This is a genomic window from Pseudomonas sediminis, assembly GCF_039555755.1.
Classification (GTDB): Bacteria; Pseudomonadota; Gammaproteobacteria; order Pseudomonadales; family Pseudomonadaceae; genus Aquipseudomonas; species Aquipseudomonas mendocina_D.
On the sequence record NZ_CP154631.1, the window covers coordinates 3,286,139 to 3,512,340 of the forward strand.

At 62.0% G+C, this 226,202-nt stretch carries 190 protein-coding genes, 5 tRNA genes and 11 pseudogenes (1 of these 206 cut by a window edge); 114 read left to right on the forward strand and 92 right to left on the reverse strand.

All coding sequences use genetic code 11. The features are described from left to right. From AAEQ75_RS15445 to AAEQ75_RS15465, 5 genes are all read left to right on the forward strand, one after another. On the forward strand, nt 1-1,476 hold the 3' portion of the coding sequence (locus AAEQ75_RS15445; RefSeq protein WP_343349611.1) for a nitrite/sulfite reductase. It extends 192 nt beyond the left edge of the window; only the last 1,476 of its 1,668 coding nucleotides appear in the window; the start codon falls outside the window, past its left edge; it ends in the stop codon at nt 1,474-1,476. Next, on the forward strand, nt 1,473-1,991 hold the full coding sequence (locus AAEQ75_RS15450; RefSeq protein ID WP_143507809.1) for a DUF934 domain-containing protein: 519 nt from the start codon (nt 1,473-1,475) through the stop codon (nt 1,989-1,991). The genes AAEQ75_RS15445 and AAEQ75_RS15450 overlap by 4 nt, the downstream gene beginning before the upstream one ends. After that, nucleotides 1,988-2,341 (forward strand): CidA/LrgA family protein, encoded by a 354-nt coding sequence (locus tag AAEQ75_RS15455; RefSeq protein ID WP_003462101.1) that lies wholly within the window; start codon nt 1,988-1,990, stop codon nt 2,339-2,341. The genes AAEQ75_RS15450 and AAEQ75_RS15455 overlap by 4 nt, the downstream gene beginning before the upstream one ends. Next, a complete protein-coding gene (locus AAEQ75_RS15460) occupies nt 2,338-3,021 on the forward strand; it encodes an LrgB family protein (protein ID WP_343349612.1) in 684 nt (227 codons plus the stop codon). Before AAEQ75_RS15455 ends, AAEQ75_RS15460 begins: the two co-directional genes overlap by 4 nt. 296 nt (nt 3,022-3,317) lie before the next feature. Continuing rightward, nucleotides 3,318-4,925 carry a malate:quinone oxidoreductase gene (locus AAEQ75_RS15465; RefSeq protein WP_343349613.1) on the forward strand — a complete coding sequence of 536 codons (1,608 nt, stop codon included), beginning with the start codon at nt 3,318-3,320 and terminating at the stop codon, nt 4,923-4,925. A 183-nt stretch (nt 4,926-5,108) separates the two neighbouring features. Here the strand turns inward: AAEQ75_RS15465 and AAEQ75_RS15470 are convergent, their stop codons facing one another. The 4 genes and pseudogenes from AAEQ75_RS15470 to AAEQ75_RS15485 form a co-directional block, all read right to left on the reverse strand. Further along, a complete protein-coding gene (locus AAEQ75_RS15470) occupies nt 5,109-5,822 on the reverse strand; it encodes a trypsin-like peptidase domain-containing protein (RefSeq protein ID WP_343349614.1) in 714 nt (237 codons plus the stop codon). A 196-nt stretch (nt 5,823-6,018) separates the two neighbouring features. Further along, entirely contained in the window at nt 6,019-8,502 is a 2,484-nt protein-coding gene (plsB, locus tag AAEQ75_RS15475) for a glycerol-3-phosphate 1-O-acyltransferase PlsB (RefSeq protein WP_343349615.1), read from the reverse strand. Between the two features lie 403 nt (nt 8,503-8,905). After that, nucleotides 8,906-9,748 (reverse strand): annotated as a pseudogene (locus AAEQ75_RS15480) (EamA family transporter). A 932-nt stretch (nt 9,749-10,680) separates the two neighbouring features. Next, on the reverse strand, nt 10,681-11,067 hold the full coding sequence (locus AAEQ75_RS15485) for a hypothetical protein (protein ID WP_343349616.1): 387 nt from the start codon (nt 11,065-11,067) through the stop codon (nt 10,681-10,683). Between the two features lie 187 nt (nt 11,068-11,254). Between AAEQ75_RS15485 and AAEQ75_RS15490 the strand changes: the two genes are divergently transcribed. Next, a complete protein-coding gene (locus AAEQ75_RS15490; protein ID WP_343349617.1) occupies nt 11,255-12,298 on the forward strand; it encodes an IS110 family transposase in 1,044 nt (347 codons plus the stop codon). A gap of 306 nt (nt 12,299-12,604) precedes the next feature. On the opposite strand, the gene AAEQ75_RS15495 is transcribed toward AAEQ75_RS15490, so the two are convergent. Beyond that, nucleotides 12,605-13,222, reverse strand: coding sequence for a hypothetical protein (locus tag AAEQ75_RS15495; protein ID WP_343349619.1), 618 nt, complete (start codon nt 13,220-13,222; stop codon nt 12,605-12,607). Between the two features lie 528 nt (nt 13,223-13,750). Here AAEQ75_RS15495 and AAEQ75_RS15500 point away from each other — a divergent pair. The 5 genes from AAEQ75_RS15500 to AAEQ75_RS15520 all read left to right on the forward strand — a co-directional run bounded on the left by AAEQ75_RS15500 (nt 13,751) and on the right by AAEQ75_RS15520 (nt 18,840). After that, nucleotides 13,751-14,674 (forward strand): ABC transporter ATP-binding protein, encoded by a 924-nt coding sequence (locus AAEQ75_RS15500; protein WP_343349620.1) that lies wholly within the window; start codon nt 13,751-13,753, stop codon nt 14,672-14,674. After that, the gene (locus tag AAEQ75_RS15505) at nt 14,671-15,402 is read left to right on the forward strand and encodes an ABC transporter permease subunit (protein ID WP_343349621.1); all 732 of its coding nucleotides are present in this window, start codon (nt 14,671-14,673) and stop codon (nt 15,400-15,402) included. The genes AAEQ75_RS15500 and AAEQ75_RS15505 overlap by 4 nt, the downstream gene beginning before the upstream one ends. A 9-nt stretch (nt 15,403-15,411) precedes the next feature. Beyond that, a complete protein-coding gene (locus tag AAEQ75_RS15510; RefSeq protein ID WP_343349622.1) occupies nt 15,412-17,244 on the forward strand; it encodes a GldG family protein in 1,833 nt (610 codons plus the stop codon). 163 nt (nt 17,245-17,407) lie between these two features. Continuing rightward, entirely contained in the window at nt 17,408-18,400 is a 993-nt protein-coding gene (locus tag AAEQ75_RS15515; RefSeq protein ID WP_343349623.1) for a DUF4340 domain-containing protein, read from the forward strand. 230 nt (nt 18,401-18,630) lie between these two features. Beyond that, on the forward strand, nt 18,631-18,840 hold the full coding sequence (locus AAEQ75_RS15520; RefSeq protein ID WP_004423973.1) for a cold-shock protein: 210 nt from the start codon (nt 18,631-18,633) through the stop codon (nt 18,838-18,840). Between the two features lie 438 nt (nt 18,841-19,278). Here AAEQ75_RS15520 and AAEQ75_RS15525 read toward each other — a convergent pair whose 3' ends face one another. Genes AAEQ75_RS15525 through dapE form a run of 3 tightly spaced genes read right to left on the reverse strand, consistent with a single transcriptional unit; the run spans nt 19,279 to nt 21,622 of the window. Next, nucleotides 19,279-19,650: a hypothetical protein gene (locus AAEQ75_RS15525; protein WP_143505229.1), complete on the reverse strand. Its 372-nt coding sequence runs from the start codon at nt 19,648-19,650 to the stop codon at nt 19,279-19,281. A gap of 5 nt (nt 19,651-19,655) precedes the next feature. After that, nucleotides 19,656-20,483, reverse strand: coding sequence for a putative RNA methyltransferase (locus AAEQ75_RS15530; protein ID WP_343349624.1), 828 nt, complete (start codon nt 20,481-20,483; stop codon nt 19,656-19,658). Then, on the reverse strand, nt 20,480-21,622 hold the full coding sequence (dapE, locus tag AAEQ75_RS15535; RefSeq protein WP_343349625.1) for a succinyl-diaminopimelate desuccinylase: 1,143 nt from the start codon (nt 21,620-21,622) through the stop codon (nt 20,480-20,482). Before dapE ends, AAEQ75_RS15530 begins: the two co-directional genes overlap by 4 nt. 244 nt (nt 21,623-21,866) lie before the next feature. Between dapE and tcdA the strand changes: the two genes are divergently transcribed. From tcdA to AAEQ75_RS15550, 3 genes are all read left to right on the forward strand, one after another. Continuing rightward, entirely contained in the window at nt 21,867-22,676 is an 810-nt protein-coding gene (gene tcdA, locus AAEQ75_RS15540) for a tRNA cyclic N6-threonylcarbamoyladenosine(37) synthase TcdA (protein ID WP_343349626.1), read from the forward strand. A 151-nt stretch (nt 22,677-22,827) separates the two neighbouring features. Beyond that, complete coding sequence (locus tag AAEQ75_RS15545; protein ID WP_343349627.1) at nt 22,828-23,622, forward strand: substrate-binding periplasmic protein; 795 nt, start codon at nt 22,828-22,830, stop codon at nt 23,620-23,622. 38 nt (nt 23,623-23,660) lie between these two features. Further along, complete coding sequence (locus AAEQ75_RS15550) at nt 23,661-24,131, forward strand: DUF1456 family protein (protein ID WP_343349628.1); 471 nt, start codon at nt 23,661-23,663, stop codon at nt 24,129-24,131. Between the two features lie 25 nt (nt 24,132-24,156). On the opposite strand, the gene AAEQ75_RS15555 is transcribed toward AAEQ75_RS15550, so the two are convergent. The 4 genes from AAEQ75_RS15555 to AAEQ75_RS15570 all read right to left on the reverse strand — a co-directional run bounded on the left by AAEQ75_RS15555 (nt 24,157) and on the right by AAEQ75_RS15570 (nt 27,387). Continuing rightward, on the reverse strand, nt 24,157-24,570 hold the full coding sequence (locus AAEQ75_RS15555) for a SufE family protein (protein WP_343349629.1): 414 nt from the start codon (nt 24,568-24,570) through the stop codon (nt 24,157-24,159). Between the two features lie 118 nt (nt 24,571-24,688). Further along, entirely contained in the window at nt 24,689-25,894 is a 1,206-nt protein-coding gene (locus tag AAEQ75_RS15560) for an aminotransferase class V-fold PLP-dependent enzyme (protein ID WP_343349630.1), read from the reverse strand. 72 nt (nt 25,895-25,966) lie between these two features. Then, nucleotides 25,967-27,001, reverse strand: a complete 1,035-nt coding sequence (gene dapD / locus AAEQ75_RS15565; RefSeq protein ID WP_343349631.1) for a 2,3,4,5-tetrahydropyridine-2,6-dicarboxylate N-succinyltransferase — start codon at nt 26,999-27,001, stop codon at nt 25,967-25,969. Between the two features lie 38 nt (nt 27,002-27,039). Beyond that, entirely contained in the window at nt 27,040-27,387 is a 348-nt protein-coding gene (locus AAEQ75_RS15570; protein ID WP_343349632.1) for an ArsC family reductase, read from the reverse strand. Nucleotides 27,388-27,539: 152 nt separating this feature from the next. Between AAEQ75_RS15570 and AAEQ75_RS15575 the strand changes: the two genes are divergently transcribed. Beyond that, nucleotides 27,540-29,174, forward strand: a complete 1,635-nt coding sequence (locus AAEQ75_RS15575; RefSeq protein WP_343349633.1) for a Na+/H+ antiporter — start codon at nt 27,540-27,542, stop codon at nt 29,172-29,174. Nucleotides 29,175-29,339: 165 nt separating this feature from the next. Here AAEQ75_RS15575 and dapC read toward each other — a convergent pair whose 3' ends face one another. After that, nucleotides 29,340-30,536, reverse strand: coding sequence for a succinyldiaminopimelate transaminase (gene dapC, locus AAEQ75_RS15580; RefSeq protein ID WP_143505239.1), 1,197 nt, complete (start codon nt 30,534-30,536; stop codon nt 29,340-29,342). A gap of 231 nt (nt 30,537-30,767) precedes the next feature. Between dapC and AAEQ75_RS22020 the strand changes: the two are divergent. Further along, nucleotides 30,768-31,775: pseudogene (locus AAEQ75_RS22020) on the forward strand (HAMP domain-containing protein); the annotation flags it as partial. 90 nt (nt 31,776-31,865) lie between these two features. Further along, on the forward strand, nt 31,866-32,630 hold the full coding sequence (locus tag AAEQ75_RS22025) for a methyl-accepting chemotaxis protein (RefSeq protein ID WP_372857471.1): 765 nt from the start codon (nt 31,866-31,868) through the stop codon (nt 32,628-32,630). A 38-nt stretch (nt 32,631-32,668) separates the two neighbouring features. On the opposite strand, the gene AAEQ75_RS15590 is transcribed toward AAEQ75_RS22025, so the two are convergent. Together AAEQ75_RS15590 and map are read right to left on the reverse strand one after the other, a co-directional pair. Further along, nucleotides 32,669-35,365, reverse strand: a complete 2,697-nt coding sequence (locus tag AAEQ75_RS15590; RefSeq protein ID WP_343349635.1) for a [protein-PII] uridylyltransferase — start codon at nt 35,363-35,365, stop codon at nt 32,669-32,671. Between the two features lie 84 nt (nt 35,366-35,449). After that, complete coding sequence (map, locus tag AAEQ75_RS15595; RefSeq protein WP_343349636.1) at nt 35,450-36,238, reverse strand: type I methionyl aminopeptidase; 789 nt, start codon at nt 36,236-36,238, stop codon at nt 35,450-35,452. Nucleotides 36,239-36,521: 283 nt separating this feature from the next. Between map and rpsB the strand changes: the two genes are divergently transcribed. The 23 genes from rpsB (at nt 36,522) to ispD (ending at nt 62,274) form a co-directional block, all read left to right on the forward strand. Continuing rightward, nucleotides 36,522-37,262: a 30S ribosomal protein S2 gene (gene rpsB, locus AAEQ75_RS15600; RefSeq protein ID WP_256833096.1), complete on the forward strand. Its 741-nt coding sequence runs from the start codon at nt 36,522-36,524 to the stop codon at nt 37,260-37,262. A gap of 111 nt (nt 37,263-37,373) precedes the next feature. Continuing rightward, nucleotides 37,374-38,237, forward strand: a complete 864-nt coding sequence (tsf, locus tag AAEQ75_RS15605; protein WP_013716423.1) for a translation elongation factor Ts — start codon at nt 37,374-37,376, stop codon at nt 38,235-38,237. Nucleotides 38,238-38,425: 188 nt separating this feature from the next. Continuing rightward, nucleotides 38,426-39,169 carry a UMP kinase gene (gene pyrH / locus AAEQ75_RS15610; protein ID WP_004424012.1) on the forward strand — a complete coding sequence of 248 codons (744 nt, stop codon included), beginning with the start codon at nt 38,426-38,428 and terminating at the stop codon, nt 39,167-39,169. After that, nucleotides 39,166-39,723: a ribosome recycling factor gene (gene frr, locus AAEQ75_RS15615; RefSeq protein WP_013716422.1), complete on the forward strand. Its 558-nt coding sequence runs from the start codon at nt 39,166-39,168 to the stop codon at nt 39,721-39,723. The genes pyrH and frr overlap by 4 nt, the downstream gene beginning before the upstream one ends. Before the next feature lie 17 nt (nt 39,724-39,740). After that, a complete protein-coding gene (gene uppS, locus AAEQ75_RS15620) occupies nt 39,741-40,487 on the forward strand; it encodes a polyprenyl diphosphate synthase (protein WP_343349638.1) in 747 nt (248 codons plus the stop codon). Beyond that, nucleotides 40,487-41,302 (forward strand): phosphatidate cytidylyltransferase, encoded by an 816-nt coding sequence (locus AAEQ75_RS15625; RefSeq protein ID WP_343349639.1) that lies wholly within the window; start codon nt 40,487-40,489, stop codon nt 41,300-41,302. Before uppS ends, AAEQ75_RS15625 begins: the two co-directional genes overlap by 1 nt. Next, a complete protein-coding gene (ispC, locus tag AAEQ75_RS15630; RefSeq protein WP_343349640.1) occupies nt 41,299-42,483 on the forward strand; it encodes a 1-deoxy-D-xylulose-5-phosphate reductoisomerase in 1,185 nt (394 codons plus the stop codon). Before AAEQ75_RS15625 ends, ispC begins: the two co-directional genes overlap by 4 nt. A gap of 53 nt (nt 42,484-42,536) precedes the next feature. Continuing rightward, the gene (rseP, locus tag AAEQ75_RS15635) at nt 42,537-43,889 is read left to right on the forward strand and encodes a sigma E protease regulator RseP (RefSeq protein ID WP_343349641.1); all 1,353 of its coding nucleotides are present in this window, start codon (nt 42,537-42,539) and stop codon (nt 43,887-43,889) included. Between the two features lie 85 nt (nt 43,890-43,974). Next, nucleotides 43,975-46,335: an outer membrane protein assembly factor BamA gene (gene bamA / locus AAEQ75_RS15640; RefSeq protein WP_343349642.1), complete on the forward strand. Its 2,361-nt coding sequence runs from the start codon at nt 43,975-43,977 to the stop codon at nt 46,333-46,335. 44 nt (nt 46,336-46,379) lie between these two features. After that, a complete protein-coding gene (locus tag AAEQ75_RS15645) occupies nt 46,380-46,883 on the forward strand; it encodes an OmpH family outer membrane protein (RefSeq protein WP_099523471.1) in 504 nt (167 codons plus the stop codon). Between the two features lie 2 nt (nt 46,884-46,885). Then, on the forward strand, nt 46,886-47,941 hold the full coding sequence (gene lpxD, locus AAEQ75_RS15650) for a UDP-3-O-(3-hydroxymyristoyl)glucosamine N-acyltransferase (RefSeq protein ID WP_343349644.1): 1,056 nt from the start codon (nt 46,886-46,888) through the stop codon (nt 47,939-47,941). A 47-nt stretch (nt 47,942-47,988) separates the two neighbouring features. Next, the gene (fabZ, locus tag AAEQ75_RS15655; protein ID WP_003244215.1) at nt 47,989-48,429 is read left to right on the forward strand and encodes a 3-hydroxyacyl-ACP dehydratase FabZ; all 441 of its coding nucleotides are present in this window, start codon (nt 47,989-47,991) and stop codon (nt 48,427-48,429) included. Beyond that, nucleotides 48,426-49,202, forward strand: coding sequence for an acyl-ACP--UDP-N-acetylglucosamine O-acyltransferase (gene lpxA, locus AAEQ75_RS15660; RefSeq protein ID WP_106734973.1), 777 nt, complete (start codon nt 48,426-48,428; stop codon nt 49,200-49,202). Before fabZ ends, lpxA begins: the two co-directional genes overlap by 4 nt. 5 nt (nt 49,203-49,207) lie before the next feature. Beyond that, entirely contained in the window at nt 49,208-50,341 is a 1,134-nt protein-coding gene (lpxB, locus tag AAEQ75_RS15665) for a lipid-A-disaccharide synthase (protein ID WP_343349645.1), read from the forward strand. After that, nucleotides 50,341-50,940, forward strand: coding sequence for a ribonuclease HII (rnhB, locus tag AAEQ75_RS15670; protein ID WP_343349646.1), 600 nt, complete (start codon nt 50,341-50,343; stop codon nt 50,938-50,940). The genes lpxB and rnhB overlap by 1 nt, the downstream gene beginning before the upstream one ends. A gap of 114 nt (nt 50,941-51,054) precedes the next feature. Further along, nucleotides 51,055-54,585, forward strand: a complete 3,531-nt coding sequence (gene dnaE, locus AAEQ75_RS15675) for a DNA polymerase III subunit alpha (protein WP_343349647.1) — start codon at nt 51,055-51,057, stop codon at nt 54,583-54,585. A 137-nt stretch (nt 54,586-54,722) separates the two neighbouring features. Continuing rightward, nucleotides 54,723-55,673: an acetyl-CoA carboxylase carboxyltransferase subunit alpha gene (locus AAEQ75_RS15680; RefSeq protein ID WP_343349648.1), complete on the forward strand. Its 951-nt coding sequence runs from the start codon at nt 54,723-54,725 to the stop codon at nt 55,671-55,673. A 58-nt stretch (nt 55,674-55,731) separates the two neighbouring features. Further along, on the forward strand, nt 55,732-57,054 hold the full coding sequence (tilS, locus tag AAEQ75_RS15685; RefSeq protein ID WP_343349649.1) for a tRNA lysidine(34) synthetase TilS: 1,323 nt from the start codon (nt 55,732-55,734) through the stop codon (nt 57,052-57,054). 151 nt (nt 57,055-57,205) lie between these two features. Beyond that, nucleotides 57,206-58,837, forward strand: a complete 1,632-nt coding sequence (locus AAEQ75_RS15690) for a CTP synthase (protein WP_143505255.1) — start codon at nt 57,206-57,208, stop codon at nt 58,835-58,837. Between the two features lie 3 nt (nt 58,838-58,840). Continuing rightward, nucleotides 58,841-59,686, forward strand: coding sequence for a 3-deoxy-8-phosphooctulonate synthase (gene kdsA / locus AAEQ75_RS15695; RefSeq protein WP_143505256.1), 846 nt, complete (start codon nt 58,841-58,843; stop codon nt 59,684-59,686). A gap of 147 nt (nt 59,687-59,833) precedes the next feature. Then, nucleotides 59,834-61,123, forward strand: a complete 1,290-nt coding sequence (gene eno / locus AAEQ75_RS15700; protein ID WP_343349651.1) for a phosphopyruvate hydratase — start codon at nt 59,834-59,836, stop codon at nt 61,121-61,123. Between the two features lie 177 nt (nt 61,124-61,300). Further along, complete coding sequence (locus tag AAEQ75_RS15705) at nt 61,301-61,579, forward strand: septum formation initiator family protein (RefSeq protein WP_179576994.1); 279 nt, start codon at nt 61,301-61,303, stop codon at nt 61,577-61,579. Further along, nucleotides 61,576-62,274: a 2-C-methyl-D-erythritol 4-phosphate cytidylyltransferase gene (gene ispD, locus AAEQ75_RS15710; protein ID WP_343349652.1), complete on the forward strand. Its 699-nt coding sequence runs from the start codon at nt 61,576-61,578 to the stop codon at nt 62,272-62,274. Before AAEQ75_RS15705 ends, ispD begins: the two co-directional genes overlap by 4 nt. A gap of 13 nt (nt 62,275-62,287) precedes the next feature. Here the strand turns inward: ispD and AAEQ75_RS15715 are convergent, their stop codons facing one another. Continuing rightward, nucleotides 62,288-62,611 carry an HPF/RaiA family ribosome-associated protein gene (locus AAEQ75_RS15715; RefSeq protein ID WP_099523440.1) on the reverse strand — a complete coding sequence of 108 codons (324 nt, stop codon included), beginning with the start codon at nt 62,609-62,611 and terminating at the stop codon, nt 62,288-62,290. Between the two features lie 143 nt (nt 62,612-62,754). Then, on the reverse strand, nt 62,755-63,651 hold the full coding sequence (locus tag AAEQ75_RS15720; protein WP_179576992.1) for a LysR substrate-binding domain-containing protein: 897 nt from the start codon (nt 63,649-63,651) through the stop codon (nt 62,755-62,757). A gap of 217 nt (nt 63,652-63,868) precedes the next feature. Here AAEQ75_RS15720 and AAEQ75_RS15725 point away from each other — a divergent pair, with 217 nt between their 5' ends. From AAEQ75_RS15725 to rpoS, 9 genes are all read left to right on the forward strand, one after another. Continuing rightward, nucleotides 63,869-64,981 (forward strand): S-(hydroxymethyl)glutathione dehydrogenase/class III alcohol dehydrogenase, encoded by a 1,113-nt coding sequence (locus AAEQ75_RS15725; RefSeq protein ID WP_143505262.1) that lies wholly within the window; start codon nt 63,869-63,871, stop codon nt 64,979-64,981. 114 nt (nt 64,982-65,095) lie between these two features. Next, nucleotides 65,096-65,938, forward strand: a complete 843-nt coding sequence (fghA, locus tag AAEQ75_RS15730; RefSeq protein WP_343349656.1) for an S-formylglutathione hydrolase — start codon at nt 65,096-65,098, stop codon at nt 65,936-65,938. A 105-nt stretch (nt 65,939-66,043) separates the two neighbouring features. Continuing rightward, the gene (gene ispF, locus AAEQ75_RS15735) at nt 66,044-66,517 is read left to right on the forward strand and encodes a 2-C-methyl-D-erythritol 2,4-cyclodiphosphate synthase (RefSeq protein WP_296232266.1); all 474 of its coding nucleotides are present in this window, start codon (nt 66,044-66,046) and stop codon (nt 66,515-66,517) included. Then, the gene (truD, locus tag AAEQ75_RS15740) at nt 66,514-67,572 is read left to right on the forward strand and encodes a tRNA pseudouridine(13) synthase TruD (RefSeq protein WP_343349658.1); all 1,059 of its coding nucleotides are present in this window, start codon (nt 66,514-66,516) and stop codon (nt 67,570-67,572) included. Before ispF ends, truD begins: the two co-directional genes overlap by 4 nt. After that, complete coding sequence (gene surE / locus AAEQ75_RS15745; RefSeq protein ID WP_125881145.1) at nt 67,560-68,309, forward strand: 5'/3'-nucleotidase SurE; 750 nt, start codon at nt 67,560-67,562, stop codon at nt 68,307-68,309. Before truD ends, surE begins: the two co-directional genes overlap by 13 nt. Before the next feature lie 38 nt (nt 68,310-68,347). Then, complete coding sequence (locus AAEQ75_RS15750) at nt 68,348-68,983, forward strand: protein-L-isoaspartate(D-aspartate) O-methyltransferase (protein WP_166432394.1); 636 nt, start codon at nt 68,348-68,350, stop codon at nt 68,981-68,983. Between the two features lie 25 nt (nt 68,984-69,008). After that, the gene (locus AAEQ75_RS15755) at nt 69,009-69,947 is read left to right on the forward strand and encodes a DUF368 domain-containing protein (protein ID WP_343349662.1); all 939 of its coding nucleotides are present in this window, start codon (nt 69,009-69,011) and stop codon (nt 69,945-69,947) included. 48 nt (nt 69,948-69,995) lie between these two features. Beyond that, on the forward strand, nt 69,996-70,874 hold the full coding sequence (locus tag AAEQ75_RS15760; protein ID WP_430523421.1) for a peptidoglycan DD-metalloendopeptidase family protein: 879 nt from the start codon (nt 69,996-69,998) through the stop codon (nt 70,872-70,874). A 101-nt stretch (nt 70,875-70,975) separates the two neighbouring features. Next, nucleotides 70,976-71,983, forward strand: coding sequence for an RNA polymerase sigma factor RpoS (gene rpoS / locus AAEQ75_RS15765; protein ID WP_343349664.1), 1,008 nt, complete (start codon nt 70,976-70,978; stop codon nt 71,981-71,983). A 436-nt stretch (nt 71,984-72,419) separates the two neighbouring features. Here rpoS and fdxA read toward each other — a convergent pair whose 3' ends face one another. The 3 genes from fdxA to AAEQ75_RS15780 form a co-directional block, all read right to left on the reverse strand. After that, on the reverse strand, nt 72,420-72,743 hold the full coding sequence (fdxA, locus tag AAEQ75_RS15770; RefSeq protein WP_017678218.1) for a ferredoxin FdxA: 324 nt from the start codon (nt 72,741-72,743) through the stop codon (nt 72,420-72,422). Between the two features lie 138 nt (nt 72,744-72,881). Beyond that, a complete protein-coding gene (mutS, locus tag AAEQ75_RS15775) occupies nt 72,882-75,449 on the reverse strand; it encodes a DNA mismatch repair protein MutS (protein WP_343349666.1) in 2,568 nt (855 codons plus the stop codon). 91 nt (nt 75,450-75,540) lie between these two features. Beyond that, nucleotides 75,541-76,845, reverse strand: coding sequence for a methyl-accepting chemotaxis protein (locus tag AAEQ75_RS15780; protein WP_343349667.1), 1,305 nt, complete (start codon nt 76,843-76,845; stop codon nt 75,541-75,543). Between the two features lie 110 nt (nt 76,846-76,955). On the opposite strand from AAEQ75_RS15780, the gene AAEQ75_RS15785 reads away from it, so the two are divergent. The 3 genes from AAEQ75_RS15785 to recX all read left to right on the forward strand — a co-directional run bounded on the left by AAEQ75_RS15785 (nt 76,956) and on the right by recX (nt 79,060). Further along, complete coding sequence (locus AAEQ75_RS15785) at nt 76,956-77,456, forward strand: CinA family protein (RefSeq protein WP_343349668.1); 501 nt, start codon at nt 76,956-76,958, stop codon at nt 77,454-77,456. Between the two features lie 87 nt (nt 77,457-77,543). Beyond that, a complete protein-coding gene (gene recA, locus AAEQ75_RS15790) occupies nt 77,544-78,587 on the forward strand; it encodes a recombinase RecA (protein ID WP_106734992.1) in 1,044 nt (347 codons plus the stop codon). A gap of 11 nt (nt 78,588-78,598) precedes the next feature. After that, nucleotides 78,599-79,060: a recombination regulator RecX gene (recX, locus tag AAEQ75_RS15795; protein ID WP_343349669.1), complete on the forward strand. Its 462-nt coding sequence runs from the start codon at nt 78,599-78,601 to the stop codon at nt 79,058-79,060. Between the two features lie 13 nt (nt 79,061-79,073). Here recX and AAEQ75_RS15800 read toward each other — a convergent pair whose 3' ends face one another. Further along, the gene (locus AAEQ75_RS15800; protein WP_343349670.1) at nt 79,074-79,955 is read right to left on the reverse strand and encodes a DUF6685 family protein; all 882 of its coding nucleotides are present in this window, start codon (nt 79,953-79,955) and stop codon (nt 79,074-79,076) included. 144 nt (nt 79,956-80,099) lie between these two features. On the opposite strand from AAEQ75_RS15800, the gene AAEQ75_RS15805 reads away from it, so the two are divergent. After that, nucleotides 80,100-80,321 carry a DUF2835 domain-containing protein gene (locus AAEQ75_RS15805; protein ID WP_125874293.1) on the forward strand — a complete coding sequence of 74 codons (222 nt, stop codon included), beginning with the start codon at nt 80,100-80,102 and terminating at the stop codon, nt 80,319-80,321. Between the two features lie 86 nt (nt 80,322-80,407). After that, nucleotides 80,408-81,430: a quinone-dependent dihydroorotate dehydrogenase gene (locus AAEQ75_RS15810; protein WP_143505274.1), complete on the forward strand. Its 1,023-nt coding sequence runs from the start codon at nt 80,408-80,410 to the stop codon at nt 81,428-81,430. Between the two features lie 93 nt (nt 81,431-81,523). On the opposite strand, the gene rmf is transcribed toward AAEQ75_RS15810, so the two are convergent. Further along, the gene (rmf, locus tag AAEQ75_RS15815; protein WP_003244273.1) at nt 81,524-81,739 is read right to left on the reverse strand and encodes a ribosome modulation factor; all 216 of its coding nucleotides are present in this window, start codon (nt 81,737-81,739) and stop codon (nt 81,524-81,526) included. 416 nt (nt 81,740-82,155) lie between these two features. On the opposite strand from rmf, the gene rlmKL reads away from it, so the two are divergent. Then, the gene (rlmKL, locus tag AAEQ75_RS15820; RefSeq protein WP_316915826.1) at nt 82,156-84,336 is read left to right on the forward strand and encodes a bifunctional 23S rRNA (guanine(2069)-N(7))-methyltransferase RlmK/23S rRNA (guanine(2445)-N(2))-methyltransferase RlmL; all 2,181 of its coding nucleotides are present in this window, start codon (nt 82,156-82,158) and stop codon (nt 84,334-84,336) included. 71 nt (nt 84,337-84,407) lie between these two features. Here rlmKL and dacB read toward each other — a convergent pair whose 3' ends face one another. Then, on the reverse strand, nt 84,408-85,844 hold the full coding sequence (dacB, locus tag AAEQ75_RS15825) for a D-alanyl-D-alanine carboxypeptidase/D-alanyl-D-alanine endopeptidase (protein WP_343349673.1): 1,437 nt from the start codon (nt 85,842-85,844) through the stop codon (nt 84,408-84,410). Between the two features lie 247 nt (nt 85,845-86,091). On the opposite strand from dacB, the gene AAEQ75_RS15830 reads away from it, so the two are divergent. Continuing rightward, complete coding sequence (locus AAEQ75_RS15830; protein ID WP_045735171.1) at nt 86,092-86,433, forward strand: YggL family protein; 342 nt, start codon at nt 86,092-86,094, stop codon at nt 86,431-86,433. A gap of 136 nt (nt 86,434-86,569) precedes the next feature. Here AAEQ75_RS15830 and AAEQ75_RS15835 read toward each other — a convergent pair. The 7 genes and pseudogenes from AAEQ75_RS15835 to AAEQ75_RS15865 all read right to left on the reverse strand — a co-directional run bounded on the left by AAEQ75_RS15835 (nt 86,570) and on the right by AAEQ75_RS15865 (nt 94,319). Further along, nucleotides 86,570-89,522 (reverse strand): annotated as a pseudogene (locus AAEQ75_RS15835) (HD domain-containing phosphohydrolase). Between the two features lie 70 nt (nt 89,523-89,592). Continuing rightward, complete coding sequence (locus AAEQ75_RS15840) at nt 89,593-90,657, reverse strand: FUSC family protein (RefSeq protein WP_343349674.1); 1,065 nt, start codon at nt 90,655-90,657, stop codon at nt 89,593-89,595. A 12-nt stretch (nt 90,658-90,669) separates the two neighbouring features. Then, nucleotides 90,670-92,001, reverse strand: coding sequence for a deoxyguanosinetriphosphate triphosphohydrolase (locus AAEQ75_RS15845; RefSeq protein WP_343349675.1), 1,332 nt, complete (start codon nt 91,999-92,001; stop codon nt 90,670-90,672). A 71-nt stretch (nt 92,002-92,072) separates the two neighbouring features. Continuing rightward, nucleotides 92,073-93,236 (reverse strand): EAL domain-containing protein, encoded by a 1,164-nt coding sequence (locus AAEQ75_RS15850; RefSeq protein WP_343349676.1) that lies wholly within the window; start codon nt 93,234-93,236, stop codon nt 92,073-92,075. A 101-nt stretch (nt 93,237-93,337) separates the two neighbouring features. Next, nucleotides 93,338-93,637 (reverse strand): hypothetical protein, encoded by a 300-nt coding sequence (locus AAEQ75_RS15855; RefSeq protein WP_143505289.1) that lies wholly within the window; start codon nt 93,635-93,637, stop codon nt 93,338-93,340. Further along, on the reverse strand, nt 93,634-93,993 hold the full coding sequence (locus tag AAEQ75_RS15860) for a phage holin family protein (protein WP_179576974.1): 360 nt from the start codon (nt 93,991-93,993) through the stop codon (nt 93,634-93,636). The genes AAEQ75_RS15855 and AAEQ75_RS15860 overlap by 4 nt, the downstream gene beginning before the upstream one ends. A gap of 8 nt (nt 93,994-94,001) precedes the next feature. Further along, on the reverse strand, nt 94,002-94,319 hold the full coding sequence (locus AAEQ75_RS15865) for a DUF883 family protein (RefSeq protein WP_106735004.1): 318 nt from the start codon (nt 94,317-94,319) through the stop codon (nt 94,002-94,004). Between the two features lie 370 nt (nt 94,320-94,689). On the opposite strand from AAEQ75_RS15865, the gene AAEQ75_RS15870 reads away from it, so the two are divergent. Then, the gene (locus AAEQ75_RS15870) at nt 94,690-95,898 is read left to right on the forward strand and encodes an ammonium transporter (RefSeq protein ID WP_343349677.1); all 1,209 of its coding nucleotides are present in this window, start codon (nt 94,690-94,692) and stop codon (nt 95,896-95,898) included. A gap of 258 nt (nt 95,899-96,156) precedes the next feature. On the opposite strand, the gene AAEQ75_RS15875 is transcribed toward AAEQ75_RS15870, so the two are convergent. From AAEQ75_RS15875 to purM, 3 genes are read right to left on the reverse strand one after another with little or no spacing between them, the layout of a single operon-like run. Then, on the reverse strand, nt 96,157-96,873 hold the full coding sequence (locus tag AAEQ75_RS15875) for a DUF3108 domain-containing protein (RefSeq protein WP_125881161.1): 717 nt from the start codon (nt 96,871-96,873) through the stop codon (nt 96,157-96,159). Nucleotides 96,874-96,881: 8 nt separating this feature from the next. Next, nucleotides 96,882-97,526, reverse strand: a complete 645-nt coding sequence (gene purN / locus AAEQ75_RS15880) for a phosphoribosylglycinamide formyltransferase (RefSeq protein ID WP_343349678.1) — start codon at nt 97,524-97,526, stop codon at nt 96,882-96,884. Next, entirely contained in the window at nt 97,526-98,584 is a 1,059-nt protein-coding gene (gene purM / locus AAEQ75_RS15885) for a phosphoribosylformylglycinamidine cyclo-ligase (protein ID WP_343349679.1), read from the reverse strand. Before purM ends, purN begins: the two co-directional genes overlap by 1 nt. A 247-nt stretch (nt 98,585-98,831) precedes the next feature. Between purM and AAEQ75_RS15890 the strand changes: the two genes are divergently transcribed. From AAEQ75_RS15890 to hda, 3 genes are all read left to right on the forward strand, one after another. After that, on the forward strand, nt 98,832-99,872 hold the full coding sequence (locus tag AAEQ75_RS15890; protein ID WP_343349680.1) for a DUF2066 domain-containing protein: 1,041 nt from the start codon (nt 98,832-98,834) through the stop codon (nt 99,870-99,872). 73 nt (nt 99,873-99,945) lie between these two features. Then, nucleotides 99,946-101,028, forward strand: a complete 1,083-nt coding sequence (locus AAEQ75_RS15895; RefSeq protein WP_143505298.1) for an AI-2E family transporter — start codon at nt 99,946-99,948, stop codon at nt 101,026-101,028. Further along, entirely contained in the window at nt 101,025-101,729 is a 705-nt protein-coding gene (gene hda / locus AAEQ75_RS15900; protein WP_099523360.1) for a DnaA regulatory inactivator Hda, read from the forward strand. The genes AAEQ75_RS15895 and hda overlap by 4 nt, the downstream gene beginning before the upstream one ends. A gap of 96 nt (nt 101,730-101,825) precedes the next feature. Here the strand turns inward: hda and AAEQ75_RS15905 are convergent, their stop codons facing one another. From AAEQ75_RS15905 to arsC, 3 genes are read right to left on the reverse strand one after another with little or no spacing between them, the layout of a single operon-like run. Next, nucleotides 101,826-102,233 carry a DUF2069 domain-containing protein gene (locus AAEQ75_RS15905; protein ID WP_179576967.1) on the reverse strand — a complete coding sequence of 136 codons (408 nt, stop codon included), beginning with the start codon at nt 102,231-102,233 and terminating at the stop codon, nt 101,826-101,828. A gap of 2 nt (nt 102,234-102,235) precedes the next feature. Then, nucleotides 102,236-102,832 (reverse strand): NAD(P)H:quinone oxidoreductase, encoded by a 597-nt coding sequence (gene wrbA, locus AAEQ75_RS15910; RefSeq protein ID WP_343349681.1) that lies wholly within the window; start codon nt 102,830-102,832, stop codon nt 102,236-102,238. Next, nucleotides 102,829-103,182, reverse strand: coding sequence for an arsenate reductase (glutaredoxin) (gene arsC / locus AAEQ75_RS15915; protein WP_179544478.1), 354 nt, complete (start codon nt 103,180-103,182; stop codon nt 102,829-102,831). Before arsC ends, wrbA begins: the two co-directional genes overlap by 4 nt. Nucleotides 103,183-103,324: 142 nt before the next feature. Between arsC and AAEQ75_RS15920 the strand changes: the two genes are divergently transcribed. After that, nucleotides 103,325-104,542, forward strand: a complete 1,218-nt coding sequence (locus AAEQ75_RS15920; protein ID WP_343349682.1) for a YihY family inner membrane protein — start codon at nt 103,325-103,327, stop codon at nt 104,540-104,542. A 212-nt stretch (nt 104,543-104,754) separates the two neighbouring features. Next, entirely contained in the window at nt 104,755-104,955 is a 201-nt protein-coding gene (locus AAEQ75_RS15925; protein ID WP_074860691.1) for a hypothetical protein, read from the forward strand. Nucleotides 104,956-105,003: 48 nt separating this feature from the next. On the opposite strand, the gene AAEQ75_RS15930 is transcribed toward AAEQ75_RS15925, so the two are convergent. Then, entirely contained in the window at nt 105,004-105,396 is a 393-nt protein-coding gene (locus tag AAEQ75_RS15930) for a hypothetical protein (protein WP_003461530.1), read from the reverse strand. 114 nt (nt 105,397-105,510) lie between these two features. Then, nucleotides 105,511-106,917: a PilZ domain-containing protein gene (locus AAEQ75_RS15935; RefSeq protein ID WP_343349683.1), complete on the reverse strand. Its 1,407-nt coding sequence runs from the start codon at nt 106,915-106,917 to the stop codon at nt 105,511-105,513. A gap of 30 nt (nt 106,918-106,947) precedes the next feature. Here AAEQ75_RS15935 and AAEQ75_RS15940 point away from each other — a divergent pair, with 30 nt between their 5' ends. Then, nucleotides 106,948-107,424: a TlpA disulfide reductase family protein gene (locus AAEQ75_RS15940; RefSeq protein ID WP_343349684.1), complete on the forward strand. Its 477-nt coding sequence runs from the start codon at nt 106,948-106,950 to the stop codon at nt 107,422-107,424. Between the two features lie 122 nt (nt 107,425-107,546). Here the strand turns inward: AAEQ75_RS15940 and AAEQ75_RS15945 are convergent, their stop codons facing one another. Genes AAEQ75_RS15945 through napE form a run of 5 tightly spaced genes read right to left on the reverse strand, consistent with a single transcriptional unit; the run spans nt 107,547 to nt 111,609 of the window. Next, nucleotides 107,547-108,143, reverse strand: a complete 597-nt coding sequence (locus tag AAEQ75_RS15945) for a cytochrome c3 family protein (protein ID WP_003461527.1) — start codon at nt 108,141-108,143, stop codon at nt 107,547-107,549. Between the two features lie 11 nt (nt 108,144-108,154). After that, nucleotides 108,155-108,640: a nitrate reductase cytochrome c-type subunit gene (locus tag AAEQ75_RS15950; protein WP_092376465.1), complete on the reverse strand. Its 486-nt coding sequence runs from the start codon at nt 108,638-108,640 to the stop codon at nt 108,155-108,157. Between the two features lie 11 nt (nt 108,641-108,651). After that, nucleotides 108,652-111,156 carry a nitrate reductase catalytic subunit NapA gene (gene napA, locus AAEQ75_RS15955; protein WP_125835703.1) on the reverse strand — a complete coding sequence of 835 codons (2,505 nt, stop codon included), beginning with the start codon at nt 111,154-111,156 and terminating at the stop codon, nt 108,652-108,654. Further along, nucleotides 111,153-111,413 (reverse strand): chaperone NapD, encoded by a 261-nt coding sequence (locus AAEQ75_RS15960; protein WP_125835702.1) that lies wholly within the window; start codon nt 111,411-111,413, stop codon nt 111,153-111,155. Before AAEQ75_RS15960 ends, napA begins: the two co-directional genes overlap by 4 nt. 28 nt (nt 111,414-111,441) lie before the next feature. After that, nucleotides 111,442-111,609, reverse strand: a complete 168-nt coding sequence (napE, locus tag AAEQ75_RS15965) for a periplasmic nitrate reductase, NapE protein (protein ID WP_039964770.1) — start codon at nt 111,607-111,609, stop codon at nt 111,442-111,444. 235 nt (nt 111,610-111,844) lie between these two features. Between napE and AAEQ75_RS15970 the strand changes: the two genes are divergently transcribed. The 4 genes from AAEQ75_RS15970 (at nt 111,845) to AAEQ75_RS15985 (ending at nt 115,858) form a co-directional block, all read left to right on the forward strand. Next, nucleotides 111,845-113,017, forward strand: a complete 1,173-nt coding sequence (locus AAEQ75_RS15970) for an MFS transporter (RefSeq protein WP_343349685.1) — start codon at nt 111,845-111,847, stop codon at nt 113,015-113,017. A gap of 112 nt (nt 113,018-113,129) precedes the next feature. Beyond that, nucleotides 113,130-113,735 (forward strand): outer membrane beta-barrel protein, encoded by a 606-nt coding sequence (locus AAEQ75_RS15975; protein ID WP_244157945.1) that lies wholly within the window; start codon nt 113,130-113,132, stop codon nt 113,733-113,735. 66 nt (nt 113,736-113,801) lie between these two features. After that, the gene (locus AAEQ75_RS15980) at nt 113,802-114,479 is read left to right on the forward strand and encodes a response regulator transcription factor (protein WP_343349686.1); all 678 of its coding nucleotides are present in this window, start codon (nt 113,802-113,804) and stop codon (nt 114,477-114,479) included. Then, nucleotides 114,476-115,858, forward strand: coding sequence for an ATP-binding protein (locus AAEQ75_RS15985; protein WP_343349688.1), 1,383 nt, complete (start codon nt 114,476-114,478; stop codon nt 115,856-115,858). Before AAEQ75_RS15980 ends, AAEQ75_RS15985 begins: the two co-directional genes overlap by 4 nt. Before the next feature lie 12 nt (nt 115,859-115,870). Here AAEQ75_RS15985 and AAEQ75_RS15990 read toward each other — a convergent pair whose 3' ends face one another. Continuing rightward, a complete protein-coding gene (locus AAEQ75_RS15990; protein ID WP_343349689.1) occupies nt 115,871-116,287 on the reverse strand; it encodes a VOC family protein in 417 nt (138 codons plus the stop codon). Nucleotides 116,288-116,328: 41 nt separating this feature from the next. Beyond that, nucleotides 116,329-117,327, reverse strand: a complete 999-nt coding sequence (locus AAEQ75_RS15995) for an AraC family transcriptional regulator (RefSeq protein ID WP_343349690.1) — start codon at nt 117,325-117,327, stop codon at nt 116,329-116,331. Between the two features lie 163 nt (nt 117,328-117,490). On the opposite strand from AAEQ75_RS15995, the gene AAEQ75_RS16000 reads away from it, so the two are divergent. Together AAEQ75_RS16000 and AAEQ75_RS16005 are read left to right on the forward strand one after the other, a co-directional pair. Further along, entirely contained in the window at nt 117,491-118,630 is a 1,140-nt protein-coding gene (locus tag AAEQ75_RS16000; protein WP_343349691.1) for an acyl-CoA dehydrogenase family protein, read from the forward strand. 76 nt (nt 118,631-118,706) lie between these two features. Next, nucleotides 118,707-119,888: a CaiB/BaiF CoA transferase family protein gene (locus AAEQ75_RS16005; protein WP_343349693.1), complete on the forward strand. Its 1,182-nt coding sequence runs from the start codon at nt 118,707-118,709 to the stop codon at nt 119,886-119,888. A 106-nt stretch (nt 119,889-119,994) separates the two neighbouring features. On the opposite strand, the gene AAEQ75_RS16010 is transcribed toward AAEQ75_RS16005, so the two are convergent. The 4 genes from AAEQ75_RS16010 to AAEQ75_RS16025 form a co-directional block, all read right to left on the reverse strand. Then, nucleotides 119,995-120,489, reverse strand: coding sequence for a SprT family zinc-dependent metalloprotease (locus AAEQ75_RS16010; RefSeq protein WP_106735555.1), 495 nt, complete (start codon nt 120,487-120,489; stop codon nt 119,995-119,997). Between the two features lie 61 nt (nt 120,490-120,550). After that, a complete protein-coding gene (locus AAEQ75_RS16015; protein WP_343349694.1) occupies nt 120,551-121,213 on the reverse strand; it encodes a Yip1 family protein in 663 nt (220 codons plus the stop codon). A 132-nt stretch (nt 121,214-121,345) separates the two neighbouring features. Further along, nucleotides 121,346-121,945, reverse strand: a complete 600-nt coding sequence (locus AAEQ75_RS16020) for a Yip1 family protein (RefSeq protein WP_343349695.1) — start codon at nt 121,943-121,945, stop codon at nt 121,346-121,348. A gap of 167 nt (nt 121,946-122,112) precedes the next feature. Then, nucleotides 122,113-122,706, reverse strand: coding sequence for a DNA-J related domain-containing protein (locus tag AAEQ75_RS16025; protein ID WP_343349696.1), 594 nt, complete (start codon nt 122,704-122,706; stop codon nt 122,113-122,115). Nucleotides 122,707-122,805: 99 nt separating this feature from the next. Between AAEQ75_RS16025 and ttcA the strand changes: the two genes are divergently transcribed. The 3 genes from ttcA to AAEQ75_RS16040 all read left to right on the forward strand — a co-directional run bounded on the left by ttcA (nt 122,806) and on the right by AAEQ75_RS16040 (nt 126,006). Next, the gene (gene ttcA / locus AAEQ75_RS16030; RefSeq protein WP_143505334.1) at nt 122,806-123,630 is read left to right on the forward strand and encodes a tRNA 2-thiocytidine(32) synthetase TtcA; all 825 of its coding nucleotides are present in this window, start codon (nt 122,806-122,808) and stop codon (nt 123,628-123,630) included. Nucleotides 123,631-124,145: 515 nt separating this feature from the next. Next, complete coding sequence (locus AAEQ75_RS16035) at nt 124,146-125,204, forward strand: 3-deoxy-7-phosphoheptulonate synthase (protein WP_343349697.1); 1,059 nt, start codon at nt 124,146-124,148, stop codon at nt 125,202-125,204. Between the two features lie 130 nt (nt 125,205-125,334). Further along, on the forward strand, nt 125,335-126,006 hold the full coding sequence (locus tag AAEQ75_RS16040) for a DNA-3-methyladenine glycosylase I (protein ID WP_343349698.1): 672 nt from the start codon (nt 125,335-125,337) through the stop codon (nt 126,004-126,006). Here AAEQ75_RS16040 and AAEQ75_RS16045 read toward each other — a convergent pair. The 5 genes from AAEQ75_RS16045 to AAEQ75_RS16065 form a co-directional block, all read right to left on the reverse strand. Further along, complete coding sequence (locus AAEQ75_RS16045; RefSeq protein ID WP_017679028.1) at nt 125,996-126,247, reverse strand: YheU family protein; 252 nt, start codon at nt 126,245-126,247, stop codon at nt 125,996-125,998. The two genes, AAEQ75_RS16040 and AAEQ75_RS16045, sit on opposite strands and share 11 nt — an antisense overlap. 63 nt (nt 126,248-126,310) lie before the next feature. Then, nucleotides 126,311-129,061: a hybrid sensor histidine kinase/response regulator gene (locus tag AAEQ75_RS16050; protein WP_343349699.1), complete on the reverse strand. Its 2,751-nt coding sequence runs from the start codon at nt 129,059-129,061 to the stop codon at nt 126,311-126,313. Between the two features lie 157 nt (nt 129,062-129,218). Next, nucleotides 129,219-130,418, reverse strand: a complete 1,200-nt coding sequence (locus AAEQ75_RS16055; protein ID WP_106735543.1) for an osmoprotectant NAGGN system M42 family peptidase — start codon at nt 130,416-130,418, stop codon at nt 129,219-129,221. Nucleotides 130,419-130,480: 62 nt separating this feature from the next. Beyond that, entirely contained in the window at nt 130,481-132,220 is a 1,740-nt protein-coding gene (gene ngg, locus AAEQ75_RS16060) for an N-acetylglutaminylglutamine synthetase (RefSeq protein ID WP_343349701.1), read from the reverse strand. Nucleotides 132,221-132,338: 118 nt separating this feature from the next. Further along, a complete protein-coding gene (locus AAEQ75_RS16065; RefSeq protein WP_343349702.1) occupies nt 132,339-134,108 on the reverse strand; it encodes an N-acetylglutaminylglutamine amidotransferase in 1,770 nt (589 codons plus the stop codon). 108 nt (nt 134,109-134,216) lie between these two features. On the opposite strand from AAEQ75_RS16065, the gene AAEQ75_RS16070 reads away from it, so the two are divergent. From AAEQ75_RS16070 to AAEQ75_RS16085, 4 genes are all read left to right on the forward strand, one after another. Continuing rightward, nucleotides 134,217-134,690 carry a MarR family winged helix-turn-helix transcriptional regulator gene (locus AAEQ75_RS16070; RefSeq protein WP_343349703.1) on the forward strand — a complete coding sequence of 158 codons (474 nt, stop codon included), beginning with the start codon at nt 134,217-134,219 and terminating at the stop codon, nt 134,688-134,690. 96 nt (nt 134,691-134,786) lie between these two features. Then, nucleotides 134,787-134,862 (forward strand) — tRNA-Val (locus tag AAEQ75_RS16075). Nucleotides 134,863-134,897: 35 nt separating this feature from the next. Then, nucleotides 134,898-134,974 (forward strand) — tRNA-Asp (locus AAEQ75_RS16080). A 108-nt stretch (nt 134,975-135,082) separates the two neighbouring features. Then, nucleotides 135,083-135,159: transfer RNA gene (locus AAEQ75_RS16085), tRNA-Asp, on the forward strand. A 193-nt stretch (nt 135,160-135,352) separates the two neighbouring features. On the opposite strand, the gene AAEQ75_RS16090 is transcribed toward AAEQ75_RS16085, so the two are convergent. Both AAEQ75_RS16090 and AAEQ75_RS16095 read right to left on the reverse strand, forming a co-directional pair. Beyond that, nucleotides 135,353-136,435: an AraC family transcriptional regulator gene (locus AAEQ75_RS16090; RefSeq protein ID WP_343349704.1), complete on the reverse strand. Its 1,083-nt coding sequence runs from the start codon at nt 136,433-136,435 to the stop codon at nt 135,353-135,355. Further along, entirely contained in the window at nt 136,432-137,457 is a 1,026-nt protein-coding gene (locus AAEQ75_RS16095) for a carbon-nitrogen hydrolase family protein (protein WP_343349705.1), read from the reverse strand. Before AAEQ75_RS16095 ends, AAEQ75_RS16090 begins: the two co-directional genes overlap by 4 nt. Nucleotides 137,458-137,659: 202 nt before the next feature. Here AAEQ75_RS16095 and AAEQ75_RS16100 point away from each other — a divergent pair, with 202 nt between their 5' ends. Together AAEQ75_RS16100 and AAEQ75_RS16105 are read left to right on the forward strand one after the other, a co-directional pair. Further along, the gene (locus tag AAEQ75_RS16100) at nt 137,660-139,693 is read left to right on the forward strand and encodes an NADPH-dependent 2,4-dienoyl-CoA reductase (RefSeq protein ID WP_343349707.1); all 2,034 of its coding nucleotides are present in this window, start codon (nt 137,660-137,662) and stop codon (nt 139,691-139,693) included. Between the two features lie 203 nt (nt 139,694-139,896). Next, entirely contained in the window at nt 139,897-140,328 is a 432-nt protein-coding gene (locus AAEQ75_RS16105; RefSeq protein WP_343349708.1) for a nuclear transport factor 2 family protein, read from the forward strand. 8 nt (nt 140,329-140,336) lie between these two features. Here AAEQ75_RS16105 and AAEQ75_RS16110 read toward each other — a convergent pair. Continuing rightward, nucleotides 140,337-140,624, reverse strand: a pseudogene (locus AAEQ75_RS16110) (TAXI family TRAP transporter solute-binding subunit); the annotation flags it as partial. Between the two features lie 677 nt (nt 140,625-141,301). On the opposite strand from AAEQ75_RS16110, the gene AAEQ75_RS16115 reads away from it, so the two are divergent. The 3 genes from AAEQ75_RS16115 to AAEQ75_RS16125 are packed head-to-tail and all read left to right on the forward strand — an operon-like array spanning nt 141,302 to nt 144,745. Further along, nucleotides 141,302-142,669 (forward strand): chromosome partitioning protein ParA, encoded by a 1,368-nt coding sequence (locus AAEQ75_RS16115; protein WP_125880265.1) that lies wholly within the window; start codon nt 141,302-141,304, stop codon nt 142,667-142,669. A gap of 2 nt (nt 142,670-142,671) precedes the next feature. Continuing rightward, nucleotides 142,672-143,613: a 1-aminocyclopropane-1-carboxylate deaminase/D-cysteine desulfhydrase gene (locus AAEQ75_RS16120; RefSeq protein WP_343349711.1), complete on the forward strand. Its 942-nt coding sequence runs from the start codon at nt 142,672-142,674 to the stop codon at nt 143,611-143,613. 22 nt (nt 143,614-143,635) lie between these two features. After that, on the forward strand, nt 143,636-144,745 hold the full coding sequence (locus AAEQ75_RS16125; RefSeq protein ID WP_343349712.1) for a cyclic nucleotide-binding domain-containing protein: 1,110 nt from the start codon (nt 143,636-143,638) through the stop codon (nt 144,743-144,745). Nucleotides 144,746-144,825: 80 nt separating this feature from the next. Here the strand turns inward: AAEQ75_RS16125 and AAEQ75_RS16130 are convergent, their stop codons facing one another. Then, nucleotides 144,826-145,758: a DUF1853 family protein gene (locus AAEQ75_RS16130; RefSeq protein ID WP_343349713.1), complete on the reverse strand. Its 933-nt coding sequence runs from the start codon at nt 145,756-145,758 to the stop codon at nt 144,826-144,828. 96 nt (nt 145,759-145,854) lie between these two features. On the opposite strand from AAEQ75_RS16130, the gene AAEQ75_RS16135 reads away from it, so the two are divergent. The 10 genes from AAEQ75_RS16135 (at nt 145,855) to AAEQ75_RS16180 (ending at nt 160,061) form a co-directional block, all read left to right on the forward strand. Further along, nucleotides 145,855-146,742 (forward strand): NAD(+) kinase, encoded by an 888-nt coding sequence (locus AAEQ75_RS16135; protein WP_343349714.1) that lies wholly within the window; start codon nt 145,855-145,857, stop codon nt 146,740-146,742. Continuing rightward, nucleotides 146,743-147,717 carry a metallophosphoesterase gene (locus AAEQ75_RS16140; RefSeq protein ID WP_343349715.1) on the forward strand — a complete coding sequence of 325 codons (975 nt, stop codon included), beginning with the start codon at nt 146,743-146,745 and terminating at the stop codon, nt 147,715-147,717. It begins immediately after the preceding gene. Then, complete coding sequence (locus tag AAEQ75_RS16145; RefSeq protein ID WP_343349716.1) at nt 147,714-148,574, forward strand: rhomboid family intramembrane serine protease; 861 nt, start codon at nt 147,714-147,716, stop codon at nt 148,572-148,574. The genes AAEQ75_RS16140 and AAEQ75_RS16145 overlap by 4 nt, the downstream gene beginning before the upstream one ends. 89 nt (nt 148,575-148,663) lie before the next feature. Beyond that, the gene (locus AAEQ75_RS16150) at nt 148,664-148,927 is read left to right on the forward strand and encodes a YeaC family protein (protein WP_343349717.1); all 264 of its coding nucleotides are present in this window, start codon (nt 148,664-148,666) and stop codon (nt 148,925-148,927) included. Further along, nucleotides 148,927-149,763 (forward strand): DUF2797 domain-containing protein, encoded by an 837-nt coding sequence (locus AAEQ75_RS16155; RefSeq protein ID WP_343349718.1) that lies wholly within the window; start codon nt 148,927-148,929, stop codon nt 149,761-149,763. The genes AAEQ75_RS16150 and AAEQ75_RS16155 overlap by 1 nt, the downstream gene beginning before the upstream one ends. Nucleotides 149,764-149,814: 51 nt before the next feature. Continuing rightward, complete coding sequence (gene pepN / locus AAEQ75_RS16160; RefSeq protein WP_343349719.1) at nt 149,815-152,472, forward strand: aminopeptidase N; 2,658 nt, start codon at nt 149,815-149,817, stop codon at nt 152,470-152,472. A gap of 474 nt (nt 152,473-152,946) precedes the next feature. Then, nucleotides 152,947-154,956 carry a DUF1302 domain-containing protein gene (locus AAEQ75_RS16165; protein ID WP_343349720.1) on the forward strand — a complete coding sequence of 670 codons (2,010 nt, stop codon included), beginning with the start codon at nt 152,947-152,949 and terminating at the stop codon, nt 154,954-154,956. Between the two features lie 68 nt (nt 154,957-155,024). After that, entirely contained in the window at nt 155,025-156,395 is a 1,371-nt protein-coding gene (locus AAEQ75_RS16170; protein WP_343349721.1) for a DUF1329 domain-containing protein, read from the forward strand. 198 nt (nt 156,396-156,593) lie between these two features. Next, complete coding sequence (locus AAEQ75_RS16175) at nt 156,594-157,688, forward strand: YCF48-related protein (RefSeq protein ID WP_430523422.1); 1,095 nt, start codon at nt 156,594-156,596, stop codon at nt 157,686-157,688. Nucleotides 157,689-157,706: 18 nt separating this feature from the next. After that, nucleotides 157,707-160,061, forward strand: coding sequence for an efflux RND transporter permease subunit (locus AAEQ75_RS16180; RefSeq protein WP_106735524.1), 2,355 nt, complete (start codon nt 157,707-157,709; stop codon nt 160,059-160,061). Between the two features lie 245 nt (nt 160,062-160,306). Here the strand turns inward: AAEQ75_RS16180 and AAEQ75_RS16185 are convergent, their stop codons facing one another. From AAEQ75_RS16185 to AAEQ75_RS16230, 10 genes are all read right to left on the reverse strand, one after another. Continuing rightward, the gene (locus AAEQ75_RS16185; protein ID WP_343349722.1) at nt 160,307-161,947 is read right to left on the reverse strand and encodes a BatD family protein; all 1,641 of its coding nucleotides are present in this window, start codon (nt 161,945-161,947) and stop codon (nt 160,307-160,309) included. Beyond that, nucleotides 161,944-163,707: a VWA domain-containing protein gene (locus AAEQ75_RS16190; RefSeq protein WP_343349723.1), complete on the reverse strand. Its 1,764-nt coding sequence runs from the start codon at nt 163,705-163,707 to the stop codon at nt 161,944-161,946. The genes AAEQ75_RS16185 and AAEQ75_RS16190 overlap by 4 nt, the downstream gene beginning before the upstream one ends. Continuing rightward, entirely contained in the window at nt 163,704-164,708 is a 1,005-nt protein-coding gene (locus AAEQ75_RS16195; RefSeq protein ID WP_343349724.1) for a vWA domain-containing protein, read from the reverse strand. The genes AAEQ75_RS16190 and AAEQ75_RS16195 overlap by 4 nt, the downstream gene beginning before the upstream one ends. Continuing rightward, entirely contained in the window at nt 164,701-165,195 is a 495-nt protein-coding gene (locus AAEQ75_RS16200; protein WP_143505380.1) for a DUF4381 domain-containing protein, read from the reverse strand. The genes AAEQ75_RS16195 and AAEQ75_RS16200 overlap by 8 nt, the downstream gene beginning before the upstream one ends. Beyond that, on the reverse strand, nt 165,192-166,139 hold the full coding sequence (locus AAEQ75_RS16205) for a DUF58 domain-containing protein (RefSeq protein WP_343349725.1): 948 nt from the start codon (nt 166,137-166,139) through the stop codon (nt 165,192-165,194). The genes AAEQ75_RS16200 and AAEQ75_RS16205 overlap by 4 nt, the downstream gene beginning before the upstream one ends. A gap of 139 nt (nt 166,140-166,278) precedes the next feature. Continuing rightward, nucleotides 166,279-167,238: an AAA family ATPase gene (locus AAEQ75_RS16210; RefSeq protein WP_003460622.1), complete on the reverse strand. Its 960-nt coding sequence runs from the start codon at nt 167,236-167,238 to the stop codon at nt 166,279-166,281. A gap of 193 nt (nt 167,239-167,431) precedes the next feature. Further along, nucleotides 167,432-168,358: a biotin-dependent carboxyltransferase family protein gene (locus AAEQ75_RS16215; RefSeq protein WP_343349726.1), complete on the reverse strand. Its 927-nt coding sequence runs from the start codon at nt 168,356-168,358 to the stop codon at nt 167,432-167,434. Further along, nucleotides 168,355-169,068 (reverse strand): 5-oxoprolinase subunit B family protein, encoded by a 714-nt coding sequence (locus AAEQ75_RS16220; RefSeq protein WP_343349727.1) that lies wholly within the window; start codon nt 169,066-169,068, stop codon nt 168,355-168,357. Before AAEQ75_RS16220 ends, AAEQ75_RS16215 begins: the two co-directional genes overlap by 4 nt. Continuing rightward, complete coding sequence (locus tag AAEQ75_RS16225) at nt 169,065-169,817, reverse strand: 5-oxoprolinase subunit PxpA (RefSeq protein WP_343349728.1); 753 nt, start codon at nt 169,815-169,817, stop codon at nt 169,065-169,067. Before AAEQ75_RS16225 ends, AAEQ75_RS16220 begins: the two co-directional genes overlap by 4 nt. Before the next feature lie 151 nt (nt 169,818-169,968). Continuing rightward, nucleotides 169,969-171,852 carry a methyl-accepting chemotaxis protein gene (locus tag AAEQ75_RS16230; RefSeq protein ID WP_343349729.1) on the reverse strand — a complete coding sequence of 628 codons (1,884 nt, stop codon included), beginning with the start codon at nt 171,850-171,852 and terminating at the stop codon, nt 169,969-169,971. Between the two features lie 413 nt (nt 171,853-172,265). On the opposite strand from AAEQ75_RS16230, the gene AAEQ75_RS16235 reads away from it, so the two are divergent. Continuing rightward, nucleotides 172,266-177,107, forward strand: coding sequence for an NAD-glutamate dehydrogenase (locus AAEQ75_RS16235; protein WP_343349730.1), 4,842 nt, complete (start codon nt 172,266-172,268; stop codon nt 177,105-177,107). Nucleotides 177,108-177,294: 187 nt separating this feature from the next. Here AAEQ75_RS16235 and AAEQ75_RS16240 read toward each other — a convergent pair whose 3' ends face one another. Then, nucleotides 177,295-178,728 (reverse strand): M48 family metalloprotease, encoded by a 1,434-nt coding sequence (locus AAEQ75_RS16240; RefSeq protein ID WP_343349731.1) that lies wholly within the window; start codon nt 178,726-178,728, stop codon nt 177,295-177,297. A gap of 108 nt (nt 178,729-178,836) precedes the next feature. Between AAEQ75_RS16240 and AAEQ75_RS16245 the strand changes: the two genes are divergently transcribed. Together AAEQ75_RS16245 and AAEQ75_RS16250 are read left to right on the forward strand one after the other, a co-directional pair. Then, a complete protein-coding gene (locus AAEQ75_RS16245) occupies nt 178,837-179,076 on the forward strand; it encodes a sulfurtransferase TusA family protein (RefSeq protein WP_013716292.1) in 240 nt (79 codons plus the stop codon). A 66-nt stretch (nt 179,077-179,142) separates the two neighbouring features. Next, nucleotides 179,143-180,207: an AI-2E family transporter gene (locus tag AAEQ75_RS16250; RefSeq protein WP_256833211.1), complete on the forward strand. Its 1,065-nt coding sequence runs from the start codon at nt 179,143-179,145 to the stop codon at nt 180,205-180,207. A 236-nt stretch (nt 180,208-180,443) separates the two neighbouring features. Here AAEQ75_RS16250 and AAEQ75_RS16255 read toward each other — a convergent pair whose 3' ends face one another. Next, on the reverse strand, nt 180,444-180,917 hold the full coding sequence (locus AAEQ75_RS16255; protein WP_143505398.1) for a peroxiredoxin: 474 nt from the start codon (nt 180,915-180,917) through the stop codon (nt 180,444-180,446). A 22-nt stretch (nt 180,918-180,939) separates the two neighbouring features. Next, the gene (locus AAEQ75_RS16260) at nt 180,940-181,497 is read right to left on the reverse strand and encodes a glycine cleavage system protein R (RefSeq protein WP_072425349.1); all 558 of its coding nucleotides are present in this window, start codon (nt 181,495-181,497) and stop codon (nt 180,940-180,942) included. 247 nt (nt 181,498-181,744) lie between these two features. On the opposite strand from AAEQ75_RS16260, the gene dapA reads away from it, so the two are divergent. The 3 genes from dapA (at nt 181,745) to AAEQ75_RS16275 (ending at nt 184,747) form a co-directional block, all read left to right on the forward strand. Next, on the forward strand, nt 181,745-182,623 hold the full coding sequence (gene dapA / locus AAEQ75_RS16265) for a 4-hydroxy-tetrahydrodipicolinate synthase (RefSeq protein ID WP_343349732.1): 879 nt from the start codon (nt 181,745-181,747) through the stop codon (nt 182,621-182,623). A gap of 16 nt (nt 182,624-182,639) precedes the next feature. Further along, nucleotides 182,640-183,764, forward strand: a complete 1,125-nt coding sequence (gene bamC / locus AAEQ75_RS16270) for an outer membrane protein assembly factor BamC (RefSeq protein ID WP_343349733.1) — start codon at nt 182,640-182,642, stop codon at nt 183,762-183,764. Between the two features lie 113 nt (nt 183,765-183,877). Continuing rightward, nucleotides 183,878-184,747, forward strand: a complete 870-nt coding sequence (locus tag AAEQ75_RS16275) for a phosphoribosylaminoimidazolesuccinocarboxamide synthase (protein WP_343349734.1) — start codon at nt 183,878-183,880, stop codon at nt 184,745-184,747. Nucleotides 184,748-184,898: 151 nt separating this feature from the next. On the opposite strand, the gene AAEQ75_RS16280 is transcribed toward AAEQ75_RS16275, so the two are convergent. The 3 genes and pseudogenes from AAEQ75_RS16280 to AAEQ75_RS16290 all read right to left on the reverse strand — a co-directional run bounded on the left by AAEQ75_RS16280 (nt 184,899) and on the right by AAEQ75_RS16290 (nt 186,613). After that, a complete protein-coding gene (locus AAEQ75_RS16280) occupies nt 184,899-185,099 on the reverse strand; it encodes an EAL domain-containing protein (protein ID WP_343349735.1) in 201 nt (66 codons plus the stop codon). Nucleotides 185,100-185,273: 174 nt separating this feature from the next. Beyond that, nucleotides 185,274-186,255 (reverse strand): annotated as a pseudogene (locus AAEQ75_RS16285) (IS5 family transposase). Between the two features lie 124 nt (nt 186,256-186,379). Further along, nucleotides 186,380-186,613, reverse strand: coding sequence for a hypothetical protein (locus tag AAEQ75_RS16290; protein ID WP_343349736.1), 234 nt, complete (start codon nt 186,611-186,613; stop codon nt 186,380-186,382). 312 nt (nt 186,614-186,925) lie between these two features. On the opposite strand from AAEQ75_RS16290, the pseudogene AAEQ75_RS16295 reads away from it, so the two are divergent. Beyond that, nucleotides 186,926-187,258: pseudogene (locus AAEQ75_RS16295) on the forward strand (IS630 family transposase); the annotation flags it as partial. Here the strand turns inward: AAEQ75_RS16295 and AAEQ75_RS16300 are convergent. The 6 genes from AAEQ75_RS16300 to AAEQ75_RS16325 all read right to left on the reverse strand — a co-directional run bounded on the left by AAEQ75_RS16300 (nt 187,258) and on the right by AAEQ75_RS16325 (nt 193,593). Beyond that, on the reverse strand, nt 187,258-188,658 hold the full coding sequence (locus AAEQ75_RS16300; RefSeq protein WP_343349737.1) for an amidase: 1,401 nt from the start codon (nt 188,656-188,658) through the stop codon (nt 187,258-187,260). The pseudogene AAEQ75_RS16295 and the gene AAEQ75_RS16300 overlap by 1 nt on opposite strands. A 12-nt stretch (nt 188,659-188,670) precedes the next feature. Continuing rightward, nucleotides 188,671-189,768, reverse strand: a complete 1,098-nt coding sequence (locus AAEQ75_RS16305) for a CobW family GTP-binding protein (RefSeq protein ID WP_343349738.1) — start codon at nt 189,766-189,768, stop codon at nt 188,671-188,673. A 51-nt stretch (nt 189,769-189,819) separates the two neighbouring features. Next, nucleotides 189,820-190,512: a cyclase family protein gene (locus AAEQ75_RS16310; protein WP_053527905.1), complete on the reverse strand. Its 693-nt coding sequence runs from the start codon at nt 190,510-190,512 to the stop codon at nt 189,820-189,822. 48 nt (nt 190,513-190,560) lie between these two features. After that, the gene (locus AAEQ75_RS16315) at nt 190,561-191,874 is read right to left on the reverse strand and encodes a TRAP transporter large permease (protein WP_343349739.1); all 1,314 of its coding nucleotides are present in this window, start codon (nt 191,872-191,874) and stop codon (nt 190,561-190,563) included. Continuing rightward, complete coding sequence (locus AAEQ75_RS16320) at nt 191,867-192,436, reverse strand: TRAP transporter small permease (RefSeq protein ID WP_343349740.1); 570 nt, start codon at nt 192,434-192,436, stop codon at nt 191,867-191,869. Before AAEQ75_RS16320 ends, AAEQ75_RS16315 begins: the two co-directional genes overlap by 8 nt. Nucleotides 192,437-192,522: 86 nt before the next feature. Then, nucleotides 192,523-193,593 carry a C4-dicarboxylate TRAP transporter substrate-binding protein gene (locus AAEQ75_RS16325; RefSeq protein ID WP_343349742.1) on the reverse strand — a complete coding sequence of 357 codons (1,071 nt, stop codon included), beginning with the start codon at nt 193,591-193,593 and terminating at the stop codon, nt 192,523-192,525. 454 nt (nt 193,594-194,047) lie between these two features. On the opposite strand from AAEQ75_RS16325, the gene AAEQ75_RS16330 reads away from it, so the two are divergent. Then, nucleotides 194,048-194,974 (forward strand): LysR family transcriptional regulator, encoded by a 927-nt coding sequence (locus AAEQ75_RS16330; protein ID WP_343349744.1) that lies wholly within the window; start codon nt 194,048-194,050, stop codon nt 194,972-194,974. Here AAEQ75_RS16330 and AAEQ75_RS16335 read toward each other — a convergent pair. The 6 genes and pseudogenes from AAEQ75_RS16335 to metR form a co-directional block, all read right to left on the reverse strand. Further along, a pseudogene (locus AAEQ75_RS16335) lies at nt 194,975-195,262 on the reverse strand (collagenase-like protease); the annotation flags it as partial. Between the two features lie 251 nt (nt 195,263-195,513). Beyond that, nucleotides 195,514-195,603, reverse strand: a tRNA-Ser gene (locus AAEQ75_RS16340). A 685-nt stretch (nt 195,604-196,288) separates the two neighbouring features. Beyond that, nucleotides 196,289-199,276: pseudogene (locus tag AAEQ75_RS16345) on the reverse strand (efflux RND transporter permease subunit); the annotation flags it as partial. A gap of 1 nt (nt 199,277) precedes the next feature. After that, a complete protein-coding gene (locus AAEQ75_RS16350; protein WP_343349748.1) occupies nt 199,278-200,360 on the reverse strand; it encodes an efflux RND transporter periplasmic adaptor subunit in 1,083 nt (360 codons plus the stop codon). Nucleotides 200,361-200,366: 6 nt separating this feature from the next. Beyond that, the gene (locus AAEQ75_RS16355) at nt 200,367-201,020 is read right to left on the reverse strand and encodes a TetR/AcrR family transcriptional regulator (protein WP_099523189.1); all 654 of its coding nucleotides are present in this window, start codon (nt 201,018-201,020) and stop codon (nt 200,367-200,369) included. A gap of 221 nt (nt 201,021-201,241) precedes the next feature. After that, the gene (metR, locus tag AAEQ75_RS16360) at nt 201,242-202,159 is read right to left on the reverse strand and encodes a transcriptional regulator MetR (RefSeq protein ID WP_045735252.1); all 918 of its coding nucleotides are present in this window, start codon (nt 202,157-202,159) and stop codon (nt 201,242-201,244) included. 167 nt (nt 202,160-202,326) lie between these two features. Between metR and metE the strand changes: the two genes are divergently transcribed. Next, entirely contained in the window at nt 202,327-204,630 is a 2,304-nt protein-coding gene (metE, locus tag AAEQ75_RS16365; RefSeq protein ID WP_343349750.1) for a 5-methyltetrahydropteroyltriglutamate--homocysteine S-methyltransferase, read from the forward strand. Between the two features lie 201 nt (nt 204,631-204,831). Then, nucleotides 204,832-205,821 carry an alpha/beta fold hydrolase gene (locus AAEQ75_RS16370; RefSeq protein WP_343349751.1) on the forward strand — a complete coding sequence of 330 codons (990 nt, stop codon included), beginning with the start codon at nt 204,832-204,834 and terminating at the stop codon, nt 205,819-205,821. Between the two features lie 100 nt (nt 205,822-205,921). Here the strand turns inward: AAEQ75_RS16370 and AAEQ75_RS16375 are convergent. Beyond that, nucleotides 205,922-206,092, reverse strand: a pseudogene (locus tag AAEQ75_RS16375) (DUF6316 family protein); the annotation flags it as partial. A gap of 266 nt (nt 206,093-206,358) precedes the next feature. Here AAEQ75_RS16375 and AAEQ75_RS16380 point away from each other — a divergent pair. Further along, nucleotides 206,359-207,309, forward strand: a complete 951-nt coding sequence (locus tag AAEQ75_RS16380; RefSeq protein ID WP_343349752.1) for a DMT family transporter — start codon at nt 206,359-206,361, stop codon at nt 207,307-207,309. Here AAEQ75_RS16380 and AAEQ75_RS16385 read toward each other — a convergent pair. Then, nucleotides 207,306-207,773 (reverse strand): Lrp/AsnC family transcriptional regulator, encoded by a 468-nt coding sequence (locus AAEQ75_RS16385; protein ID WP_013714912.1) that lies wholly within the window; start codon nt 207,771-207,773, stop codon nt 207,306-207,308. The genes AAEQ75_RS16380 and AAEQ75_RS16385 overlap by 4 nt on opposite strands. A gap of 198 nt (nt 207,774-207,971) precedes the next feature. Here AAEQ75_RS16385 and AAEQ75_RS16390 point away from each other — a divergent pair, with 198 nt between their 5' ends. The 12 genes and pseudogenes from AAEQ75_RS16390 to AAEQ75_RS16445 all read left to right on the forward strand — a co-directional run bounded on the left by AAEQ75_RS16390 (nt 207,972) and on the right by AAEQ75_RS16445 (nt 220,962). After that, nucleotides 207,972-211,439 (forward strand): indolepyruvate ferredoxin oxidoreductase family protein, encoded by a 3,468-nt coding sequence (locus AAEQ75_RS16390; RefSeq protein ID WP_343349753.1) that lies wholly within the window; start codon nt 207,972-207,974, stop codon nt 211,437-211,439. A gap of 70 nt (nt 211,440-211,509) precedes the next feature. Then, nucleotides 211,510-212,622, forward strand: coding sequence for a Leu/Phe/Val dehydrogenase (locus tag AAEQ75_RS16395; RefSeq protein WP_343349754.1), 1,113 nt, complete (start codon nt 211,510-211,512; stop codon nt 212,620-212,622). Nucleotides 212,623-212,697: 75 nt separating this feature from the next. Beyond that, nucleotides 212,698-212,772: transfer RNA gene (locus tag AAEQ75_RS16400), tRNA-Arg, on the forward strand. A gap of 339 nt (nt 212,773-213,111) precedes the next feature. Next, a pseudogene (locus tag AAEQ75_RS22030) lies at nt 213,112-213,609 on the forward strand (SidA/IucD/PvdA family monooxygenase); the annotation flags it as partial. Nucleotides 213,610-213,688: 79 nt separating this feature from the next. After that, entirely contained in the window at nt 213,689-214,888 is a 1,200-nt protein-coding gene (locus tag AAEQ75_RS16410; RefSeq protein WP_343349756.1) for a YbfB/YjiJ family MFS transporter, read from the forward strand. Next, nucleotides 214,878-215,462 (forward strand): GNAT family N-acetyltransferase, encoded by a 585-nt coding sequence (locus tag AAEQ75_RS16415; protein WP_343349757.1) that lies wholly within the window; start codon nt 214,878-214,880, stop codon nt 215,460-215,462. The genes AAEQ75_RS16410 and AAEQ75_RS16415 overlap by 11 nt, the downstream gene beginning before the upstream one ends. A 221-nt stretch (nt 215,463-215,683) precedes the next feature. Then, nucleotides 215,684-216,601, forward strand: a pseudogene (locus AAEQ75_RS16420) (IucA/IucC family protein); the annotation flags it as partial. Nucleotides 216,602-216,766: 165 nt separating this feature from the next. Further along, complete coding sequence (locus tag AAEQ75_RS16425) at nt 216,767-217,126, forward strand: ferric iron reductase (RefSeq protein WP_343352408.1); 360 nt, start codon at nt 216,767-216,769, stop codon at nt 217,124-217,126. Nucleotides 217,127-217,172: 46 nt separating this feature from the next. Next, nucleotides 217,173-217,319 (forward strand): hypothetical protein, encoded by a 147-nt coding sequence (locus tag AAEQ75_RS16430; protein WP_343349758.1) that lies wholly within the window; start codon nt 217,173-217,175, stop codon nt 217,317-217,319. 169 nt (nt 217,320-217,488) lie between these two features. Continuing rightward, the gene (locus tag AAEQ75_RS16435; protein WP_343349759.1) at nt 217,489-218,673 is read left to right on the forward strand and encodes an aromatic ring-hydroxylating oxygenase subunit alpha; all 1,185 of its coding nucleotides are present in this window, start codon (nt 217,489-217,491) and stop codon (nt 218,671-218,673) included. A gap of 102 nt (nt 218,674-218,775) precedes the next feature. Further along, nucleotides 218,776-219,072, forward strand: a complete 297-nt coding sequence (locus AAEQ75_RS16440) for a hypothetical protein (RefSeq protein WP_343349760.1) — start codon at nt 218,776-218,778, stop codon at nt 219,070-219,072. A gap of 60 nt (nt 219,073-219,132) precedes the next feature. Further along, a complete protein-coding gene (locus AAEQ75_RS16445) occupies nt 219,133-220,962 on the forward strand; it encodes a TonB-dependent siderophore receptor (RefSeq protein WP_343349761.1) in 1,830 nt (609 codons plus the stop codon). A gap of 39 nt (nt 220,963-221,001) precedes the next feature. On the opposite strand, the gene AAEQ75_RS16450 is transcribed toward AAEQ75_RS16445, so the two are convergent. The 4 genes from AAEQ75_RS16450 to sstT form a co-directional block, all read right to left on the reverse strand. After that, nucleotides 221,002-221,868, reverse strand: a complete 867-nt coding sequence (locus tag AAEQ75_RS16450; RefSeq protein WP_343349762.1) for an ABC transporter substrate-binding protein — start codon at nt 221,866-221,868, stop codon at nt 221,002-221,004. Next, entirely contained in the window at nt 221,865-223,859 is a 1,995-nt protein-coding gene (fhuB, locus tag AAEQ75_RS16455; RefSeq protein WP_343349763.1) for a Fe(3+)-hydroxamate ABC transporter permease FhuB, read from the reverse strand. The genes AAEQ75_RS16450 and fhuB overlap by 4 nt, the downstream gene beginning before the upstream one ends. Before the next feature lie 63 nt (nt 223,860-223,922). After that, nucleotides 223,923-224,672 (reverse strand): siderophore ferric iron reductase, encoded by a 750-nt coding sequence (locus AAEQ75_RS16460; RefSeq protein WP_343349764.1) that lies wholly within the window; start codon nt 224,670-224,672, stop codon nt 223,923-223,925. A gap of 164 nt (nt 224,673-224,836) precedes the next feature. Then, on the reverse strand, nt 224,837-226,060 hold the full coding sequence (gene sstT / locus AAEQ75_RS16465; protein WP_143507696.1) for a serine/threonine transporter SstT: 1,224 nt from the start codon (nt 226,058-226,060) through the stop codon (nt 224,837-224,839). Nucleotides 226,061-226,202 lie beyond the last annotated feature (142 nt).

Sequence of the window (226,202 nt, forward strand, 5' to 3'; positions counted from 1 at the left end):
GCCAAGCAGATGCGCGCATTGGCGCACATCGCCCGCGAGTACGACCGCGGCTACGGCCACTTCACCACTCGGCAGAACATCCAGTTCAACTGGATCGAGCTGGAACGTGTGCCGGACATCCTCGACTGGCTGGCCGATCACGACATGCATGCCATCCAGACTTCCGGCAACTGCGTGCGCAACGTCACTACCGAGGCTTTCGCCGGCGTCGCTGCCGACGAGTACCTCGACCCACGCCCACTGGCCGAGATCCTCCGTCAGTGGTCGACGGTCAATCCGGAATTCCTGTTCTTGCCGCGCAAGTTCAAGATCGCCCTGTGTGCAGCTGAGCAGGACCGCGCAGCCGTTCAGGTGCATGACATCGGCCTGCAGCTGTATCGCGACCAGGCCAACGAGCTGCGTCTGCGTGTGCTGGTCGGCGGCGGCCTTGGGCGTACGCCGATCATCGCCCAGACCCTGCGCGAGGGTCTGCACTGGCAGGACTGTCTGTCCTACGTCGAGGCCATCCTGCGCGTGTACAACCGCCATGGCCGGCGCGACAACAAGTACAAGGCGCGGATCAAGATTCTGGTCAAGGCGCTGGGCATCGAGGCCTTCGCTAATGAGGTGGAGCGCGAGTGGCAGCCGATCAAGGACGGCCCGGCGCAACTGACCGAGGAAGAGTACCAGCGCGTCGCGGCCTCCTTCCACAAACCGGCCTACGTGCCGCAGGACACCCTCGACCTCGACTTCGGTACCCACCTGGCGCGCGACGAGGCCTTCGCCCGTTGGGTTTCGCGCAATGTCATGGCACACCAGGTGCCCGGTTACCTCAGCGTGGTGCTGTCGACCAAGCCCGGCATCAGCGCTCCGCCCGGCGACGTCACGGCCGAGCAGATGGAGGCCGTGGCCGACTGGAGCGAGCGCTACGGTTTCGGCGAGATTCGCGTCGCCCACGAACAGAATCTGGTGCTGCCCGATGTACGCAAGGCCGACCTCTACGCGCTATGGCGGGAGGCCGAAGCGGCCGGGCTGGGCACGGCCAACGCCGGGTTGCTCACCGACATCATCGCCTGCCCCGGTGGTGATTTCTGCTCGCTGGCCAACGCCAAGTCGATCCCCATTGCCCAGGCCATCCAGCAGCGTTTCGACGATCTCGACTACCTGCATGATCTGGGCGAGCTGAGCCTGAACATCTCCGGCTGTATGAACGCCTGCGGCCATCACCATATCGGCAACATCGGCATCCTCGGCGTAGACAAGAACGGCAGCGAGTGGTACCAGCTCACCCTCGGTGGTAGCCAGGGCCAGCAGGCGGCGCTGGGCAAGGTGATAGGTCCGTCGTTCGCTGCCGAGCAGGTGCCCGAAGTGATCGAGCGCATCGTGCGCACCTACGTCGATCAGCGGCAGGTCAACGAAGGCTTTCTCGACACCTTCCAGCGCATCGGCCTGGAGCCATTCAAGGCGAACGTCTACAGCCGCGAGGAGGTGGCATGAACAACCTGATTCGCCTGGTCGAGGGCCAGGCCTGCATCGTCGACGACGATCCCTGGCAGCTCGATGTGGAGGCTGACGCGCCGTTGATCCTGCCGCTGGCGGCCTGGCGTGAGCGGCAGTCTGTGGAGGTGCTGGAGGGTAGGGCGATGAGCGCCGATGGCCTGCTGCTGCAGGTGGATGACGATCCAGAGGCGCTGCAGCCTTTTCTCACCAGTCTGCCGTTGATCGCCATCGACTTCCCCAGTTTTCGCGATGGCCGTGGCTACAGCCAGGCCTACCTGCTACGTACCCGACTGGGCTGGCGCGGCGAGTTGCGCGCGGTGGGCGATGTGCTGCGCGACCAACTGGCGCACATGCGCCAGTGCGGCTTCGATGCCTTCGCCGTGCGCGCCGACAAATCACTGGAAGATGCACTCAAGGGCCTGCAAGGGCTCAGTGTGTTGTATGGTCGCTCGGTTATCGAGCCGCGTCCGCTGTTTCGTCGGGGGCGCCATAAGGAGGAGTCGAGTTCATGATGGTGCGTGGCCTGTTCTGGCTGGTATTGCTGCAATTGTTCGGCGTGGCGCTCAATCACTGGCTGTTGCCGATGCTGCCAGCCTCGATCATCGGCCTGCTGCTGCTCTCGGTCTGGCTGATGTGGCGCGGCGCCGTGCCTGAGCCGCTGCAGCAGGCCGCCGGTGGTTTACTGCCGTATCTGCCGCTGCTGCTGGCCGTACCGGCCTCTGGGATCATGACCAGCAGCGATCTGCTGCTCGGTGAGCTGCCGGTGATTGTCACCGCGCTGGTGCTGTCGCTGCTGGTGACCGTGCCGTTCTGTGGCTGGTTGCTGCAGACGCTGATCCGCCGTCAGGAGCGCAAGGGATGACATTGCTGACTCATCACCCGCTGTTCGCCATCGCCCTGACGCTGGCCGCCTTTCTGATCGCCGCCTGGCTCTATCGCCGCAGTGGCTGGCTGCTGCTGCAGCCGGTTCTGGTGTCGGTCACACTGATTGTCACCACTTTGCTGCTGTGCGGGGTGGACTACGCCACCTACCGCGCTGGCGCCGAGCCCGTTGCCTGGCTGCTGGGGCCGGCCACCGTGGCCCTGGCGGTGCCGCTGCAACATAACATCAAGCGCATCCGCCAGTTGTTCTGGCCGGTGCTGATAACCCTTACGGCCGGCGGCGTGCTGTCGGTGGCGTTGACCCTGGCCATCGGCTGGGCGCTGGGCGCCGACTGGAGCGTGGTGATGAGCCTGGCGCCGAAATTCGCGACCATGCCGATTGCTATGCCGGTGGCCGAGCAGATTGGCGGCGTGGCGTCGCTGGCGGCGGTGATGGTCATGCTCACCGGTGTGATTGGTACGGCCATGGGGCCGCTGCTGCTGCGCTGGGCGGGCGTCGACCACCCGGCGGCGCGTGGTCTGAGCTATGGCATCAACGCCCATGCCATTGGTACCGCCCATGCCTTGCAGGAAGGGGAGGAGTGCGGCGCCTTCGCCGCCCTGGCGATGAGCCTGCTGGGCATCGGCACTGCCTTGCTGCTGCCGCTACTGCTGACCTGAATCGGGCGGGATTCCGCCATTTCCAGGGGGCTCCTCCCGTGGATCTGGCGAGTTCCCGCCAGCCCCGTGCCGGCTGTGTGGCAGAAAGCCGCACAGGGACTGCTGAATCCTTTCAGCGGCACGCATATTGCTCCAGCACGCGGCGCGATCGGAATACGCCCGCCAAGAGGCCTGGAACCCCCTTCCTTTCGCCCTGTCGCAGATCTGCGGCTATTGCTCATGTGCGGCTCAAACGGCCGCTGCCCGAAACCTTGCCTGCACGGCCCTTGCCGTCGTGCGACGAATAGGACTGTCCCATGAAAAAAATCCTGCTGACGCTGCTTTGTCTCAGCGTGATCGGTTGCTCCAAGCCCCGCGAGCCCGAGAAAACCGTCGACGTGCTGCTGATTGGCGCTGGCGTGATGAGCGCCACCCTCGGCACTTACCTGCACGAGCTGCAGCCGGACTGGAGCATCGAAATCTACGAGCGCCTCGACCAGGTGGCCGCCGAAAGCTCCAATGGCTGGAACAATGCCGGCACCGGCCACTCGGCCTTCTGCGAGCTGAACTACACGCCGGAAACCGCCGACGGTGGCATCGATATCAGCAAGGCCATCGCCATTAACGAATCGTTCGAGATCTCCAAGCAGTTCTGGGCCACCCAGGTCGAGCGCGAGGTGCTGAGCAAGCCCAGGAGCTTCATCAACATCACCCCGCACATGAGCTTCGTCTGGGGTGACGACAACGTCGAATACCTGCGCAAGCGCCACGCCGCCCTGCAGCACAGCAACCTGTTCCGTGGCATGGAGTTCACCGAGGACCACGCACAGATCGCCCAGTGGGTGCCGCTGATCATGCAAGGTCGCGATCCGCAGCAGAAGGTCGCCGCCACCCGTATGGCCATCGGCACCGACGTCAACTTCGGTGAGATCACCCGTCAGCTGATCGACTCGCTGATCGGCAAGGAGCAGGCCAGCCTGCACCTGGAGCACGAAGTCCGCGACCTCAAGCGCAACGATGACGGCACCTGGCGCGTGACCGTCGCCGACCTGGCCAAGGGCGGCGCCGAGCAGAGCATCAATGCACGCTTCGTGTTCATCGGTGCCGGTGGTGGCGCGCTCAAGCTGCTGCAGAAATCCGGCATCGAAGAAGCCGAGGGCTACGCTGGCTTCCCGGTTGGTGGCCAGTTCCTGATGACGCGTAACCAGGACGTGGTTGCCCAGCACCTGGCCAAGGTCTACGGCAAGGCTTCGGTCGGCTCGCCGCCCATGTCAGTGCCGCACCTGGATACCCGCGTGATCGACGGCGAGAACGTGCTGCTGTTCGGCCCGTTCGCCACCTTCTCCACCAAGTTCCTCAAGAACGGCTCGCTGCTCGACATGTTCAGCAGCATGACCACCGACAACTTCATGCCGATGGTCAATGCCGGCATGGACAACTGGTCGCTGAGCACCTACCTGATGGGCCAGCTGATGCTCAGCCAGGAAGACCGCATGGCGTCGCTGCGCGAGTACTTCCCGGAGGCGCAGGACGCCGACTGGGAGCTGCTCACCGCCGGCCAGCGCGTGCAGATCATCAAGAAGGATGCCGAGAAGGGCGGCGTACTGCAGTTCGGTACCGAAGTGGTGACCGCTGCCGACGGCAGCATCAGTGCACTGCTGGGCGCCTCGCCGGGTGCCTCCACTGCCGCACCGATCATGCTGCACCTGATCGAGAAGGCCTTCGCTGACAAGGTCGCCACTCCTGAGTGGCAAGCGCGCCTGAAGGAGATCATCCCGTCGTACGGGCAGAAGCTGAACGACGACCTGGCGCTGACCAACCGTATTCGTCAGTGGAGCAGTGAGCGTCTCGAGCTGCAACACATCGAAGTGGCGCCGGACGTGGAAATGGCTGTCGAGCCCGAGCCGACGCCCGTGACGCTGTAAGGCTTTAACCGCTGTAAAAGAACCCGCCCTGCGTGATGCGCAGGGCGGGTTTTTCTTGGGTCGCTGATATTCGTGAGCTGAATCTTTCGCGGCTGAAGCCCCTCCCACAGATCCCGCCGTGGCTTTGGGAGGGGTTTTAGCAGGGTGATTGCTCGGTTTACGTCCGGGCGATGGGCAGGCTGATCACTCCGTCAGCGTCATCAGAATATCGGCATACCAGGTGCAGTTCAGACCCAGCGCCTCGTCCTGATCCTCGTCGCGATTGCCGAGCAGGCGGGTCGAGTGGATGCCGAGTAGATGCCAGGGCAGGTCGCCATCGACGCTGGCGCGCTTGACTACGGGCGCGCCGCTGATACCGCGATGGGTGCGGCCGTCGGTGAGAAAGTAGCCCAACCCCTGGAATCGCAGGCCGAAAGAAGAGGCTAACCCGGCGTGACGCGCCACCGGCATGCGGTGCAGGGTGTCCTGAAATCCCAGCGGGAAGCCGACCACCAGCAGCGTCGAGCCAATTTCTACATGTTCGTCGGCTTGTAGCAGGTGCTGCGGGGTGAAGGCCTGGTAGGCGCCGCCGTTGGGAAGAGCGGCCTGATCCAGCTCGATCACCGCCACATCGATCTCGCCCGCGCCATCCATGCCTTGTCGCCACAGCTGCTGCTCGCCGTCATACAGTGGGATGGCGAAGCTGACGGTGCTGGTCAGGTTGTCGGCATCGGTGTGCAGTTCGATCTGCAGACTGTCCGGCTGATGGCCACTGGGCTCGTCGAGGACGACATGGCGGCTGGTGACGAGAAACAGCCGTTGCTCCCGGCGGAAGAAGAAACCACTGGCGTTGGTCAGTATCTGCCCAGCGGCCAGGGTGGTGATGCGTGCAGCGCTCAACATCAGGGAGTCGATCATGGCCAGGGCCTCCTGCCAGTATGTGGTCTATCACTGACTGCCAAACCCGTGACAGGTTCGTCTGGTGATCTCGAGCCGGCGCCATGGTGGATGTAACACGCGACATCCATCCGAGGCAGTAGCGGGGCGGTAGGGTGCGCTGTGCGCACCGGTGACTAAGGTGATTCGAAGGTGCGCACAGCGCACCCTGCACACATCACGGCGCGGCCGGTTCATCTTCGTTGCGGTCCAGTGCCACCTGGCGGATCGACAGGCGAATCTCGGCCGGCAGCACGCGTTTGGCAGCGCCTTCGGCCAGTTCGCTGAGCAGTGGGTGATGGCTGAGCTTGCCGGCTTCGTCCTGGCGCAGCACGCCCTGGTCCAGCAGGCTCTGGATGAAGTGGCGGAACAGGCTCTTGTCGAAGAACTCCGGTGCGTTCAGGCCATGCAGGATCGACAGGCGCTGGGCCATGACCGTGCACAGATCCTCCAGCTCCTCGGCGCTGATCGCGTTCTGCCCGGCGTTGAGCAGCAGGGCGATGGCCATATAGAAGCGCTGCAGGGTCTGCGCCACCGAGCGCGAAAGCAGCGTCAGCAGCACGAACTGGCGTGAGCTCGGCGCCGGGCGCACGTACACGTCGCCCTCGATCTTGAGCAGGCCCTGTTCGACGAACGCCGCCAGCCACTGGTCGATCACGCCTTCCAGTTCGCTCTGTTCCCAGCGGATGAACAGCTCGGATTGCAGATACGGATACAGCGCGCCGGCATAGCGCAGGATCTGCTCGCGGCTGATCCGCGCGCTGCTCTGGAAGAAGCTGGCCAGCAGCGCCGGCAAGGCGAAGATGTGCAGCACGTTGTTGCGGTAGTAGGTCATCAGGACGGCGTTCTGCTCGTCCAGATAGAGAATCTTGCCCAGCGCATCCTTCTGTTCGGCCAGCAGGTCCATGCCCTTGACGTGCTTGATCAGCGCCGCGCCGTCGCCTTCCGGCAGAGTGGTATGCGGCGAGTAGGGCACCGCGCGCAGCAGGGCCAGGTACAGGTCGAGCACACGGGCCAGGGCGCGGTCATCCAGGGCCAGCTTGCTGGTGGACAACAGTGCCAGAGCTACCAGGTTGACCGGGTTGATCGACGCCGCTTCGTTGAGGTGGCGCGCCACGCGCTCACCGAGGCGATTGGTGGTGTCGTTGAGCCAGGCCGGGCGGTACTGCGGGCCCAGCTCCTGTTCACGCCAACCGGGCTGCTGCTGGTCGAGGAATTCGGCCAGCTTGATCGGCTCGCCGAAGTTCACCGAGACCTGGCCGAAGCGCTGCTTGAGCGCGCCGAGCACCTTGAACAGGTCGAAGATCGACTCCTTCTTCTTGCTCGCGCCGCGCAGCTCGCCCAGGTAGGTGCGGCCTTCCAGCACGCGCTCGTAGCCGATGTACACCGGCACGAAAACGATGGGCAGGCGGTTGCTGCGCAGGAAGCTGCGCAAGGTGATGGCCAGCATGCCGGTCTTCGGCCGCAGCATGCGCCCGGTGCGCGAACGGCCGCCCTCGACGAAGTATTCGACCGGGAAGCCCTTGCTGAACAGGGTGTGCAGATATTCGTTGAACACCGCCGTGTACAGCGGGTTGCCCTTGAAGGTGCGACGCATGAAGAAGGCGCCGCCACGGCGCAGCAGGCCGCCGATCACCGGCATGTTGAGGTTGATGCCGGCAGCGATATGCGGCGGCGTCAGGCCATTGCGGAACAGCAGGTAGGACAGCAGCAGGTAGTCGATGTGGCTGCGGTGGCAGGGCACGTAGATCACCTCGTGGCCCTGGGCGATGTCGCGCACGCCTTCGACGTTGTGCACCTTGATACCGTCGTAGATCTTGTTCCAGAACCAGCTCAGCACCAGTTCGAGGAAGCGGATCACCGTGTAGGTGTAGTCCGAGGCGATCTCGTTGCCGTAGCGCAGCGCCTGGGCTTCGGCCTTCTCCAGGCTGATCTTCTCGCGCTCGGCTTCCTCGGCAATCGCCTGGCGCACCATCGGGTCGTGCACCAGCCCCTTGACCAGATTGCGTCGGTGCGACACGTCCGGGCCGATCACCGCTGCCTTCTGGTTGCGGAAGTGCACACGCAGGATGCGGTGCACCATGCGCAGGGTGCGCTCCTTGCCCTTGTCCTGCTCGACCAGTTCGCGCAGGTGAATCGGCGTGGAGAACTGCACGCGTGTCTTGCGCCCGAGAATCAGGATGCTGACCAGCCGGCGCAGGCGCCCGGTCACCGCCCAGCTGTCGGCGAACAGCAGTTTCCAAGGGCTGGTTTCGCGATCCGGCGACTGCCCCCAGAACACGCTGACCGGGACGATCTGCGCGTCATCCACGGCATGCTGGCTGAGGGCGGTGACCACGCGATCGAGGGTTGGCGAGATGCCGCGCTTGTCCTGGCGGCCGAACCAGTCCGGCTCCGGCGTCAGGTAGAAGAAGGCGGCGGGCTCGATATGTTCCCCGACCGCTACCGGCAACACCGGGCGCGGCAGGCCGGCCTTGGTGCACTCGCGGTCGACCACTGCCAGGTCGCTAACCGAGGGCTGCTGCAGCACGTAGAACACCGGCTTGCTGCGGTCGAGCTTGAGGGTGAAGGCGGACTGGTTGATGGTTTCCGAGCGTACCCAGAGGTACAGCAGGCGGCGCAACGATCCGAAGACGAGGCGGCGGAAGGGGGAACGGGTCATACGGACTCTGCTTGTATGGCAAAACGAGCGGTGGCTCGGGAAGGGCGCTAGTGTGCCGCAAGCCGCGTCTGGCGGGCAAAAAACTCGTGCGTCCAGACGGTCAGCCCGACCAGCATGCAGGCGGTGTATGACGAGAAAACGGTCAACGACTCAGCACCCGTTGATCAACAGAACTGCAAAGCGGGTCTCGGGTTCCCGATCAGAATGCTGAGTCAGGCCGCCCCGGCGGTGCGAAGCGCCTCCTGACCTGCTGGTTGCGTTGGGGGACCGGGTAGGAGCGAGCTCTGCTCGCGAAGCTTTTGTGCTTGAGGTTCGCGAGCAGAGCTCGCTCCTACAGATGTCCTTGCAGGGCGGGCCGGGCAGCGATCCGCTTCAGCCCAACATCATTTATAAGGCGAATCCCTCACGCCAACTTCATCACTACCACGCCAGCCGCGATCACCGCGCACGCCACCAGGCGAATCGGTCGCAACCTCTCCTTGAGCAACACCACCCCCAGCAGCACGGCGAATACCACGCTGGTCTCGCGCAAGGCCGAAACCAATGCCACCGGCGCCTGGGTCATGGCCCAGATCACGATGGTGTAGGCTGCCATCGACATCGCCCCGCCAGCCAGCCCGCCACGCCAGTGCGGGCCCAGCTGCAGGAAGGCGCGCGGCCCACGGCTGATGGCCAATACCGCAGCCATCACCACACCGTTGACGGTGAACAGCCACAGCGAATAACCCAGCGCATCGCCATTGTTGCGCGCGCCCATGGCATCGCTGAGGGTGTAGCCGGCGATGAACACTGCCGTCATCAACGCACAGCCCAGCATCGCCCCCTGTGGCGCCTTGTGATGGCCGCCGCGCAGCACCATCAGCCAGATGCCCAGCACCAGAACTAGCAAACCCAGCAACTGCAGGGCGCCCAGCCCGTCATGCAACAGCAGCAGTGAGAGCAGGGCGACCATCAGCGGCGAGCTGCCCCGCGCAATCGGGTAGACCTGGCCCAGGTCGCCGTACTAGTAGGCGCGGGCGAGAAAAAAGTTGTAGCCGATATGCAGCAACGCCGACAGCGCGATCCACGGCCAGGCCGAGGCTTGTGGCAGGGCCACCAGCGGCAGCGCGCAGAGCGCCACCAGGCCGGCACCGATCTGGATCAGCGTGGCGGTGAGAAAGCGATCCAGCCCAATCTTGAGCAGGGCGTTCCAGCCTGCGTGCAGGGCTGCGGCAGCGATGACGGCGAGAAAGACCGTGGTTTCCAAGGCGGGCCTCTGAGGTAGGCGGTGTTGAGGACATCTAACTGGAACAGTGGGGTAGTGGCCCGACGCGATATGGCCGGGGCGCCCTGGCAGCCTGCCGCAAGCCCGATTTCCGGGCAAAGCCCATTACAGCCGGCAGCGCGGTGATGCGATATTCAATGCAGTTGATGAAGGCCTCGCTCGGACAGCCGCATGGATGGGCATGAGGTTTTGCGGGGCTAGCGGTCAGCGACAGGCCGATGTGAGTTTCCATATGGGGCTGCCACTAGCAACTGCTTGCGCCATCTCCACTCCAGCAGGCCCATATACCGCTAACGCCCGAATTAGGTCGGCCCGCGAAGCGGGTTCGGAAGAGTGATTTGTCAGGGCGCACTCCCGCATAGAGAGTCATCAAGCTCGCTTCTTTGCATGCTAGAGACAACTCCAGAATCCACCTCCAACCGCAATACAGTGCGATGCACCTCCTGTCCATCTGGAGTAGTGCACATAGGCGAAAATCTCGCGAAGAAAACTCCGCTGAGCCAATCTGCATGAACGCGGTTGCCAAACTCGGGATACACCTGCTTCAAGGGCATATCACCACTGCATCGACTTAAGCCGACTAACCAGATTTTCTGGTCAACCAGTTCGAACCGGCCCACAGGCCCGCCTATAGCAGAGCAGGCTTCAGCCCGCTTTGCGGCAAACAGGCGTTCTGTTCTGGGTAAATCAAGCCAGCAGCATTTCTCTGGATGGATCGGTCCGAGTTCATTTCCAACAAGCAGCGTGTCAGCCAATGGCTGGGTTGCCGAAATCGGAGGAACGACGGCCATCAGCAGACCGAAGAGTACAAAGCGGAGATTGCAATTATTCATGTGTACTTAACGTTTGGTTAAGGGGCGGGCTTTAGCCCGTCCCAGCGAGCGGAGCGAGCGATTTGAACCAGTTGTTATATTTCAAACCTCTGGATCATCCCAGTTCAATTGGTCAATGTAGTTTGTTTTTATTATGCGATATTCATTTATGACTTGATTATTCAGCCAGCCATGGTCTTTGATGATTTTTGGATTTATCCACCCTTGGTGGCTTAAAGCATATATCTTGTTGAGCCAGCCGCGCTTGTAAGAATCTATTGCTATTTCTTTTGACCGACAAATTCCATTAAGTGCATCTTTTTGGCCAAGTTTGTACCACTCGTCGCCATAAGCCTTCTCAAAGTTAAAATCACAGCTTTTTCTCTTCCAATAGCTAATAGCGGCTTCATTTGTGAAGCGCTGCGAATCAAATTCACCTCCAAAGGCAACGGCCGACTCTATTTGTTTTCTTGCGAGTCTGGCAGCCATGTGGCGAACAATTCTCTGCATGATTGGCTGTGTCACAATTTGGCCTTTGAAATATAACGTTTGGTTAAGGGGCCGGCTTTAGCCGGTCCCGAGTGAGCGAAGCGAGCGGCTTGAATGCTGTAATGGACTCTCCCCACACCACAGTTCTATACCAAGGTGTCGAGGATTTTTGAGCGGGAGAGTCGTTATGAAACGTATCGCTGTTGATCTGGCCAAGTCCATTTACCAAGTTGCCGAGAGTGTCCGTTCCGGCCAGGTGGTGCAGCGCAAGCGGCTGAACCGAGAGGCGTTCCGGCGATATATACAGGAGCAGGCCGAGCCGGTCGAGTGGGTGATGGAGGCCTGTGGCACCGCGCACTATTGGGGGCGGCTGGCGCAATCGCTCGGTCATCAGGTGAAGCTGCTGCACCCGCGCTACGTGCGGCCCTATCGCCGTCGCAACAAAACCGACCGCAATGATTGCGATGCCATGCTGGAAGCGGCGCGCTGCACCGACATTCATCCGGTACCGGTGAAGAGCCACGATCAGCAACAGCTCCAGCAATTGCACGGGCTGCGTGAAACCTGGAAGAAGAGTCGCACCCAGCGCATCAACCTGCTGCGCGGCATGCTGCGTGAAGCGGGGATCGAAGCCCCGACCTCGACCGCCGCCTTTATCAGGGCTGCCAGTGAGCTGATTGAGCAACCTGAACTCGCCTCCTTGAGCCGTCTGCTGCATATCGTGCTGGCCGAGATCAACCTGTACGAACAGTGCATGGCCGAATGCGAACAGCAACTCAAGCGCTGGCACGCTGACGATGAAATCGTGCGCAAACTGGATGAGGTCAGTGGTATTGGGCTGCTGACTGCCAGCGCCCTGACGACCGCCGTCGGTAAGCCCGAGCGATTTGCCAATGGTCGCCAGCTCAGCGCTTGGCTGGGTATGACGCCGCGTGAGTTCAGCAGTGGCAATAGCCGCAAGCTCGGCCATATCAGCCGGCAGGGCAATGTCTATGTGCGCACGTTACTGATCCACGGCTCACGTGCAGCCTTGCTCGCCGCACAACGCTGCCAGGCCCGCACACCGGAAAAACTGACGCAGTTGCAGCGCTGGGCCGTGACAACGGCAGCACGGATCGGCCACAACAAGGCAGCGGTGGCCCTGGCCAACAAACTGGTGCGGATCTGCTGGGCGGTGTGGTGCCATGAACGGCGGTTCAGTGGCAATTGGCAGAGCGTCAAGCCCGCCTGACGGCGGGGGTAATCAATTAGGGAGTGATGGTTTTCTTGTGGTTGTGGTGAACAGCAGCACTGTCGGAACAGGCGAGTCCTGCAGCAGAAGAAGGCCGATAACAATGATGATCCCCGTGATCGATTGAACGCTTGGCCCCCGCTGCGCGAACTACAGAATGGCCAGGCCGTGAACGCCCACAACAGGCCGGATATACGAATGCAACCGCGCTGACGACAGGTGCAAAGGCAAAGCTTTACTCACTACTTGTGGGGAGAGTCCATATACCATTTGTTAGACGCTGCTTGCACGATAGTTTCGAGTTCATCACTGCGCTAGGACATTGAAGCTGGATATTTGGTTTTCTATTAGTTTGTAGTTTGGTTCGCCGCTGAGTACGGTGTGCTCTAAGCTAATTATCAGGGTTGCGGATGTGCGGTACACAATGTACTGCGCCCGCGAAACTTTAAAGCCCTTAGAGTTGTAAGATATGCTTTCAGTCCGAACTGCAGGAGTGCCTTTGAATGTGCCTGTGCCGGACTGCGATGAAATTAGCCTGATTCCAGAAGCTCTCATGATTTCATTTTGTCTTTTGGAGAGCTCATCTCCTAGAGTGTTAATGTCTGAAACTGTCAGGCCATCAAATTCTTCTTTTGTTAGCTCTGGAGGCCCGACCATAACTCTTGTTAGGAATGCTTCATTGCTCTTTTCTTTGTAGATCATGAAAGGGGTGGCGATATCCTTTAGATCTACATCGAGCTCTACTTTGGCCGTGTTAGCGATTTTGCTCGCTTGCCTCATTAGCTCGGTCGCATGAGAGCTAGATACAACGCGCCAATCTCCTGGGGCGGATATTTCATAAAGCCCGTCGAATCTATAATTTTCAGCGTGTGTGATGGCTGGGTATGAGATCAATATGGCTATTGCTATGAGTAATTTTCTCAATTTTTTATCTCTTGATGATCTTAAAGTTCGCTCAGTGCGATTTCTTTGCAGTGTCTAACAGTGATTAGACGGAAGGCGGTACTAACGCGATAGTAGAGCCTTCCATCTAACTCCGCACCACTATCATGGTTGCCCTGGGAAATTCTTTTTAAAATCATGGCATTACCAGTCAGCTCCTGATCCTTGGGCGTATTCGCTTGACTTCCTCTTTTGCCTCATTGCTTACAGTTGCTCAAAAACAGTCAGAACACCCTGTTTGTGTTCCGCGCGCTAAGCCTTGAACGCCCAGGCCATGTATCCATCGGCAAATGGCGCTTCGCCATGGGGTGTTGAGCTTTGGCATGAAGCTGTCCAATCGCCGAAGCTATATTCCTTTTACTGCTTGTTGCAACCTGCTGACTGAACTTTTCAGTTTTGCTACGGTCTTGCCCTCGTCCGGGCGTGTGCTTTTCCACGTCCGGCGTTCTTGCGGCCTGCGCTTTAGCGATGGTTTCGCTGAGCGCAGGCCATTCGCGACGGTGAGAGGCCATGATCGATATAAGAAACCTGACCAAGCGTTTTGCGCAGCACACGGCAGTCGATGACCTGTCGTTCCAGGTCCAGCCAGGGGAGGTGCTGGGCTTTCTCGGTCCCAACGGGGCCGGCAAATCCACCACCATGAAGATGCTCACCGGCTTTCTCGCGCCGACCTCCGGTACGGCGAGCATCCTCGGTTGCGATATCCAGACCCAGACTCTCAAGGCCCAGCGGCATATCGGTTATCTGCCGGAAGGCGCGCCGTGCTATGGCGACATGACGGTGCGTGGCTTTCTTGGGTTTATCGCCGAGGTGCGCGGTTTTCGCGGCGCCGAGAAGACGCTTCGCGTGCAGCGCGCTGTGGAGCAGGTGGAGCTGGAAAAGGTGCTGGAGCAGAGCATCGAGACGCTCTCCAAGGGCTTCAAGCGCCGCGTTGGCCTGGCCCAGGCGATTCTGCATGATCCGCGCGTGCTGATCCTCGACGAGCCCACCGACGGCCTCGACCCCAACCAGAAGCATCAGGTGCGCCAGCTTATTCAGGGGCTGGCCCGCGACAAGATCGTGATCATTTCCACTCATATTCTCGAAGAGGTAACGGCGCTGTGTACCCGCGCGGTGGTGATCGCCCAGGGCCGCTTGCTGGCCGATGGTACGCCGCTGGAGCTGGAAAGCCGCTCGCGCTATCACCAGGCGGTGACGCTGGTGGCCGATGAGGTGCTGGACCAGGCAGCCCTGGCGGCGCTGCCGGGCGTCGCCGGTGTCGAGGAGAACGCCCGCGAGCACAGCCTGAGCGTGCTGGCGCAGCCGGGCGAAGTGATCTTCCCGCAGGTCAATGCGCTGATTGCCGAGCGCGGCTGGAAGGTCAAGGAACTCAACGTGGAACGCGGCCGCCTGGATGAGGTGTTCCGCACACTGACCCGGGGAGAGCAGCCATGACCCAGTTGCCCGTGATCTTCAAACGCGAGCTGGCGAGCTATTTCGCCACGCCGCTGGCCTATGTGTTCATCGTCATCTTCCTGGTGCTGTCCGGGGTGTTCACCTTCTACCTGGGCGGCTTCTTCGAGGGCGGGCAGGCCAATCTGTCGGCCTTCTTCAATTTCCACCCCTGGCTCTATCTGTTCCTGGTGCCGGCGATTGCCATGCGCCTGTGGGCGGAGGAGCGCAAGTCCGGCTCCATCGAGCTGCTGATGACCCTGCCGATCACCCGCTTCGAGGCGGTCACCGGCAAGTTCCTGGCGGCCTGGGTGTTTGCCGGCATCGCGCTGCTGCTGACCTTTCCGATGATCATCACGGTCAACTATCTGGGCGAGCCGGACAGCGGCGCCATCGTCACCGGCTATATCGGCAGCTGGCTGCTGGCCGGGGCTTATCTGGCCATCGGCTCGTGCATGTCGGCGCTGAGCAAGAACCAGGTGATCGCCTTCATCCTCGCGGTCAGCGCCTGCTTCCTGTTTATCGTCAGCGGCTTTCCCATGGTGCTCGACGCCTTCGCCTGGGCGCCGCAGTGGCTGGTGGACGCCATCGCCTCGCTGAGCTTCCTGGTGCGCTTCGACGCCATCAGCAAGGGTGTGATCGATCTGCGTGACCTGCTGTATTTCCTCTCGCTGATCGCTGCCTGGCTGACCGCCACTGCCGTGGTCATCGACCTGAAGAAAGCCGACTGAGGAGCGCCCATGAAAAAGCTGATCTATTCCGGCGCCGGGCTGCTGCTGATCGCGGTGGCCTTTGTCGCCTTCAACCTGCTGGCTGGCCTGGGTCTGGGCGGTGCACGCCTGGACCTGACCGAGCAGAAGCTCTACACCATCTCCGATGGCACCCAGCAGATCCTTGGAGAGCTGGACGAGCCGATCAATCTGTACTTCTTCTATTCGGACAAGGTGGCCAAGAACCTGCCAGCGCTGCGCACCTACGCCCAGCGCGTGGAGGAGATGCTCAAGGCCTACCAGGCGCAGGCCGGCGGCAAGATTCGCCTGCACATCATCGACCCCGAGCCGTTCTCCGAGGACGAGGACAAGGCTGCCGAATTCGGCCTGCAAGGCATCCCGCTGCAGCAGGGCGGCGACTCGATCTACTTCGGCCTGGCCGGCACCAACGGCCTGGACGATACCCAGGTGATTCCGTTCTTCGCCCTGGATCAGGAGGAACATCTCGAATATGAGCTGAGCCGCCTGGTGCAGACCCTGGCCAAGCCGGAACTGCCGGTGGTTGGCGTGCTCTCCGGGCTGCCGATGACCGGCGGTTTCGACATGATGGCGCGGCAGCCGACGCCGCCGTGGATGGTGCTGGAGCAGGTGCGTCAGTTGTTCCAGATCGAGAACCTCAGGACCGATGTCGACCAGATTCCCGAGAAGGTCTCGGTGCTGTGGCTGGTGCATCCGAAGAATCTGCCCGAGCAGACCCTGTATGCCATCGATCAGTTCGTGCTGCGCGGCGGCAAGCTGATGGTGTTCGTTGATCCATACGCGGAAGCGGACAGTGGTGACATGCCGGGCGAGGTGGCGGTGGACAAGGCCTCTAACATCGAGGTGCTGTTCAAGGCCTGGGGTCTGCGCATGGTGCCGGACAAGGTGCTCGGCGATGGCTCCTACGCCATGTCGGTGAACATGGGGCAGGGGCAGCGCCCGGTGCGTCATGCTGCCTGGCTGAGCCTGCCGCGCAAGGCGCTGGATCAGGCCGATATCGCCACGGCTGGGCTGGAGAGCGTCACAGTGGCCACTGCCGGCATTCTCGAGCCGTTGGAAGGGGCGAAGACGCGTTTCACGCCGCTGATGCAAAGCTCCGAATACGCCATGCCGTTCGACGCCCAGCGCTTCGCCATGCTCAGGAACCCCGAGGAGCTCATCCGCGAACTGGAGCCGACCGGCGAGCGCTACACCATCGCCGCACGCATCGATGGTCCGGCGCAGAGCGCTTACCCGGAAGGCATCGAAGGGCGCAAGGACGGGCTCAAGCAGGCGGACACCATCAACGTGATCGCGGTGGCCGATACCGATATCCTCAGCGACCGCATGTGGGTGCAGGTGCAGGACTTCTTCGGCCAGCGCATGCCGCAGCCATGGGCGGATAACGGCAGCTTCACCATCAATGCGCTGGACAATCTGACCGGTTCCGAAGCACTCATCAGCGTGCGTTCGCGTGGTCGCTTCAGTCGTCCGTTCGTGGTGGTCGAAGAGCTGCAGCGCGCTGCCGAACAGCGCTTCCGCGACAAGGAGCAGGCCTTGCAGGCGCGTTTGGCCGAGACCGAGCAGCAACTGGCGGCGCTGCAACGCAATGATGATCCTGGCCAGGCGCTGGAGTTGACGCCGGAGCAGCAGGGCGCCTTGCAGCGCTTCATCCAGCAGAAGCTGGAGATTCGCAAGGAGCTGCGTGAGGTGCGCTACCAGCTCAATGCCGATATCGAGGCGCTGGGCCGCACGCTGAAAATCATCAACATCGCCCTGGTGCCGGCGCTGCTGACCCTGGGTGTGTTGGCGTTGTGGCTGTGGCGGCGCCGTCGTCGCGCGTGAGGGTTATCGCTTGTAGGAGGGGCTTCAGCGGCGACAGTCGCGGCTAAAGCCCTCCCACGAACCGAGCGTAGGGTGGAGGTCGCTTTTTACATCCACCGCAACGGTGGATCGGTGAAGCGTGATCCGCCCTTGTCGCTTTCGAGTCATCAACAGTGAGATGGGTATGGGACGCAAAGGTCTGATGGCATTGATCGTCATCGTGCTGCTTTGTGTGCTGGGTTACCTGGCCGTGCAGCACAGCCAGCAGCAGAACGTGGCGCAAATCGAGCAGGCGCCTTGGCTGGCGGCCGAACAGGGTTACCTGAACACCTTGCAGGCGCTGGAGGTCGAGCTGCCGGGGCAGCCGTCGGTGCGCATCGAACGCCGCGACGAGCAATGGGTGGTGCCGGCCAAGGCTGACTATCCGGCTGCACCGCAAGCGCTGGCGGAACTGCTGCGAGCGCTGCGTGAGGCACGCAGCATCGAGGCCAAGACCGCCAACCCGCAGTGGCATGGCCGTCTGGGATTGGCCGAGGAAGGCAAGGCTGAGGAGCAGGCCTTACGTCTGAAGCTGCAATTCGAGGGGCATCCCGATCTTGGCCTGCGCCTGGGCAACCCCTCGCGTCAGGGCAGCGGACAACTGGTACGACGTGCCGGCGAGGATCAGGTCTGGTTGATCGACCAGCAGTTGCAGGTGCCGACTCGCGAGCTGGACTGGCTGGACCGACGCATCAGCGACATTCCCTTTACCGCTATCGCGCGCGTGGAGTTGCGCTATGCCGACGGTGAAAAGCTCACGCTGAAGCGTGCCGATGCCCAGCAATACAACTTCGCCGTGGAGGAGCTGCGCAAGGAGCAGAAGCTCAGCTTCGAGGGTGCGGCCAATAGCGTCGCCCTGGTCTTCTCCAACCTGCAGTTCGCCGACGCCGCACCATTGGCGCAGATAGGTTTCAAGCAGGCGCCGATGCTGCAGTTCAGTCTCAGCGGTTTTGCCGAGGAAAAGCTCGAAGGCGCGTTGTACAAGCAGGGTGAACAGTATTGGTTGGTGCTTGGCGAGCGTGAAGGTTTCAACGCTGCGGAGGTGAGTGCGCACAGTGACTGGGCATATCGACTGGAGCCTGATCAGGTGCAGCGGCTGGCGAAGAAGTTGCGCGATCTGTTAGTCAAAAGCTCGTAAAACAAGCTGTAACCTGCATATCTTCTGGGTTCTTGGCGGTTTTTAACAAAGCGCTTTTCAGTCACAATTCATGCTTTATACTCGGCCCTCGGCTGCAGCAAGAACGCGAATCGCTTGACCTGCTCCATGCTCGATTGCCGGGGGTGGCGAACGCTGAGAAGACCGTTTTTACCGAGCCGTCAAAGCGCCTTCGGGATAATAAAAACATAGCGAGTTTGGAGAAGTTGGTAATGGCAGATCGTGAGACGGGAACCGTCAAATGGTTCAATGATTCCAAGGGTTACGGGTTCATTCAGCGCGAAAGCGGCCCGGACGTATTCGTTCACTACCGCGCTATTCGTGGCGACGGCCACCGCACCCTGGTCGAAGGCCAGAAGGTCGAGTTCGGTGTGACCCAGGGCCAGAAAGGCCTGCAGGCGGAAGACGTCTCCGCGGTCTGAGCTCCCGCTCGACATACAACAAGGCCCGTCGATGACGGGCCTTGTTGTTTCTGCACGCTGTACTTCGTTTCGCGGGTAGCTCCCCTCTCCCATTAATTGGGGGCACGCCTAGTGGAGAGGGGCCGGGGCAGAGGGCTAAAAATACCGCAAAACTGCCAGTTTTCCCCTCGCCGAACGCGGCCGCGAAGGTGAAGAACACTGTAGCCAGATGTAATCCGGGAAATGCGCTGATCCCCGGATTTCATCCGGGCTACGGGCGGAATTCATGATCCCAAACAGCCTTGCGTAGGAGTCCCGCCCCGGTGCGAAGCTTTGTCACCCTGATTCGCTGTCGATTCAAAAATCTCGTAGCGTGAGACCCCTGACCCTCTCCCGCCCTTCGGGCACCCTCTCCCGCAAGCGGGAGAGGGTCATCAGATGGCCGCCAAGCGGCCGCTTTTATTCAGTACGCCAGACAATCTCGGTTTCGCCATCGGCGTCGACCTTGATCCAGCGATCAGCTTCCTCATCGCTTTCATCTTCTACCCAGGTGCCCGGTGCGCAACGCACTTGCACGCCAAGCGCGGCATGGGCGGCGCGGGCGCAGGCCAGGTCGTCGGCCCAGGGCGTGGTGTCGCTTTCCAGATACAGGCTGTGCCATTTGCCCACGGCTTTCGGCAGCCAGGTCACCGGCACGTCCCCGGCCTTGCATTTGAAGGTCTGGCCCTTTTGCTGCCAGTCGCTGCACGGGCCCAGGGCTTCGCCCAGCCACTGAGCCACGGCGTCGCGTTCGGCGTCTTTCAGGTAGATCTCGATGTCGGGTTGGCGCATGGCTTTCAGTCCTGAGAGCGTGGGCTCTGGGTTTTGGTGATCCAATCGTAGCGGATTGAAACGGTGACATCGAAGGGCTCGGCGATCACCGCCTCTCGGCGTTCGGCACTGGCGCGCCAGCCGTGCGGGGTCATGGCCAGCAGGTCGGCGCGAGCCTGTGCGTCGGCCAGATGCAGCGGGAATTCGAGGGTTTCGCTGTGGGCCATTTGCATGCCGGGCGGGATCAGCGCCAGATGCTTCTCGTCGTCGTAGTCACGGACTTCGTCGTACAGCTTTTGCCGCAGCTCCATCAGGTGGCCACGGGTCGGGCCCATGCGCAGCAGGCCGCCGCCAGGGGCGAGCAGGCGTTTTGCCTCGTTCCAGTCGAGTGGGCTGAAGACGCTGGCAAGCAGGCTGCAACTGGCATTGGCCAAGGGCACGCGGGCCATGCTCGCCACCAGCCAGTTCAACTGCGGAGCACGTTTGCACGCGCGTTTGACCGCCTCACGAGAGATGTCCATGGCATAACCGTCGGCGGCGGGCAGGCCACGGGCGATCTGTTCCGTGTAGTAACCCTCGCCACAACCGATATCCAGCCAGCGCACCGGCTTGTAGTCGGCAGCCAGTGCGGCCAGACGAGCAGCCAGCGGCGCGTAGTGGCCTGCGTCGAGAAAACGTCGGCGGGCCTCGACCATGGCGGCGTTGTCGCCGGGGTCGCGACTGTTCTTGTGTTGCACCGGCAGCAGGTTGTAGTACCCCTGGCGAGCGCGGTCGAAGCTGTGCCGGTTGCTGCAGATCAGACCGCTGTCACTTGGCTCCAGCGATGTCTGGCAGATGGGGCAGATCAGGCTCATGCCAGCAACTTCACCATGGTCTGGTAGTAAACCTCGGTGAGCAGGTCGAGATCGCTGGCCAGTACACGCTCGTTGATCTGGTGGATGGTGGCGTTGACCGGGCCGAGTTCGACCACCTGGGTGCCCAGAGTGGCGATGAAGCGCCCGTCGGAGGTGCCGCCAGAGGTCGATGGGGTGGTGTCGCGGCCGGTGACGGCCTTGATGCTGGCGGCCACGGCGTCCAGCAGATCGCCCGGCTGGGTAAGGAAGGGCAGGCCGGACAGCGCCCACTCCAGGTGGTAGTCCAGGCCATGCTTGTCGAGGATGGCGGTGACGCGTTGCTGCAGACCTTCGACGGTAGATTCGGTGGAGAAGCGGAAGTTGAACACCGCTTTCAGCTCACCGGGGATGACGTTGGTCGCGCCAGTGCCGGAATTGAGGTTGGACACCTGGAAGCTGGTCGGCGGGAAGTAGTCGTTGCCGTGATCCCAGTGCTCGGCGGCCAGTTCGGCCAGAGCGGGGGCGGCGAGGTGAATCGGGTTCTTCGCCAGGTGCGGGTAGGCCACATGGCCTTGCTTGCCGTACACGGTCAGGGTGCAACCGAGCGAGCCGCGACGGCCGTTCTTGACCACGTCACCGAGCAGGGTGGTACTCGACGGTTCGCCGACGATGCACCAGTCCAGGCGCTCGCTGCGCTCGCGCAGGCGCTCGACCACGGCTTTGGTACCGTGTTGGGCCGGGCCTTCTTCATCACTGGTGATGAGAAAGCTGATGGCGCCCTTGTGCTTCGGGTAGTCGGCGACGAAACGCTCCACGGCGATGATCATGCTCGCCAGGCTGCCTTTCATGTCCGCTGCGCCACGGCCGCAGAGCATGCCGTCTTCATCCACGCGCACATCGAACGGCTGGTACTGCCAGGCGTCCAGCGGGCCGGTGGGCACCACATCGGTGTGGCCGGCGAAGCACAGTACCGGGCCGTCACCACCGCGCTTGGCCCAGAAATTCTCAACCTCTTCGATACGCATGTGCTCGACCTCGAAGCCGCAGGCGGCCAGGCGGCGCATCATCAGCTCCTGGCAACCTTCGTCGACCGGGGTCACGGACGGGCGGCGGATCAGGTCGAAGGCGAGGTCCAGGGTCGGGGTGAGGGGGGCGGTCATGATGGCTCCGGTACGACAGCTAGCGTGAAGGCTGGCCATATTACCGTGAAAGTCGCGCAGCGACGCCATCCTTGATGCCCTTCTCCCTCTGGGAGAAGGTGGCGCGAAGCGCCGGATGAGGGACGGCCGCACGGCGCATTCGCGGTAAATGCAGCTTGTACGACTGCCGACGGCTGACCTGTTCGACAGGCTTGGGTGGGCAGGGTGCTATCTCTATAATGCGCGCCTTCCTGTAGGGGGTGTGATGGGTACTGACGATCAGCGATTCGGCGGCATAGCCCGGCTTTACGGCCAGGAGGGCTATCAACGACTGGCAGCGGCGCACGTGGCGGTAGTCGGCATCGGCGGCGTCGGTTCCTGGGCGGCCGAGGCGCTGGCGCGCTCGGGTGTCGGCGAGATTTCCCTGTTCGACCTGGACGACGTCTGCATCACCAACACCAATCGCCAGGTGCACGCCATCGAAGGCGCGGTGGGCAAGGCCAAGGTCGACGAGATGGCCGCGCGCATCCGCGCCATCAACCCGGCCTGCGTGGTGCATGCGGTGGCGGATTTCGTCACCCGCGAAACCATGGCCGAGTACATCACCGAGCAGCTCGATGGGGTGATCGACTGCATCGACAGCGTGCCGGCCAAGGCGGCGCTGATCGCCTGGTGCAAGCGGCGCAAGATTCAGATCGTTACTACCGGTGGGGCAGGCGGGCAGGTCGACCCAACGCAGATTCAGGTCACCGATCTGAACAAGACCTTCAACGATCCGCTGGCGGCCAAGGTGCGCAGCCTGCTGCGTCGCGATTACGGTTTCTCTCGTACACCGGGACGCACCTACAGCGTGCCCTGCGTGTTTTCCACCGAGCAGCTGCGCTATCCCAAGCCGGACGGCACGGTCTGCCAGGCCAAGGGCTTCGTCGGAGAAGGCGTACGCCTTGACTGCGCCGGTGGCTTCGGTGCGGTGATGATGGTCACCGCCAGTTTCGGTATGGCTGCAGCGGCCAAGCTGGTAGACAAACTGGTGGCTGGCGCACGCCGCCCGGCGGAGCGTCTGCCCAAGGCTTGAAAAATCCCCGGCCATGCTTCGTTTGACTATGCTGGGGCGAGATGGGAGAGGTTGCCGTAACTGACAGGGAGACGTCGTAGATGATTCGTATCAGAGGTGATTTGTGTCGTACCTGTTTTGTAGCGTCTCTCTTAAAAGACGCTGGGCACGGATGTTCGCCTCCCTGGCGTTGCCTTTGTTGTGGGTGGCGATGGGACCGGTTCAGGCTGAACCTAAGAAGTTGTTTATCGGTACCGGCGACTGGGCGCCTTACGTCGATCAGGAGCGTAGTGACGGTGGTGCTCTGGCGCGTCTGATCAGCGCTGTCTTTGCTGAGGCGGGCTATCAGGTCGAGTACGTCTTTCGTCCCTGGGACCGCAATGTGCTGATGCTGCAGCAGGGGCAGTTGCACGCGATCATGCCCTACAGTTGTACGCCCAGCCGGCTCAACTATGGGATTTGTAGCGACACGCTGGTGCGCGGAGAGATCGTCCTGTTCCATCGTCGCAAGCAGGCGTTCGACTGGACCACGGTCGAGGATTTACTGAGCTACCGCATTGGCACGACTCTGGGTTACTCCTACGGCCCGGCGTTCGATGCAGCGTTGCAGGCCGGTCGGCTCAACGTCGAGCAAAATGGCAAGGAAGACACCAGCTTCCGTCTGCTTGAACTGGGGCGCATCGACTTGCACCCGCAGGATCGTGCGGTGGGTTACGCCATGTTGCGCCGGCTGTTTCCAAAAGACGGCGGTAACATCATTCACCATCCGCGTCAGCTCAATACAGAGCCTTTGCGCCTGTTGTTTCGCAAGGATGACCCGGAAAGTGTCATGCTGTTGCGCAAGTTCAATGCCGGGCTGCGTGAGTTCGCCAACCGTGGTGATCTGCAGCGACTGCAGCAGGCACTCAACTCCGGCGATGCCGATGACTGGAAACCCAGCCAGTCAACTCCGCTGGCGCGAGATTGAACGGCACTCGCCGAATTCCGTTCTCAAGAGTCTTTTGCATGCTCAATAACGATGTACTGCGCAGCCTGCGCTATCTGTTAGACGTCAGCGACGCCAAGCTGGAAGAACTCTGCCGGCTGGCGGATTATCCCGTCGAGCCGGGTTTGATCTCGGCCTGTCTGTTGCACGAGGACGAGCCAGGCTATCGCTCGTGCAACGATGTGCTGCTGGCGCACGTGCTCGAAGGGCTGGTGTTCCACAAGCGTGGCAAGGACGACAGCCGGCCGCGCTTGCCGGTGGAAAAGCGCCTGACCAACAACCTGATCCTGAAGAAGCTGCGCGTTGCCTTCGAGCTGCGTGACGATGATATTCAGTCCATTCTGCAAGCGGCTGACCTGCCGATGACCAAGACCGAGCTAGGCGCATTGTTCCGTGCGCCGGGGCACAAGCATTTTCGCGAGTGCGGCGACCAGATTCTGCGCAATTTCCTGCGGGGTTTGACCTTACGTGAGCGGGGCAAAGGCGCCTAACCGCTTCGCTCGCGAAGCGTGGGGCTTAGGCTGGTCGACCTGCCAGCTCACGCATACGCTGCAGCACGGCATTGAGACCATTGCTGCGTGATGGCGACAGTTGTCTTTGCAGCCCTAATTGGTTGAACCAGTCGACCAGATCGACACTGGCCAGCTCCGCGCGAGGCAGACCATCGACCCGCGCCAGCAATACGGCAAGCAGGCCGCGTAGCAGGCGGGCGTCGCTACTGGCGCGAAAGTGCAGATGTTCACCGCTGCGCTCGGCGATCAGCCAGACCAGGCTCTCGCAGCCATGCACACGGTGCTCGTCGACCCGCTCGGTGTCGCTCAATGGCGCCAGGCGTTCACCCCATTGCATCAGCAGGCGCGCGCGCTGCTCCCAGCCGGGGCAGGCGGCAAAGGCTGCCAGTGCTTCCTGAGCAGCGACTGGCAGGCTCATGGCGAGAGACTCCCGTAGCATTTAGGAGCGGCTGGGCGGCATTCCGTTTCAGCCGCGATGGTCCGGCTGCCGATATTCGCGGCTGAGGCCGCTCTTGCGACGAAGCATTGGCCGCGCTTCACCGCAGCAGCTCCAGGGCGTTATCCAGGGCGCTGAAGAAGCGCTGCAGGTCCTCGCCGTCGTTGTACAGGCCGAGCGAGACGCGAATCGCACCACTCAGGCCGAGGCCTTTCATCAGCGGCATGGCGCAGTGATGCCCGGCGCGCACGGCGATACCCTGTTCGCTGAGCAGGTGCGCCAGGTCGGCGTTATGTACGCCGTCGACACAAAAGCTGGCCAGGGCCAATTGGGGTTGGCCCAACAGGCGAACACCGTCACGTGCTTGCAGGCCAGTCAGCAGTTCGGCATGCAGGGCTGCTTCATGGCAGGCGACGGCTTCGTGATCCAGGCCGTTCAGCCAGTCCAGTGCAGCGCCCAGTGCGATGACCGCAGAAACCGCTGGTGTGCCAGCCTCGAAACCCAGTGGAGCTGGGCGAAAGCGCGCCACATGGTAGTCGGCGTCGAGCACCATCTCGCCGCCGAATTGCCAGTGCTGCAATTGGCCCAACGCTTCGCGGCGGCCATATAGCAGGCCGACGCCATCCGGGCCGTAGAGCTTATGTGACGAACAGACGTAGAAGTCGCAGCCCAGCGCTTGCAGGTCATGACGACCATGCACCGCGCCCTGAGCGCCGTCGACCACAGTGAGGGCGCCTTGCGTGCGCGCCAGTGCCAGCAGCTCGTCCAGCGGCTGCCAGCGACCCAGTACGTTGGACAGTTGCGAGACTGCCAGCAGGCGGGTGCGTGGGCTGATCAGTCGGGCCGCTTGATGCAGGTCGATGCTGCCGGCGTCATCGAGCGGAAGGACCACCAGTTCCAGGCTGCGACGCTTGGCCAGTTGCTGCCAGGGCAGCAGGTTGGCGTGGTGTTCCAGTACGCTGATGACGATCTGCTCGCCCGGCTGCAGCAAGTGCTCCAGGCCGTAGGCCAGCAGGTTCAATGATTCGGTGGTACCGCGGGTAAAGATGATCTCCTCGGCGCTGGCCGCATTCAGCCACTGCGCTGCCTGGCTGCGTGTCGCCTCGAAGGCACGGGTGGCGCGTTCGCCTGGCAGATGCTGGGCGCGATGCACGTTGGCCACGCCGCTGGCCAGGTAGCCGAGCAGGGCGTCCAGCACCGTCTGCGGTTTTTGCGCAGTAGCAGCGCTGTCCAGATAGGTTTGGCCTTCGGCTTCGAGGGCGAGAATGCCGGGGAAGTCGGCGCGCCAGGGGGAAATCAGTGACATGGTTTGTCAGATCCGCGTGGTTTTGCCCTCACCCCCGGCCCCTCTCCCGGAGGGAGAGGGGAGGTATGACGATCAGTTGTGGGCGTGCAGGGCTTCGTTCAGCTCGATAGCCGACTTGTGGGTCTTGCACTCCACGGCGCCGGTCAGCGAGTTGCGACGGAACAGCAGATCCGGCTGGCCAGCCAGGTCGCGTGCCTTGACCACCTTGACCAGGGCGTTGCCCTCGTCGAGCAGGTTCACCTTGGTGCCGGCAGTGATGTACAGGCCGGCTTCCACGGTGTTGCGGTCACCCAGCGGGATGCCGATACCGGCGTTGGCACCGATCAGGCAGCCTTCGCCGACGCTGATGATGATGTTGCCGCCACCGGACAGGGTGCCCATGGTCGAGCAGCCGCCGCCCAGGTCCGAACCCTTGCCGACGAATACGCCAGCGGAAACGCGGCCTTCGATCATGCCCGGGCCTTCGGTGCCGCCGTTGAAGTTGACGAAGCCTTCGTGCATCACGGTGGTGCCTTCGCCGATATAGGCGCCCAGACGCACACGGGCGCTGTCAGCGATACGCACGCCGGTCGGTACCACGTAGTCGGTCATTTTCGGGAACTTGTCCACCGAGAATACTTCCAGCAGCTCGCCCTTCAGGCGCGCTTCCAGTTGGCGTTCGGCTAGTTCGCCGAGGTCGACGGCGCCCTGGCTGGTCCAGGCGACGTTGGGCAGCAGCGGGAAGATGCCGGCCAGGCTCAGGCCGTGCGGCTTGACCAGGCGATGCGACAGCAGGTGCAGCTTGAGGTAGGCCTCCGGGGTGCTGGTCAGGGCGGCATCTTCAGCCAGGAAGGTGGCGACCAGCGGATTGTGGCTTTCGGCCAGGCGGGTCAGCAGCGCCGCTTGAGCAGCGTCCACGCCTTTCAGGGCTTCGGCCAGATCGGCGGCTTGCGCAGTGGTAAAGGTGATGGCCTGGTTGCCGCCTTGATAGCCGAGCTTTTCGGCGGCCTTGGCCACCAGATCGCTGGCCGGGTTGAGCAGCGGCAGGGCGTAGAAGACTTCCAGCCAGTTGCCCTGGCGGTTCTGGGTGCCAACACCAAAGGCGATGCTGTAAAGGGAGGTGCTCATTAAGATGGGTTCCTTGCAACGAAATCGGGTGAGAGTGATCAGGCCAGCGCGGCTTGGTAGTTATCCGGCTTGAAGCCGACCAGGGTCTTGGCGCCCAGGTCGAGTACCGGGCGCTTGATCATCGAGGGCTGGGCCAGCATCAGTTCGATGGCCTTGGCCTGGTCGAGATCGGCTTTCTGCGCGTCGTCCAGCTTGCGGAAGGTGGTGCCGGCACGGTTCAGGATGGTCTGCCAGCCATGCTCGTTGCACCACTTTTCCAGGTTTGCACGGTCGATTCCGACGCTCTTGTAGTCGTGAAAGGCATAGTCGACCTGGTGTTCATCGAGCCAGGTTCTGGCCTTTTTCATCGTGTCGCAGGCCTTGATGCCATACAGGACGTAACTCATTGATCTTCCTCTGATGAGTGGCGTGCCGGAAGGTCCGGTAAATACGGCGGGCCATTATGCCACGTCGTGTCCTTGCATGGCGGTGGCTGTCGCTGCGATGTGTTACGGCGCTAGAATCATGGCCTCCCGCTCGTTCCCGCCGGTTCCACGCCATGCAATTGCTCTACACCATTCTGACCATGTTGCTGGTGGTCAGTGGCACCCGCATTACCGCCCAGTTCATTCCCCTGCCATTGCCGCTGCTGCAGATTCTGATCGGCGCGCTGCTGGCGATTCCCGTGCTGGGGCTGCATGTGCGCCTCGAGCCTGAGCTGTTTTTGCTGCTGTTCATCCCGCCGCTGCTGTTCGTCGATGGTTGGCGCATGCCCAAGGGGCAGTTCCGCCAGTTGCGCACGCCGATCCTGTTGCTGGCCTTCGCCCTGGTGTTTTTCACCATCCTTGGCGCCGGACACTTCATGCACTGGCTGTTGCCTCAGGTGCCACTCGCTGCCTGCTTCGCGCTGGCCGCCGTGTTGTCGCCGACCGACGCCGTGGCGGTGTCGGCGATCACCCATGGGCGCCTGCCGAGCACTTTGAACAATTTGCTGCAGGGCGAGGCGCTGATGAACGACGCCTCGGGCCTGGTGGCGTTCAAGTTCGCCGTGGCAGCGACCCTGACCGGTGTGTTCTCGATTACCGACGCGAGCGTGCAATTCCTGCTGGTGGCCTTCGGTGGCCTGGCCGTTGGTGTGGCCCTGAGCTACCTGCTGGGGCGTTTGCGCGCCTGGATGATCGCCCGTGGCTGGGAAGACCCAGCGCCGCACGTACTGTTGCTGTTGTTGTTGCCATTCGCCGCCTATGTCGCCGCCGAGCATCTGGGGCTGTCCGGTATTCTTTCCGCAGTAGCAGCGGGGATGATGCAGAGCCGCCTCGATCTGCTGCCCAGGCAGACCTCCACGCGCCTGCTCAATCGCAGCGTCTGGACCTTGCTGGAGTTCACGTTCAACGGCCTGATCTTCCTGCTGCTCGGCTTGCAGTTGCCTGACATTCTCGATGCTGCGCTGGGCACGCATGAGGCGCCCTGGCTGTTCGGCCTCGAGGCGCTAGGCATGGTGGTGGCGATCTACGCGATTTTGATGCTGCTGCGTTTCGTCTGGGTCTACGGCTACTGGCGGGTTTCCGGGGCGGTGCGCCGCCTACGTGGCGAGCCGACGCGTTTCGCCGGGCAGTCCCGTATCGCGCTGAGTGCAGTGCTGACCTTGGGCGGCGTGCGTGGGGCGGTAACCCTGGCTGGGGTGATGTCGCTGCCGTTGCTGCTCAACAGTGGCCAGGCGTTTCCCCAGCGTGATCTGCTGATTCTGCTCGCCGCCGGGGTGATCCTGCTCTCGCTGCTGGTGGCCAGTGTGGCTTTACCGCGAATATTGCCGCGCCTGCCTCAGGACAATGCGGCTCTGCGTGAGCGTGAACTCAATCGTCATCGTGCAGTGATACTGGAGTCGGCAATTCGCTACCTGGAATCCGAGGACGAGCGCGCGGCCAATGCCGAGGGCGCGATTTCCTCGGCGGAGGTCAAGGCCCGGCTGATGAGCGAATACCGCGACCTGCTCGAGCGTGCCCGCGACGGCGAGGAGTCGCGGGAGCAGCAGCGTGAAGTGGATCGTCTGGAATACCGCCTGCGCCTGCAGGCACTGCGCACTCAGCGGCTGGAGCTGTACCGCATGCGTAAGGACAACGAACTGGATGACGACATGCTGACCGAGATTCTGCGCGATCTGGATATCGCCGAGGCGCGTCTACACAATAGCTGAGGCGCCTGCGTTCATTCGTAGGGCGGATTCAGGTACGAAGCGAACAATCCGCCGGGCCCTGCCTCGGCAGCGGGCAGGGGGCGGGTTGCACCCGCCCTGCGGGCTCAGGCCCCACCCGTAGTCAGGTTGCTGTGGGAGGGGCGTTAGCCGCGACTATAGAGCGCTTCAGGCGCCGCGAATGAAGCGAGCGATGCGCTCGGCGGCTTCGATGCATTCTGCCAGGGGCGCGACCAGCGCCATACGCACGCGTCCGGCGCCCGGATTGACGCCATCGACCTCACGCGACAGGTACGAGCCCGGCACCACGGTCACGTGTTCGCTGGCGAACAGGTCGCGGGTGAACAGGGTGTCGTCACCCGGCGTGCGCGCCCACAGGTAGAAACCGCCGTCCGGGCGCTGAACGTCCATCACCGGGGCCAGAATTTTCAGCACTGCATCGAACTTCTCACGATACAGATCACGGTTGGCGCGCACATGCGCCTCGTCGTTCCAGGCCGCTACGCTGGCTAGCTGGGTCTGCACCGGCATGGCGCAGCCATGGTAGGTGCGGTACAGCAGGAAATCCTTGAGGATCCCGGCGTCGCCAGCGACGAAGCCCGAGCGCAGGCCCGGCAGGTTGGAGCGCTTGGACAGGCTATGGAATACCACGCAGCGTTTGAAATCGCTGCGGCCCAGCTCGGCGCAGGCACTGAGCAGGCCCGGAGGCGGAGTATCTTCGTCGAAGTACAGTTCGCTGTAGCACTCGTCAGCGGCGATGACGAAGTCGTGCTCATCAGCCAGGGCGATCAGTTTCTTCAGTGTCTCGACCGGGATCAGCGCGCCGGTGGGGTTGCCGGGTGAGCAGAGGAACAGGATCTGGCAGCGTTGCCAGACCTCTGTCGGCACTGCCTCGAAATCCGGGTTGAAGCCGTGAGCTTCCAGGCACGGCAGATAGTGCGGCTCGGCACCGGCAAGGAACGCGGCACCTTCGTAGATCTGATAGAACGGATTGGGGCTGACTACCAGGCCCTTGGCATCGCGGTCGACCACCGTCTGGGTGAAGGCGAACAGCGCCTCGCGCGTACCGTTGACCGGCAGCACGTGGCGCGCGGCATCCAGCCAGCCTGCCGGCACGCCGAAACGGCGTTCGCACCAGTTGGCAATGCTCTGGCGCAGTTCGGGCAGGCCCAGGGTGGTCGGATACACAGCCAGCTTGTCGAGGTTGGCGGTCAGGGCCTGGCCGACGAATTCCGGTGAGCGGTGCTTGGGCTCGCCGATCGACAGGGCGATGGGCGAGCGGTCGGCGGCAGGTTGCACGCCGGCAAGCAGGGCGCGGAGCTTCTCGAACGGGTAGGGCTGCAACTGGGCGAGGGCGTGGTTCATGATGATCCGACGGGTCCTTTGTGAGGCGGCGACAAAGCTGGCGACACTAGCACGGCAGGCTCTTTGGGGAAATTCCCTTTGTCCGTCCGTTTTCCATCCGTTTAGGTCGCCAAACCGATGCCGGTGCAGCTCAAGACGGCACACGCTCAGCCGATAATCCTCATGTCACCCGTTCATCCCTTCTTCTGGTGAGTTCTCTCCATGCGCACCCTCAAATTCAGTCACAAGATCATGCTGGCTGCTTCCCTGGTGGTCATCACGGCTTTCGCGTCATTTGCCTTGTATAACGATTACCTGCAACGCAATGCGATCCGCGACAATCTGTCCCACTATCTGAACGACGTCGGAATCGTCTCCACTGGCAACATCCAGCACTGGCTCGATGGGCGCATGCAGTTGCTGGATAACCTCGCCGAATCCGTCCAGGACGACAGCTCGCCCGAACCACTGCGCCGCAACCTGCAGCATCGCAGCATCGCTTCGGCCTTCCTTTATGCCTACTTCGGCCAGGCTGACGGTACCTATACCCAGTTCCCGGCCAGCGAGTTGCCTGTTGGTTACGATCCGCGTCAGCGTCCCTGGTACAAGAGTGCGGTGGGCAGCAGCGGGCCAGGCCTTACCGAGCCTTACTTGGCGGCCGATCCGCGTGACGGTCTGCTGATCACCATCACCCGACCGGTCAGCGTTGGCGGTGCCCTGCAGGGTGTGGTCGGCGGCGATCTGAAATTGCAGACGGTCGATGACATACTCAATTCCTTCGATCTCGGCGGCATGGGCTACGCCTTCCTGGTCGACGAGAAGGGCACGGTGCTGGTGCATCCGGACAAGAGCCTGGTGCTCAAGACCCTGGCGGACCTATTCCCCAGCGGTGCACCACGTCTGCAACCTGGCCTGCAGGATGCTTCGTCCATCGAGGGTAGCGCCCGCCTGGTCACTTTCCTGCCGGTGAAGGGGCTGTCGGGCGTGCGCTGGTACGTCGGTTTGTCCGTCGATGAGGGCAAGGCGTTCGCCGCGCTCAGCGAGTTTCGCGTGTCTGCGCTGATGGTCACTATCATCGGCGTGGTTGCCATCCTGATCCTGCTCGGTGGGCTGATCCGTATCCTGCTGCGTCCGCTGCACGTGATGAGCCACGCCATGGGCGGCATCGCCGACGGTGAGGGGGATCTGACCCAGCGTCTGACGATCGCCTCCGGTGACGAGTTCGGTGAGTTGGCGGGGGCCTTCAATCGCTTCGTCGAGCGTATTCACGAATCCATCCGCGAAGTGGCCTCCGCGACCCGCGAGGTGCATGCACGGGTCAGCACCGTGGTGCAGGCGTCCAATGCCTCCATGGGTAACTCCAGCGAACAGGCTGCGCGCACCGACAGCGTCGCCGCCGCGATCAACGAGCTCGGTGCAGCCGCCCAGGAGATTGCGCGCAATGCTGCCGATGCTTCCGTGCAGGCCAGTGATGCGCGCCGTGACGCCGAGGAAGGCCAGGGCATGGTGGAACGTACCCTGAGTTCGATGGGGGAGCTGTCGGAGAAGATCCAGGCTTCCGGTCGGCATATCGAACTGCTCAGCGAGAAGAGCAACGATATCGGCCAGATTCTCGATGTGATCAAGGGTATTTCCGAGCAGACCAACCTGCTGGCGCTCAACGCCGCCATCGAGGCGGCGCGTGCCGGTGAGGCCGGGCGAGGTTTTGCCGTGGTCGCCGATGAGGTGCGCAACCTGGCGCAGCGCACGCAGAGCTCGGCGCTGGAGATCCAGCAGATGATCGAGCAACTGCAGGCTGGAGCCCGTGACGCCGTGGCGACCATGGCCGAGAGTCGTCGCTTCAGTGACGACAGTGTGCGCATCGGTGGGCAGGCCGGCGAGAACCTGCGCGGCGTGACCCGACGCATCGGTGAGATCGACGGCATGAACCAGTCAGTGGCGACCGCTACCGAGGAGCAGACCTCGGTGATCGAGAGCCTGAACATGGACATCACCGAAATCAACACGCTGAACCAGGATGGTGTAAGCAACCTGCAGTCCAGCCTCAGTGCCTGTACCGAACTGGATCAGCAGGTCCGTCGCCTCAAGCAACTGGTGGACAGTTTCAGGATCTGAACCTGGCCCTGGATGCGGCGCCCGCCGCATCCGGGTGCTCAGAAGGTGATCTGTGTCGTGCTCGGGGCACTTGGTTCGGCGAGCTTGGCGATGATCGCTTCCTGCAGGCGGGCGCAGAACTCGGGATCGGACAGCGGCTGGCCCTTGTCGTCGGTAATGAAGAATACGTCTTCGACGCGCTCGCCTAGGGTGGCGATCTTGGCGTTCTGCAGCGACAGGTCGTATTCGAGGAAGATGCGTCCGATCCGTGCCAGCAGTCCGGGGCGGTCCGGGGCGGTAAGCTCGAGGATGGTCACCGGCCGCTGCGCGTCATTATGAATGGTCACCTGCGGGGCGAAGGCGAAGTGCTTGAGCTGGCGCGGTACCCGACGCTGGATGATGGTCGGGTAGTCATCGGGGTTCTTCAGTGCTTCGATCAGGCCTTCGCGAATCTGCTGGATGCGTGCCGGATTGTTGCCGATCGAACTGCCGTCGGCCTCTAGCACCACATAGGTATCCAGGGTGAACTGGCTGGTGGAGGTGATGATCCGTGCATCGTGGATGTTCAGGTTGAGCTGGCTCATCGCGGCCACGGTCACTGCGAAGAAGTCGTGCTGATCCTGGGCGTAGATGAAAATCTGCGTGCCGCCTTCGAACTCCTGCTGAGAAGTTTCCTTGATCAGGACCAGCGTGCCGCCGTCGTCGGGGTGCTGGAGAATGGCGTCCGTGTGCCAGGCGACGTCGCCAGGTGTGTGGCGCAGGAAATAGTCGTCGCCGAGCTGGCTCCACAGCTGTTCGGCATCGTCCGGGTCGGTGCCGCCGCGTACCAGAATGTCCAGGGCCGTGCTCTGCGTTCTGCGAATCTGCTCTTCCCTGTCCAGCGGATTTTCCAGGCCCCGGCCCAGTGCGCGCTGGGTTCCGGTATAGAGCTGGCGCAGCAGGCTGGCACGCCAGGAGTTCCAGAGGTTGGGGTTGGTGGCGTTGATATCGGCCACGGTCAGCACGTAGAGGTAATCCAGGTGCGTCTGGTCGCCGACGAACTGGGCAAAATCGTGGATCACCTGCGGGTTGGAGAGGTCCTTGCGCTGCGCGGTGGTGGACATCACCAGGTGGTGCTGCACCAGCCAGACGATCAGCGCGCTGTCCCAGGCCGGCAGATGATGGCGACGGGCGAAGGCTTCGGCGTCCACCGCGCCAAGCTCGGAGTGATCGCCGCCACGGCCCTTGCCGATATCGTGGTAAAGCCCGGCGAGGTAGATCAGCTCGGGCTTGGGCAGTTTCTCGATCAGCTTGCTGGCCAGCGGGAATTTCTCTGCCAGCTCCGGCCAGCGGAACTTGCGCAGGTGCTTGATCAGGTTGAGGGTGTGCGCATCGACCGTATAAATGTGGAACAGGTCGTGCTGCATCTGCCCGACGATATGGCCGAACTCCGGCAGATAGCGGCCGAGAATGCCGTAGCGGTTCATCCGGCGCAGGTTGCGGTGGATGCCTTCCTTGCACTTGAACAGCTCGATGAACAGGCTGGTGTTGCGGATGTCCTTGCGGAAATCGTCATCGATCAGGTGGCGGCTGTCGCGTAGCAGGCGGATGCTGTCGGCACGCACGCCTTTGATCTCCGGGTGTTGCGCCATCAGCACGAAGATTTCGATGATGGCGAACGGCGTGCGCTTGAAGACGTTCGGGTGGGTCACCTCGATATAGCCGTCGCGCACCTGGAAGCGGCTGTTCAGTGGCGTGGCCGGGCCGCTTTCGCCGGCGCGCAGGATGACTTCCTCGAAATGCTGGTTGATCAGGTCCGACAGCTCGGAAATGCCCATGACCACGCGGTAGTACTTCTGCATAAAGTGCTCGATGCTGCGCTTGCCGTCGCCGTCCTGATAGCCGAACAGCGCGGCGATTCTGGCCTGGTAATCGAACAGCAGGCGGTCTTCGGCGCGCCCGGCGAGCATGTGCAGGGCATAACGCACCTTCCACAGGAACTCCTGGCTGGAGGAGAGCAGGGCGTATTCGCTCTCCAGCAGAAAGCCCTGGCCGACCAGAGCTTGCAGATTGAGGGTGTCGAACTGGCGGCGAGCGACCCAGAGCACGGTCTGGATGTCGCGCAGGCCGCCGGGCGAGCCTTTGACGTTGGGCTCGAGGTTGTATTCGGTGTCGTTGTACTTGGCGTGGCGCGCTCTGCGCTCGTCACGTTTGGCCTGATAGAAGTGCTTGCTCGGCCACATCTGGTCTGTGCTGGTGACCTGCTGCATGCGTTGGCGTAGGCGCTCCGGGCCGGCGATGGTGCGGCTTTCCATCAGGTTGGTGATCACTGTCAGGTCGGCACGTGCCTCCTCGGCGCATTCGTCGACCGAGCGCACGCTCTGGCCGACCTCCAGGCCGATGTCCCAGAGCAGGGTGAGAAAGCCCTCGATGGGCTCGCGGAAGATTTCGTGGTCGCTGCTGTCGAGCAGGATCAGCAGGTCGATATCCGAATAGGGGTGCAGTTCGCCACGGCCGTAGCCGCCGACTGCCAGCAGGGCGATGTCGGCGTCCTCGCTCCAGGCGAAGCGCTTCCAAGCTTCCTGCAGGATCTGGTCGACGAACCAGGCGCGATCCTCGACCAGGCGGCGAATGTCGCGGCCGTCGCGAAAGCGCGCATCGAGTACCTCATGCGCGCCGCGGATGGCCTTCTTGAATGCGGCGATGGGGCTGGATTTTAACGCCAGCTCGGCCTGGAACTGACCGCGGTCAAACAGTTCGGGGTCCATCTGCGGCATGCAGGTGCCTTCCTTATATAAGGGGTCGCAGGGTGCGCCGTGCGCACCGTTTCGGTTCATGGTGCGCATGGCGCACCCTACGAGTCAGTGGCCAGCTGAGGTGCGTGCGATGGTGTCATCGCTGCGCAGGGTGAAAATCTCGTAGCCATCGGCGGTGACCAGCACGGTGTGCTCCCATTGCGCCGAGAGCTTGCGGTCCTTGGTGATGGCGGTCCAGCCGTCGCCGAGCAGGCGGGTTTCCGGGCGACCCTGGTTGATCATCGGCTCGATGGTGAAGGTCATGCCTTCCTTGAGCTCCATGCCGGTGCCGGCCTTGCCGTAATGCAGCACCTGCGGCTCCTCGTGGAACACGGCGCCAATGCCATGGCCGCAGTATTCGCGGACCACGGAGAAACCGTTCTTTTCCGCGTGCTTCTGGATCACTTCGCCGATATCGCCCAGGCGGGTGCCCGGCTTGACCAGCTCGATGCCTTTATACATGCACTCCTGGGTGACCTTGGTCAGGCGCTCAGCCCATTCGGCGACCTTTCCGACCATGAACATCTTGCTGGTATCGCCGTGGTAGCCGTCCTTGATCACGGTCACGTCGATGTTCAGCACGTCACCGTCTTTCAGCGGCTTGTCGTTAGGGATGCCGTGGCACACCACGTGGTTGATCGAGGTGCAGATCGACTTGGGAAAGCCCTTGTAGTTGAGCGGGGCGGGAATCGCCTGCTGCACGTTGACGATATAGTCATGGCAGATGCGATCCAGTTCTTCGGTGGTGACGCCCGGCTTGACGTGCTCGCCGATCATCTCCAGCACTTCGGCGGCCAGGCGACCAGCGACGCGCATTTTCTCGATTTCTTCGGCGGATTTGATGGTGACGGTCATATGAAGCTCTCGGGCACGAACGGAAAGGGCGATATAGTAGCAGCTTCGCCGTGCCAGCCCCAAAGGGCGGCGCAACCGCTGCAGGGCGTTACTGCGTTATTTGCCGGCTTTTGTAGCCTGAGCCTGCTTTGTGTGGTATAAAACGCGCCGCTTTACGGGCACAAAGCCCGAAAGCTTAAACCCACACACGTATCGACACGGTTTCCTGGGTGCCTTTCGACAAGTTCGAGGGTTGGAGGCTGGGATACGTGGAGGCCTAACCCGACTTACTCAAGGAACTATCATGTCCCAAGTCAACATGCGCGATATGCTGAAGGCCGGTGTGCACTTCGGCCACCAGACCCGTTACTGGAACCCGAAAATGGGCAAGTACATTTTCGGCGCGCGCAACAAGATTCACATCATCAACCTCGAAAAAACCCTGCCGATGTTCAACGACGCCCTGTCGTTCGTTGAAAAGCTGGCTGCTGGCAAGAACAAGATCCTGTTCGTCGGCACCAAGCGTTCCGCTGGCAAGATCGTTCGCGAAGAAGCTGCTCGTTGCAACTCGCCGTTCGTCGATCACCGCTGGTTGGGCGGCATGTTGACCAACTACAAAACCATCCGCGCCTCGATCAAGCGTCTGCGTGAGCTGGAAGTTCAGTCCCAGGACGGTACTTTCGCCAAACTGACCAAGAAAGAAGCCCTGATGCGTTCGCGTGATCTGGAAAAACTGGATCGCAGCCTGGGCGGTATCAAGGACATGGGCGGCCTGCCGGACGCTCTGTTCGTGATCGACGTTGATCACGAGCGCATCGCTATCACCGAAGCCAACAAACTGGGTATCCCGGTCATCGGCATCGTCGATACCAACAGCAGCCCGGAAGGCGTTGACTACATCATCCCGGGTAACGACGACGCCATCCGCGCCATCCAGCTGTACATGGGTGCGATGGCTGACGCCGTGATCCGTGGTCGCAGCAACGCTGGCGGCGCGACTGAAGAGTTCGTCGAAGAAGCCGCGGCCGAGAGCGCCGAAGGCTGAGCGGTAACGCCAAGCATTTAGCGTTATGCGCTGTGCAAGAAGGGGGCTAGGCCCCCTTTTTGCCACTCAAAGATTTGATTTGGTTGAAGACCTACCGAGAGGATTTTCAAGATGGCAGAAATTACTGCAGCCCTGGTTAAAGAACTGCGCGAGCGTACCGGCCAAGGCATGATGGAATGCAAGAAGGCTCTGGTTGCCGCTGGTGGCGACATCGAGAAAGCCATTGATGACATGCGCGCTTCCGGTGCCATCAAGGCTGCAAAAAAGGCTGGCAACATCGCCGCTGAAGGCTCCATCGCAGTTCGCGTCGAGGGTGGCCGTGGCGTGATCATCGAAGTCAACTCGCAGACCGACTTCCTTGCTCTGCAGGACGACTTCAAGGCCTTCGTCAAGGAAAGCATCGACGAAGCCTTCGAAAAGAACCTGACCGACGCTGCTCCGCTGATCGCTTCCCGCGAGTCGGCTCGTGAGGCGCTGGTTGCCAAGTGCGGCGAGAATGTCAACATCCGTCGTCTGACCGCTGTTTCCGGTGAAACCGTTGGTGCCTACCTGCACGGCCACCGCATCGGTGTTCTGGTTGTCCTGAAAGGCGGCAACGACGAGCTGGCCAAGCACGTTGCCATGCACGTTGCCGCTTCCAACCCGGCTGTTGTTTCCCCGGACCAGGTTTCCGAGGAGCTGGTTGCCAAGGAAAAAGAAATCTTCCTGCAGCTGAACGCCGAGAAGATCGCCGGCAAGCCGGAAAACATCGTCGAGAACATGGTCAAAGGCCGTATCGCCAAGTTCCTGGCCGAAGCCAGCCTGGTTGAGCAAGCCTTCATCATGGATCCGGAAGTCAAGGTCGGTGATCTGGTCAAGAAAGCCGGTGCAGAAGTCGTTTCCTTCGTTCGTTACGAAGTGGGCGAGGGCATCGAGAAGGCCGAGACCGACTTCGCTGCCGAAGTTGCCGCTCAGGTTGCTGCCAGCAAGCAGTAATCGGCGGTTAGGCCAGTTGTCCCAGAGAGGCTGCCCGCTTGCGCGTGCAGCCTCTTTGCCGAATAAGGGGCGACAAATGTACAAACGGCCGTGCAACCTACGGTCGCCGGCAGGTTCGAAGTGCCGGATAATTGCAGCGCCTAGATGCGTTGCCCAAGAATTTCATATCGCCGCAGGAGAGACTTGCAATGGCTCAGCAGACAACTGGTCGCCAACCTCGCTACAAACGCATTCTGCTCAAACTTAGCGGCGAAGCCCTGATGGGCTCGGAAGATTTCGGTATCGACCCTAAGGTGCTCGACCGCATGGCGCTTGAAGTCGGCCAACTGGTCGGTATCGGCGTGCAGGTCGGCCTGGTGATCGGTGGCGGTAACCTGTTCCGCGGTGCGGCGCTTTCCGCTGCCGGCATGGATCGCGTTACCGGTGACCACATGGGCATGCTGGCGACCGTGATGAACGCGCTGGCCATGCGTGATGCGCTGGAGCGCTCGAACATCCCGGCCATCGTCATGTCGGCGATTTCCATGGTCGGCGTGACCGATCATTACGATCGCCGCAAGGCCATGCGTCACCTGAAGACGGGTGAAGTGGTGATCTTCGCCGCGGGCACCGGCAACCCCTTCTTTACCACCGATTCGGCTGCCTGCCTGCGCGCCATCGAGATCGATGCCGACGTGGTTCTGAAGGCGACCAAGGTCGATGGCGTGTACACTGCCGACCCGTTCAAGGACCCGCATGCCGAGAAGTTCGAGCGCCTGACCTATGACGAAGTGCTCGATCGCAAGCTGGGCGTGATGGATCTGACCGCCATCTGCCTGTGCCGCGATCACAACATGCCGCTGCGGGTCTTCAACATGAACAAGCCCGGCGCCCTGCTGAACGTTGTAGTGGGTGGCGCCGAAGGAACTCTGATCGAGGAGGATGCACAATGATCAACGACATCAAGAAAGACGCTCAGGAGCGCATGAGCAAGTCCCTGGAGGCTCTGGGCCGTAACCTGGCTTCCATTCGTACCGGTCGTGCCCATCCGAGCATTCTCGACAGCATCAAGGTCCCGGCATGGGGCAGCGACATGCCGCTCAATCAGGTAGCCGCGATCACCGTCGAAGATGCGCGCACCCTGAAGATCGTCGCTCACGACAAGAACCTTAGTGCCGCCATCGAGAAGGCCATCCTGACTTCCGACCTGGGCCTGAACCCGAGCAGCGCCGGCACTACCATTCGCGTGCCGATGCCAGCCCTGACCGAGGAAACCCGCAAGGGCTACACCAAGCAAGCGCGTGGGGTTGCTGAGGATGCCAAGGTCGCGGTGCGCAATGTGCGTCGTGATGCCCTGGCCGAGCTGAAGAAACTGTCCAAGGCCAAGGAAATCAGCGAAGACGAAGAGCGTCGTGCCGCTGACGAGCTGCAGAAAATCACCGACAAGTTCATCGGTGATGTAGATAAGGCGCTCGAGGTTAAAGAAGCGGACCTGATGGCCGTTTGACGGTTGGGCGCCCATACATGGACAAGAACAAGCAGGGGGCGGTGCCGCGGCATGTCGCCATCATTATGGATGGCAACAACCGCTGGGCGAAGAAGCGCCTGTTGCCTGGTGTGGCAGGGCACAAGGCCGGGGTCGATGCGGTTCGCGCGGTAATCGAAGTCTGTGCCGAGTCGGGTGTCGAGGTGCTAACCCTGTTCGCCTTTTCCAGTGAAAACTGGCAGCGCCCGGCCGAAGAGGTCGGCGCGCTGATGGAGTTGTTCCTCGGTGCGCTGCGTCGTGAGGCTAAGCGCCTATTGGATAACGAGATCAGTCTGCGCATTATCGGGGACCGCTCGCGGTTTCATCCCGAGTTGCAGGCGGCCATGCGCGACGCCGAGCTGCTGACAGCCGGAAACCGTCGTTTCACCTTGCAGATCGCTGCCAACTACGGCGGTCAGTGGGATATCGCTCAGGCCGCTCAGCGTTTGGCCCGTGAAGTGCAGGCAGGCCATCTGCAGCCTGAAGACATCACGCCGCAATTGCTTCAGGGCTGCCTGGCCACCGGTGACCTGCCGTTACCCGACCTGTGCATTCGCACTGGCGGCGAGCACCGCATCAGCAACTTCCTTCTCTGGCAGTTCGCTTACAGCGAACTGTACTTTTCCGACCTCTATTGGCCGGACTTCAAGCATGAGGCCATGCGCAAGGCGCTGGCCGATTTCGCTACCCGCCAGCGTCGCTTCGGCAAGACCAGCGAGCAGGTGGAAGCTGAGGCGCGCTCTTAATGCTCAAACAACGAATCATCACGGCTTTGGTGCTGTTGCCCATTGCCCTGGGCGGTTTTTTTCTGCTCGATGGCGGTGCCTTTGCCCTGTTCATCGGTGCAGTGGTCACGCTGGGTGCCTGGGAATGGGCGCGGCTGGCAGGGTTCGAGGCGCAGTCGTTGCGTGTGGCCTATGCGGCTGCAGTGGCTGTATTGCTCGGCCTGCTGTACTTGGTCCCGACCGTTGCTCCAGTAGTGTTGGCGGTGGCCGTGCTGTGGTGGTTACTCGCCACCTTTCTGGTAATGACTTACCCCGATAGCAGTCGTTTCTGGGGCGGGGTGCCGGGGCGTTTGCTGATTGGTTTGCTGATTCTGCTGCCGGCTTGGCAGGGGCTGGTTCTGCTCAAGCAGTGGCCGCAAGCCAATGCGCTGATCATCGCCGTGATGGTGTTGGTCTGGGGCGCGGACATTGGTGCTTACTTTTCCGGAAAAACCTTTGGCAAGCGCAAACTGGCGCCCAAAGTCAGCCCAGGCAAGAGTTGGGAAGGGCTCTATGGTGGTCTCGTAGCCAGTCTGTTGATCACTCTGTTGGTCGGGCTGCAACAGGGCTGGTCCGCTGTTGGGTTGCTGCTGGCTCTTGCCGGTGCTGCCGTGGTGGTGCTGATTTCCGTGGTTGGCGACTTGACTGAAAGCATGTTCAAGCGTCAGTCCGGGATCAAGGACAGCAGCAATCTGCTGCCGGGTCACGGCGGTGTACTGGATCGCATCGACAGCCTGACGGCAGCCATTCCGTTGTTCGCCACACTGCTCTGGTTGGCGGGTTGGGGTTCGCTGTGAGCGCAGTGCAGCAGGTCACCGTGCTGGGGGCAACTGGCTCCATCGGCCTCAGCACCCTGGATGTGATCGCGCGCCATCCTGAGCGCTACAGCGTCTTCGCGCTGACGGGCTTCTCGCGTCTGGCAGAGCTGCAGGTGCTGTGCGTGCAGTATCGCCCGCGCTACGCGGTGGTGCCTGATGCCGATTCAGCGCTCGAGCTGCAGAACAATCTGCGCGCTGCCGGGCTGACGACCGAAGTGCTGGTTGGTGAAGCAGGGCTGTGCGCCGTCTCTGCCGACGCCGCTGTCGATTGCGTAATGGCGGCCATTGTCGGTGCGGCAGGCCTCCGGCCGACGCTGGCGGCGGTGCAGGCTGGCAAGAAGGTGCTGCTGGCCAACAAGGAAGCGTTGGTGATGTCCGGCGCCTTGTTCATGCAGGCGGTCAAGCAGAGCGGGGCGGTGCTGCTGCCCATCGATAGCGAGCACAACGCGATTTTCCAATGCTTGCCGGGCGACTATTCGCGCGGTCTGCAGGCGGTCGGTGTGCGTCGCGTACTGCTGACGGCTTCCGGTGGACCTTTTCGCGAAACGCCGCTGGCCGACCTGGAACGTGTCACGCCGGAGCAGGCGTGCGCGCATCCGAACTGGTCGATGGGGCGCAAGATCTCGGTCGATTCGGCCAGCATGATGAACAAGGGGCTCGAGTCGATCGAAGCTTGCTGGCTATTCGATGCCCGTCCCGAGCAGATCGAGGTGGTCATCCACCGGCAGAGCGTGATTCATTCGCTGGTCGATTACATCGACGGTTCGGTACTGGCCCAGCTGGGTAATCCGGACATGCGCACGCCCATCGCGCATGCTTTGGCCTGGCCGGAGCGTATTGACTCGGGCGTATCGCCTCTGGATCTGTTTACCGTCGGTCGACTGGATTTCGAACGTCCCGACGAGCAGCGGTTCCCCTGTTTGCGCCTGGCGCGTGAGGCGGCGCAGGTCGGCGGCAGTGCGCCGGCGATGCTCAACGCGGTCAATGAGGTGGCAGTCGAGGCTTTCCTGCAGCGGCGCATCCGTTTCACTGATATCGCGCGTATGATTGAGTCCGTGTTGAACGCCCAGCCTGTGCAGGCTGTCGAAGCGCTCGACGCAGTATTCGAGGCCGATGCCCGTGCGCGTGAACTGGCTGGGCAGTGGCTCGTTGGTCGTTGATCACGCCGGCGTTGGTCTTGTACTAGAGCGGCTCGTAGGGCTGGAGAAGTGAAATGAGTGGGTTGTACATGCTGGTTGGCACCCTGATCGCACTGGGTGTCCTGGTCACCTTTCACGAGTACGGACACTTCTGGGTGGCTCGCCGCTGCGGCGTCAAGGTGCTGCGCTTTTCCGTCGGCTTCGGTACGCCATTGTTGCGCTGGCACGACCGCCAGGGCACTGAGTTTGTCGTAGCAGCCATTCCTCTGGGCGGCTACGTCAAGATGCTCGATGAGCGCGAGGGCGATGTACCGCCCGAACTGGTCGAGCAGTCCTTCAATCGCAAGAGTGTACGCCAGCGCATCGCCATTGTTGCCGCTGGCCCGCTGGCCAATTTCCTGCTGGCGCTGCTGTTCTTCTGGTTCGTCGCCATGCTCGGCAGTCAGCAGGTTAGGCCGGTGATCGGTGGCGTGCAGCCGGACAGCCTGGCGGAAGTGGCCGGGCTGCGTGCTGGGCAGGAGATCGTTGCAGTCAACGGCGAGGCCACCAGTGGTTGGGCGGCGGTCAATCTGCAGCTGGTAAGGCGTCTGGGCGAGAGCGGTACGCTCGATCTGCGCGTGCTCGAGCCGGGCTCCACGGTTGAAACGCCCAAGCAGGTGCAATTGGATAACTGGTTGCGCGGCGTCGACGAGCCGGACCCGATTGGCTCGCTGGGGATTCGCCCCTGGCGCCCAGTGCTGGAGCCGGTGTTGGCTGAGCTCGATCCGAAAGGGCCGGCGCAGGCTGCGGGTTTGCAGGCTGGGGATCGTTTGTTGGCGCTCGATGGGGAACCACTGCCTGACTGGCAGGCTCTGGTCGATCGTGTACGCGCCTTGCCGGGCGAGGCGATCACCTTGCGTATCGAGCGTGACGGACAGGCACGTGATGTCGAGCTGACCCTGGCTGCGCGTGGCGAGGGTGAAGCCCGCAGTGGTTATCTGGGGGCGGGCGTACAGGGCGTCGAATGGCCGCCCGAGATGTTGCGCGAGGTGCGCTACGGTCCGCTCGATGGCGTCGTCGAGGGCATGCGTCAAACCTGGTCCATGAGCCTGCTGACCCTCGATTCCCTCAAGAAAATGCTGTTCGGTGAGCTCTCGGTAAAAAACTTGAGTGGGCCGATAACCATTGCTAAAGTGGCGGGCGCTTCAGCTGAGTCAGGGCTGGGGGATTTCCTGAAATTCCTTGCATATCTGAGTATTAGCCTGGGGGTTCTCAATCTGCTGCCCATTCCTGTACTGGATGGTGGGCATCTGCTGTTTTATCTGGTCGAGTGGGTGCGTGGTCGCCCCTTGTCTGAGCGGGTTCAGGGTTGGGGGATGCAGATCGGCATCAGTCTGGTCATCGGGGTCATGTTGCTTGCCCTGGTCAACGACCTCAGCCGCCTGTGAGCACTGCTGAATACGTTCTTGAGATTTAAAAGAAGTGTCGCCTAAGCGGCAGTTTTTATCGTCAGTTGGAATAAGAAAGGACTTCATGAAACGTCTGCTGCTACCTGCGGTACTGTCCGCATTGATGATCGCCGAAGTTCACGCCGAGTCCTTCACCATCTCCGATATACGCGTCAACGGCCTGCAGCGGGTTTCCGCTGGTAGTGTATTCGGCGCGTTGCCGCTCAATGTGGGCGAGCGGATAGATGATCGCCAGCTGGTCGATGCCACCCGTTCCCTGTTCCGTACTGGCTTCTTCCAGGATATTCAGCTTGGTCGCGATGGCGATGTGCTGGTCGTTACTGTGGTCGAGCGTCCCTCCATCTCCGGCATCGAGATCGAAGGCAACAAGGCCATCAGCACTGAAGACCTGCTCAAGGGCCTGAACCAGTCTGGTCTGGCCGAGGGCGAGATTTTTCAGCGCGCCACCCTCGAAGGCGTGCGCAACGAGCTGCAGCGCCAGTATGTCGCTCAGGGCCGTTATTCGGCCGAGATCGAAGCCGAGGTGATTCCGCAGCCGCGTAACCGCGTGGCGCTGAAGATCACCATCAACGAAGGCACCGTAGCCGCTATCTCCCACATCAACGTGGTCGGCAATACCGTGTTCTCCGATGAAGATCTGGTCGATCTGTTCGAGCTGAAGACCACCAACTGGCTGTCCTTCTTCAAGAACGACGACAAGTACGCCCGCGAAAAGCTGTCCGGTGACCTCGAGCGTCTGCGCTCCTACTACCTGGACCGCGGCTACATCAATATGGATATCAGCTCCACGCAGGTTTCCATCACCCCGGACAAGAAGCACGTCTACATCACCGTCAACGTCGAAGAGGGCGAGAAGTACAGCGTTCGCGACGTGAAACTGTCCGGTGACCTCAAGGTCCCGGAAGACGATGTGCGCGCACTGCTGCTGGTCAAGGAAGGTCAGGTCTTCTCGCGCAAGATCATGACCACCACCAGTGAGCTGATCACCCGTCGTCTGGGTAACGAGGGTTACACCTTCGCCAACGTCAACGGCGTGCCGGAAGCGCACGACGAAGACAACACCGTTTCGATCACCTTCTTCGTCGATCCGGGCAAGCGTGCCTACGTCAACCGTATCAACTTCCGCGGCAACACCAAGTCCGAAGACGAAGTGCTGCGTCGCGAAATGCGTCAGATGGAAGGTGGCTGGGCATCGACCTACCTGATCGACCAGTCCAAGACTCGCCTGGAGCGCCTGGGCTTCTTCAAGGAAGTCAACGTCGAAACTCCGCAAGTGCCAGGCACTGATGACCAGATCGACGTCAACTACAGCGTCGAAGAGCAGCCGTCCGGCTCCATCACTGCCAGCGTCGGTTTCGCCCAGAACGCCGGCCTGATCCTTGGTGGTTCGATCAGCCAGAACAACTTCCTGGGTACCGGTAACCGCGTCAGCATCGGTCTGACTCGCAGTGAATACCAGACCCGATACAGCTTTGGCTTCGTTGATCCCTACTGGACCGTCGACGGCGTGAGCCTGGGTTACAACGCCTTCTACCGCACCACCGACTACGATGAACTCGATGTCGATGTATCCAGCTATTCGGTTGACAGCCTGGGTGCAGGTATCAACATCGGTTACCCGATCAGCGAAACCGCGCGTCTGACCTATGGTCTGACCGTACAGCAGGACAGCATCGATACTGGTCGCTATACCGTCGATGAGATCTTTGATTTCATCGAAGCTGAGGGTGATAACTACCTCAACTTCAAAGGTTCGATCGGTTGGTCCGAGTCGACCCTGAACCGTGGTGTTCTCGCTAACCGTGGTCATTCGCAGAGCCTGGTGCTGGAAACCACCATTCCAGGTAGCGATCTGTCGTTCTACAAGCTCGACTACCGTGGTCAGGTGTTCACCCCGATCAGCGATAACTACACCCTGCGCTTCCATACCCAGTTGGGTTATGGCGACAGCTACGGTTCCACGGCTGAACTGCCGTTCTACGAGCACTACTACGCCGGTGGTTTCAACTCGGTACGTGGTTTCAAGGACAGCAGCTTGGGCCCTCGCAGTACCCCGAGCAGCGGTACCAAGCCTGGTACTCTGGCTGATCCGGATCAGGACCCGCTGCCGTTCGGTGGTAACGTATTGGTGCAGGGTGGCGTCGAGATGCTGTTCCCCCTGCCGTTCGTCAAGGACCAGCGTTCGTTGCGTACCGCGTTGTTCTGGGATGTGGGTAACGTATTCGACACCAACTGCTCGTCGAGCCAGAAGAAGCTCAGCGACAGCTGCAATATCGACTTCAGCAGCATGGCCAGCTCCGTGGGTGTTGGCCTGACCTGGATCACCGCGTTGGGCCCGCTGAGTTTCAGTCTGGCCATGCCGATCAAGAAGCCGGATGATGCCGATACTCAGGTATTCCAGTTCTCCCTGGGTCAAACCTTCTAAGTTCGTTTCACAGAAAGCCAACAGTTTTGTTGCAGGAGTGCATTGTGCGTAAGTTGACTCAACTGGTTCTGTTCACCGCCGCCCTGATCGCCACTCCGGCGTTCGCCGAGATGAAGGTGGCCGTGCTGAACTATCAGATGGCGCTGCTCGAGTCGGATGCAGCCAAGCGCTACGCCGTCGATGCCGAGAAGAAGTTTGGTCCGCAACTGAACAAGCTCAAGACTCTGGAAAGCGACGCCAAGCGCATCCAGGATCGTATGGTCAAAGATGGCGACAAGATGCAGCAGGCTGAGCGCGAGCGTCTCGAGCTCGAATTCAAGCAGAAGGCCCGTGACTTCCAGTTCCAATCCAAGGAACTGAACGAAGCCAAGGCCATCGCCGACCGCGAGATGCTGGGCAAGCTGAAGCCGAACCTGGATAAGGCCGTCGAAGACGTGATCAAGAACGGCAACTTCGACCTGGTGCTCGAGCGTGGTGCGGTGATCGAGGTCAAGCCTCAGTACGACATCACTCGCCAGGTCATCGAGCGCATGAACCAGATGCGTTAAGCATGACAGTGACAGTTACTCTCGGCCAATTGGCTGAGCGTCTTGGCGCCACCTTGCGTGGCGCCGAAGCGAAGGTCATCACGGGCCTGGCCACCTTACAGGAGGCCAGGCCCGAACAGTTGAGCTTCCTGGCCAATGCCCAGTACCGCAAGTTTCTGGCGCAGACTCAGGCCGGTGCCGTGCTTCTGACCGCAGCCGATGCTGAAGGCTACGCTGGCGATGCCCTGATCGTTGCCAACCCGTACCTGGCTTATGCCCAGCTGTCGCATGTGTTCGATCGCAAGCCCAAGGCTGCGCCGGGTATTCATGCCACGGCACAGATTGCCGAAGACGCTCAGATCGATCCGAGTGCGAGTATTGGCGCTTTTGCGGTTATCGAAAGCGGTGCACGTATCGGCGCTGATGTCAGCATCGGTGCCCATTGTGTAGTCGGCGCGCGCAGTGTGGTGGGTGATGGCGGCTGGCTGGCGCCGCGCGTGACGCTGTATCACGACGTGCAGATCGGTAAGCGGGTGGTGATCCAGTCCGGTGCCGTGATCGGTGGTGAAGGCTTCGGTTTCGCCAATGAGAAGGGCGTCTGGCAGAAGATAGCGCAGATCGGTGGGGTATCCATCGGCGATGACGTCGAGATCGGCGCCAACACCACGGTGGATCGCGGTGCGCTGTCCGACACCCTGATCGGCAATGGTGTGAAGCTGGATAACCAGATCATGATCGCGCACAACGTGCAGATTGGTGACAACACTGCAATGGCGGGTTGCTGCGGTATTTCCGGCAGCACCAAGATCGGCAAGAATTGCATGATCGCTGGTGGTGTGGGGATGGTTGGTCATATCGAAGTGTGCGACAACGTGTTCGTCACCGGCATGACCATGGTGACCCGTTCGATCTCCGAGCCGGGCGCCTATTCTTCCGGTACCGCCATGCAGCCGGCGGGCGAGTGGAAGAAGAGTGCAGCCCGTATTCGTCAGTTGGACGAGATGGCCAAGCGACTGCGTGAGCTGGAAAAACAGCTGGCCGCCGTGACCCAGACGGCAAACGCCTCATCTGATGCCTGAGCACGGCGCGGCCGTGCTCTTTTCTTTTCTTACAGGCTTAACCGAACATGATGGACATCAACGAAATTCGTGAATATTTGCCGCACCGCTATCCGTTCCTGCTGGTGGACCGTGTGGTGGACCTGGACGTCGAAGGCAAACAGATTCGCGCCTATAAGAATGTCAGCATCAATGAGCCGTTCTTCAACGGTCACTTCCCCGAGCACCCGATCATGCCGGGCGTTCTGATCATTGAGGCGATGGCGCAGGCTGCCGGTATCCTCGGTTTCAAGATGATGGGCGTGAAGCCGGCCGATGGCACCCTGTATTACTTCGTTGGCTCCGACAAGCTGCGTTTCCGTTCGCCGGTGTTGCCGGGTGACCAGCTGACGCTGGAAGCCAAGTACCTGAGCGATCGTCGCAGCATCTGGAAATTCGAGTGCCGCGCCACTGTCGATGGCAAGGAAGTCTGCTCCGCTGAAATCATCTGTGCGGAACGCAAGCTATGAGTTTGATTGACCCACGCGCGATCATCGACCCCAGTGCCAGATTGGCTGACGACGTTGTCGTTGGCCCTTGGAGCATTGTTGGTGCCGATGTGGAAATTGGCGAGGGTACAGTCATCGGTCCGCACGTAGTGCTCAAGGGACCGACCGTGATTGGCAAGCACAACCGCATCTACCAGTTTTCTTCGGTCGGTGAAGATACGCCGGACCTGAAGTACAAAGGTGAGCTCACTCGCCTGGTGATCGGCGATCACAACACCATTCGCGAAGGCGTCACCATTCACCGCGGCACCGTACAGGATCGCAGTGAAACCACCATTGGCGACCACAACCTGATCATGGCTTATGCCCATATCGGCCATGACAGCGTGATCGGTAACCATTGCATTCTGGTCAACAACACGGCACTGGCTGGTCATGTCTGGGTCGACGACTGGGCGATTCTGTCCGGCTATACCCTGGTGCATCAGTTCTGCCGCATTGGCGCGCACAGCTTCTCGGGCATGGGCACCGCGATTGGCAAGGATGTGCCTGCTTTCGTTACCGTATTCGGTAACCCGGCCGAGGCGCGCAGCATGAACTTTGAGGGCATGCGTCGTCGTGGTTTCTCAGCCGAAGCCATTGCCGCATTGCGCAAGGGCTACAAGCAGGTTTATCGCCAGGGACTGACCGTGGAGCAAGCACTGGCCGAATTGGCCGAGTCTGCTGCTCAATTCCCTGAAGTGGCGATCTTCCGCGATTCGATCCAGGCCTCCACGCGCGGCATCACGCGCTGATTCCTATGAACAGACCTATTCGCGTCGCACTGGTCGCCGGTGAGGCGTCCGGTGACATTCTCGGCTCCGGCCTGATGCAGGCCATCAAGCAGCGTTATCCAGATGCCGAGTTCATCGGCGTTGGCGGTGCGCGCATGGACGCCGAGGGCCTGAAATCCTACTTCCCGATGGAGCGCCTGGCCGTGATGGGCCTGGTCGAGGTGCTCGGTCGTTTGTTCGAACTGCTTGGCCGTCGCCGCCAGTTGGCACGTGACCTGATCGCTGCGCAGCCGGATGTGTTCATCGGTATCGATGCCCCCGATTTCAATCTGGGTCTGGAGCTCAAGCTGCGTCGGGCCGGAATCAAGACCGTGCATTACGTCAGCCCCTCGGTCTGGGCCTGGCGGCAGAAGCGGGTGCTGAAGATCCGTGAAGCCTGCGACCTGATGTTGACGTTGTTCCCGTTCGAGGCGCAGTTCTACGACGAACATCAGGTACCGGTGCGCTTTGTCGGTCATCCGCTGGCCGATGCCATTCCCCAGCAAGCTGATCGTGCCGCCGCGCGCGAGGCGTTGGATCTGCCGCAGGACGAGCCCGTGGTCGCGCTCATGCCGGGTAGCCGTGGTGGCGAGGTCGCGCGTCTGGGTGAGCTGTTTCTCGAGGCGGCGATCCGCCTGCGTGCGCTTCGCCCGGGTGTTCGTTTCCTCCTGCCTTGCGCCACCCCCGAGCGCCGTGAGCAGTTGGAGCAGATGCTGGCAGGGCGTGATTTGCCGCTGACGCTGCTCAACGGTCGATCCCACGAAGCGTTGGCTGCCTGCGATGCGGTGTTGATCGCTTCGGGTACCGCGACCCTGGAAGCGCTGCTGTACAAGCGGCCGATGGTGGTGGCTTATCGTGTGGCGCCGCTGACCTATCGTATCCTCAAGCGCCTGGTGAAGAGCCCCTATATCTCGCTACCCAATCTGCTGGCCGAGCGCCTGCTGGTCCCCGAGCTGATTCAGGATGCGGCGACGCCCGAGGCCCTGGCTCAGGCCGTGGCGCCGCTGATTGACGGTGGTCAGGTGCAGACCGAGGGCTTTGATCTGATCCATCGCGCGCTGCGCCGTGATGCCTCGTTATCGGCGGCTGACGCGGTGCTCAAGCTGGCCGGGCGCGACTGATGCAACTCGGTTTGGACTTTACCCTGGTCGAAGAGCTGGTCGCCGGCGTTGATGAAGTCGGTCGCGGCCCGCTCTGCGGCGCGGTGGTGACCGCGGCAGTCATTCTCGATCCTGCGCGCCCGATCATCGGTCTGAACGATTCGAAGAAGCTCACAGAGGCGCGTCGTGAAGCACTGTTCGACGAAATTCGTGAGAAGGCTCTGGCCTGGTGTATCGCTCGCGCCGAGGTCGAGGAAATCGACCGCCTGAATATCCTGCATGCCACCATGCTGGCGATGCAGCGTGCCGTCGAGGGCTTGAGCGTGGCGCCCAGGCTGGCGCTGATCGACGGCAACCGTTGCCCTAAGCTGGCGGTGCCGAGTGCGCCGGTGGTCAAGGGCGACAGCCGGGTTCCGGCTATCGCCGCCGCTTCGATCCTGGCCAAAGTCAGCCGCGACCGCGAGATGGTCGAGATGGATCGCCTCTATCCCGGCTACGGTATTGCCGGTCACAAAGGCTATCCCACCCCCGTTCACCTGGAAGCCCTGCAACGCCTGGGGCCTACGCCGATTCATCGGCGTTCTTTCGCCCCGGTACGTGCCTTGCTCGAGGGCGTGTAACTGCATGGCCCGGATGCAATCCGGGAAATGCCACGCCTGTTGAACCTCTGGCCCTAAGCCAGACCCTCTTAGGCTACAATCCGCGCTTTGTCGTTTTCACCTGCAAGGCCGCCCATGACCCAAGCTTTCGTCCACCTGCGTCTGCACACCGAATACTCCCTGGTCGATGGTCTGGTGCGGGTCAAACCGCTGATCAAGGCCGTTGCCGGGGCCGGAATGCCGGCGGTGGCGGTCACCGACATGAGCAACATGTGCTCACTGGTGAAGTTCTACAAGACGGCCATGGGCGCTGGGGTCAAGCCGATCTGCGGTGCGGATATCTGGATGGCCAGCGCCGAGGAAGACGGCCCGCTGACGCGGCTGACCCTGCTGGCGATGAATGCCAAGGGCTACCGCAACCTCACCGAGCTGATTTCCCGCGGTTGGGCTGAAGGGCAGAGCAACGGCCTGGTGATCATCCAGCGTGACTGGGTAAAGGACGCCGCCGAGGGCCTCATCGCGCTGTCCGGCGCGCGTGAAGGCGAAGTCGGCCAGGCGCTGCTGGCCGGTGATGAAGCGCTGGCCGAAATGCGCTTGCGTGAATGGATGGCAGTGTTCCCTGATCGTTTCTATCTCGAAGTGCAGCGCACCAGTCGTGTCGGTGATGAGGAGTATCTGCATGCCGCCGTGGCGCTGGCTGATCGTGTCGAGGCGCCACTGGTGGCCACCAACGACGTGCGGTTCATCAAGCAGGACGACTTCGAGGCGCACGAAACACGCGTCTGCATCGGCGAGGGTCGTACACTGGATGACCCGCGTAGGCCGCGCAATTACTCCGATCAGCAGTACCTGAAAAGCACCGAAGAAATGTGGGAGCTGTTCTCCGATCTGCCAGAAGCACTGGAGAACACCGTCGAGATCGCCAAGCGCTGCAACATCGACGTACAGCTTGGCAAGTATTTCCTGCCGGACTTCCCCACACCAAATGGCATGGGCATTGACGATTACCTGCGCCACGCCTCCTTCGAGGGCCTGGAAGAGCGTCTCGAAGTGCTGCTGCCCAAGGACACGCCGGATTACGAGGCGAAGAGGCAGGTCTATATCGATCGCCTCAACTTCGAACTCGACATCATCATCCAGATGGGTTTCCCCGGTTACTTCCTGATCGTTATGGACTTCATCCAGTGGGCCAAGAACAACGGCGTGCCGGTCGGCCCGGGCCGTGGCTCGGGTGCCGGTTCGCTGGTGGCCTACGTGCTGAAGATCACCGACCTTGACCCTTTGGCCTATGACCTGCTGTTCGAACGTTTCCTCAACCCGGAACGGATTTCCATGCCCGACTTCGACGTCGACTTCTGCATGGACGGTCGCGACCGGGTGATCGACTACGTGGCCGAGAAGTACGGGCGTAATGCGGTGAGCCAGATCATCACCTTCGGCTCGATGGCGGCCAAGGCGGTGGTGCGCGATGTGGCGCGGGCGCAGGGCAAATCCTATGGCCTGGCTGACCGTCTGTCGAAGATGATCCCCTTCGAAGTGGGCATGACCCTGGAGAAAGCCTACGAGATGGAGGAGCCGCTGCGCGACTTCCTCAAGAACGACGAGGAAGCCCAGGAAATCTGGGATATGTCGCTCAAGCTCGAAGGCGTGGTGCGCGGTACCGGCAAGCACGCTGGTGGTGTGGTGATCGCACCGACCAAACTCACCGACTTTTCGCCGATCGCCTGTGACGAGGAGGGTGGCGGCCTGGTGACCCAGTTCGACAAGGACGACGTCGAGCAGGCCGGCCTGGTCAAGTTCGACTTCCTCGGCTTGCGTACGCTGACCATCATCAAATGGGCGATGGAGACTATCCACCGTATCCAGAAGCGCGACGGAGCGCCGGATGAGGATCTGGTCAACATCGACTTCATCCCGCTGGATGACAAGAAAACCTACGACATGCTGCAGAAGGCGGAGACCACTGCGGTCTTCCAGCTTGAATCGCGCGGCATGAAGGAGCTGATCAAGAAGCTCAAGCCCGACTGCCTGGAAGACATGATCGCACTGGTGGCGCTGTTCCGCCCTGGCCCGCTGCAATCGGGCATGGTGGACGACTTCATCAACCGTAAGCACGGTCGAGCCGAGCTGTCCTACCCGCACCCCGATTACCAGTACGCTGGCCTGGAACCGGTGCTCAAGCCCACCTACGGCATCATCCTGTACCAGGAACAGGTGATGCAGATCGCTCAGGTGATGGCTGGCTACACCCTCGGTGGTGCGGACATGCTGCGTCGCGCCATGGGCAAGAAGAAGCCCGAGGAGATGGCCAAGCAGCGCGGTGGCTTCATCGAGGGTTGTGCCAGCAACGGCATCGACGCCAACCTGGCGGGTAACATCTTCGATCTGGTGGAAAAGTTCGCCGGTTACGGCTTCAACAAGTCGCACTCTGCAGCTTACGGCCTGGTGTCCTACCAGACTGCCTGGCTGAAAGCGCATTACCCGGCGCCGTTCATGGCCGCGGTGCTCTCGGCGGACATGCACAACACCGACAAGGTGGTGATCCTGGTGGAAGAGTGCCGCAACATGAAGTTGCGCATCGATCCGCCGGACGTGAACGTCTCCGAATTCAAGTTCACCGTCAACGACGACGGTCGCATCGTCTACGGCTTGGGGGCGGTCAAGGGCGTGGGCGAGGGGCCGGTCGAGGCCATCGTCGAATGCCGGGCCGAAGGTGGGCCGTTCAAGGATCTGTTCGACTTCTGCAACCGCGTCGACCTCAAGCGCATTAACAAGCGCACTCTGGAAGCGTTGATCCGCAGCGGCGCGCTGGATCGTCTCGGTCCGTACTATCAGGACGAGCTCAAGGCCTATCAGGCCAGCGTGGACAAGAACCGCGCCGTGCTGCTGGCGTCCATGGAGGAGGCCGTGCAGTCCGCCGAGCAGACTGCGCGCAGCGCCGAGAGCGGCCACATGGACCTGTTCGGTGGCCTGTTCGCCGAGCCTGAGGCGGACGTCTACGCCAACCACCGCAAGGCCCGCGAACTGCCGATCAAGGAGCGTCTGAAAGGCGAGAAGGATACCCTGGGCATCTATCTCTCCGGCCACCCCATCGACGAATACGAAGGCGAGATTCGCCGTTTCGCCCGCCAGCGCATCGTCGAACTAAAGCCGGCGCGCGATACCCAGACCATCGCCGGGATGATCGTCAACCTGCGGGTGATGAAGAACAAGAAGGGCGACAAGATGGGCTTTATCACCCTGGATGACAGATCAGGGAGGATCGAGGCTTCGTTGTTCGCCGACGCCTTCGCCAGCAACCAGGCGTTGCTGCAGAACGATGCGCTGGTGGTGGTCGAAGGTGAAGTCAGTAACGACGACTTCTCCGGTGGTCTGCGCCTGCGCGCCAAGCGCGTGATGAGCCTGGAAGAAGCGCGCACCGGCCTGGCCGATAGCCTGCGGGTGAAGGTGGCCAGTGAGGCATTGAAGGGCGACCGCCTGCGCTGGCTGGCCGAACTGTGCAGCAAGCACAAAGGCGCTTGCCCGGTGACCGTCGACTACAGTGGCGAGGAGGCGCGGGCCTTGCTTCAATTCGGCGATGCCTGGCGAATCGACCCGGCTGACACTTTGATTCAGGCATTGCGTGACCAGTTCGGGCGCGACAACGTCTTTTTGCACTACCGCTGATATACGAGAGGAAAATTCCTCTTCGTGACAGCAAAGGCACCCGAGGGTGTCGACCCGCTGCGCCCTATCCCTTAAGGTAGGGCGCCTAATGGATACAGCTCCCCGGCCACTTGGCCGTCGACGCAAGACGGATGACTATGAACCCGAATTTCCTCGATTTCGAACAGCCGATCGCCGACCTGCAAGCCAAGATCGAAGAGCTACGCCTGGTTGGTAACGACAACTCGCTGAATATCGGCGATGAAATTGCCCGCCTGCAGGACAAGAGCAGCACCCTGACCGAAAGCATCTTCGGCAATCTGACCAGCTGGCAGATCGCGCAGCTCGCGCGCCACCCGCGTCGCCCTTACACCCTGGATTACATCCAGCACATCTTCACCGAGTTCGATGAATTGCACGGTGATCGTCACTTCTCCGACGACGCTGCCATTGTCGGTGGCATTGCCCGCCTGGGCGACCAGCCGGTGATGATCATCGGCCACCAGAAAGGCCGTGAGGTGCGCGAGAAGGTGCGCCGCAACTTCGGCATGCCGCGCCCCGAGGGCTACCGCAAGGCCTGCCGCCTGATGGAAATGGCCGAACGTTTCAAGATGCCGATCCTCACCTTCATCGACACCCCGGGTGCCTACCCAGGTATCGATGCCGAGGAGCGTGGCCAGAGCGAGGCCATCGCCTGGAACCTGCGCGTGATGGCGCGTCTGAAAACACCGATCATCGCCACCGTCATCGGTGAAGGTGGTTCCGGTGGTGCGCTGGCCATCGGTGTTTGCGACCAGCTCAACATGCTGCAGTACTCCACCTACTCGGTGATCTCGCCGGAAGGCTGCGCCTCGATTCTCTGGCGTACCGCCGAGAAGGCGCCGGATGCTGCCGAAGCCATGGGCATCACTGCCGAGCGTTTGAAGGATCTGGGTATCGTCGATCAGGTGATCGCCGAACCGCTTGGTGGTGCGCACCGTGATCCGGCCGCAGCTTCCGAGTCGATCCGTCAGGAACTGATCAAGCAACTGGCCAGCCTGCAGAAGCACGACACTGACGCGCTGCTCAAGCGTCGTTACGATCGTCTGATGAGCTACGGTATCGCCTGAGTTCGTTCTGCATCTATCTCAACGGGCCTTCGGGCCCGTTGTTGTTTAAGCTTGGCCAATGACCGATCTCTCTATTCGCCTGCGCCAGGCCCTGCAGCCGTGGTGTACGGCTCCTGCCTGGTGTATCGCCTTCTCCGGTGGTCTCGACTCCACCGTGCTGCTGCATTTGCTCGCCGATCTGGCTCGGCGTGAGAGGCTGCCGCCGCTTTCCGCCATTCATGTCCATCATGGTTTGCAGTCGGCGGCTGACACCTGGCCAGAGCATTGCGCGCAGGTTTGCGCACGGCTGGGTATTGCTTTGGACGTCGTCAGGGTGCAGGTAGCGCCAGGCGCCAGTCTCGAGCAGGCAGCGCGTAACGCGCGTTATCAGGCTTTCACTGCGCGGCTTGGTCCAAGCGAGGTGTTGCTCAGTGCTCAGCATCGTGATGATCAGGCCGAAACCCTGCTGTTTCGTCTGCTGCGCGGCGCCGGCGTGCGCGGGCTTGCGGCGATGCCGGCCAGTCGAGCGTTGGGGCAGGGCCACCTGATTCGACCGCTGCTCGATTGTTCTCGGGCGGAATTACAGGCCTATGCGCAGAGTCATGGCATTGCCTGGATCGAAGACCCGAGCAATGCCGATGAGCGTTTCAGTCGCAACTTCCTGCGGCGACAAGTGATGCCGCTACTGGCGGAGCGCTGGCCGCAAGCGTCGAGCAGTCTGGTGCGCAGCGCAGGCCATCTGTCTGAGGCGCAGCAGTTGCTGGATGAATTGGCCGAGATTGACCTTGCCGCTGCCCATGGCGGCTCAGCGTTTACCTGGCTGTCGTTGTCGTCGCTGTATCTGCCGGCTGTCACTGCATTGAGCGAGGCGCGCCAGCGCAATTTGCTGCGCCACTGGTTGGCGCCTTATACGCGTATGCCCGATAGCGACCACTGGGCTGGCTGGTGTGACCTGCGTGATGCCTCCACGGATGCAGCGCCGATCTGGAGGCAGGCCGATGGTGAGCTGCACCGTGCCGATGGTCGGCTCTGGTGGCTTAGCGGTGAGTGGCTGCAGCCGCTCGAGCCACTCGATCTCTCCTTCAGCTCGTTTCCCGAGCCTGTCGAGCTGCCCGGTAACGGCTGTGTGCATCTACAGGGTGAGTTGCCGCCAGGTCGCTGGCATTTGCGTTACCGTCAGGGTGGTGAGTCACTGCAGCTGCCGGGGCGCGGCAGGCGTGATCTCAAGCGTCTGCTCAATGAGCTGCGCGTACCGGCATTCGTGCGTCCGCGCCTGCCGCTGTTGTTCGATGGCGATGAGTTGATGGCGGTGGCGAACCTGGCGCAGTCGTCAGTAATTCAGGCGAGCGGAGCGCATCTGCAGTGGTCGCCGCCTATCGGCGCGCAAGGTTTGAGCTGGTAAGGCCTTTCCGGTAGACTACGCTCCCGTCTTAATACAGCTTTTGCCGACTCCCTCAGGGAGCTTGGCGGGCATGCCATTGTTCGTACTGATGGCGATCCTTTGCTTTCCCCGGCGGCATTGACCGCTTAAACGCAGACTTCTAGGGTTTTTCATGACGCGCTACATCTTCGTCACGGGTGGTGTTGTTTCTTCATTGGGGAAAGGCATCGCCTCGGCTTCACTGGCGGCCATCCTGGAGGCGCGGGGCCTGAAGGTCACCATGCTCAAGCTGGACCCTTACATCAACGTCGATCCGGGCACCATGAGCCCGTTCCAGCACGGTGAGGTGTTCGTCACCCACGACGGCGCCGAGACTGACCTCGACCTGGGTCACTACGAGCGGTTCATCCGCACCACTATGACCAAGAGCAACAACTTCACCACCGGTCGCGTGTACGAAGACGTACTGCGCAAGGAGCGCCGTGGTGATTATCTGGGTGCGACCATTCAGGTTATCCCGCACATCACCGACGAGATCAAGCGTCGCATCATCAAGGGCGCCGGCGATGCTGACGTGGCCCTGGTGGAAATCGGCGGCACCGTAGGTGACATCGAGTCGCAACCGTTCCTCGAGGCCATCCGCCAACTGCGTGTGGAAGTGGGCGCCAAGCGCGCGATGCTGATGCACCTGACTCTGGTGCCATACATCGCCACCGCTGGTGAGACCAAGACCAAGCCGACTCAGCACTCGGTCAAGGAGCTGCGCTCCATCGGCCTGCAGCCTGACGTGCTGGTGTGCCGCTCCGACCACCCGATCGATGTCTCCTCGCGCCGCAAGATCGCCCTGTTCACCAACGTCGAAGAGCGTGCGGTGATCAGCCTGGAAGACGTCGACACCATCTACAAGATTCCGGGCGTGCTGCATGCTCAGGGTCTGGATGACTTCGTCGTCGAGCGCTTCGGCCTGGAATGCGGCGGCGCCGATCTGTCCGAGTGGGATCGCGTGGTCGATGCCAAGCTCAATCCGGAAAAAGAAGTCACCATCGCCATGGTTGGCAAGTACATGGAGCTGCTCGACGCGTACAAGTCGCTGATCGAAGCGATGAGCCACGCCGGCATCCAGAACCGTACCAAGGTCAACCTGCGTTATATCGACTCCGAAGACATCGAGAACCAGGGTACCGCGCTGCTCGAAGGCGTCGACGCCATCCTGGTGCCGGGCGGCTTCGGTCTGCGTGGCGTGGAAGGCAAGATCAAGACCGTGCAGTACGCTCGCGAGAACAAGATTCCCTACCTGGGCATCTGCCTCGGCATGCAGGTAGCGGTCATCGAGTACGCCCGTAACGTCGTGGGTTGGACTGACGCCAACTCTTCCGAATTCGACATGGCCAGTGCTCATCCGGTGGTGGGCCTGATTACCGAATGGCAGGACGCGACAGGCGCCACCGAACAACGCAGTGAAAGCTCCGACCTGGGCGGCACCATGCGCCTGGGGGCGCAGGATTGCCAACTGCTGAGCGGCTCCAAGGTGCACGACTGCTATGGCAAGGACGTGATCGTCGAGCGTCATCGTCACCGTTACGAGGTGAACAACAACCTGCTGCCGAAGCTGACCGAGGCGGGCCTGAAGGTCACTGGCCGTTCTGGCGACGGTGCGCTGGTCGAAGTGGTCGAGGCGCCGGATCATCCGTGGTTCGTCGCCTGCCAGTTCCACCCGGAGTTCACCTCCACGCCGCGTGACGGCCATCCGCTATTCAGCGGTTTTGTCAATGCTGCCCTGGCGCAGAAAGCGAAGAAGGCTTAAGGCATGGCACAGAAGATCATCAAGGTTCGCGACATCGAGATCGCCAACGACAAGCCTTTCGTGCTGTTCGGTGGTATCAACGTGCTCGAGTCGCGCGACCTGGCCATGCAGGCCTGCGAGGAGTACGTACGGGTGACCGAGAAGCTCGGCATTCCCTACGTGTTCAAGGCCAGCTTCGACAAGGCCAACCGTTCTTCCATCACCTCCTTCCGTGGCCCTGGCCTGGAAGAGGGCATGAAGATCTTCGAGGAAGTGAAGAAGACTTTCGGCGTGCCGGTGATCACCGATGTGCATGAGCCGCACCAAGCGGCTGCCGTGGCCGAAGTGTGCGACATCATCCAGTTGCCGGCTTTCCTGTCGCGGCAGACCGATCTGGTAGTGGCCATGGCCAAGACCGGCGCGGTGATCAACATCAAGAAGGCGCAGTTCCTCGCTCCGCAGGAAATGAAGCACATCCTGGCCAAGTGCGAAGAGGCCGGTAACGATCAGTTGATTCTCTGCGAGCGCGGTTCCTCCTTCGGTTACAACAACCTGGTGGTGGACATGCTCGGCTTCGGCATCATGAAGCAGTTTGAGTACCCGGTGTTCTTCGACGTGACCCACGCCCTGCAGATGCCGGGTGGTCGCGCCGACTCTGCTGGTGGTCGTCGCGCTCAGGTTACCGACCTGGCCAAGGCCGGCATGAGCCAGGGCCTGGCAGGCCTGTTCCTCGAAGCGCATCCGGATCCGGAAAACGCCAAGTGCGACGGTCCATGCGCCCTGCGCCTGAACAAGCTGGAGCCGTTCCTCACTCAGCTCAAGCAGCTGGATGACCTGATCAAGAGTTTTCCTCCGATCGAGACTGCCTGAGCCGGCTGTAATCCGGTAAAGTGCCGCCCGAGAAAAATCCCCCTGACCCGTGAGTCAGAGTGAGCCGTCGATCTGCCCTCGGGCAGCGGCGGCCCAGTGCAGCCTGCTGCTGCCGTCTTATCGTCAACCTTTGGAGCGTTATCAAGAATGGCAAAGATCGTCGACATCAAGGGTCGTGAGGTTCTCGACTCCCGTGGTAACCCCACCGTGGAAGCGGATGTAATTCTGGAAGGCGGCATCGTCGGCAGCGCATGCGCTCCATCCGGCGCCTCCACTGGCTCGCGCGAAGCGCTGGAGCTGCGTGACGGCGACAAGAACCGTTACCTGGGCAAGGGCGTGCTGAAGGCCGTCGCCAACATTAACGGCCCGATCCGTGACCTGCTGCTGGGCAAAGACGCCGTCGATCAGAAAGCTCTGGATCGCGCGATGATCGAGCTTGACGGTACCGAGAACAAGGCGACTCTGGGCGCCAACGCCATCCTCGCCGTGTCCCTGGCTGCCGCCAAGGCCGCTGCTCAGGCCAAGGGCGTGCCGCTGTACGCGCACATCGCTGATCTGAATGGCACTCCGGGTGTCTACTCCATGCCGGTACCGATGATGAACATCATCAACGGCGGCGAGCATGCCGATAACAACGTCGACATCCAGGAATTCATGGTGCAGCCGGTTGGCGCCAAGAATTTCGCCGACGCCCTGCGCATGGGCGCCGAGATCTTCCATCACCTCAAGGCCGTGCTCAAGGCCCGTGGCCTGAACACTGCCGTCGGTGACGAAGGTGGTTTCGCGCCGAACCTGGCTTCCAACGAAGATGCCCTGGCCGCCATCGCCGAAGCCGTTGCCAACGCCGGCTACAAGCTAGGTGACGACGTGACCCTGGCGCTGGACTGCGCATCGAGCGAATTCTACAAGGACGGTCAATACGACCTGGCTGGCGAAGGCAAGGTATTCAGCGGTGAAGGCTTTGCCGACTACCTGGCTGGCCTGACCGAGCGTTACCCGATCATCTCCATCGAAGACGGTATGGACGAGTCCGACTGGGCCAGCTGGAAAGTCCTGACCGACAAGATCGGCGCCAAGGTACAGCTGGTAGGCGACGACCTGTTCGTCACCAATACCAAGATTCTCAAGCGCGGCATCGACGAGAAAATCGGCAACTCGATCCTGATCAAGTTCAACCAGATCGGCTCGCTGACCGAGACCCTGGAAGCCATTCAGATGGCCAAGGCCGCTGGCTTCACCGCCGTGATCTCGCACCGCAGCGGCGAAACTGAAGACAGCACCATCGCCGACCTGGCCGTAGGTACTGCCGCCGGTCAGATCAAAACTGGTTCGCTGTGCCGTTCCGACCGTGTTTCCAAGTACAACCAGCTGCTGCGCATCGAAGAGCAACTGGCTGGCAAGGCCCCGTACAAAGGCCGCGCCGAGTTCCGCGGCTAAGCACTGCGTGGTATGAAAGGGCGACGCAAGTCGCCCTTTTTCGTGGACGCTTCGTCGATCTCTGGGAACCAATGCACGGATGCAGGTACCGAAACCCCATGTCACTCATCAGACGGCTTCTTTTCAAGCATGAACGCAGCCCCTACCATGCCGATGACTCAATCTGCGAGCCGCTCCATGCGTAGTCCGTATTGGCTGTTTATTGTGCTGGTCCTGTTGCTGGGCGGTCTGCAATATCGATTGTGGGTCGGCGACGGCAGCCTGGCTGCTGCCAGCCGTCTGCAACAGCAGATCGCCGAACAGCAGGGCGAGAACGAGCGTTTGCTGGAGCGCAATCGTATCCTCGAGGCCGAGGTGATGGAGCTCAAGCGCGGCATGGAAACCGTGGAAGAGCGGGCGCGTCAGGAGTTAGGCATGCTCAAAGAGGGTGAAACCCTCTATCTGCTGACTGAATGACCACGAAATTCTGGCTGGTGATTCCAGCTGCCGGTGTCGGCGCGCGGATGGCAGCCGACCGTCCCAAGCAGTACCTGCAGATCGCCGGACGCTGCATTCTTGAACACACTCTGCACTGTTTTCTCGACCATCCCCATCTGCTGGGAGCGGTTGTGTGCGTGGCCGTGGATGACCCGTTCTGGCCACAATTGCCTGTGGCAAACGATGCGCGTATCCGCCGGGCTCCTGGCGGGCAAGAGCGCGCCGACTCGGTATTGGCAGGGCTGGAAGCGCTAGTCGCAGAGGGCGCGAACAGCGAGGATTGGGTGCTGGTGCACGACGCCGCACGACCCAATCTGGCCACGGAAGACCTTGAGCGACTGTTGGACAGTCTGGCCGGTGATCCGGTTGGCGGCCTGCTGGCAGTGCCGGCGCGCGACACGCTCAAGCGTGCCGGAAGCGATGGCAGGGTGGTGGAGACCGTGGATCGTAGCGTGATCTGGCAGGCTTACACGCCGCAGATGTTTCGTCTGGGCGCGCTGCGCGAGGCTCTGGCGCAAGCGCTGAAAGAAGGTGTGGCTGTGACCGATGAAGCTTCGGCCATGGAGTGGGCGGGGCAGTCGCCCCGGCTCATCGAAGGCCGGGCGGACAACCTCAAGGTCACCCGCCCGGAAGATCTGCATTATCTACAACGTATCTGGCGCGAGAGTCGCTAAGCGATCCGCAGCATCAGTGCGTCCAGCGCTTGGCATCCTTGCCCAGATTGCGGTCCAGCGCGTTGGTCAGCTTGTTCATGGCACCGTCGATAGCCTGCTGCAGTTCGCTGGCATCATGGGAAACCGTCAGCGGGTCGCGTCCTTTCATCCGTGCCTCGACTTTGCAGCGCTTGTCCTGCGGACCACTTTTGAGCGCGTTCTCGTCGGAGAGATGAATTTCGATCCGGGTGAGGTGGTCCTCGTAGCGCTGGAGCTTGTCCCGGACGCGACCGCGAATGTCGTCCTTGAAGTCCATCGAGGAGGTGACGTGCTTTCCACTGTTGACCAGAACCTGCATAACCATGTCCTCATGTAGCTGAGTTCGTGAGTCCCCGTTTGAGCGGGGTGCATAGGTTGTGACGCGGTCGTCTCACCCAAGTTTCGCCCTGACTTGTGACATTCCATGACCGTTCAGCTGGGTGACAAGGTTGTTGCAGAATTTCAGGCGGGAGTAAGGTATTCGGTGCGTTGGCTGAGTCCCTGCTGCAGGGCGTCGATCAACTGGCGTACCTTGGGCGAAAGGTGACGTTGCTGTGGGTAGAGCGCCCAAACTGCGGTATTGGGTGGGCGATGCTGCTCCAGTAGAGAGATCAGCCGCCCGTTACGCAGATGTTCGAGAACGTAGTAATCGGGGAGCTGGCACAGGCCAAAACCGCGTAGCGCAGCGTCGAGCACGGCCTGGCCGCTGTTGCAGCGCCAGTTGCCCTGCACTCGCACTTGGGTTTCCCGGCCATTTTCGGCGAAGCTCCAGGTATCGCTGCTGCCGATCAGGCAATTGTGGCGCGCCAGCTCTGACAGCGAATGAGGGCGGCCGTAGCGTTGCAGGTATTCGGGTGCCGCGCACAGGTACATCTCGCGGGGGGCCAGGCGTGCGGCCATGAGTCGTGAGTCCTGCAGGCGCCCCAGGCGGATGGCCAGGTCCAGGCCATCGTGAAGCAGGTCGAGAGGGCGGTTGGACAGTTCTATCTCGACGCGTAACTGTGGGTGTCGCGCCATGAAGTCATTGACCAGTGGCACGATGAAGCGCTCGCCATACGCCACGGCGCAGGTCATGCGTAGCAGCCCTTTGGGTTCGGCGCCAAGATCGCCGACTGCACGCAACGCTTCTTCGCGGGCATCCTGCAGGCGCTGGCAGTGTTGCAGAAACAACTGGCCGGCCTCGGTCAGGGCTACCCGCCTGGTGCTGCGGTAGAACAGACGGCTCTGCAGGCGCTCTTCCAGGCGCGCGACCTGGCGGCTGACCTGCGAAGTGGACAATCCCAAGCGCTCGGCCGCCGCACTGAACTGCCCGCACTCGGCCACGGCGACGAATTCGTCGAGTCCTTCCCAGCGATTCATCGACACTCCTTCTCCCGTGTGCCTGATTGCATTTGTGCTGCGCCTTTGGGAGCTCGCTGTGGGTGATCCTAGTGCAGCCGGCGACAGGCCAGCTTTTGTTCAGGAAGGCTAACATTATTTCTGTATGGCAATAATGTTTTGCTATTTCGCTGATTATCTCTTGTTGGCCGTGAACTAGACTGTCGACCATTGTCCACGCTCCCTGGAGAGAACTGCCATGATCAAGTCCCGCGCCGCCGTTGCCTTCGCCCCGAATGAACCCCTGAAAATCGTCGAGGTCGATGTCGCGCCACCTCAGGCCGGAGAGGTGCTGGTACGTATTGTCGCTACCGGCGTGTGCCACACCGATGCCTATACCCTGTCCGGCCAGGACAGCGAGGGCGTGTTCCCCTGCATTCTCGGTCACGAGGGTGGCGGTATCGTCGAGGCGGTGGGTGAGGGCGTCACTTCGCTGGCGGTCGGCGACCACGTGATTCCGCTGTACACCGCTGAATGCGGCGAGTGCAAATTCTGCAAATCCAACAAGACCAACCTGTGCAGCTCGGTACGCGCCACCCAGGGCAAGGGGCTGATGCCCGATGGCACCAGCCGCTTCTCCTACAACGGCGAGCCGGTCTACCACTACATGGGTTGCTCGACCTTCTCCGAGTACACCGTGCTGCCGGAAGTCTCTCTGGCGAAGATCCCCAAGGAGGCGCCGCTGGAGAAGGTCTGCCTGCTTGGCTGTGGCGTGACCACCGGAATTGGCGCCGTGCTCAATACCGCTAAGGTGACCGAGGGCTCCACCGTGGCCATCTTCGGTTTGGGTGGCATTGGTCTGGCGGCGATCATCGGCGCCAAGATGGCCAAGGCTTCGCGCATTATCGGCATCGATATCAATCCGGCCAAGGAAGCGGTTGCCCGCGAGCTGGGCGTGACCGATTTCGTCAATCCGAAAGAGCACAGCAAGCCGATCCAGGAAGTCATCGTCGAAATGACCGATGGCGGCGTCGACTACAGCTTCGAGTGCATCGGCAACGTGCAACTGATGCGTGCCGCACTGGAGTGCTGCCACAAGGGCTGGGGCGAGTCGACCATCATCGGCGTGGCGCCGGCCGGTGCTGAGATCAGCACTCGTCCGTTCCAACTGGTCACCGGCCGCGTCTGGCGCGGTAGTGCCTTCGGTGGCGTCAAGGGCCGTACCGAGCTGCCGAGCTATGTCGAGAAATCGCAGAAAGGCGAAATCCCGCTGGATACCTTCATCACGCACAACATGGGGCTGGATCAGATCAACGAAGCGTTCGAGCTGATGCACGAGGGCAAGAGCATTCGTACTGTCATCCATTTCTGATGGCGTGCCGCACGGCTGATGGTCGTGCGGATTCTTTCGTAGGGTGCGTGGGGCCTCCTAGGCTGCGCGCACCGCTAATCCCTGGTGCGCATGGCGCACCCTACGGAGCGGCTCATGACCCTCGAAATCGTTTCAAGCAACAAGAGCTTCGGCGGCTGGCACAAGCGCTACCGCCATCGCTCCAGCAGCCTCAACTGCGACATGGTGTTCGCCGTCTATCTGCCGCCGCAGGCCGAGCAGGGCGCCAAGCTGCCGGTGCTGTACTGGCTGAGCGGGTTGACCTGCACTGACGAGAACTTCATGCAGAAGGCTGGCGCTCAGCGGATGGCAGCCGAACTGGGGTTGATCATCATCGCGCCGGACACCAGCCCGCGTGGCGAGGGGGTGGCCGATGACGCCAATGGCGCCTATGACTTCGGTCTGGGTGCAGGCTTCTATGTCAATGCCATCCAGGAGCCCTTCGCGCGGCACTACCGCATGTACGACTACGTGGTGCAGGAGTTGCCGGCGCTGATCGAGGCCAACTTCCCCGTCTCGGACAAGCGTGGCATCGCCGGCCATTCCATGGGCGGTCACGGTGCGTTGATCTGTGCGTTGAAGAATCCGGGGCGTTACCAGTCGGTATCGGCCTTTTCACCGATCAGCAATCCGATGAACTGCCCGTGGGGCGAGAAGGCCTTTTCCCTGTATCTGGGCGAGGAGCGTTCGCGTTGGCGTGAGTGGGATGCCAGCGTGCTGATCGCCGAGGCCAGCGAGAAGCTGCCGATCCTGGTCGATCAGGGCGATCGTGACGATTTTCTCGAAGGCCAGCTCAAGCCGCAGGCGTTGCAGGCTGCGGCCAAGGCGGCCGCTCATCCGCTGACGCTGCGCATGCAGCCGGGCTATGACCACAGCTACTACTTCATCGCCAGCTTCATCGACGATCACCTGCGTCATCACGCTGCTGCTTTGCGGTAGTCGTAGCCCGGATGAAATCCGAGAAATTCGCCCCCCGGATTTCATCCGGGCTACGGGGCAATGCGGTTAGAATCACGCCCTGACTTTTTCAGGGCGTTGTTCTTTATGCGTATCGGTCATGGCTATGACGTACACCGCTTCGGCGAAGGCGATTTCATCACTCTCGGCGGCGTACGGATTCCCCATAAATTCGGTCTTGTCGCTCATTCCGACGGTGACGTGCTGCTGCACGCGCTGAGTGATGCCCTGCTCGGTGCAGTAGCGCTGGGCGATATCGGCAAACATTTCCCCGATACCGATCCGACTTTCAAAGGCGCCGATAGCCGTGCGCTGCTGCGCCATGTGATGGGCCTGGTGCGTGGCAAGGGCTACGCGGTGGGTAACGTCGACGCCACCATAATCGCCCAGGCGCCGAAGATGGCGCCGCATATCCAGAGCATGCGCGAGCGCGTTGCCGAGGACCTGGGTATCGAACTGGATCAGGTCAACGTCAAGGCCACCACCACCGAGAAGCTGGGTTTCACCGGACGTGAGGAAGGTATCGCGGTGCACGCCGTCGCCCTGCTGGTCAAGGCATGAACGAGCTGCAGCTGCTGGGGCCGCGCGCCCATGGTGAGGCCTGTGGTCGGGCGGTGCTCAAGGCCACTGCCGAGGATTTTCAGGTCGATGAAGTGCTGGATATCCCGCTCACTGGGCAGGGTGAGCACCTCTGGCTATGGGTGGAAAAGCGTGGCCTGAATACCGAGGAGGCCGCCCGGCGGATCGCCCGCGCTGCCGGTCTGCCGCTCAAGGCGGTCAGTTACGCGGGACTCAAGGATCGTCAGGCGCTGACCCGGCAGTGGTTCAGTCTGCACCTGCCGGGCAAGGCCGACCCCGATCTGGCCGCTGCGCAGGGCGATGACATGGTCATCCTGCGCAGCCAGCGACACAACCGCAAATTGCAGCGCGGTGCCCATGCCGCCAACGGATTCACCTTGCGCCTGACTGCCCTGGAGGCGGACCGCGATGCGCTGGAGCAGCGTCTGCAGCGTATCGCCGAACAAGGCGTGCCCAACTATTTCGGCTTGCAGCGCTTTGGCTTCGATGGCGGCAATGTCGAGCAGGCGCGTGATTTCGCCTCGCGTCAGGAGTTGCCGGTGCAGCGCAACCTGCGCTCGCGCCTGCTGTCTTCGGCGCGCAGTTACCTGTTCAACCAGGTGCTGGCCAAGCGTGTGGCTGCCGGTACCTGGAACCAGGCGCAGGTCGGCGATGTGCTGGCGTTCACCACCAGTCGCAGTTTTTTTGTCGCGGGGGAGGCCGAATGCAGCGATCCGCGGCTGGCCGCGCTCGACGTGCATCCGACAGGCCCACTCTGGGGCGATGGTGCGCTGCCGAGCGTCGCTACGGTGCAGGCGCTGGAGCAGTCGGTGGCTGAAGAGTGCGCGGAGCTGGTGCAATGGCTGGTCAAGGCGGACATGGCGCACGAACGGCGAATTCTGCGCCTCCCCATCGGCGGCCTGTCATGGCATTATCCCGAACCCGATATTCTGCAACTTGCATTCGTCCTGCCGGCCGGGTGTTTCGCCACCGTGGTGGTGCGCGAATTGCTCGATCTGGTGCCAGCAGGGCAGACGGATACTCCATGCGAATTCTGATTTCCAACGACGACGGGGTGAACGCACCCGGTATCGCTGCGTTGCACCAAGCGCTGGCCGACTATGCCGAGTGCGTAGTGATCGCTCCTGCCGAAGACAAGAGCGGCGCCAGCAGCGCACTGACGCTCGATCGTCCGCTACATCCCATGGCCTTGGCCAATGGCTACATCAGCCTCAATGGCACGCCGACCGATTGCGTGCACCTGGGGCTCAATGGCTTGCTCGAGCAGACGCCGGACATGGTCGTCTCTGGCATCAATCTGGGGGCCAACCTGGGTGATGACGTGCTCTATTCCGGCACCGTCGCCGCCGCGCTCGAAGGACGTTTCCTGAGCAAGCCAGCGTTCGCTTTCTCGCTGCTGTCGCGTCTTCCCGACAACCTGCCGACCGCTGCCTATTTCGCCCGTAAACTGGTCGAGGCGCACGAGCGGCTCGAACTGCCGCCGCGTACCGTGCTCAATGTCAACGTGCCGAATCTGCCGCTGGAACATATTCGTGGCGTGCAACTGACCCGCCTCGGTCACCGCGCGCGCGCGGCGGCTCCGGTCAAGGTGGTCAACCCGCGTGGCAAGGAAGGTTACTGGATTGCGGCTGCCGGTGATGTCGAGGATGGCAGTCAGGGCACCGATTTCCATGCCGTGATGCAAGGTTATGTATCGATCACGCCGCTACGGCTTGATCGCACGTTCAATGAGGCTCTCGAATCTATGGATGGCTGGTTGGAGGGCATCTTCTGATGCGTGGCCAGGACGACATGCAGCGCAGCGGGATCGGCATGACCTCGCAGCGCACCCGTGAGCGATTGATCCAGCGCCTCTATGAGGAAGGACTGTCGAACGCTCGGGTACTGGAAGTGATCCGCCGTACGCCGCGTCATCTGTTCGTCGATGAGGCCCTGGCGCACCGCGCCTATGAAGATACGGCGCTGCCCATCGGGCATAACCAGACGATTTCCCAGCCGTACATGGTCGGCCGCATGACCGAGCTGCTGCTGGCCGCTGGCCCGCTGGACAAGGTGCTGGAGATCGGTACCGGTTCCGGTTACCAGACCGCCGTGCTGGCACAGCTGGTCGAGCGGGTGTTCTCTGTGGAGCGCATTCAGGTGCTGCAGGATCGCGCCAAGGAGCGTCTGGCCGAACTCAAGCTGCGCAACGTGGTCTTTCGCTGGGGTGATGGCTGGGAAGGTTGGAACGCGCTCGGCCCGTACAACGGCATCATCGTCACCGCCGCCGCCGCGCAAGTGCCGCAGGCCTTGCTCGATCAACTGGCTCCAGGTGGACGGCTGGTCATCCCAGTCGGCAGTGGCGATGTGCAGCAGTTGTTGCTGATCGTACGTGAAGAGCAGGGTTTTTCCCGGCATGTGCTCGATGCGGTACGTTTCGTGCCGTTACTCAACGGGCCGCTGGCCTGATCGCTTTTTCGCTCCGGAAGGATCCATGAAGAAACATTTTCTGCTCTATGCCAAGGGCTTGGCCATGGGCGCTGCAGATGTCGTGCCCGGCGTTTCCGGCGGCACCATCGCTTTCATCAGTGGCATTTATGACGAGCTGCTGCGCTCCATCGCCAGCATCCCCGAAGCGCTCCTGCTTTTGCTGCGTGGTCGCATCAAGGACGCCTGGCAGATGGCCAACGCGACCTTTCTGCTGGTGCTGCTGTGCGGCATCCTCACCAGTGTCCTGACGCTCGCTCGCTTGATCACCTATTTGCTGCACCATCATCCGATTCCGGTGTGGTCGTTTTTCTTCGGATTGATTCTGGTGTCCACCTATTTGGTGGGGCGCGAGATCGAGCGGTGGAACTGGAGCAGGGTGGTGAGTTTTGTGCTCGGTCTGGCTTTCGCCTACTGGATCACCGTCGCGGCGCCCATGCAGTGGGGCAGTGACCTGCCGACTCTGTTTCTGGCTGGTGCCATTGCTATCTGCGCAATGATCCTGCCGGGTATCTCGGGCAGTTTCATCCTGCTCCTGCTGGGCCTTTACTCGGTGGTATTGGGGGCGGTGAAAGAGCTCGATCTTATGGTCTTGGCGGTGTTTGCCAGCGGTTGTCTGGTTGGCATTCTCAGTTTCGCTCGCCTGCTAAGTTGGCTGCTTTCACGTTGGCGTGACCTCAGTCTGGCGTTTCTCGCTGGCCTGATGCTGGGTTCGCTGAACAAGGTCTGGCCCTGGAAGGAGACCCTGAGCTGGCGTATCGACAGCAAGGGCGAGCAGGTGCCGTTACTGGAGAGCAATCTGCTGCCAGGGAAATTTGCCGAAATCAGTGGTCAGGATCCGCAGTTGCTGTTTGCCGTTGCACTGGCAATCGGCGGCATCGTTCTGGTGCTCGGTTTGGAGTGGCTGGCGAGTCGTCGGCCAGTCGATACTGGTCGCGCTGAATAAATACGGCACAATAGGCGTCGTACTCGGAATCATTCAGGGAGCTGTTGGGTGAGTTGGACCGTCCTTCACGTGCTAGTCCGCGCAGTAGCAGCCATTCGCCTGCCTCTGGCCATGCTTGCTGCCTCCGCGTTGGTCGGCTGTGCCAGCTCGCCCCCAGGTGGTGTGCAAGTAGTCGACCGTGGACAGAACCAGGGGCGTGCTCCAGTAGTACAGCGTCAGCCCGTGCGCAGCGGCCACTATGTGGTGCAGCGTGGCGACACGCTCTACTCCATTGCCTTTCGTTTCGGCTGGGACTGGAAAGCGCTGGCTGCCCATAACGGCCTGCGTGATCCTTACGTGATCCGCGTTGGCCAGGCGATCCGTTTCGACAACCGCCCCGTAGGTAACAGTCAGCCGGTCGCTTCGGCACCGCCTCCAACCACTTCGACCGTTATCACCCAACCAGTGCCCAGTCGTCCACCGGTTGCCGTTACTGCGCCGCCTGCAACTCAGCCCGCTCGCCCGCCGGTAGCCAATACACCAGCGACGACGCCAGTCACTCCAGTGAGTCGTTCTGCCAGCGGTTGGTCGTGGCCAACCGACGGCACGGTAATCAGCCGTTTTTCCTCAAACGGTAGTTTGAATAAAGGCATTGATATCGCAGGGCAATTAGGCCAGCCTGTTTTAGCTGCGTCTGATGGATCAGTGGTGTACGCCGGGAGTGGTTTGCGGGGCTACGGCGAGTTGATCATCATCAAGCACAGCGATACCTACGTAAGTGCTTACGGTCATAACCGCAGGTTGTTGGTACGGGAGGGGCAGCAGGTCAAAGCCGGGCAAAGTATTGCCGAAATGGGGTCCACAGGGGCCGACCGGGTGAAGCTGCACTTCGAGATTCGCCGCCAAGGTAAACCTGTCGATCCGCTGCAATATCTGCCACGTCGTTGATCCGTCGCTGACCCGTTCCATCACGTAGGAGGGACGGGCTCAGGTGTGGCCAGGACGGTTCCGCCAGAGTCTGTTGTCGAACTCAGCTAGGGACAACAACAATGGCTCTCATCAAAAAAGAAGCGCCGGAGTTTGACGTCGACGATGAACTGCTCCTCATGGAGCCAGGCATCGTTTTCGGCGAGGTTCAGGGCGATGAGGTGGAAGCACCGGTCGCACGTACCAAGGCGAAGAACGCCACCCCCTCCAAGCAGCACAAATACATCGACTACACCCGAGCGCTAGACGCCACTCAGCTTTACCTCAACGAAATCGGTTTCTCTCCCTTGCTCACTCCCGAAGAGGAAGTGCACTTCGCGCGTCTGGCGCAGAAGGGCGATCCTGCTGGGCGCAAACGCATGATCGAGAGCAACCTGCGGCTGGTCGTGAAGATCGCTCGGCGTTACGTCAATCGCGGTCTTTCCCTACTTGATCTGATCGAGGAGGGTAATCTCGGCTTGATTCGTGCCGTGGAAAAATTCGATCCGGAGCGGGGGTTCCGTTTCTCGACCTATGCAACCTGGTGGATCCGCCAGACCATCGAACGCGCCATCATGAACCAGACGCGAACCATCCGTTTGCCGATTCATGTGGTCAAGGAGCTCAACGTCTATCTGCGTGCAGCTCGTGAACTGACCCAGAAGCTTGACCATGAGCCTTCTGCGGAAGAAATTGCCAACCTGCTGGAAAAACCGGTGGGCGAGGTCAAGCGCATGCTCGGCCTCAACGAACGCGTATCCTCGGTGGACGTTTCGCTCGGTCCGGACTCGGACAAGACACTGCTCGACACCCTGACCGATGATCGCCCGACCGATCCCTGTGAGCTGTTGCAGGACGATGATCTGTCGCAGAGCATCGATCAGTGGCTTTCCGACCTGACCGACAAACAACGGGAAGTCGTTGTGCGCCGCTTCGGTCTGCGCGGCCATGAAAGCTGTACCCTTGAAGAGGTAGGGCAGGAGATCGGCCTGACCCGCGAGCGAGTGCGGCAGATTCAGGTCGAGGCGCTCAAGCGCCTGCGGGAGATTCTCGAGAAGAACGGCTTGTCCAGCGAGGCCTTGTTTCAGTGAGGTTTCGCCTCGATCACGAACCCGGCTCCGGCCGGGTTTTTTATGCGCGCTTATGTAAGCCATCGCTTACAGGTGTTGTCAGTATATGTTCTGAAAGCCCATGGTTTTTACTGATATTTTACTTAACTGTTTGTTTTTTAAAGATTTTAAAAAAATCACGAATAGACTGGGTCAATCTGAGTCGGGTTGTGCGGTTGCCTGAGGCGGCTAATATCACACCCGTGCTCAGGGACAAGCACAGGCCATCAGGATGAGGGTCAGGAACATCGCAAGACGCGATTCATCAGGACGATGAGTTGGGAAACAAAGGGACTAGGGAATAAAAGTGGGCGGCGCAAGCCGCCCCTTTTTTTGCGCGTTATTCGTAGGGCCAGCCTGACGCTCCGTTGAAAGTAAAAGACCCGCACTTGGCGGGTCTTTGTGTTTCTGGGCGAACTCAGCGCTCCAGATGTTGCAGCTTGTCCTTCACGCCATCCCACTCTTCGGCGTCCGGCAGTGCTTCTTTCTTCTCGGTGATGTTCGGCCACACCTCAGCCAGGTCGGCGTTCAGTTCGATGAACTCCTGCTGATCTTCGGGCACTTCATCTTCCGAGAAGATCGCCTGCGCTGGGCACTCCGGCTCGCACAGGGCGCAATCGATGCATTCATCCGGGTGAATGACCAGGAAGTTCGGGCCTTCGTAGAAGCAGTCCACCGGGCAGACTTCCACACAGTCGGTGTATTTGCACTTGATGCAGTTGTCGGTGACGACGAAGGTCATTCTGATTCTCTCCTCGGGCGGCGGCCTGAGCCATTTCTGTGAAGGGCTGTCAGGCGCTCTGTCTGTGGCCGCGGCTCAGGCTGTAAACCGGGCGGTCGTAAAATTGCGCGCGATTCTAGCAGTTTGTTGTATTGAGCGTTAGATCTGCGTCTTCCATGTATATAACAGCTCCAGCGCCTTGCGCGGAGTCAGATCATCCGGATTGATCTTGTGCAATTGCTCCAGCAGCGGATGCGGCACGCTGGCGAACAGATCGCTTTGCATCGGCGCCTGCGGCTGGCCGGCTTCCTGACGCGGCAGATCATGCGGCAGGCTGGTGGCTTCCAGGCGCGCCAGGTGCTCGCGTGCGCGGCTGATTACCGTGCCGGGTACACCAGCCAGTTGCGCTACAGCCAGGCCGTAACTCTGGCTCGCAGGGCCTGGCTGAACGTGGTGGAGGAAGACGATGCGCTCGTTGTGCTCGGTGGCCGAGAGGTGCACGTTGGCCACCACCGGCTCGCTTTCCGGCAACACGGTCAGCTCGAAATAGTGTGTGGCGAACAGGGTGAAGGCGCGCAGGCGCGCCAGGTGCTCGGCGGCTGACCAGGCCAGCGACAGGCCGTCGAAGGTACTGGTGCCTCGGCCGACCTCGTCCATCAACACCAGGCTGCGTTCACTGGCGTTGTGCAGGATGTTGGCAGTTTCGCTCATCTCCACCATGAAGGTGGAACGGCCGCCAGCCAGGTCATCGCTCGAGCCGATACGGGTGAAGATACGGTCGACCAGCGATAGCTCGCAGGCCGCCGCCGGCACGAAGCTGCCGATATGGGCCAGCAGCACGATCAGCGCAGTCTGGCGCATGTAAGTCGATTTACCGCCCATGTTCGGCCCGGTGATGACCAGCATGCGGCGGCTGTCGTCCAGATCCAGATCGTTGGCCACGAAGGGCGTGGTCAGCACCTGCTCGACCACCGGGTGGCGGCCCTGTTCGATACGCATGCATGGTTCGTCGACGAAGCGCGGGCGGTTCAGGTCAAGGTTCAGCGAGCGCTCGGCCAGGTTGCTCAGTACGTCCAGTTCGGCGAGGGCTGCGGCACTATCCTGCAGCGGCGCCAGATGGCCGATCAGGCGTTCGAGCAACTCGTCGTAGAGCATCTTTTCCCGTGCCAGGGCGCGGCTCTTGGCCGACAAGGCCTTGTCTTCGAATTCCTTCAGCTCCGGGGTGATGAAGCGCTCGGCGCCTTTGAGCGTCTGCCGGCGGATATAGTCAGCTGGCGCCGACTCGGCCTGCTTGGTCGGCAGTTCGATGAAATAGCCGTGCACGCGGTTGTAGCCGACCTTGAGGTTGGCCAGGCCGGTGCGCTCCTTCTCCCGAGCTTCCAGATCCATGAGGAACTGGCCGGCGTTCTCGCTCATCGCCTGCAGCTCGTCCAGCTCGGCGTCGTAGCCGGTCTTCAGCACGCCACCGTCACGAATCACCGCCGGCGGGTTGTCGATGATGGCGCGGGCCAGCAGGTCGGCCAGTTCCGGGTAGGTGGAGATGCTGCTGGCCAGCTGTTGCAGGTGCGGGGTGTCCAGCGTGGTCATCGCCACCTGCAGCTCGGGCAGTGCCGCCAGAGCGTCGCGCAGGCGGGCGAGGTCGCGTGGGCGGGCGTTGCGCAGGCCGATGCGGGCAAGGATGCGTTCCAGATCGCCAATTTCCTTGAGCTGCGGCTGCAGCGTTTCGAAGCGATAACCGTCGAGGAGGCGGGCGATGGCGTTCTGGCGCGCCTCCAGCACCGCGCGATCACGCAGCGGGCGGTTCAGCCAACGGCCTAGCAGGCGGCTGGCCATGGCGGTCTGGCAACGATCCATCACCGACTGCAGAGTGTTGTCGCGGCCGCCGGCGAGGTTGATGTCCAGCTCCAGGTTGCGGCGGCTGGCACTGTCGAGAATCACCGTGTCGTCCAGACGCTCGTGACGCAGGCTGCGCAGGTGGGGCAGGGCGGTGCGCTGGGTTTCTTTGGCATAGCCAAGCAGGCAGCCGGCGGCGCCGATGGCCAGGGTCAGGTTCTCGCAGCCGAAGCCTTTCAGGTCCTGAGTGCTGAACTGCTGGCACAGGCTCTTGAAGGCGCTGTCGCGGTCGAAATCCCATGGCGCGCGGCGGCGCGATCCTTTGCGCTTCTCGGCGGGCAGACCTTGCGGCCAGTCATCCGGGATCAGCAGCTCGGCGGGGCTCAGGCGTTCCAGTTCGGCCAGCAGGTTTTCCCAGCCTTTGATCTCCTGCACGCTGAAGCGGCCGCTGGTGATATCCAGCACGGCCAGGCCGAACAGACGTTCGTCGCCTAGTACCGCGGCCAGCAGGTTGTCACGGTGCTCATCGAGCAGGGCTTCGTCGCTGATGGTGCCGGGGGTGATGATGCGCACCACCTGACGCTCCACCGGGCCCTTGCTGGTGGCTGGGTCGCCGATTTGCTCGCAGATCACCACCGACTCGCCTAGCTTCACCAGCTTGGCCAGGTAGCCTTCGAGCGAATGAAAAGGAATACCGCACATGGGGATCGATTGGCCGGCCGACTGGCCGCGTGCGGTCAGGGTGATGTCGAGCAGCTTGGCTGCCTTCTTCGCGTCTTCGTAGAAAATCTCGTAGAAGTCACCCATGCGATAGAACATCAACTGATCCGGGTGCTGGTTCTTCAGCTTCCAGTACTGCTGCATCATCGGGGTGTGTGCGGAGAGATCGGTCATGCCGGGCCTTACGTGCGGTGGGTGTGACGAAGCCGGGAATTTTCCCATACTTCGTCACTCACGTGGGCTGCGAATCTGACGCGATTACCTGTCAGTCGGTGAAGGTCACCGAGAACTGGGCCACAGCCTCAACCACGCGCTGCGATTCGCTGCGTATCTCGCGGATCACTTCGCCGGCCTGGTTGGCCAGGTCTACGCCGGTGCGTGCACGCTCTCGCGTGGTTGCCATGCTGGCCACTGCGTTGCGCGTAAGGCTCTGGTTCTGTTGAACGACGCCGTTGATCTCCTGGGTGGCCTGGCTGGTTCGCGAGGCCAGTTGGCGCACTTCATCGGCCACTACGGCGAAGCCGCGGCCCTGTTCACCGGCGCGTGCTGCTTCGATGGCCGCGTTGAGTGCCAGCAGGTTGGTCTGGTCGGCGATACTGCGGATCACCTGAACGATGCTGGTGATCTGCTCGGATTGTTTGTTAAGGCCTTCTATCTGTTCGGCCACATGAGCCAGTTCGCTGGCAATGTCGGCAACTACCTCGACAGTCTGGGCTACCGTGCGCTTGCCGTGATCGGCGGAAACGTCGGTTTCCTTGGCGATGTCATGAGCCAGCTGGGCTGCGGCAGCCTCCGAGTCGCGGCGTTCGACCTGAGCGGTGATGTCGCTGGCGAATTTCACGACGCCATAGACGCGGCCGTTACCGTCGTAAAGGGGGTTGTAGGTGGCGCGCAGCCAGACCTGGCGGCCTTGTTTGGTCACTCGACGAAAGCGATCGGACATGAACTCGCCTTTGTTCAGGCGAGCCCAGAACTGATGGTAGTCCTCGCTGTGGCTGTCCTCGTTCAGGCAGAAGAGCCGGTGATGTTGGCCAACCACCTCTTCTCGGCGATAGCCCATCAGGTCAAGGAAGTTCTGGTTGGCACTGACAACTTGCCCCTCGAGGTTGAACTCGATCACCGCCATGGAGCGGTCGATGGCTTTGATATAGCTCTCGTGCATATGTTCGGCCGCTACCTGGCGGGTGATGTCGGTGGCAATCTTCATGACCTTGGTCACCGAGCCCTGGGCGTCACGGATTGGCATGTAGGTCGCTTCCAGCCAGACCTCCTTGCCGTCTCGCGTCAGTCTTGGAAAGCGATCGCTGAAGTGCTCACCCTGGCGTAGGCGCTGCCAGAACTGCTGATAAGCGAGGCTCTCGCTCAGGCTTCGGGGGCAAAACATGCGGTGGTGTTTGCCGACAATGTCCTCCAGGCGATAATTCACCACGTCGAGAAAGGCTGGGTTGGCGTCGAGAATGATGCCGTCCGGGGTGAACTCGATCATCGCCATCGATTGGCGAATGGCCTGTAGCTCCGCCGCTCCCAGATCCTGCGCGTCCTTGTGTTCCTTGTTCCGTGACAGCCACATTGCAGTGCCTCCTGTCGCACCCTGGCCGTGATAACAGTAGACGAAATTTGCCGTTTCCACTGGCGGTGCAAGCTGTGTAGGGTTTGCCGTTCGATGAGCGAGGAGTGGATATGGACAGAATTAGCCAACTGGCCGAACAACTGGGTGCAGCACTGCAGGCGCAAGCTGCTCAGGTCACCACTGCAGAGTCCTGTACAGGCGGCGGTATTGCCGAGGCAATCACTCGCATCCCTGGCAGTTCGGTCTGGTTCGAGGCCGGCTATGTGACGTACTCCAACGCCCAGAAAACCAAACAGTTAGCTGTGTGTGCTGACTTTTTCGCCAGTGTGGGCGCCGTTAGCCGTGAGGTGGTCGAAGCGATGGTGCGTGGCGCTCAGGCCAACAGCGGGGCGCGCTATGCCGTGGCTGTCAGTGGTGTGGCGGGGCCGGGCGGTGGTTCCGTTGACAAACCAGTCGGTACGGTCTGGTTGGCCTGGGGCGACGGCGAGCGTCTTTTCAGTGTGCGCAAGCAATTCGCGGGTAACCGCGATGAGGTGCGCCGACAAACGGTCGAGGCCGCTCTGGCGGGGCTTCTGCGCCTGTTGGCAGAGGAAAATCCGCTTATGGGGTAGGCGGGCGACTTGCCCTGTGGAATAATACTGGCTACTTATACAGTTGTTGGCGGCCCTAGGGGCCCTTGTTAATACGTGAGGATGGTAATGGACGAGAACAAGAAGCGCGCTTTGGCGGCTGCCCTGGGTCAGATCGAGAAACAGTTCGGCAAGGGCGCGGTCATGCGCATGGGCGACCATGAGCGTCAGGCCATTCCGGCTATCTCCACCGGCTCGCTGGGGCTGGATATCGCTCTGGGTATCGGCGGCCTGCCGAAGGGACGTATTGTCGAGATCTACGGCCCGGAATCCTCTGGTAAGACCACGCTGACCCTGTCGGTGATCGCCGAAGCGCAGAAGCTTGGCGCCACCTGTGCCTTCGTCGATGCCGAGCATGCGCTCGACCCGGATTATGCCGGCAAGCTCGGCGTCAACGTCGATGATCTGCTGGTATCGCAGCCGGACACCGGTGAGCAGGCGCTGGAAATCACCGACATGCTGGTGCGCTCCAACGCCATCGACGTGATCATCGTCGACTCCGTGGCAGCTCTGGTGCCCAAGGCGGAAATCGAAGGCGAGATGGGTGACATGCACGTAGGTCTGCAGGCGCGTCTGATGAGCCAGGCGCTGCGCAAGATCACCGGTAACATCAAGAACGCCAACTGCCTGGTGATCTTCATCAACCAGATTCGTATGAAGATCGGCGTGATGTTCGGTAGCCCGGAAACCACCACTGGTGGTAACGCCCTGAAGTTCTACTCCTCGGTTCGTCTGGATATCCGCCGTACTGGTGCGGTGAAGGAAGGCGAAGAGGTCGTGGGCAGCGAAACCCGCGTGAAGATCGTCAAGAACAAGGTCGCACCTCCTTTCCGCCAGGCTGAGTTCCAGATCCTTTACGGCAAAGGCATCTACCGTAATGGCGAGATCATCGATCTCGGCGTGCAACAGGGCCTGGTCGAGAAGTCGGGTGCCTGGTACAGCTACAAGGGCAACAAGATCGGTCAGGGCAAGGCCAATGCGGCCAAGTACCTGGAAGACAATCAGGAAGTGGCGCGCGAGATCGAAGGTCTCATTCGCGAGAAGCTGCTGGTCAGCAGCACTCCAGCCAAGGCTCCGGCTGCCGATCTGGCTGATGCTGAAGTCGACTTCTAAGCCGTCAGAGCATGACCGTCGTACTGGATAACCCGCTCGCCGTCAGGCGGGCGGCCATGGATCTACTGGCGCGGCGTGAACATGGACGTGTCGAGCTTGCGCGTAAGTTGCGCAAGCGTGGCGCCTCCGAGGACATGATCGACGCGGCTTTGCAGCGGCTATCGGAGGAGGGCTTGTTATCCGAGGCCCGCTATCTGGAAAGTTTCGTCGCTTATCGTGCGCGCGCTGGCTACGGGCCGTTGCGTATTCGCGAGGAGCTCGGCCAGCGTGGGCTTGCGCGTAGCGATGTCGATCAGGCTCTGCGTGAAAGTGGTATCGACTGGTTCGAGCAGTTGCGTGAAACCTGGCAGCGCAAGTTTGCCAGTCGGCTTCCTGAGGATGCTCGAGAGCGTGCTCAGCAAGGCCGGTTTCTGGCCTATCGTGGTTATTCGCTGGATATGATCGGGCGTCTGTTGCGCGGTTGCGATGAATAGCGCGCCAGTCTGCTCAGGCTGGCTGGATGGCCAACTGGCGTAGATGGCTCGGCACGTCTGGTGCGCCGGCCAGGCGCAACCCTTCGCCAAGTGCAGTGGCTTCCTGATGCTCTTTGGGCAGGAGGAGGAACTCCGGGGTGCCGGCTTTCTTCAGTAGCGACAGGCGTGCATAAGGGATGCCGTTGTCCAGAAGCAGCCCCATGAAGCTGGGGTCACTCCACGCCGCCTCTGGCATGGCAAGTACGTGATAGCGATTTTGCAGGTTGTCCAGGCCCGCTTCATTCAAGCGATAGCGAACCAGATTGGCTGGCAGCAGCACTTCCAGTTCGCGTCTGCGCGCATAGGCGATTGCTCCGGTGAAGGCTTCGCCGTGCATCTCCCCTGACCAGAAGGTGCGTGAGCCGCGCCAGTTGGCTTGACGCAGCTCTATCGGCTCGCCGGCGAGAAATCGCGGCAACGCCTGGCTGACGGTCTTGACGAAATCCTTGTAGCTGATGATGCGCACCTGCTTGCAGTGTTCGCTTGCCGCGTAGTCTTCGAAGTTCACGTAGCCTGGTACCGGACAAGGACAGGCGAAGCCATCGATCAGGCGCAGATCGAACGATTGCAGTTGCTGCGTTTGTGCTTCCACTACTTGAGTCAGTGCGGAGTGGGCCTGTGCTTTGTCTTCCTGCACCGGGCCGGAAAGTGCGCCGCGAGGCAGGTTGAGCAGAAGCTGCAGTTGCGGGCCGTCATGCCAGCCAATGCTTTCGACCGCTGCAGGCAAGGGTTTGAATGGCAGGCGCAAGGCGCTGGCTCTGGCGAATATCTGCCGTGAGCTGCGGCCGAGCAGGCCCATGCGCTGAGCCAGTGCAGCCAGGCGGCTGCTGAGAGTTGAGGATTCGGACAGGCTCATGGCCGGCAGATCGTTCCTGAAGCGTCTGCTGCAGTGTGGCAGACGCGGATGGCTATTGCCCATATAGCGTAGCGCGGCGCGTGAGTGCCTGTCGCGTTACAGGTCTGTGGCAAAATAGCCGCATTCATTTGCGAGGGTTCCTCCATGCCCAGCTTGGTGCTGGATATTGCGTTATCGGCCGAACGATTGCAGGCCATCTATCGTGGCCAGGCCAACCGGATTATGGCGCAAAGCCGGGATGGGCGTCGCGTCAGTTTGCCGGCCCATCATTTGCGGCCGTATTTGACCCACGCCGGCATCTTTGGTTCCTTCGTGCTGGAATTCAATAGCTCCGGCGAGTTACTGAGCTTACGCCCTTTGGAGTGATCTGGCGCACTTGCCTCGCGCCGAAGCCGCCTGCGCGGCTATAATCGCCGGCTGCCAACCCTCTACCTGTCGAGCTGAGCCTGATCATGTACTCCCTGGCCCGCGAGCTGCTGTTCAAACTGTCCCCGGAAACTTCCCATGAGCTGTCCATCGATCTGATCGGTGCTGGTGGTCGGCTGGGGCTCAACGGCCTGCTGACCAAGGCGCCGGCCAGCCTGCCGGTAAACGTGATGGGTTTGCAGTTCGCCAATCCGGTCGGTCTGGCGGCGGGGTTGGACAAGAATGGCGATGCCATCGATGGTTTCGCCCAGTTGGGCTTCGGTTTCGTCGAGATCGGCACCGTGACCCCACGTCCGCAGCCGGGTAACCCCAAGCCACGCCTGTTTCGTTTGCCGGAAGCCGAGGCGGTGATCAATCGCATGGGCTTCAACAACCGTGGCGTCGATCATTTGCTCGAGCGGGTCAAGGCAGCGAAGTTCAAAGGTGTGCTGGGTATCAATATCGGCAAGAACTTCGATACGCCGGTCGAGCGGGCAGTGGATGATTACCTGGCTTGTCTGGACAAGGTCTATGCCCACGCCAGTTACGTCACGGTCAACGTGAGCTCACCCAATACGCCGGGGCTACGCAGTCTGCAGTTCGGTGATTCGTTGAAGGAGTTGCTCGAGGCGCTGCGTCGTCGTCAGGAAGATCTGGCTCAGGAGCACGGCAAGCGCGTGCCTCTGGCGATCAAGATTGCCCCGGACATGAGCGATGAAGAGACCGCGTTGGTGGCATCTGCGTTGCTGGGTGCCGATATGGATGCGGTGATCGCCACCAACACCACGCTCAGTCGTGAGGGTGTCGAAGGGCTGGCCCACGGGGATGAGGCAGGTGGTCTGTCGGGTGCCCCCGTACGTGACAAGAGCACGCATATCGTCAAGGTGCTGGCCGGTGAATTGTCGGGGCGTCTGCCGATCATCGCGGTTGGCGGTATTACCGAAGGCAAGCATGCGGCGGAGAAGATCGCTGCGGGTGCGAGTCTGGTCCAGATCTATTCGGGGTTCATCTACAAAGGACCGGCGCTGATTCGCGAGGCGGTTGATGCGATTGCCGCGCTGCGTAAATAAGCTGCGTAAATAAATAGGGCTCCCGAAGGAGCCCCTGGGCTTGCGCCCGCCGCCCGGAGGGGGTCGGCATGGTGAAGTCGGGTGTGTTCCTGATCAGCCGACAGCGTGAAGTTCGTTGAGTCGATGAATACCGGCCGTGCCGGTCAGCCCATCCCAGTTGTCACCACGGCCCTCACGCCAGCCATTGAGCCAGGCCTGACGAACCGAAGGTAGGGTGAAGGGGCAAAGTTCGCGGGATTTACCATTGATGCCGTACTGATAGCCGCGCAAAAAAGCTCTTTCTAACGGATCACGCTTAAGTCTTCTCATAGGGTGTTGCCCTCACTGTTGACTGTTATGTCCCGTTGGCCTTGTGGCAAGGCCGGGCAGAAATCTTCTGCCTGCGAAAGTCCGCTGCCGGCGTGGCGAACTCTCTGTGCCTTCGCCGTTGCAGCGAAAGCCCTAGGTAGTGTTCTAACGAATGCACCGAGGCCTGTGAATGATCGATTTGTCATAAGGGCGTAACCTAAATGCAGGTGAGGCCATAAGGACGCTGGAGATACGTCCAGCACCTTACAGCCAGACGCCGTCGTATCTGGCTATGCGAGCCGATACCGTCATTTTGCCAGTGCAAATGAGAGTGCTTGCTTATTCCGACGAAGGGTCGCGCTGTGACCTTTTGTCACTTATTTTGAGTCGAGGTGCGCCGCCGCACCTCTCTGATTGCCATAGGCAGTGGAACATCCATGTCTGATCGTTACGAAATCGTGCTGACCTGCCCCAAGGGGCTCGAAGGGCTGTTGCTGGAAGAGGCCAAGGCGCTGGGGCTGGAAGAAGCGCGCGAGCAAACGGCCGCGATCCGCGGCCACGCTGAAATCGAAGTGGCCTATCGGCTGTGCCTGTGGTCGCGCCTGGCCAACCGCGTGCTGTTGGTGCTGTCGCGTTTTGCCATGAACAACGCCGACGAGCTTTATGATGGCGTGCAGGCGATCGACTGGCGAGACCATCTTGAGCCGTCCGGCAGCCTGGCAGTGGAGTTCAGTGGCAACGGTTCAGGTATCGATAACACCCACTTCGGTGCACTCAAGGTCAAGGACGCGATTGTCGACCGGTTGCGTACCGCGGGCGGCGAGCGGCCCAGCATCGACAAGCTCAACCCGGACCTGCGCGTGCATCTGCGCCTGGACCGCGGTGAGGCGGTGCTTTCTCTGGACCTTTCCGGTCATAGCCTGCATCAGCGCGGTTATCGCCTGCAGCAAGGCGCTGCACCGTTGAAGGAGAACCTGGCTGCGGCGGTGTTGATCCGTGCCGGTTGGCCGCGCATTGCTGCTGAGGGTGGCGCCCTGGCTGACCCGATGTGCGGTGTGGGCACCTTCCTGGTGGAGGCGGCGTTGATGGCAGCCGATATCGCCCCTAACCTCAAACGTGAGCGCTGGGGCTTCTCCAACTGGCTCGGCCACGTGCCGGCAATCTGGAAGAAGCTGCACGCCGAAGCCGAGCAGCGCGCGGCAGCGGGTCTGGCCAAGCCGCCGTTGTGGATTCGTGGTTACGAAGCCGATCCGCGGCTGATCCAGCCTGGGCGCAACAACGTCGAGCGCGCCGGTCTGTCCGACTGGGTGAAAATCTATCAGGGCGAGCTGGGCAGTTTCGAGCCGCGCCCGGACCAGAATCAGAAGGGCCTGGTAATCAGCAACCCGCCTTATGGCGAGCGCCTGGGCGACGAAGCCAGCCTGTTGTATCTCTATCAGAACCTCGGTGAGCGCCTGCGCCAGGCCTGCCTGGGGTGGGAAGCGGCGGTTTTTACCGGCGCGCCCGAACTGGGCAAACGCATGGGCCTGCGCAGCCATAAGCAGTACGCGTTCTGGAACGGCGCACTGCCCTGCAAACTGTTGTTGATCAAGGTGCAGACCGAGCAGTTCGTTACCGGTGAGCGGCGTGCGCGCGAAGACGATCAAGAGCCAGCGCAGGATGCGCCGCAACAGGCGCGTCTGTCCGAAGGCGGGCAGATGTTCGCCAATCGTCTGCAGAAGAATCTCAAACAACTGGGTAAGTGGGCGCGCCGCGAAGGTGTCGAGTGCTATCGGCTGTACGATGCCGACATGCCCGAGTATGCCGTGGCAGTCGATCTGTACCGCGACTATGTACATGTTCAGGAATATGCCGCGCCCCGTTCGATCGACCCGGACAAGGCGCAGGCACGCCTGCTCGATGCCCTGGCGGCAATCCCGCAGGCGCTGGGCGTGGCGCAGAGTCGTGTGGTCATCAAGCGTCGTGAACGCCAGACAGGTACCAAGCAGTATCAGCGTCAGGCGGCGCAGGGCGAGTTCATGGAAGTGAACGAAGGCGGGGTCAAGCTGCTGGTCAACCTCACCGACTATCTGGATACCGGGCTGTTTCTCGATCACCGCCCGTTGCGCCTACGTCTGCAGCGTGAGGCGGCCGGCAAGCGGTTCCTCAACCTGTTCTGTTACACCGCGACGGCCACCGTGCACGCGGCCAAGGGCGGTGCGCGCAGCACCACCAGCGTCGATCTGTCAAAAACCTATCTGGACTGGGCGCGGCGTAATCTCGCGCTCAACGGTTTTTCCGACAAGCACCGTCTGGAGCAGGGTGACGTGATGGCCTGGCTGGGAGAGGACCGCGGTGAGTACGAGTTGATCTTCATCGACCCGCCGACCTTCTCCAACTCCAAGCGCATGGAAGGTGTATTCGATGTTCAGCGTGACCACGTCGAGCTGCTCGACCTGGCCATGGCGCGTCTGGCCCGTGGCGGCGTTCTGTACTTCTCCAACAACTTCCGCAAGTTCCAGCTGGATGAGAGCCTGGTGGCGCGCTATCAGGTCGAAGAAATCAGCGCGCAGACGCTGGACCCGGACTTCGCCCGCAACCCGAAGATCCACCGCGCCTGGCGTTTCACCGCCCGCTGATTACATCGCTAGGACACAATCCGGGGCCTGGTTCATGAAAACCCCCGGATTGCATCCGGGCGACGTGATCGTCAGCGCTTGGGTTGGCTGTAGGTGTCGAGCAGTACCTGATCGAGAATCGAGGTGGCGCCCCAGGGTTTCGGGTCGTTGAGGATGGCGACCACGGCCCAGTCCTGGCCGTTGCTGTCGCGGCTGAAGCCGGCGATGGCGCGCACGTTATTCAGGGTGCCGGTCTTGATGTGCGCCTCACCTACTAGCGGCGTGCGCTGCAGGCGTCGACGCATGGTGCCGTCCATTGCCACCAGCGGCATCGAGCTGCGGAACTCGGCAGCGTAAGGGCTGCGCCAGGCCGCCTGGAGTATCAGCGCCATTTCCCGTGCGCTGATGCGCTCGGCGCGCGACAGGCCGGAGCCATTCTCCATCACCAGATGCGGCGCGGTGATGCCCTTGCGTGCCAGCCAACTGCGGATCACTCGTTGCGCGGCCATGGAGTCGTCCTTGTCGGCTTCGGTACGGAACTGTGCGCCGATGCTGAGGAACAACTGCCGTGCCATGGTGTTGTTGCTGTACTTGTTGATGTCGCGGACGATCTCCACCACATCGGGCGAGAAGGCGCGTACCAGCATGCGGGCGTCTTCCGGGACGGGGCCCTGGCGGTCCTTGCCGAGGATCTTGCCGCCCAGTTCCTGCCAGATGCCGCGTACCGCGCCAGCTGCGTAGCTGGGGTGGTCGAGCAACGACAGGTAGGTCTGCGCGCTGCAGCCTTCGGCCAGTTGGCCACTGACGATCAGTGTGGTGCCGTCGAACTGATCCACTGCGTTATAGCGAATGTCGGGCCAGGATGGGCACTTTGCGGCCTTGAGCAGACGGACCTGGTTATCGATACGGATCGAGGCGATGGGCGGGTCCACGGCGATGCTCACCTTGCCGTCTTCGGCGCGGGTGATGAAACGTTGCGCCTTGAGGTTGACCAGCAGTGAGTCGGGTTTTACCAGGAACGGCTTGTTGGCGTCGCCGCCATCGTCGTTGAACGCCGGCAATTGCGGAGCGACGAAAAAGCTGCGATCGAGCACCAGGTCCCCTTGAACCTGGCGCACGCCATTGATGCGCAGGTCGCGCAGCAACAGCCAGAGCTTCTCCATGTTCAGTTTCGGGTCACCGCCACCCTTGAGGTAGAGGTTGCCATGCAGCACGCCATCCTTCAGCGGGCCGTCGGCATAGAACTCGGTCTTCCACTGATGGTTGGGGCCCAGCAATTCCAATGCTGCGTAAGTGGTCACCAGCTTCATGGTCGAGGCCGGGTTGACCGAAACATCGGCATTGAACTGCAGGCCGCCAGCCTGGCCGCCCAGAGGCACGGTCATCACCGACAGCGAGTTGTTGGAAATCTTGTTGGCCTTCAGGGCCTGCTCGACCTTGGCGGGGAGTGCGGCGCTGGCAGCGTGGCAGGACAAGGCGAGGGGGAGAAGCAGGGCGCTCAGCGCCAGTTGGCGAAACCGCTGGATCATCGACAAGAACCTTCCGCAGTCAGGCGGGAGTAACGAGGGAGCCAGACAAACGACAGTCCGACTCGGGGAAAAGTTGCCGGCATTATGCAGCAAGAACCGGCTTGCAGTCGGCCTCGTCTATTTAAAAACAGTCACTGCAAACAGCTGGCGTTCAATATGTTCGAGGGGCTGCTGGGCGACACAAAGCGGGCGCTCTGCCTGCGAAACTGCTAGAGTGCTGCGCGTTATTACCTTTGAGGATTGTTTCATGGCGACCAACCGTTCCCGCCGTCTGCGCAAGAAGCTCTGTGTCGATGAATTCCAGGAGCTGGGCTTCGAGCTGACCCTGAACTTCAAGGCTGACCTGAGCGATCAGACCCTCGACGATTTCGTCGATCAGTTCCTCGATCAGGCCATCGCAGGCAATGGTCTGGATTACGTCGGTGGCGAAGACTTCGGCCTGGTCTGCCTGGCCAAGCGTGGCTCGGTCAATGAAGAGCAGCGCGCTGCCGTCGAAGCCTGGCTGAAAGGCCGTGACGAACTGGAGAAGTTCGAGCTCAGCCCGCTGCAAGACGTCTGGTACCCGGAAAACCCGATCAACCAGGCTTGATCGCTACTCGGCGCCGGGTTCCCAGGCGCCGCCTCAGCTTTTGGCTGATCCAGGCCACGGCCTGATACCTGACTGCAGGAGCGGCTCTGCTCTCGAGTCGAAGCGTTGACCAACGTTTCGCGAGCAGAGCTCGCTCCTACAGCACTCCTGCCTTTTCCAAGACCATCTGTTCGTCCACCTGATCGATCTGGTCGGGCTGCATGAAACGTTCGGCGTAGCGCCGATAGATGCCAGCGCGAATGAACAGCGCGAACAGCTGCGGGTCGATGTGCGCGCCCTTGCACATGCCGACCATGATGTTCAGCGCCTCCGACAGCGTCTTGCCTTTCTTGTAGGGGCGATCCACCGCCGTCAGTGCTTCGAAGATATCGGCGATTGCCATCATGCGTGCCGGCAGGCTCATCTGTTCCCGCGTCAGACGTTTGGGATAGCCGCTGCCGTCCATCTTCTCGTGGTGCCCGCCGGCGATCTCGGTGACGTTCTGCAGATGCTTGGGGAAGGGCAGGCGGTCGAGCATCAGGATGGTCTGCACGATGTGATGATTGATGATGTAGCGCTCCTCGGCCGTCAACGTGCCGCGGGCGATGCTCAGGTTGTGCAACTCGCCGCGGTTGAACTTGTGCGGCGGCACTTCCAGCTTGAAGCCCCAGGGATTGTCCGGTGCGATCACCTCCTGGCCCACTCGCTCGATCAGGTGCTCGGGGCGGTCGGCGAGCAGCGGTTCATCCACCGGCAGGCTTGCAGGTGTCGAGCGTTTCAGGCGCTTGGCTTCCTCCCAGGACACGCCCAGGCGATTGTCCAGGGTGCGTAGCCAGCGGCGTTCGGCGATCTGCTGCAGGCGCGCCTGGTCGGCATCGGCCATGGCCTCGCCGCCCAGGTTGATGCGGGCGATGAAGGCGAACTCGTCGTCCAGATCGCTCAGCAACTGGTCGCGTAGCCTGGCCAGCTCCGCCTCCTCGCCACCTTCGGTGCGGGCACGCCAATAGGCGATCCAGGCATCGCGCTTGAGCACCTCGAAACGCATGCGCACTTCGTGAATGCGGTCGTACAGGGTTTCCAGTTTGGTCGCCTTGTCGACCACGTATTCCGGCGTGGTGACCTTGCCACAGTCATGCAGCCAGGCGGCGATATGCAGCGCCTCCCATTCTTCGTCGCTTGGGTTGTAATCACGAAACTCGGGGGCGTCGCTCTCGGCAGCGGCGCGCGCCAGCATCAGGGTGATTTCCGGTACGCGCTGACAGTGGCCGCCGGTATAGGGACTCTTGGCGTCGATAGCGCCGGCGATCAGCTGGATGAAGGCATCGAGCAACTGCTTCTGCCTGGCCAGCAGACGCTGGCTCTCGATGCACAGCGCGGCACTGCCTGAGACGGCATCTACGAAGGCGACACGGTCGGGGCTGAGCATGCTATCGCTGTTCTCGCCGGTGTCACGTTGCAGCAGCACCAGCACGCCGACGGTGTCGCCCTGACGGTTGTGCAGGCCGGCCGCGATCAGGTGCAGGCGCGGGCTGTCCATGGCCGACAGCAGCCCCTGGAATTTCCCCGCCTGATCGAAGCCGATGGAGGTGGCGATGCTGTTACCACCGCTGGCCGGGCGTTGTAACCAGGTGGGCAGGGTTGGGTCGTCATGGGCCAGGCCGTGGATGCCGAGGTCGGCGAGATTGCGGCTCTGACCGTCGAGGATCAGTCCATGGGGCTCCAGGCGTCCGCTGTGGTTGTCCAGCAGGTAGAGCAGGCCGCCCTGGGCCTCGCTGATGGAGACGGTAGCGTCCATCACGCGTTTGATCAGTGCTTCGAACTGGGTTTCCGCAGACAGGCTGGCGGCGATGTCGAGGAAGCTCGACAGAGTGTCCTTCATGCTGCTCATGGACACTGCCAACTGGTCGACTTCGAGAATCGGCGAGCGCCCGCTGGCCGGGTAGGCGAAGTCGAAGCGGCGGATGGCCTGCGCCTCCTGCACCAGGCTACGCAGCGGTTTGACCACCAGGCGCGAGGTCAGCCAGCCCAGGGGCAGGCACAGCAACAAGGTGGTGAGGGTGATCAGGGCACCCTGCCAGCGGATGCGGTAGGCCTCGGCCAGCAGTTCCCGCTCGGGGACCAGCAGCGCCAGATGCAAACCTTGCGGGCCGCCTTCCTGGATGTGCCGATGGGCCATGGCCCAGCGTTGCTTGGCCAGCTCGATGACGCCTTCGTCCTGTTCGTTCAACTGACCCGCCAGCAGTTCACCCAGGGCAGGGTTGAGCTCGCTGACCTTGACCAGCGATACCTTGCCGTCGACCTCCTTGAGCAGACGGCTGCTCTCGGGGTAGGCCACGGCGTTGCCATCGCTGTCAGCAAGCACCACCTGGGTGTTGGGGGTGACACGGTGGCTGGCCAGGGTAGCGGATAGATCATCCAGGGTCAGATCCGCGCCGATCACCGTGGTCAGGCCGCTGCGCCTGGCCAGGGTAGTGCCGATTTCCTGGGTGGAGAAGAACAGGTAGGGGGGGGGTGGTGATCTGCCCACCGTCGCCACGGGCGCGCTTGAACCACTCGCGTTGCCTCGGATCATAGGGTTCGCTGAGGTTCTGCCGGCGGCTGAGCGGGTTCAACGAGCCGTCATAGAACAGGTAGTCGCTCTCGGTACCGACGCTGCTGCGGTCGATGGCCCAGACCTGGTAGGCGGCTTTGTCCGGCACGTCGAAGCGTTGCTTGAGCATCTCGCTGCGCAGCGGTCTGACCATGAAGAAATCACCATCTTCATAACCCAGGTAGATCGAGGCCAGCTTGGGGTTGTCGCGCAGGGCCTGGACGAACAGCGGCAGCATTTCCAGGCGTTCGTCCAGCGTATCGGCCTGAGTGGCAGGGTGCAGCGCCAGCAGGCTGAGCAGATGGCGTATCGGTCGGTAGGTGCTATCCAGATCCTTCTGCACGTCGTGCTGGATGCGCTCGAACAGGGTCGAGCTGCTGGAGAAGATCAGTTGGCTGGTCTGCTGATAGTTGAATAGCCCCAGTACCACGCCGGTGAACAGCAGCAGCAAGGTGACCAGGACGCTGATGTGAACATGCAGGGGAAAACGGCGTTCGCGCGCAACCGCTGTATTGGCCATCACACTTCACTCCTTGCTGGCGCTGCAGGCTCCAACAGCATAGTGAAGTGTGGGCGAATCTGCCTAATCGTTATAAAGGCTGTTGCGAACTCTCTTCGGGCTTGCCCGGTTTGTTCAGTTGCAGGCGCAGGCCATGCACCAGCAAGGCGATGGTCAGGGTCAGGGCGACGCCGATCAGTGCGTTGAGCAGGCGAACCTCGGCAAGGTGCCAGTCATGCGACAGGCTCTCGGCCAGGAGCACGAAGCAGAGGCTGGTCTGCAGCACGAACAGGCCGTAGTGATTGGCCTGCAGTGCACGGCTGAGAAACACCAGCGCCAGCAGGGTCATCACCATCATCGGTGGGCTCTGCAGGCTGTGGCCGAAGATGATCAGTAGGCCGGCGGCGGCGAGGCTGGCCAGGCTGGCCTGCAGGGCGCGCACCAGGCTGCCCTGGAATTCCAGTTGCAGCGTGCTGATGACGGTCAGGGTCAACCAATAGCCGCGCGACAGACCGGCCAGGTTGACGATCAGCCCCGAGGCGGCGAAAGCCAGCATGCAGGCCAGGGCGTGCAGGCGCCACTGTTGGCGCGGTAGGCGCTGCGCGTGGCGCTTGAGTACTTTGAGAATGGCGAGAAAGCGCGGCATGTACGGCCACATGCGCAGACCATGCAGGCCGCGCAGGCCGAAGGCCAGCAGCATGACCCAGAGCCCGCCGAGGATGAACAGCGTGGCCACTGCGTAGGGGTTGTGCAGATTGCCGATGCCGAATTGTCCCTGGCCGAGGCACAGGCAGATGCACAGACCGATACCCAGCTTGCCGGCTTCGCTGCCGAAGCGTTGCAGCCAGGCCAGCAGCAGGCCGAAAGCAGCGAAAATGCCCAGGCTGATCAGCGGGTGGCTGGCGGCCCAGAAACCCAGGCCGGCGCTGCAGGCACCGAGGCCAGTGAGCAGCAGCATGCGCAGCATGCCGAAGCGGTGCAGCGGGTTGGCCTGGGCGGCCTGAAAAGCGCCTGCCGAGGCCCAGAGAAAACCACTGTGAGCAGTGAACAGGCCGAGCACCAGCGGCAGGGCGCAGCCCAGCACCGCGACCACGGCAGGGCCCCAGGCCGGCGGGCCGGCATGCCAGGTGAAACTGTTGCGAATCAGGTTCTTCATGAGCTGTTTTCGTCAGATCGGGCTCGAACGGCCGGTCATCTCCCTCGCCATTTCCGTAGCGTAGCTGTCCGTCATGCCGGCGATGAAATCGATCACCCGCATGAACGAGCGATACAGCGACCAGCCGGGTTCAGGCGCGTAGTAGCTGAGCAGGTCGAGGATGCGCCGGTGCTTGAACGAGAGCGCACGCCCACTGTGCAGCTCCAGTGCTGCACCGCAGAAGGCGTTGAGGAGGATTTCCAGCGTGGTGTAGGCGCCGATTTCATGCAGCGTCTTGCGCTTGTCGTGGAAGATCTTCTCGCGCGCCAGGGATTTCGCGCTCTGCACGCAGTGCTTAGCCGCGCCGTGCATGTGTTCGACCAGATCGCCCTGCAGGCCACCACCCAGCAGGGCGTGCTGTTGCTCGACGAAGGCGCCGGCCGCGGCGTTGGTCAGGTGTTCGATGGCCTTGCCGCGCAGGATCGCCAGCTTGCGTCGGCGTGAGTCCTTGGGGCCGAGCTGGCGATAGGTTTCCGGCAGATCATCGCCCACCAGGTCGAGCAGCAATGCCTCCACTTCGGTGTAGTCGAGCAGTTCCATCTCCACGCCGTCTTCCAGGTCGATCAGGCCGTAGCAGATGTCGTCCGCGGCCTCCATCAGGTAGACCAGCGGGTGGCGTGCCCAGCGCTGCGCCTCCAGTTGCGGCAGCTCGAGCTTGGCGGCGATCTGTTCGAGCAACGGCAGCTCGCTCTGGTAGCAGCCGAATTTGTGCTTCTTGTAGCCCTGAGCGTCGGCATGGCGAGCGGTCCAGGGGTATTTGAGGTAGGTGCCGAGGGTGGCGTAGGTCAGCCGTGTGCCGCCATCGAACTGGTGGTATTCCAGTTGGGTGAGCACGCGAAAACCCTGGGCGTTGCCTTCGAAATTGAGAAAGTCGCCGCGTTCGGCATCGCTCATCGCGTCCAGCCAACCGCGCCCGGCGGCCTGCTGAAACCAGTGGCGAATGGCGTCCTCGCCGGAGTGGCCGAACGGTGGGTTGCCGATATCGTGGGCCAGGCAGGCGGACTGTACGACCATGCCCAGATCGCTCGGTGTGCACCAGTTGGGCAGGTCGTCACGCAACATCTCACCGACGCGCATGGCCAGTGAGCGGCCGACGCAGCTGACTTCCAGCGAGTGGGTCAGGCGGGTGTGGATATGGTCGTTGCTCGAAACCGGATGCACCTGCGTCTTGCGTCCCAGGCGGCGAAAGGCGCCGGAGAAGATGATGCGGTCATGATCCTTGTGGAAGGGACTGCGGCCTAGCTCTGCCGAGCTGGGCGCAGGTTTACCGAGACGTTCACGGGTGAGCAGGGTGTGCCAATCCAAGGCCTATCCTCGCCAGGTTGATCCGGGCCCCTAGCTTGGGTGTTCATGCCGCCGGCTGCAACCCCGGTTGGTTACAGGCCGGCGGCGTCGATATCCACCAGCAGCAGTCGACGGCCGTTATCGATGAACTGGCCGGCGGTCAGGCAGTATTGGTTGGTGGTGGCGTCGCGGTAGGTGGTGGAGAGCGTCAGGCGCCGTTCTTCCCAGCCTTCGGCCAGCAGTTGATAGAAGTAGGGGCGCCAAGACCAGTTGTGGCCGAGGTAACGATCATCAGCCTGCCAAGCCCCTTGGCGCCATTCCAGGTTTGGCGTGAGCTGGGTGCCGTGGCGGTCGCACTGATAGATGCGCAACAGCCAGGGATAGTTGTCCGGTGCTTTCAGGCTCGTTGTCGGGGCACCGCTTTCGGCCCAGAACCTCAGTTCGGACATCAGCTCGGCCAGTTGCTGGCGCAGGTTGACCAGGCGTGCGCGCTCGGCGAGTTTCTGTTGCACGTAGTTGTCACGCAGGCGCGCGAAGCGGCCGACGAAGGCATCGCTGGCGAATAGCTCCTCTTCCGGCTTGGCGAACAAGAACCCCTGCACATAGCGGGCGCCGCATTCCAGGGCGAAGTTCAGCTCGGCTTCGGTTTCCACGCCTTCGGCGATGATCCAGCAGCCGGTTTTTTCAGCCATTTGTGCCAGCGCCTTGACCACTTCGCCGCTGGGGCCGCCACGGGCGGCTTCCTGAAAGAGGCGCATATCTAGCTTGAGGATGTCCGGTTGCAAAGCCAGCACGCGGTCGAGCTGTGAGTAGCCAGCGCCGAAATCGTCGATGGCGATGCGTGCACCGGCGTCGCGGTAGCGCGACACCACGTCAGGCAGGCGTTGGCTGGCGCCACCGAGTTCGGTGATCTCGAAAACGATGCGCGTCGGGTCGATACCGCTGCGTTGTAGTTGGATCAAGCTGGGCAGAGGTTGCGCCGGGCGCAAGCGGCTGATCCAGCGTGGCGAAATATTCAGGCTCAGGAACCAGTCCGCCGGGGCTTGATGAAAGCGCTGCAGGGCATCTTCGCGGACCTGTCGGTCAAGGCGGCGCAGGGCGGCGGGTGGGGTTTTCGGGTCGGCGAAAAGCGGCCCGGCCGAGCGCGCCTGGCCTTTGTCATCGCGCAGCCGAGCCAGCGCCTCGACACCGGCGATACGACCGGTGGCGGTGTCGATAAAGGGTTGGAAGACGGCAAAAGGCAGTCCGTCGATCACCTGGTTTGTCCTTAGCGCTGAGCGGTTGAGCCGCCTGATGGCGGTTGGGTTACTCAACCAAGCAAGATCGCGGCCAGGCCAGGTCTAGACCAATCGGCGTTTCAGTCGATACCGCTTTGCCGACGTCGAAGTAGTGGCGCAATGATCAATGCCAGGCGCAACCAGCGACGCCAACCGCGTTTACCACCGAGCAGTCCGGCCAGTGCCAATGCGCCGCCAGTGAGCAAAAAGGGTGCATTACCCTGGCGCAGGCGTTGGCCATACTCGCGTACCTGCTTGAGTGGTTGACTGATTTGCAGCACTTCATGGCGCAGTTCCTGGCGGTGCATCTCCAGGCGCATGCGCAGCACGGCTTTACGCAACTGACGGCGCGAGGCGCCTGGTGGCAAGTTGGACGTCATGGCAACAGTTGCTCGCGGTCACGTTGCAGTTCTTCAAGGCTGGCGCTGAACGGTGCTTCGGCGTTGCGCAGACTGATCAGCAGCCAGGTGGCACACCCTACCAGGCCAGCACCGTAGAACAGGCAAAGACCCGTGGCGACTGCCAGACGGTGACTGTCCCAGTAGACGATCAGCAGCAATGCCGACAGACCTATCAGCAGGAGCAGGGCGAAGGCCAGGCACAGGCCGCCGAGAACCAGCGCGCGCAGTGCCTGGTTGCGTTGGTCTTCGAGTTCATGGGCCAGCAGCGCCACATGGCCCTGGAGGAGGCCCAGTAGGGCCGCCCCCAGGCGCCGTGGCGATGGTCCATTGGACATTGGCGCTGTCAACGGCGGCTGATCAGCAGGCCGAGCACCAGGCCAATAGCGGCCGACAAACCCAGTGCCTGCCATGGGTGCTTGTGCACATAGTCTTCAGTGGCGTCGACGGCGATCTTGCCCTGCTCGCGCAGGCCAGACTCGGCTTTGTGCAGGGCGTCTCGGGCACGATCGAGGCTGCCACGAATGTCATCACGCAGGGCCTCGGCGTGTTCGCCGGCGAGACTGGCGGAATGTTGCAGGAGCTTCTCGGTATCGCTGACCAGAGCCTGGAATTCATCCAGCAGGGCGTCCTTGGTGCTTGGAGTAGCGGCTTTGCGGGGCATGGTGAGCAGTCCTCTGCGTTGGTATGTGCTACTTACGATTGCTCTGCAGCGTGAGGGTTCCGCAAGAATAGTCGGGAAGTGACCGGCCTGGCGTTTGGTATAGCGATTGCATTTTGCTGGTGCGCGAAGGTCGAGAAATGCCCTGCGATGGGGCTTTTCGGGGCGGCTCAGGATGGTCCATTTCGCGCATAACCATTTGATTAACAAGAAATAAGCATCGATATGTCGACATTTGGTGGCGCTATTTTAGGGCCACTCGACGGCACTTTTCGAGGGCGCCCCACTGTGTCTGGCTGCATTGTGGTGCGCGTTTCCGGGTTTGTGCCTTTGTTTGGTGCCTTTTCATCTGCCTCCGGAGTTTTCTTTCTCGATGGAAAACATCAACAGTGCCGTGGCCACGCTGATCCACGGCTCCAATACCCTGTTCATCCTGCTGGGTGCCATCATGGTTCTGGCCATGCATGCCGGCTTTGCCTTTCTCGAAGTGGGAACGGTACGGCAGAAAAACCAGGTCAACGCGTTATCGAAGATTCTCTCGGATTTCGCTATTTCCGCCCTGGCATATTTCTTCATCGGCTACTGGATCGCCTACGGCATCAATTTCTTCGAGCCGGCTGCCGTGCTGACGGAGAATCATGGCTACGGTCTGGTGAAGTTCTTCTTCCTGCTGACCTTCGCCGCGGCGATTCCGGCAATCATCTCCGGTGGTATTGCCGAGCGTGCCAAGTTCGGCCCGCAGCTGTGCGCCACGGCATTGATCGTGGCCTTCGTCTACCCCTTCTTCGAAGGCATGATCTGGAACGGCAACTATGGCTTCCAGGCCTGGCTCGAGGCTCGCTTCGGTGCAGGCTTCCATGACTTCGCCGGTTCGGTGGTGGTGCATGCCATGGGCGGTTGGTTGGCCTTCGGCGCCGTGCTGTTGCTGGGGCGCCGCAACGGGCGTTATCGCGACGGCAAGCTGGTGGCCATGGCGCCCTCGAACATTCCGTTCCTGGCGCTGGGCTCGTGGATCCTGATCATCGGCTGGTTCGGCTTCAACGTGATGAGCGCGCAGACGCTCGAAGGCGTCAGTGGCCTGGTGGCGGTCAACTCGCTGATGGCCATGGTTGGCGGTACCGTCGCCGCGCTGCTGGTAGGGCGCAACGACCCTGGCTTCCTGCATAACGGCCCGCTGGCTGGCCTGGTCGCGATTTGCGCCGGCTCGGACCTGATGCATCCGATTGGTGCTCTGGTCACTGGCGCGATTGCCGGTGCATTGTTCGTCTGGGCATTCACCGCGACGCAGGTGAAGTGGAAGATCGACGATGTGCTCGGTGTCTGGCCGCTGCATGGCCTGTGCGGTATCTGGGGCGGCATCGCCTGTGGCATCTTCGGCCTCAAGGCATTCGGCGGCCTGGGTGGCGTGAGCCTGGCCAGCCAGGTGATCGGCACTGCGTTGGGGGTGGTGGTCGCTCTGATCGGTGGCTTCGCGGTGTATGGCCTGCTCAAGGCGTCGCTGGGTATTCGCCTGAGTCAGGAAGAGGAATACAACGGTGCTGACCTGTCGATTCACAAGATCGGTGCGGTGAGTCAGGACTGAGAGGCCAGGGCAGGCGTTGTTTGCCAGCGTTTACGGCGGGCAATAAAAAACCGGGCAATGGCCCTAGCCGTTGGGGAAATCTGTTGAAAGATTCCCCGATGGCCTGCGGTTACGGGTCCTATAAGCAAAAATCCCCAGCCGAGATATTTTCTGCTGGGGACTTCTGCTTTTTGGCTTTCAGATCATGACGTTAACGGTCTGCATCAACAGATTAAGCCAACGCCTTGGCAATGGCCCGGTTTTTCATTCAGTTGTAGATCAGTCGCGACGACCTTCTACCGATTTGCCGGCGACGGTGCCTTCCTTGAGCATGATCTGGTATTCCTTGCCGTCGGTTTCCACCTGATGCAGGCGTACCAGCAGGTGGCCCCAGTCTTTGGCGAACCACAGCACGGTCTTGCGGGTGCTTTGCGTGGGGTCACGCACGCGTTCGACCTTGATTGCGTCAATCAGGCCCGCCTTGGTGCGTACCACTTCTTCGCCCAGCACGCGGAAGTCATAGGTTTCGATCTCGTCACCGTCGACCACCTGGTAGCTCACGCTCTTCTTGCCGGCCGCAACGTCCTCTTGCAGGGCAACCTGGTAGGTCGATTTGTCCAGCAGGCCACGGTTGAGCGGCAGTCTTACGGCATCGCCACGGTCGCTGCCGATGACTTGCTTCTGCTCCCAGTCGAAGTCCTGCTCGACCTTCTTGCCTTTGCCCAGGCCGCTGCGATTGAGGCGGTAGGTCAGTGGCAGCAGGGCGCCGTTGTCGACGCGGAAGGTGCTTTCTTCGGTGAGGCCGGCGACCAGCATCGATGCTTCGAAGTTGAGGGTCCAGCGGCCGTCGTCTTCACGTTTGAGGCTGCGCTCGGCGCTGCCACTGACCGGCAGCTGCTTCCAGTCCGCGGTGTAGCTGGCGGAGAAGGGCTGCAGGTCCTCGGCAAAGGCGGACAGGCTGAACAGTGTCAGGGCGAACAGCAGGGCACGACGCATAGAGTCTCCTAGGTTCGAATCAGGTGGCCGCTGGCGGGCAGCGGCTGGCCATCCAGCATTGCGCCTTGAGCGCCAAGACGCAAGCGGCCTTCGGCAAACCAGCGCACTGCCAGCGGATAGATCTGGTGTTCCTGCTGGTGCACGCGGCGAGCAAGGCTTTCGGCCGTGTCGTCTGCCTTGATCGGCAACACAGCTTGTACGACCAGAGGGCCACCATCGAGTTCCTCGGTCACGAAGTGCACGCTGCAGCCGTGTTCGCTGTCGCCGGCTTCCAGGGCGCGCTGATGGGTATGCAGCCCCTTGTGCTTGGGTAGCAGTGACGGATGGATATTCAGCAGGCGGCCTGCGTAGTGCTGAACGAAGCCCGGCGTGAGGATGCGCATGAAGCCAGCCAGCACCACCAGGTCAGGCTGATGGGCATCGATGGCCTGGATCAGGGCTGCGTCGAAGGCGTCGCGGCCATCGAACTGCTTGTGGTCGAGCATGCCGGTGGCGATGCCGGCCTGTTTCGCTCGCTCCAGGCCATAGGCATCGGCGCGGTTGCAGATAACCGCGGCGATGCGGGCCGGATTGCCGTCGTGGCCGACGCTGTCGATCAGCGCTTGCAGATTGCTGCCTGATCCGGAGATCAGGACGACGACATTGCAGGGCATCAGTGGGCTTTCAGGTTGTTCAACTGAACCTGGGCTGCGCCTTCTGCTGCGGCGGTGATCTGGCCGATGACCCAAGGTTGCTCGCCGCTGGCGCGCAGGCTGGCCAGGGCGGTTTCAACCTGATCCTGAGCGACGCAGATGACCATGCCGACGCCGCAGTTGAGCACACGGTGCATTTCGTGCTCGTCGACGTTGCCTTGCTCCTGCAGCCAGTCGAACACGGCCGGGCGATTCCAGCTGGTCACGTCGATCACGGCCTGTGCGCCCTGCGGCAGTACGCGCGGGATGTTGTCCAGCAGGCCGCCGCCGGTGATGTGGGCCATGGCCTTGACCGCACCGGTGTCCTTGATCAGCTTGAGCAGCGGCTTGACGTAGATACGGGTCGGCGCCATCAGCAGATCGGCCAGAGCCTTGCCGTCCAGTTGCAGCTGCTCGATGTCGGCGCCGGAAACTTCGATGATCTTGCGGATCAGCGAGTAGCCATTGGAGTGCGGGCCGGAGGAAGGCAGGGCGATCAGGGCGTCGCCGGTGACGACCTTGGAGCCGTCGATGATCTCGGCTTTTTCCACCACGCCGACGCAGAAGCCGGCCAGGTCGTAGTCTTCGCCTTCGTACATGCCCGGCATTTCGGCTGTTTCACCACCGACCAGGGAGCAGCCGGCGAGTTCGCAACCAGCGCCGATACCGGTTACCACGGTGGCGGCGACGTCGACGTTGAGCTTGCCGGTAGCGTAGTAGTCGAGGAAGAACAGCGGCTCGGCGCCGCAGACCACCAGGTCGTTGACGCACATGGCGACCAGATCCTGGCCGATGCTGTCGTGCTTGTTCAGGTTCAGTGCCAGGCGCAGCTTGGTGCCGACACCGTCGGTGCCGGACACCAGTACCGGTTGCTTGTAGCCGGCCGGGATCTCGCACAGGGCGCCGAAGCCGCCCAGGCCACCCATGACTTCCGGACGCGCAGTGCGCTTGGCGACGCCTTTGATGCGTTCGACCAGGGCTTCACCGGCATCGATGTCGACGCCTGCGTCCTTGTAGCTGATGGAGGGTTGCTTGCTCATAGATCCGGGCCTTTGGATGGGGAGTTCGTGTAGGCGCCGACGTGGCGCAGGCTCATCCAAGGAGCCCGGCGCGCGTACCGGCTGGCGAAGGCGCGCGATTTTATCAGGCTTGCCCGGTAGCGGCCACTCGTGTGCATGCGCTTCGTCGCAGGCACCGGCTCTGGTTGCCGGGGCTTGAGCGGCTGTTTAAGGTATAGGCTTTTGTGCCCGCCCGCCGTGCGGCCATCCCTTGCGAGAGTCCACCCCAATGCGTTTGCCCATCCGCCTGTTGTTCCTCTGTCTGTCGCTGCTGAGCCTGCCGGTATTGGCCGCGCCGGTTACCGGTCTGTACCAGGTGCGCGAGCCCGTGGCCGACCAACAGCCGGAAGCTCGCGACGGTGCCATGCAGAAAGCCCTGCAGACGCTGGTGCTACGCCTGACCGGCGACGCCAAGGCGTTGCAAAGTGCCGGGCTGGAAGGGCTGCGCAAGGACCCGCAGCAGATCGTCAGCCAGTACGGTTATGAAGGCGACGCGCTGCTGGTCGAGTTCGATCCGGGCAGTACCGAGCGCCAGTTACGTCAGGCCGGCCTGGCTCTGTGGGGTGCCAATCGCCCGGCCATCCTGACCTGGTGGCTCAACGAGTCGCCGGAAGGCAGCCAACTGGTTGGTGAAAGCCAGAGCGCATCGGCACTGCTACGCGATGCTGCGCAACATCGTGGCTTGCCACTGCGTTTGCCGCTGGCGGACCTGAGCGAGCAGGCGCTGGGCAGTGCCGATGTGCTGCTGGCCAACGATCCCCAAGCCCTGCGCGAGGCGTCCGAGCGCTACGTTGCCGATGCCTTGCTGGCCGTGCAGGCGACTGAAAGCGGCGGCAGCTGGCAGGCGACCTGGCGCCTGTGGCTGGGTGACGAGCGCGAGCAGGGCAAGGCAGAGGCCGCCGATCAGGCAGCGCTGGCCGATGCAGTGCTGTTGGCCGTGGCCGAGCGCCTGGCGCCGCGTTTCCTGGTCAAACCGGGTGCTGCGCAGAGCCTGACGCTGGTGATCGAGGGCGCAGACCTGGGCCGTTTCGCGGCACTGGAGCGCTTGCTCGAACCCTTCGCCGCGCGTTTGCAGGAAATCGACGGCCAGCGCCTGGTTTATCAGGTCAGCGCCAGCCCGGAGCAGCTGCGCGCGCAACTGGCATTGGGGCAACTGCAGGAAGTCAGTGAGCCGCTCGATGCTGCTGAGCCAGTAGAGAACCCGGAGGCCGCTGCAACCGAGGCGCCGCAGGTAAAGCCGCGCACCGATCAATTGCGCTTTCGCTGGTAGAATCTGCGTCGGGTAGACCACAGCCCAGTTACGCAGCGCCTTCCTGGCGCCGTTTCGCATCGAGGACGCGAGCATGACCGATTCCACCCGTTGGCTATGGATGGCTGGGCTGTTTCTGCTCGGCTGGCTGCTGTACCTGTTGCACCCGATTCTTTCCCCGTTCCTGATCGGTATCCTGCTGGCCTACATGGGCGACCCGCTGGTCGATCGTCTCGAGCGGCATCGGCTGTCGCGCACGGGGGGCGTGGTGGTGGTATTCGCGCTGTTCGCTCTGGTATTGCTGATCCTGCTGCTGGTGTTGGTGCCCATGCTGGGACGACAGCTGGTGCGTCTATATCAGCTGGCGCCGGAAATGCTCGATTGGTTGCAAGGCACGGCCTTGCCGTGGTCGCAGTCGCATCTGGGGTTGCAGGATGACCTGCTGCAGGTCGATCAACTCAAGCAGGTCTTTACCGACAACATTGGCAAGACCACCGATGTGCTCAAGGCGGTGCTGGCCCAGGCGACATCCTCGGGGTTGGCACTGCTGGCCTGGCTGGGCAACCTGATGCTGATTCCGGTGGTGAGCTTCTACCTGATGCGCGACTGGGATCTGCTGGTCGAGCGCGTGCGCCGCCTGCTGCCGCGCCAGCGCGAAGGATTGATCGTCAAGCTGACTGGCGAATGTCATGAAGTGCTGGGCGCCTTCCTGCGCGGCCAATTGCTGGTGATGCTGGCGCTGAGCGTCATCTATTCCGTGGGCTTGATGCTGGTGGGGTTGGAGCTGGGACTGTTGATCGGTGTGCTGGCGGGCCTGGCCAGTATCGTGCCGTACATGGGCTTTATCGTCGGTATCGGTGCGGCGTTGACTGCTGCGCTGTTCCAGTTCGGTCTCGAGCCCTATCCGCTGATCGGTATCGGCGTGGTGTTCATGATCGGCCAGTTGCTCGAGGGTATGGTCCTCACGCCCCTGCTGGTGGGTGATCGCATCGGCCTGCATCCGGTCGCGGTGATCTTCGCCATCCTCGCGGGTGGCCAACTGTTTGGCTTTACCGGCGTGCTGCTGGCCTTGCCGGTTGCTGCCGTGATCATGGTTCTGCTGCGCCATGCCCATGATTTGTATAAACTTTCCGGCCTTTACGGAGAGAGCAGCGGTTCCCACGAGCCCCCCACATGAAACCCATCCAGCTTCCCTTGGGGGTGCGTCTGCGTGATGACGCCACCTTCGCCAATTACTACCCCGGCGCCAATGCCGCGGCCCTGGGCTATGTCGAGCGATTGTGCGAGGCCGACGCCGGCTGGACGGAAAGCCTGATCTACCTGTGGGGCGCCGAAGGCGTCGGGCGCAGCCACCTGTTGCAGGCGGCCTGCCTGCGTTTTGAGCAGCGTGGCGAAGCGGTGGTGTATCTGCCGCTCAGCGAAGTGGTGCAGCACGGCCCGGAGTTGCTCGACAACCTTGAGCTGTGCGAGCTGGTCTGTCTCGATGATCTCGATGCCGTGGCCGGACGCAGCGACTGGGAAGAAGGGCTGTTCCACCTGTTCAACCGGCTGCGTGACAGCGGCAGGCGCTTGTTGCTGGCAGGCACCATGTCACCGCGCGAGTTACCGATTCAACTGCCTGATCTGAAGTCGCGACTGACCCTTTCGCTGATCTTCCAACTGCATGAGCTGTCCGACGAGGACAAGCTGCGCGCCCTGCAGCTGCGCGCCTCGCGCCGTGGCTTGCAGATGAGCGACGAGGTCGGTCGCTTCATCCTCACTCGGGGTGAGCGCAGCATGAGTGCGTTGTTCGAACTGCTGGAGCGCCTCGATCAGGCCTCGCTGCAGGCCCAACGCAAGCTGACCATTCCCTTCCTCAAGGAAACGCTGGGTTGGTAACTGCTTCGGGAACTCAGGTGTAGGAGCGAGCTCTGCTCGCGAACTCTTGGCTGCACAAGCGCTTCGCGAGCAGAGCTCGCTCCCACACCAGGACGTTTATTCCCCAGCCAGCTTGCGGTCGTACTGAAAACGCCAGCGCGTGTAGAGCAGTGCGCAGCAGAACAAGCCGAAGCTGATCACCGCCTCCAGTGCGCCGAACAGTGCACGTGCCGGATCGATGGCGGCGAGTACGCCCTGGATGAAGTAGATGTTGACCACGAAGCAGGCCCAGGCATGAGCGCGGGCGTTACCCAGCAACATACCGGGAGCGAGCAGTGCAAGCGGCAGCAACTGGATCGCCAATACAACCCCGACCCGCGCACCATGCAGGTCAGCGAAGGCCAGATTCCACACCAGCAGCAGGGCCAGCAGGGCGATAAAGCTGAACAGGCTCAGCGCTCGGCTGAGTTTGACCCGTGGCTCCAGCCACTCGAGGCTGGGCAGGGGTTTCTTCGCTCGGGCCACGTTCAACGCTCCAGTTTGCTGGCGGTTTGCGCCAGACGTTGACCCAGTGCACGGCACAGGGTGACTTCATGTTCGTCCAGCGCGCGTTTACCGTCGCCGCCCGCATGGTGGCTGGGGCCGTAGGGCGTGCCACCGCGACGGGTTTCAAGCAGTGCCGCTTCGCTGTAGGGCAGGCCGCAGAGCAGCATGCCGTGGTGCAGCAGTGGGATCATCATCGACAGCAAGGTGGTCTCCTGGCCGCCATGCAGGCTGGCGGTGGAGGTGAACACGCCAGCTGGCTTGCCGACCAGTTCGCCGGTGAGCCACAGATTGCTGGTGCCATCGATGAAGTACTTGAGTGGCGCTGCCATGTTGCCGAAACGGGTCGGGCTGCCCAAGGCCAGGCCCGAGCAGTTCTTCAGATCATCCAGGGTGGCGTACATGGCGCCGTCCTCCGGAACGCTCGGCGCAACGGCCTCGCATTCGCTGGATACCGCAGGCACCGTGCGCAGGCGCGCCTCCAGGCCAGCCATCTCGACGCCACGGGCAATCTGCTTGGCCATCTGCGCGGTGGCGCCATGGCGGCTGTAGTAGAGCACCAGGATGTAGGGCGCGCTCATGCCAGTAGCTCCAGTACTTTTTCCGGTGGTCGGCCGATCACCGCTTTGTCGCCAGCGATGAGGATCGGGCGCTCGATCAGCTTGGGATGCGTGACCATGGCCTCGATCAGTTGCGCCTCACTCAAGCTGGCATCGCTCAGGCCCAGCGTCTTGTATTCGTCCTCGCCGCTACGTAGCAGGTCGCGTGCGGAGATACCCAGCTTGCCGAGTAGGCTCTTGAGCTCGCTGGCGCTGGGTGGCGTTTCCAGATAGCGCACGACGTGCGGTTGCAGGCCGCGGGCTTGCAGCAGCTCCAGAGCACCGCGGGATTTCGAGCAGCGCGGGTTGTGGTAGAGGGTCAGGTCGGTCATGGTGGCTCGCATCCGGCTTGAAGTGGCGGCTATTCTAACCGCCTGATGCGCGGATGCACGCAAACCGCTGGGGCGGCTTTGCTGCGACCTTTTTACGCGGCGCATTGTCTGTCTGTTTAGGTTTGAGGGCTAAGGAGAGGTCATGCTGCGTCGTTTGAAGGACTGGATGGGGTTCTGGCTCAGCCTGTATCAGCGTTTCGTGGATAACCGCGGCGCAGGCAACGCAGCGGCGTTGACCTACACCACCTTGTTCGCCGTGGTGCCGATGATGACCGTGACCTTCGCCATGCTGTCGGCAATTCCAGCGTTCCAAGGTGTAGGCGAGGAAATCCAGGGGTTCATCTTCAACAACTTCGTACCCTCCACGGGCGAGACGGTGCAGGAGTATCTGCGTGAGTTCACCACGCAGGCGCGGCAGCTGACCTGGTTCGGCGTGGGCCTGCTGGCCGTTACCGCCTTCCTGATGCTGGTGACCATCGAGAAGACCTTCAACGTGATCTGGCGGGTACGCCAGCCACGCCGCGGGATGTCCAGCTTCCTGCTGTACTGGGCGATTCTCAGCCTTGGGCCGCTGCTGCTGGGGGCCGGTTTTGCGGTCAGTACCTATATCGCCTCGCTGTCACTGATCTCCGGGCCGGATGCAGTAATCGGCGCCAAGACGCTGCTTGCTTTCACGCCGTTGTTATCGAGCATCGCGGCCTTTACCTTGCTGTATGCCGCGGTCCCCAACACTCGTGTGCCGTTGTCTCATGCTCTGTTGGGCGGCCTGTTCAGCGCCGTGCTGTTCGAAGTGGCCAAGGCGCTGTTCGGCCTCTATGTGCGGCTTTTTCCCGGTTATCACCTGATCTACGGCGCCTTCGCCACGGTGCCGCTGTTTCTGGTGTGGATCTATCTGTCCTGGTTGATCGTGCTGCTGGGCGCCGAGCTGGTATATGGCCTGTCGCAACCGCGGCACTGGCGCCGCGAGCCTATCCCCAAGGGGCTGATTGTGCTGGTGGTGTTGCGGCTTTTGCTCAAACGTCAGCAGAAGGGCGAGGCTCTGCATTATGGCGACATGCAACGTGCGGGCTGGCGGTTGCCCGAAGACGAGTGGACGCAGGTGATGGATTTTCTCGAGCGCGAGCACCTGGCATGCAAGGCCAATGGCGGAGGGTGGGTGCTGTGCCGCGATCTGCACAACTTCTCCCTGTATCAATTGCTCGAGTGCAGTCCCTGGCCATTACCGAGTTTGTCGCAACTGCCCGCTCAGCTCGACGAGCCCTGGTACCCGGCATTGCGCGAGGGGCTGGAGCGCATGCAAGCGGAGCGTGAGTCACAATTCGGAGCCAGTCTGGCGGATTGGTTGCCGGGGAAGGGCTGAGCAAACCCGCGCGGCGTGTCGGGCAATGGGGCGCCAGAAAGGGTGACAAAAAACGTCAGTTTCAGGCGTTGCCTAGTCCTGCCGTGGCCTGGACGCAAGGGGTAGGCGCCAAGGAATGCGTTGTACAAGGGCTGGCACGCTTCTAGCTACTGCAGGAGCAGTTGCTATCGAACTGCCAGCAGGGGCAGGGATCGCTGAGGACGCAGGCAGTAATGACGGTAAAAAACAGGGTAATCCACCTTCATCGACGCGATCCGCAGGAAGCGCTGGCGCGGCTCAACCGAATCACTGGTCTGGAGTTCGCGCGTTGGCCGGAGTCGCTGCTCGAACACGTGGTTGCCGAAAACCTGCAGCCAGACGCTGACGGTTCAATCCCGCGGGCTGCGCCCAGCCCCGGAGTTTCCTCTGGCTGAAAGCAAAACCCCGCGTCACTGCGCGGGGGTCGATGTTGCCGTTCTGGTTCAGGCCATGGCCTGGCGGGTCTCGCTGTTGGCCAATTCGACGGCTTGAACGAAGAATTCCTCGACCACCAGACTCTGCGCCGGCACAGCTGAGCGCAGGCGTACCTGCATGTCTTCGATCTTCATCCGCACTGGCATGCGAGCGATCCCGGAGAGCAGGATCTTGCCATGGGCATTGACCTTGCCATGGTCGACATTCACCTCGCGGCGCTTGTCCCCGTCGCGATAACTCACCAGCAGCGATACCGGCAGGTTGGCCAGCCCCGGCAATTGCAGCCAGGTGGCGACGTTGTATTCGGCCACGCGCCCCTCGTAGGGAGTGACCAGCAGGTGAGCGACGTCGACGATGCGCGAGGGCACGGAGCCAATCAGCTTGTCTTGCGCTTGGGACATGGTGAAAATCCAGGCTGGGTGAGACTTGAGTTCCAAGAATTATAAGCAGCCACCTCTTGGGGAAACTGTGCACTCGGCGGATAGGCCGCGTGACTGGAGTCGCAGTTTTGTATATCAGGCCAGGCGCAGCGGGTGGCGGGTAACCGATGAGGTCTGCAGGTTGCTGTCGGGCAGCGGCAAAATCGCTTGGTTATGCACGCTGGCCAGTTGCAGCCAAAGGTGCTCGCCAGAGCTGAACTGGCCGTTGGGCAGCCACAGGCCATGGTGCCAACCATTGCCCGGTGCCGGGGTGCTCTGCAGCACACCAGGGTGAGTCTGCGCATTGGGGGCGCGTCGTAGCCAGACCGGACGTGGCAGGCCTTTCAGATAGCGCAGCCCGAGGTGCAGGCCTTCGCTATTGAGATGACGCCAACGCACCAGTGCCAGGGTCGGTGTGGCATTGGTAAGTAGTAGAACCAGTTGCCCGACTTGCAGTTGCCCGCCTTCGTTGGCGTTGCACAGCAGGCGCGCGCCACCCGGGCTGGCATCGAGAATCTGCGCCTCGGTGCGTTGTGGCAGCTTGTCCAGCAATTGCGCATGGATGGCCGGCAGGCCCACTACCAGACTGCACTGGCCGTCCAGTTCGGCGCGCTCGTGGCGACGTTGCTGGCGCCCCAGCCAGTGCTGGCGTACCCGTTCGAGTAATTGGCGTTCCTGCATGCTTTGCAGTGGTGCCGGCTCATGCAGGGCGATCAGCAGCGCGCCCAGTTCGAAGCGGCGCAGGTTGGCGGCTTCGCCTTCGATACGCTGTTCGAAACTGAGGCAAGCCTGTGATTCGCTGAGGTCGACTACCGGGCCTTCGGCATCGTCTTCCTCGTCCCAGGCTTGCAGCCTGGCCAGCGCCGCCAGAGGTGCCAGCGCGCTGAACAGAGTCAGGCATTCGCCTTCATCGAGATGGAAGGGGTTGCTCAGGGCCAAGAGCAGCATCTGCTGGTAGAGGCCGCGCAGGGTGCTGGCCGGTTTCGGCTCGAAGGCCGCCGCGACTGGTTCGTCCAGGCACTGCTGATGCTCGCCGATCCAGTACAGCAGGTGGCTGTCGCGCCAGAGAGTTGCAGGCGGCTCCTGGTACAGCTGGTAGTGGCGCAATAACTGCTGGGCAAGAAAGTGCTGGGCCATGTACAGGCACCACGCCAGGTGCGGCATCGACGGCTGGCGACCCTGCAAAATTTGCAGTAGCAGGCGTTTGAAACCGATCGCCAGCTCGCCGCACAACCGCACGAATAGAGCGCTTGGCGGATGCTGGCGATTGGCAAGGCTGGCGTAATGGCGGTACTCGTCACTGAAGTTTTGCAGCGCACGCTGCCTTTCCAGTAAGGTCAGAGCGCTGCGATTGAGCGAAAACAAAAGGCCCAGCACTTGCTGCAGGCCATGTTCCGGCTCCAGATGGCGAGCAGCTGCGAGTCGCTGGGCGATTTCCGCCGGCGATAAGCTGTTGTCCTCGCGGATGTCCGGTACTTCCAGGCGCAGGGCATCCAGCGTCATATCAACCCCGGGTGGACGAGGATCGAGTACATGGGCTTAGGGCTCCGGAAATTCGGCAAGGCTGTTTTGAGTATCTGCGCCGGTCTGTTGCTGACGGCTTGTGCCGAAGATTACGGCCTTGATCAGCATGGACGAAAGGTAACGGCTGAGAGCCTCGATGGCCAGTGGCTGATCATCAATTATTGGGCCGAATGGTGCGCGCCGTGCCGCACCGAGATTCCTGAACTCAACGCGTTGGAAGAAACGCTGAAAAACCAGTCGGCGCGGGTGATTGGCGTCAACTTCGACGCCTTGCAGGGCGATGACCTCAAGCGTGCGGCTGACAGTTTCGACATCCGCTTCACCGTGCTGGCGCAGGATCCGGCGGCGCGCTTCGAACTGCCACGCACCGATGTCTTGCCGGTCACCTACATTGTCGATGCCGAGGGCAAACTGCGTGAGCGCCTGGTCGGCGAGCAGACGGCAGCCGGCCTGCTGACGCATCTTCGAGCGCTGCGCGGGGAGTAGGCCGGACGCCGGGTCTACGGCGTGAGGTGAGTGTCACGGGGACGTGCCCAGCAATGCACCTAGGGACGGGCACGTACTGCACCGTTCCAAATGGAGTTGCTGCGCACCCGGGTTTCAGCCGTTCACCAACCGGGCACCCCACTCATGTCCGGTAGCTGGTGGGCGATGCCCTTGTGGCAATCGATGCAGGTGGCTGCGCCGCTGGCCAGGGCGCTGGAGTGCATCTGGCGGGCGCGCGGGCTCTGTTTGGTGAAGTCCATGTAGTCGAAGTTGTGGCAGTTGCGGCATTCCAGCGAATCGTTGGCCTTGAGCCGTGCCCATTCGTGTTCGGCCAGTTCGCGACGCTTTTCCAGAAACTTCTCGCGGGTGCTGATGGTGCCGAAGATCTTGCCCCAGACTTCCTTGGACGCCTGCATCTTGCGCGCGATCTTGTCCGTCCACTGGTGCGGTACGTGGCAGTCCGGGCAGGTGGCGCGCACCCCGGAGCGGTTGCTGTAGTGAATGGTGTCCTGCAGCTCGACGTACACGTTGTCACGCATCTCATGGCAGGAGATGCAAAACTGCTCGGTATTGGTGGCCTCCAGCGCGGTGTTGAAACCGCCCCAGAAAATGATCCCGGCGATGAAGCCGCCAAGCGTGAGAAAACCCAGGCTGTAATGCACGCTTGGGCGGCGCAGGATGCCCCAGTACTCCTTGAGTAGGGCCATTAACGACTTCATGAAAGGCCTCCTCAGGGTTTTGCCGTGCCGGCGGCTTCGTCGCCGAGCAACTGGTCGATATTGCGGAAGGCGTTACCGACCAGAGGTTTGACCTCCTGCTGGGTGACGTGGCACTGGGTACAGAAGTAGCGCCGTGGTGAAACCGCCGCCAGGGCCTGGCCGTCACGATCCATGTAATGAGTGATGCTGATCATCGGCGCCTGGCTGCGGGCGCTGCCGGCGCGGCTGTGGCAGGTCAGGCACTTGTTGCCGTTGGCGTCGACCTGATAGCCGCGAATGCTGTGCGGAATGGTCGGCGGCTGCTCGGGGTAATTGCGCTCGCGCTTGATATCCTTGTTCTCTTCATTGCCGAGCACGGGCGCCGGTAGGCTCTGGCTCAGGGTGCCGCCAGGGCGGCGACCGTCCGGTGCCGGAGCGTCGAGCGGGTAATTGAGCTCGCCGGCGATGGCCAGACCAAAGGCGGCGAGCAGTAACAGAGGCAGAAAACGCAGAGTCATGACGGTTCTCCTCAGGCCAGGCTGACCAGTTCGATCTTCACCGCACACTTCTTGTAGTCGGTCTGCTTGGAGATCGGGTCGGTGGCGTCCAGGGTGACCTTGTTGATCAGTTTGTTGGCGTCGAAGAAGGGCACGAACACCAGGCCACGCGGCGGCTTGTTGCGACCACGGGTTTCGATGCGCGCGCGGATTTCCCCACGTCGGCTGATCACCTTGACCTCGCTGCCGCGTCGCGCCTTGAGTGCCTTGGCATCGTCCGGGTGCATGTACACCAGGGCATCGGGCACGGCGCCGTGCAGCTCCTCGACGCGCTGGGTCATGCTGCCGGTGTGCCAGTGTTCGAGCACGCGGCCGGTGCTGAGCCAGAACGGGAAGTCGTCATCCGGTGCCTCCGCTGGTGGCTCATAGGGCAGGGCGAAGATCAGCGCACGTTTGTCCGGGTAGCCGTAGAACTGCACGCCGCTGCCTTTTTCCACGTAGGGGTCGAGGCCTTCGCGATAGCGCCAGCGCGTTTCCTTGCCGTCAACCACCGGCCAGCGCAGGCCACGCTCGGCGTGATAGCTGTCGAAGGGCGCCAGGTCATGGGCATGGCCGCGACCGAACTGGGCGTATTCCTCGAACAAGCCCTTCTGCAGGTAAAAGCCAAAGGCCTCGGCCTCGTCGTTGGCATAGCCGGCCTCGATCTGTTCGCGGGGGAACTGGTCGACCTGGCCGTTGGCGAACAGCACCTGGTACAGCGTCTTGCCCCTGTATTCCGGGGCCTTGGCCAGCAGTTCGGCAGGCCAGACTTCATCGGTGGTAAAGCGCTTGGAAAACTCCACCAGTTGCCACAGGTCGGACTTGGCCTCGCCCGGTGCCTTGACCAGTTGATGCCAGAACTGCGTGCGGCGCTCGGCATTGCCGTAGGCGCCTTCCTTCTCCACCCACATGGCGCTGGGTAGGATCAGGTCGGCAGCCTGGGCCGAGACGGTGGGGTAGACATCGGAGACGATGACGAAGGCCTGCGGGTTGCGCCAGCCGGGGAGGATCTCCTGCATCACGTTGGGGCCGGCCTGCATGTTGTTGCTGACCTGGGTCCAGTAGACCTTGAGCACGCCGTCCTTGAGCTTGCGGCTCTGCTCCACGGCATGAAAGCCGGGCTTTTCCTGGATGGTGCCGGCCGGCAGCTTCCAGATCTTCTCGGCGGTTGCACGGTGTTTGGGGTTGGCCACCAGCATGTCGGCGGGCAGACGATGGGAGAAAGTGCCCACCTCGCGCGCGGTGCCGCAGGCCGAGGGCTGGCCGGTGAGGGAGAAGGGGCTGTTGCCCGGTTCGCTGATCTTGCCGGTGAGCAGGTGCAGGTTGTAGATCAGGTTGTTGGCCCAGACGCCACGGGTGTGCTGGTTGAAGCCCATGGTCCAGAACGACATGACCTTGCGCTTGGGATCGGCGTACAGCTCGGCCAAGGCCTTGAGGCGCTCGACCGCCACGCCGCTTTCCTTGGCGGTGCGCTCCAGGGTGTAGGGTTTGACGAAGGCGGCGAACTGCTCGAAGGACATGTCCTCCCAGGTATTGGCCTTGGCCGCGTTCTTGGCCTGCATCTCCAGCGGGTTGTCGGCGCGCAGGCCGTAGCCGATGTCGTCGGCGCCGCGGGCGAACTTGGTGTGTTTGCCGACGAAGTCCTTGTTCACCGCGCCGCTTTCGATGATGTGGTTGGCGATGTAGTTGAGGATCAGCAGGTCGGTCTGCGGTTTGAACACCAGCGGGATATCGGCCAGGTCGAAGCTGCGGTGCTCGAAGGTGGACAGCACGGCGACCTTGGTGTTCGGATGGCTGAGGCGACGATCAGTGACCCGGCTCCAGAGGATGGGGTGCATTTCTGCCATGTTCGAGCCCCACAGCACGAAGGCGTCGGCGGCCTCGATGTCGTCGTAGCAGCCCATTGGCTCGTCCATGCCGAAGGTGCGCATGAAGCCCATCACCGCCGAAGCCATGCAGTGGCGCGCGTTGGGGTCGATGTTGTTGGAACGGAAACCGGCCTTCATCAGCTTGTTGGCGGCGTAGCCTTCCCACACCGTCCATTGCCCTGAACCGAACATGCCGACGGCCTCGGGGCCATGCTCGCGCAGCGCCTCCTTGGTCTTCTGTTCCATGATGTCGAAGGCCTGCTCCCAGCTCACCGGCTGGAATTCACCCTGCTTGTCGTACACGCCATTCTTCATGCGCAGCAGCGGTTGGTTGAGGCGGTCGACGCCGTACATGATCTTCGACAGGAAGTAGCCCTTGACGCAGTTCAGGCCGCGATTGACCTCGGCCTTGACGTCGCCGTGGGTGGCCACCACGCGGTTGTCGCGGGTGGCGACCATCACGCTGCAGCCGGTGCCGCAGAAGCGGCAGGGCGCCTTGTTCCAGTCCAGGCGGGTCATGTCCGCTTCGGTGATCAGGTTGCTGGCGGTCGTCACCAACGGCAGACCGGCGGCAGCGGCGGCAATGGCAGCAGCGTTGGCCTTGGCAAATTCACGGCGGGAAAGCTTCATTCTGAGTCTCCTTCTGTGTCGAGGAGTTCGTGGTAAACCAGAGCGGCATTGAGCACGCCTGGCAACGCGTTGATCTGTTCGAGGCGGGCGAGGATGTGGCGCTCGTGTTCGGTTTCCTGCACCACCACCAGCTTGCCTTGCGGGCTTTCCTGATGCAGTTCGAGGCCTTCCAGCTGGCGCAGGTTGGCTTTCACCGCAGCCAGCCATTCGGGCCGTACGTGCACCAGCAGACTGGAAATATGCATAGAGGCGGCCATGTTCCGTGGCTCCGTAGGTAAGGAAGGATCAGGTGGGTGGGCCAGGTGGGCCGAGTAGCATCTGCATGAACCAGATGATGAATCCGTAGCCGCCGACCAGCGCGACCGAAAGGATGGGGAACAGGCAGACCACGAGAAAGACGAACAGGCGAGTTTCCTTGCCTTTCATGGCGCTGCGTTCGGGCGGGGTAGCCATTCGCTCTTCTCCGTTGCGTTCGCAATTGAGGCTAGACCCTAACGTTAGTAAGGGCAAAGTCTGTTGAGCTGGATCAAGGAAAAGGAATTGCACGAGCGGTAATGGCACGCGCTCGCGATTATCGATAGCGTGCTAATATTTCGTCTGGTTTCATTCACCTGCAGGCGTCACCCGGTTCGGTCTTGCGGCATGTTCCGGCTATCGCTTGCATCCAGCTTCGTGAGCCAGTCCACCCATGTCCGTGACTCATCTGAGCCGTGGCAGCGCCGGTTATCGGCGTGCCACCCTGGCGCTGTTCTGCGCCGGTTTCGCCACCTTCGCCATGCTTTACTGCGTGCAACCCCTGCTGCCGTTGTTGGCTGCGCACTTTCGCGTGTCTGCGGCCAGCAGCAGCCTGGCGCTTTCGCTGACTACCCTGAGCCTTGCCCTGTGCCTGCTGGTATCCGGTGCACTGGCCGAGAGCTGGGGGCGCAAGCCGGTGATGGTCGCGGCGCTGGGCCTGGCCGCGCTACTGGGGATCGCCTGTGCGCTGGTGGAGGAGTGGGGCACGCTGCTGATGCTGCGTGCGCTGCTGGGGCTGGCGCTGAGCGGTCTTCCGGCGCTGGCCATGGCCTATGTCGGCGAGGAGTTCGACCCCGAAGCGCTGCCTGCCGCCATGGGGCTGTACATCGGTGGTACGGCGCTGGGCGGTCTGCTCGGGCGCCTGCTGGCCGGCCTGCTCAGCGATATCGGTGGCTGGCCCTGGGCATTGGGCGGCATCGCCGGGCTCGGCTTGCTGGCGTTGGGGCTGTTCCTCTGGCTGTTGCCGCCTTCGCGGCATTTCACCGCGCAGCCATTGTCCCTGCGCGGGCTGCTGGGCAATTTCGTTCTGCACCTGAGCAATCCGCGCCTGCGCCTGCTGTTCACCCTGGCCTTCCTGCTGATGGGCGGCTTCGTGGCGCTGTTCAACTACGTCGGCTTTCGTCTGGCCGGCGCGCCGTTCAACTTGTCTGCCACGGTGATCGGCCTGCTGTTCACCGTCTATCTGCTGGGTATCTTCAGCGCCGGCTGGGCCGGGCGTCTGGTCCCGCGATTCGGTGCGCGCCAGGTGCTGCATGGCGGCATCGCGCTGATGCTGCTGGGGGTGGCCCTGTGCGCGGCGCCCTGGTTGAGCGCTGCGGTGGTTGGCCTGGCACTGTTCACGCTCGGCTTCTTCGCCGCTCACGCAGTCGCCAGCGGCCAGGTTGGTGCCCATGCGCAGGGGGCCAAGGCGCAGGCCTCGGCGTTGTATCTGTGCGCCTATTACCTGGGCTCGAGCCTGGTGGGCTACGTCGGCGGTTATGTCTGGGAGCATGCCGGTTGGCTGGCATTGCTCGGCGTTCTGGCCTCGCTGTTCGTCGTCGCGATGCTGCTGGTACGTAAGATTTAGCTTGTTTGCCGCTCGTTCAGTGCAGGTTCAAGGAGGGTTCAGCGGGTATTCAGTAGTCTTCCCGCAGACTTGTTGTCGAGTTGATGAAAACCGCAACGAGAGGAATGACTCGATGAAAATCACCCTGAACCGTATCGCATTCGCTACCTGCCTGGCACTGGGCGCAACCGCTGCCCAGGCCAACGACAACTTCGTCGGCCTGACCTGGGGCCAGACCGACAACAACATCCAGAAATCCAGCGCGCTGAACGCCAACCTCGGCAACCCCAAGCTGGACAAGGTGATCAACGGCGAGGGCACCTGGGGCATCCGTGCCGGCCAGAAGACCGCCGATGGCCGTTACTACGCGACCTACGAGAACGTCTCCGACACCTACAGTGGCTACAAGCTGCGTCAGCAGAATCTGCTCGGCAGCTACGACATGTTCGTCCCGCTGGGTGACAACAACACCAAGCTGTTCGGTGGCGTCACCGCCGGCCTGGTCAAGCTGGAGCAGGAGAGCCGCGGCTTCTCCCGCGATAGCGACATCGGATTTGCCGCTGGCCTGCAGGCCGGTATCCTTCAGGAACTGAACAGCAACACCTCGATCGAAGCGGGCTATCGTTACCTGCGTACCAACGCCAGCACGGAAATGGCGCCGCACGGCGCGGGCAAGGCAGGATCGCTGGACCTGCACAGCAGCTCGCAGCTTTACCTCGGTGCCAACTTCGCCTTCTGACGGCGGCTTAGCGTTACCAGGCCGGGCATCGCCCGGCCTTCGTTCAACTGAAAAAGGGAGAGTCTCATGAAATTGCTGGTGGTGGAGGATGAGTCGCTGCTGCGTCACCATCTGTTCACTCGCCTCAGTGAAAACGGGCATGTGGTGGATGCCGTGCGCACCGCCGAAGAAGCACTGTACCGAGCTGAGTCCTTCAATCATGACCTGGCCCTGGTCGACCTCGGTCTGCCGGGCATGAGCGGTATCGACCTGATCCGTGAGCTGCGCAGCCAGGACAAGAACTTTCCGATCCTGATACTCACCGCACGCGGTAACTGGCAGGACAAGGTCGAAGGGCTTTCCTGCGGTGCCGACGACTATGTGGTCAAACCGTTCCAGTTCGAGGAGCTGGAAGCACGTCTGAACGCGCTGCTGCGACGTTCTTCCGGGTTCACCAAGTCGACCATCGAAGCGGGCTCCCTGGTGCTGTACCTCAATCGCAAGCAGGCCACGGTGGATGAACAGTCGCTGCAGCTGACCGCCTACGAGTACCGCATCCTCGAGTACCTCATGCTGCACCATCAGCAGGTGGTGGCCAAGGAGCGCCTGATGGAACAGCTCTATCCGGGCGACGACGAGCGTGATCCCAACGTCATAGAAGTGCTGGTAGGTCGTCTGCGGCGCAAGCTGGAGGCAGTGCTGGGCGGCAAACCGATAGAAACCGTGCGTGGCCAGGGCTACATGTTCAACGAGCGCTGCAAGTGAGTCGAGCGCGCGCCGTTCTACGCAAGCTGCGTATGCGTTTCGCCTCCCTGCGGCTGCGTTTGATGCTGGCCAGCGCCGCGCTGGCGATGCTGTTCATGCTGCTGTTGATGCCGGTGCTGCAGGGCGTGTTTCTCATGGCCCTGGAGCAGACCATCGAAAAGCGCCTGGCCTCCGACGCGGCAGCGCTGATATCCGCCGCGCGTATCGACGACGGCCAGTTGCACATGCCGGAGAAGATGCCGGACGAAGAATTCGACAACCTCGACTCGCACCTGCGGGGCTTCATCTTCGACCGTGAAGGCCAGATGCTCTGGCGCTCGCGCTCATCCATCGACGAACTGGTGCGCTACCTGCCGCGCTACGACGGCCGCGGCCATGAGTTTGTGCGGATTCGTGACGACAGTGGCCAGGAATACTTCGTGTACGACATCGAAGTGGATCTGCTGCGCGGCGATCAAACCGCCCTGAGCATCGTCACCATGCAGCCGACACGCGAGTATGAGGGGCTGTTCAACGGTTTCGCCTGGCAACTGCGCCTGTGGCTGGGGATCGCACTGCTGGTGCTGCTGGGCCTGCTCTGGTTCGGCCTGACCTGGGGTTTTCGCAGCCTGCGCGGCCTCAGCGACGAGCTCGATGGCGTGGAGGCGGGCACTCGCCAGCGCCTGAGCGACGAGCATCCGCGCGAACTGCTGCGCCTGACCAATTCCCTCAACCGCCTGCTCGACAGCGAGCGGCGTCAGCGCGAGCGTTATCGCGATTCGCTGGAGGACCTCGCCCATAGCCTGAAAACACCGCTCAGTGTGCTCCAGGGCATCGGCGAAACCCTCGCCGTGCAACCGGAGAATCGTGAGCAGGCGCAGTTGATGCAGGCGCAGATCGAACGCATGAGCCAGCAGGTTGGCTATCAGTTGCAGCGCGCCAGCCTGCGCCGCAGCGGCCTGGTGCGTCATCGCGAACAGGTCTGGCCGCTGCTCGACGGCCTGTGCCGTTCGCTGGACAAGGTCTACCGCGACAAGCGCGTCGAAGCGACGCTGGAGGTACCCCAGCACAGCCAGATCACCATGGAGCGTGGCGCTCTGATGGAGCTGCTGGGCAACCTGCTGGAGAATGCCTACCGCCTCTGCCTGCATCGCGTACGTGTCAGGCTGCAACCCCTGGCTGGCGGCTGCCTGATCACCATCGAGGACGACGGCCCTGGCGTGCCGCAGCAGCAGCGTGAGCGCGTACTACAGCGCGGCGAGCGTCTGGATGCACAGAACCCGGGGCAGGGCATCGGCCTTGCGGTGGTGGAAGATATCGTCGAAAGCTACGACGGTGAGCTGAGTCTGGAAGACTCCGAACTGGGCGGCGCCTGTTTCAGGGTGCGGTTGTACGACTGAGTCGTGACCGGCTCAAGAGACCCATTGCGGGTTCCACACCACTTCCCAGACGTGACCGTCCGGGTCCTGAAAGTAACCGGAGTAGCCACCCCAAAATGTTCTGTGGGCCGGCTTGATGATCGCCGCGCCCGCTGCCTTGGCCTGTGTCATGAGCGTATCGACTTCTTCTGCACTGGCCACGTTGTGACCAAGCGTCATCTCGGTAGGGCTGCTGGGATGCACGGCTAGGCCGGTGTCATGCGCAATGCTGGCGCGCGGCCACAGCGCTAGACGCAGGCCCGCCTGCATGTCGATGAAAACCACTGCGCCATGTTCGAATTGCTGGCCGACTATGCCTTCTGTCGCGAAGCCCAAACCATCACGATAGAAACGCAGTGAAGCCTCAAGATCCTCTACTCCCAGGGTGATAACGCTTACACGAGCTCTCATTCGATCTCTCCTGCTACTGATTCGGTCTAGGTTCGTGTGGCTTAACCTTCCTGCGCCCGATAAGCCCCTGGCGTCAGCCCCGTCCATTTCTTGAACGCGCGGTGAAAGGCCGAGGGTTCGGAGAAGCCGAGTTGTTCGGTGATGTCCTGAATCGCCAGTTCGTCGCGGCCCAGGTGGTAGATGGCCAGATCGCGGCGCAGGTGATCCTTGAGCTCCTGGAAGCTGGTGCCTTCTTCGCGCAGGTGGCGGCGCAGGGTTTGCGGGCTGGTGTGCAGGTGTTGGGCGACCTGTTCCAGGTCCGGCCAGGTACGACAGTCGCGGCCGAGCAGGCGACGAATCTGGCTGATCAGGCTGTCGCCGCCGTCGGGGCGGGCCAACAGGTCGGCGGGGGAGTGCTGGAGAAACTGCTTGAGGGTGCGTTCGTCCTGCAGCAGCGGCATGGCCAGGTAGCGGGAATGGAACAGCAGGCTGGTTTGTCCGGCGGCAAAGCGCCGGCTGCAGGGGAATAGCAGTTCGTACTCGGTGGCATGCGCGGGTTCGGGGTAGGCGAAGGTGGCTTCTTCCAAACGGATGCGTTGGCCGATCAGCCAACTGCCCAGGCGATGCCAGATCACCAGCAGGCTCTCCACGAGAAAATGATCCGGGTCCCACAGCGTGCTGTCGTCGACGCTCAGCCGCGCCCAGTCGCCTTCGCGTTGCAGGCTGATGCTCGGTGCGTCGGGAAACAGGCCGTAGAACATTGCGCCACGGCTCAGGGCTTTTTCCAGGCTGCGGCAGTGGATGATGGCGTGACCCATCATGGCGAAGGTGCCGCGTTTGCTCGGCTGGCGGCCGAAGCCGAGGTATTCGTCGTCCAGCGATTCCCACAGCAGTTGCATCAGCCGGGAAAATTGTTCCGGGGCGATACGTGCGCGTGGCTCGACCAGCACGGCGCTCTGAATACCAGCCTGACGCAGTATTGGGTCGCAGGCCAGGCCGTGGCGGTCCGCACCGCGCAGGGCGGCGCGGACGAAGTGGCTGGCAATAGTGCGTTCGCGCATGCTGGGTTTCCGAAAGCGAGGGTGGTCGATGGTAGGCAGTTGCTCCCAGCCAGGGCAAGCCAACCGAGCGATTGGGTCAACCGAGGCTGAGCGTATGGGTCATTGAGGGGCGGCGGGGCGGCCCTTAACCTCGAGGACATAACAACAGCGGAGGACCCGCCCCATGCAACGCAACCATTTCGACACCGAGCACAACCTGTTCCGCGACGCTTTCGCTGCGTTTCTCGATAAAGAGGTGGTGCCGCATCAGGAGGCCTGGGAAGAGGCTGGGGTGGTGGATCGCAGCGTGTGGCGCAAAGCCGGCGAGATGGGTTTTCTGCTGCCCTGGGCGGACGAGGAGTACGGCGGAGCGGGGCTCAAGGACTTTCGTTACGAGCAGATCATGAGCGAGGAGCTGGCGCGCATCAACGAGCCGGGGTTCATGATCCCGCTGCACTCGGCGTTGTGCGGTCCCTATATCGCCGAGTATGGCAATGCCGAGCAGAAGGCGCGGCTGCTGCCGGGCATCATCAGCGGTGAAACCATTCTGGCGGTAGCGATGACCGAGCCGTCTGCCGGATCGGATCTGGCCGGCATGCGCACCACGGCGGTGGACAAGGGCGATCACTGGTTGCTAAACGGCTCCAAGGTGTTCATCTCCAATGGCTATCTGGCCGATGTGGTGATCGTCGCGGCCAAGACCGACCCGGCCAACAAGCACGCCATGGGCCTGTTTCTGGTGGAGCGCGGCATGCCCGGCTTCGAGCGTGGCAAGAAGCTGAAGAAACTCGGCATGCACAGCCAGGACACCGCCGAGCTGTTCTTCAATGACGTCAAGGTGCCGAAGGACAACCTTCTGGGCGATGCCAAGGGCGGCTTCTTCTACCTGATGAACATGCTGGCCCAGGAGCGTCTGACCAATGCCTGTGGTGCAGTGGCCGGCGCCGAGGCGGCACTGCAGACCACCATCGAGTACGTCAAGGAACGCCACGCTTTTGGCCGCCCGGTGGCGCATTTTCAGAACACCCGCTTCAAGCTGGCGGAAATGCGCACGCAGGTCGACGTGGCGCAGGTGTTCACCGACCGCTGCGTGATGGATCACAACCAGAAGAAGCTCACTCCCGAAGTGGCTGCCGAGGCCAAGCTATTCACTACCGAACTGCTCGGCAAGGTGGTGGACGAGGGCGTGCAGCTGCACGGCGGCTGGGGCTACATGTGGGAGTACCCGATCTGCAAGATGTACGCGAATGCGCGTATTCAGCGCATCTTCGCCGGCACCTCGGAGATCATGAAGGAGATCATCAGTCGCGGGATGAAGCTGTAGGCGAGCCTTTCATCTACCCTCGTAGGGCGGGTACGAACCTGCCAGCACTACGCCAAACATCGCATCTGGAGTCACCATGTCCGGCCCGTTGTCATCACTGAAGATTCTCGATTTTTCCACGCTGCTGCCTGGGCCGTTCGCCTCGTTGCTGCTGGCCGACATGGGCGCCGAGGTGCTGCGGGTAGAGTCGCCCACGCGCATGGATCTGGTACGCGTGCTGCCGCCGCACGACGGCGGAACCTCCACCAGTCACGCCTACCTCAACCGCAACAAGCGCAGCATCGCCCTGGACCTTAAGCGGCCAGAGGCCGTTGAGGTGGTCAAGCAACTGGTCAGTGAGTACGACATCGTGCTCGAGCAGTTCCGCCCCGGCGTGATGGACAAGCTGGGTGTCGGCTACGATGCGCTCAAGGCGATCAACCCGCGGCTGATCTACGTGTCGATCACCGGCTACGGCCAGAGCGGGCCATACCGTGACCGTGCCGGGCATGACATCAACTACCTGGCACTGGCCGGTATCGCCAGCTATACAGGGCGCCGCGACAGTGGCCCGTTACCGCTTGGCGTGCAGTTGGCCGACCTGGCAGGTGGCTCGCTGCATGGCGTGATCGGCCTGCTCGCGGCCGTGGTACAGCGCCAGGTTACCGGCCTGGGGCAGCAGGTCGACGTGAGCATGACCGACTGCGCGTTCAGCCTGCACGGCATGGCGGGGGCTGGCTACCTGGGGGCTGGCGTCGAGCCTGACATGGAAAACCAGGCGCTTAATGGCGGCAGCTTTTACGACTACTACCGCACCCGCGACGGCCGCTGGTTCTCTGTCGGCAGCCTGGAGCCGCAGTTCATGCAGCAGTTCTGCGCGGCCATCGGCCGCCCCGAGTTGGCGGCGCGTGGTCTGTCGCAAAAGCCCGAGGACCAGCGCGCGCTCAAGCGCGAGATCGAGATCGAGTTCGAGAAGCGCGATTTCGCGCAATGGTGCGCGGTGTTCGCCGAGCTGGATGCTTGCGTCGAGCCAATGCTGCCGCTGGCCGAGGCGGTGCAGCATCCGCAGATCAGGGCGCGCGAACTGGTCGTCGAGGTGCCGCGCGAAGGCTTGCCGGCGCAGGCGCAACTGGCCTGCCCGCTGAAGTTCTCCGAAGGGCTACCACCGCCAAGGCATGTCGGTGCGGCAGTTGGCGCACATACTGCCGAGGTGCTGGCTGAGCTGGGCTACGACGCCGAACAGATCGAGGCGTTGAGGAGTGCTAGGGCGCTGGGTTGAGTCGAACGGCTCACTGTCTGGCAATGTCGGTGCGCCGCACCCTGTGGGGTTTCGATACCGGCATAGGGTACGCCGCGCGCACCGAGGCGTTATGAAGTTTCCCTCATCACTCCTGGCGCTGCTCACCGCTGAAGGTCAGCGTCACCTTGCAGCGCCGGCAGTAGTAGCGGCGGCCCTTGGCGACCAGAGCGTGACGCTGGGCGGAGAAGGGAAACTCACCATCCGCGCAGCTACAACGATAGATGAAGCGACTGACCTTGCGCCGTTCGACTTCATAGCTGTGGCAGCGATGTGGCGGCAGTTCGTAGACGCCGCGCATGATCAACTGCCACTCCTCACCATGCGGCTGGATGCGCGGGCCGAATAGCTGGTGGGCGACCATGTGAGCGACTTCGTGAGGCACGGTCTGGCGCAGGAAATCCTCATGGTTGGCGCGGTACAACTGCAGGTTGAAACGCAACTTGTTTTCCGTGAGGTGTGCGACGCCAGCCTTCTGGCCACGCAGCTTGAAGCTGATCTCGGGGCGGGCAAAGCGTTGCTTGAAGAAGGTTTCGGCCTGCTGATAGCAGGCTTCGACGCGGGCTTGAATCTGTTCGGGCATGGACAGGCGCTGGTGCAGGCTGAGCGGGAATTATGCCGCAAGCCGGCAGCCAGCGCAGGTATCACTCGTCTACTGGCGCCTGCATTCGCTCCTGTTGGGTGCCGCGGCTCTGGTCCTGCTGCACCGTGCGCTGATATTCCGGCTCCAGGGTGTAGGTCCAGAACAGGATCATGCTGACCAGAATGGTGACGATCACCAGCAGCCCCACGCCAATCATCGAGGAGGCGTAAAGGAAACCCTGTTGATTGTCGATGCGCATGAAGCGTGGCAGCCCGACATAGATCAGGTAGGCGGCATGGGCACAGGCGAGCAGCAGGACGCTGATTGCCAGCCAGCGTGTGGGGTAGAGCGCGGCGATCCCGGCGATAAAGAAGGGCGTAAAGGCGTAGGCGATGAAACCGATGCACTGGTTGAAGGTGGGCCTGGCCTCGAAGGTGCGCGACATGTAGCGCAGCAAGTAACCCATGATGAAAACTCCGACCAGCGTAGCCAGATAAAGCAGCCCGCTCAGTTGCAGTGCACTTGCGACCTCCAGGCGAATGCGCTCTTCGTCTACCAGGCTCCAGTCCACCCAATGGGTGCCGATGAACAGGCAAACTGCCGGCAACAGGCTGAAGAGCAACAGGTAGGGCAAGTAGCTGGCGCTGTTACGTTCCTCGTCCTGGCGAATGGCCGTCCAGGCACGGTCCGGACGGGTGAGAAGGATATAGAGGTTCGCATACATGGTGTGACCATCCGCGTGACTGCCTTTAAATCTCGGGCAGTCATAGCCGCGTGGGGTTCAACCCAAATTTTCTGGCGCATGGCAATGAAAAGGCCGCCCGGAGGCGGCCTGTGGGTTCGCGGCTAGTGACTATCAGCTGGTGTAGACCGGGCCGATGCCCATGCCCCAGAGAATGACCGAGCTGGCGATCATCGCTACCAGCACGACCAGGCCGACTGCCAGTACGGAACTGGAGAACATGAAGCCTTCGTCTTCAGGAATGTTCATGAAGGTTGGTATGCCGACATAGAGCAGATAAACCGTGTAGCAGATCGCAACCGTGCCCACGACCATGCCTAGCCACAGGTGTGGATAGAGCGCTGCCAGGCCACCGATAAACAGCGGGGTGGCGGTGTAGGCCGCGAATACGATGCACTGGGTCAGGCTAGGATTGGCGTCGTAGGTACGTGCCATCCAGTGGATGAATGCGCCCATCACGGCTACCCCGGCGAGCATCGCCAGGTAGGACATGATGGTCATCACCATCGCACTGCCTTCGGTAAGCATTACTGGTGCTCGGTCACCAATCGCCCAGCCAACCTGGGTAGTGCCGATGTAAGCTGAAATAGCGGGAATTGCTGCAAGAATCAGCACATGGGTCAGGTACATGTGGCTGATTGATTCTTCCTCGCCACGGATTTCTTGCCATTCTTGATCGGGATGGGTGAAGAGCCCCCAAACGTGGTGGATCATGCCAGACACCTCCTTTTCTTATGACAGTCGCCCCCCCGGCGGAGGCCCGGCGCGCATGGACAGCGTTACCAGGTATCAGGCCAAATCGTTGCGACCTTATGTCGCAGTATAGACAGAGCCTGGAGCCGTCGTGATGCCTGGCTTTAGAGCAAATCGCTCTCTAGAAGTCAGTGGTAATAGCGCTCAAGAATTTCCATAGCCAGGTTTATCGACTGCAGCCGCTCTGTGCTGCCGCCTCGGTCCGGATGATGCTCGCTGACCATTTGTCGGTAGCGCAGCTTGATTCTTGGCAGGTCGAGTGTCCGTTCATTGGCCAGTTCGAACAACTCGAGTGCAGCCTGCTTCTCTTCGCCGCCTTGCATGCGCGTCCAGAAGCTGGTCAGCAAGCGCTCGACGTCGCGTTCGTCGGTGCTCTGCAGGTTGCTCATGTCCAGGTAGTAGTCACGCAGGGCGTCGCGTTCACTGAGCGCCGCACTGCCTGACTGATAGGGCAGCAGACGTATACACAGCGGGCTGATCTGCAGCAGGTGACTCTTTTTCTGCCATAGCTGCTCGCGCAGGCGATAAAGCGCGTTGAACAGCAGGAAATGAGTGCGAAACAGCACCAGCTTGTCGGCCAGGGGCAGATTGGGGACATGACCGCTGTGGCGATCTTTCAGTTGCTGGATCAGGGTGTATTCGGCAATGCCGTCCGGTGCTGCCTGCAGCAGTTGCAGTACCTGCTCGGTGAGGTCCAGATTGGGGTCGAGGTCGTCGTTCATCGGCCGAGCCTAGCATTTAGTTGTCGCTGGGGTGGGGGCGCGGCGCCATTGTGCGTAAAATGTCGCGCTTTCGTTCCTACCCCCGGACTTCGACGCACCATGGGCACCCTTTCGGTCAACCAGAACAAACTGCAGAAGCGCATTCGCCGCCAGGCCGGCGAAGCCATCACCGACTTCAACATGATCGAGGATGGCGACAAGGTGATGGTCTGCCTGTCCGGCGGCAAGGACAGCTACACCATGCTCGACGTGTTGCTGTATCTGCAGAAGGTGGCGCCGATCAAGTTCGAGATCGTCGCGGTAAACATGGATCAGAAGCAGCCCGGCTTCCCCGAGCACGTATTGCCGGCCTATCTGGAATCCGTCGGCGTGCCGTACCACATCATCGAGAAGGACACCTACTCGGTGGTCAAGGAGAAGATTCCCGAGGGCAAGACCACCTGTTCGTTGTGCTCGCGTCTGCGTCGCGGCACTCTGTACACCTATGCCGATGAGATCGGCGCGACCAAGATGGCGCTGGGGCACCACCGCGACGACATCCTGGAAACCTTCTTCCTCAACATGTTTTACGGCGGCACGCTCAAGGCCATGCCGCCCAAGCTGCTGTCCGACGATGGCCGCAACGTGGTGATCCGCCCGCTTGCCTACTGCGCCGAGGCCGATATCGAGGCCTACAGCCAGCTCAAGGAATTTCCGATCATCCCGTGCAACCTTTGCGGCTCGCAGGAAAACCTGCAGCGTCAGGTGGTCAAGGAGATGCTGCAGGAGTGGGAGCGCAAGAGCCCGGGCCGCGTCGAGATCATGTTCCGCGCCCTGCAGAATGTGCACCCCTCCCAGCTGGCCGACCGTAACCTGTTCGACTTCAAGAGCCTGAAGATCGACGACAGCGCCACGCCGCGCTTCCTCGATGTGATGAGCCTGTAAGCCATCGCGGCTGAAGCCCCTCCCACATGTGACTCGAATCCGTGGGAGGGGCTTTAGCCGCGACGCTTGCCAGGCCGCAAAGGCCTGGAGTATGGTTCGGTCATCGCTTTGGAGAATTCCATGTCCGCCAGCCTCAACCTCCTGTCCATGCTGCAAGCCGGTGCCTCGCGCGCCGCGTTGGCGCGTGCGCAGTCGCTTGTGGCTGCGGCGTATTACTTCTTTGGGTATTGGTTTAGCCACAGGCGCGCCTGATACCCCACAGGCGGCCTGAGACACCAGGGTCGCCACCAGAGACGTTTTCCAGAAAACCCCCGGTCGGCAACCCGACCGGGGGTTTTGTTTTTTCCGGCCGAAAAACGGCCACAGATCGAGGACTCACAGATGAACCGTTATTACCGCAACTACCGCTACGACTGGCGATTTAGCAGCGTCACCACCGCCCTGACACCTTTGCCGCGAACACTCAGTTAGCGCCGCCGCGGCATCGACCGCGCCGGCCAAGGAACCGCCAGATCATGAACAGCTCCGCTCAACTCGCTTCCTCCGTCACCACCATCGCCCGCCGCAGCGCCCAGCCGCTGCCCAGCCCCGCCGTCTTGCGCCAGCGCCTGCCGTTGCCCGCCGCACTTGCCGATACCATTGCCGCCGACCGTGACGCCATCCGCGCCGTGCTCGATGGCCGCGACTCGCGCTTGCTAGTGGTGGTTGGCCCCTGTTCCCTGCATGACCGTAGCAGCGCCCTCGAATATGCCGAGCGCCTGGCCGAACTGGCGCCGCAGGTCGACGACCAACTGCTGCTGGTGATGCGCGCCTACGTGGAAAAACCGCGCACCACAGTAGGCTGGAAGGGGCTGCTGTACGACCCGCATCTGGATGGCAGTGGTGATATGGCCGAGGGTTTGCGACAGTCCCGGCAGTTGATGCTGGATATCCTCGCTCGTGGTTTGCCGCTGGCCACTGAGCTGTTGCAGCCAATGGCGGCTGGTTACTTCGACGATCTGCTCGGCTGGGCGGCCATCGGTGCGCGAACCAGCGAGTCGCAGGTGCATCGCGAGATGGTCAGCGGCCTGGATTTGCCGGTGGGCTTCAAGAACGGCACCGACGGCAGTGTCGGCATCGCCTGCGACGCCATGCACTCGGCGGCGCACCCGCATCAGCACTTCGGCATCGATGACCTCGGCCATCCGGCCCTGCTGCATACCGCGGGCAACCCGGACACCCATCTGGTGCTGCGCGGCGGCCACGGCGCACCGAACCATGATGCCGTCAGCGTCGCCGCTGCGCGGGAAGCGTTGCAGCGCCAGGGTATCGCGCCACGCATCATGGTCGACTGCAGCCATGCCAACAGCGGCAAGGATCCATTGCGTCAACCGGCGGTGCTGGAAAGCGTGATCGACCAGCGCCTGGCTGGCGATGACAGCCTACGCGGGGTGATGCTGGAGAGCCACCTGTTCGACGGTTGCCAGGCGCTTTCCGGCGAGCTGCGTTACGGCGTGTCGATCACCGATGGCTGCCTGGGCTGGAGCGGCACCGAGGCTGCGTTGCGCCAGGCAGCCGAGCGTTTGCGTGGGTAGGGCGGGTGCAGCCCGCCGGTTCGAGATTGGCGGGTTTCACCCGCCCTACGTGAGCGTCATCGCTGTGGGACTTGAGTGTTCAACGCGCTGCGTGCAGGCTCTGTCATCCGTTTCATGAAGGATTTGATTCATGCGTGATTACAAGTGGCTGCACGAGTTTTGCCTCAATCGCTTCGGCTCGGCGAAGGCACTGGAGGCCATGCTGCCGCAGCCGCGCAGCGATGCCGAACTGCGCGCGCTGAGCGATGATCGCTACCTGTCGCTGATCAGCCTGCGCATCTTCCGCGCCGGTCTCAAGCACAGTCTGGTGGACGCCAAATGGCCGGCCTTCGAGCAGGTGTTCTTTGGCTTCGACCCGGAAAAGGTGGTGCTGATGGGCGCTGAGCGCCTGGAGAACCTGATGCAGGATGCGCGGCTGATTCGCCACCTGGGCAAGCTGAAAAGCGTGCCGCGCAACGCCCAGTTCATCCTCGATGTGCGTCGTGAAAAAGGCGGCTTTGGCACCCTGATCGCCGATTGGCCGGTGACCGACATCGTCGGCCTGTGGAAATACCTGGCCAAGCATGGCAGTCAGCTTGGCGGCCTGTCGGCGCCGCGTTTTCTGCGCATGGTGGGCAAGGACACCTTCATTCCCACCGATGACATGGTCGCCGCGCTGAAAGCGCAGGGCGTGATCGACAAGGCGCCGACCAGCTTGAAAGACTTGGCCGCGGTGCAGGCGGCGTTCAACCAGTGGCAGGCCGAAAGCGGCCGACCGCTGTGTCAGCTATCGGTGATGTTGGCGCATACGGTCAATCACTGAGCGATTGCTGCAACGCCTCCAGCCATTCCTTGGGCACGTCACGCTTCATCGCCAGCTGGCATTGCTGGCTGTCAGGGTCGAAGACGATCACCGCTTCGCCCTTGTCCAGGGCGCGACGCACGCGTTGCACGCGGGTTTCCAGCGGGGTTTCATCGCCATTGTCGGTCCCGTCACGGGTGACGAAATCTTCGATCAGGGCGGTGAGGGTGTCGGCTTGCAGCAGCTCAGCGGGGATCAACACGGTCAATGGCTCCAGTGGTTGGTGCCGATGATAGAGCCAAAGCGCACCGTGCCGCGAGCGCCCTCAGTGCACCATGCCGGGCCGTTTGAGGTGACGTTCTAGCGTGCTGTAGAGCAGCCCGCTATCCAGCGGCTTGCCGAGAAAGTCGTCCATGCCGGCGTCCAGGCCATGCTGGCGGTGCTCTTCGAGGATATGCGCGGTCAGTGCGATGATGGGGACGGCAGCGAGTTGCCGGTCGCGTTCGAGCCGGCGGATTTGCCGTGTGGCTTCGAAGCCGTCCATCACCGGCATCTCGCAATCCATCAGGATCAAATGCACGGCTGCCGGGTCGCGAGCGTATTCGTCCACCGCCGCCTGGCCGTCGACTACCAGGCGCACGCTGTAGCCACGTTTCTTCAAAAAGCCCTGAACCACCAGCTGGTTCACCGGGTTGTCCTCTGCCACCAGAATGCAGGGGGCTTCGCTGTTGTCGCTGCGTATTTCTCTGACCAACTGATGTACCTGTGCTCTGGGTTCTTCATACAGCCCGTTCAAGGCCTGGCGCAGCGCTTTGATTGCCACGGGTTGGGCCAGGTGTTGCAGGCGCAGACCATGGCTCGCCGGCAGATGTTGGCAGGCCTCGGGCGGGCAGACCAGCAGCACGCGCTGTTGCGCCTGCAGCTTGGGCCGGAGCGAGTCGAGCCAGTGATTGACGCCACCTGGCCAGGGCGCCATCAGTACCAGCAACGGCGGCGCAGCGAAATCCTCCAGATAGTCCTGCAGGCGCTCTGGCGTCTGGCAGCGTTCGGTGCGCATGCCCCAGCGCCCGAGCAGACGGCTCATGGCATCCAGGCCCAGGCCATCGAGAGAGGCGAGCAGTGCGGTGCGGCCGGCCAGCAGGCGGCTGAGCTCGTCGGTTGTTTCCTGTTCGGCCAGTAGCAGCATGTCGAAGGCGAAGCGGGTGCCCTGGCCCAGGGTGCTCTGCACTTCGATTCTGCCGCCCATCATCTCCACCAGCTCCTTGCTGATGGCCAGGCCCAGACCACTGCCGCCATAACGGCGGGTAGTGCTGGAGTCGCCCTGAGCGAAAGATTCGAACAATTGCGCCAGTGCCTGCTCACTGATACCGATGCCACTGTCGCTGACGGCGAACACCAGATGCGGCTGGCCATGGCTGTCGCTGCGGCGGCTGACGCTGACGGCCACATGGCCTTCGGCAGTGAACTTGAGAGCGTTGCTGAGCAGGTTCATCAACACCTGTTTAAGCCGCGTCGGATCACCCTGAATGCGCCGAGGTACGCCGTTTTCCAGGCTGATATAGAGGCGCAGGCGTTTGTCCAGCGCCTGGCCGGTGAACAGGCTGAGCGTCTCGGAAATCATGTCTTCCAGATCGAACTCGATCTGCTCCAGGCTGAGCTTGCCGGACTCGATGCGGGCGTAGTCGAGGATGTCGTTGATCACCGCCATCAACGAGCTGCCGGAGCTGGAAATGGTGTCGACGTAGAAGCGCTGGCTGCGATCTAGCGGTGTTTCGCGCAGCAGTTGCAACATGCCCAGTACGCCGTTGAGCGGGGTGCGGATTTCATGGCTCATCTTGGCCAGGAAGCGGCTCTTGGCCTGGCTCTCGAAGGCGGCTTGCTCGGCCGCACGACGCGACTGGAAGCCTTCTTCCTTGAGCAGGTTGATGCGGTCGGCAAGACCGATGGACAGGGTGATCAGCTCGATGGTCACGCCGATCTTCACTACCGTGGCGCCGAACACGCCAAACACTTCCAGGCCTAGCGAGCCAGTGGTGGCCTGGATGAAGGCGAACAGCAGGATGGCCCAGGCCAGGGTGTAATAGGAGCCATAACGTACGCCACGACGCCACACGTAGATGCCGGTCAGCAGCAGGATCAGCGACACCAGGGACACGGTGACGCTGGCCAGGATGTTCCAGGCAGCGAAGCCGATCAGCGGAATCGACAGCAGGCAGCCGACGCAGACCAACATCAGCAGGCGCAGGCCGGTATCCAGGCGCGGGAAATACTGGCGTGCATGCAGGAAATGACGGCTGAACTGGATGGCCGTGAGGCAGTGCGCGTACATCAGGATGTAGATGCTGACCGACTGAAAGGCCACGTGCTCGGGCAGCAGCTTGAACAGCATGCCGTCGAAGCACGCCGCGAGCAGGCCGACGTTGAGGTTGTAGGCCAGGTACCAGAGGTAGGCTGATTCACGCAGCGACAGGTAGAGGAACAGGTTGTAGCAGAACATGGCGAACAGCACGCCGTAGAACGCGCCGTTGAAGCCCATCAGGTTTTCCTGCGCGGCTGCGCTGGCACCGTAGGTGGCGAAGAATAGCGGCACGAATACCGTGCTGGTGGTTTCGACGCGGATCAGCAAGGTACTGACACCGGGCTCCAGCTGCATGGGAAACCAGAAATTGCGGACCTGCACCGGCCTCTGGGAGAAGGCGAAAGTGTCGCCGCTTCCCTGTTCCAGGCGGTTGCCATCCGGGTCGATCAGGTGCACCTGCAGATGATCGAGCAACGGATAGTTGACTTCGAGATAGCCGGCCAGCTCATGGTTCAGGGCGTTGACCAGGCGAACCTTGAACCACCACACCGATGCGTTCTTGCCGAGGTTGGCATGTTCACCGCCCAGGGCCTTGAAGGCGTCATCATCCAGCGCCTGCACCTGCTCGATGCTCAGGGTGCCGTTTATGTCTTCGTAATAACCGGTGTAAGGGCCCAGGGATAGGCGCAGGTCGTCGCTGTCGAGTGACGCAGGCGTAAGCGCCCAACTGGGGCAGGCGAGCCAGAGCAACAGCAAGGCCAGAAAGACGCGAGGCATCCGTGAACCTCAGAAAGCCAGGAAAATGGCCGGGGTGTCATGTTCAACGTCGCTTGGCGACGGCCCTAAGGTTGGCCACTGACTGCAGGCCAGAAAAAGGGGAGCTGATGCTCCCCTGTCGTTCTGTATGTCACTTTGCCTTTATGTGCTCAAGCCTTCAAGCGTCCCGATCATGTTGGCCAACAAGGCTGTCCACCGGCGGGACGCGGGTATCGCTTTCCATCTGCGCGTCATGCTCCAGTTGGTGGCTGAAGCGCTCCAGCGAGCCCTGTGCCGGTTGCGCATCGCTGGCGAACACCGGTGGGCTCATCATGTAGGCGGTGAGCAGGCGGCTGAGGGCCTTGAGGCTGTCGATATGGGTGCGTTCATAGCCGTGAGTCGCGTCGCAGCCGAAGGCCAGCAGCGCCGTGCGGATGTCATGGCCGGCGGTGACTGCCGATTGCGCGTCACTGTGGTAGTAGCGGAACAGGTCGCGGCGTACCGGTACGTCCTGTTCGGCTGCCAGGCGCAGCAACTGACGTGACAGGTGATAGTCGTAGGGGCCGCCGGAGTCCTGCATGGCCACGCTGACGGCGTGCTCGCTGGACTGCTGGCCTGGCGCGACCGGGGCGATGTCGATGCCGACGAACTCGCTGACATCCCAGGGCAGCGCGGCAGCAGCGCCGGAGCCGACCTCTTCGGTGATGGTGAACAGCGGGTGGCAGTCGATCATCGGTTGCAGGCCGTGATCACGAATCGCCTTGAGTGACGCCAGCAGGGCGGCGACGCCGGCCTTGTCATCGAGATGGCGGGCACTGATATGGCCGCTCTCGGAAAACTCCGGCAGCGGATCGAAGGCGACGAAATCACCGACGCAAACACCCAGCGAATCACAATCGGCGCGGGTGGCGCAGTAGGCGTCCAGGCGCAGTTCGACGTGATCCCAGCTTACCGGCATGGTATCGACGGCGGTGTTGAAGGCGTGCCCCGAGGCCATCAGTGGCAGCACGCTGCCGCGAATCACGCCGTTGTCGGTGAACAGGCTGACACGGCTACCTTCGGCGAAGCGGCTCGACCAGCAGCCCACTGGGGCCAGGCCCAGGCGGCCGTTGTCCTTGATTTCGCGGACGATGGCGCCAATGGTGTCCAGATGCACGGACACGGCGCGGTCGAAACGCTCGTACTCGCTCTGGCGTCCGCGCAGGGTGGCGCGAATGGTGCCGCGGCGGGTCAGCTCGAAGGGGATTTCCAGCTCTTCGAGACGTTCGGCGACGTAGCGCACGATGGTGTCGGTGAAACCGGTGGGGCTGGGGATGGCAAGCATCTCCAGCAGCACCTTCTGCATGTAGTCGAGATCGGGTTCGGGTAGTTGTTGCATGCAAGCTCCTCGGCATTCGGGTTTCCCCTCTCCCTGTGCGGGAGAGGGCCGGGGGAGAGTGGTCAGCTCGATACCTGGCTAAGCGGGAACAGCAGGTCGACGAAGCGCTCGGCGGTCGGCTGCGGCTCATGGTTGGCCAGGCCGGCGCGCTCGTTGGCTTCGATGAATACGTACTCCGGCTGATCAGCGGCGGGCACCAGCAGGTCGAGGCCAACCACGGGGATTTCCAGGGCGCGCGCGGCCTTGATGGCGGCGTCGCGCAGGGTCGGATGGAGGATCGCGGTGACGTCTTCCAGAGTGCCGCCGGTATGCAGGTTGGCGGTCTTGCGCACGGCCAGGCGCTCGCCGGCGGGCAGCACACTGTCGTAGTCGAGGCCGGCGCCATGCAGGGTGCGCAGGGTTTCGGCGTCCTTGGGGATGCGGCTTTCGCCACCGGTGGCGGCCTGGCGGCGACGGCTTTGCGCATCGATCAGCTCGCCGATGCTGTGGCGGCCATCGCCAATGATTTCGGCCGGACGGCGGATCGCCGCTGCCACCACCTCGTAGCCGATTACCAGTACGCGCAGGTCGTGACCTTCGTGATAACTCTCCAGCAGCACGCGCTGATCGAACACCCGGGCGCGTTCGATGGCTTCCTGTACCTCGCCCGGCGTACGCAGGTCCACGGCCACGCCCTGGCCTTGTTCGCCATCGACTGGTTTGACCACGACCGATCCATGCTCGGCGAGAAAAGTGGCGTTGTCTTCGGCGCTGGCGGCCAGGCGCTGGGCTGGCACGCTGAGGTCGGCGCGCGACAGGGCACGGTGAGTCAGGTGCTTGTCCTGGCACAGGGTCATGCTCACGGCGCTGGTCAGATCGCACAGCGACTCGCGGCAGCGGATGCGTCGGCCACCGTGACTGAGGGTGAACAGCCCAGCCTCGGCGTCGTCCACCTGCACCTCGATGCCGCGGCGCAGCGCCTCGTCGACGATGATCCGCGCGTAGGGGTTGAGCTCGGCCTGCGGGCCGGGGCCGAGGAACAGCGGCTGGTTGATGCCGTTCTTGCGCTTGAGGCTGAAGGTCTGCAGCTCACGGAAGCCGAGCTTGGCGTAGAGCTTCTTGGCCTGCTTGTTATCGTGCAGCACCGACAGGTCGAGGTAGCTCAGGCCACGGCTCATGCCGTGCTCGATCAGATGACGTACAAGTACCTCGCCGACACCGGGGCGGCTGCATTGCGGGTCGACGGCCAGGCACCACAGGCTGCTGCCGTTTTCCGGGTCACGGAAGGCGCGCTGGTGGTTGAGGCCCATAACACTGCCGATCACCGCGCCGCTGTCTTCGTCCTCGGCCAGCCAGTAGGTCGGGCCGCCCTCGGTGTAAGGCGTGAGCTTGGCCGGGTCGATCGGCAGCATGCCGCGGGTCTGGTACAGGCAATTGATGGCCTGCCAGTCGGCATCGTTCTGCGCCCGGCGAATACGAAAACCACGGAAGCTGCGACGCGCCGGGCGGTAGTCGGTGAACCACAGGCGCAGCGTGTCGGAGGGGTCGAGGAACAGTTGCTGTGGCGCATGGGCTAGCACCTGGTGCGGTGCAGCCACATACAGCGCGATATCGCGCTCGCCTGGCTGCTCTCCCAGTAGCGACTCGGCCAGCTCGCTGGCGTCGGGGTAGGTATGGCCGATCAGCAGGCGGCCCCAGCCGCAATGAATGGCCTGCGGTTGGCTGGGCTGGCTAGTGTGATCCTCGGCCAGACGGGCCTGTAGGCGTTCGTAGGAGGGTGTCTGGCCGCGTAGCAGGCGTTGGTTGAAGGCAGTGGAGCGCATGGAATAGTCCCTGTCGTCCGGTCTCGGCCGGATCGTCATTGAGTCGCGACACATCCCGGCTTTACCGGGCTACGACCATTGATCCTGCAGGAGCGGCCCGAGGGCCGCTCCATGTGAGTTACAGACCCTGTTCGCTCAACCACAGATTGAGCGCTGCCAGTTGCCATAGCTTGGACCCGCGCAGCGGCGTGAGCTGGCTTTGCGGGTTGGTCAGCAACTGATCGAGCATGGTCGGGTTGAACAGGCCACGATCCTGGCTGGGGTCGAGCAGCAGGTCGCGCACCCAACCGAGGGTGGCGCCCTCCAGGTGCTTGAGCCCTGGCACGGGGAAGTAGCCTTTGGGCCGGTCGATCACCGCGCTGGGGATGACCTTGCGCGCGGCTTCCTTGAGCACGTACTTGCCGCCTTCCGGCAGCTTGAACTTCGCGGGAATGCGCGCCGACAGCTCGGCCACGCGATAGTCGAGGAACGGCGTGCGCGCTTCCAGGCCCCAGGCCATGGTCATGTTGTCCACGCGTTTGACCGGGTCGTCGACCAGCATCACCGTGCTGTCCAGGCGCAGGGCCTTGTCCACTGCTGCATCGGCGCCGGGCATGGCGAAGTGCTCGCGAACGAACTCGCCAGCCATGTCGCCGGTCAGCCAGGCGGGCTGCACGCAGGCCGCGTATTCGTCGTGCTCACGGTCGAAGAAAGCAGCGCGGTAGGCGGCGAAAGCATCCTTGGCGCCATCGACTTGCGGATACCAGTGGTAGCCGGCGAACAGTTCGTCAGCGCCTTGGCCGCTCTGTACCACCTTGCAGTGCTTGGCGACTTCGCGCGAAAGCAGGTAGAAGGCGATGCAATCATGGCTGACCATTGGCTCGCTCATGGCGCGGAAGGCCTGCGGCAGCTGCTCGAGAATCTCGTGCTCGCCAATGCGCAATTGATGATGGCGGGTGCCAAAATGCTGGGCGATCAGGTCCGAATACTGGAATTCGTCGCCACGTTCGCCGCCGGCATCCTGGAAGCCGATGGAGAAGGTCAGCAGGTTCTCCACACCAGCTTCGCGCAGCAGGCCGACCAGCATGCTCGAATCGACGCCACCGGAGAGCAGTACGCCGACGTCTACCGCAGCGCGCTGACGAATCTCCACCGCTTCGCGCATGGTCTGCAGTGTGCGGTCGCGCCATTCTTCAAAACCGAAGTTCACTTCCTCGCCTTGCGGGCCGAACTGCAGTGTCCACCAGGTGTGCTGCTCGACCTTGCCGTCGGCATCGACACGCATCCAGGTGGCTGGCGGCAGTTTCTCCACGCCCGCCAGAATGGTGCGCGGCGCGGGTACCACGGCATGGAAGTTCAAATAGTGGTTGAGGGCGACGGCATCCAGCGTCTTGGCGATGTCGCCACCCTGCAGCAGGGCTGGCAGCGACGAGGCGAAGCGCAGGCGCTCACCAGTGCGCGAGAGATAAAGCGGTTTGACGCCGAGGCGGTCGCGGGCGATGAACAGGTTCTGCTTGTCACGCTCCCAGACGGCGAAGGCGAACATGCCATTGAGCTTGGGCAGCAGTTTTTCGCCCCAGGCGTGATAGCCCTTGAGCAGCACCTCGGTGTCGCCGCCGGAGAAGAAGCGATAGCCCAGCGCTTCCAGCTCGCCGCGCAGCTCGGGGTAGTTATAGATGGCGCCGTTGAACACCATGGACAGGCCGAGATCGCTGTCGATCATCGGCTGGCCCGAGGCTTCGGCCAGATCCATGATCTTCAGCCGGCGATGGCCCAGGGCGATGGGGCCCTGGCTATGAAAGCCATGGGCGTCGGGGCCGCGAGGGGCCAGGTGGTGGGTGATGCGTTCGACTGCCGCCAGGTCCGCGGGGCGTCGATCAAAACGAAGTTCTCCAGCTATTCCGCACATAGTTCCTTACCGGTGTTGCCGTTGGGGAGTGGCTCGTGGTCGAGCCTTTTACACCAAAACAAAATAATGCTTTCATGTCAAAGTTTTGGTTGTCATTAGTTGGTGCTTATGAGCGATAAAAAAGTTCCTGTTGAAATAGATTTGTCATCTGTCATGGCCTTCGAGATGCCCCTGTTTCAGGCGCTGCGGCGCTTGCAGCAGGCGGGGGAGGTGCACGCCAAGCGCCTGGCCCGCTTCGGTGGGCTGACGCCCATGCAGTTGATGATCCTGCAGGTGCTGGCCAGTGAAGCGCGCCTGACCGCCAGCGTGCTCAGCAGCCGCGTTAGCCTGACTGCTGCGACGCTGTCAGGCATGCTCGATCGCTTGGAAGAGCGTGGTCTGTTGCAGCGCCAGCGCGATGATCAGGATCGCCGGCGCCAGTGGCTGTTGATCAGCGATGCGGGCCGTGAGCTAATCCAGCAGGCACCTTCGTTGATGCCACCGGAATTCAATCAGCGTTTTGCCGCGCTGACCGATTGGGAGCGCCACAGCCTCACGGCCGCGCTGCTGCGCGCCGCCGAACTGTGCGGAGAGATGGAATAAGGTGGGCGATGAATCTGCCTTTTTCAGAAAAAATTCAAGCAGGGTGTTGACTTAGCATCGCCGCCTGCATAAAGTGCGCGCCTCGCTAAGGCACATGGGTGATTAGCTCAGCCGGGAGAGCATCTGCCTTACAAGCAGAGGGTCGGCGGTTCGATCCCGTCATCACCCACCATAGCCTTAGAGAGAAGGACGAAAGTCCACCGACGCGCAGCGGTAGTTCAGTCGGTTAGAATACCGGCCTGTCACGCCGGGGGTCGCGGGTTCGAGTCCCGTCCGCTGCGCCATTATTTCCCAGATCGACACCTTGTCGATTTGAGATGGCAAAGCCCGCAAGGGCGCCATCAGATGCAACAGAGTTCCATGAGTTCTTTGGACGCAAGTCCAACCGACACGCAGCGGTAGTTCAGTCGGTTAGAATACCGGCCTGTCACGCCGGGGGTCGCGGGTTCGAGTCCCGTCCGCTGCGCCATATACGAAACCCGTCGATCGCAAAATCGACGGGTTTTTTATTGCCTGTGATCCGGGGCAATCAATCGCCCTGCGGCTTTTCGTCATCTTGTCTTCACACTGGCAACGTAGCTTGCTAACGAAAGATGAAATGCCCCAGGAGAATGCCCGATGGATGACTATCAGGAAGAACTGCTCGAGCGCGACGTCCTCAATCAGGATATGCCCGATGTGGACGACGCCACCGAACTTTGAGCTGCGCCGCTGGCCCTGCGCTGTGTGCGGCGGTAGTCGCCGGGTGTTTGCCCGAGCCAGCGCTTGAAGGCGCGCTGGAAGGCTTCGGCCGAGGCGAAGCCGAGCAGGTACGCGATCTCGCCAAAGGCCAGCTCGGTGTCACGGATATAGGCCGTGGCCAGGTCGCGGCGGGTGTCGTTGAGGATGGCGCGAAACTGCGTGCCTTCCTCGGCCAGCTTGCGCCGCAACGTCCAGCTCGGCAGGTGCAGGCTGCGCGCCACTTCCTGCAGATCCGGCTCATGGCCGTGCAGCAAGGGCCCCAGCAGCTGGATGACCTGTTCGCGCAGGCTGCGCGTGCGGGTCAGCTGATCAAGCTCTCGTTCACACAGCTCCAGCAGGTGCCGCCAGGTGCCAGGGCAATGCTGTGGATTGCGCAGGGCCAGGGTTTCGCTGCTCAGGCGCAGGCGGTTGGCGCCGCTGGCAAATTCCACCGGGCAGCCGAACAGGGGCTCGTAACGCTCGCTATAGTCGGGTGGCGGAAATTCGATTTCAACCTTGTCCGCGATGATGGGGCGGTCGACCACCTGGCTCAGGTTGCTCTGCCAGCCGGCCAGCACCGAATCCACCACGAAGCGGTTGTAGGCGTTGTAGGGGCTGATCGAGTAGAAATGCAGCCAGGCGCCGCGGGCATCCTCGCTGAAGCCCGAACGGCCGCGATAGTTGGCGGCGTACAGCGGCTCGAAGCGCGTCAGCGTGCGTGCCGCTTCGCGCAGATCAGGCGCCTGCGCGGCGCAGATGCCGGCCAGGCCAATCTGGCTCAGTCGGCTGTGGCGGCCCATGTCCAGGCCCAGGGCCGGGTTGTTGCACAGGGCAATGGCGCTGTGGCCAAGGCGCATGAAGCGCGGGATCGACAGGCGCGCGCGCGGCTCGCTCAGGCGTGCTGAATCCAGACCGAACTGTTCGAGCAACGGTTCGGGGCGCTGGCCCTGTTCGCGCAGTGCGTCGGCCAATGCCTGGGTGAAGCCGACGGAGAGATCGCCAAGGCGAACGCGTGATGCCTTCATAACCATAGATTGATCAGTTGCGCGCCACGCTCGCTGGCGCCGCGTTCGCTGCGACCGGCATCGAAGGCGAGCGCCTGGGACTGACCGCTACGCTCCCACAATCGGCCGCGCAGATGGACTTTCAGCCCGGCGCGAATGCCATGGGTCTGCAGTTGTTCGCCAAGCTCGGCGTCGTCCGCCTGGCTGTCCAGATCGCTGGGCATTGCCAAGAGCTCGATGGTCTCGTCGCCAGCCGTCGTTGCCTGGCGCAACTGCTGCATGTCACCGCCGAGTAGCACGCCGAGGCGACCTGCCGGGGTCTCCAGCACCTGCACGGCGCCGTTTGTTTCGGTCGTCAGTGCGCCTGCACTGAAAGCGTGGCGTTGTGGCTGGCCGAGCGGGTTGCCGGCCCGGTCGAAGACCAGGCTGACGTTGTACAGCGGCCCGCGGCCGATCTCGAGACGCCCCTGTTCTATATGAGGCTCGGGCAGAACGATGGAACCCGCCACCAGGGTGATCTGGTAATCGCGAGCCAGAGCGCCAAACAGTTGCTGATAGTCACGCGCCATGCTCTTGGCCTTGGTTCGCAGCATGGCATCGTCCAGGCGCGCGTCGTCTGCGGCGCCCAGCAGTGCGCCGAGAAAATCCAGCGGATTGGTTGCCGCCAGCCAGTGCATGGCCTGGTGGCGCTCGGTGGCACGATAGAGTTCTTCTTTCTCGCCAACGGCGAGCAGCCAGGTGCCGATATGTTCCGGCAGCACGACGACGGTGCGCGCGTTGAGCATGCCCCGCTCGCGGGCGTGATCGAGGTAGGCCGCCAGTTTCAGGCGCAGGCGGGCGAGGCTCTGGTAGTCCGCTGCGAACAGCTCCGGCTGGATGCCCAGCAGGTTACCGCGCGGGCCGGGCTCGCCGATATCCAGCGCGACCTGGCTGCGCAGGTCGGACAGGTAGTGGCTGCTGGGACGCTGCTCGATCCACTGGGCGTAGCTGCCAAGGCCGGCCAGCAGTGCGAACGCGAGCAGAAGGGTGATCAGTAGGCGCATTTCGGGATGTTCGGCTTCGTTGCGGTGCAGGTTAGGTCGGTCGAGCCGTGCTGCCAAGGTGAATTGCTACTTTTGATCATTATCTTGTTAGTTTTGATCATTGAGCATGGTTGGCAGCCTCTTTATCGTCTGGCTCCATAACCGACCGCGTGACCATGAGACCGCGGCAATCCGTGAACTGCACCGCGATGTGGAGAATTCCATGACTGCTCGTTACCCGCACCTGCTGGCCCCGCTCGACCTCGGCTTCACCACGCTGAGCAACCGTACACTGATGGGGTCCATGCACACTGGTCTGGAAGAGAAACATGGCGGCTTCGAGCGCATGGCGGCCTATTTCGCCGAGCGCGCCCGTGGCGGTGTCGGCCTGATGGTCACTGGTGGCATCGGCCCGAACGAGGAGGGCGGCGTGTATTCCGGGGCGGCCAAGCTGAGCACGCCGGAAGAAGCCGAGAAGCACAAGGTCGTTACCCAGGCCGTGCATGAGGCCGGCGGCAAGATCTGCATGCAGATTCTGCATGCCGGGCGTTATGCCTACAGCCCCAAATCCGTTGCGCCGAGCGCCATCCAGGCACCGATCAACCCGTTCAAGCCGCGTGAGCTGGACGAGGAGGGCATCGAGAAGCAGATCGCCGACTTCGTCAATTGCGCCGCGCTGGCCCAACAGGCCGGTTATGACGGCGTCGAGGTAATGGGCTCGGAAGGTTATTTCATCAACCAGTTCCTGGTTGCCCACACCAACCACCGTACCGACCGCTGGGGCGGCAGCTACGAAAACCGCATGCGCCTGCCGGTGGAAATCGTCCGCCGCGTGCGCGAGGCGGTGGGGCCGAACTTCATCATCATCTATCGCCTGTCGATGCTCGATCTGGTCGAGGGTGGCAGCACCTGGGACGAGATCGTGCTGCTGGCCAAGGCCATCGAGCAGGCCGGCGCCACCATCATCAACACCGGTATCGGCTGGCACGAAGCGCGCATTCCTACCATCGCCACCAAGGTGCCGCGCGCGGCCTTCACCAAGGTCACCGCCAAGCTCAAGGGGGAGGTGTCGATCCCGTTGATCACCACCAACCGCATCAATACCCCGGAAGTGGCCGAGCAAGTGCTGGCCGAGGGCGATGCCGACATGGTGTCGATGGCGCGTCCGTTCCTCGCCGACCCGGACTTCGTCAACAAGGCCGCCGAAGGCCGCGCGGACGAGATCAACACCTGCATCGGCTGCAACCAGGCCTGCCTGGACCACACCTTCGGCGGCAAGCTGACCAGCTGCCTGGTCAACCCGCGCGCCTGCCATGAGACTGAGCTGAACTACATCCCCGCCACCACGGTGAAGAAGATCGCCGTGGTCGGTGCCGGCCCGGCTGGCCTGGCCGCTTCCACCGTCGCCGCCGAACGTGGCCACAGCGTGACCCTGTTCGATTCGGCCAGCGAGATCGGCGGCCAGTTCAACGTGGCCAAGCGCGTGCCGGGCAAGGAAGAGTTCTTCGAGACCTTGCGTTACTTCAAGCGCAAGCTGGAAACCACTGGCGTTGACGTGCGCCTCAACACCCGTGTGTCGGTGGACGATCTGGTCAGTGGCGGCTTCGACGAAATCATCCTGGCCACCGGTATCGCGCCGCGTACGCCAGAGATTCCGGGTATCGAGCATGCCAAGGTGATCAGCTACCTGGACGCGATTCTCGAGCGCAAGCCGGTCGGGCAGAAGGTCGCGGTGATCGGCGCCGGCGGTATCGGTTTCGATGTTTCCGAGTTCATCACCCATCAGGGCAAGGCCACCAGCCTCGACCGTGACGAGTTCTGGAAGGAATGGGGTATCGATACCGCGCTCGAAGCCCGTGGCGGCGTGGCGGGTGTCGAGGCGCATCCACACCCGGCGGCGCGTCAGGTATTCCTGCTGCAGCGCAAGAAGTCCAAGGTCGGCGACGGCCTGGGCAAGACCACCGGCTGGATTCACCGCACCGGCCTGAAGAACAAGAACGTGCAGATGCTCAACAGCGTCGAGTACGTGCAGATCGACGATGCCGGTCTGCATATCCGCATCGCTGGTGGCGAGGAGCAGGTGTTGCCGGTCGATACCGTGATCGTCTGCGCAGGCCAGGACCCGCTGCGTGAGCTGCAGGACGGTCTGGAGAGCGCTGGCCAGCGCGTGCACCTGGTCGGTGGCGCGGATGTCGCCGCCGAGCTCGACGCCAAACGGGCGATCAACCAGGGCTCGCGTCTGGCTGCTGAGCTGTAATGATGACGCCCCGCCTACAGACCGTTTGAAAACGTAGCGAGCGAAGGTCAGGCAAGGCAAAAAATGGCGAGAAAGCGCAGTTTACGAGTTGTAAATGAGCATTTTGAGCCGTTTTTTAACGCAGCATGGCCGAGCGCAGTAGTTTTCATACGGTCTGCTGCGAGGTGTTGGCTGTCTGGCCTGACAACAATAAGGAGAAGCCGATGTCTCTCAATACCCAGCTACAACCTGCCGCTGCAGCCAGCCTCGAGCGCTGGCACCAGTTCGTTGCCGCCAAGGATCTGAGCGCCTTGCCTGAGTTGCTGCACCCACAGGCGGTGTTCCGCTCACCGATGGCACATACACCGTATCCGGGGGCGCAGGTGGTCAATCTGATCCTCAATACTGTGCTCAAGGTATTCGAAGACTTCGCCTATCACCGTGAACTGGCCACCGCTGATGGTCTCAACGTGGTGCTGGAGTTTTCCGCGAAGGTTGGTGGGCGCGAGTTGAAAGGAATCGACATGATTCGCTTCGACGACTCGGGGCGAATCGTCGAGTTCGAGGTGATGGTGCGTCCGATGAGTGGGCTGCAGGCGCTCGGTGCCGAAATGGCCCAGCGCCTGGCGCCTTTTCTCGCTGCAGCCAAAGGCTGAACGGCGCTCTACTTGAGAACGCCCACTTCTCGATAAAAGCGCTCGGCGCCTGGGTGCAGCGGAATCGGCAGACCACTGGTGGCGCGCTCCAGTCTGATGTCCTTGGCTGCCGGATGCGCTTCGGCCAATCGGTCGAGGTTCTCGAAGAGCAACTTGGTCATCTGATAGGCCATGGCGTCGGAAACGCTGGTCTGGCTCACCAGAACGTTGGTGATGGTCGCCGTCGTCACGTCGCTGCCCTGGCCTTTGTAGGTGCCGGCAGGAATGGTGCCCGACTGATAGGCGCTGCTGCCGATACCGCCGGTAAGGATGTTGATCGAGGTTGGATTAGCGTGAGCGTTGGGACTACTGGCCAAAATCGCGGCAGCGGCGAACAGGCCAAGGCGCTTGGCTAAGTGCATGGGAATTCTCCGTTGTTGTTATTTTTAGCTAAGGACGCGGCAGTGCTGTGCAGGCAGTCTTCTGGCGCCGGAATAGGCACTCGCGAAGCGGATTGAATGATGAGGGGTTGGCAGTGAGGTGATAGCAGAACATGGCTGACCTCTTGTCTTTTTTATCAGTCCGGCCGCGCGACAGGCGCGCGAGCTTGTACGTGCCAGAGCGGGTGACGTGCCAGGTTGTCGGATCACTGCTCTGGAGCGGATGAGCCCAATGCTATGGGCTGAAATAGGCAAAACTCCGCTTGTGAGGCAGGGTTGAAAAGCAAGAATCCGCCGATCGAGTTGTGTTGGGCAGGCTGTTACTCATCCCGGCGGACCGGACCGCTGGCAGCTTTCGTACTTTCCGGTCTGGTCACATTTTTGCGCCAAGCAGTGGCCTATTTGGGCTGGCTCGCAGAGTGAGTGCCAACCCAGTCACATTGCTGTGGTTGGGTTTTCCCCTAGACTTGCTCGAGGTATCAAGGACGATATCAGTGCAGAGTCTGCGCTGCGCTGGCACGCGACGTATTCCCGGTTGGTCCAGAGGGTCCTCAATGAGCATGCAGAACAAGCCGCAGATGGTGGAAGCCGTGATGTTCTTCAGTGAACGCGGTATCTGCAAACAGATGATGTTCCCTGAGTTCGAGGCTTTGCTCGACGGCGTGGTGAACATGCCCGAGTTCGCCGACGAACAGATGCGTGCGGTGTTCGTGGTGATCAACCCGCGCCTGCTGGTCAGGGCTGCGGTGTTCTTCTTTCTGGATTTCGACGAGGACGGTCGCCCCGATAAGGGCTGGAACATTCCTCTGCAACACCTGGCCGAGCGTGCCGGCCGTGGTCCGGATCTTGGCGCTGGGCCGATTCGCCTGGCCTGTCGCAGCCAGTGTCCGGTTTCCTGGCATCAGATGCACCTTTGGGACCCGAGTCTGGCACCTGCTCAAAATGACCTGGTGTTGCTGCGCGATGCAGTCAAACGCAATCAGCTTGGGTTGCTGATCGAGGACGACAGTGCTCAGGCGGTGGTTGCCGAGCGTTTGCAGGTGGCCTCCGAAGATAAATGGTATGCGCCCGATCCGGCCAAGGAAGTGGCCGAGCAATTGGCGCAGAAAATGGATCAGGAACATCGAGCCAAGACCGCGCAGCTGATTCAGCAGCAGCGTCTGCGCATCACCAGCCTGACCCAACAGCATGAAGACGAACTGGCCAAGTTCAAACTGGCCAGCGAGGAGCAGAGCAAGAATCTGCAGGGGCAGATTCATGGGCTGCATCAGGCGCTGCGCCAGCAGGAGGAGCTCAACGCTAACCTCAAGGCGCAACTGGCCGCCCAGGCTGAAAGTTTCCAGAGCAGCCGTGAAGACATGACTCAACAGCTGCGTGCCCTTGAGCGTCATGGTCGTACCGAGGGCGACATCCTGCGTGCGCAGTTCGACGGCGAAATGCGCGCCAAAGTCGTTGCGGCCGTGGCGGAGTACAAGGAACAGATCGCCATTCGTGACGTTGAACTTGCCTATCGCAACGAGCTGGATGCCCAGTTGCAAGCGGAAATCGAGCGCCTCAAGCGTGAGCGCGATGCATTCGCCAGTCAGGGCGGTGACCAGGTGCTGGATCGTCTGGCCAAGCTTGGTGTGGTGTTCGTGGTGTACCACCCGGGCGCTGGGCACCTGACCATTCCTCTCCAGGACGTCGCCCGCTACCAGGACAACCCGATGGCCTACGCTGCGGGTAAATGCTTCGTTTCCGAAGAGCAGTATCGCCACTGGTTGGCGCATTATCAGCAGCCCAGCTGCGACGCATCCTTGCCCAGTGGAGAGCGCTGCGCCATTCCCATCGACCGCGTCGATACGCCCAGCCGTTTCGCTCTGGGTGATTCGAACTGCTGTGCGCGGCACAAGGCGAGCAGTCGTCTGCGTACCGTCAGCTGATCTTGCCAGTACGGATTCCCACCTGGCGTCCGCGGGCGCCGCTACAACGTCTGCAACTGGACTGGCTCGAGGCTGCCGGCGTCGAGCTTGCCTGTTTGCGCCTGGATCTTGTCGACCCCCTGTTGTCCGGCAACAAGTGGTTCAAGCTCGCGCCCTATCTTGAACAGGCAGCTGCGGACGGTGCGCAGGGGGTGATCAGTCTGGGGGGCGCACACTCCAATCATTTGCATGCGCTGGCTGCGGCGGGACAGCGTTTCGGCTTCACCAGCGTCGGTCTGTTACGTGGTGAGGCGCAGCAGACCCCGACCGTCGATGATCTACAGCGCATGGGCATGACCCTGCACTGGCTGGGTTATGGCGGTTACCGTGCGCGGCATCAGCCGGATTTCTGGGGGGCCTGGCTCGCTCGATACCCGAATTTTCAGGTGATTGGTGAGGGCGGTCTGGGACTTCAGGGCGCCAATGGCTGTAGCTGTCTGGTGGAGATGGCCGAAGCGCAGTTGGCCGATATCGGCTGGTCTGATTTCGATGCCTGGTGGCTGGCTGCGGGGACCGGCACCACCCTGGCTGGTTTGCTGCTGGGTGATGGTCAGCGCAGCGTATTCGGCGCGCAGGCGGTACCCAATGATCACGGCGTCGCCACTCAGGTCGCCACGTTGCTGGACGAGGCCGGGGCGTCGGCGCGGCGTCACCAACTGATCGAGGCAGCACGCGGCGGTTTTGCCCGTATCGATGAGCCGCTACGCCAGTTCATCCTGGAAACCGAGCAAGCCTGCGGTGTGCCATTGGAGCCTGTGTATACCGGCAAGGCGCTGATGGCGCTACGCGATTTCTGCGAGCAAGGTCAACTCGCACGCGGCACTCGGCTGATCTTCATTCATACTGGCGGCTTGCAAGGTCGACGGGTGTTGATGGGCGCCAGTGCCGACTACACTCAGGTCTGACCAGCGGAGCCTGGAAATCCTCATGAGCGAACCCCTTACCCCCGAACAACTGCGCAGCCTGACGCCGCTCAACGCGCTTTCCGCGCAGCAGTGGCGCGAGTTGCGTAGCCAGTTGGTGCCGCAGCCGCTGCTGGCCGGGCAACTGCTGTTTCGTCAGGGGGATCAGGCGCGCCTGACCTGCTATCTACTGGCTGGCGAGTTGCAGTTACAGGATGCTGCGGGCAGGACGCAGACGTTGCAGGCCGGTAGCGAGATCAGCTGTCACCCGGTGTCACCCGGCCTGCCGCGGTTGCATGACGCTCGCGCCTTGACCGATATCAGCGTGCTGATGATCGACAGTGCCACGCTCGATCGCCTGTTGACCTGGCGTCTGGCGCATCAGGATCTGTTACTGGCATTGCAACACAGTGGCGCCGATATCGAATGGCTGGAGCGACTGCTGGAAAACCCGCTATTTGCCAAGGTGCCGCCAGCCAACGTGCAGAACATGCTGGCGCGGCTGCAGAGGGTCGAGCTGGCTGCTGGCAGTCAGGTGCTTGAAGAAGGCGCTACCGGCGATTGTTGCTACTTCCTGGAGAGTGGCCGCGCCGAGGTGATTCGCGGCGCCGGCAGTGATCACCAGGTGCTGGCGGAGCTGGAGGTGGGCGCCTGTTTCGGTGAAGAAGCGCTGCTTGCTGATCGGCCACGCAATGCCACGGTGACCATGGTCGAGGCGGGCAGTGTGTTGCGCCTGGATCGTCAGGATTTCTTTGCTTTGCTCAAGGCTCCAGTCGTGGCCGAGGTGTCGCTGGGCGAGGGCGCCAGGTTGCTGACGCAGGGCGCGCAGTGGCTGGATGTGCGGCTGCAGGAAGAGTACGAGAAGGCGCACGCGCCGCAAGCGCTGCATATGCCGCTGCAGCTGTTGCGCCTCAAGGCGCGCCTGCTGGATCTCTCACGTACCTACCTGTGCTATTGCGATAGCGGCAAGCGCAGCAGCAGTGCAGTGTTTCTGCTCTCGCAACTGGGTTACAGCGTCTATGCCCTGCGTGGCGGCCTGGATGCCCTGCCGGCGGTACAGCGCGACGCCCTGCTGTGTGAAAGCGGGGCAGGGTATCTGGCGCGTTCCGGTGGGCGTACCGAACGTAGCCGTTGATTGGCACTGGCCCTGCGGCCTATCAACGAGGTGGGTGACGCCCGCGGATTGCCGGTAGCAGCATCCCGGATTGCATTGGGCTACGACTGCGCCGGCCACTGATCGTTGACCAGAAACACCCGTTCGACCTCTCGCCAGTTCCCGGCGTGATCTTCCTCCAGGCGCACCAGCAACTGCGCCTGAGCGTCCGGTCGTAACAGCTTCAGCCATTGCTGGAAGGTGTCTGCGGGCCAGGCCTCGCCAGTCTTTATCAGCGCCGGTGCGAGCCAGGCCAATCGCGGCAAGGGTTGCCAGCGAGCGTCTGGTTTGGTCGCGGCGAAAGCATCCCAGTCGCACTGGTGTAGCCAATTGCCCCGGCAGTGCTCGGGGCCCGCGCCGCGAGGTGATGGGCAACCATCAGGCCAGGGGTAGAACAAGTAGCCGCCGAGCCAGAAGGCGGACCGAGTATCGCCCAACTGCAGCTCGTTCAGGGGCGCGCGTGCCTCGCGGCGCGACGACAGGGGCAACTGGTGTTGCGCGAGGTGACCGAGTTTCAGGTCAAGCCGATCATGGCTGCCGGGGCCGAGCCAGTCCGCCGCGTCGCTACCGCGCGTGCCCAGGTAGAACTTCACCGCCAACTCCAGGTGATGCTCGCCTTCCGCGTCGCGCAATAGCAGGTCCAACTCGCCCAGTGTCTGGCCGTTCTGACGGATCGGCAGGTTGGCGGCGACGACCTCGACATCCGGCGCCGCGTGCAGGGCGAACTGCCACAGGCGTTCGTAACAAAGGCCGAGGCGGCGCACCGGTTTCGCGGCCAGCCAGGCATGCAGGGCACCGGCATCGTTGTCCTGCTGTACGAGCCAGTCAGTCAGCCGCTGCGGTTGCTGCGTCCAGCAACTGGCCTGTAGCGGATGACGCTGGACTTTCGTGGTCTCACCCAGCATGGGTGGCGAGAGCAGCGCCCAGGCCAGGTCACGCACAGCCGGGGTACGCAAGCCCAGCAGCAGATCGTGCAGCGAGTCAGGAGCAGTCATCACCCGAGCATAGCGCAGTAACAGTGCTGGTTTGCTGCCGCCCAGGCCTTTGGCCGATAATCTCTCTTCGTTTCTTATCTGTCTGGCGGGAGTCCCATGGAGCAATTTCGCAATGTCGGCATCATCGGGCGCCTGGGCAGCACGCGGGTGCTGGAAACCGTGCGGCGACTCAAGCGCTTTCTGATCGACCGCCACCTGCATGTGATCCTCGAGGACACCATCGCCGACCTGCTGCCTGGGCATGGCCTGCAGACCTCCTCGCGCAAGATGCTCGGCGAGGTCTGCGACCTGGTGATCGTCGTCGGCGGCGACGGCAGCATGCTCGGCGCGGCGCGCGCCCTGGCGCGGCACAAGGTACCGGTGCTGGGGATCAACCGCGGCAGCCTGGGCTTTCTCACCGATATTCGCCCCGATGAGCTGGAGCTCAAGGTGGCGCAGGTGCTTGAAGGCCACTACCTCACCGAGAACCGTTTTCTGCTGGAGGCCGAGGTGCGCCGCCAGGGCGAGGCCATCGGCCAGGGCGATGCACTCAACGACGTGGTACTGCACCCCGGCAAGTCGACGCGGATGATCGAGTTCGAGCTGTATATCGACGGCCAGTTCGTCTGCAGCCAGAAGGCCGACGGCCTGATCGTCGCCACGCCCACGGGTTCTACCGCCTATGCGCTGTCTGCTGGCGGGCCGATCATGCATCCCAAGCTCGATGCCATCGTGGTGGTGCCGATGTACCCGCATACGCTGTCCAGCCGGCCTATCGTGGTCGACGGCAACAGCGAGCTGAAGGTGGTGGTATCGCCGGACATGACCATCTATCCGCAGGTTTCCTGCGACGGCCAGAACCACTTCACCTGTGCGCCGGGCGACACCCTGCACGTGGCGAAGAAAGCGCAGAAACTGCGCCTGATCCATCCGCTGGATCATAACTACTACGAGGTCTGCCGCACCAAGCTGGGTTGGGGCAGCCGCCTGGGAGGGCAGGACTGAATGTCCCTCGACCCCCATCGTGGCTATGACCTGATCGGTGATATCCACGGTTGTGCGCGCACCCTCGAACGTCTGCTCGATCGCCTGGGTTATAGCCAGCAGGGCGGCGTGTGGCGCCATCCGACGCGCATGGCGCTCTTCCTCGGTGACCTGGTCGACCGCGGCCCGGGCATTCGCGAGGCCCTGCACCTGGTGCACGATATGGTCCGCGCCGGCCAGGCGCTGTGCATCATGGGCAATCACGAGTTTTACGCGCTGGGCTGGAGCACGCCGGCACCGCCAGGCAGCGGGCGTCACTACGTGCGCGAACACAGCCCGCGCCACCAGCGCCTGATGCGCGAGACATTGGCGCAGTTCGAGGATCATCCGCAGGAGTGGCGCGAGTTCCTCCGCTGGTTCTACGAGATGCCACTGTTCATCGACGCCGGGCGCTTCCGCGTCGTGCACGCCTGCTGGGATGCCGAGCTGATCGCACCACTGCAGGCGCAATTTCCCGATGGCTGTATCGACGAGCATTTCCTGCAGGCCTCGGCCGTGCCCGGCAGTTTCGCCAACATGGCGCTCGATCGCCTGCTGCGCGGCACCGACATGCGCCTGCCGCACGGCCTGACCCTGACCAGCGGTGATGGCTTCACGCGTTCCTACTTCCGCACCAAATTCTGGGAGGAGGACCCGAAGACCTATGGCGATATCGTCTTCCAGCCCGATGCCTTGCCGGAGCTGGCGGCGCAGACGCCGCTGACCGAGCTGCAGAAGGATGAATTGCTCAGGTACGGTGCGCACGAGCCATTGCTGTTCGTCGGGCACTACTGGCGGCGGGGCAAGCCGGCGCCGATTCGGCCCAATCTGGCCTGCCTGGACTACAGCGCAGTGGTCGGCGGCCGCCTGGTGGCTTATCGCCTGGATCAGGAAACACGTCTTGATGCGGGCAAATTCGTCTGGGTCGATGTCGACCCGCAGGAGGCGCCGCGATGACGACAGTAGAAGTGCTGCGCTTGCCGCTGGATACCGACTTGAGCGGCTTCGTTGGCCTGTTACAGCGTTTGAACGTGCCGCACCGGGTGGCGGAAGAGGGCGGTGAGCAGGTGCTCTGGGTGCCAGGTGAACAGCTTGCCGGGCAGGTGCGCGAGCTTTATGCGCGTCACCCGCAGGGCGACGCCGGTGGAGAGTTGCCGGCAAGCGCTGGGCCTGTGCGGGACGGCTTCTTCACGCAGCTGCAGCGCAGTCCGTTTACGGCACTGGTGCTGCTGGCGACCTTCATCGTCTTTGCCGTGACCTTGGCGGGCGAGAATTTTTCCACTATCCGCTGGCTGAGCTTCGTCGATTTTCGTATCGACGGTGAGCGCATCTATCTGACCTATCTGGATGCCACTTTGGGCAGCGGTCAGTGGTGGCGCCTGATCACGCCGATGCTGATTCACTTCGGCTGGCTGCACCTGGCGATGAACAGCCTGTGGTACTGGGAGCTGGGGCGGCGGATCGAGTTTCGTCAGGGGGCCATTGGCCTGCTCGGGCTGACCTTGCTGTTCGGCCTGGCGTCGAACTTCGCCCAATACTGGTGGGCTGGGCCGTCGTTGTTCGGCGGGTTGTCTGGCGTGCTTTATGGCCTGCTCGGGCATTGCTGGATCTACCAGCGCCTGGCACCGAATCCGGCCTACCGGCTGCCGCCCGGCGTATTGGTGATGATGCTGATCTGGCTGGTTGTTTGTATGACCGGCATCTTCGAAACCCTGGGGGTTGGCGCTATCGCCAACGGCGCGCACCTCGGTGGCCTGCTCATCGGCTGCCTGACGGGGCTGCTTGGCGGTATGCTGGCCCGACGTAGTGCTTGATCCGACTTTAGACCTGTAGGGCGGGTGCAACCCGCCAGCTCTGTGTTTCGGCGGGTTTCACCCGCCCTACGATTTATCTGGAGACCTGTATGTCGTCCTTTCTCGATGCGATTGAAAACATCACCCCGGAAATCTACGGAAGCCTCAAGCTGGCCGTGGAAATCGGTAAATGGCCGGACGGCCGCAAGCTGACTCAGGAGCAGAAAGAGCTGAGCCTGCAGGCAATGATCGCCTGGGAAGCGCAGAACCTGCCGGAGGACGAGCGCACCGGTTACATGGGCCCTCAGGAATGCAGCAGCAAGTCCGAGCCGGTACCCAACCTGCTGTTCAAGTCCTCGGATACCCTGCACTGATGAGTGAATTGGGACGTGGCTCGCTGAGCAAAATGAAGGCGCACCTGGACGCACCGGTGCAATACGCTTTCCGCCTGGGCGAGGAAGAAGTACCGGTCAATCCGCTGGTGGGCAAGCACTTGCGCCTGGAATTCCTCGGCGCCATCCACTGCACGCACTGCGGGCGCAAGACCAAGACCAGTTTCAGCCAGGGCTACTGCTACCCCTGCATGCAGAAGCTGGCGCAATGCGATGTCTGCATCATGAGCCCGGAGCGCTGCCATTACGATCAAGGCACCTGCCGCGAGCCGAGCTGGGGCGAGCAGTTCTGCATGACCGATCATATCGTCTACCTGGCCAACTCCAGTGGCGTGAAGGTTGGCATCACCCGCGCTACTCAGGTGCCGACGCGCTGGATCGACCAGGGCGCGACCCAGGCGCTGCCGATTCTGCGCGTGGCCACCCGGCAGCAGTCCGGCTTCGTCGAGGATCTGCTACGCAGTCAGGTGGCGGACAAGACCAACTGGCGTGCGTTGCTAAAGGGCGACGCTGAGCCGGTCGATCTGCTGGCCATTCGCGAGCAGTTGTTCGACAGCTGTGGCGCGGGCATTGCCGAGCTGCAGCAGCGCTTCGGCCTGCAGGCCATCCAGCCGCTGTCCGCGGCCGAGGTGCAGGCGATTCGTTATCCCATCGAGGCCTATCCCGCCAAGATCACCAGCTTCAACCTGGACAAGCAGCCGCTGGCCGAGGGTACCCTGCTCGGTATCAAGGGCCAGTACCTGATGTTCGATACCGGCGTGATCAATATCCGCAAGTACACCGCCTACCAGTTGGCCGTCCACGAGATCGCCGCCTGACACCCGATTGCCACCGGCGCCCGAGGCGCCGCAGACGAGAGGCCAAGAGCCATGCGCACCGAACAATCCAAGACCATCTACCTGAAGGACTATCAGGTTCCCGATTACCTGATCGACGAGACCCACCTGACCTTCGAGCTGTTCGAGGATCACAGCCTGGTGCACGCGCAACTGGTCATGCGTCGCAACCCTGAAGCCGGTGCCGGTCTGCCGAAACTGGTGCTCGACGGTCAGCAACTGGAGCTGCTGGAGCTCAAGCTCGATGATCGCGAGCTGAGCGCGGGTGATTACACCCTGACCGACAGCCACTTGACCCTGCAGCCGACCCAGGAGCGCTTCGTGGTCGACAGCAGCGTGCGCATCCACCCGGAGAGCAACACCGCGCTGGAGGGGCTGTACAAGTCCGGCAAGATGTTCTGCACCCAGTGCGAGGCCGAGGGCTTCCGCAAGATCACCTTCTACCTCGACCGCCCGGATGTGATGAGCAAATTCACCACCACGGTCAGTGCCGAGCAGCATGCCTATCCGGTGCTCTTGTCCAACGGCAACCCGATTGCCAGCGGCAGTGAAGAGGGTGGTCGCCACTGGGCGACCTGGGAAGACCCGTTCAAGAAGCCGGCCTATCTGTTCGCCCTGGTCGCCGGTGACCTCTGGTGCGTCGAGGACAGCTTCACCACCATGAGCAACCGCGAAGTGGCGCTGCGCATCTACGTCGAGCCGGAGAACATCGACAAGGTGCAGCACGCCATGGACAGCCTCAAGCGTTCGATGAAGTGGGACGAGGAGGTCTACGGCCGCGAGTATGACCTGGACATCTTCATGATCGTCGCGGTCAACGACTTCAACATGGGCGCCATGGAGAACAAGGGCCTCAACATCTTCAACTCCAGCTGCGTGCTGGCCAAGGCCGAGACCGCCACCGACGCTGCCCATCAGCGCGTCGAGGCGGTGGTGGCACACGAGTACTTCCACAACTGGTCGGGCAACCGCGTGACCTGCCGCGACTGGTTCCAGCTGTCGCTCAAGGAAGGCTTCACCGTGTTCCGCGACAGCGAGTTCTCCGCCGACACCCATTCGCGTACGGTCAAACGCATCGAGGACGTGGCATACCTGCGTACCCACCAGTTCGCCGAGGACGCGGGCCCCATGGCCCACCCGGTGCGTCCGGACGCGTACATGGAAATCTCCAACTTCTACACCCTGACCATCTACGAGAAGGGTGCCGAAGTGCTGCGCATGATCCACACCCTGCTCGGGCCGCAGTTGTTCCGCAAGGGCTCGGATCTGTACTTCGAGCGCCACGACGGCCAAGCGGTGACCTGCGACGATTTCGTCAAGGCCATGGAAGATGCCAGCGGTATCGATCTGACCCAGTTCAAGCGCTGGTACACCCAAGCGGGTACGCCGCGCCTGGCGGTCAGCGAGGCGTATGACTCCGCCGCGCAGACCTACAGCCTGACCTTCCGTCAGAGCTGCCCGGCTACGCCGGGGCAGAGCGAGAAGCTGCCGTTCGTGATTCCGGTGGCGCTCGGCCTGCTCGATGCCCAGGGCGTTGAGCTGCCGCTGCGCCTGCAGGGCGAAAGCGCGTCGCAGGGTACTAGTCGAGTGTTGTCGGTGACTGAAGCCGAGCAGACCTTCACCTTCGAGGGCGTCGCCGAGAAGCCGCTGCCCTCCTTGCTGCGCGGCTTCAGTGCGCCGGTCAAGCTGCACTTCCCCTATGACCGCGATCAGCTGATGTTCCTCATGCAGCACGACAGCGACGGCTTCAATCGCTGGGAGGCTGGCCAGCAATTGTCCGTGCAGGTGCTGCAGGAGCTGATTGGCCAGCATCAGCGCGGCGAGGCTCTGAGCCTGGATCAACGCCTGGTCACTGCGCTGCGAACCCTGCTTGAAGACGAGTCGCTGGATCAGGCCATGGTCGCGGAGATGCTTTCGCTGCCGGGCGAGGCCTACCTGACCGAGATCAGCGAGGTCGCAGATGTCGAGGCCATCCACGCCGCGCGCGAATTCGCCCGCAAGGAGCTGGCTTCCGCGCTATTCGCCCCGCTGTGGGCGCGCTACCAAGCCAACCGTGAAGTCTCCAAGGCCACCCCTTACGTGGCCGAGGCGGCGCACTTCGCTCGCCGCAGTCTGCAGAACATCGCGTTGTCCTACCTCATGCTCAGCGAGAAACCCGAGGTACTGGCGGCTTGCGTCGATCAGTTCGACAACGCCGACAACATGACCGAGCGCCTGGCGGCCCTGGCCGTACTGGTCAATTCGCCATTCCAGGAAGAGCAGGGCAAGGCACTGGCCATGTTCGCCGACTTCTTCAAGGACGATCCACTGGTCATGGATCAGTGGTTCAGCGTGCAGGCTGGTTGCCCGCTGCCGGGTGGTCTGGAGCGCGTGCATGCGTTGATGCAGCACGAAGCCTTCACCCTGAAGAATCCGAACAAGGTGCGTGCGCTGATCGGAGCCTTCGCCAACCAGAACCTGATCAACTTTCACCGCGCCGACGGGGCGGGCTACCGCTTTCTCGCCGACCAGGTGATCACCCTCAATGCGCTCAACCCGCAGATCGCTTCGCGCCTGCTGGCGCCGCTGACCCGCTGGCGCAAATACGGTTCGGCGCGTCAGGCACTGATGAAGGCCGAGCTGGAGCGCATCCTCGCTTCCGGCGAGCTGTCCAGTGATGTCTATGAAGTGGTGAGTAAAAGCCTGGCGTAAGACGGTTTTGGCTTTACAGGAAGTGTTACCGGCCTATGGCTGGTAACACTTTTTTGTTACCCAGCGAAATATGCGGGCCGCTGGTTATGTGTTTGTACACTTAAATTCGAGTGTCGGTGCTTGACAATGAGACGTTATTTTTAGCCGCTAACCCATGCATAGCAGGGGGGGATTGGCATAAAGCGTCGGATCGTAGGACAAAGTGCGCCACTTTTTCTCGTCTTTTGGTCAGTGGCTGATCAGTCACGAAAAGAAACCACCCAGCGGCTCTCCCACGCCTGTTTGCGCTGATACAACTGTTTGAATTGGCACCATGGTTGCAGTACTGAGCAGGACTTGACCGCGTGCAAGCTCTCGCTGGTCGTTGGAACATGTCGCTACAAAATAGAAAACACAAGCCGTCGTCAGTACGGCAATTCGCGACCCGGCTACGGGATCGCCCAAAAGAATGATCTGTCCACGGAGTGAGTCTCGATGGAAATTAAGTCCCGCAAGCCCGTTCTACGTTTTGCCCCGGCCAAGGCCGGCTTTGCGTTCGCAGGCGTTCTGCCGTTGCTGGTCGCCGCCCAGGCTCAAGCGGTGGAGTTCAGCTTCGCCGATAACGAAATCACCGGTTCCATTGACACCACCATCTCCTACGGCCAGCTGTGGCGCGTACAGGGGCAGGACAAGACCAACAACGACATCAACACCAACGATGGCAACCGCAACTTCGATACCGGCCTGGTTTCCGAAGTGTTCAAGATCACTACCGACCTGGAGGCTTCCTACCAGAACTATGGTGTCTTCGTCCGTGGCACGGCTTTCTATGACACCCAGATCATGGACAAGCGCAACGATTACTATGATGCCAACACACCGGCTCAGCCGAGCCAAAGCTATCCGCGCGATAACACCTTCACACGTGAAACCCGCCACAAGGCAGGTCGTGACGCGCAGATTCTTGACGCCTACGTCTATGGCAACTGGGACGTGGCCAACATGCCTGTCTCTGGTCGTTTCGGTAAGCAGGTATTCAACTGGGGCGAGGGTCTGTTCTATCGCGGTGGTGTGAACACCACCAACCCGGTCGATGCTGCCAAGTTCCGTTTGCCAGGCTCGGAAGTGAAGGAAGTGCTGGTTCCGGTCGAGGCTCTTAGTTTCAACATCGGTTTGACCGATAACCTTTCGATGGAGACCTTCTATCAGTTCAACTGGAAAGAGAGTGCTATCGATCCGGTCGGTACCTATTTCTCTGAGACCGACTTGTTTGCTGACGGCGGTCATACCGCTTATAACGAAAGTGGTGCGCTAGCTGGGGCCCTGACACCGAACCCGCTGCTCGGTGGTCTTTCGCTTTATCAAGCCTCCGTATTGAACCCTGCTTATGGGCTGAATGGGAGTTCATTTGCCACGTCTGACGCTTTCAAAGTTGCATCTATCAAGAATGACCTGAATGCAAAGAACGATGGCCAGTTCGGCGTTGCGTTTCGCTATATTGCAGAAGAGTTGAACTCAACGGAGTTCGGCTTCTACTTCGTGAACTACCACGCCAAGGAGCCGTCGATTTATGCGCAGCTCGATGATGCCTATGGCGGTATGACGGCAGGACAATTTGGTGCTCTCGTCGGTAGTGCTCCTGTTCAGGGCGCGGCTCTGCAGACCGCAGCTGCCGCAGGTGTGGCAGGTAGCCCCGCTGCTGTTGCGGCTATTGCACGGCAAATTGCTGGTGGTCTGGTTTCAGTTGATCTGGCCGATCAGATCCAGGCTAGTCGCCAATATGCTGAAGATGTCCGTATGATGGGTTTGAGCTTCAACACCACTGTGGGTAATGCCTCGGTGTTTGGTGAATTCTCTTACCGCCCGAATCTTCCGATTGGTATTGCAACTACCAACGACCTGTTGGGGCAAGTGCTCCAGCAAGCGCCGCAGATCGCTCTGGGTCAACAGGTACAGGTTGGAGGCCAGACGGTGAGTCTTGATAATCGCCGCTTGAGCAACTACGAGCGCGTTGAGGCCTTCAATACTTCCATTGGCACCATCTACAACTTCGGCCCGTCTCTGGGCTTTGATTCTCTTTTTGGTGTGGCTGAACTCGGCTCTGAGCATATTCGCGGCAGCAGTCTGAAATACACAGACTTCCAGGGGAACGTGCGTTATTACTCTGGTCGTGCAAATGGATCCTACATCTCCGGCTACGATCGCGACGATCAGATCAACAAGAACGCCTATGGCTACACTCTGGTGCTCTCCGGTACCTGGAACGACGTTTACGCTGGCGTGAACCTGTCGCCCTTCGCCGTGTTCAAGCACGATTTCGAAGGTAACTCGCACCAGACCGGCAACTTCATCGAAGGTCGCAAGGCCTACACCGTCGGTATGCGTGCCAGCTACCTGAACAGCCTGGAAGCCGAGCTCCAGTACACCGAGTTCTATGGCGCAGGCCAGAACAACGGTGCGCGCGACCGAGACAATATCGGTCTGAACGTCAAGTACTCCTTCTAATACCCATAACCAGAAAAAACGCCGGGCGCCGTTGGGCGCCCGGTCAGACTCTTCACGGAGAATTACCCATGCTGAACAAGCACAGGCTGATGGCCGTAGCCGTTGCGCTGGCATTTTCCGCCGGCTCCGCGCTGGCTGCCGTTTCCTCGCAGGAAGCCGCAAAACTTGGCGATACCCTGACTCCCTTCGGCGCCGAAAAAGCCGGCAACGCAGCCGGCACTATTCCGGCCTGGACCGGTGGCATCACCCAGCCGCCGGCGGGTTACGCCCGCTCGGGCCAGCACCACGTCAATCCGTTCCCGGACGACAAGCCGCTGTTCACCATCACCGCGGCCAACCTGAGCCAGTACGAGGCCAACCTGACCCCGGGTCAGATCGCCATGTTCAAGGCTTATCCGGAAACCTATCAGATGCCGGTCTACCAGACCCGCCGCTCCGGCTCCGCGCCGCAGTGGGTCTATGACAACACCGTCAAGAACGCCACCAGCGCTAAGCTGGTCGATGGCGGCAACGGCTTCTCCGATGCCTACGGCGGTATCCCGTTCCCGATCCCGCAGAACGGTGTCGAGGCGCTGTGGAACCACATCGCCCGCTACCGCGGCACCTATATTGTGCGTCGCGCCTCGGAAGTGGCAGTACAGCGCAATGGCGCTTACTCGCTGGTCACTTCCCAGCAGGAAGCGCTGTTCAAGTACTACCTGCAGAACGGCTCCTTCGCCGACCTGAACAACATCATGTTCTACTACCTGTCCTTCACCACCAGCCCGGCGCGTCTGGCCGGTGGTGCGGTACTGGTTCACGAGACTCTGGATCAGGTCAAGGAACCCCGTCAGGCCTGGGGTTACAACGCCGGTCAGCGCCGCGTGCGTCGTGCGCCGAACCTGGCTTACGACACCCCGATCGCCGCTGCTGACGGTCTGCGTACCGCCGACGACACTGACATGTTCAACGGTGCTCCGGATCGCTATGACTGGAAACTGGTGGGCAAGAAGGAAATCTACATCCCGTACAACAACTACAAGGTCACCAGCCCCGAGGTTAAGTACAAGGATCTGCTGCAGGTGGGTCACCTCAACCCGGCGCTGACCCGTAACGAACTGCACCGCGTGTGGGTGGTCGAGGGCACGCTGAAGTCCGGCGCCCGCCACATCTACTCCAAGCGTACCCTGTTCCTCGACGAGGACAGCTGGCAGGCTGCGGTGGTGGATCAGTACGACGGTCGTGGCGAGCTGTGGCGCGTTTCCATCGCTTACCTGAAGAACTACTACGATCTGCCGACCACCTGGTCCGCGCTCGATGTGTTCCATGATCTGCAGGCGCGTCGTTATCACGTGCAGAACCTGGACAACGAAGAGAGCAATACCATCGACTTCACCCAGGCCACTCCGGACGACGGCTACTTCAAGCCAGCAGCCCTGCGTCGCCGCGGTACGCGATAATAGTCGTGTAGTCTCACGCGAAGGCCGCTACAGTAGTAGCGGCCTTTTCGTATCAGCTTGATGGATAGGCTTCTATCACGCGGGTTTTGCCTTAACAAAACATAACGTCGCGCCAATTGTCAGGGCTTTCCGAAGCTCGCTAGGATGAGCGGCCTGCTAATCAGCAGTACCGCCTATAACAAGAAAGGGGGAAGGTATATGAGTGAGCCCGTCATGCGGCGCACCCAGTCCGGTCTGGCGCCCATCCTGGCGCGCAAATCGGCGCTCCGTGTCCATTCGCCGCTGGCTAAAGCGCTCTCGCTGTGCAGTGTGCTTTCCATTCTGGCTTTCGCTGCCGCACCCTTGCAGGCCGAGACCTCGGCTGCGGCTGATGCCGGCTTCGCCATCGAGTCGCCCAAGGCCGTGCACAGCCTGTTGCTCGATGTGGTCAACACCGGCGAGCGCCTGGTTGCCGTTGGCGACCGTGGCCACATTCTCTATTCCAACGACCAGGGGCAAAGCTGGCAGCAGGCCAAGGTGCCGACTCGCCAGATGCTGACCTCCCTGTTCTTCGTCGATGCGCAGCATGGTTGGGTCGTCGGTCACGATGCGCAGATCCTCGCGACCACCGATGGCGGCCTGACCTGGACCAAGCAGTACGAAGACCTCGAACGCGAGGCGCCGCTGCTGGATATCTGGTTCAAGGATCTTGAGACCGGCTACGCCGTGGGCGCTTATGGCGCGCTGCTGGAAACCAACGATGGTGGCCAGAACTGGGAAGACGCCAGCGATCGTCTCGACAACGAAGACGCCTATCACCTCAATGCCATTGCCGCTGTGAAGGACTCGGGCCTGTTTATCGTCGGTGAGCTGGGCCAGATGTTCCGCTCCGCTGACTGGGGCCAGACCTGGGAACGCATCGAGGATCTGCCCTACGAGGGTTCGCTGTTCGGCGTGCTCGGCACCGACCAGTCGGCCACCTTGCTGGCCTACGGCCTGCGCGGCCACCTGTTCCGTTCCACCGACTTCGGTGATAGCTGGCAGCAGGTCAAACTCAATACGCCGAACAATGGTCCGCTGGAGTTCGGTCTGGCCGATGGCGCGCTGCTCAATGATGGCAACGTCGCTGTGGTAGGGCACGGTGGCACCGTGTTGCGCAGCAAGGATCACGGTCAGACTTTCAGCCTGATCAACCGTCCCGACCGCCTTTCGCTGGCCGGGGTAGCTGCACTGGATAACGGCAACCTGATCCTGGTGGGGCAGGGCGGCGTTCACCTCGCCGCCTCGACTGGCGCCGATCTGGGCCAACAATAACAAGCCGGGAGCCTTTGCATGACCAAGCACCAACAACAGCCTGCTTCCTTCCTTGAACGGCTGATTTTCAACAATCGCCCGGCGGTGATCCTGATCTGCCTGCTGATCAGCATCTTCCTGTTCTATCAGGCTGCCCAGGTACGCCCGCAGACCAGTTTCGAGAAGATGATTCCGCTGGGGCACCCCTATATTCAGAAGATGCTCGAACACCGTAATGACCTGGCCAACCTGGGTAACACGGTGCGCATCTCGGTGGAAGCCACCGATGGTGACATCTTCAGCAAGGAATACATGGAAACGCTGCGGCAGATCAATGACGAGGCGTTCTACATTCCTGGCGTCGACCGCTCCGGTCTGAAGTCGCTGTGGAGTCCGAGCGTGCGCTGGACCGAAGTGACCGAAGAGGGCTTCGCCGGCGGCGAAGTGATCCCGCAGACCTACGACGGTTCTGCAGACAGCCTTGAGGATCTGCGTAGCAACATCCTCAAGTCCGGTCAGATCGGTCGCCTGGTGGCGAACAACTTCAAGTCCAGCATCGTCGATATTCCGCTGCTCGAGTCCTACCCGGACCCGAATGATCAGAGCAAGCTGATCAAGCTGGACTACCAGAAGTTCTCTCACGAGCTTGAAGACAAGATTCGCCAGAAGTACGAGGCGCAGAATCCCAACGTCAAGGTGCATATCATCGGCTTCGCCAAGAAGGTCGGTGATCTCATCGATGGCCTGATCGGTGTGGCGCTGTTCTTTGCCGTGGCCATTGGCATCACCTTCGTGCTGCTGCTGTGGTTCACCCACTGCGTCAAGAGCACCTTGGCGGTGCTGGTCACCACGCTGGTCGCGGTGATCTGGCAGCTGGGCTTGCTGCACACCCTGGGCTTCGGTCTCGATCCCTATTCGATGCTGGTGCCATTCCTGGTATTTGCCATCGGCATCTCCCATGGCGTGCAGAAGATCAACGGCATCGCCATGGCATCGGGTGAGGCGACCGATGCACTCTCCGCCGCGCGCATGGCGTTCCGCCAACTGTTCATCCCGGGGCTGGTGGCGCTGCTGTCCGACGCAGTTGGCTTCGTTACCCTGCTGCTGATCGATATCGGCGTGATCCGCGAACTGGCCATCGGCGCATCGATGGGTGTGGCGGTGATCATCCTCACCAACCTGATCCTGCTGCCGGTCGTGATTTCCTATATCGGTATCGGCAACCGTGCGGTGAAGAAGAGCCGCGAGGAGGCTGCCAAGGATCATCCGGTCTGGCGCGCCATTTCCAACTTCGCCCATCCGATGGTGGCACCGATCTCCGTTGTCGTTGCCGTGGTGGCGCTGGCTGGTGGTGTCTGGTACGGGCAGAACCTGAAGATCGGCGACCTCGATCAGGGCGCGCCGGAACTGCATCCGGACTCGCGCTACAACCTGGACAATGACTTCGTCATCCGCAACTACTCGACCAGTTCCGACGTGCTGGTAGTCATGATCAAGACCGGCCCCGAAGGCTGCTCTACCTATGACAGCCTGGCCGCCATGGACGAGCTGATGTGGAAGATGGAGAACACCGAGGGCGTGCAGTCGGCCATCTCCATGGTCACCGTGTCCAAGCAGGTGATCAAGGGCATGAACGAGGGCAACCTGAAATGGGAAACCCTGTCGCGTAACCAGGACGTACTGAACAACTCCATTGCCCGTGCCGAAGGCCTGTACAACGCCGACTGCTCGGTGGCGCCGGTGCTGGTGTTCCTCGAAGACCACAAGGCCGAGACCCTGTCGCGCGCCGTGGCTGCGGCTGAAGAGTTCTCTGCGCAGCACACCACTGACGACCTTCAGGTGGTACTGGCTGCCGGTAACGCCGGTATCGAAGCCGCGACCAACGAGGTAATCGCCGAGTCCGAGACCACCATGCTGATCGCCGTCTACGCGGCGGTGAGCATCATGTGTCTGCTGACCTTCCGCTCGCTGGCTGCGACCCTCTGCGTGATCCTGCCACTGGTGTTGACCTCGGTGCTGGGTAACGCGCTGATGGCTTTCATGGGTATCGGTGTGAAGGTCGCCACGCTGCCGGTGATCGCATTGGGTGTGGGTATCGGTGTCGACTATGGCATCTACATCTACAGCCGTCTGGAGACTTACCTGCGCCAGGGTATGCCGCTGCAGGAAGCCTACTACGAGACGCTGAAGTCTACCGGTAAGGCGGTACTGTTCACCGGCGTTTGCCTGGCCATCGGTGTGGCGACCTGGATCTTCTCGGCGATCAAGTTCCAGGCCGACATGGGCTTGATGCTGACCTTCATGTTCCTGTGGAACATGATCGGTGCGATCTGGCTGCTGCCGGCCCTGGCTCGTTTCCTGATCAACACCGAGAAAATGCGCGCCAAGGCTTGATGCCTATCGCGTAGAACGAAAACCGCGGTCCTTGGGTCGCGGTTTTTTTATGGGCTATCGGTATGTTTCCGCTGTGCGCTTTGTAGGAGCCAGTTTGCTGGCGATCATTGCAGCCATAGGGTGTATCGCCGGCAAGCTACAGTTCTGTGGGGCCACTGCAATCCGTAGGCGCTTGCCACGTTGGCGTTGTCGCCGTGATCCGAACGCGCAGCGTGGGGTTCGCTTCGATGCCCGCGAGAGCAGCGCTAGCGTGGATACAGCGGCGGCAGCGCGCTGCTTTCCTGCGGCGCAGTGCTTGGTTCCTGTGTGGCGGGCAGGTTGCGAATCGCCTTCCACAGCTCCTCGCCTTGCCACTGTTGGCCAACTTCGCTGTACAGCGCGCCATTAAGACCGTCCAGGGCGTCAGACAGCGGCACGTAGCGTGCGGCCATATCGGCGAGGGTTTCCGGTTGCTGACGGGCCCAGGCGTCGAGTGCATGGCGCGTGGCCTGGGCATCGCCGGCCTGGCAGGCCCGCTTGATGTCGTCGAGCAGCGTGCGCGGGCTGGGGCCGCTCTGTGCCGCGCGCTGGATCGCCGGTTGCCGGCGGGCATGCCACCACAAGCCGAAGCCGAGCAGCGTGGTTACGCTCAAGAGCGCGCAGGCCAACTGCCAGGGCCACAGGTTCGGCCCCTCGATCACCTGGGTCGTCACCATCGGTGTATTGGGTTGTTCATCGTTCTGCAGTTGCGGGTTTGCCGCGACCTTCAACGTGCGGGCGGAGAGGGTGGTGCGCTCCAGTGTGTCGGTCTGGGTGTTCCACCACAGCACTTCCAGAGGCGGCAGGTCGAAACTGCCGCTGCGATTGGGCACCAGCGCCTCGCGTTCCTCGCGGGTGCCGATGATGCCCGTTTCGCTCTTCTGGTCGCTCATCTGCGGCTGATCCGGGTAGCGGCGCAGGCCATCGACCTGGGTCGCCGGCAATGGCGGCAGCTGGGCACTGGAAAGTCCGTCGACCTTGAGAATCAGGCGGCGGGTCAGTGAGTCGCCGACCTGGCTCTGCTCCGGTTGCGGGTTCCAGGTTTCCGCCAGGCCCAGTGCACGTGCAGGCAGCCAGGGCGCGTCAGGCGGGTAGTCAGCCGGCTTGGGTTTGACCAGCAGCGGAATGTCGGGGGACTTGACCCGTGAGACCTTGCCGGTGCGCGGCCCGAATGGCAGGAAGTCGGTACTGCGCGAGCGGTCGACCAGGGTGGCGCTGAAGGTCTGTCCGGGAATCACCAGCTCGCCGCTGCGTTGCGGGTAGATGGCGTACTGCAGTTCGATCACGCCGTGCAGCACGCCGCCGATGCTCTTTTCGTAAGTGCGCGGTTCGCCCAGTTGTTCGACGCGGGCATCGGGCAACCGCAGCGGCGTCAGGCTGCTGTCGTCGTACATAGACACCGAGTGGTAGATGCGCAGGGTCAGCACCGACTGAGCCTGGACGTAGACGTTGTCCTGATCGAGGCTGGCATCGATGAATACCGGTGCCAGTTGTTCGCCATCGCCTGCGCTGACGGCTGCCTCGACATTCAGCGTGATTGGCAGGGTTTCGGCGTCTTCAAGGCGGATTGCCGGGATTGTCACCTCGCCGTTGCGGCGCGGCTGCAGGGTGAGGATCCAGCGAGTGCTGGCGCGCGGTGCATCGCCGATGCTGCTCAGACGGTTGACCTGGCGACTGCCAAGTACCTCGAAGTCTTTCTCCAGCGGGCTCAGGTCGGGTCGACCGAAGCGGGTCGGGTCAGTCGACTCCAGCGTCAGTACCACGGTTTCGCCTTCGCTCAGGCGAGTGCGGTCGACGCTGGCGAAAAAGGCTTCGGCATGGGCCTGCCCCGCGAGCACTAGAAGAAGCAGGAAGACCAGACGCTTCATCGGTTCGAGTCCTGACGCTGTTGCTGTTCATACCAGAATTTGCGCCGCAGCAGCTCCGCCGGGTCGTCCGGGATCTGCCGCAGCCATTGTTCCAGCGCTTGCCGACGTTCTGCCGCGGTGCCCAGGTCGGCTTCCGTGCGGGGTTGCTCAACGGGCTCTGCATCGTCCGGGGAGGCACTGTCGGTGTGGCTGTCGGGTTGGCTGTCTTCCCCGGCGCCATTCGCGCTGCCCTGTACTGCGCTGCTCTCGCTGTTTTCACCGCTACTGCTCGGCTGGGTAGGCTGTGCAGCGGTGCTGTCGGCGGGCTGGCCGGCCGTGGATTCCTTCGGCTCGGCCTGATCGTCGTCGGGTGCTTGCTGCTCGGCCGAGTCACCCTCGCCGGATTGCTGCTGATTCTCGCGTTGGCGCAGCGCTTCTTCCACCAGGGCCTTGTTGTGCTGCGCGGCAGCCAGCTCCGGTTGGCGTTCCAGGGCCTGCTCATAGGCATCCAGCGCCGCTTCCAGTTCACCGGCCTTGGCCAGGGCGTTACCGCGATTGTAGTGATCGATGGCGCTGTCGCCCTTGGCGAAACGCTCTGCGGCGGCAGAGTAATCCTCGGCTTCATAGAGAGCCTTGCCTTGCCACTGCGGATCGACGAAGCGTTGGGCGGCTTCGTCAGGGCGTTGTGCTTCCAGCAGGCGCTGGCCCTGCTGATCGCGGCGCAGCCAGAGGTCGTCGAATTCGAAGGCCTGGCTGTTTTGTGGCGGCAGCATCAGCAGCAGTGGCAGGCAGAACAGCCAGCCGCGGCGCCCGGCGCAGGCGGCCAGCAATAGCAGTGGCAGCAGCAGCCAGTAGCCCTGGTCGATATGGCTGTCGAGCAAGGTCGGCTCACCTGCCGCGCGCATTGCCTGTGGGCCATCGAGCAGGCTCAGGCGGCGCAGGTCGTCGTCGTCCAGGCGGATCGTCGCATAGCGACCGCCATGGGCCTCGGCGGTTTCCCGCAGGCCGCGTGCATCCAGGCGCGGAATGAGGATGGCGCCGCGCGAGTCCTTGAGGAAGCTACCGTCCTCTTGCACCACTGGTGCGCCTTCGCGACTGCCCACGCCGAGCACCAGCAGCGGTACCGAGCGTTTCTCCAATGCCTGCTGGATACCGCTGCGTTCCTCGTCATCGAGGGCGCTGGTGATCAGTAGCAGGCGGCCCTGGCCCAGCTGTGCCTGGTCGAGCAGTTGCAGCGCGCGCGCGACGGCCAGATCGGCGCGTCGGCCCGGCTCCGGCATCAGCGACGGTTTCAGCGCTTCAAGCAGGTTGCGGCTGGTGGCCAGGTCATCGGACAGCGGCACCAGGCTGTGGGCGCTGCCGGCGTAAACGATGATTGCCGTCTGCGCGTCGCGACGGGCTTCGAGCAGGTCGAGCAGCTTGCGCCGAGCCTGCTCCAGGCGATTGGGCCGGCCGTCGGTTGCGAGCATCTGCGGCGTCAGTTCGAGCAGGATCAATAGTGGGTCGGCAGGCTTCTGGTTGCTCTGCTCGACGCGCTGCCAACTGGGGCCGAGTAGCGCCAGTACGGCGAGCAGCCAGGCCAGGCCGAGTGCCAGCCAGGGCAGCTTGCTGGAGCGGCCGCTGCCGCCCTTGAGCAGCGCCTGATGGAATACAGGGGGCAGCAACAGTTGCCAGCGCCCGCTCTGGCGCTCGCGATGCCATAGGCGCCAGAGCAGCCAGGCCAGCAAGGGCGCGGCCAGCAGCCACAATGGGCGCAGCCATTCCGGCCAGAGCAGGCTCATGCGCGCCTCCTGAGCCGCTGTAGCAGGTCAGGCCAGAGCACCTGGCTGACCAGCAGCAGCGAGCCCAGCAGCGCCAGCGCCAGTGGCCAGGCATAGAGGGCCTGGGCCGGGCGGGCGAGGGTGGGTTGCTGGGCGACGGGCTCGAGGCGGTCGAGGGTCTGTTCGATCTGGGTCAGCTCGGCCTGATTGCGTGCGCGGAAATACTCACCGCCCGTGACGTCCGTGATCGCGCGCAGGCTGGTTTCGTCCAGATCCAACGCGCTGAAGCCGAAGCTGCCGAATGCACCGCTTTGCTGTGGGTCTGCGCCGATGCCGATGGCATAGATACGCACACCTTCATCGGCGGCCAGTTGTGCAGCCACCATCGGATCGATTTCGCCGCCGTTGTTGGCGCCGTCGGTGATCAGCACCAGCACGCGACTTTGCGCCGGACGTTGGCGCAGGCGCTTGACTGCCAGGCCGATGGCGTCGCCGATGGCAGTGTTCTTGCCAGCGATGCCGATCAGCGCCTCGTCCAGCCAGGTGCGTACGGTGTGGCGGTCGAAGGTCAACGGCGCCTGCAGATAGGCCTGGCTGCCGAACAGGATCAGGCCAACGCGATCGCCACGGCGACCTTCGATGAAATCGCCGAGCAGGCGTTTGACCAGCTCCAGGCGGCTGATTGGCTCGTCATCCCACTGCATGTCGGCGTAATCCATGGAACCGGAGACATCCACGGCGAGCAGCAAATCGCGGCCGCTGGCCGGCAGCGGTAGCGGTTCGCCGACCCACTGTGGCCGGGCGGCAGCGCACAATAACAGGCACCAGAGCAGCACCAGCGGCGCTTGCTGGCGCCAGCTGGGCAGGGCAGCACGGGCGCGACGCCCGCTCAGGGCCTGCAACTCGTCGAGAAAGCCGACGCTCAGCGCCGCATCACCGCTGTCGGCCGGCGGCAGCAGCAGACGCAGCAGCCAGGGCAGCGGCGCGAGCAGAAAGACCCAGGGCCAGGCGAACTCAAACATGCTTGCGAATCCAGGTGGCGATGGCCTGATCGAGCTCCACTATGGCCTTGTCGCTCAACGTGCACTGCGGTCTGTAGCTACCGTCGACGAGTATCATCCAGCGGGTCAGACCCGCCGCCGGACAGCGGTTATCGAGAAACGCCAGCCAGGCGCGGCTGCTCAGGGTGTGGCTGGCACTCTCGGGATAGCGTTCGCGGCACAGGCGCTTGAGCAGGGCGTTGAGCTGCTGCAGCCAGGGGCCGGCCGGGGCGCCGTCGAAGGGCTTGCTCAGACGCGCCAGTTCGTCGAGCGCAGCCTGGCGCAGTGGGTCGAGTGTTTGCTGTGTGGCCACCTTTGGCGGACGGCGTCGCCAATTGCGCAGCAAGCGCCACAGTCCCCAACCCAGCAGTGGCAAGAGCACGGCGAGCAACCACCAGCCGGGGGCCGGCGGCCACAAGGGCACGGGCGCTGGATCGATCAGCGGCTGCAACTGGTCGATGGGATTCATAGGGATTTTCTCGCGTGCAGGCTGCTGAGCTGCTCCTGCAATTGCTCGACCAGTTCGAACTGCGTGCTCAGCGGCAGCAGCGGCACGCCCAGCTTCTGTGCCAGGCGTTGCCAGCGCGCCTCGCGGGCCTGGGCCTGGGTGCGATAAGCCTGGCGCAGGTCGCCATTGTGGCTGTCGAGCTCCAACTGCGCACCGTTCTGGGTGAAGCGCAGCAGGCCGGCGGCCGGCAAGGCGTGGTCGAGCGGATCGGACAGTGGCAGCAGCAACAGGTCCGTGTGGCGTGCGAGCAAGGTGAGTTGCTGTTCGGCGTTGTCGCTGAGGGCACGTTCGTCGCAGAGCACGATTACCAGGCTGCCGGGGCGCAGCACCTCGCGGGCGCGACGCAGGGCCAGGCCAAAATTGTCGCGGTTCGTGTTGGCCTGGCTTTCCGGACCGAGCGCCTGGTTGGCGCGGGCCATCAGGTTGAGCAGTTGCAGCAGGCTCTGCTTGCTGCGCCGTGGCTTGACCTCGTGATGCTCGTTGTCGGCGAACACCAGGCCGCCGATGCGATCGTTGTGACCCAGCGCGGCCCAGCCGATCAGCGCAGCGGCGCGAGCGGCCAGCACCGACTTGAAGCATTGGCCGGAGCCGAAGAACAGGCGCTGGCTCTGCTCGCTGATGATGAAGATGGGACGCTCGCGCTCTTCGTGGAACAGCTTGGTGTGCGGCTCCTGGGTACGTGCGGTGACGCGCCAGTCGATGGTGCGCACATCGTCGCCCGGCTGGTAGACGCGCACTTGGTCGAAGTCCACGCCGCGGCCGCGCAGCTTGGAGTGATGCAGGCCGATCAGCGGGCTACGGCGGGCCGGGGTGGAGAACAGGGGCACCTCATGCACCTTGTGGCGCATGTCGATCAGCTCGCCGAGGGCGATATGGATGTCGGGTATCGGGGTTGGGCTGGACATATCGGTCTCACGCCATCTTGCCGTGCTCCCTCGCCCATTCATGGGAGAGGGCTGGGGAGAGGGTGGAGCGTTTCGCTGCCCTCTCCCCCGACCCCTCTCCCGCAAGCGGGAGAGGGGAGACAAGCGCGCAATATGGCATTTAGGCCACCGCCACCACGTCGAGGATGCGCTGGATCACGCGATCCTGATCGACCCCCGAGGCTTCCGCCTCGAAAGACAGGATGATGCGGTGGCGCAGCACGTCGAACAGCACCGCCTGGATATCTTCCGGGCTGACGAAGTCGCGCCCGGCCAACCAGGCATGAGCGCGTGCACAACGGTCGAGGGCGATGGAGCCGCGCGGGCTGGCGCCGTAAGCGATCCAGTCGGCCAGCTCGGCGTCGAACTTGGCCGGGGTGCGGCTGGCCATGACCAGTTGCACCAGGTATTCCTCCACGGCATCGGCCATGTACAGGCCGAGGATTTCCTTGCGTGCGGCGAACACCGCCTGCTGGCTGACCCGGTGCTCGGGCTTGGCCTCACCATTGAGCGCATCGCCGCGGGCCTGGGCGAGAATCTTGCGCTCCACGGCCGCGTCGGGAAAACCGATCTTCACATGCATCAGGAAGCGGTCGAGTTGCGCTTCCGGCAACGGGTAGGTGCCTTCCTGCTCGATGGGGTTCTGCGTGGCCATGACCAGAAACAGTGGCGACAGATCGTAGGTCGAGCGTCCGACCGAGACCTGGCGCTCGGCCATGGCTTCGAGCAGCGCCGACTGCACCTTGGCCGGGGCGCGGTTGATCTCGTCGGCCAGCACCAGGTTGTGGAAGATCGGCCCCTGCTGGAACACGAAGCTGCCAGTTTCCGGGCGGTAGATCTCGGTGCCGGTGATGTCTGCTGGCAGCAGGTCCGGGGTGAACTGGATGCGATGGAACTCGCCCTCGATACCTTCGGCCAGCTCCTTGATCGCCTTGGTCTTGGCCAGACCAGGGGCACCTTCGACCAACAGGTGGCCATCGGCGAGCAGCGCGATCAGCAAACGCTCGATGAGCTTTTCCTGGCCGAGGATCTGAGTGGAGAGAAATTGGCGTAACGCGACCAGCGCTTCACGGTGTTCCATCGTAGGGCTCTTCTGGCGGATGGGCGGGGCTTTGATTGCCGCGCGTGCAGACCGCCGACTTTAATGCATTTGCGGCTTCAGCCGCTATCTGCGGCGCTGTTCATGAACAGTCTGGCAACAGAAATGAGAGGCTGATCGCCAGCGCCGCAATGACCCGCCATTGCCGCAGGTGGGCCATTGCGACTCGGCGCTATTACCACTGCGCGAGGAGTTGACGCTGGGTTAGCAGGGCGCTGTCCTGCGTGGTGGGGACAAGGTGTACGGTTTGCCCTGGCAGGCATTGCGCCAGCCGAGCCACGGCCTGTGGCGTCAGCGCACCCAGGCGCGGGTAGCCACCGATGGTCTGGCGGTCGTTAAGCAAAATGATCGGCTGGCCGTCCGGTGGCACCTGTACGGCGCCCAAGGGGATGCCTTCGGAGATCATCGAGCCCCGCTGGCATTGCAGTTGCGGACCGTTCAGGCGAATGCCCATGCGGTCGGCGCGTTGGTCGATCAGCCATTCACTGTTGAAGGCGTCGAACAGGCTCTGCCCGCGAAAGTCGCCAATTTGCGCGCCCAGTACCAGATGCAGGCGAGGCGCAGCCTGATACTCGGGAATGAATTCGGCGGGCATCTGCCGCGTTGCGCCAGCGGCAGCGGTCCAGCCCAGCGAGTCGCCGACAGCAATGGCACGGCCATCGCCCAGCAGGCCGCCAAGCCCTTCGCGCAGCATGCTGGCGCAGCTGCCGAGCACCAAGGGTGCCTGGAATCCACCCGGTGCTGCCAGGTAGGCACGCGCGCCTTGGCGCGGCTGGGCGAAGCTCAGGCGCTGGCCTTTGCGCACTGCGAAGTTGCGCCACGGTGTTAGCGGCTGGTCGTCCAGCCGTGCACCGAGGTCGGCACCGGTTAGCGCCAGGGTGGCGTCGCGGCTGCATTCGAACTCGACATTACCCAGAGTGATCTCCACCACGGCGGCAGTCAGCGGATTGCCCAGTAACCAGTTGGCCCAGCGATGGGCGATCCAGTCCAGGGCCCCGCACTGGGTCACACCAAGGTGACGTACGCCGAAACGTCCCCCATCTTGCAACTGAACGAAAGGGCTGCTGCGCAATGCACGCAAGCCGCCATCAAGGGCGCTCATTGGCTGGCCTCCAGCGGACTGTCGTCGCCGCCCAGACGGATGAACTCGGCGCGGTCGATGGCTACGAATCGCACCCGGTCACCGGGTTGCAGCAGGCTGTAGCCTTCGATATCGCTGCCGAACAGACGACTGGGCGTGCGTCCGATCAGGTTCCAGCCTCCGGGCGAAACCACCGGGTAGGCGGCTGTCTGCCGCTCGGCGATACCGACGCTACCGGCGGCGATGCGCTTGCGCGGTGTGCTCAGGCGTGGCGCAGCGAGGATTTCCTCGACCAGGCCCATGAAGGCGAAACCGGGGGCGAAACCCAGGGCGAACACCTGGTAGGCATGGCCGCTATGACTGGTGATCACTTCGGCTTCGCTGAGCCCGCTACGGCGTGCCAGCAGTTGCAGCTCCGGGCCGACGCTGCGGTCGTACCAGGTAGGCAACTGGTGTTCGCGGCCGCCTTGCAGGTCGGCAGGCTGCAAACCGTCGAATGCTTCGGCGACCTTTGCCCGCGCCTGCTTGCTGTCGAGCTGGCACAGGTCGTAGTGCAACAGCAGGGTGGTGTAGGAGGGCACCAGGTCGATCAGTGCGCTGCCGAAAACCTCCTGCAGGCGCGTGCGCGCTGCCAGCATCCACGGCATGTTGGCTTCATCGATAAAGTCGAACAGGCGCAGGATCAGGCTGTCGATGCCGGCGACTTCCAGCCGGACGTTGGGCGCCTTCATGCCTGTGTCAGGCCGTCGAAGGCCTGCCGGATACGCTGTACGGCAGCCACCGAGCTGGCGTTGTCGCCATGCACGCACAGGGTCTGCGCGTTCAGTTGCAGCGCGCTGCCGTCGCTGGCCTGCAGTGCCTCGCCACGCGCCAGGGTGATCGCCTGGCTGACGATCACTTCGCTGTCGTGATGCACAGCGCCCGGCAGGCTGCGGCTGACCAGGAAACCGGCGGAATCGTAGGCGCGGTCGGCGAAGGCCTCGAACCACAGGGTAAGGCCGAATTCGTCACCGAGGGCCTGCGCCGCGCTGTTGTCGCGGGTGCACATCAGCATCAGCGGCAGGTGGCGGTTGTACTTGGCCACGGCACTCATCACTGCACGCAGGGTGGCGGGCTTGCGCATCATGTCCTGGTACAGCGCGCCGTGCGGTTTGACGTAGCTGACGTGGGTACCCTGGCTGCGGCAGATGCCTTCCAGTGCACCGATCTGATAGAGCATCAGGTCTTCGACTTCCTGCGGCGTGCAGTCCATCGAGCGACGGCCGAAACCGACCAGATCCTGATAGGCGGTGTGCGCCCCGATGCGTACGTCGTGAGCCACGGCCAGGGCCACGGTCTTGCGCATCACACTGGGGTCGGAAGCGTGGAAGCCGCAGGCGATGTTGGCGCAGTCGATGTAGGGCATGACCTCGGCGTCCAGGCCCATGGTCCAGGCGCCGAAGCTTTCGCCGATGTCACAGTTCAGAAGCAGATCGTTCACGCGGGAGCTCCTCAGGCAGGCAGCGATAGGCCGGTGCTGGCACGGCTTGCGACGGCCGTAGCCGTCATCCATGGCGGTCATTTTTCAACGACCTGCCTGAGGCGTCCAACTAATTAGAACGTGCACCCTATATAGGAAAAGTCGATGGGGCTCAGGCCAGTCGGAACTGACTGGCGCTGCGTCCCAATGCATCGACCTGGGACGACAGCCCCTCGGTATGGCCGCCCAGGGTATGGCGCAGGTCCTTGCTTTGCCCGGTATGCACGTTGATGGTTTCCATCTTGTCGGCGATGTCTTCGGTGGTGGTGGACACTTCCTCGATGGCCACCACGACCTGGTTCATCTCGCCGGTCAGGCGCTCCATCGCCGAGGTGATGGAGCTGATGGCGTCGGCTACCTGAGCAGCATGTCGCTCGCTGTCGGCGGCCAGGTTCAGGCCATTGCTCATCAACTGGTGCATGTGACGGGTCTGCTGCTGGAACTCGCCGACGATGGCGCTGATGTCGGTGGTTGCCGAGACCGTCTTCTGCGCCAGTGAGCGCACCTCATCGGCCACCACCGAGAAGCCGCGGCCGGCGTCACCCGCTCTTGCCGCCTCGATGGCCGCGTTGAGAGCGAGCAGGTTGGTCTGGTCGGCGAGGCTGTTGATCACATCGACGATGCCGTTGACCCTTGCGCTGCTTTGGCCGAGAGCATCGACCTGGCTGTGGGTGTCCTGAATCAGCTGCGCCAGGCGACTCATGCTGTCGACGCTGGCAGCGATTACCTTGCCGCCATCGCGCGCGGCATCGTAAGCGCTGGTGGTGGCGGTGCCGACTTCGGCGGTGCGTTGCGCCATGTCGTTGAGGGTGGCGCTGATCTGATGCGAGGCCGAGGCAGCCTGCTCGGTCTGTATCTCCACCTGGGTGCTGTTGTCACCCAATTGGCGCATGGCATCGCCCAGGTGATGGTGCAGGCGGCTCAGCTCGCCGTTGGCGCGCACCACTTCGGCAACGATGCCGCCGATGCCCTGGATCATGCGGTTGGCGGATTCGGCCAACTGGTTGAATTCGTCACGCGGGTTGCTGCCTACCGGCAGCTTGCCGGTGAGATCGCCGGAAGCGACCTGAGTGAGCAACTGGGTGGCATTGCGCAGGCGGGTGACCAGCGTGCGCGACGCCTGCAGCAGGGTGAAGCAGAGCAGGGCAGCAACGGCAAGGAAGCTCAGCCCCATCATCCACAGTGCCGACAGGCGCGCCTGTTCGGCTTCCTGCGTGCGGCGCAATAACAGGCCGCTCTGCAGTGCTTGCGCTTGCTCGTCAATGCGCGTCTGCAATTGCTCGCCGAGTTGGCGCAGGCGCTGATTGGTCGCGTTGATGCGCTGGATGTTGCCGTGGATATCAGTGAACGCTTGGGCATAGCCCTGCACGTTCTTGCCGATCGGCGTGTCTTGCCATTCGAGATCCGCGATTTGCTCCTGCAGTTTGCCGATGGCCGTCAGAGCAATCTGGGCGAACGCTGGATCGAATGTCGACAGATAATCACGCTGGCTGCTCAGGGCACTGGTAATGAAGGGTTTGATCAGGTCGAAACTGATCGCCTCCAACGCCTTGCCTTTTTCCGTCAGTGTTTTGCGTTGGCCCTCGAAAGGTGTCAGCCCCAGGGTCTGATTGAGGCTCAGCCACTGGCGCTGTTGTGCCAGTTCCTCAAGCAGCACGGCCTGGATCTGCTGGGCGTGTTGCAAGGTGGCGTCATCTTCTAGGGCCTGGGCTTGTGTTAACAGTTGTCCGACAAGATCTTGCAATTCACCAAGGCCGTCATTGAACGCTTGCTGCAGGTCGGGGGTGATCTGCTGGCGCAACGCGTTCTGTTGCCACCAGTGGTTCATCAACTGAGTGCTGGCGCTGACATAGGCGGCTGCCTGTTCCCTTGCCTGTAATGCACTGCTGACGCTATGGCTGGCCCACAGAGAAGCGGCCGCCATCAAGACCAGGCTGATCAGGGTGAGCGCGATAAGGGCTCGGAATTTTTGTTGCCAGGACAGTAAAAAGCTCACGATAACGCCTCGCCATCTTCTTCAGGATGATTCTCAGGAGTCGGCAAGTTGTCATACAACTTGAAGAAAAGTCTATGGCTAACGTGGCCTTTTACATTCGGCTCAAGTTTGAGTGCGCATTCGCCTCCCGTCGAAGGCCTGCTGAGGATGGGGGCCTTCAGCTTGCGCAGGGCTCCATCGGCAATGCACCGTGTCGATGCAGCCTTGAAAGAAAATGTCGCAGCGCCGCAAGCGGTTGCAGGCCATCCCTCGTTAAGCTCGCTGGTTATGTGTGACCCGTCGGTCGCGCTCTTCACGCCAGTCCGCATGCGACTCGCAAGTGTCATTGTCGCTTCATGGACTAACGTTGAACTAACACCTCACGGCAGCGATCCAGACCTCCTGTCGAGCCACTAGCCCAATGGAGCAAAACCATGGCGTTCTTTACGGCGGCCAGCAAAGCCGACTTCCAGCACCAACTGCAAGCGGCCCTGGCACAACACGTGAGTGAGCGGGCGCTGCCACAAGTAGCCCTTTTCGCCGAACAGTTCTTCGGCATCATCGCCCTTGAAGAGTTGACCCAGCGGCGCCTGTCTGACCTTGTCGGCTGCACCCTGTCGGCCTGGCGCATGCTCGAGCAGTTCGATCACGCCAAGCCGCAGGTACGCGCGTTCAACCCCGATTACGAGAAGCATGGCTGGCAGTCCACCCACACCGCGGTGGAAATCCTCCATGGTGACATCCCGTTCCTGGTCGACTCGGTGCGCATGGAACTGAACCGCCATGGCTACAGCATCCACACGCTGCAGAACAGCGTATTCAGCGTACGCCGTGACCAGAATGGCCAGTTGCTGGAGATCCTGCCGCGCGGCACCCAGGGCGAGGGCGTGCTGCAAGAAGCGCTAATGTTCCTGGAGATCGACCGCTGCTCCAGTGCTGCCGAGTTGAAAACCCTGGAGAAAGCCATCCACGAGGTATTTGGTGACGTGCGCATGAGCGTCGCCGACTTCCAGCCTATGAAGGCCAAGGCACGCGAGCTGCTGGCCTGGCTGGATCGCGCCAAGCTCAAGGTGGACAAGACCGAGCTGGACGAAATCAAGGTGTACCTGAACTGGTTGCTGGACAACCACTTCACTTTCCTCGGCTATGAAGAGTTCACCGTCGCGCCGACCGCCGACGGCGGCACCATGGTCTACGACGAGAAATCCCTGCTGGGTCTGTCCAAGCGCCTGCGCACCGGATTGTCCGCCGAGGAACTGCATATCGAGCCGGAGGCGGTGGCCTATCTGCGCGAACCGCAATTGCTGTCCTTCGCCAAGGCTGCAGTGCCGAGCCGGGTGCACCGCCCGGCCTACCCGGATTTCGTTTCCATCCGCGAACTCGACGCCAAGGGCAACGTGATCAAGGAATGCCGCTTCATGGGCCTGTACACCTCGGCGGTGTACGCGGAAAGCGTGTGGAACATCCCTTATATCCGCCGCAAGGTGGACGTGATCAAGCAGCGTTCCGGCTTCGACAGCAGCGCCCACCTGGGCAAGGAGCTGGCCCAGGTACTGGAGGTGTTACCGCGCGACGATCTGTTCCAGACGCCAGTGGACGACCTGTTCAATACCGCGCTTTCCATCGTGCAGATTCAGGAGCGCAACAAGATCCGTGTGTTCCTGCGTCGCGATCCCTACGGCCGCTTCTGCTACTGCCTGGCCTACGTGCCGCGTGACGTCTACTCCACCGAAACCCGGATGAAGATCCAGCAGGTGCTGATGGAGCGCCTGCAGGCCACCGACTGCGAGTTCTGGACCTTCTTCTCCGAGTCGGTGCTGGCACGTGTGCAGTTCATCCTGCGCGTCGATCCGAAGAACAAGACCCAGATCGACCCCGTGCGTCTGGAGAAGGAAGTCATCCAGGCCTGCCGTTCGTGGAAGGACGACTACGCCAGCCTGATGGTGGAAAGCCTCGGCGAAGCCCAGGGCACCAACGTGCTGGCCGAATTCCCCGGTGGCTTCCCGGCCGGTTACCGCGAGCGCTTCGCCCCGCACTCGGCGGTGGTGGACATGCAGCACCTGCTCAGCCTGAGCAACGACAAGCCGCTGGTGATGAGCTTCTATCAGCCACTGGCGCAGGGCGATCAGCAACTGCACTGCAAGCTGTATCACGCCGATACGCCGTTGCCGTTATCCGACGTGCTGCCGATTCTGGAGAACCTCGGCCTGCGTGTGCTCGGTGAGTTCCCCTACAAGCTGCGCCGTGCCGATGGCCGCGAGTTCTGGATTCACGACTTCGCCTTCACCTATGCCGAAGGTCTGGACGTCGACATCCAGCAGCTCAACGACACCCTGCAGGATGCCTTCATCCATATCGTCGGTGGCTCTGCTGAGAACGATGCCTTCAACCGCCTGGTACTGACCGCCGCCATGCCATGGCGCGACGTGGCGCTGCTGCGTGCCTATGCGCGTTACCTCAAGCAGATCCGCCTGGGTTTCTCGCTGAGCTACATCGCCGCCACCCTAGTCAACCACGCCGATATCGCCAAGGAACTGGTGCGCCTGTTCCGCACCCGGTTCTACCTGGCGCGCAAGCTCACTGCCGATGATCTGGAGGACAAGCAGCAGAAGCTCGAGCAGGCCATCCTGGCTGCGCTGGACAATGTCGCCGTGCTCAACGAAGACCGCATCCTGCGTCGCTACCTGGACCTGATCAAAGCCACTCTGCGCACCAACTTCTTCCAGGCCGATGCCAGCAGTGCGGCCAAGTCCTATTTCAGCTTCAAACTCAGCCCACGGCTGATTCCGGATATTCCGCGCCCGGTGCCGAAGTTCGAAATCTTCGTCTACAGCCCGCGCGTCGAGGGTGTGCACCTGCGCTTCGGCGACGTCGCCCGTGGCGGCCTGCGCTGGTCGGATCGCGAAGAGGATTTTCGTACCGAAGTGCTCGGCCTGGTCAAGGCGCAGCAGGTGAAGAACGCGGTGATCGTGCCGATGGGCGCCAAAGGCGGCTTCGTACCGCGCAAGATGCCGGTCGGCGGTTCGCGTGACGAGGTGATGGCCGAGGGTATCGCCTGCTACCGCATCTTCATCAGCGGCCTGCTCGACATTACCGACAACCTCAAGGAAGGCGAGGTAGTACCGCCGCAGAACGTCGTGCGCCACGACGCCGATGACCCCTATCTGGTGGTAGCGGCGGACAAGGGCACCGCGACCTTCTCCGACATCGCCAACGGCATCGCCGCCGAATATGACTTCTGGCTCGGTGACGCCTTCGCCTCTGGCGGTTCGGCCGGCTACGATCACAAGGGCATGGGCATCACCGCCAAGGGCGCCTGGGTTTCGGTGCAGCGTCACTTCCGTGAGCGCGGCATTGACGTGCAGAAGGACAACGTCACCGTGATCGGCATCGGCGACATGGCCGGCGACGTGTTCGGCAATGGCCTGCTGCTGTCGGAAAGCCTGCAACTGGTAGCGGCCTTCAACCACATGCATATCTTCATCGACCCGAACCCGGACGCCGCCAAGAGCTTCGTCGAGCGCAAGCGCCTGTTCGAGCTGCCGCGTTCGAGCTGGGCCGATTACGACGTCAAGCTGATTTCCGATGGCGGTGGCATCTTCCTGCGCAGCGCCAAGAGCATCGCCATCACCCCGCAGATGAAGGCGCGCTTCGACATCGCCGCCGACAAGCTGGCGCCCACCGAGCTGCTCAATGCGCTGCTCAAGGCACCGGTCGATCTGCTGTGGAACGGCGGCATCGGCACTTACGTGAAGTCCAGCAAGGAAAGCCACGGCGACGTCGGCGACAAGGCCAACGACGCCCTGCGCGTCGATGGTCGCGAACTGCGCGCCAAGGTGATGGGCGAGGGCGGTAACCTCGGCATGACCCAGCTCGGTCGGGTCGAGTTCGGCCTGCACGGCGGCGCCAGCAACACCGACTTCATTGACAATGCCGGCGGCGTGGACTGCTCCGACCATGAAGTGAACATCAAGATCCTGCTCGGCGAGATCGTCTCCGGTGGCGACATGACCGAGAAACAGCGCAACAAGCTGCTGGCCGAGATGACCGACGACGTGTCCGAGTTGGTCCTGGGCAACAACTACAAGCAGACCCAGGCTCTGTCGCTGGCCGAGCGTCGCGCCCGTGAGCGCGTCGGCGAGTACAAGCGACTGATGAATGCGCTGGAAAGCGCCGGCAAACTCGACCGCGCCCTGGAGTTCCTGCCATCGGACGAGGAACTGAACGAGCGCGCCACCAACGGCCAGGGCCTGACCCGACCAGAGCTGTCGGTGCTGATCTCCTACAGCAAGATCGACCTCAAGGAGTCGCTGCTCAAGTCCCTGGTGCCGGACGATGAGTATCTGGCGCGCGAGATGGAAACCGCCTTCCCGGCGATCCTCACCGAGAAGTTCGGCGACGCCATGCGCCGTCATCGCCTCAAGCGCGAAATCGTCAGCACGCAGATCGCCAACGACCTGGTCAACCACATGGGCATCACCTTCGTGCAGCGCTTGAAGGAGTCCACCGGCATGAGCGCGGCCAACGTCGCTGGCGCCTACGTCATCGTGCGTGATCTGTTCCGCCTGCCGCACTGGTGGGCGCAGATCGAGGCGCTGGACTACAAGGTGCCGGCCGAACTGCAACTGCAGTTGATGGACGAGCTGATGCGCCTGGGACGCCGTGCCACCCGCTGGTTCCTGCGCAGCCGCCGCAACGAGCTGGATGCCGCGCGCGACGTGGCGCATTTCGCACCGCGTATCGAAGCGCTGGTCGGCCGTCTGGACGAACTGCTCGAAGGCCCGGCCCGCGAACAGTGGCTGGCGCGTTACCAGAGCTTCGTCGAAGCCGGCACGCCGGAAGAGCTGGCGCGTGTGGTCGCCGGCACCAGCCACCTGTACACCCTGCTGCCGATCATCGAAGCGGCGGACGTCACCGGCAAGGACACCAGCGAAGTGGCGACGGCCTACTTCGCCGTCGGCGGTGCGCTGGAGCTGTCCTGGTACCTGCAGCAGATCACCAACCTGCCGGTGGAAACCAATTGGCAGGCGCTGGCCCGCGAAGCCTTCCGTGACGATCTGGACTGGCAGCAGCGTGCGATCACCGTGTCGGTGCTGCAGATGGCCGAGGGCCCGCAGGAGATCGAGGCGCGCGTGGCGCTGTGGCTCGACCAGCATCAACGCCTGGTCGACCGCTGGAAGGCAATGCTGGTCGAGCTGCGTTCGGCCACCGGCACCGACTACGCCATGTACGCGGTGGCCAACCGCGAGCTGATGGACCTGGCACAAAGCGCCTGAGCCGTCCGCTGAAATAAAAGAGCCCCGCCAAGTGCGGGGCTCTTTCTTTGTGTGGTGCTGTATTCACAAGCTTTCGCCGCCCGGATTGCATCCGGGCTACCTCGCCGATATTGGTGCGCGCAGCGCACCCTACGGTGCTGCCATGGGCGACGGGTAGGGTGCGCCTTGCGCACCACTATGCTCCGGATCAGCGCAGCATCTGCTCGACCAGGCGTTTTTCTTCGGAAAGCTCGCGTTGACGGGCATCGATGCGCGAAGCCAGCTGGAAGTTGTTGCTGGCGCGGCGCTTGGCGAAATCCAGCTGTTCGATAGCCTGGTTGTAATCGCCGACCAGGGCGAAGAACTCTGCGCGTGCCTGGTGCAGGCCGATGGTGTTACCGCTCAGGCCACGCACCTCGGCGACCTGGTACCAGACGTCCGGGTCCTTGGCGCGAGTCTTGAGCAGATTGTCCAGCGCACGCTCGGCATCGGGAATGCGCCGCTGCTTGAGAAGCAGGTCGACACGGGCCTGTTGCAACGGGTAATTGCTCGGGTAGAGGGCGAACATGCGCTCCTGACGACGCTCGGCAGCGTCCAGCCGGTTGGACGCCATATCCAGCTCGATCTGCGCCAGGTTGTAGGTGATGTCGTCCGGGCTTTTGCTGAGCAGCGGCGCCAGGGTTTCAACGGCTTCAGCGAGCTGACCGGTTTTCATCTGCGCCAGGACCAGGCCGTAGCGCGCGGCATCGATGCGCGGGTTCTCGTCGAGCATGGCGCGAAAGCGCTTGGCAGCAACGCCCGGCGTCTCTTCATAGGTCAGCTGTACGCGGGCGCGCATCAACTGGTAGCGCAGGCTGTCTTCGCGGCCCGTGGCGGGGTACTGCTCGGCGCGGTTGCGGGTATCGGCGATACGCGATTCCGACACCGGGTGAGTCAGCAGGAATTCCGGCGGCTTGGCGTCGTAACGGTACTGACGCATAAGCCGTTCGAACATCAGCGGCATGGCGCGTGGGTCGTAACCGGCCTTTTCCAGGTTGACCAGGCCGATGCGGTCGGCCTCCTGTTCGTTCTGCCGGGAGAAGCGCCGTTGTTCCTGAATGGCGGCGGCCTGGGTCGACATGATGGTGGCGATACCCGCATCACCGGCACCTGCCGCAGCGGCGACGATACCGGCAAGCATGGCGGCCATCAGTGGCAACTGCATGCGTTGCTGCGCTTCGACGCCACGAGCGAAGTGGCGCTGCGACAAGTGCGCCAATTCGTGGGCCATGACCGAGGCGTACTCTGCTTCGGTCTGGGCATAGAGGAACAGGCCACCGTTGACCCCGACGATCCCGCCGGGGGCGGCGAAGGCGTTGAGCTGCGGGCTGTTGAGCAATACGAACTCCAGGCGACGGTCCTGCAGCTGACTGGTTTCCGACAGGCGATAGACGCTGGACTCGACGAAATCCTTGAGTTGCGGGTCGTCCAGTTGCGAAACCTGACCACGCAGCAGGCCGAGCCAGGCACGGCCGAGCTGGTGTTCTTGCTGGGGCGAGACGATCGAGGAGCTGGCGTCGCCTAGCGACGGCAGATCACTGGCACCCGTATGGGCGGCGAACAGGCAGGCCAGCGTCAGCAGGGTGGGGCGCAGAAAAGTCATGCACTCAGGGCTCTCGGGAGGCAAAGGCGTTACTGTAGCCGGCCAGATACCGCGCTGGCCAGGGTTGCGGCGGCTTGGGTATCCTAGCCGACCTATCAGGAGTAGATGATGACAGACGTACCGGCCTTCGATGCCGAACTCGACGCCTGCGGGCTGAACTGCCCGCTGCCTTTGCTCAAAGCCAAGCTCGAGCTCAATCGCCTGGCCAGTGGCGCCGTGCTCAAGGTCAGCGCCACCGATGCCGGCTCGCAGCGCGACTTTCGCGCGTTCGCCAGTCTCGCCGGGCATGCGCTGCTGCATGAAGAGGTCGACGCGGGTATTTATCGTTACTGGTTGCGTAAGGCCTGAGCCACGCCCCGTGATGCAGGCTAAAAAGAGAGCGAGCGCGCCTCTTTGGCAGATTAAGGATTGTTGATGGTCAAGGTTATTCGCGACTGGCTGCACCGCTACTTCTCCGATGAACAGGCTGTAGTGCTGGCCGTGTTGCTGGTGCTGGGTTTTGCGGTGGTGCTGACACTGGGCGGGATGCTCGCCCCGGTGCTGACCGGCCTGGTGCTGGCTTTTCTCATGCAGGGGCTGGTCAACGGCCTGGAGCGTCTCAAGGTGCCGCAGGTGCTGGCAGTCTGGCTGGTGTTCGCCTTGTTCTTGGGTGGGCTAGCGGTATTTATGCTGGTGTTGATGCCGCTGCTCTGGCAGCAACTGAGCACCCTGTTCAACGAGCTGCCGCGCATGGCCGCTGAATGGCAGTCGGTATTCCTGCTGCTGCCGGAACGCTACCCGAACCTGATCACCGATGCCCAGATCGTGCAGCTGATCGACAGCATGCGCGGCGAAGCCGGCAAATTCGGCCAGTGGGCGCTGTCATTCTCCCTGTCCAGCCTGCCGATGCTGGTCAGCGTGATGATCTATCTGGTGCTGGTGCCGATCCTGGTGTTCTTCTTCCTCAAGGACCGCGAGCAGATCAGCCAGTGGTTCCGCAGCTACCTGCCACGCGAGCGTGCACTGATCACGCAGGTGGCGCAGGAGATGAACCAGCAGATCGCCAATTACATCCGTGGCAAGTTCATCGAGATCATCATTTGCGGGGTGGTCACCTACATCGCCTTCGCTTACCTGGGCCTCAACTATGCCGCACTGCTGGCTTTGCTGGTGGGGCTGTCGGTCGTGGTGCCTTATATCGGCGCGGTGGTGGTGACCGTGCCGGTGGCGTTGATCGGTCTGTTCCAGTGGGGCTGGAGCGATCAGTTCCTCTACCTGATGGTGGTATACGGCATCATCCAGGCGCTCGACGGCAACGTCTTGGTGCCGCTGCTGTTCTCCGAGGCGGTCAACCTGCATCCGGTGGCGATCATCTGCGCGGTACTGCTGTTTGGCGGGCTGTGGGGCTTCTGGGGCGTGTTCTTCGCCATTCCGCTGGCCACCCTGTTCAAGGCTGTGATCAACGCCTGGCCGCGTACCGAGCCGGTGTCCGCCGAATAAGGCTTCGATGGCAAAGGCCAGGCTTGGGTTCCGGCGCGGCTTTTCGTAGGAGCCCCGCCCCGGGGCGAAGCTTTCAATGGCGCGCCGCCCATGTTCGCGGCGGGGCGCCGCTCCTACACAGGTTCTGCAACGATGCCTGGTAGCTTGGGTTTGCTCAGCTCAAACCAGGCTACCTCCCAACAAAAACGCCGCGACGGCCATTGGCCGTCGCGGCGTTTTATTTGCAGGGCAGGGGCTCAGCCTTTGTTCAGGGCTTCGGCTGCTGCCAGCACCTTGTCGACATGGCCGGCGACCTTGAGGTTGCGCCACTCTTCACGCAGCACGCCGTCCTTGTCGATCAGGAAGGTGCTGCGCACGATGCCCATGTATTCCTTGCCGTAGTTCTTCTTCAGCTGGTACACGCCGAACTGGTCGCACAGCTGATGTTCTTCGTCGCTGATCAGCTCGAAAGGGAACGCCTGCTTGCTCTTGAAGCTTTCGTGCTTCTTCAGGCTGTCCATCGACACGCCGAAGATCAGCGTGTTGGCCGCCTTGAACTGCTCGAAGCGAGCACTGAAGTCCATCCCCTCGGTGGTGCAGCCCGGGGTCGCGTCCTTCGGGTAGAAATACAGCACGACCTGCTGGCCCTTGAGGTCGGACAGCTTGACCTGCTGGCCACTGGTGGCCTCGGCCTGGAAGTCGGCAACGGCTTTGTCGAGTTCAACGGGCATGGAAACTCCTTGCATGCGGCTATCAGGGATTTTGCGGGCGCCAGGGTTCGATCAAGGCATCAAGATTCAGCGCATCGGCGAAATCCAGGAACTGGTCGCGCAGCCAGCTGATCTGCGTGCCGGCCGGCAGCGTCACGGTCAGGGTGGCGTTGAGCATGGTGCCGCCGGTCTGCGGCGCCTGGTAGGTGTCGCAGGTCAGGGCTTCCAGCTCGACGCGGTGGTCGATGAAGAACTGGCACAGCTCGTTGAGAATGTCCGGGCGGTACACGGCGCTGACATAGGCCACATAAGGCAGCGCCTGCGGGCGCACCTCGGCGGCGGCGCTGCGCGCCAGGTCCACGCTGAAATCATGCTTCTTGGCCAGCAGCGGCAGGCTCGACTCCAGGCGCGCCAGTGCATCCCAGCTACCGGACACCTGCAGCACCAGGGCGCTGAATTCACCGTGACGGCTCAGGCGAGTGCTGATAACCGCGCAACGGTTCTCATGGCTGGTGCGGCTGAGCAGATTGGTCAGGGCCATGGCATCGCGGCCGAGAGCGCTGATGACGAGGAATTGTTCGCGAACGGGGGGGGTGGACATGCAGCCTTCCTAAAGCGATGAGCGGTCCGCGCGTGAGAAGCCGCAGACCAAAGACAGCAGGTTAGCGAAAAGCACCGCCGAGGGGAATGGCGAAGCCTTGTGCATCGGACGACGGCCTGCGCCGATAGCCGGTCGCGGAAAAACGCAGGTCGTGTGCAAACGACCTGATAAGCCCTTGTCCGTTGCTTGTGCCGGATTGGTGGCACCAGTACCATTACGGCTCAAATTTTCCGGCAGGAGCGGTTGCATGATTGCGGGCAGTATGGTGGCACTGGTCACGCCCATGGATGCGCAGGGTGGTCTGGATTGGGAGGCCCTGAGCAAATTGGTGGATTTCCACCTGCAAGAGGGCACCAATGCCATCGTCGCGGTCGGTACCACCGGTGAGTCCGCCACGCTGGAAGTGCCCGAGCACATCGAAGTGATCAAACGTGTGGTCAGGCAGGTTGCCGGTCGGATCCCGGTGATCGCCGGCACCGGTGGCAACTCCACCCGTGAATCGGTCGAGCTGACCCGTGCCGCTCAGGAAGTCGGCGCCGACGCCGCCCTGCTGGTCACCCCGTACTACAACAAGCCGACCCAGGAAGGCCTGTACCTGCATTTCCGCCACATCGCCGAAGCCGTCTCGATCCCGCAGATTCTCTACAACGTGCCGGGCCGTACCGTGTGTGACATGCTGCCGGAGACCGTCGAGCGCCTGTCGAAAATCGACAACATCATCGGCATCAAGGAAGCCACCGGCGACCTGCAGCGCGCCCAGGACGTGCTGGATCGTGTCAGCAAGGATTTCCTCGTCTACTCCGGTGACGACGCCACCGCTGTCGAGCTGATGTTGCTGGGTGGCAAGGGCAACATCTCCGTCACCGCCAACGTTGCGCCGCGTGCCATGAGCGACTTGTGCGCCGCCGCCATGCGTGGCGAGGCTGCCATCGCCCGTGCCATCAACGACCGTCTGATGCCGCTGCACAAGGCACTGTTCCTCGAATCCAACCCGATTCCGGTGAAATGGGCGCTGCACGAAATGGGCCTGATGGGCGACGGTATTCGTCTGCCGCTGACCTGGCTCAGCCCGCGCTGTCACGAACCGCTGCGCCAGGCCATGCGCCAGTGCGGTGTATTGGCTTAACTCAAGGATTCTACGCATGAAGCGACTGGCCGGATTTTCCGCCCTTGCTCTGATCGTCTCCAGCACCAGCGGTTGTGGCTGGCTCTGGGGTGAAAATGGCTACTTCCGTGATCGCGGCAGCGACTACCTGGAAGCGCGCCAGACTGCACCGATGCAACTGCCGGCCGATGTCCAGGCCAAGCGCCTCGACCCGCTGCTGCCGGTGCCCGCTCAGATTGCCAGCACCACCGCTACCCCCGCTGAATTCGAAGTGCCGCGCCCGCAAGGCCTGCAGGTACGTGCTGATGAACGTGAATTCACCCTGCAGCGCAGCGGCGATTCGCGGTGGGTCGTGGCCCAGCGCGTGCCGGCCGAAGTCTGGCCGCTGGCGCGTCAGTTCTTCGAAGATAACGGCTTCCGCATCGCCAGCGAGCGCCCGCAGGTCGGTGAGTTCACCACCGCCTGGCAGCGTTTCGATGATCTCTCCGCAAGCATGACGCGCAGCCTCAGCAGCCGCGTAACCGGCGTTGCGGCGGATGCCGAAACCCGCGTGCGCGTGCGCATCGAGCCGGGCGTGCAGCGCAACACCAGTGAAGTCTTCGTCAGCAGCGCCGAGCGTCCTGCCGGCAGCACCGCCGATGTCGATTTCGCCGCCCGTAGCAGCAACGCCAGCAGCCTCGAAGCTGCACTGCTCGACGAAATGCTGGTGAGCATGGCGCGTGGCGTGGAGCAGGGCGGCTCGGTGTCGCTGCTCGCAGCACGCGACTACGACGCGCCCAGCCGCGTCAGCCTGAGCGAAGACGGCAACGGCAACCCGGTGCTCAACCTCGGCGCCGATTTCGACCGCGCCTGGTCCGGCGTCGGCCGTTCGCTGGAGCTCGGCAACGTGCGCGTCGACGACCTCAACCGCAGCCTTGGCCTGTACTACATCAACATGGCCGAAGGCGCTCAGATTAACGAAGAGAAGCCAGGCTTCTTCGGTCGCCTGTTCGGCAGTGCGCCGAGCAAGGAAGAGATCGAAGCCCGCGCCGAGCGCTATCAGGTGCGCCTGACCCCGGTTGGCGATGGCGTCCAGGTCACCGTGGAAAAAGACCTCAACACCATTGCCCCGGCCGACGTATCGCGCCGCGTGCTGAGCCTGATCCAGGATAATCTCGGCTGACCGGCGCCAGCAGGCCGTTGAAAAGCGGCCTGCAGCGCGCCCCAGCCGTTAAGCGATGGGCGAAACCCGCAAAGGTTTCGCCTGTTTTGTTTGCCAGAAACGGAAATGCCGACATGAGCACACCCACCACCCTGAGCCTGAAGAAGATCTACTCGGGCAAGGTCCGCGACCTCTACGAAATCGACGACAAGCGCATGCTGATGGTGGCCACCGATCGTCTGTCGGCATTCGACGTCATCCTCGAACAACCGATTCCGGAGAAGGGCAAGATCCTCACCGCCATCTCCAACTTCTGGTTCGACAAGCTTGCTGGCGTGGTGCCCAACCACTTTACCGGTGACAAGGTCGAGGACGTCGTCTCCGCCGCCGAGCTACCACTGGTCGAAGGCCGTGCGGTGGTTGCCAAGCGCCTCAAGCCGGTCGCCGTGGAAGCCATCGTGCGCGGCTACATCGTCGGCTCCGGCTGGAAGGAATACCAGAAGAGCGGCACCGTCTGCGGCATTGCCTTGCCGGCAGGCCTGAAGGAAGCGGCCAAACTGCCGCAACCGATCTTCACTCCCTCGACCAAGGCCGCCGTGGGCGATCATGACGAGAACATCAGCTTCGAGCAGTGCGAAGCCATCATCGGCGCCGAACTGGCTGCCCAGGTGCGCGATACGGCGATCAAGCTTTACACCACGGCTGTCGAGTACGCCGCTACCCGCGGCATCATCATCGCCGACACCAAGTTCGAATTCGGCCTGGACGAAGACGGCACCCTGACCTTGATGGATGAAGTGCTGACCCCGGACTCCAGCCGCTTCTGGCCGGCCGACAGCTACGCCGAAGGCAGCAACCCGCCGAGTTTCGACAAGCAGTTCGTGCGTGACTGGCTGGAATCCACTGGCTGGAACAAGCAAGCCCCAGCGCCAGCTGTACCGGCAGACGTGGCGCAGAAAACCGCCGACAAGTACCGTGAAGCGCTGACGCGTTTGACTGAATAAGCCATAGCGTCGACAAGTATGGGAACGCCGCACCCCCCAACGGGACGTGCGGCGTTTTTGTGTGTCTCTCTTGAGGGGATATACAAAGTATGTTCGTCTACCTCACCTATCGAAGGTGAGGCCTGCATCACGCTCTCAGTATTCGACGCTCTCAGGTCTTAGCAATGACCTCTGGCTCTGCGTCTTCAGGTTCGTTGTAAGTTATCGCAGGAGTCGGGGTTGGAACCGAATAGTAGTAGCCCTGAAATGCCTTGCATCCGTGGTGTTTAAGAAATCTAAGCTGTTCAGCAGTTTCCACGCCCTCACCCACCACCCTCATACGCATCGCTTTACCCAGTGCCAAAATGGCCATCACTATTGCTGAGTCGTCTTCATTCTGGGGGACTTCGCTAAGGATGGTCTGAAATAGGTAGCCATTTCTGGCCGACTTCGATCACTACCGATTTCAAAAGAGGCATCTGATCAAAAAATGGTCAGATCGCCCGTCTATTTCGCTATTTCTGACCTGCGCAGGCCATTTCCCACATTACGGGCGCACCTCTGCTGTGCTCTCCAATAAATATCGGCGTGCCATCCAAAGGTTCGACAGTGCGAACAACGTCATCATCTGTGCGGCGCTCTTCGCCAAACCTCGAAATCGCACCTTGGTGTAACCAAACTGGCGTTTGATCACGCGAAACGGGTGCTCGACCTTCGAACGTGTCTGCGCTTTGGCTTTCTCGATACTGCGGTATGCCTTGTACAGTGCGCTTTTCTTGCCGTGCTTTTCGTACGTGCTGCGCCGAGCCGCGATCTGCCAGATGACCTTGCGCCCCTCATGCTCCTCGCGCTTCTCTACGCCCCTATAACCGGCGTCAGCAGCCACCATGTTCTCTTCGCCATGCAGCAGAGCAGCTTGTCCACCTGGGTGACGTCCGCAACATTGGCGGCTGTGACATGAACGTGATGTACCAACCCCGACTCCACATCGACCCCGATATGCGCCTTGGCACCGAGGTAGTACTGGTTGCCTTTCTTGGTCTGGTGCATTTCGGGATCGCGTTTGCCTTGTTCTTGGTCGAACTGGGTGCATGAATCAGCGTGGCATCGACGATGGTGCCTTGACGCAATGACAGGCCACGGTCGCCCAGATAGCCGTTGATGACGCCGAGAATGCCGACAGCCAAGTCGTTCTTCTCCAGCAGGCGACGGAAATTGAGGATGGTCGTTTCGTCCGGGATGCGCTCCAGGTTCAAGCCCGCGAACTGGCGCAGGATGGTCGTCTCATACAGCGCTTCCTCCATCGCCGGATCGCTGTAGCCGAACCAGTTCTGCATCAGATGCACACGTAGTATGGCCATCAACGGATAGGCTGGACGACCACCTTCCCCCTTGGGATAGTGCGGCTCGATCAATGCCTCCAATCCCTTCCAAGGTACGACCTGATCCATCTCGATCAGGAACAATTCTCTGCGGGTCTGCTTGCGTTTGCCGGCGTATTCGGCGTCCGCGAAGGTCATCTGCTTCATTGGCATATCCGGAGTGGTGAGGCTGCTTATTTCAACAAATACTGGAAGTTAAATTCAGAGTTTCCCTAGACATCCCTTTATCTGCGCTTGGCCAACTCCCACTCCGTGAGCGCTGCTTGCTGCTTCACAATCTTCTGTTCTTCAGCCGTGTTGTGCTGAGTCGGGCGCGAACGACGCTGGCATTGATGATCTGCCCTGCGCTTGCTTTGAAGCCATTGGGCTGCAGTTGGCTCTGTACTTCATCAAGAATCAGATGCTCGACTTTGGCCTGAACGAGCCGCTCACGGGGAATCCAGATCGTACTGCGATCCGGCACGCTTGCAGTATTCTTTAGCCCGGTAAAGTGCTGAAAGCTCATGCGGTCAAGTAGCTGGAGCTCCATCTGTTCGTCGGACAGGTTGAACGGCTGCTACAAGACCAGCAGGTGCGTCATGAGCTCTGTTGGGTGCGGAGGCCCACCACCCTTAGCGCGACTCGGATGAGGAACCCTGCGGTCGATCTCCTCGGCCATGAGGCGGAAGTCGACAGGTTTGTTCAGCAGGATAAGCGGATCGCCCAAACTGTCGACTTTCGCTTCACGTTCCTGGTCGGCAAATAGGCTTAGCATGGGCTGGCTGTCCTGGGGTTCGGGGCTCAGATTTTAATGGGAACAGCCGGTTTTTGGAGGTTCCCTATTGGCGAAACGCCGGTACGCTTGGTCAGCGGCAGTCGTTTTTCCACCAACATGATTTCCACCGTGACCAATCGGGGCAAACTGCGCTTCATGCTGTATCGGGAAACGCTGACAGCCCCAGTGCTGATTCGCTTCCTGAGTCGCCTGATTCGCGATGCTCAGGGCCGCAAGGTGTTCCTGATTCTCGACAACCTGCGCGTACACCACAGCAAAAAGGTGAGCGCCTGGGTTGGCGACCGCAAAGAGCAAATCGAACTGTTCTTCTTGCCGGCCTACGCCCCGGAGTTGAACCCTGACGAGTATCTGAATTGTGATTTGAAACATCAGGTTTAAAAACCGGCAGGTCTGTGGCCAGTCCAGGGGCGAGCCTCTTCCAGCGCAGCCGCTGCGCGGAAGATTGCGCATTCCCCATGCATGGGCCCAACGATCTGCAACCCTACGGGCAGCCCATTTTTTGTCATCCCCGCCGGCGCTGAGGCAGCCGGCTGCCCGGTCAGGTTGAATGGGTAGGTGTAGAAGACCCAGGAAACGATATTCCGGCCAGCGACTTCAGGCGGCACATCCACTCCGATCTCGGGCGCTGGGACCGGGATGGTCGGCGTTAGAAGTAGGTCGTACTTGCCGAAAAACCGCCGCATTTTCTCCCGGAAATCGTATCGCGCGAATACCTTGGCGTAGTACTCATCGAGCGTTTGATCCAAGGCGCCGGCCAGGACGTCGGAAACGGCGCTATCGATCAGCTCTGGTTGATCTCGAAGAACGCTCTGCAACCGGGTCCCTACGCCGGCATAAAATTCCGCCATCCACAGTTCACCCGGATCGTCCATGACGTTCTCGACCAGCTCCAGCGTGCATCCCATGTCCTCGAACGCACAGGCCGCACGTTCAGCTATCTCGACGACTTCCGGCAGCGGCCTCGCGTACCCCAAGGTGGGTGACCAGGCGATGCGCATCCCTTTGACCGGCTTATCGCAAGCGGCGAGGAAGTCGGGTACTGGCCCAGCGACAGAGAAGGGGTCACGCTGGTCATATCCGGCGATGGCCTGCAGCAGTAACGCGGAATCTCGAACGGTACGTGTCAAAGGCCCAACGTGGGCGAGCGTTGGTGTGGCGGATGCCGGGAAGACCGGCACCCGTCCAAACTGAGCCTTGATACCGAATAGATTGGTCATCGAGGCCGGAATGCGCAGCGAACCGCCGCCGTCGGTCCCAAGCGCTAACGCGCTGACTCCCGCGGCCACACTCGCCGCCGCTCCAGCACTCGAGCCGCCAGGCGTTCTGCTCAGATTCCAAGGATTGCGCGTGATGCCGGTCAATGGGGAGTCGCCAACCGCCTTGCAGCCAAATTCGCTGGTCGTGGTCTTGCCAATGATGCAGCCGCCGGCGGCTTTGACCCGCTCGGTAGCAGGTGCATCCAGCGAGGCGACATTGCCTGCGAGCGTGCGGGAGCCGAAGGAGCAGGGCACCCCCGCAACCGTGATGAGGTCTTTGACCGAAACGGGGAGGCCGTGCAGCAATCCAAGCGCTGCGCCATCCATGACGGCCTGTTCGGCTTCGCGCGCGGCGGCTAAGGCAAGTTCAGGGGTGCGGGTAGCGAAGGCGTTGAGCTTGGGCTCGGTCTCCTCCATGTGGTCCAGCGCTCGCTGCACCACTTCGACGGGAGAAACTTCTTTGCGAGCAATGGCCTCGCGAGTTTCCAGCGCCGACATGAAATCGAGTTCCTGTTTCATAGCATGTCCTTGTCAGATGGCGCCCATTGCGCGGTCCAGCGTCGCGCTTGCCTCTGCCTTGCACAAGGACAGGCGCTGCAGGATCGCGTTGCGCTGAAGGTTCTTGCCGATCAGCACCAGACGTGAGTCCGGTAGCTCTCCAGGCCAAGATTCGGCGTAGGTCAGCGGGCTATAGACCCGCTGTACACCTTGAAGAATGACGGGGCGGGGATCATTGCCGAACTGGATCAGGCCCTTGATCCGGAAAAGGTTATCGCCGTACTCCTCGTTGAGCTCGGAAAGCGCCAGCATCAGCTCGCCATAATCCAGAGGCGCCTCTTCGCGAAATGACACGGAAACGATGTCACCGTGACTGGCTTGGTGCTGCTGGGTATGGCCATGATGCGCATGGCTGCAATCCTGCCCGCATGCGGCATGATCATGCTCGTGGTGTGTTGGCGCGGTCTCGCCTATCCAAGTTGCGACCGCGCTTTCCTTGGTGTTCGGGTCGAACAGGCTGAGGTCCATGACCCTGGAGGCGGACAGTTCAGCGTAGGTCGTGGTCTCTACAGGACAGCGGGGGTTCAAGCGTCGCACAGCTGCCAAGGCTGTTTGGTAGGTTTCGTCATCTACCAGGTCGCGCTTGTTGAGGATGATCTTGTCGGCCATTGCGATTTGCTTGCGCGCCTCATCCGAGGCTTCCAGCTGTTGAACGACATGCTTGAGATCGACCATGGTGACGATGGCATCCAGGCGGTAACTCAGGTTGAGTTGCATGTCGGTATAGAAGATCTGCGCCAGTGGCGTGGGGTCGGCGATGCCGGTGGTTTCGATGAGCAATTTGTCGAATTCGATCCTGGGTTCAAGAGCGCCGACCTTGCGCATGAACAGCTCATAGATGGTCTTGATCAGGTCGTCCTTGCTGGCGCAACAAATACAGCCGTTCTTGAGTTCCAGCATGTCTTCCGAAGCCGACGAAACCAGGTCGCCGTCGATGCCAATTTCGCCGAACTCGTTGACGATAACTGCAATGCGCCCGGCTTCGGGGTCGGTTAGCACGCGGTTGAGGCAGGTGGTCTTGCCTGCACCCAGAAAACCGCTGAGTACGGTGATGGGAATTCGTTGGTCCACGGTGGATCCTCTGCAGGAAAAGGCTGCGGCGCGGCCGCAGCCAGGGTCGACTTACTGCACTTCAGCCCAGGCGCGCACTGGCGAGCCGCTTCCGTTGTCGATCTTCAAGGGTGGGCCGTAGAACATGAATTCGCCCTTGCCGACGAGCTCCTCCAGGTTTACTAGCCACTCGTAGTGGGTGATGCCGCGATCACGGCATACACGATGGCTGGGGAATTCATTGTGCGAGGGCTTATCGGTGGACGGGCCTTCCACGCCATGCAGCTTGGAGTTGCGATCGGCGAGCCAGTGGGTGGCGGCCTCGGTCAGGCCCGGGTTGGACCATACGACCTTGACGTCCGGGTAGTACTTCTTGTGTAGACCGGTGCACATCAACACGATATGGCCGTCGATCTTCACTCCCGCTTTGGCTTCGGCTTCTTCCAGATCGGCGACGTCGATGTCTCCGAGGTCCGGGATATGGCGCAGGTCCAGGCAGACTGCTTTGCCCATGAACATCTCCAGGGGCATGTTATCGATGGTCTGGCCGTTGGGGCCGACGTGGTAGAAGGCGTCGACGTGGGTCGCGATGTGGTCGAGCATCGACAGGTGCGTAGTGGCGAAGGTCATCTGGTCGCCAGGCACGCCCAGATTGAATTTCTTCGAGGATTCGTGGGTGAAGTGTGCCGTGATGACCGGACGCTGGAACAGCTTGTGCGCCGGCATGTTGTCTTCAATCTTCAACGTAAGGTCGATGATGGGCATTGCGTTTTCCTTTTATCTGACGCAGTGGAAACGTAGGCGCGGGCGCGTCTACATCATTTTCGTGGGAAGCCAGCTGGCGATCCCAGGAAAGAGGGCTACTAAGAGGACGACTAGAAGAAGGATGATCCAGTAGGGCACCGAGCCTTTGAAAATCAGGCCCAGCGTAGCGTCGCGGTCGGAGATGCATCCTTTCACGGTGTAAACGCACAATCCGAGCGGCGGCGTCAGCAATCCCGCCTCGATGGCGAGGATGCCGAGGATCGCGAAGGCCATAGGCTCAAAGCCCAGAGCCGTGGCGATAGGAGCGAAGATCGGCACCGTCAGCAGGATGATCGAGGTGCTGTCCAGGAACATACCCAGCACCAGCCAGATCGCGACCATGATGGCTAGGGTCATGTAGATACCGCCCACACCCAGGAACAGGTCGCCGATCATGTCGCCGATGCCGCCCATGGAAAGCAGGCGCGAGTACATTTGCGCGGTTATTAGCAGGAAGAGCAGGGGAGCGGAGATACGACCGGTACTGAGAACCGAGTCGGAGAAGTCGCGCCATCCCATGCCCTTGGCAAGCCCGACTGCTACCGCACCGAGCACACCGATGCCGGCTGCCTCGGTGGGGGTGAACAGGCCGAACCAGATACCGCCGAAAATCAGCAGGATCATGAGGATTACGCCCATCGCACCCAGCTTGGAGCGTGCATCGGCTCTATCGACCTCGGTGTCCTGCTTGTCCGCAGTGCCGAAAAGCTGCGGGCGCAACATGGCGAAGGTGACCAGAAATAGCAGGAACAGCAGCGCCAGCAGCAAACCGGGAACTACGCCAGCGATGAAGAGTTTGCCGATGGATTGCTCGGCCATGACGCCCCAGATGATCAACAGCACGCTAGGCGGCAGGAGCATGCCGAGGGAGGCGCTGCCGGCAATGCATCCCAGCGCGACACCTTTGTTGTACTTGGCCCGTGCCATCTCTGGGTAGGCGATACGGGAAAACGCGGCAGCCGAGGCGATTGATACCCCGGTTACGGCGCCGAATGCCGCGTTCCCGCCAACGGTGGCCAGTGCCAGGCGGCCTGGCAAGCGTTTGAACGACTGGTTGATCAGTCTGAACAGATCGGTCGCAGCCCCTGACTTGGCGAGAATTTCCCCCAAAAGCACAAATAGCGGGATTGTCGCGAATTCATAAGCCCTTATCGCTCCGAATGCACTGCTGGCGAGCAATGAACTGGCAATATCGAAGGTGCCCATCAAATAGGCGAGTCCAAAAAAACTCGTCAGCCCCAGGGAGATGACCACCGGTATTCCCAGCAGAATGCTCATGATAAGTGTCGCGATGATTATTGCGGCAAATTCCGGACTACCCATGTTGCACCTCCTGCCCCTGCAACAAGTTGAGTGGCTTTTCGTTTCCAGTAAAAAGAGCAACAGCTGCAGGGACGGCCATGATCAGGTAGGTCAAAGTGGCGAGAATGGAGCCTGCGACTATTGCCAGGCGACTGGGAAATACAGGGACGGCGAAAGTTACATGACCCTCGAATTCGCCCGTATTAAAAGCATGAACCATGTTGCCCCATTCGGCTTTTGCAAGAATGCCGAAGAGCACAGCTCCCAACATATAACCTGCCAGCCATAGAAAGCGCTTGATCGTGGGCGGCGCGATCATATCCATCAACTCCGAGCGCAGCATGCCGCCAATTCGAACCGTGTAGGGCAGCTGAAGAAAGGCGATGATGACCAAACCGTTAACTACGACTTCCGATACGCCGATAATGGGGTTGTTGAAGATGCCGCGCCCGAAAACATCGGTTGCAATCAGTAGAGCTACCAGTACCAGCAATACTGCAGCTATTATCATCAGCAACTTGCTGATTGTTTGAAGTATGGAGTCGAGTATTTCAACCCACCCGGATTTTTCGCGCACCAACATAAAACGCCCTCGATTGTGGTAGGCCGCTTTCAGAATAAAATTTTGGAGTGGAGAGACCGAGCCGGGGGCTCGGTCAGGACCTCGCATCAGTCGATCTGATAGGCATAGGGGAATTCGTAACCACGCTTCTCGAGTTCGCTGATATAGGTCTTCATGATGGCTGTACCGGGCATGCCTTGCCGGTTGACTTCCTGAGCCATGCGGTTGGGGAAATCTTTCAACGCCTCGGCCCAGGCTACGCGTGCTTCGGGGGAAATCTCGTTAACAGTGACCCCAGCATCCTGGGCTTTCTGCAGGCCGTTACGATCATTGGCAGCGCAGACCTCAGCCGTGGCGTCCTCATAATCCCTGGCAACTTCCTTAAGGATTTGCTGTACGTCAGCAGGCAGCCGGTTCCAAGTCTTCAGGTTAATGGTGACGCTGTTGACCGGCATTGCGCCGAAGTCGATCTTGGTGAAGTGCTTTGCCACCTCGTTGAGCTTGAAGGTGGTCCACCAGCTCGACGTGCTGATATAGCCCTGGTACACGCCTGTCTGTATCGACTGGTAGGCCTCGTTGAGATTGGATGCTACCGGGGTCGCACCTTTGATCCAGTCCAGGTTTACCCCGGCACCAGCGATCTTATGCCCTTGTAGATCGGAGAAGTTTTCCCATTGGAAGTTTGTACCCAGGCCATAGTTTGACAGGCAGCTGATTCCGAGCAGCTTCTGGTTGTATTTCTTCTCGAAGGCTTCGGCCAGTTCCGGGTGAGCGTCATAGGTGGCCCGTGCGGCTTCGCTCGCGGTCTTTGCGTCTGGGGAGCCAAAGGGAAGGAAAAGCGGGAAATTGTGCGCAAGAAGTTCGGATGGCTCGAAAATCATGCTGATAAAACCGATATCCAGTAGACCATCCCGCGTTGCTTCGAGAACTTCCGTCACTTTAGCGATTTGGCCGGCATGTAGCTCCATGACCCGCACGCTATGACCGGTATTTTCTTCGATTCTTTTCTTCAGTTCCGGCACGAAAAATTTATGGGCTGTTTCCGTATAGGACAACAGACCCACAGGGTGGCCAGAGCCTGCCCGAAGATTGATCTGTTCTGCTTGGGCGCTTGCGCCGGCTGTGAATAGACCGATCGATAGCAAGAAGCTGAATCCGGTTTTTCCTATGTATTTCATTGCTCTATCCTCAATGCGACTAACGTGCGAAGTTCTAGCTTGGATTGATGTTGGGTAAAGTCTTAAGCAGTTTCGATTGAAGAGTAGAAAGCCAGAATGGCTTGGCTACTAATAATAGGAGTATGTTTTTTGTTATCCGCACTGGCTTGGTCACCTATCTACGGTTCCATTGCTGCGCGGGTTGCTGTTAGTGAACGACTAAAAAAACCATAAGACAACTACTTTTTATTGCTAGTAGATATCGTTTTTTCTTATTGCCCTCAATCAGTGCGAATCCATCGATTGTGCACTTGTTTAGGGCTGTTTCTTGGGTGGTTGGCAAACTAACTGTGGCGATTTGACGGGGTTTAAGTTCTTATTATAGAGCTGCCGTGCATTGGTACGGTTCATGCAGTTAGATGGGTTTGTTGTCGGGGGCTGGTCAGGGATGCATTTTATTAATGGCTGCTAGAATATGAATCTCAAACAGCTGCGTTACTTTGTGCGCATTGCCGAGTGCGGAAGTCTTTCCAAAGCTGCGGAGGAGCTGGGCGTCGCGCAGCCGGCGTTGAGCCAGCAGCTGCGAGCTCTAGAAGATGAGTTGGGGGTCGAGTTGGTCATCCGGCACTCAAGGGGAATAGTGCCCAATGACCTTGGGACGATGCTGTTGAGCCATTTCGGTACGATACTCAACGAGATAGGCAGAACCCGAGAATTGGTGCAGGACCTGACGCGCAATCCGACCGGAGAGGTCAGGCTTGGCGTGACAACCACCGCTGCTCGCGCCCTGACTGCACCACTCGTAGCCAAGGTGCATGAGCATTATCCAGGCGTCACGCTGCGTGTGGTCGAGGCTATGAGCGGTACCCTGAGCCAGGCCTTGCAGCGCGACAGCCTGGACCTTTCAATTCTCTACGAGCCGAACTTGCTGGAGGTCGACGACGCTGACCTGATGCCGATCCTCACCGAAGACTTGTTTCTTATCTCCCGGGACAAAGGCATCATAAAAAACAGGAAAGTGGTGACGTTTTCGATGCTGGAAGAGTTCCAGTTGGTTCTTCCCTGCTACCCGAATGTGCTGACGAAGTTGTTGTACGAAGTGGCGGCCAAGCGAGGGGTCAAGCTAAACGTCAAATTCGAGATCGACTCGTTGAGCAGCATCATAGAGCTGGTTAATGCGGATTTCTGCGCGGTACTCCCCCTCGTTTGCCTGGGCCGTGAGCTTGAGGAGGGACGATTGACGGCAACGCCCATCACAGACCCGCGGGTGAGCTGGAGCGTGCATGTCGCCGCTGCGCGCAAGGGCGTGCGATCACGCGCGGTGCGTGCCGTACACAATCTTCTGATCGAAGTCGTGAACGACATGGTCGAGAAGGGCGTCTGGCCCGCGCGGTTGCTCTGATTAGTGCAGCGGCCGGCGAATGGTTTTCATCGGGCCTTCTGGGCTGATCTGCCCGACCACGCTGGCGGCGCTGCCCGGCTGCGGCAGGTTGAGAATCTTGCCCTTGATCTTACCGATCACGTGCATCTCGCACGGCTTGCAGTCGAATTTCAGGGTCAGCACTTCGTCGCCATGCACCAGCTGCATCGGCGCGACCTTGGTGCGCACACCGGTAACGCCCTTGGCCTGCTTGGGACACAGGTTGAAGGAGAAGCGCAGGCAGTGCTTGGTGATCATCACCGGCACTTCGACATTCACAAAGACGTTAGACAAGCGTTTGAAGGTAAACCTGTGCTCAAGGCAAGCCTTAAAACTGGTTTGGCAGCGTTCCAAGGTTGAGGGGTGTGGGAGAGTTAGATCAGGAGCTGAACGCTCCGAGAAGGCGAAAAAAACGACAATTTGCGGGCTTTGGTTTGCTACAAAAATTGCTACAAACCGCTGCTACAAATTGCCGTTTGGTCACCCTCACAAATGCTTGATCTGTAAAGGTTTTTTCGATATGGCGGGAAGATAGGGATTTGAACCCTAGGTGCCATTGCTGACACAACGGATTTCGAATCCGTCCCGTTCGACCACTCCGGCATCTTCCCAAGCGGCGCGCATGATAACAGCTCATTGGACTTTGGCGAAGCTTATTTTTAATTTTTTCTTGTGCTATCAGTTGGTTGTGAAAACGCCCAGCAACCCGGCAAGGTGCGTCTAGCTGCTGGAAGGATTCCAATACGGCCATGCTAGGTTCCAGAGCCAGGCCTTTAAGCTGAGAGCTGGGACAGGTCGCCGAAACTGTGAAAATCATGCTTGGCACAACGCCACCGCCTGAACTACTCTCCGGTCACCGGGCTAACGAAGTGATCAACAGGCAGGATGCCGACCCCATACACTTCGTTAGCTCGGTGTTCATTGCTTGCGCTGGCCTGTGCGAGGCGAGCGGAAACGACAAAGCCCTCCGAAAGAGGGCTTTGCTGTTTCTGCAAGACGCTTTGCGCGTCTGCTGTCTGTTAAAAGCATCCCTGCTGCCTTTCCATTCCCGCCCTAAGCACCGTTGCTGGTTAGCCTAGGCGATATCTGGCGTTTTGCCATGTTGCCCCTGCCAGGTGGACTCCAGTATCAGTTGCTGCGCTGTAGGTGCGTCCTGTCGGTTTTGGGGGCTATCAGGTGCTCCGGCAGGTCGAGCAGGTCGGTGTCGTAGGTCTCCAGCGGCGGTGGACGCCGCTCGAAGCGGGCGCCGAGCACCAGCATGCAGGGCGTGAGCAGCAGGGTCAGCACCGTGGCGAAGGCCAGGCCGCCAGCGATGGCGCTGGATAGCTGCGTCCACCACTGTGTCGAGGGTGCGCCGAAACCGAGGCTTGGGGTGATCAGGTCGACGTTGATGCTGAGCACCATGGGCATCAGCCCGAGGATGGTGGTCACTGCGGTGAGCAGCACTGGTCGCAGGCGCAGGCTGCCGGTTTCCAGCGCCGCTTCACGCGGTTCCAGGCCCTGGCGACGCAACTGGTTGTAGGTGTCGATCAGGATGATGTTGTTGTTCACCACGATGCCGGCTAGTGCGATCAGGCCCATGCCGACCATGACGATGCCGAACGACTGACCATTGACCAGCAGACCCATCAGTACGCCAGCGGTGGACAGGACGATGGCTGACAGCACCAGCGCCGCCTGGTAGAGGCTGTTGAACTGGGTCACCAGGATGATCGCCATGAGGAAGATGGCGACGACGAAGGCGGTCATCAGGAAGGTGGCCGCCTCGCGCTGGTCGGCATCCTCGCCGGCGAACTTCACCTTGACCTCGGCCGGTACATCGCCGAGCGCTTCGCGCAATGCCTTGAGGCGTTCGTCCAGGCGCGCACCTTCGGCCAGATCGGCCTGCAGGGTGATGGTGCGGTCGCCGTCCACGCGTCTCAGGGTGCCGACCTTGGGCGCAGGCTGCAGGTCGACGAAGTTGCTCAGCGGCACCTGGCCGGCCGGTGTGTTGAGGGTCAGGCGGCCGAGCTGGTCGAGCGAGCGCCAGTTGCCGGGCAGGCGCACACGGATGTCCACTTCGTCGGTGGCATCTTCGGGGCGGTAGGTCGCCAGTTTCAGGCCGTTGGTGATCATCTGCACTGCGTTGCCGACGCTGAGCACATCGGCGCCGAAGCGTGCGGCGGCCTCGCGGTCGACCTTGATCCGCCACTCGATGCCGGGCAGGGCACGGTCGTCCTCGATATCGGCGAAGCCGCCGAGGCGCGTCATTTCCCCGCGGATACGCTCGACCCACTGCTCGCCCAGTTCAGGGTCCAGCGAGCTGATCTGCAATTTCACCGGCTTGCCGTCGGTGGGGCCCTGTTCCTGCTTGCGGAACTCCAGCACCACGCCAGGTATACCCGCGGTACGCTGGCTCATTTCGGCGAGGATGTCCTTGGCCGGGCGGCGCTGGTGCCAGTCGACGAACTGAAATTGCAGGGTGCCGATCACGTCGGCGCCGAGCTGGCCTTGCTGGCCTTCCGGCTGGGCCAGGGAGCGTGCATATAGCGCCTTGACCTCGCGCATGCCGATCACCTGCTTTTCCACCTGCTGGAGCAGGGCGTCCTTCTCCTGCACCGACAGATCGCCGCGAGCGCGCAGCCAGATCTGCGCACTTTCCGGCTCGACGTCGGGGAAGAATTCCACGCCATGGTTGAAGCGCCCGTAACCGACGTAGATCAGGGCGATCAGCGCGAGCATGCCGAGCAGGGTCAGGCCCGGGCGCTTGAGTAGCGTCGCCAGCAGATTGCGGTAGGCGTTGCCGGTGCGATTGGCGCTGGGGGCTTGCGGGCGTGCCTGGCCGCCAGTGACGGCGCCGAGCACCGGCAGAAATACCAGGGCCATGGCCAGCGAGGCCAGCAGGCAGAGAATCACGGTGGCCGGCAGGTACTTCATGAACTGGCCGACCACGCCGGGCCAGAACAGCAGCGGCAGGAACACCACCAGGGTGGTGGCAGTGGAGGCGATTACCGGCCAGGCCATCCGTGTCGCGGCATTGGCCCAGGCCTGGCGCGGCGTCTGGCCCTGTTGCAGGTAGCGGTCGGCCAGCTCGGAAACGACGATGGCCCCATCCACCAGCATGCCAGCCACCAGAATCAGGCTGAACAGCACGACGATATTGAGGGTGAAGCCGAGCATCCAGATCAGCAGGATGCCGCTGAGGAAGGCGCCGGGAATGGTCAGGCCGACCAGCAGCGCCGACCGCATGCCCATGCTCGCCACCACCAGGATCAGTACCAGGACGATGGCGGTAAGCACGTTGTTGAGCAGGTCGCCGAGCATGTTCTGCACTTCCTGCGACTGATCCATGATGTAGCTGACTTCCACCCCTGGCGGCAGCAGGGGCTTGGCCTGCTCCATCAGTGCCTTGACCTGATCGATGGTCTCGATGATGTTGGCGCCGCTGCGCTTGGCCACTTCCAGCACGATGGCGGGCTGGCCGTTGATGCGGGCGAAGCCGGTCGGGTCCTTGAAGGTGCGGCGGATGGTGGCGACGTCGGCGAAGGTGACCACGCTGTCGCCGACTACCTTGATCGGCATGCGCATCACGTCTTCGAGGTCTTCGATGACGCCAGGCACTTTCATGCTCATGCGGCCGGCGCCGGTGTCCAGGCTGCCGGCGGCGACCAGGCGGTTGTTGCGGCTGACCAGATTGAACAGTTCGTTGTAGTCGATGCCGTAGCTGTCGAGCACTTGCGGGTCGACGACGATTTCCAGCAGGTCTTCACGGTCGCCGCCAATGGTCACCGAGAGCACCTCGGCGATGCCTTCCACGTTCTCCTTCAGGCGCCGGGCGATATACACCAGCTCGGTTTCGGCGATGGGGCCGGACAGGCCCACCGACAGCACCGGGAACAGCGCCACATTGACTTCGGTAACGGTCGGCTCGTCGGCCTCTTCAGGCAGCTTGCTGCGCGCGGTATCGACCTTCTCGCGCACGTCGGCCAGCGCTACCTTGGCATCGAAGCCTGCGTCGAACTCCAGCGTTACCGAGGCGTGGCCTTCGCTGGAGACCGAGCGCATTTCCTTGACGCCCTCGAGGCTGCGCAGCTCCTGCTCCAGCGGGCGTACCAACAGGCGTTCGCCGTCTTCCGGGCTGATGCCTTCGAGAGTTACCGAAACGTAGATGATGGGAATGACCACGTCCGGGTTGGATTCCTTGGGCATGGCGATGTAGGCCACCAGCCCGCCGCAGAGCAGGAACAGCAGGATCAGGATGGTGGTGCGACTACGGTCGAGTGCGGCGGCGATCAGTGCGTGCATCTCAACTGCCCTCGGCCGCAAGTTGCGTGCGTACCTGCTGGCCGGGTTGGACGAAGCCCTGGCCGAGGGTGATCAACGCCACTTTCGACGGCAGACCGCTGACCCAGGCACCCTGGTTGTCGACGCTGATCAATTGCACCGGCGTGAACTCGACGCGCTGCGCATCGTTGACCCACTTGACGCCGTGGCGGCCGCTTTCATCCAGGCTGAGCAGGGCAGGGGACAGGCGATGAGCCATGGCCTTGCCAGTCTGGATGTGCAGGGTGGCGCTGGCACCGGCCAGACGCAGGCCTTCCGGGTTGTCCACCTTGACCTCGATGCGGAAGCTGCGTGAGCCGGGATCGGCAGCTGCGGCGATAAAGTGCAGCTCGCCTTGCAGCGTACGGCCGTCGAGCAGTTCAACCTTTACCGGTTGGCCCAGTTCGAGCTGGGTGACCTGCTGCTGGGCAATCTGTGCGCTGACCTTGAGGCGGTCGATATCTACCAGGGTCAGCAGGCTCTGCCCGGGCTGGACGAAATCGCCCAGTTCGACCATGCGCTGGTCATAGATGCCGGCAAACGGCGCCCTGATCTTGGTGTTGCGCTGCTGCAAGCGTGCGCTGTCGAGCTCGGCGCGGGCTTTGGCCAGCTCGCTTTCCAGGCGCATCAACTCGTTGGCCGAGACCAGGCTGCGTTCACGCAGGCGCTTGGCGGCGGTGACGTCGCTCTGACGCTGGCGCACATCGGCCTCGCTGCGCGCGACCTGCGCTGGGCGGTCGTCTGGTGAAATGCTCAACAGCAATTGATCGGCAGCGACGCGGTTGCCTTTGTCCTGATCCAGGTTCTGCACGCTGCCGCTGACCTGGGCGCGCAGTTCCACTCGGCGCCAGGCTTCGATCTGTCCCTGCACCACATGCTGGCGTTGCATGGGTTGGGCTTCCAGCCATTGAATTTCGACGCGCGCCAGATCGTTGGTGATGACGGGTTGGTCGGGCTCGACATCGTCACGAGCGACGAAACGATCGCCGCTGAACAGCCAGGCCAACAGCAGGACTGCAATGACGACGGCAATGATCCAGGGACGCTTGCTGAGTTGGGCGAACATGTGGGTTTACTCGCTGAGGGCAGGCGCTGTGTGCAGCGCGGCGGCCTGGCCTTGCAGGCCGGCAATGATGAAGTCGGTGACGCGATCGAAATACGCATCCAGTTCGATGTATTCGGCCCAGTGCGCGAAACCACCGGAGGCGATGCGCGCCATGACGCCATTGACGCAGGCCTCCACGCCCCAGAGCAGATGCTGGCAGTGTGCGGGGGAGAGTTGTAGGCCGAAGCTGTTCTGCAGCAGGCCGCTGAACAGCGTCATGTACTGGTGTTCAAGTTCGATGAACTGGTCGCGGTAGAGCGCTTCCAGGCGTTCCTGAAAAGCTGGGCGGTCGCACAGCAGGCAAAGCTGCGCTTGCAGCGGATCGGCGTGGAGCAATTCGAAGGCGCGGCGAATCACCAGGCGCATGGCTTTGTCCGCGGGTGCAGTGCGGGAAATCTCCTGCATCTCGGCCAGGTGCTGGCGCGAGCAATCCAGCACCAGGCGCGCATAGAGCGCTTCCTTGCTGGAAAAGTGCTTGTACACCGTGCCCTTGCCAATGCCGGCGTGACGGGCCACCTCGGCGATGGTGACGCGATCCCAGGATTGTTCCTGAAATAGCTGGCGAGCGGATTGCAGCAGGGCGTTTTCCCGCTGCTGGAAGAGCTGATCCTGATAGCGCATAACGGTTCCGGGTTTCGTGACCAGCGGTCATGCTATGACTGTTGGTCACGATGCGGCAATACGGGAGTTGTAACAAGGCAATTGGGGAGGGGTAGCCGTTCACTGCCTCATTCACCGCAAGGCGGGGCTCCTACAGGGATACGTGTAGGAGCCCCGCTCCGGGGCGAGGCTTCTAACCCGCCCTACGACATTCGCTCGATCCTTGTCCCATCAAGCGACGCTCAACGCGCCACGCTGACGCCTTCGAGGCTGGCGAAGGAGGTGTCCTTGGCGGTGAGCAGGAAGTCGCGCATGAACGGTGCGTCGAGCATGTCGGTGCGTATCGCCGCGTAGAGCGTGGCGAACAGGCCCTTTTCTCCGAGGCGCTTGGCACTGACGTAGCCGCGCGAGCTGTACTCGTGCAGCGCCCAGTTGGGCAGCCCGCATACGCCACGACCGCTGGCCACCAGCTGCATCATCATCACCGTCAGTTCGGAGGTGCGCACCTGCGCCGGCTCGATATCGTTGGGCTCGAGAAAGCGCGTGAAGATGTCCAGGCGATCGCGCTCTACCGGGTAGGTGATCAGGGTCTCCGTGGCCAGGTCCTGGGGCTGGATAAAGGCCTTGTGTGCCAGGCGATGCTGATTGGCGACAGCCAACATCGCCTCATAGGTGAACAGTGGTACGTAGGTGATGCCAGCCAGCTCGATGGGATCTGAGGTCACCACCAGGTCCAGGTCGCCACGGGCCAGTGCCGGCAGTGGGGCGAAGGAGAAGCCCGAGGCCAGGTCCAGTTCCACTTCCGGCCAGGCATCGCGGAACTGGTCGATGGTCGGCATCAGCCACTGAAAGCAGCTGTGGCACTCGATGGCCATGTGCAAGCGGCCAGCGGTGCCGCCCGCCAGGCGCGCCAGGTCACGCTCGGCGCCGCGCAGCAGGGGCAGGGTGGCGTCGGCCAGTTGCAGCAGGCGCAGGCCGGCGCTGGTGAAGCGCACAGGCTTGGTCTTGCGCACGAACAGCTGCAAGCCGAGGCGCTCTTCCAGTTCCTTGAACTGGTGCGACAACGCCGACTGGGTCAGGTGCAGGCGCTCGGCGGCTTCCACCAGGCTGTCGGTCTCGCGCAGGGCGTGCAGGGTTTTCAGGTGGCGTAGCTCGAGCATGGCGATTCTCTAAAAGGTTTCACTCATCCAGTGGCGTGTCTGGATGAAAATGGTTCATACAGCTTACATGAGTAAATCTTTAGATCAAGACGAAAATCTTGAGTTTGTCTCACTCGGTGTCGGTGCCGAGAATGGCGCCATCTCGATTGATTCTGGAGTTTCACGACATGGCCCTGTCCCATTCCCTCGGTTTCCCGCGCATCGGCCGCGACCGCGAACTGAAGAAAGCTCTCGAAGCCCACTGGCAAGGTGAGCTGGACGAAGCCGGCTTGCGCGCCGTCGGCCAGCGTCTGCGCGCCGAGCACTGGCAATTGCAGAAGGATGCCGGTATCGACCTGCTGCCGGTGGGTGACTTCGCCTGGTACGACCAGGTGCTCAGTCATTCCCTGGCCTTTGGCGTCATCCCCGAGCGTTTCCGTCCGGCTACCGGCAAGCCTACGCTGGACACTCTGTTCGCCATGGCGCGCGGGGCCGTTGCAAACAAGAGCAGCGTTACTTGCTGCGGCGGTGCTCATGCCCAAGAGATGACCAAGTGGTTCGATACCAACTACCACTACCTGGTGCCGGAATTCAGCACGGGTCAGCAGTTCGCCCTGATCTGGGAGCAACTGTTCGAGGAGGTGGCTGAGGCGCATGCCCTCGGGCACAAGGTCAAACCGGTGCTGATCGGACCCCTGACTTACTTGTGGCTGGGCAAGGTCAAGGGATGCGACTTCGACAAGCTGGAGCTGCTCGAAAGCCTGCTGCCGGTCTATGGCGAGATCTTCCAGCGTCTGGCCGCGCAGGGCGTGGAATGGGTGCAGATCGACGAGCCGATCCTGGTGCTGGATTTGCCGCAAGAGTGGAAGAACGCTTTCGAGCGCGCCTATAACCTGATCCAGCGCGAACCCTGCAAGAAGATGATCGCCACCTATTTCGGCGGCCTGGAAGATAACCTCGGGCTGGCCGCCAACCTGCCTGTCGATGGCCTGCATATCGACCTGGTGCGTGCGCCGGAGCAGTACCCGACCATTCTCGACCGTCTGCCGGCTTATAAAGTGTTGTCGCTGGGCGTGGTCAACGGGCGCAACGTCTGGCGCTGCGATCTGGAGAAAGCCCTTGAGGTGCTGCGCCACGCTCACGAACGACTGGGCGAACGGCTGTGGGTCGCGCCGTCCTGCTCGCTGCTGCACAGCCCGGTGGACCTGACGCGTGAAGACCAGCTCGATACCGAGCTGAAAGGCTGGCTGGCTTTTGCCGTGCAGAAATGTCAGGAGGTCGCATTGCTCGGTAAGGCCCTGGAGGCGCCGGAAGACGCCTCTGTGCAAGCCGCCTTGCAAGCGAGTCGCTCAGTACAGGCTGCTCGTACAGCTTCAAAACGTATTCACAAACCCGGGGTTCAGGCCCGTCTGGCGGCTATTCGTCCGCGTCATGCCCAGCGCCAGTCGGCGTTCGCCGAGCGCATCGAACAACAGCGTGAGTGCCTGCAACTGCCATTGTTGCCGACCACCACCATCGGCTCCTTCCCGCAGACCTCGGCGATTCGCCTGGCGCGGCAGTCGTTCAAGCAGGGCAAGCTCAGTGCGGCCGAGTACACCGAAGCCATGCACAGCGAAATTCGCCAGGCGGTGCAGGTGCAGGAGCGTCTGGGCTTGGACGTGCTGGTGCATGGCGAGGCCGAGCGCAATGACATGGTCGAGTACTTCGCTGAGCAACTCGATGGCTATGCCTTTACCCGCTTCGGCTGGGTGCAGAGCTATGGCTCACGCTGCGTCAAACCGGCGGTGATCGTTGGCGACCTGAGCCGACCCAAGGCCATGACGGTGGAATGGATCAAGTACGCCCAGGGTCTGACCGAAAAGGTGATGAAGGGCATGCTGACCGGCCCGGTGACCATGCTGATGTGGTCGTTCCCGCGCGAGGACGTGTCACGTGAAGTGCAGGCTCGGCAACTGGCGCTGGCGATTCGTGACGAGGTAGTGGACCTGGAAGCGGTGGGCATCAAGATCATCCAGATCGACGAGGCGGCGTTCCGTGAAGGGCTACCACTGCGTAAATCCGCTTGGCAGCACTATCTGGACTGGGCCAGCGAAGCTTTCCGTCTGACTGCCAGCGGCGTGCGTGACGAAACCCAGATCCACACCCACATGTGCTACAGCGAGTTCAATGACGTGATCGAGTCCATCGCGGCGATGGATGCCGACGTGATCACCATCGAGACCTCGCGTTCGGACATGGAGCTGCTGGCAGCGTTCGAGAAGTTCGCTTACCCGAACGACATCGGCCCCGGCGTGTATGACATCCACTCGCCACGGGTGCCCGACAGCGCCGAGATGGCCGGGCTGTTGCGCAAGGCGGCGCGGCGTATCCCGCTCGAGCGCCTGTGGGTCAACCCCGATTGCGGCCTGAAGACCCGCGCCTGGCCGGAAACCGAAGCCGCGCTGGTGAACATGGTGGCCGCCGCCAGGCAGTTGCGTGTCGAGCTGGCCTGATTGCCCGGCAGTGGTCGCGGCTGAAGCCCCTCCTACGGATAGGTAGGAGGGGCGCTCGCGACGCTCTGGATCGCACTTCTGGTCACCGTCTGAGCAGCCGTTCGTCCCCCTTCATCAAACTGTCACGCTTGTGTGGCAGCGCCGTCGAACGAATTTCATCAGACTCGCGCTTCAGTGGGGTTCTGCGTTTCTGGTGTTTTCATGCGTGCATTCATTTTCCTGGCCGCGTTGCTTTGCGGCTTGCCGTCTCTTGCGGCCAATCGTTGCGACCTGTCCGAGCCGACCCGTTATGCGGATGTCGGTGAGGTGCGTCTGGCTTATCAAAGTATCGGCAACGAACGCGATCCGGCGCTGCTGCTGGTGATGGGGCTGGGTGGGCAGTTGATCCACTGGCCTGACGAGGTGGTCGAGCGCCTGTGTCAGCAGGGTTTTCGCGTCGTGCGCTTCGATAATCGCGATGTCGGGCTGAGCACCTGGCGGCGGCCGGCGCCGAGCATCAACCTGCCTTACGAGGTACTGCGCTATCGCCTGGGTCTGTCGCTTGGTGCGCCTTATCACCTGCGTGACATGGCCGGTGATGCTATGGGGCTGATGGACCAGCTCGGCGTCGAGCGCTTCCATGTGTTGGGTGCAAGCATGGGTGGCATGATCGCGCAGCATCTGGCCGACTTGGCGCCGCAGCGCGTTATCAGTCTGACGCTGGTGATGACCAGTTCAGGTGCGCAAGGATTGCCCGCGCCCAGCGATGCGTTGGTGGCGTTGCTGGCAAGGCGTGAGGCCGGTAGTCGCGAGGCTGCACTGCAACAGCAGGCGGACTTGCTGGCGGCCCTCGGTAGCCCGACGGTGCATGATGATCGTGCCTTGCTCTTGCATCAGGCTGAACAGGCCTATGACCGCGCCTTCAATCCCGAAGGCGTGCAGCGTCAGCTGCTGGCGATTCTTGCCGAGTCGAGTCGGGTCGAGTTGCTCAATCGCCTGAACGTGCCGACGCTGGTGGTGCACGGCACGGCCGACCCGCTATTGCCGGTAATGCATGGGGTACACGTGGCTGCGCATATCAAGGGCTCCGAACTCAAGTTGATTCCGGGCCTGGCGCATCGCTTTCAGGATGCCTTCAAGGAGCCTTTGCTGGCCGCAGTGCTGCCGCATCTCGCGGCGCATCGGGGGGATTTGGGCTTGGCGCGTCTGTAGGTGGGAGCGCTCAAAGCTCCTGATTGTGCTTGATCGCTTCGCGGCGCTGCAGGTTGTCGATGTGTTCGCTGCTATGGCGTAGCAGCTTGTCGGCCATGACCATGCGCTCGATGTAACGCACGATGCTCTGCTCGGCGTCGTGGCGGGAGAGATAGGGGCCCTCCAGCGTGCCTTCGCGAGTGGCGAAGAAATATTGGCCGTTGACGGCACTGACGCGTGAGCTGCGGTAATGCGTGCCCGGTTGGGGGTCGACGGTGCGTTGGCCGAACATGGCGGGGACTCCATCTGCAGGTGCTGGATAACCTGAGTCTACTGTGGCCAATGCGACCTGCTTGGCAAAACGACAGATGGTAGATTTTGGCGACTTGTTAGAGGCTTTTAGCGGATTTTATGGATTATTGGCGCCGGTCGGCTGGCGTTTCTGGGTTGCCGATCAGTACAGTTTCGCTCGGCAACTGTGCTGAACTGTTGCTGTGTCGGTGTGGTGGCCTCTCCTAGAATGCTCTGCTGCGGTCGACATGCCTGCCAGAGGTTGCCATGCACATTTCTTCCGGCCGTTGGATGTACGGCCTGCTGCTGGCCCTGATCACTTCGGTGCTTTGGGGCATCCTGCCAATCAAGCTGAAAGAAGTTCTCCAGGTCATGGACCCGGTAACGGTCACCTGGTACCGCCTGGCCGTGGCCGGCTCCCTGCTGTTTGCCTACCTTGCTGCGAGTCGTCGGTTGCCGCATTTTCGTCCGCTCGGGCGCAAGGGCGGTTGGCTGCTGGCGCTGGCCATTGGCGGGCTGACGGCCAACTACGTGTTGTATCTGGTCGGGCTCAATCTGCTGAGTCCCGGCACCACGCAACTGGTGATCCAGGTCGCGCCGATCCTGCTGCTGATCAGCAGCCTGTTCGTCTTTCGCGAACGTTTCAGCCTGGGCCAGGCGATTGGCCTGGTGGTGATGCTGATGGGCTTCGGCCTGTTCTTCAATCAGCGCCTGGGTGAGCTGCTGACCTCGCTGACCACCTATACCACCGGCGTACTGACCGTGCTGGCCGCGGCCTTCGTCTGGACCTTCTACGGCCTGGCGCAGAAGCAACTGTTGACCCTGTGGAGTTCGGTGCAGGTGATGATGGTCATCTACCTGGCCTGTGCGCTGTTGCTGACGCCCTGGGCGCAGCCGCTACAAGCGCTGCAACTGAGCCCGCTGCAAGGCTGGCTGCTGCTGGCTTGCTGTTTGAATACCCTGGTGGCCTATGGCGCCTTCGCCGAGGCACTGGCGCATTGGGAGGCCTCGCGGGTCAGCGCGACTCTGGCGCTGACGCCGCTGGTGACTTTCGTCTCCGTGGCCCTGGCCTCGACCTGGTGGCCGTACCACGTGCTACCCGAACAGGTCAACTGGATCGCCTACGCCGGCGCCGTGGTGGTGGTGCTCGGCTCGGCGCTCACCGCCCTCGGGCCGTCGCTGCTGGCCGCTTGGCGCACGCGCAGGCCAGGGCGTTAATCCAGCGGCAGCTCGGTGGTGCGTTTGACCTCGCTCATGGCGATATGCGAGTGCGCCTCGTGCACGTGCGGGCGCTGCAGCAGGTGGTCACGCAGGAAGCGCTCGTAATCGGCGATGTCTTTGGCCACCACCTTGAGCAGGTAGTCCGAACCGCCGGCCATGCTGTAGCACTCCAGCACCTGCGGGTAGCCAACCACCGCTTGCTCGAACTCATCCAGATTGCCGCGGCCGTGTGCCGACAGCTTGATGTCGACGAACACCGTGATGCCGAAGCCCAGGCGCTTATGGTTGAGCAGGGCGACCTTGCGTTCGATCAATCCCTCTTCCTGCATGCGGTTGATCCGCCGCCAGCAGGGCGACTGCGATAGCTCGACCTTTTCCGCCACCTCGGCGGCCGAGAGGTCGGCATTGTGTTGCAGCAGGCGAAGAATCCGGCGGTCGATAGGGCTGAGCTTGTCCTGCATGATTGTTTCCAATTTATTGTGATTGTTGGACGGATCATGCGGAGTATCGCCTTCGCTACTCGAAAATAGAAAGAAAAAAGTGGAACCCTCCAGTCATGATTTAGGCAAATCCGTCGCAGTGATCCTGCGGCAGGACTCAACGGAGCGTGTCTACCGTCGCGCTCCCTGTGCTCGCCATAACAATAAAAGGAGCGCTCCATGTCACTGGCCGAAATCCGCCTGGATGACAAATATCGCCTCGCTACGGGTCACCTCTACCTGACCGGCACTCAGGCGCTCACCCGCCTGCCCATGCTGCAGAAGCAGCGTGACGCCGCCTTCGGACTCAATACCGCCTGCTTCATCTCCGGCTATCGCGGCTCGCCCCTGGGCGGTCTGGACAAGAGCCTGTGGGATGCGCGCGAGTACCTGAAGGAAAACCACATCCACTTCCAGCCCGGCGTCAACGAAGAGCTGGGCGCGACCGCGGTGTGGGGCAGCCAGCAGGCCAACCTGTTTCCTGGTGCGCGCTACGACGGCGTGTTCGCCATGTGGTACGGCAAGGGGCCGGGAGTAGACCGCAGTGGTGACGTGTTCAAACATGGCAACTCAGCCGGCGTTTCCAAGCATGGCGGTGTGCTGGTGCTGGCCGGCGACGACCATGGTTGCAAGTCCTCGACCATCGCCCACCAGAGCGAGCACGCCTTCATCGCCGCGTCGATGCCGGTGCTCAACCCGGCCAACGTCCAGGAAGTGCTGGACTACGGCATCATCGGCTGGGAGCTGTCGCGCTACAGCGGCTGCTGGGTGGCGCTGAAGACCATTGCCGAAAACGTCGATTCCTCGGCCGTTGTGGACGTCGATCCACTGCGTATCCAGATAAAGATTCCCGAGGATTTCCAACTGCCGGAAGACGGCGTGCACATCCGCTGGCCCGATCCGCCCCTGGCCCAGGAAAAACGCCTCAACGTCTACAAGATCTACGCCGCGCGCGCCTTTGCTCTGGCCAACAATCTCAACCAGGTTAAGCTCGACTCGCCCAACCCGCGTCTGGGCATCATCACCACCGGCAAGTCCTACCTCGATGTGCGTCAGGCTCTGGATGACCTCGGCCTGGACGAAGCGCTGTGCGCCAAGGTCGGCTTGCGCGTGCTCAAGGTCGGCATGAGCTGGCCGCTGGAACCAGTGTCGGTGCATGGCTTCGCCGAAGGCCTGGATGAAATTCTGGTGGTGGAAGAAAAGCGCAGCATCATCGAAGACCAGTTGACCGGCCAGCTCTACAACTGGCCGGTGGGCAAGCGCCCGCGCGTGGTCGGCGAGTTCGACGAGCAGGGCGTGTCCTTGCTGCCGAACCTGTCCGAGCTGACCCCGGCAATGATCGCTCGGGTGATTGCCAAGCGCCTTGCGCCGATCTACAGCAGCCCGACCATCGAGGAGCGCCTGGCCTTTCTCGATGCCAAGGAAAAGGCACTGGCTGCGCCCAAGCACAAGACTGCGCGCACCCCGCATTTCTGCTCCGGCTGCCCGCACAACAGCTCGACCAAGGTGCCTGAAGGCAGCCGCGCTCTCGGTGGTATCGGTTGCCACTATATGACCCAGTGGATGGATCGCAGCACCGACACCTTCACCCAGATGGGCGGCGAGGGCGCGACCTGGATCGGCCAGGCGCCGTTCACCGACACGCCGCACGTGTTCCAGAACCTCGGCGACGGCACCTACTTCCACTCCGGCCATCTGGCCCTGCGTGCGGCCGTGGCTGCCGGGGTCAATATCACCTACAAGATTCTCTACAACGACGCGGTGGCGATGACCGGTGGCCAGCCCATCGACGGCGAACTACGCATCGACCAACTCAGCCAACAGGTGCATGCCGAGGGCGTGAAGCGCATCGCGCTGGTCAGTGACGAGCCGGACAAATACCCGACCCGGGCAACCTTCGCACCCGGCGTGACCTTCCATCACCGCCGCGAACTGGATGCCGTGCAGCGCGAGTTGCGCGAGTTCAAGGGCGTCTCGGTGATTCTCTACGACCAGACCTGCGCCACCGAAAAGCGCCGTCGGCGCAAGCGCGGCAAGATGGTCGATCCGGCCAAGCGCGCCTTCATCAACCCTGCCGTGTGCGAAGGCTGCGGTGATTGCAGCGTCAAGTCCAACTGCCTGTCGGTGCTGCCGCTGGAAACCGAGCTGGGACGCAAGCGCGAGATCGACCAGAACGCCTGCAACAAGGACTTCAGTTGCCTGGAGGGCTTCTGCCCGAGCTTCGTCACCGTCCACGGTGGCAGCCTGCGCAAGCCTGAGGCTGTTGGCCTGGGCGCGCTGTTCATCGCCTTGCCGGAGCCGAAACAGCCAGCCCTGAGTCGGCCCTGGAACATCCTCCTGCCAGGCGTTGGCGGCAGCGGCGTGACCACCGTCGGCGCGCTGCTGGGCATGGCTGCGCATATCGAAGGCAAGGGCTGCACCGTGCTCGACCAGGCTGGCCTGGCGCAGAAATTCGGCCCGGTGATCACCCATATTCGCATCGCTGCGCGGCAGAGCGACATCTACGCCGTGCGTATCGCCGCTGGTGAAACCGACCTGCTGCTGGGCTGCGACCTGGTGGTGTCGTCCAGTGAAGAGGCGCTGGCCAAGCTCAACGACAAGATCGCCCATGCGGTGATCAACAGTCATGAGGCAGCCACTGCCGAGTTCACCCGCAACCCGGACGCCCAGGTGCCAGGTGCGGCCATGTGCGAGGCGATCAGCGAGGCGGTGGGTGAGGGCAAGACCCGCTTCGTCGACGCTACCCGCCTGGCTACCCGCCTGCTCGGCGATAGCATCGCCACCAACCTGTTTATGCTCGGCTACGCCTATCAGCAGGGACTGGTGCCGGTATCGGCCGAAGCGCTGAACAAGGCCATCGAGCTCAACGGCGTGGCCGTTCAACTCAACCAGCAGGCCTTCCTCTGGGGGCGCCGCGCCGCACATGACCTGGCTGCGGTGGAAAAACTCGCCGCGCCCAAGGTCGTCGAAGCGCCGCATTGCAGCACGCTGGAGGAAATCGTCGCCGACCGTGTGCAGCGTCTGACCGCATACCAGAACGCGGCCTATGCCGAACGCTACCGTGAGCTGGTCGAGCGCGTGCGCAAGGCCGATACCGATGCGCAGCAGCGCCTGAGCAAGGCCGTAGCTCGCTATTACTTCAAGCTCCTGGCCTACAAGGACGAGTACGAAGTGGCGCGGCTGTACAGCGATGCCACGTTCCGCAAGCAGCTCGAAGCGCAGTTCGAAGGCGACTACCAGTTGCAGTTCCACCTGGCGCCGAGCTGGTTGAGCAAGCCCGATGCGGTCACCGGCCAGCCACGCAAGCGCAGCTTCGGCCCCTGGATGCTCAAGGCGTTCGGCGTACTGGCGCGCTTCAAGTTCCTGCGTGGCAGCGTGCTTGATCCGTTTGGCCATAGTGCCGAGCGTCGCCTGGAGCGCGAGCTGATCGAGGAGTACGAGGCCAACGTGGCCTACCTGCTGGGCGAACTCAATGCTGGTAACTACCACACGGCGGTGGCGCTGGCCGAGATTCCCGAGCAGGTCCGCGGTTACGGCCACGTCAAGGAAGCGGCGCTGGCCAAGGCGCGCGAACAGGCGAGCCAGCTCAAGGTGCGGTTGACCGTCAGCGAGATCGCCGCGGTGCAGCTGTTCGAACCGGCGGCCTGACCTTTCCCATCCCCTTTGCCACCCTCTCCCGTGCGGGAGAGGGGCGGCTTTTTATATCCGAGGTAATCCGATGTCCGTCTTCACTCACGTCGACTTCGATCAGCACGAACAGGTGGTGTACGGCCACGACAAGGCCAGCGGCCTGAAAGCCATCATCGCCATTCATGACAGCACTCTCGGCCCGGCATTGGGCGGCTGCCGCATGTGGAACTACGCCAGTGACGAGGAGGCGCTGCGCGACGTGCTGCGCCTGTCGCGCGGCATGACCTACAAATCGGCACTGGCCCGTTTGCCGCTCGGCGGCGGCAAGGCGGTGATCATCGGCGACCCGCACACTGGCAAGAGCGAGGCGCTGTTCCAGGCCATGGGCGATTTCGTCGACAGCTTGGGTGGACGCTATGTCACGGCGGCGGATTCAGGTACCGGCGTGGCCGAGATGCGCATCATGGCCGAGCGCACCCGCCATGTCGCAGGCGCCGGTCAGCGTGAAGCTTTCGGCGGTGGCAGCCGTGACGGTGATCCATCGCCCTCGACCGCCTACGGGGTATTCATCGGCATTCAGGCGGCCGTGGCGCATCGCCTTGGCCGCCAGGATCTTACAGGCATTCGCGTGGCCATCCAGGGTGTCGGCCAGGTCGGCTTCGGCCTGGCCAAGCTGCTCAAGGAGGCCGGTGCGCAGTTGTGGGTGACGGATATCTTCGAAGCCAACGTGCAGCGCGCGGTGAGCCAGCTTGGCGCCATTGCGGTCGGTCAGCACGATATCTATGGGCTCGACGTGGACGTGTTCGCACCGTGCGCACTGGGCGCGATCATCAACCTGCAAACACTGGAAGCCCTGCGCGCGCCAATCATTGCCGGTGCTGCCAACAACCAACTGGCCGACGCCAGCCTGGCCGAGCTGCTGCGTCGCCGCGAATGCCTGTACGCACCGGACTACGCGATCAATGCCGGCGGCATCATCGACGTCTGCTACGAGCGCACCGGTGGCAGCGCCGCGCAGCTCAAGGCGCATATCGAAGGCATCGGCCCGACCCTGACGGAAATCTTCCAGCGCGCCGAACGTGAAGGCGAGACCACCACCGCGATTGCTGATCACATGGCATTGGAGCGCTTACGCGGTGGTCTGCAGCCGGTGCGCACTGCAACGGCTACCAGGGTCGTCTCCCAAGGTTGGCAGCGCTAGGAAGTGAGCGGTGGCGGCATGACAAATGCGCGCGCCGCCGCTAAGATGCGGCCCGGTCGTAGCCAATACGGCCGTGTCCCCTTAGTTCAACGGATAGAATAAGCCCCTCCTAAGGGCTAGATGCTGGTTCGATTCCAGCAGGGGACGCCATCTTCACCTGCAGTGCTCTCTCACGCTGCTGCACCTTTCCCTTCGACTGTTGACGGTCGACCTGTGCGCAATGCGGTACGTTCTGATTGCCAGCTCGCAGTGATCGTGCCGCGATCGGACGCGTTTCTCGCGTCTGACCTGCCTCTTCCAAACATTTCGCTTCAGGTTCTTTGCAAGCCCGCGTGGCCTCTGGGTCGCGGCTTTACACTTCGCGTGTGCATTGCGTTCTTCTCTGGAATACCGCGCTAGTGCTGGGGTCCTTTTATAAGCATTTGTTCTTATACGCTATTTTAAATCATTATCATTAAAGCCTAGTATGCGCTCACTTTCATCGGACTGATGAGGTGCAACGTGACCACGGAATTGCCCTACGACTTCATTGCCATAGGCCTGGGGCCTTTCAATCTCGGGCTGGCATGCCTGGCGGAGCCTCTGGGGAGCCGCAGCCTGTTTCTCGACAGAAAGGCCGAACTCAGCTGGCACCCCGGCATGCTGCTGGACGGCACCACGCTACAGAATCCCTTCCTCGCCGATCTGGTCTCGATGGCCGATCCCACCAGTCGTTTCAGCTACCTCAACTACTGCAAGCAGCAAGGCCGCTTGTACAACTACTACATCCGTGAGAACTGGTACCTGTCGCGCCAGGAGTTCGACCGCTACTGCAAATGGGCGGCGGCTCAGTTGGACAATCTGCGCTATCAGCATGACGTGCAGGAGGTATGGTACGACGCCTCGCTGCCCGGTTATGTGCTGGCCGGGGTGCGTGGCGATACCGGCGAAGGTTTCCAGTACCGCTGCCGCAAGCTGGTGATCGGTATCGGCGGGGTGCCGCACATCCCCACCTGTTGTAGCCCGGGCGATGCCCGCCAGGCGCTGCATACCTCGGCTTACCTGGGCGGCAGGGGAGCGCCTCTGCATGAACCTGCGCACCACCATTCTGATCATGTCGGGCTTCGGCGTGATCAGCGATTCGATTCTGATCGCCTTTTACCCGCAGTTCTTCGAAAACCGCTACGGCGTGACCAGCCCGGTACACGTGGGAGCCTATATCGCCGCCATCTCGATTGCGGTGATGTGCATGCTGCCGGTGTGGGCGCGGGTGGCCAGACGCGTCGAGACCATGCACCTGCTGCTCTACACCCAAGGCGCGGCTGCGCTGTTCTGCCTGGCCTCGATCTGGGCGCCGAATGTCGAGAGCTACTGGGCGCTGAGCCTGATGATGTTCATGACCAAGGCCAGCTACCTGCTGATGTTCCCCTACCTGATGCGCCTGGAAGCACCGCAGAACCACAGCCTGGTGATCGGCCTGCTGTCGGTGGTCATCCATATCGGCGCGATCTTCGGCGCTGCCGTCGGTGGCATGGCGCTGGAGCACTACGGGCCGAGTTTCTGCATTGCCCTGATGGCGGCCGGGGATGTGGCGCAGATGGCGCTGTGTCTCTATCTGATCCGCACGGGAAAGGTGGTCAAGGTGCTCAGTAGCGAAGAGAAGAGTGGCCAGGAACCGCTACCGCGACGCAGCCCGCAGGCGCTGTCGGCGCTGCTCAAGTTGTGCCTGCTGATGTTTCTCTTCGACTTCAGCGCCTACCTGGTGCGGCCGTTCTTCACTCTGTACTGGGAGGCGCGCACGGGGCTGCACGAGCCGCTGCTGACCGGCCTGGTGTTCGCCATTCCCGGCATCGTCGCGCTGCTCGCGTTACTGCTCAAACACCTGGTCGTGCAGCAACCGCGTTGGGTCGATCACACCCTGTTCAATCTGCTGCTTGGCGCCTTGGGGCTGGCACTGCAGGCCAGCGAGTCGCCGGAGCTGATCATCATTGGCCGCTGCCTGTATGGCTGGGCGCTGTATCAGGTGATCGTCAAGCTCGAGGTCACCCTGTTCAAGGTCAGCACGCCGGATGCCTATGCCCGCGACTTTGGCGTCACCAACTTCTTCCAGAACCTGGGCGTGCTGCTGTCTTCGTTCGGCGCCGGATTCCTGGTCAACCTGGTCGGGATTCCGCTGACCTTCTTCATCGCCGCGGCAGGCCTGCTGCTGACGGCGATCATCGACTGCGGCTGGTTTGGCGTCGACCGCCGGCATGCCGCTCAGGGAGAACTCTGCCATGCCAACTGAAGCCATTGCGCTGAGCCAGCCACGGTCGTTGCTCGACCCGCATTTCACCTTGCGTCCGTTGCGCCTCGTCGAGGACGTTGCGGTGATCCACCCCTGGTACCAGATGGATTACGCCCACTACTGGAACATGCAGAACATGACCCTGGAGGCGACCCGCGACTTCTACGCCGACGCCATGGGCAGCGGTCACATGCGTGCCTTCATGGGCTTTTACCGGGGGGCGCCGGCCTTCGTTATGGAGTGCTACGACCCCCGGCATGACCTGCTCGGCGAACTCTATGCAGTGCAGCCCGGTGATCTCGGTATGCACTTTTTCGTCGGGCCGAGCGCCCAACCGATTCGCCACTTCACCCGTGACGTGTTGCGCGCGGTCATGGCCTTTCTCTTCGATGAACTCGGTGCCCGCCGCGTGGTGGTGGAGCCTGACATTCGCAATCACAAGGTGCATCGCCTCAATCGCCTGGTCGGCTTCGTCGAGGCAGGGTCCGTGGAGCTGCCTGCCAAGAGCGCACTGCTGGCGTTCTGCACGCCCGCCGATTTTTTCCAATCACTTGAAGGATCAAGCCCGCTATGACTTCTCCTCGCCTGGATCATCCTGTCGCTGTCGTCGCCCACCTCACTCCGGAGCTGTGGCGCAAGGTCAATCGCCTGTTGGTGCGCAAGGCCCTTGCCGAGTACGCCCACGAGCAGCTGTTCAGCCCGCAGGTGCTGGGTGCGGCCGAGCGCGAAGGCTGGCAGCACTACGAGCTGGCTGCCGATACCGTGGGCTGCGTGTATCGCTTCGAGGCGCGCAACATGGCCCTGCGTCATTGGCATATCGAGCCGGCCAGCATCGAACGCCTGCTCGATGGTCAGGTGCAGACGCTCGATGCGCTGACCTTCATCATCGACTTCAAGCACACGCTGGGCATTCCGGCGGACAAGTTGCCGGTGTATCTGGATGAAATCAGCAGCACGCTCTACGGTGCTGCCTTCAAGCATGGCGAACGGGCGCTGAGCAGCGCCGAACTGGCCGACGCCGACTACCAGACCATCGAGGCGGCGATGATCGAGGGCCACCCGGGTTTCGTCGCCAATAACGGACGCCTGGGCTTCAACGCCTTTGACTACCACGCCTACGCGCCAGAAACCGGCTCGCGCTTCGCCATCATCTGGCTTGCTGTGCACCGCGACAACGCGCACTTTGCCGCCGTGCCTGGGCTGGATCACGAGCAACTGCTGCGTGACGAGCTGGGCGAGGCGCAGTTGCAGGCCTACCGCCAGCAATTGCGCGAGCAGGGACTCAACGCCGATGACTACCTGTTGATGCCGGCCCATCCCTGGCAGTGGTTCAGCAAGCTGAGCCTGATGTTCGCTGCCGACATCGCCCAGCGCAAAATCGTGCCACTGGGGCGTAGCAGCGACGAGTACGTCGCTCAGCAGTCGCTGCGTACCTACTACAACATGTCGCAGCCGCAACGCTGCTAGGTGAAGACCTCGCTGTCGATCCTCAACATGGGGTTTATGCGCGGCCTGTCGCCGTATTACATGGCCGGTACGCCTGCGATCAACGCCTATCTCGATCAGTTGATCAGCAGCGACCCGGTGCTGCGTGAATACGGTTTCAGCATCCTGCGCGAAGTCGCCTCGGTGGGGTACCGCAACCGCTACTACGAGGCGGCGCTGGAGACCGACAGCCCGTTCAAGAAGATGCTCTCGGCGCTGTGGCGGGAGAGCCCCGGCAGCCGCCTGAATAGCGGCGAACGGCTGATGACCATGGCCGCGCTGTTGCACGTCGACCCACAGGGCCAGGCCCTGCTGCCCGAGCTGATCCGCCGCTCCGGGTTGGCGCCGCGGGCCTGGATACGTCGTTACATGGATGCCTTCCTGCGCCCGCTGATGCACTGCTTCTATGCGCACCACCTGGTGTTCATGCCGCATGGCGAGAACCTGATTCTGGTGCTCGACGGCCACGTGCCGGTGCGCGCGATCATGAAGGACATCGCCGAGGAGTCGGCGATTCTCGACAAGGACGCGCAAATGCCGCCGGGTCTGGAGCGCTTGGCCGTGGACGTGCCGGAGGACTACAAGATTCTCGGCATCTTCATCGACGTGTTCGACGGCGTGTTCCGCCATATGAGCCAGATTCTCGAAGAGAACCAATGCATGAGCGAGAGTGAATTCTGGCGCGGTGTCGCCGAGTCAGTGATCGACTATCAGCGCGCACCCGGAACTGGCCGAGCGCTTCGCGCGCTATGACTTCTTCGCGCCGAGCTTCCTGCATTCGTGCCTGAACCGCCTGCAGTTGAAGAACAACCTGCAGATGGTCGACCTGGCAAACCCAGCGGGCAGCCTGATCATGGCCGAGCCGCTGGTCAACCCGGTTGCCCAGTTCGCGCCGCGTGGCGAGCAGGAATCGGCACCAGGGCGTATCGCCGAGCTACAGCGCTAGCTGCCAGCCCCGTCAGGCGGCGCCTGGGCGGGGCAACGACTTCCATGGTCTGGATTGGGCCATAGCCCAGAGCCTGAGGCGTTGGCGCGCTGACGCGGGCGGGATCGGTGCAGGCCGGTTTCAGCTCGCGGCTGCCAGCCAGCCCAGAGTTCGCTGCAAGGAGCCACGCATGTACAACCCCAGTCGTACCGCTCAGTTTGCTGCCACGCCTTACGATTTTCGCGCCACCGAGCCGCAGTTACCGATTCAAAGCTACTGCGACCCGGCGATCTACGAGTGCGAGCAGGAGCTGATCTTCCGCCACTGCGCCAACTACATCGGCCACGAGAAGATGGTGCCCGAGCTAGGCGACTGGTACGCGCTACCGCACGAGGAGCACAGCCGCATCCTGGTGCGTAACGAGCATGGCGTGGAGTTGCTGTCCAACGCCTGCCGTCACCGTCAGGCACTGATGCTCGGCGACTTCAGCCCGGGCAGCGATGCCAGCAGCGTGCGCCGGGGCAATCTGCGCGCCACCGGCAATCGCATCATGTGTCCGCTGCACGCCTGGACGTACGACACCAGCGGGCTGATCGTCGGTGCGCCGAAGTTTCCACAGAAGCCCTGCCGCAACCTGCCACGCTACCCCCTGCACAACGTTGCCGGCTTTCTCTTCGAGGGGCCGCGTGACCCGGCCGCCGACATCGGCGCGTTGTTCCGCCGTCCGGATATGGACTTCTCAGACTACCAGCTCGACCACGTCGAGATGCACCCGTGCAAGTGCAACTGGAAGACCTTCATCGAGATCTACAACGACGACTACCACATCGCCTCTTTCCATCCTGGCCTGCGCCGCTACGTGCGCAGCGATGGCCTGCAGTGGGACTACGGCGACTGGTACAGCCTGCAGCGCATCAACGTGAATCCCAACCTGGCGCGCGCCGGCACCGATACCTACCGCGCCTGGCATGAAGGCCTGATGGCCGTGCATGGCGATGCCGCGCCGGACTTCGGTGCGATCTGGGCCAGCTACTACCCGACGCACATGATCGAAGTGTTTCCCCATGCCCTGGTGCTTTCCACCGTTTACCCCAAGGGCGTGCACGAGTGCCTCAACGTTGTCGAGTTCTATTACCCGCAGGCGCTGTGCGAAGGCAATCGCGAGCTGGTCGAGGCGCACCGCGCCGCCTACATGGAAACCGCCATCGAGGACGACGAGATCGCCGAGCGAACCGATGCCGGCCGGCGTGCACTGTATCAGCGCGGCGTCGATGACAGCGGCCCGTACCAGATACCGCTGGAGGAGGGCATGCAGCACTTCCACGGTTGGTATCGCCAGGTGATGGGCCAGTCCCTGGCTGCCGAGCGCTGCTAAGGCGCGCGTATCGGCCCGATATGGAGGTTGCCGCAATGAGCTGATTTCCCTTTGCGCAGTGCCCACGTGTTATCCAACTCAACCAAGAAAAAGTGTCTGCCCATGAAAATGATTCCCCACTCGCAACACCCGGCGCGCTTGTGCGCTTCCTGCAGCTCTCGCGTACTGGCCATGGCTCTGTGCCTGGCACCGCTGGCCTGGCCCGTGGTGGCCGCCGAGGCCGAGGCAGAAGGTGACGCGCTGGTGCTGCAGTCGGTCAGCGTCACCGGTATCGACCAGGCGCCGCCCGTGGTTACCGAGCAGAGCGACTCCTACACCCTGGGTCACAGCGGCACGGCGACCAAGCTCGACCTGACGCCGCGGCAAACGCCGCAAACCCTCACCAGCGTGAACCGTTAGCAGCTCGACGACTTCAAGCTCGGCAATGCCAACGATGCCCTGCAGGCGGCGGGCATCGGCGTGCAGCGGGTAGAGACCGATCGCACCTACTTCACCGCGCGTGGCCTGGATGTGAACAACTTCCAGATCGATGGAATCGGTGTGCCGTTCTCCTCGGAAGAGCAAATGGGCGACATCGATACCTTCCTCTACGACCGGATCGAGATTCTCAAGGGCGCCAACGGCCTGACCTCCAACCCCGGCAACCCTTCGGCGACGATCAACTTCGTGCGCAAGCGCCCGACCCGCGAAACCCAGGCGCAGCTGGGCTTCAGTTATGGCTCCTGGCAGACCCGACTGCTGGAGGCCGATGTGTCCGGCGCGCTCAACGACAGCGGCACGCTGCGCGGGCTCGCCCTGGTCGCCGGGCAGGAGGGCAACTCCTATCTGGATCGCTACCAGCCGAGCAAGACGCTGTTCTCCGGCATCCTGGAGGCCGACCTGACCGACAGCAGCACCGCGACCATCGGCTACTCCAAACAGCGCAACCGCCCGGAAGGCATCATGTGGAGCGCGCTATCGCTGTACTACACCAACGGCTCCAAAGTGCGTTATGACCGTTCGCACAACACTGCGCCGGACTGGACCTACTGGGATACCGATGACGAACAGACCTTCGCTGAGCTGAAAACCGATTGGGGTGGCGGCTGGCAGACCCAGGTGACCCTCAACTACCGCGAGATCGGCTCCGACGCCGAGATGCTCATGGCCGGCGGCGTGCCGGATGCAAGCACCGGACTGGGACTGACCACCTATGCGTCGAAGTTCGACCGTACCGAGCGCCAACTGCTGGGCGATGCCTCGGTCAAGTGGCCGTTCGAGCTGTTCGGTCGTACCCATGAGGTGGTGCTGGGCAGCAATTGGTCGCGCACCCGCGCGCACTGGACCTCCAGCGACGATGCCGCGGGGGTGGCGCTGCCTCCGGTATGGGATTACGACGGCAACTATCCGCGCCCGGATTTCGCCAGTGTCACCAGCTGGGCCGACTACACGACCTATCGCCGCAGCTATTACGCGGCTGGGCATTTCGCCCTGAGCGACCAGCTCAAGTTGATCACCGGGGTCAACCACAGCAACCTCAAGAGCAGTGGCGAACGTGTCGGCGAAGGCCATCAGTACGACAAGAGCAAGTCCACGCCCTATGTCGGCCTGACCTACGACCTCAATGACAACTACTCGCTGTATACCAGCTATACCGAGATCTTCAGCCCGCAGTACCAGGTCGATCGCAACCATGCCTTGCTCGAGCCGATCGAGGGCAACAACATCGAGGGCGGGATCAAGGGCGAATGGTTTGACCGTCGCCTCAATGCCAGCTTCGCCCTGTTCCGTACCAAGCAGGACAACCCCCCCAAGTACGCCGGTTTCGATCAGGCGGAGGGTTTCTCCTACTACCAGGGCGTGGACACCAAAATCGAAGGTTATGAGCTGACAGTGGCTGGCCAGTTGACGCCAGGCTGGCAGGCCAGTGCCGGTCTGACGCATCTGTTCTCGATCCGCGATGGTGACGGCAGCAGCACGCGTACCTTCATTCCGCAGAACACCCTCTATCTGGCCACCACCTATCAGGTGCCGCAGGTACAGGGCTTGAAGGTGGGCGGCAGCGTCAACTGGCAGAGTGAGATCTTCCGTGAGCAGGGCACGTCGACCACCGGCGAGACCATCGTCAGCCGTCAGGGCTCCTACGCCGTGGTCAACGCGTTGGCCAGCTACGACATCGATCCGCACTTCAATGTCTCGCTCAACGTCAACAACCTGTTCGACCGCAAGTACCTGACCAGCCTGTACTGGCCGCAGTCCTACTATACGCCGTCGCGTAATGCGATGCTGAGTCTGAGCTGGAAGTACTGATCCCGCCCCGCAGCCCCGCCTGATCACAGGCGGGGCTTTCTATTGCCCCGGCAGTTTCAGCAGCGCTTCGCTGATGGCTTCCGCCAGGTACTGCACGCTGAACACGCCGCCGTGAGTCCAGGTCGCACGCATGCTGGTCAGGCGCTGCTGGCGCACGAATGGCATGGCCTGCCACAGGCGGGTGGTGAACAGGCGTTCCTGCTGGGTGAAGGGCTCGATGTAGATCACCACGCCATCCTCGATAGTGCCGAGCTGGGTGACCGGCGCCTGGATATTGCCCCAGCGGCTGACTGGCACTGCTTGGGCCGGCTGCAGGCCGAGCAAGGTCATGGCGTGCTGCGGCAGTGAATTGGGGCCGAAGATGCAGACCTGGGTGGCCGATGCGAAACGGATAAGAGTGACCTTGGGCAACTCACCGCCGAAGTGTTGCAACAGGTGTTGGCGCAAATCGTCGATGCGCTGTTCCATCTGTTGCAGACGCTGTTGCGCCAGATCACTGCGCTGCAGGCGTGCGGCCAGGTCCAGGTAGTTGTCGCGCTGTAGTTGCAGGTTGTCCTGCTGCTGGGTGAAGTCACCGTAGCTGAGCACCGGTGCGATGCGCTCCAGTGGTTGGCGCATGTCCTCCAGCAGTGGCGTGATCAGGATCAGCTCGGGGTTCAACTGGACCAGCCGCTCCAGGTTCGGTTCGGTACGAGTGCCGGCGTTGGCCACTTCGGCGGGTAGCGTTGTATGCACCACCCAGTCGCGGTAATCCGGGGCGTCGGCCACGGTCAGCGGGGTGATCCCCAGTTGCAGCAGATGTTCGGCAGGCTCCCAGCTCAGCGCGGCAATACGCGGTTCGGCCGGCTCGGCCAGTGGTAGCCAGCAGAGCAGGGGCAGGCAGAGCAGCATCGTGCAGCGCTTCATGCCAGGCGCCTGTGCAGCAACAGGAAGATGAAGTAGCTGCCGCAGAGGATCGAGGCGACGATGCCAAGCGGGATCTGCAGAGGGAAGATCAGGTTGCGGCCGATGAGGTCAGCCAGCAGCATCAGCAGGCAGCCGAGGAGTGCCGCCAGCGGCAGTTGTTGCTGGATGCGCCGGGCACCGAGGGTGACGGCCATGTGCGGAGCGAGCAGACCAAGAAAGCTCACCGGGCCAACCAGGCTGGTCACCAGGGCGCACAGCAGCGATACCAGCAACAGCAGCACCAAGCGCGTTGTCGGTACATCCAGGCCGCGTCCATGGGCGATACCGTCGCCTGCCGAGAGCAGATCCAGCGCGCGTTGCCAGACCAGACTGAAGCCGATCAGCAGGCTTACCCCCGAACCCAGCGCGATGGCCTGCAGGCCGCTTACCCGATAGGTGGAACCGGCCAGCCAGCCGAGCAATGCCAGGGAGTCCGACGAGCCCTGGCTGAGTGCCAATTGCAGGGCTGTATTGAGCAGCGCCGCCAGGGCCATGCCGACCAGCACCATCAGCGCTGGGGAGTACTTCTGTTTGCGCCCAAGCAGCAATAGCGTCGCCAGCACCAGCAGGCAGCCGATGAAGGCGGCGATCGGGGCCAGCAGCCAGAACAGCGCCTGACCGAACAGCAGCAGGCTGAGCATCACCGCCAGTGCGGCACCGGCGCTGAGTCCGAGAATGTCGGGGCTGGCCAGCGGATTGTGCATCAGGCGTTGCAGCAGCACGCCGGCAACGGCCAGGCCAATGCCAGCAGCTGCGGCACTGAGCAGTCGCGGCCAGCGCAGCGACCACAGCACGTCCGATGGCCAGGCCAGCTGCCAACCCTGTGGCGCGTATTGCAGGCACAGGCCAAACAGCGCGGTGAGCGCCGTGATCAATGTCAGCAGCCACCATGTGCGAGCCGTGCAGCTGTCGCGGCCGCTGGGCAGGGGCAGCGCTTGCCGATCTTGCGCAGCGCCCTGGCGACGGGCAAGCCAGAGCAGGGCCGGTGCGCCGATCAAGGCGGCGACGGCACCTGTCGGTATCTGCTCATCCAACCAGTGGCTGAGTAGCAGCGCCACGGCATCGCTGGCCAACAGCACCAACATACCCAGCTGCATGCTGTAGACCAACTCGTCACGAGCCGTGCGGGCGCCGCACAGACGCGCCAGGTTGGGCGCTACCAGGCCGATGAAGCCGATCAGACCCACGGCGGTAATGGCTGTAGCGGTCATCCACAGCGAGGCAAGGAACAGCATCAACAGTGCCGGCCACAGTTTCAGCCCGCGCCCCTGAGCTGCTGTGCTGCCCAGCTTGAGCAAGGTCAGCACGCGCGGGGCGAGCCACAGGAGCAGCAGCCCCGGCAACAACTTGGGCCAGAGCCAATCGACCCAGAACCAGTCGATCTGCCCCATATCGCCTGCGCCCCAGATGAACAGCCCACGTGTCTGTTGCTGGTTGAGTATCAGCACAGCGATGGCCAGTGCACCCAGTAGCAGGTTCATCGCCATGCCGGCGAGGATCACTGGCAAACCGGCGATACCATCGCGCCCAGCAATCAGCAGCACTACCGCGACGCTCAGCAGTGCGCCGGCCAGCGCCGCCCAATGGCCATGTGCGGCAGCAAAAACGGGGAAGGTCAGGCTGGCTGCCAGCAAGCCGAGCCAGGCACCGGAGGCCGCGCCGACGGTCATGGGTGATACCAAGCGGTTCTGCGTCAGTTGTTGCAACAGGCTGCCGGATAGTCCCAGTGCTGCGCCCACCAGCAGCGTCATTACCAGGCGCGGCAGGCTGGCCAGGTGAAATTGCAGAGCGGCGAAGCTGTCGCCTCTGGGGAACGCCAGTGTCCAGTGGTCCAGGCTGATATTGAGGTGCAGCAAGGCGATGATCAGCAGACCGAGCAACGCCAGGCCGTAGCGGCAAACACCTGCTTTCATCGGCCGCCGGCTGTCGACCAGGCTCGGTGCGCTGTGCATTTCAGGCAAACCCGGCTGCTCTGTTGATGTGAAGAAGGCTGTGCATTGCGCAGCTCGCGCACATCAGCACACCAGCTCCTCACGAAAGCGCTGCAAGCGCTCGGCAGGTTTCAATCTCGGGCAGCCAGCGCAGGGCTCGCCGTCGGCGCGGCGGAAATGTTGGCAGCAGGCGTTGCGCCCCAGCGCCAGACACTGGCTGCCATCGGCGAGGCTGACCTCGATCAGTGGGCTCTTGCCCGGCAAGCCCAGCGCCTGCAGCCAGCGCTCTTCCAGCTCGCGCAGCTGGCCATTGCTCATGCCCTGGTGGCGTTGCAGCAGAAGCAGGGCGGCGCGGGCGCAGTCGGCAATCAGCAGGCGCGCCAGCTTGGGGTAGATGTTGGAGACGCTGTTGAATTCTTCCAGCTGACGTTCCAGCAGGTTCATCAGGCGCTCGGCGGCGTTCTCGACAAGATTCCTGTCACCGACACGCATTGGGCAATCGGGCGGTAGGTTGAAACCTCCGACGAAGCCCTGTCGGATCGACTGCCCCATGCGTTTCAGGCAGGGTACGCGGTGCTCCAGGTGAGCGGCCAACAGGCTGAGGTAGATGGGTTGCCAGATCAATAGAGTCCAGCAACGGGTGGACCAGTAGTGTCGCCCGGCCTCGGGGTGGGCTTGCTGCCAATAGTCGTGCAGCGTGGCGATGCGCTCCTGATTGCCTTGGCCGCCACACAGCAACTGGTCGCTGCGTAGTGGCGCCACGTTGCCGTTCAGGCCTGGCAGGCAGAGTGAGACGGACTTGAGCAGGGCGTCGAGGTCGGTAGCAGGATGCATGGCGATTGAACCCGGAAGCTTCGCGAATAGAGCGCGTCGGCAGAAGCGACCGGGGCAATCTAGCAATCAAACGCTAATAATACAAATTATCATTTGCATATCTGGGTATTTCAGTCACAAAAAAGGCCCACGCGAGGTGGGCCTTGCTATTAACGCGCCGGGTCTCAGCTGTCCTTACGCTCTTGTGCCATGCAGGCCGCCGCCGTGAACAGCACGTCCGTGGAGGAGTTCAGTGCGGTTTCCGCCGAGTCCTGAACGATGCCGATGATGAAGCCGATGGCGACGATCTGCATAGCCACTTCGTTCGGGATGCCGAACAGGCTGCAGGCCAGCGGAATCAACAGCAGCGAGCCACCTGCCACACCGGAGGCGCCGCAGGCGCTGATCGCGGCCAGTACACTGAGCAGCAGGGCGGTCGGCAGATCGACGGGGATACCCAGTGTATGCACCGCAGCCAGGGTCAGGACGGTGATGGTAATCGCCGCACCGGCCATGTTGATGGTGGCACCGAGCGGGATGGAGACGGAGTAGGTTTCTTCGTGCAGATTCAGGTCCTTGCACAATTGCAGGTTGACCGGGATGTTGGCGGCCGAACTGCGGGTGAAGAAAGCGGTGATCGCACTGCCACGCAGGCAGGTCAGCACCAGCGGGTAGGGATTGCGACGAATCTTCCAGTACACCAATGCCGGGTTGATCAGCAGGGCCACCAGCAACATGCAGCCGACCAGAACTACCAGCAGGTGCAGGTAGCCGAGCAGTGCGTCGAAACCGGATTCGGCGAGGGTGGCGGCGACCAGGCCGAAGATCCCCAGCGGCGCCAGGCGGATCACCAGCTTGACGATGGCAGTCACACCGTTGGACAGTTCGCCCAGCAGTTGTTTGCTACCGGCGCTGGCATGGCGGAAGGCGAAGCCGAGGCCGATAGCCCAGGCCAGGATACCGATGAAATTGCCACGCAGCAGCGCGTTGACCGGGTTGTCGACCACGTTCATCAACAGCGTCTTGAGGACTTCGCCGATGCCGCCAGGGGGCGTCAGCTCGGCGGCCTGGCTACTCAGTACCAGCGAGGAAGGGAAGAGGAAGCAGGCCACTACCGCGACCAACGCTGCGCTGAAGGTGCCGAGCAGGTACATCAGCAGGATCGGGCGGATGTGGGTTTGCTGGCCGTGTTGGTGGTTGGCGATGGATGACATCACCAGAATGAACACCAGTACCGGAGCGACGGCCTTTAGCGCAGAGATGAATACGTTGCCGATGAACGCGACGGACAGTGCCGCCTGTGGAGCGATTACGGCCAGGGCGATACCTGCCAGCAGGCCGATGATGATCTGTGTCACCAGGCTGGTGCGGTTGAGTAGCTGCAGGGCAGGGTGAAGGGCTTGGGACATCGCGAGTTCTCTGGTTGCTGGGCGCGTTGCAAGTGGCGTCGGGCCTGGTTCGAGAGGTTTTTCGGTAGTGCCATGGAGAGCAGGTCGAAAAAATAGCGCGCGACTCTAGCACAGCCGGATCGGGGTTCGTGCGCTGGACGGG

Excerpts from the sequence above, each read along its gene's own strand:
- AAEQ75_RS15450 (WP_143507809.1), top strand. The coding sequence starts at position 1,473 with ATGAACAACCTGATTCGCCTGGTCGAGGGCCAGGCCTGCATCGTCGAC.
- AAEQ75_RS15455 (WP_003462101.1), top strand. The coding sequence starts at position 1,988 with ATGATGGTGCGTGGCCTGTTCTGGCTGGTATTGCTGCAATTGTTCGGC.
- AAEQ75_RS15460 (WP_343349612.1), top strand. The coding sequence starts at position 2,338 with ATGACATTGCTGACTCATCACCCGCTGTTCGCCATCGCCCTGACGCTG.
- AAEQ75_RS15465 (WP_343349613.1), top strand. The coding sequence starts at position 3,318 with ATGAAAAAAATCCTGCTGACGCTGCTTTGTCTCAGCGTGATCGGTTGC.
- AAEQ75_RS15470 (WP_343349614.1), bottom strand. The coding sequence starts at position 5,822 with ATGATCGACTCCCTGATGTTGAGCGCTGCACGCATCACCACCCTGGCC.
- plsB (WP_343349615.1), bottom strand. The coding sequence starts at position 8,502 with ATGACCCGTTCCCCCTTCCGCCGCCTCGTCTTCGGATCGTTGCGCCGC.
- AAEQ75_RS15485 (WP_343349616.1), bottom strand. The coding sequence starts at position 11,067 with ATGGCTGCCAGACTCGCAAGAAAACAAATAGAGTCGGCCGTTGCCTTT.
- AAEQ75_RS15490 (WP_343349617.1), top strand. The coding sequence starts at position 11,255 with ATGAAACGTATCGCTGTTGATCTGGCCAAGTCCATTTACCAAGTTGCC.
- AAEQ75_RS15500 (WP_343349620.1), top strand. The coding sequence starts at position 13,751 with ATGATCGATATAAGAAACCTGACCAAGCGTTTTGCGCAGCACACGGCA.
- AAEQ75_RS15505 (WP_343349621.1), top strand. The coding sequence starts at position 14,671 with ATGACCCAGTTGCCCGTGATCTTCAAACGCGAGCTGGCGAGCTATTTC.
- AAEQ75_RS15510 (WP_343349622.1), top strand. The coding sequence starts at position 15,412 with ATGAAAAAGCTGATCTATTCCGGCGCCGGGCTGCTGCTGATCGCGGTG.
- AAEQ75_RS15515 (WP_343349623.1), top strand. The coding sequence starts at position 17,408 with ATGGGACGCAAAGGTCTGATGGCATTGATCGTCATCGTGCTGCTTTGT.
- AAEQ75_RS15520 (WP_004423973.1), top strand. The coding sequence starts at position 18,631 with ATGGCAGATCGTGAGACGGGAACCGTCAAATGGTTCAATGATTCCAAG.
- AAEQ75_RS15525 (WP_143505229.1), bottom strand. The coding sequence starts at position 19,650 with ATGCGCCAACCCGACATCGAGATCTACCTGAAAGACGCCGAACGCGAC.
- AAEQ75_RS15530 (WP_343349624.1), bottom strand. The coding sequence starts at position 20,483 with ATGAGCCTGATCTGCCCCATCTGCCAGACATCGCTGGAGCCAAGTGAC.
- dapE (WP_343349625.1), bottom strand. The coding sequence starts at position 21,622 with ATGACCGCCCCCCTCACCCCGACCCTGGACCTCGCCTTCGACCTGATC.
- tcdA (WP_343349626.1), top strand. The coding sequence starts at position 21,867 with ATGGGTACTGACGATCAGCGATTCGGCGGCATAGCCCGGCTTTACGGC.
- AAEQ75_RS15545 (WP_343349627.1), top strand. The coding sequence starts at position 22,828 with ATGTTCGCCTCCCTGGCGTTGCCTTTGTTGTGGGTGGCGATGGGACCG.
- AAEQ75_RS15550 (WP_343349628.1), top strand. The coding sequence starts at position 23,661 with ATGCTCAATAACGATGTACTGCGCAGCCTGCGCTATCTGTTAGACGTC.
- AAEQ75_RS15555 (WP_343349629.1), bottom strand. The coding sequence starts at position 24,570 with ATGAGCCTGCCAGTCGCTGCTCAGGAAGCACTGGCAGCCTTTGCCGCC.
- AAEQ75_RS15560 (WP_343349630.1), bottom strand. The coding sequence starts at position 25,894 with ATGTCACTGATTTCCCCCTGGCGCGCCGACTTCCCCGGCATTCTCGCC.
- dapD (WP_343349631.1), bottom strand. The coding sequence starts at position 27,001 with ATGAGCACCTCCCTTTACAGCATCGCCTTTGGTGTTGGCACCCAGAAC.
- AAEQ75_RS15570 (WP_343349632.1), bottom strand. The coding sequence starts at position 27,387 with ATGAGTTACGTCCTGTATGGCATCAAGGCCTGCGACACGATGAAAAAG.
- AAEQ75_RS15575 (WP_343349633.1), top strand. The coding sequence starts at position 27,540 with ATGCAATTGCTCTACACCATTCTGACCATGTTGCTGGTGGTCAGTGGC.
- dapC (WP_143505239.1), bottom strand. The coding sequence starts at position 30,536 with ATGAACCACGCCCTCGCCCAGTTGCAGCCCTACCCGTTCGAGAAGCTC.
- AAEQ75_RS22025 (WP_372857471.1), top strand. The coding sequence starts at position 31,866 with ATGGGTAACTCCAGCGAACAGGCTGCGCGCACCGACAGCGTCGCCGCC.
- AAEQ75_RS15590 (WP_343349635.1), bottom strand. The coding sequence starts at position 35,365 with ATGCCGCAGATGGACCCCGAACTGTTTGACCGCGGTCAGTTCCAGGCC.
- map (WP_343349636.1), bottom strand. The coding sequence starts at position 36,238 with ATGACCGTCACCATCAAATCCGCCGAAGAAATCGAGAAAATGCGCGTC.
- rpsB (WP_256833096.1), top strand. The coding sequence starts at position 36,522 with ATGTCCCAAGTCAACATGCGCGATATGCTGAAGGCCGGTGTGCACTTC.
- tsf (WP_013716423.1), top strand. The coding sequence starts at position 37,374 with ATGGCAGAAATTACTGCAGCCCTGGTTAAAGAACTGCGCGAGCGTACC.
- pyrH (WP_004424012.1), top strand. The coding sequence starts at position 38,426 with ATGGCTCAGCAGACAACTGGTCGCCAACCTCGCTACAAACGCATTCTG.
- frr (WP_013716422.1), top strand. The coding sequence starts at position 39,166 with ATGATCAACGACATCAAGAAAGACGCTCAGGAGCGCATGAGCAAGTCC.
- uppS (WP_343349638.1), top strand. The coding sequence starts at position 39,741 with ATGGACAAGAACAAGCAGGGGGCGGTGCCGCGGCATGTCGCCATCATT.
- AAEQ75_RS15625 (WP_343349639.1), top strand. The coding sequence starts at position 40,487 with ATGCTCAAACAACGAATCATCACGGCTTTGGTGCTGTTGCCCATTGCC.
- rseP (WP_343349641.1), top strand. The coding sequence starts at position 42,537 with ATGAGTGGGTTGTACATGCTGGTTGGCACCCTGATCGCACTGGGTGTC.
- bamA (WP_343349642.1), top strand. The coding sequence starts at position 43,975 with ATGAAACGTCTGCTGCTACCTGCGGTACTGTCCGCATTGATGATCGCC.
- lpxD (WP_343349644.1), top strand. The coding sequence starts at position 46,886 with ATGACAGTGACAGTTACTCTCGGCCAATTGGCTGAGCGTCTTGGCGCC.
- fabZ (WP_003244215.1), top strand. The coding sequence starts at position 47,989 with ATGATGGACATCAACGAAATTCGTGAATATTTGCCGCACCGCTATCCG.
- lpxA (WP_106734973.1), top strand. The coding sequence starts at position 48,426 with ATGAGTTTGATTGACCCACGCGCGATCATCGACCCCAGTGCCAGATTG.
- lpxB (WP_343349645.1), top strand. The coding sequence starts at position 49,208 with ATGAACAGACCTATTCGCGTCGCACTGGTCGCCGGTGAGGCGTCCGGT.
- rnhB (WP_343349646.1), top strand. The coding sequence starts at position 50,341 with ATGCAACTCGGTTTGGACTTTACCCTGGTCGAAGAGCTGGTCGCCGGC.
- dnaE (WP_343349647.1), top strand. The coding sequence starts at position 51,055 with ATGACCCAAGCTTTCGTCCACCTGCGTCTGCACACCGAATACTCCCTG.
- AAEQ75_RS15680 (WP_343349648.1), top strand. The coding sequence starts at position 54,723 with ATGAACCCGAATTTCCTCGATTTCGAACAGCCGATCGCCGACCTGCAA.
- tilS (WP_343349649.1), top strand. The coding sequence starts at position 55,732 with ATGACCGATCTCTCTATTCGCCTGCGCCAGGCCCTGCAGCCGTGGTGT.
- AAEQ75_RS15690 (WP_143505255.1), top strand. The coding sequence starts at position 57,206 with ATGACGCGCTACATCTTCGTCACGGGTGGTGTTGTTTCTTCATTGGGG.
- kdsA (WP_143505256.1), top strand. The coding sequence starts at position 58,841 with ATGGCACAGAAGATCATCAAGGTTCGCGACATCGAGATCGCCAACGAC.
- eno (WP_343349651.1), top strand. The coding sequence starts at position 59,834 with ATGGCAAAGATCGTCGACATCAAGGGTCGTGAGGTTCTCGACTCCCGT.
- AAEQ75_RS15705 (WP_179576994.1), top strand. The coding sequence starts at position 61,301 with ATGCGTAGTCCGTATTGGCTGTTTATTGTGCTGGTCCTGTTGCTGGGC.
- ispD (WP_343349652.1), top strand. The coding sequence starts at position 61,576 with ATGACCACGAAATTCTGGCTGGTGATTCCAGCTGCCGGTGTCGGCGCG.
- AAEQ75_RS15715 (WP_099523440.1), bottom strand. The coding sequence starts at position 62,611 with ATGCAGGTTCTGGTCAACAGTGGAAAGCACGTCACCTCCTCGATGGAC.
- AAEQ75_RS15720 (WP_179576992.1), bottom strand. The coding sequence starts at position 63,651 with ATGAATCGCTGGGAAGGACTCGACGAATTCGTCGCCGTGGCCGAGTGC.
- AAEQ75_RS15725 (WP_143505262.1), top strand. The coding sequence starts at position 63,869 with ATGATCAAGTCCCGCGCCGCCGTTGCCTTCGCCCCGAATGAACCCCTG.
- fghA (WP_343349656.1), top strand. The coding sequence starts at position 65,096 with ATGACCCTCGAAATCGTTTCAAGCAACAAGAGCTTCGGCGGCTGGCAC.
- ispF (WP_296232266.1), top strand. The coding sequence starts at position 66,044 with ATGCGTATCGGTCATGGCTATGACGTACACCGCTTCGGCGAAGGCGAT.
- truD (WP_343349658.1), top strand. The coding sequence starts at position 66,514 with ATGAACGAGCTGCAGCTGCTGGGGCCGCGCGCCCATGGTGAGGCCTGT.
- surE (WP_125881145.1), top strand. The coding sequence starts at position 67,560 with ATGCGAATTCTGATTTCCAACGACGACGGGGTGAACGCACCCGGTATC.
- AAEQ75_RS15750 (WP_166432394.1), top strand. The coding sequence starts at position 68,348 with ATGACCTCGCAGCGCACCCGTGAGCGATTGATCCAGCGCCTCTATGAG.
- AAEQ75_RS15755 (WP_343349662.1), top strand. The coding sequence starts at position 69,009 with ATGAAGAAACATTTTCTGCTCTATGCCAAGGGCTTGGCCATGGGCGCT.
- rpoS (WP_343349664.1), top strand. The coding sequence starts at position 70,976 with ATGGCTCTCATCAAAAAAGAAGCGCCGGAGTTTGACGTCGACGATGAA.
- fdxA (WP_017678218.1), bottom strand. The coding sequence starts at position 72,743 with ATGACCTTCGTCGTCACCGACAACTGCATCAAGTGCAAATACACCGAC.
- mutS (WP_343349666.1), bottom strand. The coding sequence starts at position 75,449 with ATGACCGATCTCTCCGCACACACCCCGATGATGCAGCAGTACTGGAAG.
- AAEQ75_RS15780 (WP_343349667.1), bottom strand. The coding sequence starts at position 76,845 with ATGTGGCTGTCACGGAACAAGGAACACAAGGACGCGCAGGATCTGGGA.
- AAEQ75_RS15785 (WP_343349668.1), top strand. The coding sequence starts at position 76,956 with ATGGACAGAATTAGCCAACTGGCCGAACAACTGGGTGCAGCACTGCAG.
- recA (WP_106734992.1), top strand. The coding sequence starts at position 77,544 with ATGGACGAGAACAAGAAGCGCGCTTTGGCGGCTGCCCTGGGTCAGATC.
- recX (WP_343349669.1), top strand. The coding sequence starts at position 78,599 with ATGACCGTCGTACTGGATAACCCGCTCGCCGTCAGGCGGGCGGCCATG.
- AAEQ75_RS15800 (WP_343349670.1), bottom strand. The coding sequence starts at position 79,955 with ATGAGCCTGTCCGAATCCTCAACTCTCAGCAGCCGCCTGGCTGCACTG.
- AAEQ75_RS15805 (WP_125874293.1), top strand. The coding sequence starts at position 80,100 with ATGCCCAGCTTGGTGCTGGATATTGCGTTATCGGCCGAACGATTGCAG.
- AAEQ75_RS15810 (WP_143505274.1), top strand. The coding sequence starts at position 80,408 with ATGTACTCCCTGGCCCGCGAGCTGCTGTTCAAACTGTCCCCGGAAACT.
- rmf (WP_003244273.1), bottom strand. The coding sequence starts at position 81,739 with ATGAGAAGACTTAAGCGTGATCCGTTAGAAAGAGCTTTTTTGCGCGGC.
- rlmKL (WP_316915826.1), top strand. The coding sequence starts at position 82,156 with ATGTCTGATCGTTACGAAATCGTGCTGACCTGCCCCAAGGGGCTCGAA.
- dacB (WP_343349673.1), bottom strand. The coding sequence starts at position 85,844 with ATGATCCAGCGGTTTCGCCAACTGGCGCTGAGCGCCCTGCTTCTCCCC.
- AAEQ75_RS15830 (WP_045735171.1), top strand. The coding sequence starts at position 86,092 with ATGGCGACCAACCGTTCCCGCCGTCTGCGCAAGAAGCTCTGTGTCGAT.
- AAEQ75_RS15840 (WP_343349674.1), bottom strand. The coding sequence starts at position 90,657 with ATGAAGAACCTGATTCGCAACAGTTTCACCTGGCATGCCGGCCCGCCG.
- AAEQ75_RS15855 (WP_143505289.1), bottom strand. The coding sequence starts at position 93,637 with ATGACGTCCAACTTGCCACCAGGCGCCTCGCGCCGTCAGTTGCGTAAA.
- AAEQ75_RS15860 (WP_179576974.1), bottom strand. The coding sequence starts at position 93,993 with ATGTCCAATGGACCATCGCCACGGCGCCTGGGGGCGGCCCTACTGGGC.
- AAEQ75_RS15865 (WP_106735004.1), bottom strand. The coding sequence starts at position 94,319 with ATGCCCCGCAAAGCCGCTACTCCAAGCACCAAGGACGCCCTGCTGGAT.
- AAEQ75_RS15870 (WP_343349677.1), top strand. The coding sequence starts at position 94,690 with ATGGAAAACATCAACAGTGCCGTGGCCACGCTGATCCACGGCTCCAAT.
- AAEQ75_RS15875 (WP_125881161.1), bottom strand. The coding sequence starts at position 96,873 with ATGCGTCGTGCCCTGCTGTTCGCCCTGACACTGTTCAGCCTGTCCGCC.
- purN (WP_343349678.1), bottom strand. The coding sequence starts at position 97,526 with ATGCCCTGCAATGTCGTCGTCCTGATCTCCGGATCAGGCAGCAATCTG.
- purM (WP_343349679.1), bottom strand. The coding sequence starts at position 98,584 with ATGAGCAAGCAACCCTCCATCAGCTACAAGGACGCAGGCGTCGACATC.
- AAEQ75_RS15890 (WP_343349680.1), top strand. The coding sequence starts at position 98,832 with ATGCGTTTGCCCATCCGCCTGTTGTTCCTCTGTCTGTCGCTGCTGAGC.
- AAEQ75_RS15895 (WP_143505298.1), top strand. The coding sequence starts at position 99,946 with ATGACCGATTCCACCCGTTGGCTATGGATGGCTGGGCTGTTTCTGCTC.
- hda (WP_099523360.1), top strand. The coding sequence starts at position 101,025 with ATGAAACCCATCCAGCTTCCCTTGGGGGTGCGTCTGCGTGATGACGCC.
- wrbA (WP_343349681.1), bottom strand. The coding sequence starts at position 102,832 with ATGAGCGCGCCCTACATCCTGGTGCTCTACTACAGCCGCCATGGCGCC.
- arsC (WP_179544478.1), bottom strand. The coding sequence starts at position 103,182 with ATGACCGACCTGACCCTCTACCACAACCCGCGCTGCTCGAAATCCCGC.
- AAEQ75_RS15920 (WP_343349682.1), top strand. The coding sequence starts at position 103,325 with ATGCTGCGTCGTTTGAAGGACTGGATGGGGTTCTGGCTCAGCCTGTAT.
- AAEQ75_RS15925 (WP_074860691.1), top strand. The coding sequence starts at position 104,755 with ATGACGGTAAAAAACAGGGTAATCCACCTTCATCGACGCGATCCGCAG.
- AAEQ75_RS15930 (WP_003461530.1), bottom strand. The coding sequence starts at position 105,396 with ATGTCCCAAGCGCAAGACAAGCTGATTGGCTCCGTGCCCTCGCGCATC.
- AAEQ75_RS15935 (WP_343349683.1), bottom strand. The coding sequence starts at position 106,917 with ATGACGCTGGATGCCCTGCGCCTGGAAGTACCGGACATCCGCGAGGAC.
- AAEQ75_RS15940 (WP_343349684.1), top strand. The coding sequence starts at position 106,948 with ATGGGCTTAGGGCTCCGGAAATTCGGCAAGGCTGTTTTGAGTATCTGC.
- AAEQ75_RS15945 (WP_003461527.1), bottom strand. The coding sequence starts at position 108,143 with ATGAAGTCGTTAATGGCCCTACTCAAGGAGTACTGGGGCATCCTGCGC.
- AAEQ75_RS15950 (WP_092376465.1), bottom strand. The coding sequence starts at position 108,640 with ATGACTCTGCGTTTTCTGCCTCTGTTACTGCTCGCCGCCTTTGGTCTG.
- napA (WP_125835703.1), bottom strand. The coding sequence starts at position 111,156 with ATGAAGCTTTCCCGCCGTGAATTTGCCAAGGCCAACGCTGCTGCCATT.
- AAEQ75_RS15960 (WP_125835702.1), bottom strand. The coding sequence starts at position 111,413 with ATGGCCGCCTCTATGCATATTTCCAGTCTGCTGGTGCACGTACGGCCC.
- napE (WP_039964770.1), bottom strand. The coding sequence starts at position 111,609 with ATGGCTACCCCGCCCGAACGCAGCGCCATGAAAGGCAAGGAAACTCGC.
- AAEQ75_RS15970 (WP_343349685.1), top strand. The coding sequence starts at position 111,845 with ATGTCCGTGACTCATCTGAGCCGTGGCAGCGCCGGTTATCGGCGTGCC.
- AAEQ75_RS15975 (WP_244157945.1), top strand. The coding sequence starts at position 113,130 with ATGAAAATCACCCTGAACCGTATCGCATTCGCTACCTGCCTGGCACTG.
- AAEQ75_RS15980 (WP_343349686.1), top strand. The coding sequence starts at position 113,802 with ATGAAATTGCTGGTGGTGGAGGATGAGTCGCTGCTGCGTCACCATCTG.
- AAEQ75_RS15990 (WP_343349689.1), bottom strand. The coding sequence starts at position 116,287 with ATGAGAGCTCGTGTAAGCGTTATCACCCTGGGAGTAGAGGATCTTGAG.
- AAEQ75_RS15995 (WP_343349690.1), bottom strand. The coding sequence starts at position 117,327 with ATGCGCGAACGCACTATTGCCAGCCACTTCGTCCGCGCCGCCCTGCGC.
- AAEQ75_RS16000 (WP_343349691.1), top strand. The coding sequence starts at position 117,491 with ATGCAACGCAACCATTTCGACACCGAGCACAACCTGTTCCGCGACGCT.
- AAEQ75_RS16005 (WP_343349693.1), top strand. The coding sequence starts at position 118,707 with ATGTCCGGCCCGTTGTCATCACTGAAGATTCTCGATTTTTCCACGCTG.
- AAEQ75_RS16010 (WP_106735555.1), bottom strand. The coding sequence starts at position 120,489 with ATGCCCGAACAGATTCAAGCCCGCGTCGAAGCCTGCTATCAGCAGGCC.
- AAEQ75_RS16015 (WP_343349694.1), bottom strand. The coding sequence starts at position 121,213 with ATGTATGCGAACCTCTATATCCTTCTCACCCGTCCGGACCGTGCCTGG.
- AAEQ75_RS16020 (WP_343349695.1), bottom strand. The coding sequence starts at position 121,945 with ATGATCCACCACGTTTGGGGGCTCTTCACCCATCCCGATCAAGAATGG.
- AAEQ75_RS16025 (WP_343349696.1), bottom strand. The coding sequence starts at position 122,706 with ATGAACGACGACCTCGACCCCAATCTGGACCTCACCGAGCAGGTACTG.
- ttcA (WP_143505334.1), top strand. The coding sequence starts at position 122,806 with ATGGGCACCCTTTCGGTCAACCAGAACAAACTGCAGAAGCGCATTCGC.
- AAEQ75_RS16035 (WP_343349697.1), top strand. The coding sequence starts at position 124,146 with ATGAACAGCTCCGCTCAACTCGCTTCCTCCGTCACCACCATCGCCCGC.
- AAEQ75_RS16040 (WP_343349698.1), top strand. The coding sequence starts at position 125,335 with ATGCGTGATTACAAGTGGCTGCACGAGTTTTGCCTCAATCGCTTCGGC.
- AAEQ75_RS16050 (WP_343349699.1), bottom strand. The coding sequence starts at position 129,061 with ATGCCTCGCGTCTTTCTGGCCTTGCTGTTGCTCTGGCTCGCCTGCCCC.
- AAEQ75_RS16055 (WP_106735543.1), bottom strand. The coding sequence starts at position 130,418 with ATGCAACAACTACCCGAACCCGATCTCGACTACATGCAGAAGGTGCTG.
- ngg (WP_343349701.1), bottom strand. The coding sequence starts at position 132,220 with ATGCGCTCCACTGCCTTCAACCAACGCCTGCTACGCGGCCAGACACCC.
- AAEQ75_RS16065 (WP_343349702.1), bottom strand. The coding sequence starts at position 134,108 with ATGTGCGGAATAGCTGGAGAACTTCGTTTTGATCGACGCCCCGCGGAC.
- AAEQ75_RS16070 (WP_343349703.1), top strand. The coding sequence starts at position 134,217 with ATGAGCGATAAAAAAGTTCCTGTTGAAATAGATTTGTCATCTGTCATG.
- AAEQ75_RS16090 (WP_343349704.1), bottom strand. The coding sequence starts at position 136,435 with ATGAAGGCATCACGCGTTCGCCTTGGCGATCTCTCCGTCGGCTTCACC.
- AAEQ75_RS16095 (WP_343349705.1), bottom strand. The coding sequence starts at position 137,457 with ATGCGCCTACTGATCACCCTTCTGCTCGCGTTCGCACTGCTGGCCGGC.
- AAEQ75_RS16100 (WP_343349707.1), top strand. The coding sequence starts at position 137,660 with ATGACTGCTCGTTACCCGCACCTGCTGGCCCCGCTCGACCTCGGCTTC.
- AAEQ75_RS16105 (WP_343349708.1), top strand. The coding sequence starts at position 139,897 with ATGTCTCTCAATACCCAGCTACAACCTGCCGCTGCAGCCAGCCTCGAG.
- AAEQ75_RS16115 (WP_125880265.1), top strand. The coding sequence starts at position 141,302 with ATGAGCATGCAGAACAAGCCGCAGATGGTGGAAGCCGTGATGTTCTTC.
- AAEQ75_RS16125 (WP_343349712.1), top strand. The coding sequence starts at position 143,636 with ATGAGCGAACCCCTTACCCCCGAACAACTGCGCAGCCTGACGCCGCTC.
- AAEQ75_RS16130 (WP_343349713.1), bottom strand. The coding sequence starts at position 145,758 with ATGACTGCTCCTGACTCGCTGCACGATCTGCTGCTGGGCTTGCGTACC.
- AAEQ75_RS16135 (WP_343349714.1), top strand. The coding sequence starts at position 145,855 with ATGGAGCAATTTCGCAATGTCGGCATCATCGGGCGCCTGGGCAGCACG.
- AAEQ75_RS16140 (WP_343349715.1), top strand. The coding sequence starts at position 146,743 with ATGTCCCTCGACCCCCATCGTGGCTATGACCTGATCGGTGATATCCAC.
- AAEQ75_RS16145 (WP_343349716.1), top strand. The coding sequence starts at position 147,714 with ATGACGACAGTAGAAGTGCTGCGCTTGCCGCTGGATACCGACTTGAGC.
- AAEQ75_RS16150 (WP_343349717.1), top strand. The coding sequence starts at position 148,664 with ATGTCGTCCTTTCTCGATGCGATTGAAAACATCACCCCGGAAATCTAC.
- AAEQ75_RS16155 (WP_343349718.1), top strand. The coding sequence starts at position 148,927 with ATGAGTGAATTGGGACGTGGCTCGCTGAGCAAAATGAAGGCGCACCTG.
- pepN (WP_343349719.1), top strand. The coding sequence starts at position 149,815 with ATGCGCACCGAACAATCCAAGACCATCTACCTGAAGGACTATCAGGTT.
- AAEQ75_RS16165 (WP_343349720.1), top strand. The coding sequence starts at position 152,947 with ATGGAAATTAAGTCCCGCAAGCCCGTTCTACGTTTTGCCCCGGCCAAG.
- AAEQ75_RS16170 (WP_343349721.1), top strand. The coding sequence starts at position 155,025 with ATGCTGAACAAGCACAGGCTGATGGCCGTAGCCGTTGCGCTGGCATTT.
- AAEQ75_RS16175 (WP_430523422.1), top strand. The coding sequence starts at position 156,594 with ATGAGTGAGCCCGTCATGCGGCGCACCCAGTCCGGTCTGGCGCCCATC.
- AAEQ75_RS16180 (WP_106735524.1), top strand. The coding sequence starts at position 157,707 with ATGACCAAGCACCAACAACAGCCTGCTTCCTTCCTTGAACGGCTGATT.
- AAEQ75_RS16185 (WP_343349722.1), bottom strand. The coding sequence starts at position 161,947 with ATGAAGCGTCTGGTCTTCCTGCTTCTTCTAGTGCTCGCGGGGCAGGCC.
- AAEQ75_RS16190 (WP_343349723.1), bottom strand. The coding sequence starts at position 163,707 with ATGAGCCTGCTCTGGCCGGAATGGCTGCGCCCATTGTGGCTGCTGGCC.
- AAEQ75_RS16195 (WP_343349724.1), bottom strand. The coding sequence starts at position 164,708 with ATGTTTGAGTTCGCCTGGCCCTGGGTCTTTCTGCTCGCGCCGCTGCCC.
- AAEQ75_RS16200 (WP_143505380.1), bottom strand. The coding sequence starts at position 165,195 with ATGAATCCCATCGACCAGTTGCAGCCGCTGATCGATCCAGCGCCCGTG.
- AAEQ75_RS16205 (WP_343349725.1), bottom strand. The coding sequence starts at position 166,139 with ATGTCCAGCCCAACCCCGATACCCGACATCCATATCGCCCTCGGCGAG.
- AAEQ75_RS16210 (WP_003460622.1), bottom strand. The coding sequence starts at position 167,238 with ATGGAACACCGTGAAGCGCTGGTCGCGTTACGCCAATTTCTCTCCACT.
- AAEQ75_RS16215 (WP_343349726.1), bottom strand. The coding sequence starts at position 168,358 with ATGAGCGCCCTTGATGGCGGCTTGCGTGCATTGCGCAGCAGCCCTTTC.
- AAEQ75_RS16220 (WP_343349727.1), bottom strand. The coding sequence starts at position 169,068 with ATGAAGGCGCCCAACGTCCGGCTGGAAGTCGCCGGCATCGACAGCCTG.
- AAEQ75_RS16235 (WP_343349730.1), top strand. The coding sequence starts at position 172,266 with ATGGCGTTCTTTACGGCGGCCAGCAAAGCCGACTTCCAGCACCAACTG.
- AAEQ75_RS16240 (WP_343349731.1), bottom strand. The coding sequence starts at position 178,728 with ATGACTTTTCTGCGCCCCACCCTGCTGACGCTGGCCTGCCTGTTCGCC.
- AAEQ75_RS16245 (WP_013716292.1), top strand. The coding sequence starts at position 178,837 with ATGACAGACGTACCGGCCTTCGATGCCGAACTCGACGCCTGCGGGCTG.
- AAEQ75_RS16250 (WP_256833211.1), top strand. The coding sequence starts at position 179,143 with ATGGTCAAGGTTATTCGCGACTGGCTGCACCGCTACTTCTCCGATGAA.
- AAEQ75_RS16255 (WP_143505398.1), bottom strand. The coding sequence starts at position 180,917 with ATGCCCGTTGAACTCGACAAAGCCGTTGCCGACTTCCAGGCCGAGGCC.
- AAEQ75_RS16260 (WP_072425349.1), bottom strand. The coding sequence starts at position 181,497 with ATGTCCACCCCCCCCGTTCGCGAACAATTCCTCGTCATCAGCGCTCTC.
- dapA (WP_343349732.1), top strand. The coding sequence starts at position 181,745 with ATGATTGCGGGCAGTATGGTGGCACTGGTCACGCCCATGGATGCGCAG.
- bamC (WP_343349733.1), top strand. The coding sequence starts at position 182,640 with ATGAAGCGACTGGCCGGATTTTCCGCCCTTGCTCTGATCGTCTCCAGC.
- AAEQ75_RS16275 (WP_343349734.1), top strand. The coding sequence starts at position 183,878 with ATGAGCACACCCACCACCCTGAGCCTGAAGAAGATCTACTCGGGCAAG.
- AAEQ75_RS16280 (WP_343349735.1), bottom strand. The coding sequence starts at position 185,099 with ATGGCCATTTTGGCACTGGGTAAAGCGATGCGTATGAGGGTGGTGGGT.
- AAEQ75_RS16290 (WP_343349736.1), bottom strand. The coding sequence starts at position 186,613 with ATGAGCTTTCAGCACTTTACCGGGCTAAAGAATACTGCAAGCGTGCCG.
- AAEQ75_RS16300 (WP_343349737.1), bottom strand. The coding sequence starts at position 188,658 with ATGAAACAGGAACTCGATTTCATGTCGGCGCTGGAAACTCGCGAGGCC.
- AAEQ75_RS16310 (WP_053527905.1), bottom strand. The coding sequence starts at position 190,512 with ATGCCCATCATCGACCTTACGTTGAAGATTGAAGACAACATGCCGGCG.
- AAEQ75_RS16315 (WP_343349739.1), bottom strand. The coding sequence starts at position 191,874 with ATGGGTAGTCCGGAATTTGCCGCAATAATCATCGCGACACTTATCATG.
- AAEQ75_RS16320 (WP_343349740.1), bottom strand. The coding sequence starts at position 192,436 with ATGTTGGTGCGCGAAAAATCCGGGTGGGTTGAAATACTCGACTCCATA.
- AAEQ75_RS16325 (WP_343349742.1), bottom strand. The coding sequence starts at position 193,593 with ATGAAATACATAGGAAAAACCGGATTCAGCTTCTTGCTATCGATCGGT.
- AAEQ75_RS16330 (WP_343349744.1), top strand. The coding sequence starts at position 194,048 with ATGAATCTCAAACAGCTGCGTTACTTTGTGCGCATTGCCGAGTGCGGA.
- AAEQ75_RS16350 (WP_343349748.1), bottom strand. The coding sequence starts at position 200,360 with ATGTTCGCCCAACTCAGCAAGCGTCCCTGGATCATTGCCGTCGTCATT.
- AAEQ75_RS16355 (WP_099523189.1), bottom strand. The coding sequence starts at position 201,020 with ATGCGCTATCAGGATCAGCTCTTCCAGCAGCGGGAAAACGCCCTGCTG.
- metR (WP_045735252.1), bottom strand. The coding sequence starts at position 202,159 with ATGCTCGAGCTACGCCACCTGAAAACCCTGCACGCCCTGCGCGAGACC.
- metE (WP_343349750.1), top strand. The coding sequence starts at position 202,327 with ATGGCCCTGTCCCATTCCCTCGGTTTCCCGCGCATCGGCCGCGACCGC.
- AAEQ75_RS16370 (WP_343349751.1), top strand. The coding sequence starts at position 204,832 with ATGCGTGCATTCATTTTCCTGGCCGCGTTGCTTTGCGGCTTGCCGTCT.
- AAEQ75_RS16380 (WP_343349752.1), top strand. The coding sequence starts at position 206,359 with ATGCACATTTCTTCCGGCCGTTGGATGTACGGCCTGCTGCTGGCCCTG.
- AAEQ75_RS16385 (WP_013714912.1), bottom strand. The coding sequence starts at position 207,773 with ATGCAGGACAAGCTCAGCCCTATCGACCGCCGGATTCTTCGCCTGCTG.
- AAEQ75_RS16390 (WP_343349753.1), top strand. The coding sequence starts at position 207,972 with ATGTCACTGGCCGAAATCCGCCTGGATGACAAATATCGCCTCGCTACG.
- AAEQ75_RS16395 (WP_343349754.1), top strand. The coding sequence starts at position 211,510 with ATGTCCGTCTTCACTCACGTCGACTTCGATCAGCACGAACAGGTGGTG.
- AAEQ75_RS16410 (WP_343349756.1), top strand. The coding sequence starts at position 213,689 with ATGAACCTGCGCACCACCATTCTGATCATGTCGGGCTTCGGCGTGATC.
- AAEQ75_RS16415 (WP_343349757.1), top strand. The coding sequence starts at position 214,878 with ATGCCAACTGAAGCCATTGCGCTGAGCCAGCCACGGTCGTTGCTCGAC.
- AAEQ75_RS16425 (WP_343352408.1), top strand. The coding sequence starts at position 216,767 with ATGCACTGCTTCTATGCGCACCACCTGGTGTTCATGCCGCATGGCGAG.
- AAEQ75_RS16435 (WP_343349759.1), top strand. The coding sequence starts at position 217,489 with ATGTACAACCCCAGTCGTACCGCTCAGTTTGCTGCCACGCCTTACGAT.
- AAEQ75_RS16440 (WP_343349760.1), top strand. The coding sequence starts at position 218,776 with ATGAAAATGATTCCCCACTCGCAACACCCGGCGCGCTTGTGCGCTTCC.
- AAEQ75_RS16450 (WP_343349762.1), bottom strand. The coding sequence starts at position 221,868 with ATGAAGCGCTGCACGATGCTGCTCTGCCTGCCCCTGCTCTGCTGGCTA.
- fhuB (WP_343349763.1), bottom strand. The coding sequence starts at position 223,859 with ATGCACAGCGCACCGAGCCTGGTCGACAGCCGGCGGCCGATGAAAGCA.
- AAEQ75_RS16460 (WP_343349764.1), bottom strand. The coding sequence starts at position 224,672 with ATGCATCCTGCTACCGACCTCGACGCCCTGCTCAAGTCCGTCTCACTC.
- sstT (WP_143507696.1), bottom strand. The coding sequence starts at position 226,060 with ATGTCCCAAGCCCTTCACCCTGCCCTGCAGCTACTCAACCGCACCAGC.